The organism is Arthrobacter sp. NPDC093139 (assembly GCF_044754165.1).
In the GTDB taxonomy this organism is placed as follows: Bacteria; Actinomycetota; Actinomycetes; order Actinomycetales; family Micrococcaceae; genus Arthrobacter.
The window spans coordinates 1-174,220 of the sequence record NZ_JBIVOO010000010.1 but is presented as its reverse complement, the minus strand read 5'-3'; the positions used below and the strand labels follow the sequence as shown (position 1 = coordinate 174,220).

Here is a 174,220-nt window from a genome sequence, read left to right as displayed (position 1 = left end):
GCACCGGACTGTGTCGTGGACACGGCAGGCGCAGAGATGTTCGAAGTCATCTTTCTCCTAATTTATTGATTACTTGACAGTTACGAAGGAAGTTTCTGGGCCCGCTGGCAATCGCTGCAGATCCCCTGGTACATGACGTCCGCGATCTGGATGGTCATGGGACGGGAGTCCTCGTTCCAGTGCGGGGTCAGGCAGGGCGCATGGCCGACGGCGCAATCGACGTCCTCCACCCTGCCGCAGCTGACGCAGACCGCGTGGTGGTGGTTGTCGCCGACGCGGGTCTCGTACAGTGCGGGCGAGTGCGGAGGCTCAAAGCGGCGCAGCATATGCAGGTCGGTCAGGTCACCGAGCACAACGTAGACGGACTGCGCCGTCAGCTCCGGCAATTCCTCGCGGGCAGCCGCCAGGATGCTCTCAGCCGGGGAGTGCGGGTTGTGTTCGACGGCGGACAGCACGGCCAGCCGCTGTTTGGTCACCCGGCGGCCGTGGGCACGCAGGGCCGCGGCCCATGCTTCGTGGCTTTCCGGGTGCTCGGTCATGACTCCATTGAAACACTTATTTTGACAAGATCACAATAAGGCAAAGCTAACTTCCGTCCGCGGCTAGAGTTGCCGGGTGGGGAAAATACTGGCCGACATCACTCCGCTGCGCGAGAGCCCGGACTTTCGGCGGCTTTGGCTGGGCGGCGCCGTCTCCAACGTGGGATCCCAGCTGACCCTGGTGGCCGTCAGCCTGGAGGTGTACCGGCTGACCCAGGACAGCCTCTACGTTGGGCTGCTCAGCATTTTTGCCCTGGTGCCGCTGGTGCTCGGCGGCCTGCTGGGCGGTTCCATCGCCGATTCCCATGACCGCCGCACGGTGGCACTCCTCTCGTCCTCGGTGATGTGGGCGGCCGTGGCCGGTCTGGCACTCCAGGCGTGGCTCCAGGCGGGGAATGTCTGGCTCCTGTACGCACTCGTGGCCGTGCAAAGCGGAGCGCAGGCGATCAACCAGCCGGCCCGCAGCGCCATCCTTCCCGTGCTGGTGCGGAAGGAGCTTCTTCCGGCGGCCAACGCACTCAGCATGATCACCTTCGGCCTGGCCATGACGGCCGGACCCCTGCTGGCCGGGGTGCTCGTGGCCACGGTGGGATTCGGCTGGACCTACACGCTGGACCTGGTGAGCTTCGCCTTCGTGTTCTGGGCACTGCTGCGGCTGCCGTCAATGCCGCCTGGCAAAGAGGCGGGTAGGGCAGGCCTGCGCTCGGTGGTGGAAGGCTTCCGGTTCCTGGGCACGCGGCCCAACGTGCGCATGACCTTCATCATCGACCTCGTTGCCATGATCCTGGCGCAGCCACGGGCGCTGCTGCCCGCCGTCGGCGCCCTCATGATCGGCGGCGGCGAAACCACGGTTGGCATCCTGCTGGCATCCACTGCTGTCGGTGCATTCCTGGCCGGTCTCTTTTCAGGGCCGCTGGGCTCTGTGAGGATGCAGGGAACAGCGGTGGTCTGGTCTGTCATGGGGTGGGGTGCGTCGATTGCCGGATTCGGTCTGGTGGTGGTGCTGGCCGGCCGGGCCGGCTCCGGGGGAGTGACACTGTGGCTGCTGCCCGCCGCCCTGTGCTGCGCCCTGGCCGGAATCTCCGACTCTGTCAGTGCGGTCTTCCGCACCACCATCCTTCAGGCGGCAACGCCGGACCACCTGCGCGGCCGGCTGCAGGGGGTCTTCATTGTGGTGGTCGCGGGCGGGCCGAGGATCGGGGACATGCTGGCCGGTGCCGGCACTAAAATTCTTAGTGAAGGCTGGGTCCTGCTGCTTGGCGGCGTCCTGTGCATTGGAGTGGCCTGGACAGTCGCCAGGTGGCAGTCCGGCTTCCTGAAGTACGACGCGCGGAATCCTGTTCCTTAGCGGTGCTGCTGGAGTTCTGACGTGGAGTTAAGAGCTGTGGAGGGAAGAGTGCACAAACACTACAACGGCCTGAAGACCGCGGCGCTTTTCGGCGTGCTGTGGGCGGTGCTGCTGGGCCTGGGAGCACTGATTGCAGGCAACACCCGCAGTACGGCCCCGATCGTGATCATGGCGCTGATCGGGGTGGTCACCACCGCCTACGGGTACTGGAACAGCGACAAGATCGCGCTGCGCTCCATGCAGGCGTATCCGGTGTCCGAAGCGCAGGCTCCCCAGCTGTATCAGATGGTCAGGGAGCTGTCAGTGCGCGCCAACCAGCCAATGCCGCGGATTTTCGTCTCGCCCACCATGGCCCCGAACGCGTTCGCGACCGGCCGGAATCCGCAGAACGCTGCGGTCTGCTGCACCGAGGGGATCCTGCAGCTGCTGAGCCCCCGCGAGCTCCGCGGAGTCCTGGGCCATGAGCTCATGCACGTGTACAACCGCGACATCCTGACCTCGTCGGTGGCCGCGGCCGTGGCCGGCGTCATCACCTCGGTGGGGCAGATGCTGCTGATCTTCGGCGGCGGGGACCGGCGGAACTCGAATCCGCTCGCCCTCATCGCGATGGCCCTTCTGGCACCGTTCGCGGCGACCCTGATCCAGGTGGCCATTTCCCGAACCAGGGAGTACGACGCCGATGAGGACGGTTCACAGCTCACGGGAGACCCGCTGGCGCTCGCCTCGGCACTGCGCAAGATCCATCAGGGAGTGCAAGCTGCGCCGCTGCCGCAGGACCAGCGGCTCGTCAACGCCTCGCACCTGATGATCGCCAATCCCTTCCGGGGTGGGGCCATGACCAAGCTGTTCGCTACCCACCCGCCCATGCAGGACCGCATTGCCCGGCTGGAGCTGATGGCGCGCCGGCCGCTCGGCTGACGTCCCGCCGTCGTACTCCCGATCCACGCCGCGCACCGCACTCCACGCCGGAAAAGTTGTGCAGCGTCAGAGCGTCCGGGCGTAGCAGACGGACAGCGGCTCTCCGGCGTAGGGCCCGAAATTGTCGATGAGCATATAGCCCTCGCGCTCATAGAACCGGATGGCGTCCGGCTGGGCTGTCCCTGTCTCGAGTTTGAGTTCGTTCAGTCCACGACGGACGGCCTCGGCCTCGAGGCTGCGAAGCACGGCCGGGGCCACTCCCGTTCCCCGGTGGCTGGGCAGCACAAACATCCGTTTGATTTCCGCTGAGCCCACGTCCAGCTGCCGCAGCGCGCCACAAGCCACAGCCGTGCCCTGGGAGTCCCGGGCAACGACGAAGAAGGTGATGTCCTCGGCGCTGGGAGCTGTGCCGGGTTCGTGGTCGTCGGAGCCGTACCTCGCGTCCAGCTCGGCGCGCTGCATGCTCCGCAGCCGGGCGCCGTCCTCGGTATCCCACGGCTCAGGCGTCACAGAGAAATTCACGGGACTTCCTGTCTTTCAGGTCAGGACGCGCAAAAGACCTGGCGATACCCGATAACGGGTGTCGCCAGTCGATATGCCTGTCGCGGAACCACTCCCGGTCTAGCTGCGGAAGTTGACGAACTGGAGGTCGGCCTCGTCGAAGTCCTTCAGCAGGGCCATTGTGGCCTGGAGGTCGTCGCGGGACTTGGAGGTCACGCGGAGTTCATCGCCCTGGATCTGGGACTTGACGGACTTGGGGGCCTCGTCCCGGATCAGCTTGTTGATCTTCTTGGCGAGATCCTGCGCGATGCCTTCCTTGATGGAGCATTCCAGACGGAATTCCTTGCCGGACGGGTACGGTTCGCCCTGCTCAAGGGACTTAAGGGAGATCCCGCGCTTGATGAGCTTGGACTGGAAGACGTCCAGCACCGCCAGGACCCGGTCCTCGGAGTTGGCCTTCAGGAGGATCTTCTCCCCGCTGAAGTCGATCTCGGCGCCGACGCCCTTGAAGTCGTAGCGCTGGCCGATTTCCTTTTGGGACTGGTGCAGCGCGTTCGCCACTTCCTGCTTGTCTACTTTGCTTACGACGTCGAATGTGGACTCGCCGGCCATGACTCTCCTTTTGCTCGTGGTTGCTTCGCCCGGACGGGGCGTGGATATCTGCATTCCAGCGTAGTACGGATGGGCCCGTCGTGACGGTGAATCCGCTTTCACAGTTCTCTCATAGCTGAGGCACGGCGGGAACGGAGCCTGGCCGTGGACAGTTGTAGGAGTTGGAAGACCCCGGAAGGAACGCAATGACCCACCAGGCAGTCCGTCATGTCAGCCGATCCACAGCAGCCGCCGCAGGAGCGATCGCCACCGCCGCCACCTCGGTGACAGCCGCGGCCGTGGCCGCATCGATCATCCTGAGCCCGGCACCCGACGCGTCCTCGAGGCTGGACGGCGTCCATGCCGACCTCCAGCGTGCCGTGCAGCTGAACCAGATCACGGAGGAGCAGGCTCTCCGCTTCGAGGCAAAACTCGCGGGCCGCATCCTCGGGGAAGCCTGATTTTCCGCGGATTCTGAGCGGTGTTTCGCTCGATTCGATTCTTCGGCAGAAGTTCTGTAAAGTTGTCTTGCCCGCGGTTACTGGAAGCAATAACCCGGGTAACTTCTTTGAAGTTCGGCAGATTACCCGAGCGGCCAAAGGGGGCTGACTGTAAATCAGCTGGCAACGCCTACGGGGGTTCGAATCCCTCATCTGCCACCCGCGGGAAACCCCGTCTGACCAGTGCAAACCGGTCAGGCGGGGTTTTCTTTTCGCTCGCCGATCCGCCTGGGCTATTGCACACCAATCGCTGCTGACATCGGGATTGCACGGCGATACTCTGTAAGGGTAAATCCCGGCTGTGATTTAGGCCATGGCCGGTGGTTGCAGCCCCAGCGGGTACATCCAAGGCAGGGTTACCGAGGTGGACAGAACCAGAGGCAGCGCCAAGGTCAGCGTCCTTGCCGCAACTGGGCTCGTCGCAGCCCTTCTTGCAGGCTGCACAAACTCCGGACCGGTTTCCCCATCCAACGTGCCGGACAGTCATGACATAACTGTCTGGATCACGGACACCCTGCCGGACCGCGTCGCCAAAATGCAGGCAATCGCCGACCGCTTCACCGCCGCCACTGGCCTGAAAGCGGATCTCGTGAGCGTGCCTGAGCACGAGTTCAATCAGACGCTGACGTCTTCGGCGGCGGCCGGCAATCTGCCTGACGTCATTGGCGCGATTTCGCTGGGCAACGTGCGTACGCTTGCCGCCGGCAAGCACGTCCACACCGGAGCCAACGCCGCGGTTGTCAGGAACCTTGGGGAAGGGACGTGGTCCCGGCGCGCGCTGGAGCTTACCCGCGACGGCGGCAGCCAGCTGGCCGTGCCTGTCGCCTCCTGGCAGCAGGTCCTGTATTACCGCAAGGACCTTTTCGCGAAGGCGGGCCTGGCGGCTCCCAACACCTATGCCGACATCAAGGCGGCCGCCGAAAAGCTGCACACCCCGGAGGTGGCGGGGTTCGTCGCGGCCAACAAGGCAGGGGAGCCCTTCACCCAGCAGTCCTTCGAGCACATCGCGCAGGGCAACGGCTGTGAACTCGTCAGCGCCCAGGGTGCCATCACCTTTGACAGCCCGCAGTGCGTAGGCGCCCTCAGCTTCTACAGGGACATGCTGAAGAACTACTCTGTCCCCGGGATCCAGGACATCGGCACTGTCCGGGCCGCGTACTTCGCGGGCAAGGCCGCGATGGCTGTCTGGCCAACGTTCATGCTGGACGAATTGGCGGGACTTCGCAACGACACCAGGCCCGGCTGCCCCGAATGCAAGCTGGATCCTGGATTCCTGGTCAGGAACACCGGTGTGGTGGCGGGCATCCTGGGAAGCGGCGGAACGCGGCCGGCGCACTTTGGGGAGATCACCTCGTGGACGGTTACGGACGACTCTGACACCGAGCATGCCCGGAAGTTCGTGGAGTATCTAGTGAGCGACGGCTACGCCGACTGGCTGTCAGTAGCCCCCGATGAGCGTATTCCGGTGCGTGTCGGCAGTACGGGCAATCCCACGGAGTATGCGGATGGCTGGAGGGCCATGCCTGTAGGCATGAGCGAGAAGGAACCGCTGGGCAAGTTCTACTCGAGCGATGTTCTCTCCGTCCTGATGCACGGTGTCCAGGACCTCAATCACTGGGGCATCCTCCAGGGCCGTGGAGACCTTGCCGGGGCTGCGATGGCTGAACTGCCGATCGCCGAGGCCGTCGGTCAGGTCACTTCCGGAGCAGCGGATCCGCGGACAGCGGCAGCCAAGGCAGCGGCCACGCTCCGTTCCATCCTGCGCACGCTGGGGTGACCGGAGGAATCCCGCTTCACGCCGGCCGGGATGGGACCGAAGTGAGATGCGGACCCCTGTTCACAAAAACGTCTGAGGAAACGTGCTAAACGGCGGAAATGCGGTTTTATCCTGTTTTTCTTCATGATTGAACGTTGCATCACGCTGCTTTAGAGCCTGCATTCTTTCTGGAAATTGACGGAAACCGTTGAGTTCGGTGAACCCGTCTTTGCCCCGATTAAACGCTGCATTCATTGCTCTTTCCAAACAGGCGAAATAGGGTCATGATTTTTGCTAAGCCTGTTCGGAACAACAAGGTCTCAGGGTGAGGAGGCTGCACCCACGCTTCTGGTCGTATCCTCGGTGAGTGTTCCGAGAGACTCTGCTTTGCGCCTTGATTGGGCATCTTCATAGTGTCCACCAGGCGCGGTTCCAGCAGCGCTGCCAATACCGGTGAGCTGTAATGACAGCGGACCGGCGGCAGACGCTGAACGCAGTTAATTCCAACCGCGAAAGGCAACAGGATGTGTCAGTCACATAGACGACTATCAGCTTTGGGCTCTGTTTTTACGCTACTTGTGGCGGTCTCCACCGTGGCGTCATGCGCGGCGCCAAATGCCGGCCAAACTCCGGCTACAACTACGGTAGCGGCATCGCCGTCAACGTCGACGGCAACGCCAACCGGCACCAGCACGACGTCGGAGTCCCCGTCAGAGGCGGCTGACCCCTCGGAGCTGTGCGGTCCCGGGTCTGCCATCAACTTCGACAATGGTGCTTTTCCGGAGGCTCCGGTCATCGACAACAAGTGGTTCTCCCTGACGCCGGGCACGCAGTACACGACGACCGGGAAGGTGGTCAGTGCTGAGGGCACCACCGAGCGGACGGTGACGCACACCGTCACGGGCCTGACCAAGGTCATAGACGGGGTGAAGACACAGGTCCTGTGGGACCGCGACTACGCGGACGGCTCGCTGGTCGAATCCGAACTGGCTTTCTTTGCCCAGGACAACGAAGGAACGGTCTGGCTCTTCGGGGAGTATCCGGAAGAGTTCGAAAACGACAAATTCATTGGCGCCCCCAATACCTTCATCCACGGGATCGACGAGAGCCAGGCAGGCATAGCCATGCAGGCTGACCCGAAGGTTGGTACGCCTGAATATGTCCAGGCGCACGCGCCTTCCGTGGACTTTTTGGACTGCGGCGACGTGTTCCAGGTGAACGAGCGCGTCTGCGTGCCCACGGGTTGCTACGACGACGTGCTGGTGATCGACGAGCACAATCCGCTGGAACCCGCTGTAGGCCACCAGCGCAAGTTCTATTCGGCAGGGACCGGACTTGTGAAAGTGACTGCCGTGGGCGGTGCGGACCAGGAAACCCTGGACCTGTCCAAGGTCGAAAAGCTCACTGACGCAAAACTCGTGGAGGTCAACAAGGAAGCGCTCAAGCTCGACCAACGTGGCTATGAAGTCAGCAAAGAGGTCTATGCGAAGACAGCCCGTGCCGAGGTAGCCACGGAAACCTCAGGCGGTAAATGAGCCGACCGCACACAAAGACCGTGCATCACAGAAAAAGCGCCCCCTCCGCTGACTGAGCCAGCGTATGCGTTAGGACGCCCGTTCGCTCCTGAGCTGCGCAATTTCACGGCGGAGGGCGGCCACCTCTGCAGTAAGGTCATTCACTTCTGCAAGGACAGGCTGTTCTGCTGTTTCGACGGCGGTCTCGGCGGTTTCGCTGACCCGCTGGACCAGCCAGGAAGCTATGGAGGCCGTCACCACGCCCAGCACGGCAATTCCGCTCATCATAAGGGCTGCGGCTACCGCCCGGCCCAGGCCGGTGACGGGATACAGGTCTCCATAGCCAACCGTGGTGATAGTGGTGACCGCCCACCACACTGCGTCGCCGAAGGTCAGGATCTTCGCATCGGGAGCCGACTGCTCGGCGTCGAGCACCGCCAACGCGCCGACGAAGACCAGAAGGGCGGCGGAGCCTGCCACATAGGTCGCAACCCGTCCCCGCAACGAATCGCCGACTGTCCGGTGGAGCACCGACAGCAGGGTCACCAGCCGCAGTAGCCGCAGCGGCCGGAATACCGGCAGGGCAACGATCAGCAACTCATGAAGGTTCAGGAGGAACCAGCGGCGGCGGTTGTCCGCAAGCCACAGGTTCACCGCATAATCCAGAGCGAAGATGCCCCACGTGATCCACAGAGTAGCCTCGAGCCACTCGTTGCCCCGGCCCTCAACTTTGCCTACGACCTGCCAGGCGTAGGCCGCCAGGAAGACGACAGCCGTCCCCATCAGCGGCCACTCGGCAAGGTCCCGGTAGCGTTGCTGCGTCATGCGCAAAATCATACGGGCACGGGCAGGCCCTGCTGCCTGCTCAGTTCAGCGCTATGACCAGCATTTGGGTGGTCCCGGGGATGCAGGTCTGCAGGACCGCCCGCGGGAACCCGCCGAACACGGCCGCAACATCGTTCGTTGTGCCGCCGTTGGGTACCTGGCTGCGTGCCGCCACGGTATAGGATCCGTATCCCGCGAGATCGACGCGCTCGCCGACCTGGATGCCGGAGAAGCGGGCCCAGCCGCCGCAGAAGTCGTGCTCCGTGATGAAGAGCGAGTAACCGTCGGTCGGTGTGAAATGGATAGGCCCAATGCACCGGTCCACCATGTCCTGCCCTCCTGCACCCGCCACATAGATGGTCCGGACCAGCGGTGCCGGAGCAGGGGCGGGAGCAGGTGCAGGGGCGGGAGCCTGGGCGGGTGCCGGAGCAGGTGCGGGCGCGGCCGGCGCTGGCTTGGCTGGAGCGGGTGCCGGGGCGGGTGCCGCAGCCTTCACTGCCGGGACGGGCCCTGCAGGCTTCACGGCCGGAGCCGGGGCCGCGGCCTTCACTGCAGGGGCGGGTGCCTTCGCCGCCGGAGCCACTGCCGGACCCGCAGCGGACGCGGCCGGGGCAGCAGAGGCGGCTGGCGCTTCTGTAGCAGGCGCCTTGGCAGCGGGTGCTGACGCGGCCATGTCCGTCACGGTGCCTGGCAGGCCGGCCCACGGAATGGCATCGTCCCTGGCCGGGGCCGATATCACCTGGCCTGCCGCGGGGGAGTCGTGGGCCGGGGCCGCAGACCAAATGGGGGTCGCGGCACTGAGCAGCAGTACTCCTGCGAGCACGAGCGCCCTGACGTCGAATCCCGTTGTCAGCGTTCCGGGCTGCGGCCCAAAAAGATAGACCGCCCCGCGGTGCCGGCTGGTTTTTTCCTGCTGATCCATGGCTGACCCTGAACCGTCGTGCGGCTGCAGAATCTGCGGCCGCTAGCTGGGCGGTCAAGCGCAGACAAGGTACGGCGCCCGCGCGAAAATGGCGGGACCGCTTGACGTTACGCCTGACCATTAAATTGAGAGAGGGACGCGCTCACTAACGCGTCTGCCCAGCAGTGTTGAGTGTAGGAGGGGTGTTTCCGCCGGCGCACGGGTAGGCAATACCTGTCTTTGCACGCAGCCCCTACTTGAATCCCGCAGGCTGCGCCGGCGAGAGAAGTCACGGGTGGCATGTTTGTTACCCGCGGGTAACATATAGATCATGCACCTGCTTCTGCGCACACTCCTGCTGCTGGTTACTTCCTCGAGGCGCCCGCCGCTCAGCGTATGGGAGGCGTCCTCGCTCCCCCTCCGCGTGCTTCCGACTGATATAGACATCGCCATGCATGTGAACAACGGGATGTACTTCTCGCTGATGGACCTCGGGCGTTTCGATCTGATGGTCCGCAGCGGCACCTGGGCGAGGATGCGGCGGCGGGGCTGGAGTCCGGTGGCTGCGGGGGAGACCATCACCTTCCGCCGCTCGCTGCAGCTGTGGCAGCGGTACACGATCGAGTCCAGGATCATCGGACTGGATGCCAAGGCCATCTACTTTGAGCAGCGGATGGTGGTGGACGGTGAAATCTATGCCCGGGCCTACATCGCCACCCGGCTGGTGAGCAGGGGAAGGCCAGTCAGCCAGGAGGAGATCATTGCAGAGTTTGGTGCGCCCCCAGAAGAACTGGAGCTTCCGGACTGGATCCACGACTGGCGGGAAAACAACGCGCTGCCCGGCTCACGCAGGCCGGCGCCGCACGCCTGGGCCTGATGTATTCCCGGTGACGCGTGTAGCGAACAAGGTCCGCCTCGAAGGGACATCCGGAGCTGGCTCGCGTACCGTGGACACATGGCAACCGTAGACATTACAGGTGAACAGTTCGCATCAACCGTTGAGAACAACGATATTGTCCTCGTTGACTTCTGGGCCGAATGGTGTGGTCCCTGCAAGCAGTTTGGGCCCACATATTCCGCAGTCTCCGAAAAGCACAGCGACGTCGTCTTCGCCAAGGTGGATACTGAGGCTGAGCAGCAGTTGGCCGCGGAAGCCGGCATTACATCGATCCCCACCCTGATGGCCTTCCGCGAAAAAGTGCTGGTCTTCTCCCAGCCCGGTGCGCTGAATGCCCCCCAGCTCGAACAGGTCATCGACGCCGTCAAGGCGCTCGACATGGCCGAAGTCCACGCCCACGTGGCGCGCTCGCAGGCCGAGGCCGAGGCCGCCGCGGCCGCAGGCACCAGCACAGGCACCAGCACCGGTAACGGCACGGGCAAGAACACGGGCACTCAGGACGGATCGCAGATCCCGGACTTCTAAGGTCCACTGAAGCCCTCTAAGCTCCATCGAGCGCAAAGGCGGGGTCACTCCGCGCCCGGAATTTCGGTTCCGGACGCGGAGTGACCCCGCCTTTTGTGCTTCCTCTGACTACAGGCGTTCGATTCTGACCGGCTCGGCGAGCAGCGCGCTGAGGGATTCATTCATGTCCTGCACGGCGGTGCCCTTGGAGTGCTTTTCCAGATCCTCCTCGGAAGCCCACCGTTCGGTCAGGACCAGCTTCTCTTCCGTGGCTTCGGTGAGCTCGTAACGGATGCAGCCGGGCTCGTTGACCACTTCGTCGATCGCGATTTCGAGGGCGAGCTTCACGCGGAAGAATTCGCCGTCGTTGGGGATGAACGTTGCCTGCAGGTCGATGGGTGCACTCATGGCTTTCACAATACCGGTCACCGCCGGCGCTCCCGGACCTGTTTACGCCGGACACCGGACTGTTGCGCTTCTTTTGCCCGGGAGCAGTTGGTAGCGTGCCACCATGCGCGCTTACACAGCCGGGGACACTGACGTTCCGCTGCTTGATGAAACCATCGGCGAGAATTTCGAGCGGACCGCGGCCCGGTTTCCTTTCCACGACGCTCTGATCGAGGCGGCCGCAGTGCCCGGCGCGGACGCCCGGCGCTGGAGCTACACCAAACTGAACGACGACGTCGACCGCCTCGCCCGGGGGCTCCTCGCCCTGGGCGTCGCGAAGGGGGAGCGGATCGGAATCTGGAGCCCCAACTGTGCTGAGTGGACCATCCTGCAGTACGCGACCGCCAAAATCGGCGCGATCCTCGTCAATGTGAACCCCGCCTACCGCAGCCATGAGCTGGCATTCGTGGTCAAACAGGGCGGCATGCGCATGCTGGTCACAGCGCCGACGGACCGGAACAGCGACTACGTGGGCATGGCACGGCAGGCGCTTGGCGAATGTCCGGAGCTGCGCGAGCTGGTGTTCCTGCCGGACTTCGAATCGGAGGGGCTCGACGCCGGCGTCCCCCAAAATGAGCAGGAGCTGACGTACGCGGAGTTGCTCAAGCGGGCGGACGACGTCGGGCATTCCAGCCTGAAGGCGCGCATGTCCGAACTGGACCCGCACGACGCCGTCAACCTGCAGTACACGTCGGGGACCACCGGTTTCCCGAAGGGTGCCACTCTGACGCACCACAACATCCTCAACAACGGCTACTCGATCGGGGAGCTGCTGCGTTACACCGAACACGACCGGGTGGTCATTCCCGTGCCGTTCTACCACTGCTTCGGCATGGTGATCGGGAATATCAATGCACTCAGCCACGGGGCCGCCACCATCATTCCCGGACGCAGCTTCACGCCGGCGGCGGCCCTGGAGGCGGTGCAGGATTTCGGCGGGACGTCGCTTTACGGCGTACCCACCATGTTCATCGCCGAACTGGCGCTGCCGGACTTCGCCTCCTACGACCTGTCAACCTTGCGCACGGGTGTCATGGCCGGTTCACTGTGCCCCATCAAGGTGATGAAGCGGGTTATCTCGGAGATGAACATGCGGGATGTGGCCATCTGCTATGGCATGACCGAGACCTCTCCGGTATCCACCATGACGCGCAGCGGCGACACCCTGGAGCACCGCACGCGGACCGTGGGGCGCACCATGCCGCGGCTGGAGAGCAAGATCGTGGACCCGGCCACCGGGGACGTCCTGGAGCGCGGGGAGATCGGTGAACTGTGCACGCGCGGCTACGCCGTCATGCAGGGTTACTGGAACCAGCCGGACAAGACGGCCGAGGCCATCGACGCCGAAGGCTGGATGCACACCGGGGACCTGGCCCGGATGGACGAAGACGGGTACGTGGTGATCGAGGGCCGGATGAAGGACATGGTGATCCGCGGCGGCGAGAACATCTATCCGCGCGAAATCGAAGAGTACCTTTACACGCATCCTGCCATCCAGGATGTTCAGGTGATCGGCGTGCCTGACACCAAGTACGGCGAGGAGCTGATGGCCTGCATCATCCTCAAACCAGGGGCGGAGCCGCTGGACGCGACCGCCGTGGCCGAGTTCTGCCGTGGCAAGCTGGCGCACTACAAGATCCCGAGGTACGTCGAGGTCCGTGAGAGCTTCCCGATGACGGTTTCGGGCAAGGTCCGCAAGGTTGAGATGCGTGAGGAAGCGGTGGCCCGGCTGGGTCTCTGATGGGCCCTGCTGGGCTACCTCGTGTTCCGGCTGATCGCCCGGATGCCCACCAAGAGTCCGACGGCGGCTGTTGCCACGGCGGCGAGCAGGCCGTACAGCGTGTCAACGCCGACGGCGCCGGCGAAGAGTTCGCGCTCGGCGTTGACCAGGTAGGTGAGCGGGTTGAAGAGGCTGGCTGCCTTCATCCACTCCGGTCCCGCTTCGATGGGCAGCATGATGCCGGACAGGATCATCAGCGGGAACAGCAGGGTCTGCTGCACACCCCAGAAAATCCACTCCTTGTTCTGCGAGACCAGCGCGAGCGAGTACGACAGTGCGCCGAGCCCGATGCCGAAGATCCCCAGGATGATGAGCCCGAGAAGGACGTGCAGAGGATGGAGGACGAAGCCGAACGGAATGCACACCACTGAAATCAGCAGCCCCTGCACCACGAGCGGTGCCCACTCCTTCAGGGCCCGCCCGATCATCAGCGACGAGCGGGAGAGGGGAGTGGCCAGGATCCGCTCGTAGGAACCCGTCATCAGCTCGTACTGCAGGTTGGACCCGGTCATGGACGTGCCGAACAGGGCGACCATGACGACGACGCCGGGAAGGAACCACTGCAGCGTGGACTGGCCGCCGAATACCGGTGCTCCCACGGCCGAACCGAGCAGGGGCCCGAAAAGACCCAGGAACACCAGGGGCTGGAGCAGCGAGAACACGAGCGAGAACGGATCCCGCAGCGGCAGCAGCATTTCCCGCCAGAACACGTACCAGGTGTCCCGCAGGACGCGGTCCAGTCCCGGTTTCTCGGACGGCTCCACGCGTGTGGCAGGTCCAGCCATCACACCTCTGCCCCTTCCCGCAGGCTCCGTCCGGTCAGTTCAAGAAACACGTCATCGAGCGTCGGCGGTTTCAGCTCCACGGACTGCGCGGGAGCGCCGGCGTCGTGCATTTTCCTCAGCAGCTCCGGCGCCAGCCGGGCGCCGTCGGTGAGGCGCAGCCGGAAGCGGACGACGCCGTCGTGGGCGTATTCGTCCATCTCTCCTTGGGCGGCGGCCCGCCCCAGCAGCCCGCGCACTTCAGCGGCAGCACCCGCCGCCACCTCAACGGCCAGCAGGTCCCCGGCGAGGTCGGCCTTGAGCCGGGCGGCGGTGTTGTCCGCGATGATGCGTCCGTGATCAATGACGATGACGCGTTCCGACATGGAATCCGCCTCGTCCATGTAGTGGGTCGTCAGGACGATCGTGGTCCCGTGCTCGGCCCGCATGCGCATGATGTGCTCCCAGAGGTTCGCGCGGTTCTGCGGATCCATGCCGGTGGATGGTTCGTCAAGGAACAGCAGCCGGGGCGAATGCATCAGCCCCAGCGCAACGTCCATCCGCCGCCGCTGGCCGCCGGAGAGCTTGATGACCGTGCGCTTGGCGAGGTCCGCCAGGTCCAGCGATTTCAGCAGTTCCTCGGCGCGCGCCCTGGCGTCTGTGGTGTTCATCCCGTAGAAACGGCCCTGCATCATCATCTCGTCGATCACGCGGTAGCTGTGTCCGCCGCCGTTGCCCTGGCCGATGTAGCCAATCCTGGCCCGCACCCCTGCCGGGTACGCCGCGACGTCCAGCCCCGCCACCGTGGCTGAACCGGAGGTCGGCCTGAGCAGGGTGGTCAGCATGCGCAGGGTGGTGGACTTGCCGGCTCCGTTCGGGCCGAGGAAGGCCACGAGTTCGCCGGGGGCCACGTCAATGTCGACACCCTTGACCGCCTCCACCGTGTCCTTCTTGACCGTGAAGTTCTTGGTGAGTTTCCGGGTGTGAATCACTGGACGCTCCAAGGTTCCGGGCTCCATCCTCCGCCCACGGTATACCTGTGACGTTTCCGGCGTCCACGGTCCGCCGGGCGGGACCGACCCGAACGGACAGTTGCGGCCGGGTGAGGGACGGGCTCAGTGGCGCCGGTGGTCCTGGATGGTCATCCGCGGCCCGAACGTGGGCTTCCGGAAGCCGCTGAGTCCGATCATCCGGACCACCCGCTGTCGGTGGCCACGCCATGGCTCCAGCAGGGCCAGCATTCCGGCGTCGTCGGTCCTCCTGCCGGTCAGCGCAGCGCCCACGTCGGCCGCAAGATGGTAATCGCCGACGGCAATCGAGTCGGGGCAGCCGTGCGTCCGCTGCACCACCTCGGCGGTGGTCCACACCCCTATGCCCGGGATGGTTTGCATCTTGGCGGCAGCCTCCGCCGCCGGCAGCGCCGCCAGCCGTTCAAGCGCGACGGCGGAACGCAGCGCCCGCATGACGGTGGCCGACCGCTGCGGTCCCACGCCGGCCTTGTGCCACTCCCAGGACGGGATGCGGAGCCACTGTTCCGGGGTGGGCCGTACCAGCAGCCCGGCCGGCGCCACAGTCAAGGCTCCGGGGGCGGGAGTGCCGTGGCGGTACATGAGGTAGCGGAATCCCCGCCGGGCCTCGATCACGGTGACCTTCTGCTCCAAAATGGTGGGCACGAGGGAGTCCACCATCCGCCCCGTGGACGGGAGACGGATCGCGAGGTTCCGGCGTCGTGCTTCCCGGACCAGCCGCGGGAGCGTCGCGTGGAAGCCGGGCTCGTCAAAAGCGGACCAGTCGTCGCCGGCCCCCAGCAGGCGCGGCAAGGTGGCTATTGCCGCCGCCGAGCCGGGACCCCAAGCCTGTGCATCGACATAAGGGTCCGGGCCCTGCTCGGCGCTGGTGAGGCGGAGCGTGACAGGGCCGTCCGGCGTCGTGAACGCCATCCACAGGCCGTCCGGGCAGGCGGCAAAAGAGGGATCGCCGTTGCCGCGCATGAGCGTGCCCAGGGTCTGGCGCAGGCTGTAGGGGCCGCCGGCATGCCATCGCACTGCGGCGTCCGCGGCAGCGGCTACGCTGGCGGGGACGTCCGTGATGGTCATGGAATCATCGTCCCACGGACGGCTGACATACGGACTGGTGACAGTCGGACCGCTGACATCCGGGACAGCCGGGCGGCATTGCGCAGCAGGCCTTATCGCCCGCAGCGGGGAGGACTACAATCCCAGGTGTGCGCGGGGCGTCCGCGCCGCTCAGCCAAACCCCAGGAGGGCACCATGGCAGGCATTGTGCATTTCGAAATCCCCGCCGACGATCAGGGCAGGGCCACGGACTTCTACCGGGAGGCATTCCAGTGGACCATCAACGCCATGCCGGAGATGGACTACAACGTGGTGATCACCACGCCCAGCGACGAGCAAACCGGGATGCCGAAAAGCCCCGGGGCCATTAACGGCGGCCTGTTCGCCCGCGAAGGTGAGCTGAAGACCCCAATCATCACCGTCGATGTGGAGAGCATCGACGAGACGCTGGCGCAGGTGGAGAAGCTTGGCGGCTCCGTGGTCAAGCCGAAGGACGCCATCCCGGGGATGGGCTTCTACGCCTACTTCAAGGACACCGAGGGAAACGTTCTGGGCCTGTGGGAGAACCTCCCCGCCGGGGGCGCAGAGGGAGCGGGAGGCTAAGGAGCCAACGTCGTCCTGAACCTCCGGGCGGCCGCTGCCGCCCGGAACGCCTGTCTGCGGGCAAGACGGTAAGTTGGTACCCATGAAGTACGCCCAGTCCGTTCTGGACCTTATCGGCAATACCCCGCTGATCAAGCTCAACCACGTCACCGACGGCATCAAAGCCACCGTCCTCGTGAAGCTGGAATACGTGAACCCCGGCGGATCCATCAAGGACCGCATCGCGGCCAGGATGATCGAGGAAGCGGAGCGGGACGGCAAGCTCAAACCCGGCGGCACCATCATCGAGCCGACCTCCGGCAACACCGGCGTCGGCCTGGCACTTGTGGCCCAGCAAAAGGGCTACAAGTGCATTTTCGTGGTCCCGGACAAGGTGGGGGAGGACAAACGCGCCGTGCTTCAGGCCTACGGCGCGGAAGTAGTGGTGACTCCCTCCGCCGTCGCCCCGGACAGCCCGCAAAGCTATTACAGCGTCTCGGACCGCCTCGTCACCGAGATTCCCGGTGCCTATAAACCGGACCAGTTCTCCAACCCCGCCGCGCCCCGCAGCCACTATGAAACCACCGGACCGGAGATCTGGCGTGACACCGACGGCAAGGTCACGCACTGCGTCATCGGTGCTGGCACCGGCGGCACCATCACCGGCACCGGCCGGTTCCTCAAGGAGGTCTCGGCGGACCGGCCGGAGTCCGACGGCGGCCGGGTCAGGATCATCGGGGCGGATCCCGCCGGCTCTGTGTACTCGGGCGGCACCGGCCGGCCGTACTTCGTCGAAGGCGTGGGCGAGGACATGTGGCCCGCCAACTACGACAAAGCCGTTCCTGACCAGGTCATCGCGGTCAGCGACGCCGACTCGTTCGCCATGACCCGGCGGCTGGCGCGCGAGGAGGGCCTCCTGGTGGGTGGCTCCTCCGGCATGGCCGTCGTCGCCGGGCTCCAGACTGCCAAGGACCTGCCCGAGGACGCCGTGGTGGTGGTGATCCTGCCGGACTCCGGCCGCGGCTACCTCGCGAAGATCTTCAACGACCAGTGGATGCGCTCCTACGGCTTCCTCTCCGGGGGCGAGGAAGCCTCCGTGGGCGAGGTCATCAAGTCCAAGACCGGTGAACTGCCGGACCTGGTCCACATCCACCCCAACGAGACCGTCCGCGACGTCATCAACATCATGAACGAGTTCGGCGTCAGCCACATCCCGGTGCTGTCCCAGGAGCCGCCGGTGGTGATGGGCGAGGTTCTCGGCGCTGTGGACGAACGCTCCCTGACCGCCAAGCTGTTCCGCGGCGAAGCCAATCTGACGGACAAGATCTCCGAGCACATGGGAAAGCCGCTACCGGTCATAGGCTCGCTGGAGACCATCTCCGCGGCCCGTGAACTGCTTTCCGACGTCGACACCGTGATGGTGACGTTCGTCGGCGCCCCTGTGGGCATCCTCACCCGCCACGACCTCCTCGCGTACCTCAGCCACTAGCCCAAGGAGCTCCATGTCTGTCTCAGAAAACCAAGGATTCAACACCCGGGCCGTGCACGCCGGCCAGGCCTTCGAGCCCCGCACCGGTGCCGTCATACCGCCCCTCCACTTCAGCTCCACCTATGCCCAGAACGGCATTGGCGGCCTCCGTGACGGCTACGAGTACGGCCGTGGCGGCAACCCCACCCGCGATGCCCTGCAGGACCAGCTCGCGGCGCTCGAGGGCGGCACGCACGCCTACTCCTTCAGCTCGGGGCTCGCCGCCGAGGATTCGCTCATCCGGGCCCTGATGCGGCCGGGCGACCACATCGTGCTCGGCAACGACGCCTACGGCGGCACCTACCGTCTGATCAGCCGGGTACTCGGTGACTGGGGGATCGGCAACACCCCCGTGGACATGTCGGACCTGGACGCCGTGGCGGCTGCCGTGGCCGCCCACAAGACGCGCTTCGTGTGGGTGGAAACCCCCTCCAACCCGCTCATGAAGATCACTGACATCCAGGCGCTCGCCACAGTGGCGCACGACGCCGGGGCCCTCCTGATCGTTGACAACACCTTCGCGTCCCCCTACCTGCAGACCCCGCTCGCCCTGGGTGCCGACGTCGTGGTCCACTCCACCACCAAGTACATAGGCGGACACTCCGATGTGGTGGGCGGTGCACTGGTGGTCAAGGACGCCGGCCTGGCAGAGAAGATCGGCTTTGTGCAGTTTGCCGTCGGGGCGGTCTCCGGGCCGATGGACGCCTTCCTCACCACGCGCGGGCTGAAGACGCTGGGGATCCGCATGGACCGGCACAGCGACAATGCCCAGGCCGTGGCGGAATGGCTGCTGGAACGTCCCGAGGTTGAGACGGTGCTGTATCCGGGGTTGCCCTCGCACCCGGGCCACGATCTGGCCAAGAAGCAGATGAAAAAGTTCGGCGGCATTGTCTCCGTCCAGTTCAAGGGCGGCGAGGCGGCGGCGCGCAAGGTGGCCGAATCCACGTCGGTCTTCACTCTGGCGGAGTCCCTGGGCGGCATCGAGTCACTGATGAACTACCCGTCCGAAATGACTCACGCCTCGGTGAAGGGCACCGAACTGGCGGTCCCCGTCGACCTCATCCGGCTGTCCTGCGGCATCGAGGACGTTGAGGATCTCATCGCGGACCTCGAGCAAGCCTTCGCGTTCATCCAGTGAAGGTGACCCCCGAGGCCCCCGACCAGACACTGGCAGCACCTTCCGAGGCGGTACATTCCACATCGGCAGTACCTAAGGCCGGCCGGACCATCATCGGTTGGCTGGCGACGGCGGCCGGCGCAATCGCAGTGGTCGCCGCCCTGGCGGTGCTCTACTCCCACTACGCCCCGGTGATGAACGACTTCGAGGTGTATTACTACGGCGGCACCAAAGTGCTGCAGTCCGGTGAGGGCGGAGTCAGTGAACTGTACGCGGCCCGTGACGGGCTGCCGTTTACGTACCCACCCTTTGCCGCGCTGCTTTTCGCCGGCCTCGCGACCCTGACGTTCGGGGAGAGCAGCGCGCTCTTCATCGGTGCCGCGCTCGGCGGAGCCGCCGTGGTATCCGCCTGGCTCAGCCGCCACTACTTCGGCCTGGGCCGCTGGCGCGAGGCAGCAGCTGACTGGCGCTTCCGGACCGTGGCGCTGGCCGGGACCGGGGCGATCCTGCTCATGGGGCCATGGCGCGACACGTTTGTTTTCGGACAGATCAACATCATCCTGATGGGTGTGATCCTGACCGATTTCGCCCTGCACGGGAAGTCACGGGCCGGCGAAATCCGGTGGCCGGCCGGTCTGCTGATCGGTGTTGCCGCCGGCATCAAGCTGACCCCCTTGGCGTTCGGCCTCTACTTCCTGGTCCGCCGCGACTTCAAGGCACTGGCCTGGATGGCCGCCGGGTTCTTCGGCTCCATCGCGCTCGCCTGGGCGGTGCTGCCGCATGCCTCGGCCGCCTTCTGGACCAGGATCCTGCCCGACACCGGCCGCATCGGCGGCCCCGGATACGTGGACAACCTGTCCGTCAAAGGCCTGCTGCTGCACTTCGGGATGCCGGACTCCGGAGTGACCAGCGTGGTGTGGCTCGTTCTCTCGCTGGCCCTCGTGGCCGTGGCCGCGCTTGTGATCAAGTGGGCACATGCGGTCGAGGAAAACTTCGTGGCAGTGTCCGCAACGGCGGTGCTGATGCTCCTGATCAGCCCGGTTTCCTGGTCCCATCACTGGGTGTGGATGGCCGTGGCGCTGCCTTCCATGGCCTTTGCGATGCACCGGGTCCCCACACGGAGCGGGAAGATGCAGCTGGCCGGCTGGATCATCGTGGCAGCGTCTGCCGTGGCGTTCTACCTCGCGCCCAAAGACCTGGCCATGATGGCCGGAGCCGAAGAGTGGGGCAAGGACCCTTCGACCCAATGGCCTTTGATGGCAGCCAGCCTGGGCGTGCTCTGCGGCATCGCCCTTCTGGTGTACTGGGCGGTGGCCTACCGGCCCTCCCGGACGCTTTTCTCCTCGCCGAGATGACATTTCGCGGCAGTGTTTCCGAGCAACACTGCCGCGAAGTACCTTCTCGATCCAGCAGCTAGCTTTCTTGAAGAAAGTCAGCGAGGGTCGCAGCATGCCCCTTCGTTCCGACTGGTCCCACCACACCTGCGCCATGGCCCGCGGCTTCGACATCCTTGGCGACCCGTGGGGCATGCTGGTCCTGCGTGAGGTGTTTTTCGGCAACGGGCGCTTCGACGCCATGCGGGAACGCCTCAGGGTGGCAGACTCCGTCCTCACCAGGCGGCTCACCACCCTGGTGGACGCCGGGCTGCTGACCAAAAAGCCGTACGACGACGGCGGCCGCACCCGCCAGGAGTACGTGCTCACCGCGAAGGGCGAGGATGCCCTGCCGGTGCTCAACGCCGTCGTGATCTGGGCGGAAAAGCATCTGCCTGCCCCGTCGGACCAGGCCCACATGTATGTCATTCATTCGACGTGCGGCCACCGGACCAGTTCGGCAGACACCTGCTTGGAGTGCGGCGAGCGGCTCACCGCGGAAAACACGAGCTGGCACAGCCTGGCCAGGACCGATGACCCGGTGCCTGTGGCGACCGCCCGAAGACACAGAGATGACGGGCAGGCCCAGAACAAGACAGACGCAACCGGAGACAAAGGAACAGCCGCATGAGCAGCCCTGAGGCTACCGCCGCCCGCAAGGAAGAAGATGCGCAGGCAGGGACGCCGCCAGGGACGCCGGGGCCCTCCCGGAAACCCCGCCTGCACCCGGCCTGGATTGTGGCCGCCGTGGCGTTCCTTGCCCTCGTCGGCGCGGCAGGTTTCCGGCCCGCGCCGGGTGTGCTCATGGTTCCGCTTCAGCAGGAGTTCGGCTGGTCCACCACCGTGCTGTCCGCGGCCGTCAGCATCAACCTGGTCCTGTTCGGCCTGACAGCCCCCTTCGCCGCCGCCCTCATGGAGCGGTTCGGCATCCGCGCCGTCACAGCCTTCGCACTCATGCTGATCGGCGCCGGCAGTGCCCTGACCGTGCTTGTCAACCAGTCCTGGCAAATCCTGCTGACGTGGGGCCTGTTGATTGGACTGGGCACGGGTTCCATGGCGCTGGTCTTTGCGGCCACCATCGCCAACACGTGGTTTTCCAGGAGCCGCGGGCTGGTCATCGGAATCCTGACAGCGGGCAGCGCCGCAGGTCAGCTGGTCTTCCTGCCCTTCATCGCCATGCTGGCGCAGGACCCCGGCTGGCGCCAGGCCTCGCTGCTGATCGCGGCCGGCGCCCTGGCCGTGGTCCCGCTGGTGCTGAGGTTCCTGAAGAACTCGCCGGCCGACGTCGGGGTATTGCCCTACGGCGCGGAGGCTGCGGCAGGTGACGCCGCACCGGAGGCCCGGTCAGGGGCAGCCGCTACTGCTGTGCCGCAGGCTGCCGCTGTGCCGCAGGCGCGCCCCGCAGGCAACGCCGCCGTCCGCGCCCTTCAGGTGCTCAAGAGGGCCAGCAAGGTGCGCACATTCTGGGCCCTCGCCGCCGGCTTTGCCATCTGCGGGGCCACCACCAACGGACTGATCGGCACCCACTTCATCCCCTCCGCCCATGACCACGGCATGCCGGAAACCACGGCGGCGGGCCTGCTGGCCGTCGTCGGGATTTTCGACATCCTTGGCACGATCGCCTCCGGCTGGCTGACCGACCGGTTCAACCCGAGGATCCTGCTCGCGGTGTATTACCAGTTCCGTGGAATCGGGCTGCTGGTGCTCCCGCTCCTGTTGAGCGCCACTGTCCAGCCCAGCATGATTGTGTTCGTCGTGATCTATGGGCTCGACTGGGTGGCCACCGTGCCGCCCACCGCCGCCATCTGCCGCCAGGTGTTCGGTGCCGACGGCAGTGTGGTGTTCGGCTGGGTGTTCGCCGCCCACCAGCTGGGCGCCGCCGCAGCCGCGCTGGCCGCGGGGGCCATCCGGGACGCCACGGGCCACTACACCTACGCCTGGCTCGGCGCGGCGGCGATGTGCACCATTGCCGCAGTCATCAGCGCCACAATCCGGAAGGACGCTTCGAAAGTGGGGGACACGGGGCGCCTGGTTTCGATCGAAGCCGCAGGCCGTTAGTACAATGAGCCCGGGCGCCGACCCGGGCACCTGACCCGGACCGGGCCCCGCGGCATTTGGCGGCATCACACAACGGGGGACACTAATGGCACTGCTCGACGCCCAAGCGGAGGACAGTCCGCGTTCCGGCGCCCCGCATACTGATGCCCCGCTCACCGTAGCCCCGCACGTTGACGCCCCGACCCGCGGAGGCCCGGCGGAAACTACCGGACCGGGCCGGCTGCGCGATCCCCGGTTGGCGGTGGCCGCCGCGGAATTCCTCACCGTGGCCGCCGTGGTGGCCGCCGCCGTCTTCATATCCGCACGGCTCGGCGTCTGGAGCGAGAAGGGCGGCCTGGACTTCAGCGTCTACTGGCATGGCGGCAAGGTGCTCCACGAGACGGGCCTGGGCCCGTCGGGGCTGTACCGCCTGACGCTGGAGTGGGCAGGCGGCCCGCAGCTTCCCTTCACCTACCCGCCGTTTGCTGCGCTGCTCTTCAGCCTGCTGGCGCAGCTGCCGCAGGCAGCCGCCCTGATGTTGTTCAACGCGGCCGGAGTGGCCGTGGCAGTGTGGGTTGCGGCGAGGGCTGTCCGCTACTGGAACGCCAAACCCGACTGGCGCAGCACCTTCGCCGCGGCCACGTGGCCCTCGCTGCGGAACCGGCTCGGGGCGGTGGTGCTGCTGCTGGCCGTCCTGAACCTCGGCCCCTGGCGGGAAACCCTGGCCTTCGGCCAGATCAACATCCTGCTCATGGGGATGATGGCGGCGGACCTGCTGGGCCGAAATGCCCGCTGGAGCCGGGGCCTGCCCGGGAGCGGCTTCCTAGTGGGTGTGGCGGCGGGCATCAAGCTGACGCCACTCGTGTTTGGCCTGTACTTCCTCATGCGCAAGGACTGGCGCGGACTCCTGAACATGGGCGCCGGCTTCGCTGCCACCGTGCTGCTCGGCTGGTTCCTCCGGCCCGCGGATTCCGTGCGGTTCTGGCTTGAGATCCTTCCCGACACCTCCCGGATCGGCGGGGCGGGGTATGTGGACAACCTTTCCATCAAGGGGGCACTGCTCCACTTCGGTGTCCCTGCCGCCGGGGTCACCGTCCCCTGGCTTGTCCTGAGCCTGCTCGTGGTGGCATTGGGCGCGGCGGTCATCAGGATCGCCAGCGAGCAGGGGGCCAGGGTGGTGGCTGTTTCGGCCACGGCCCTCACCATGCTGCTGATCAGCCCTGTGTCCTGGTCCCACCACTGGGTCTGGATGGCAGTGGTGCTGCCGGCATTTGCCTGGACCCTTCGCGAAACGCCCCGGCGGGATCATGTGACGCGGTGGCTCATGGGTGGCCTGCTGGGCGTCTCGACCGTCGTGTTCTTCTTTTCACCCAAGACCATCGGCACGGCACTGGGAGCAGAGAACCTCGACCTCCAAACGCCCGGGCTGTGGATCATGGCATCCAGCGCAGGCGTCTTCTGCGCGCTGGCGATCCTGGCCTGCTGGTTCGTGGTGCTGCGGCGGGGGAACCTTAAGGAGCTGCCGGCATGAGCCACAGCGTGGAGCACCAGGCTGCAGAGCACCAGCCTTCAGAGCACCTGCCTGCAGAACACCAGCGCAGGACAGCCCTCGTCACCGGCGTCGGCCGGCTGGCCGGGATCGGCGCCGGCATCGCCCGGCAGCTCGCCGCCGACGGCTGGGACCTGGTCCTGACCTACTGGCAGGACTATGACGCCAGGATGCCGTGGGGAATGCAGCCGGACGACGTCGAACGCCTCACCGCAGAGCTGGAGGCCATCGGCGCCAAGGTGGTGGCCCTGCCCGCGGACTTTCAGGATCCGCAGGCTGTGGACCGGCTGATGGCCGGCATCGCGGACCAGGCCGGCACGCTCCACGGCATGGTCCTGAGCCACGCGGAGTCGGTTGATTCGGGCGTCCTGGACACCTCGCTGGAAAGCTTCGACCGCCACTTCGCCGTGAACACCCGCGCCAGCTGGCAGCTGGTCGCTGCCTTTGCCCGGCAGGCAGGGCCCGACGGCGGCGCGATTGTTGCGCTGACCAGTGACCACACAGCGTTCAACCTTCCGTACGGCGCGTCCAAGGGTGCGCTGGACCGGATCGTCATAGCTGCCGCCCGGGAGCTAGGGCCGCTCGGCATCACCGCGAACGTGCTGAACCCCGGTCCGGTGGACACCGGCTGGATGAGCCCGGAAGTGCGTGAGGACGCCACCCGGCGCCAGCCCGGCGGGCGGCTGGGAACGCCGGCGGACGTTGCCGGTACGGTGGCGTTCCTGCTTTCCCCGGCGGGCCGCTGGGTCTCCGGCCAGCTGATCAAGGCGGACGGCGGCTTCTCCGCCTGACGTAGCGGGCCAGTGCCCCTCACTGGTTGGGCTTGCCGAAACCGGTTACCTGCAGCTCAACCAGAGGCCCTTGCCTACCGGAAGGCGGACAGCCCTGTGATGTGCTGTCCGAGGATCAGCGTATGCACCTCATCCGTGCCCTCGTAGGTGCGCACCGACTCCAGGTTCGCCGCGTGCCGCAGCGGAGAGTAGTCCAGCGTGATGCCGTTGCCGCCCAGGATGGTCCGGGCCTCACGGGCGACCTTGATGGCCTCGCGAACGTTGTTCAGCTTGGCCAGGGAAATCTGTTCCGGCTGCAGCCTGCCGGAGTCCTTGAGCCTGCCCAGCTGCAGGGCAAGCATGGTGCCCTTCTGGACCTCCAGCAGCATGTTCACCAGCTTTTCCTGGGTGAGCTGGTAGCCGGCCAGCGGTTTGCCGAACTGCTGCCGGTCCATCGCGTACTTCAGGGCGGCCTCGTAGGAGTCGCGGGCAGCGCCCATCGCGCCCCACGCGATGCCGTAGCGGGCCTCGTTGAGGCAGGAGAACGGTCCGCTGAGTCCGCGCGCACCCGGCAGCAGGGCCTCCGGTCCCAGCCGGACGCCGTCGAACGTGACGTCGCACTGGACCGAGGCGCGCATCGAGAGTTTCCGGTCGATCGGCGCGGCGGTGACCCCGTCGGTGCCGGACGGCACGAGGAAGCCGCGGACGCCGTCGTCCGTCCTGGCCCACACGACCATCACGTCGGCAATCGATGCGAGCCCGATCCAGCGTTTGGTGCCATCCAGGATCCAGCCGGCATCGTCGCCGGTGCCGTCCTGCCTGGCCACGGTGGTCATGGAGGACGGGTCCGACCCGGCGGAGGGCTCCGTCAGCGCGAAGCAGCCGATCAGCTCGCCGGCGGCCATGCGGGGAAGCCATTCCTGCTTCTGGTCCTCCGAGCCCCACTTATGGATGGCAGTCATGGCCAGCGAGCCCTGGACCGAGACGAACGTGCGGATCCCGGAATCGCCGGCCTCCAGCTCCATCGCGGCCAGCCCGTATTCCACCGCCGTGCGGCCGGGACAGCCATAGCCCTCCAGATGCATGCCCAGCACACCCAGCTCGCCCAGCTGCGCGGGCAGGTGCCCGGGGAAGATGCCGCGGTCGTACCAGTCGGCGATGTCCGGCCGGATCTGCTGGTCGGTGAAGTCACGGATCCGTTGCCGCAGTGCCAGTTCGTCCGGGGTCAGCAGCGAATCCAGGGCCAGGATGTCAGATGGGTCCGGAAGGCCGTACTCGGCCGATGCTGCCGCGGGATCAAGGGCGTCGTTGCTCATGCCAGCATCCTACGGCCCGCATCGGACCGCCTTATCCGTTGGGGCTGCCCTGGGGCCCGGCCGCAACGGGCTGCCTGCCCTGGAAATAGGCCCGCGTCGACGGCAGGAACCGGCACACCACGGCCAGGACCACGCCCAGGCCCAGCAGCACCACGCCGCTGACGAACGCGCCGCCAACCCCGAAGATCTCTGTGTCACCGTACGCCGGGTCCCACATCTGGACCGCCGACACAAAAAACGCGCCGGTCAGGGTGAGGGCGCCCAAGAGTGGCAGGATGCCGCGGAACCAGAGGTTCCTTGCCGAGTCGCGAAGAGTCCCGCGGAAGTACCAGGCGCACGCGAATCCGGTCAGGGCGTAATAAAACGCGATGAAGAGACTGATGGAGCTGATGGAGTCGGAGAGCAGATTCTCGCTCAGGAAACTCATCGCCACGTAGTACGCGATGGCCGCGGCGCCCATCACCTGCGTGGAGAACCCGGGTGTCTGGTTCCGGGCATGGACCTGGCCGAACTTCGGCGGCAACGCGCCGTGGACACCCATGGACAGGGTGCCGCGCGCCGTCGGAAGGATGGTGGTCTGCGTCGAGGAGAGCACAGACGCCAGCACGGCGACAACGATCAGCCAGCCCCAGGGGCCCAGCACCACGTCCTTCATGGCGAGGAACACATCGTTCTGGTTCTCACTGTTGCCGAGGCCGATGCCCTCGGACCCCACCGTGGCATACATCATCACCAGCAGCGCCACGGACACGTAGATGGCCACCAGGACGAAGGCCGAGATCACGGCCCCCCGCCCTGGGGTGGTGGACGGATTCTCTGTCTCCTCGTTCACCGCAAGGCAGGTGTCCCACCCCCAGTAGATGAACAGGGCCAACAGGGCGCCATGGACCACCGCGCCCGGATCAGCAAATGCACCGACAGGATTGAACCACTCAAAATCGAAGGCCTGGCCCTCTGGGGCCCCGCCCGCGATCCTGACGACGATGGCTACCGCAAAGACGCCCAGGGAGATGTACTGGATGTATGTCAGCACGCGCTGGACATGCTCGCCGAGCCGGATCCCGCGGTAGTTGACCAAAGTCATGAAGGCGATGAACAGCACGCCCGTCGCGGTAACCAACACCGTGTTCTCCGCCAGGGAACCGTCTCCCACCAGCAGCCACAGATACTGTCCGGCCACCTGGGCAAGGTTGGCCAGGACGACGATGCCGGCCAGCGCCACGCCCCAACCGCCGAGCCAGCCGGCCCACGGGCCGAACGCGCGGCGTGCCCAGATGAACGTGGTGCCGCAGTCCGGCAGGGCGCTGTTGAGCTCCCGGAAGGCGTAGGCGATGAACAGCACTGGGATGAAGCCCAGGACCAGGATCAGTGGCGTGTAGTTGCCGTTCACGGCCACGATCAGGCCCAGGGTCGCAGCCAGCGAATAGACGGGCGCGGTGGAGGCCAGGCCCAGCATGACGGAGTCGCCCAGGTCAAGGATCCCGGCGTGCAGTCCTTTGGCGGGGACGGCGCTGCCTGGCTGCTTCCCGGCGCCCCCGCCCGCCGTCGTGGTTCCGATGCTCATACTGCGATACCTGCCTTGTTGGAATGGGCCTGGGCCGAAAGGGGCGCCGGTGCGTCGATGGTGTTCGGCACGAACCGGCAGAAGTAGTCGGTGATGGGGCCGTCGGATTCGCGGATGCCGCAGCCGACGGACTCGCCGTCAACCACCCAAAGGCCAAGGACGGGATGGTTGCCGTCGAAGTCGGGGAGCGGGTGGAACTGCTGGTAGCACCAGCCCTCGCGGCCGTACCCGCCGGGCTGCTCGAGACTGAGGCCTTCGGCGTGGATCTTGATGTTGTCGCCCTCGCGTCCGTGCAGCGGCTTCGCCGCCCATTCCTTCAGGGGCCCTGGCTCGTCCAGGTAGGCCGGCAGCAGGTTCGGATGGCCCGGGTACAAATGCCAGAGCGCGGCCAGCAGCGCTTTGTTGGACAGCAGCATTTTCCAGGCTGGCTCCAGCCAGCGCGGATTGTGGGCACGCTGCAGGAGGCGGTGGCCGAACGGCTCCTTCAGCATCAGCTCCCACGGGTAGAGCTTGAAGATGGTGCTGATCATGAAATTGTCCAGGTCCACGAAGCGGTTCAGATTGGGGTCCCAGCCGATGTCCGACATGTTGATGCCGATGGTGGTCCACCCTGCCTGGCCGGCCACGTCCCGCATGTAGGCAGCGGTCATCCAGTCCTCGCCGGATTCCTCGGCCTCCGAGTGGGCGACGTGGAGCGTGCTCATGCCCGTGCGGTACTGGAGCTTCTTCCACTGCCGGATGAGGGCCTCGTGGATGCCGTTCCATTGGTCCTTGTCCGGGAAGACGTCCTGCAGCCAGAACCACTGGGCCACGGCGGCCTCGATCAGCCCGGTGGGTGTGTCCGCGTTGTACTCCAGCATCTTGGCGGCGCCGCCCTGGCCGTCATAGATGAAGTCGAAGCGGCCGTAGATGTCCATGTCTCCGGCCTGCAGCGACTCGGCCGCCAGCTCCAGGCCCTGCTGGCCGATGCCAATGGGTCCCATGGCGCCGGTGGCCAGGAACTTCGCGGCCTCCAGGCACATCGCGTGCATCTCCTCGGCCGTGACCTCGAGCGCTTCCACCTCGTCCATGGTGAACTCGTAGTACGCGGACTCGTTCCAGTACTCGATCTTTCTGCCGTCGGGCATGGTGGTGGTCGAGAAAACCAGGCCCTGCTCTTCGATTTTCTGCTTCCAGTCGGGCCGGGGCGCAGCGGTCAGTCTCTTCACCCCTAGCCCCCTGTGCTTCCGCCCTTGGAGCTGCTGCCGAAGCCGCCCCTGCTGACCGTGCCGCCCTTGGTGCTGTATCCCGTGGATGCCTTGGCGCCCTGCGGAACAGTCCTGGTGAAGTTCGGATAGGCGTTCCGGCTCTGGCCCACGCCCGGAACGCTGGCGCCGCGGGCATAGAAGTACCAGGCGTAGAGGGCGCCGCCGCGCCCTGCAGTGCTGGTGCACTGGGTGTCTTCGACGCGTTCGCCGGTTTCCTCGTTGAAGCACACCTGTGCGTAGTCGGGCTCCTGTTCGTTGCTGGCCACGATCGCCGTGATCGTGCCTGCCAGCAACGCGGTCACGCCCAGGCCCACCACTACGGTGCGGCGCTGCGAGCGCTTCTTCCTCGCCGCCGCCGAGCTCAGTTCGCGCTCGCGTTCCCGGGCGAAGGGGTCAACGACGGGGGTGGGCTGACCGGGCTGGTCTTTTCCCGCTCCGTCTTTCCCTGCTTCTGTGTTTAGCAGCTCGGGGTTCAGCAGTTCGGGGCGGAGCTCCGGCTTGGGCACCTGCCAGGGCGGCGGCTTGGGTCCGCCGGGTCCAGACGCGTCCCCGCCTGCACCGTCGTCGCGGTCTTTGGACTGGTCTTTCTCCGGGTCCATGGTTCCCCCTGCTGGTCCATGCCGATCTGTTCCTGGCCGATCTGTTCTTGGCTGATGTGTTCCCGGCCGGCGGGCTTCGCCGTTGGCGCTGCCGTCCTTGGCTGGCCGAAACCGCACGCAAATCCTGCAGCCAGCCTAGTGTCTGCACCGCCACGCCGCGAACAAAAAATGCGGTGACAACCCACCAGGATTCAGCCGGACGATCCGGTGGCCCCGAGAACCTAGACTGTTGCCATGGACACAGCCACTCTGCTCGCCGTCTGCCGGGTACACCAGCTCCTGCCTGATGAAGGGAGCGTGGGCGTCACCGCAATCGACAAGCGCCCCGTCGACGGGCCGGTGAAGGTGCACAAACTCGGCCTGCGCGGTGATGTCCAGGCCAGCCGGATCCACCACGGCGGGGAGGACCAGGCCCTGTACGCCTATTCCCAGGCCGATACCGACTACTGGATCGGCGAGCTGGAACGTGAACTGCCCCCGGGCATTTTCGGGGAGAACCTGAGGGTTTCCGGCATCGAGGCCACCGGTGCCGTCATCGGCGAGCGCTGGAAGATCGGGCTGGACGTGGAAGTCGAAGTCACCTCGCCGCGCGTGCCCTGCGCTGCGTTCCAGCGGCGCATGGGGGAGAGCCAGTGGGTCAAGCGCTTCACCGAGGCAGGCCGAGTTGGCACCTACCTCCGCGTGATCCGCACCGGATCCATCCAGGCCGGCGACCACATCCACCGGCTGTTCGTGCCGCGACATGGTGTGACCATCGGACGCTGGTTCAGCCAACCCGACGTTGAAGCCATGGAGGCGCTCCGGGACGCCGAGGCGGACGGCGAGGTCAGGCTCCAGCCTGAGTACCACGACGAGTTCGAGAAGCTGCTCCGCCGCGTCGGCAGCTGACTTTCCCCCGGTCGCCTCAAGGGCGGAAATGCGGGCTGGCCGCTGGGGGTGTGGCCAAGGTCACCGGTGCTGCAGGGGCCTCGGTTTATCGATGGGCGGAACTATGCCCTACACTTGAAATATCCCCCACTCCGGAAATCCCTTATTCCTGCCCAATTTTTGAGGCAGGACTGGCAAGTGTTGGAGTCCGCAACTGTGATGCGGGCATTTTCATAGGGAGAGCCGGCTAAAGAAAACGCTGTACAGACTGCTGGGATAGCAGCCAAGAGATGCAGCGGGAAGTCCTGCCACGGGATTGCGAAAGCGCCGGACTTCTACGTGACCGGCCGGTCAATGTATGCCCGGCAACCACGGCACATGTACTGCGGCTCCGCTCACCTCGGGTTGTGCCGCCTGGCCCCCTATGGATGAGGAAACTTCCCTATGCCCGAAAATCACAACGACGCCATCGACACCGAGAACACGGTAAACACCGAGACCGCAGCACCTGAAGCTGCCCCCGTCGAGACCGAAGAAGAAGGCGTGAAGTTCGCCGATCTCGGCATCGACGGCCGCGTCCTCGCCGCCCTGCAGGACGTCGGCTACGAAAAGCCTTCCCCCATCCAGGCAGCAACCATCCCGCTGCTGCTTGAAGGCCGCGACGTCGTGGGCCTCGCCCAGACCGGCACCGGTAAGACTGCAGCATTCGCAGTACCGGCACTGTCCCGCCTTGCCGAGCTCCACGACCTCAACGGCCCGTCGCGCAAGACGCAGGCCCTGGTTCTCGCCCCGACCCGTGAGCTGGCGCTCCAGGTTGCCGAGGCTTTCACCTCCTACGCCAAGCACATCGATGACTTCACTGTCCTCCCCGTCTACGGCGGCTCCGCCTACGGCCCCCAGCTCGCAGGCCTGCGCCGAGGTGCCCAGGTTGTTGTTGGTACCCCTGGCCGCGTGATCGACCACATCTCCAAGGGGTCCCTGGACCTGTCGGAGCTTCAGTACCTCGTGCTGGATGAGGCCGACGAAATGCTGCGCATGGGCTTTGCCGAAGACGTGGAGCAGATCTTCCAGCAGACCCCCTCGGACCGCCAGGTTGCGCTGTTCTCGGCCACCATGCCGAGCCAGATCCGCCGGATGTCCAAGCAGTACCTGAACAACCCGGCCGAGATCTCGGTCAAGTCCAAGACCACCACCGGCGCCAACACCAAGCAGCGCTACCTGCAGGTCATGGGCCCGCACAAGCTCGACGCGCTGACCCGCATCCTCGAAGTTGAAGAGTTCGACGGCGTCATCGCGTTCGTGCGCACCAAGATGGCCACCGAGGACCTCGCCGACAAGCTGAAGTCCCGCGGTTTCCAGGCTGCCGCCATCAACGGCGACATCCCGCAGCAGCAGCGCGAACGCACTGTTGACGCGCTGAAGGAAGGCCGCATCGACATCCTGGTTGCCACCGACGTCGCTGCCCGTGGTCTTGACGTGGAACGCATCAGCCACGTGATCAACTACGACATCCCGCATGACACCGAGTCCTACGTGCACCGCATCGGCCGCACCGGCCGTGCAGGCCGTTCCGGCGACGCCATCCTTTTCATGACGCCGCGGGAGAAGTACCTGCTGCGCTCCATCGAAAAGGCCACCCGCCAGCCGGTCGAGCAGATGCACCTGCCCACCGCTGAGACCGTGAACACGCTGCGTCTGGGCAAGTTTGCCGAGCGCATCACCGAGACGCTGGAATCCGAGGATGTTTCGGCGTTCCGCGACCTCATCGCCTCCTACGAGGAAGAGCACAACGTTCCCGCCGCGGAGATCGCTGCAGCACTGGCTGTCATGGCTCAGGGGGGACAGCCGCTCCTGGTCAAGGAACTGCCTGCTGCTCCCGAGTTCCAGAAACGTGAGCGCTCCAAGGACGGCTTCGGCTCGCGTGGCCCGACCCGCGCGCTGACCGAGGGCAACGCCACCTACCGGATCGCCGTCGGACGCCGCCAGCGCGTCATGCCGGGCTCCATCGTGGGCGCCATTGCCAACGAGGGTGGCATCTCTTCGGCCCAGATCGGCGGCATTGACATCCGCTCGGACCACTCCCTGGTGGAGCTCCCGGCGGACCTGAGCCCCGAGCAGTTGCGCGCCCTGTCCCGCACCCGCATCGGTGGTGAGCTGATCCACCTCGAGCTGGACAACGGCCGCAAGCCGTCCGGTGACCGCGGTGGCTACCAGGGCGGCCGCGGCGACCGTGGCGGCAACTTCAAGGGCAACGGCGGCTTCAAGAAGGAATTCCGCAAGAACGACGGCGAGCGCTCCTCGGCGGACCGCGGCGGCCGCTCGTACAGCGAGCGTTCCGAGCGCAGCTTCGGCGCTGACAGCGGTGCAAGCCGTGGCCAGGCCAGCGATTCCCGCTTCGGCGGCCATGGCGACGGCGCACGCAAGCCCCGCCACGGCAGCGAAGGCGGACACCGCGACTTCAACCGCAAGGGCAAATGGTAATCGCAGCCAAATGGTAAGCACCGCCAGGTGACCGCGGGCCCGGGGGAGTAGTTTCCCGGCGGTGGTTTCCGGCTACACTCAGGGACCGGCTTTCGAGCCGGTCCCTGAGTGCTTTAACGGACGCGCACCGCGCGAAACGCCCAGCCCCGGGAAGGGCTCAAACGGGCGTTTTGAAGGCCACAAAAACCGTTCGTGCGCAACTGTTTCGGTAGTGCCGGAGCCGTCCTTCCGCCGATTTGTTGAGGATGAAATCTTCCGGTAGAGTATTTACTCGTTGCCCCCCTAGCTCAGTGGTAGAGCGCGTTCTTGGTAAGAACGAGGTCACCGGATCGATTCCGGTGGGGGGCTCTGAATGAGGGCCTGTGTCAGGGCGGTCTTGACCGGCTTGACACAGGTTTTTCTCATTCGTGGCGGTGTAGCTCAGTTGGTTAGAGCGCACGACTCATAATCGTGAGGTCGGGAGATCGAGCCTCCCCACCGCTACAGACTAAGACCCCCGGAATCCGCAAGATTCCGGGGGTCTTTCTGTTTCAGGCACCAACCCCTTCTCCGCCTGCCTGCCCGTGCTGATCCAGACGCCGTTCTTCTTAGCACTTTTCACGCTGCCACGGCTGCCCCGTTTAGCGCCAGCAAAAGGTGCTGCTCTACATCCTCCCGGTCGCGTTCGGTGTAGGCGGTGTTCTCTTTCCCGTCGGCGTCCTGATCTACTGGACGGTCAGCAACCTGTGGACCATGGTGCAGCACTGGTTTGTCACCGATCCGTTCAAAGACGGGCAGGGATGACAGAGTATTCCATGTAACCAATCCGGCAATGGGAGGAGAACGGGCAGTGACGTCGGGTGAGGGGAACCGGCCAGCTCCGGCCGAACCGGACCATTCCCGGCCGGAGAGCCGGACTGAACGCAGGCAGAGCCGCTGGGCCACGGTACTGGCGGTGCTTCAGCGACTGCTGTACGGGGCCATTACGGTGGCAGTGGGCTGGGCGGTCTACTACTTCCTGCTGGCACGCCTGGCGCGGGGGCCCGAACAGGTGTGGGTGTTCCTGCCAGTGTGGCTGATCCTGGCCTACGCGCTGCTGCCACGCATCCACAAGATCCTCAGCAGCCTGTACATTCCGGACTACTTCATCGGCCGAACGCGCACCGGTGACGGGGTGCTTGGTGATCCGGTCAATCTGGCGGTCATCGGTCCGGCTGCGGAACTGCGGCACGCCATGATCACGGCGGGATGGGTTGAGGCTGACCCCGTTACGCCCCGCACCGCCTGGCGAACCCTTGAATCGACCGTGCTCGGCCGCAGCTATCCGGCCGCGCCGGTGAGTTCGCTCTACGTCTTCGGGAACCGGCAGGACATGGCGTTCCAGCGTGAGATCGAGGGAAACCCCCGCAAACGGCACCATGTCCGGTTCTGGAAATGTCCGGATGGCTGGATGCTGCCCGGAGGACTCGCCGTGGACTGGGTGGGTGCCGGCACGTATGACAGAAGCGTGGGCCTGTCCCTCTTCACCTTCCAAATCACGCACAAGATCGCGGACCGGACCGACGAAGAGCGCGATTTCATCATCGAAACCCTTCGGGCTGCCAACGCGGTGGAATCAGTGCACGTAATCCGGAACTTCTCCTCTGGCTACCACCACCGCAACGGCGGCGGTGACGCCATCCGCACGGACGGCCACCTTCCGATCATCGACCTGAACCCGCCGGCGCCTGGAACCAGCGCAGACGCCTGGCGCAAAACGCCAGGCGCCCCGGCATGAAGCAGCCCTACACCCTCGTGACGCTGACGCGCACATTCGGGCAGGAGTCCGCATAGCGGATCAGCGCGGCCTTCTCCACGCTGTCCACCCGCAGGCCCCACCGGATCTTTACCGCAATCCACTGGCCGATGTAGGCGCAGCGGTTTGCGGGGGGCATCCACGACTCCGGCCCCCTGGCCTGCTTGGCAGAGTTCAGCGCCGCTGTCAGTGCGTTCAGAGAGCGGGAGTCGCCGAGGTCGTTGTAGAACGCCACGCGCCGCGCCTGCGACCAGTAGCGCGCCCCCGAGCCCCACGCCTCGTGGACAGGCACGGTGTGGTCGATCTCCACGGCCGACGCCGAAGTATGGGTCCGGTTGTCCCAAGGGGATACCCAGCGGCCCGTTCGCAGGGTGCACCGCCGCGCCGTCGTGTAGGTCACGGCCGACTTTGTCTCCTGGAGGAGGACTTCGGCCCTGGTGTTCTGGCAGTCGCGGTTGGCGTCATTCCAGTAGCCGAAGTAGCGGTTCCTGTCGTACCCGGCGTTGTTCTCTGCCCCAACGGCAAGGGACCGGGCCGCAGTTCGCAGCGGCGCCGAGTAGTAGGACGCGGCCTCCGCGGGGACAGCCACGCCGGCGAGCAGCAGGCCGCCCGCCACAGCGGACGCGGCAAGGGACCTGCACCAGGCCGCGGGGCTGATGAGTGCGGCCAGTGCTGCCGCCCGTTTTCGGACATGTCTGAACCGGTATGCCGGCATGATTCCCCCATTAGAGGTTCGTGAAAAGTGGCGCAAAAGTTGGCGCGGAATCCAGCATTACAGCCGCGCCTGCCCCGGACCGGATTCTTGATGAGGTCCTGACGGAATCCTGTGCCATTGCTGCGGCTGGCCGCCGGAAGCCCTGGAACGTTGTCATCCTGGGCCGGGCAATCTAGGGTCGGGAGCCTAGGCTCGCACCGCATCAGGCACACCACGGGAGGCCCGGTATGGCCAAACTGATCTACTCGTTCATCATGTCCCTCGACGGCTACGTGGCGGACCGCGACGGCCGCTTCGACTGGGGGGAGCCGGACGAGGAAGTGCACACCTTCGTCAACGGGCTCCAGCGCGAAATCGGCACATATCTGTTTGGGCGGCGCCTCTATGAGGTGATGGTGGCGTGGGAAGACCCCTCCGCCTTCGCCCAGGAACCTGCCTACATCCAGGACTTCGCTGAGCTCTGGAAGGCGGCTGACAAGGTGGTGTTCTCCCGGACACTGGACAGGCCGTCCAGCGAACGGACCCGCATCGAGCGGGAGTTCGACGCCGGCGCCGTCAGGCAGCTCAAGGCGGACGCCGGGCACGACCTTGCCGTGGGCGGTCCGGAGCTCGCCGCCGCCGCCATCCGGGCAGGCCTGGTGGACGAATTCCAGATGTTCATCTCGCCCGTGGCGGTGGGAGGCGGCAAAAAGTACCTCCCCGAGGACGTCCGCCTGCGCCTTGAGCTGCTGGAAGAACGGCGCTTCCGCAACGGCGTCGTGTTCCTTCGCTACGCCAACCGCACCTGACGCCCCGCTGGGCGCCCGGCTGGGACGCAGCCGCACGCTGGGACAGAATGGGTGCATGACCCGCATCGCGATTATCGGCGGCCACGGCAAAGTGGCCCTCCAGCTGTCCGCCCTGCTCACGGACGAGGGGCACAGCGTCACGTCCTTCATCCGCAACCCCGACCACACCGCCGACGTCGCGGCCACCGGCGCGTTACCGTCGGTCCTTGACGTGGAAAATTCGACGACGGCGGAAATCGCCGCCGCGCTCCGGAACCACGACGCCGTGGTCTGGTCAGCCGGCGCCGGGGGAGGGAACCCGCAGCGCACCTACGCGGTGGACCGCGACGCCGCCATCCGCTCCATGGACGCCGCCGTGGAAGCAGGCGTGAACCGGTATGTCATGGTCTCCTACTTCGGCGCCGGCCCGGACCATGGTGTGCCCGCGGACCACAGCTTCCACGCCTACGCCGAGGCCAAGGCCGCGGCAGACGAATACCTCCGCGGCTCCGGGCTTTCCTGGACCATCCTGGGACCGGGTTCACTGACGGACGGACCCGGCAACGGGCTGATCGACGTCAACCCGTCCGACACGTCGTCCGGCACCGCGACGTCCCGGGCCAACGTGGCCATCGTCGCCGCCGCGGTGCTGGACCTGCCCGGCTGCGTCGGCAGGACCATCGAATTCCGGGACGGCACCCTGCCCGTTTCGGCTGCGCTGGAACCCGTCAAGTAAGGGGCAAATGGACCAGCTCGCACTTATCATCGGACTCCTGCTCGCCACCGTGGTGGCCGTGGGGCTGGGGGACCGGCTGCGCCTGCCGTACCCGGTGCTGATGCTCCTTCTGGCCGTGGCCCTGACGTTCATTCCGGGATTCCCGGACTTGGAGATCCCGCCGGAGCTGATCCTGCCCCTCTTCCTGCCGCCGCTGCTGTTCGCCACGGCCCAGCGCAGCTCCTGGGCCGTCTTCCGGGTCCGGTGGCGCACACTCATCCTGCTGGCTGTGGCCCTCGTGGTGATCTCCACGGCGGCAGTGGCCGGCGCTGCGTGGCTCATGATCCCGGGGATCGGGATCCCCGCCGCCATCGCCCTGGGCGCGATGGTGGCCCCGCCGGATCCGGTGGCCGTGGAATCTGTTGCCGGCCGCGTCCACATGCCTCGGCGCCTGATCACGGTGCTGCAGAGCGAAGGCCTGTTCAACGACGCCGCCGCCATCGTCATCTTCCAGGCCGCCGTGGCGGCCGCGGTCTCCGGCACCAAATTGGGGCCCGACGTCGTCCTCAAGTTCCTCGTGGGAGCGGCACTTGCCGTCGTGGTGGGCATCGCCATGGGCTGGCTGACGTCGCTGATCACCCGGCTGGTCGCCTCCATGGTCGCGCGCAGCGCGGTCACCCTGGTGGTGCCGTTTGCCGCCTACATCCTCGCGGAAGAATTCCACGCATCCGGTGTGATCGCCGTCGTGGTCACGGCGCTGGAAATGCAGCGGCACGCCCGCCCGCAGGACGCCGCCGAGCGGGTCACGCGCACGGCGTTCTGGGACGTGGTGGAGCTCCTTGTCACCGGGCTGGCCTTTGGCCTCGTGGGGCTCGAAATCCAGGATGTGATCCGCACGGAGGGCTCGGCAGTCTTCGGCATGGTGGGAACGGCCGTGGTGGTCTGCATCCTGGTCTTCGCGGTGCGGTTCGGCTGGCTGGGGCTGCTGGCGCTGTCCGCCCGCAAGCGGAAGAACGTGCTGCAGCCGACGTCGGCAAAAGAGGTCCTGATCCTGACCTGGTGCGGCATGCGCGGCCTCGCCACGCTGGCTCTTGCGCTGGCGCTTCCGCTCACCCTCGCGGACGGCACACCCTTCCCGGCCCGCGACCAGCTGCTCGTCATCGCGTGTGCGGTGCTGCTGGCCACGCTGGTGCTGCCCGGGCTGACGCTGCCGTGGCTGATGAACGTCCTGAAGGCCACCCAGGACGGGACCGAGGAGCGGGATGCGGCGCGGCTGCTGGCCCGCCGCGCGCAGGCGGCGGCCGTGGCGGCCCTGAAGGACAACGAGCTCGTGAAGGAGCTGCCGCCCGAGAAGGTGGCCCTGGTGAAGGAGAAGATGACCAGGCTCCATGCCGAGCTGCTGGACGGCAGCCTCCGCAATGAGAGCCTGGCCGAGAAGCGCGAGCGGGGGAGGGAACTGGCCATCACGGTCCAGACCATCGCCCTGGACGCGGCGCGCCAGGAAGTCGTGGCGGCCCGCAATGAGCCGGACATGGATCCCGAGGTGGCCGACAGGGTGCTCCGGCAGCTCGACCTGCGCACCATGATCATGCCGGAGTAGAACGCCGGTTGTGGCGCTGCCGGCGGGCGCTGTGCCGTTTAGGCGGGCAGGGACAGCTCCAGGTCCAGGCTGTTTTTCTCCACGTAATCCAGGGCGCACCTGACGGCGCCCACGGTCACGATCGAGTCCCCGAGCGGGGAAACGGCAACCCGCGGCGGGGTGACCGTAAACTCCTTCAGCCGCTCCGCGATCGAGTCGAGCAGCACGCCTGCGGAGTTTGCCACGGCGCCGCCGATGACCACCAGCTCGGGGTTGATGATGGTGGCCACGGCGCCGATGACGCGGGCCATCCTGTCGGCCAGCCGGTCCAGGATCTTCAAGGCGACCGCATCGCCGGCAGCGGCGGCAGCAAAGACATGTTCTGCTTCCGCGCCCTCGGCCGCATGCTCCCGGAGTGAGGTCTTGGCCTTCCCCGCAAGGGCTTCCGCCGCCCAGATGCGCGCCAGGGTGGCGATGCCGAAGGTGTCGCCCACGCCCTCCACCATGTCCAGGAACGCCAGTTCGCCGGCGCCGCCGCCGGTGCCGTGCAGCAGCCGTCCGCCGTCGATCACTCCGGAACCAAAGCGTTCACTGGCCAGGATGACGACGACGTCGTCCACGCCGGCGGCCGCGCCGCGCCAGCGGTCTCCCAAGGCGGCCAGGTTGGCGTCGTTTTCGAGGAGTACCGTCCATCCGCGCAGGTCCCGGAGCGCGGCCTTCAGCCCGACGTCGAACAGCCCCCAGAAGTGCTGGGTGACGAGAACGTCCCCGTTGCGGTCCACCGGCGCGGCGATGCCGGCGCAGACCGCGAGCACCGAGTCGGGCGAGGCACCCACGCTGCGCAGGGCCATCATTGCCGTGCGGTCAATGACGGCGATGCGTTCCTCGGCAGGGATTTCCGCTCCGGCAAAGGGCTGGCTGGACCGCCCCAGGGCTTTTCCGCGGAGATCGGACACCACCACGGTGGCCTTGGAGATGCCTACGTCCATGCCCAGGACATAGCCCGCGCGCTCGTTGAGCTCGAACCGCCGCGCCGGCCGGCCCTTCTGGTAGCCGCCGAAGGCCCGCTGGTTTTCCAGCTCCCTGATCCAGCCGCGCTCCATGAGGTCTTCGCACACCGAGATGGCGGTGGCCCGCGTGAGACCCGTCGCCTGCATGACTTCGGTGACGGTCACAGCCTGGGATGCGCGCATGAAGTCCAGGACAGCCCCGGCGCTGACCCGTCGCAACAGCTGGGGCGTTGCCGCCGTCATCTCAGACATGATGTTGACCTCCTTGTGCTTTTCACCACATAATACTTGAGGAACTAAATTTAGATTCCATATAAACTTGCCAAGTGGGCCGGACGGCCGCCGACCACTGGCTTTTCCTCCAGTCCTTCACCCAGCCTTTTGCAAAGGAGCAACCGTGAACAGCATCCTGAAGCACTGCCCGCCCGGACCCCAGACCCGCTGGCCCCACCCCGCCCGCACGTCGGTTTCCGCCCTGTGAAGGCCGCCCCGCGCAGCACCGCACTTGGCAGCACTGAACTGCGCAGCACTGCTGCACCCCTGGGCAGGCGCGCACTGCTGAAGGCCGCCGGGCTTGCCGGCGCCGCCGCCATGTTTCCCCTTGCCGGCTGTGGCGCGACGCCCAGCACGCAGAACGGGATCACCACGCTGCGGTTCATGCAGAACAAGCCCGAGGTCGTGGCCTACTTCAACCAGGTCATCAAGGATTTCGAAGCGCTGAACCCGGATATCCGCGTGATCCAGGACTTCAACGAGGGCAACTTCGTCCCCGGACTCGTGCGCAACGACCCGCCGGACGTCGTGACCCGCGGCTTCGCGCAGGCAACCGCCGACTTCGTCCGCAAGGGCGTCTTTGCCGACCTGTCCGACATGCCTGTCGCAGCCACCATTGATCCGAAGATCCAGGAGTTGGTCAGCTCCTGGGGTCAGTACAAGGGCAACGAAACCAGCGCCCTTCCGTTCTCGCTGGCCGCGGCCGGCGTCATCTACAACCGGGACATCTTCGAGTCCAAGGGCGTGCAGGTTCCGACCACCTGGGACGGGTTCGTGGCCGCGTGCGAAACGTTCAAGGCAGCCGGCATCACCCCCATCTACGGAACGTTCAAGGACAACTGGACCCTGGGGCAGGGTATGTTCGACTACGTTGCCGGCGGCACCCTCGACGTGGCGGACTTCTTCTCCAAGCTCACCTCACGGGGCGCCGCCATAACCCAGGACGCTCCGGAGTCCTTCACCAGCAACTTCGCTCCGGCACTGCCCAAAATGCTGCAACTGGCAGCCTTCTCACAAAACGGCGCAGCCAGCAAGAACTACGCGGACGGCAATGCTGCGTTCGCCAAGGGTCAGGCGGCCATGTACCTGCAGGGCCCGTGGGCGCTGTCACAGCTGGTGGCAGCCAACAAGAACGTCAGGCTCGGGTCCTTCCCCCTGCCTGTCACCAATGACCCCGCGGACACCAAAGCCCGCGTGAACGTGGACATGGCGCTGTCCATCACCCGCAACACGCCCAACATGGCCGCCGCCCAGCGGTTCGTCAATTACCTCCTGGAACCGTCCGTGGTGAATACCTACAACGAGAAGAACGCCGCATTCTCGCCCCTCAAGGACGCACCCGCCGTCGAGAACCCGCAGATCACTGGCCTGAGCGCTTCTGTCAGCGAGGGGCGCTATTACCAGGGAGCCACCACCTACTTCCCGCCGTCGGTGCCGCTGTACAACTACGTCCAGTCCTTTGTGTACGGCAAGAACGGCAAGCAGTTCCTCGCCGCCCTCGACGACGAATGGCGCCGCGTCGCCGAGCGCACCGCGGTCTGACCCCACCCCGACTTCAGGAGCCCCAATGACTATCACTTCCCGGGTGGCCCAGACAGCCCGTCCCGCAGGACAGAAGACCCCGACCCCGTCCTCTGCCAAGACCTATCCCGCCAAAACCGGGGCGTTCCGGTCCAGGAACGGCATCGATCCCACGTACTACTGGATGGTGGTGCCTGTCCTGGCACTGTTCGCCTTCTTCATCACCCTGCCGGCGCTCGTCGGCGTCTTCTTCAGCCTCACGAACTATGCCGGTTACGGCGACTGGAAGTTCATCGGACTGTCCAACTACGTCAACATCTTCAAGGATCCGGCAGTACTGCAGTCCTACATTTTCACGTTCGTTTTCGCCCTGACCACCACGGTGGTGGTGAACGTGGTGGCACTCGCCATTGCCCTGGGCCTGAATGCCAAGATCAAGTGGCGGACCGGCATTCGCACCATGTTCTTCATCCCCATGGTGCTGTCCGCGCTGATCGTGTCCTTCGTCTTCAACTACCTTTTCTCCAACACCCTGCCGGTGCTGATGGAACGGCTTGGTTACACACCCCTGGCCACGAGCATCCTGGCCAACGAGAACCTCGCCTGGATCGCCATTGTGCTGGTCACCGTGTGGCAGGCCGCCCCCGGCGCCACCATCATTTACCTGGCCGGTCTGCAGAGCGTCCCCTCCGAGGTGTATGAGGCGGCGGACCTGGACGGTGCCGGCAGCTTCCGGCAGTTCCTGAGCCTCACACTTCCGCTGATCATGGGGTACCTGGTGATTAACGTGATCCTCGGGTTCAAGGGCTTCCTGGGCACCTACGAGATCATCGTTGGCCTCACAGGAGGCGGTCCTGGCATGGCGACGCAGTCCGTGGCCATGCGCATCTTCTCCGGCTTCACGGGCGGGGACTACTCCTACCAGATGGCCAATGCCGTCATTTACTTCCTGATCACCTTGCTGATCTCCGTCATCCAGCTGCGCCTCATCCAGCGCCGGGGGGTTTCTCTCTAATGACTGCATCCACACTTTCCAACCCCGTGCCCGCGGCACCGCCGACCGGCAGGACCCGCAAGTCCAGCCGCGAAGGCTACAAGGTCAACTGGTGGCTCACCGCCCTGATGCTGGTGGCCTCCCTGACCGTCCTGCTGCCGCTCTACTTCACCGTTGCCATGGCGCTCAAGTCCCCGGACCAGATCGGCGGAACGGGCCTGGCCTGGCCGAACCCGATGAACTGGGAGAACTTCGCCGCCGCGTACGTGGCCACCAACTTCCCGCGGGCCTTCATGTCCACAGCTTTCGTCACGGTCTTCAGCGTCCTGGGATCCCTGGTCTGCAGCTCGCTCGTGGCCTACGCCATCGCCCGGAATTGGAACCGGAAGTTCTTCCGGGGCTCGTTCGTGTACCTGCTGTCGGCCATGTTCATTCCGTTCCCGGTGATCATCCTGCCGCTGATCAAGCAGACGGCGCTCCTTGGCCTGGACAATCCCGCAGGCGTCGTGTTCCTGCATGTGCTGGGCGGCATCTCCTTCAACACACTGCTTTACATCGCCTTTGTCCGCTCCATCCCGGTGGAACTGGAGGAATCGGCCCGCATGGACGGTGCCACCACGTGGCAGGTGTTCCGAAAGATCATCTTCCCTCTGCTGGCCCCCATGAATGCGACGGTGGGCATCTTCGCCTTCCTCGGCTCGTGGAACGACTTCCTGCTGCCGCAGATGATGATCGCCGACCCGGCCCTGCAGACGCTGCCCGTCGTGCAAATGCTTTTCCAGGGCGAATTCAACACCAACTACAGCCTCGCATTCGCGTCGTACCTCATGGCCATGGCACCCACCCTGGTGGTTTACATCCTGGCCCAGCGGTGGGTACTGTCCGGAGTGATGCGTGGTGCAGTCAAGTAGACCCAACATTCCATCCAGCAACGAAACAAACCACAAGTAAAGGAAGCATCCCTTGTCCACCACCGCCACACTGGCAACCTTGTCCGATGACCACCGGCTCGCTGATCCGAACTGGTGGCGCCAGGCGTCTGTGTACCAGATCTACCCGCGCAGTTTCTCCGATTCCAATGGGGACGGACTGGGTGACATCAAGGGCATCACCGCCAAGGTCCCGTACCTGAAGTCGCTGGGAATCGACGCCGTCTGGCTGAGCCCGTTCTACCCCTCGGCGCTCGCCGACGGCGGCTACGACGTGGACGACTACCGCGACGTGGACCCGAAGCTCGGAACGCTGGAGGACTTCGACGAGATGGCAGCGGCACTTCACGCCGCCGGGATCAAGCTGATCGCCGACATCGTCCCGAACCACTCCTCGGACCGTCACCAATGGTTCCGGGAGGCCCTCGCCTCCCCGAAGGGATCACCTGCCCGCGACCGGTACATCTTCCGCGACGGCAAGGGCCCGAACGGTGAGTTCCCGCCGTCGGACTGGGACTCCGTATTCGGCGGTCCCGCCTGGGAACGCATCACTGAACCGGACGGCACCCCGGGGCAGTGGTACATGCACATCTTCGCCAAGGAACAGCCGGACCTGAACTGGGCCAACCGCGAGATCCGCGACGACTTCCTCAAGACCCTGCGCTTCTGGTCCGACCGCGGCGTGGATGGCTTCCGGGTGGATGTCGCGCACGCCCTGACGAAGGATCTCACTGAGCCGCTGCTGTCGAAGCTGGAACTGAGCGCCGCCAACACCGGCACGGACGGCTTCGCCGACGGCTCCCACCCGTTCTGGGACCGCGACGAAGTCCACGAGGTCTACGCCGAGTGGCGCGAGGTCTTCAACGAGTACAACCCGCCCCGCACCGCCGTCGCCGAAGCCTGGGTGCACGCCACGCGCCGTCCCCGTTACGCCAGCCCCGAGGGACTGGGCCAGGCGTTCAACTTCGACCTGCTGCAGGCCGACTTCGACGCCGAGGAATTCAAGGAAATCATCACCCGCAACCTGGCAGAGGCCGCCGCCACCGGAGCGTCCTCCACCTGGGTCTTCTCCAACCACGACGTCGTCCGGCACGCCACCCGCTATGGCCTGCCCAAGGGATCCAAAGGCAAGCACGCCAAGGGCCAGGACGGCAAGGACTGGCTGCTGGCCGGCGGTCCCAAGGAGGACCTGGACGTTGAGCTCGGCGAGCGCCGTGCCCGTGCGGCCACCCTGCTGATGCTGGCGGTGCCCGGCTCGGCCTACCTGTACCAGGGTGAGGAACTGGGCCTGCAGGAAGTCGCAGACATCCCGGAATCCGAGCGCCAGGACCCCTCGTTCTTCCGAAACAAGGGCGTGGAAGTGGGCCGGGACGGCTGCCGCGTGCCCCTGCCCTGGTCGGTCGAGGGCCCGTCCTTCGGGTTCGGCGACGGCGGGGCGCACCTGCCGCAGCCAGACTGGTTCAGCAAGTACGCCGTCGAGGCGCAGGACGGTACGGAAGGCTCCACCCTTGAGCTGTACCGCACGGCGCTCAAGCTGCGCCGCGAACTGCAGGCCGCGGAAGAGCTGGAATGGATCGAAACCGGCAACCCGGAGGTCCTGCACTTCAGCCGCCCCGGCGGCTGGCACTCCGTGACCAACTTCGGCGACACCGCCGTCGAACTTCCCGCCGGAACCGTGCTGGTCAGCAGCGCCCCGCTGGAGGACGGCAAGCTGCCGGCTAACGCCACGGCCTGGCTGCGCTAACCGCAGCAGCAGCGAGACGCGCAGCGAACCGCAGCAGTAGCGAGACGCGCAGCAGCGGACAGCAGTGAAATCGCGCCGGTGGCGGTGCCCTGGTCCAGGGTGCTGCCACCGGCGCATTTAAACGCTGGGCCTTCTCCGGCGGAAGTGAAAGAGTGATGCAATGACTGAAGAAACTGCAACGGCGTCCGACCGGGGGACCGCCGGCCGGCTGATCTATGGGTGCATGGGCCTGGGCGGGAGCTGGTCGGAGGCCCCGTACACCGTCACCGACGTCGAAACCGCGGCTGCGGCGGTAGAGGCCGCGATGGACATCGGGGTCACGCTGTTCGATCATGCCGACATCTACCGGAATGGAAAATCCGAGGCAGTCTTCGGCGAAGTCCTTGCCGCCTCTCCCGGGCTGCGGGACCGCATCCAGCTGCAGACCAAGTGCGGCATCCGGCTCAATGAGCGGGGCCTGGAGACCCACTATGACCTCAGCCGTGACGCCATCATCGAACGGGTGAACGGCAGCCTCGAACGGCTGCGCACCGACCACGTCGACGTCCTCCTGCTGCACCGCCCCGATCCCCTGATGGACCCGGCAGAGGTGAGCGCCGCCGTCGGGAAGCTGATGGCCGACGGCAAGGTGCGCGCGCTGGGCGTGTCCAACATGTCCGCGGCCCAGATCGAGTTCCTGCAGGACAGCCTCGAGACGCCCGTGATCGCCAACCAGCTCGAGCTGAGCCTGCTCAAGCGCGACTGGCTGGAGAGCACTGTGCTGGTCAACCACCCGGGCGCCGCGGACTACAGCTTCCCGCACGGGACCCTGGAATACTGTGCCCGGCGGGGCATCACCCTGCAGGCCTACGGAGCTTTGGCGCGGGGCCACTACACCGGCAATCCGCCCGAACGGCCCACGCTTGCCGAAGGGGCCACCGCCCAGCTGCTCTCCGACATGGCACGGGACAGGGACACCACCAGGGAAGCCGTGCTGCTGGGGTGGCTGATGAGGCACCCGGCGGGGATCGCTCCGGTGATCGGCACGGCGAACGCGGACCGGATCCGGGCCTGCGCCGGAGCGTCCAGGGTGGCGGAGACCATGACCCGCGAGGAATGGTACCGGCTGTGGGTCACAGCCCGGGGGAGCACCATCCCTTAACCGCGTAAACCCAACTGGCCCGCAGTTGCGGTCGTTCTGAACGTTCAAAACGACACCTGCTGCGAGCCAGTTGGGTGGGTGCGTCCCCGGAAGGGCCGACGGCGGTGCGTCAGCTCAGCGGGGCAACCTCCGAATACGTGGACGAGTCGCCCTTCAGCGCCTGGCTCGGGGTGCCGTCCACGCTCACCGGAATCTCCCCGGCGATGGTGACGCGGTTGAGCTTGCGCTGCTGGCCGTCGTAGTTGTCCGGAGCGTAGTGCTGGGTGATCCTGTTGTCGAAGAGCACCACCTGGTTGGGCTCCCAGTCCACGCGCACCACGTTCTCGGGCCGCGTGACATAGGCCTGGAGCAGCCGGATGATGTCCCTGGATTCCGTGTTGGACAGGCCAACAATCCGCAGACGCTGCGCGAAGCCCCCAATGAACAATCCGCGCTCGCCGGTCAGCGGATGGACGCGCACCACGGGGTGCGCGGTCTCGAACTTGAGCCGGGTGAACTCCTTGCGGCGCTCCTCGGCGTTGGCGTGCTCCAGGTTCTTGGGCACGGAGTAGTCGTAGTCGTTGGTGTGGATGGCCCACAGGGTGTCGGCGAAGTTCCGCAGCTCATCCGGCAGGTCCCGGTAAGCGGCGGCGGCGGACGCGATCAGTGTCTCGCCGCCGTACGCCGGCAGGTCGATGCTGCGCAGCGTCGACGCCTGCGGCGGGTTCACCACGAACGTGACGTCCGTGTGCCAGTTGTTGGCGGCGCCGTTCTCGCTGTCCACGGGCAGGACGTTTTCCTCGCCCTCCACGGACGCCACGGTCGGGTGGGCCTTGGTCAGCGGCCCGAAGTGGCTGGCGAACTTCACCTGGGCCTCGTCGGAGAGGATGTTTGCCTCCCGGAAGACGAGCGCCTTGTGCTCGTTCAGGGCGGCGCGGATCTGCGCCACGGTTTCGGCACTGAGGTCCCCGCTGAGGTCAAGGCCGCGGATTTCGGCGCCGATGCGGGATCCCAGCTTGGCGAATTCGAGTTTTGTTTCGGTGATGGCGGTCATGGTTCTTCCCTTCCTGTTGTGTTCCTTGCGGTGGTGGAGCGGCGGTTTACTTGGAGATGAGGCCGTTGAATTCGTTGGTGTAGAGCTTCTTGGGGTCGAAGCCGTCCTTGATGATGCCGGCGGACTTCAGGTATTCGTTCCAGCGGGTGAAGTCCTCATCCTTGATCTCGCCCTTGGCGGGAACGCCCACGCTCTTCCAGTACTGCAGGGCGGCCGGGTTCTCATTGCGGCCCCGCTCGTTCAGGATTTTGGTAAAGCGGGCGATCACTTCCTTGCGGGGAGTGGTGCGTTCCCACTCGATTGCCTTCGCCACGGCGGTGGTGAACGTCCGGGTGGTGTTGGGGTTCTGGGCGATGAAATCTTCCCGCAAGACATACGGCCCTCCGGCGAAGCTGCCGAACAGGTCGAAGTCGCTGAAGACGGAGCGCAGTCCGCCGTTGGCGATTGCCCTGTCCTGGAGGACGCTGCCCAGGGAGCCGGCGTCCACCTGCCCGCGGCGGATGGCTTCCTCGGTGTCGTTGGGCGGGACCACGACGAGCTGGACCTGCTTGATCTCCTCTGCGCTGAGCCCGTTCTTGCGGAGGTAGGTGTTGATGACGGCCTCCGAATGGGCGCCCAGGGTGTTCACTGCGATCTTCTTGCCGATGAAGTCCCTGGCCGTCTTGATGGGGCTGTCCTCCTTGACGTAGAAGCCGTTGAAGGTCTTGCTGTCCTCGCCGTAGTAATTGATCACGGCTTTGACCGGTGCCCCGGCCTCGACGAGCTTCACCACGGCCCCGGCGAACGCTCCGCCGAAGTCCGTCTGGCCGGTCGCCGCCGACTGGATGTCCTGCGGGCCGCTGATGGTGTTGCCCACCCAGTTCAGCTTCACGTCGCCCAGGTAGCCCAGGTCTTCGGCCAGTTCTGGGAGTGTCACGGTGTTGGCCCAGCCCTGGTAGCGGAGTTCCTTGACCTCGTTGGCACCGGGTGCGCCTGTGCCGGCCACCGAGGGACCGCCGCAGCCGGACACTGTCAGGGCGATGACGACGGCGGCCGCAGCACTCAGGATGGTCAGGTGTCGTTTCATGGAGGTTCCTTCGGTTGCATTGCAGGCGTTCAGGTGTAACAGGCGCTTCTAGGTGCCGGTGGTTCGGTGCGGGCGGCCTGGGGCCGTTCCTGCCGGCCCCCGCGGCGGCCGATGGATCGATGTAAGCGCACTTCAGGTGCCGGGAAAAGCGCACGGTTCATGGCGGGACACCCTTGGAAATCCGCGGAAACAGGGCGCAACGGAGGGTCATGAGACATCCGGTTGCGGCAGATTATGCCCTGTGACGGGAGGCTGGCGGAGCGTCCCCGCGGAAGCCTAGGATTGGGCTTTTGGTCGTATTGATCTCCGCGGAAGGCCGGTCATCTTCGCCTTAGCAGGTGCAGGCCCGATACGGTATATGTATGACGTCTACTTCCACCGCCGAGATCACCCGGCACGAACGCAACATCCCTGCCGAAATCGCCCGTTCGTGGCTGCTGGTCAATGCAATGAAAACCGAGCTTTTCGACCAGTCGGCGGTGTCCCGGGCCGACTCCATCATCCTGGACATCGAAGACGCGGTGGACCCCTCACAGAAGAACACGGCCCGCGACAACGTGGTGAACTGGCTGACAGCCGGCGGGCAGGCCTGGGTCCGGATCAACGACGCCCTCAGCCCCTTCTGGGCCGATGACCTTGCGGGCCTCCGCGGCACGCCCGGCCTGCTGGGCGTCATGCTGGCCAAGACAGAATCCGCCGACCAGGTCACGGAGAGCTTCCACCGCATGGACGGCAAGACGCCCGTCATCCCCCTCGTGGAGAGCGCCGTCGGCATCGAGGAAGCCAACAACATCGCCAGGGCCCAGGGCGCGTTCCGCCTCGCCTTCGGATCCGGCGACTTCCGCCGCGACACCGGGATGGCCAACACCCAGGAAGCGATGGCATACCCGCGCGCCAAGCTCGTGGTAGCCAGCCGCGTCGGCAACCTGCCCGGACCCATCGACGGCCCCACCGTCGGCACCAACCACCCGATCCTGCGCGAGCAGACCGGCGTCACGGTGATGATGGGCATGACCGGCAAGCTATGCCTGGCCATTGACCAGACAAGCGTCATCAACGAGGTCATCAGCCCCACGCCGTCCGACGTCGCCTGGGCCACCGACTTCATGGCCGACTTCGAGGCCAACGGCCGCGTTATCCGCGACGGTTCCGACCTGCCGCGCCTGGGCCGTGCCGAGAAGATCATGAAGCTCGCGGTAGCCTTTGGGGTGCAGCCGGCGCTGTAGCCGGCCCCAGTACTGCCAGGAGACCCCGTGACCGATACCCGTTATCTGGTGCACGGGGTCTTTTTGGGATGGCCCGCCCGGGACTCCAGTCGTGTACTCCATGATCCGGGCGGCTTGTAGACTGTCATGGTGCTGAACGAATTCTGGGCCACGGCCCCCGCATCCTACAAAGTCCTGGTATTCATCGCCATGGGCCTGATCGCTGCGGGCATCATCCTCAACCTCGCCGGAAACGGCACGCACAACCAGGGGCTGATGATCGCCTCGCTGCCCGTGATCGGCCTGGGCCTGGTCCTGCACGTCGTCGCCCTCGTGGTCCGCGGCCAGCAGATCCGCAAGTCCTACAAAAGGTAGCGGCAGCCGGCCCGGCTGGGTGGTCCACGCCCACCCCCGATAGTGTTGAGGCCATGACTATCAATCCGGATCTGCAGGGGCGGAGCTACCCTGCCGCAGAGGTGTACGACGTCGGCCGCGAGAAAATCCGCGAGTTCGCCCGGGCCGTCAAAGCCACCCACCCCGCCCATTTCGACGTCGACGCCGCACAGGGCCTGGGGCACCGCGATCTCGTGGCCCCGCCGACGTTCGCCATCATCATTGCGCAGCGGGCCGACGCCCAGCTGATCGAGGATCCGGAAGCCGGCATCGACTTCTCACGCGTGGTCCACGCCGACCAGCGATTCACCCACCACCGCCCCATCTTCGCCGGCGACCGCCTGGTGGCGGAGCTGCATGTGGACGGCGTCCGCGCCATGGGCGGCGGCGCCATGATCACCACCCGGGCAGAAATTTTCGCCCTCACCGACGGCGACGGCCGGGAGCCCGTTTCCACCACCAAGTCGTCCATTCTGGTCCGCGGAGAGGGACAGTAACCATGAATGCCGTTTTCGAAGAACTGACCGTCGGCCAGGACATCGGCAGCCGGAGCATCGGCGTCACCCGCCAGGACCTGGTCAAGTACGCCGGCGCGTCCGGCGACTTCAACCCCATCCACTGGAACGAGGCGTTCGCCACCGGTGTGGAACTCCCCGGCGTCATAGCCCACGGCATGTTCACCATGGGTGCCGCCGTGCAGCTGGTGACCGATTGGGCAGGCGACCCGGCCGCCGTCGTCGATTACCAGACCCGCTTCACGAAGCCGGTGCTGGTCACTGACACCACCGGATCCTCCGATCCCGGGGCGGTGTTCGACGTCAGCGGCACCATCGGTGCGCTCGACGCCGATGCGCGCACCGCGCGGGTGGACCTCGCCGTCGTCTTCGACGGACAGAAAGTCCTCATGAAGGCCCAGGCGCTCGTCAAGCTGCCTTGAGTTCCACCGCCGTCCAGGCACCTGAGGTCACCCACTGGCGCAACGCCGTGGTGGTGGCCTATGCAGCGAGCGGACTCGCATTCGCCTCATGGGTCGCACGGCTGCCCGCCATCCGCGACGGACTGGACCTTACACCGGCGACCATCGGGCTGCTGTTGCTGTGCATGTCGGCCGGGTCGTTCCTGTCCGTCTCCGCGTCGGGGCTGATCGTGCTGCGGCTGGGTTCCAAGCGCACCATCCGCACCGGCAGCATCATGGTGGGCGCCGGGCTGGTTCTGGCCGGATTCGGCACATCAGTGTTGGCCAGCCCGCCGGCAGTGGCTGCCGGGCTGGTCGTGATCGGCCTCGGGACCGCGAGCTGGAACACTGCGTCCAACGTTGAGGGCGCCGCCGTGGAGCGTGCCGTCGGACGCCACATCATGCCGCGGCTGCACGGCGCCTTCAGCCTGGGAACCGTGGCCGGTGCCGGGCTGGGGGCCTGGGCGGCGGGCGCGGGCATGCCCGTGTTCTGGCACCTCGCGGCGGCGGGCCTGGTGGTGGCGGGTTCGGTGACGACGGCGGCCCGCTGGTTCCGTGCGGACATCACGCCTGTTGAACACGTGGCCCCCTACCGTCCGGACACCTTCGAGGACCCGTCCACCGGACCGATCCCCATCATCCGCGCGGGAACCGAAGGCGCGGACGCCCCGCTGGACAACAAGCGCAAGATCGCCCAGGCCTGGCGCGACAAACGGACGCTGCTGCTGGGCGTCATGGTGCTCGGCCTGGCACTGGCCGAAGGCGCGGCGGGGGACTGGGTGGCGCTGGCGCTAGCCGACGGCCACCGCCAGTCGGACGCCGCCGGAGCAGCAGGCTACGGAATCTTCGTTACTTTCATGACCATCGGACGATTCGCCGGAACACTCGTGCTCGACCGGTTTGGCAGGGTGCCCGTGATGCGCTGGTGCTCCGCGCTCGCCGTCGCGGGACTGGCCCTGTTCGTGTTCGCACCGGTGCCGTGGCTCGCATTCGCGGCCCTGGCCGTCTGGGGCCTGGGTGCCTCGCTGGGATTCCCGGTGGGCATGTCCGCCGCCGCCGATGATCCCGCCAAAGCGGCTGCCCGGGTGTCGGTGGTGTCGACTATTGGCTACGGTGCCTTCCTGTGCGGGCCGCCGCTGCTGGGCCTCCTGGCCGAGCACGTCGGAATCCTGCACTCCCTGATCGCCGTCATGGCCGTCCTCGTGGTGAGCTTCCTGCTCTCTCCGGTGGCACGGAAACTGCCGTAGCGTCACTCGCGGAGGGCCCGATAACAGGCACACCGGCAATCCAAGTTAAGCTGGACAGGTGACTCCCACCATGCTTTACGATCTGACCACCGCTGCCGTCGGCGGCCCGGCCGGCAACTACATCGAGGCCCGCACGGAAGCGGAAATCATCGAGGCGGTGCGTGCGGCGGACGCCGCGGGGGAGCGGGTGCTGATCATCGGCGGCGGCTCCAACCTGCTGATTTCCGACGACGGGTTCCCCGGGACCGTCGTGAAGATCGCCTCGGAGGGGTTCACCGTCAGCGCGGAGGACTCCTGCGGCGGCGTGTCCGTGGTGGTCCAGGCCGGCCACAACTGGGATGCCCTCGTGGAGCACGCGGTGCTGCACGCCTGGTCCGGGATCGAGGCGCTCGCCGGCATCCCCGGTGCCACGGGCGCCACTCCGGTGCAGAACGTGGGCGCCTACGGGTCCGAGGTTTCCCAGACCATCGCCGCGGTCCGCACGTGGGACAGGGAACGCAACGCCGTGAAGACCTTCACCAACTCCGAACTGAAGTTCGGCTACCGGGATTCGATCCTCAAACAGACCACGGTCAACGGGTCCCCGCGATACATTGTCCTCACAGTCGAGTTCCAGCTTCCGCTGGGCAGGATGAGCGCCCCCGTCCGCTACGCCGAGCTGGCCAGGGTCCTCGGTGTTGACCAGGGGCAGCGGGCCTACTCCAACGATGTCCGCCGGGAAGTGCTCCGGCTGCGTGCGTCCAAGGGCATGGTCCTAAACGCCGCCGACCGCGACACCTACTCCACGGGATCGTTCTTCACCAACCCGATGGTGCCCGAGGACGTCGCGGCCGCCCTGCCGGAGAATGCGCCGCGGTACCCGGGCGGTTCGGACGGCCTCGTCAAGCTTTCTGCCGCGTGGCTGATCGACCAGTCCGGGTTCGGAAAGGGCTTCGGGCTGGACGCCGGCAGCGTTTCCGGCGGCCGGGCTTCGCTGTCCACCAAGCACACCCTCGCCATCACGAACCGCGGCTCCGCCAGCGCCGCCGATATGGTGGCAATCGCGCGCGAGGTGCGGGACGGCGTCGTCGGACGTTTCGGCATTGAGCTGCACCCGGAACCCCTGCTCATCGGCGTCGAGCTCTAGGCACTGCTTCTTCACTAAGCACTGCTTCTTCACCAAGCACTGTTCCTGCGCCCGACACTCTTCGTGCGCCAGCCGGTGCGGCCCGGCCCGCCGGCGGTTCTGCGGTCTTAGGATGGGGTCATGGCATCGCCGGCGCGGACACGGGTCACTCCCAGGATCATCGGGCGGCTGCGGCTGGCGTCGCAAGGGCTGCTTGGGAAGGGTTTCGCGGGCGTGCCCGAGGCCGTCCGCGGCATGACGGCCCTGCAGGCGCAGGATCTGCAGGCGGCGCTGTGGGCGGTTGGCCTGCGCGTTCCCGGGGCCGGACTCAGCGAGGTGCGGGCCGCCCTGAATGTGGGAACAGTGGTGCGGTCCTGGCCTATGCGGGGCACCCTCCATTTGCTCGCCCCGGAGGATCTGCGGTGGATCCTCAACATCACCACACCGCGGCTGGTCCAGGGCATGGCGAGCCGTCACCGCCAGCTGGAGATCGCCGCCGGGGACGTCGAAGTCTGCCGGAAGATCGCCCTGGACCTGGTTTCCGGTGCCGGCAGTGAATCCGGCATGCCGGTCGGGGCCACCCGTGGCGAGCTGTTCGCAGCCTTCGAAGCAGGCGGCCAACCGCCCACGGGGCAGCGCGGCGTCCACCTGCTGGGGCTGCTGTGTCAAAGCGCGTCGCTGGTGCCGGGGCCGCTGGAGGGCAACCAACAGAAATTCGTGGCATTCGACGACTGGATCGCCACCTCCCGGGACCTCGGACGCGAGGAGGGCCTCGCCGAACTGCTGCTGCGGTACCTGGGAAGCCACGGACCGGCAACGGTGCGGGACTTCGCCTGGTGGTCCAACACCTCCCTGACGGAGGCGCGGGCAGCCCTGGCCGCGGTGCGCGGGGAACTCGTGGAGCTGGAGTTTGACGGAACGGGCTACTGGCTCTCACCCGCGACAGCCGCGCTGCTGGATGACGGTGTGCCCGGGCAGCGCACGGTTCTGGCGCTGCCCGGCTTCGACGAGTTCGTGCTCGGATACACGGACCGCAGCCTGGTGCTGCCGCCGGAGCACGCCCAGAAGATCGTCCCGGGCGGCAACGGGGTGTTCAAGAAGGCGATCGTCGCGGGCGGCGAAGTGGTTGGGACATGGGCGCGGCAGGGGACAGGGCGATCTGCCAAGTTCGTTCCCGAGCCCTTCGACGACACCGGGCCCCTCGGCCCCTCGGCCCTGGCAGCGTTCATCAGGGCTGTTGAGCGGTACGAAAGGTTCCTCGCGTCTTGACCGGCCTGTCCTGATTGACCGGCCCTGTCCCGATTGACCGGCCCGCCGTTTGACCGGCCCTGCCCCGCATGAACGGCTGAACCGCGGGCCGGCGTGGCGGTGGCCGTCATGGACGTAGGCTGCCGCACCGGTCAGCGTCTCCATCCGAACGTCATGGCTATCTTGACTCAGTCTTGAGTGAAACCGGGGGATTTTCTTGATTCTCAAGCCGGAGAGTATGAGGACAGAAAAGATCAGGCTTGCCATTGCAAAATTCGGAGCTGTCTCTGCTAATCAGGCCGGGACTTTCCAAGTTTTACCCAAGCCCTGTTTCCAGGGTCACGGCGCAGCGGAACATTTCTGTTGCGTTCAGTGCAGGGGGCAGGTCTTGGTTGGTTTGTGCTGATCGCGGTCTATTCGGTCTTACCAAAAAGGGGTCTCGTCATGCTTGCAGATGCTAGCGCCATAGAAGTGTCAAAATCCGCTGGGCGGCGCGGGAAAATCCGTGCACTCCTGGCCTCCGGGCTGGTCCTGGGTGTGGGGGCCGCCTTCACGCTCGCGGCATGGACGGACGACGAATGGGTGTTCGGCGGGGCCGGTCCCGGCACCGACACACCGGGGACCAAGATCTACGCCATGCAGCAGAACACGCTGGCGCCGTTCGCTGAGGCGTCCTGGGTTGACCGGCCGACGCCGAATGGCGGCCGCCTCGATTTCACCGTCAACGCCACTGACCTGTTGCCGGGAGACACCGTGTACGCACCCTTCCAGCTCCGTGCAGTGGCAGGCTCGGAAGCCCTGACGGTTTCGCTCGCCGAGGCCCGGCAGGCCACCAATCCCGCCGCCGGACCCACCAACAGCACCGCGCTGTACAACGCCCTGCGCTATCAGGCCTGGATTGGCCTGGACGCCGCGGACTGCAGCGCTGCCGGTGATAAGAGCGGCGGGACCGCCCTCGTCGCCGCGAATTCCCGGCTGGATACCCTGGGTTCGGTTTCCTTCCCGCTGGCCGCGGGCGCGTCCGGCGCAGCCGGGGAACCGGAGAACCTCTGCTTCGCCATGACCCTGCCCGCCGGAACAACCGACACCTCGCTCCAGGGCAAGAACGTGGTGCCGCTGTGGCGCTTCACCAGTGTGACCGGGCAATAGTCCGTCCGTCGCAAACCCCCATGCCAACCCCTCCCCAGCCCAGCCAGCGGTTCGCCGGCTCGCCCCTGAAGCGCGCCGTCGGACGGGCCGGTTCGTGGGGCCTGACGCTGCTGTCCGTGCTGGGTGCCGGCTGCGTTGCCAGCGTCATTGCCTCGGCCCTGTTCAGCGTCAGCTTCGTCGTTTTCCGCACCGGCTCCATGGAACCCGCCTATCCGGTTGGTGCGCTGGCAGCAGTCAGGGACGTCCCGGCGTCGTCCTTAAGGCCGGGGGACGTCGCGACAGTACAGCGGACCGCCGCTTCCGTCCCGGTCACGCACCGCGTGGTCTCCGTGACCCCCGATGCCGCGTCGGCGGGCGGCGCCGTCCTGATCCTGAAGGGCGATGCGAACAAGTCCGAAGATCCGGTTGAATACCGGGTCCAGTCAGCGCGGAAGATGCTCGTCGCCGTCCCCGGCGCCGGGTCGGTGGTCATGGGGCTGCGCTCACCCACAGTGCTGGGCGCCAGCACCCTACTGTTGGCAGGACTGGTGGGCTGGGTCTTTTGGCCCCGCCGGCCGCAGGTAGCGCCCGACGCCGCCCGGCCGGCCGAGGATCAAGCGGCGCGGGCAGGGGAGGCGCCCTGTGGGACGAGTACACTTCCGTAGCCCCGCGCTCGCGGCCGCTGTTCTGCTCCTGCTCTTGTCAGGCGCCGGCACCGCCGCAGCAGCTGATCCGGTGCTGCCCGTGCCCGAAACCGGAGGGGAGGCCATGCTGCGGCTGACGTCTTCGGTCTATCCGCTGGACATACCGCACCTCACCGCCGGGCAGTCCTTCAGCTGGCAGGTCGGCGTGGTCCTGGACGGCCCGGAAGACGCTTCGGCAACCGTCGAGGTCCAAGCGACGGGCTCCCTAGCTGCCGGGCCGGATGCCTACCGGATAACCGCCCGCTCCTGCCCCGTTCAATGGCAGGGCACAAGCGGCAAGGATGCCGCCATGAGCTGTCCGGCCGAAGAACGCCGGATCCTCGCCGCCGAAAGCTTCTCTGCCGCCGGCACCCTCAGCTATCCCCTCGGCAGTTTCACCGCCGCGGACGAACCCTGGGTCTTGTTCACTCTGGAAGGCCCGCGTTCCGCCGGCCTCTCGGCCGGGACCCTGAAGTTCGGCATCGGTGTTGTGGCCGGTGGCGACGAGTCGTCCCGTCATCCTCTTGCCCGGACCGGAGCCGAGGTCCTCGGCTACATGGGGGCAGGCATTGCACTCGTTGCCGCGGGCGCAGGTCTACTGCTGGCTCGCCGTCGGAGGTTGTCATGAGAACCCCCGCGGAAAGGTTCCGCACGCTGGTGCCGCTGGCGGCGCTTACTGTCGCGTCCATGGCGCTGCTGACCGCGACCTCAGGGACCCTTGCCGCCTGGACTGATGACGAGTACGTCAGTACAGGAGCCGGCGTCATGGTGGCAGGCGACTGCACGACGACCACGCTTTTCCAGACAGAATCAGCAGGGCGTCAGCTGTCCGGATCCCTGGGCGGAGCGGACTTGGACACTTTGGCAGCCGTCCAGGGTGTCAAGGTAGGAAACGACAACGGCACCGTGACCGTGACGCCGGCAACAGCCACCCAGGTGGACCCCGTGACGTACACGTCGGCCCTGGAGGCCGGTGCCCTCGGTACGCCGTTGCTCTCGGCGGCGGTGGGACTGAACCAATCAGCCGGAAACGCCGGCGCCTACACCCAATGGGCGCAGGCAAAGGCAAGCGGGCAGGCCGCCGGAGCCGCAGGCCTCGTCAGCGACCAGTCGGGCGCCATTGACGGGACCGGAAGCGCCGCCGGCTCCACTACCGCCCCCACCGTGGCCAGCGTCAACCTGGCATCATTCGTCCCGTCGTCAGCGGCGGCCATGACTTTGGACGTGGGCGCTGTTGCCAGCTCAGCCGCCGTGGATGCATGCACCCTGACCAACGGCTGGCCCACGCTTGATCCCAGCCCGACGGTGGACCGCAGCTACGGCATCGCCGGGCTGCGACTGAACCTGTCCGCGGGATCGATCCAAACCATGACGGCCAGCGTCGCCGAGACGGTGGATGGCCTCGGACAGGAGCTTGCTGCTGCTGCCGCCCCGACCCGTTCGCTCACCGCAGCGGTGAAGGCCGGCGTGACAGGACTGGTCCTGCCGGACAGCGGCCTAACCGTCGGGTCTGCCACCACCGAGATCACCTTCGGCGCTCCTGACTTGACCGTGGCCCGCCAACTTCTCGCCACGCCGCTGACAGACGGTGTGGTGACCATCGACCTGGTCAATGCCCGGATCTACTTCGACCTTGCCAAACTTGCCCATGGACCGGCGGGACTGAACGGGCTGGATCCCAACACCCCGGTGGCCTTTGATGCAACCAACGCGCAGATCCTGACGCAGCGGACTTCCGCCCTGCTGGAGGCCTGGGATGAGGCCGTAACGGCCGAGGTGGAGAAGGCGCTCGCGGCTACTGCGTTCACGATGGAAACCACCCTGCTGCTGCGGGCTAAGAACGGCTTGCTCGGAACAATTGACGTCGCTGAGGTAACGCTGCGCTATGACACCACCGTGGGAGCCTTTCTGCCCCGGACGCCGCCGGTACCCCTGCCCGCGCCGGCGGTGTCCACAACCATCCTGGGCCTCGGGCTCCCGGGGCTGGAGCTTCTCGGCTCTGTGACCGCGGCTTTGGCCTCAGGAACGGGGGCTGTGGTGGCCGGCGCCCTCGAGGATGCGCTGTTTGGTTCGGGGGCATTGGTTCCTGCGGCTGCCGGCGCAATCCAGTCCGCCGCTCTGCCGGTCACAGCGGCCGCTGAGTCGGCATTGACGCCGCTGGCAGACACACTGTCCCTGACCGTTAATGTTCAGCCGGACCAGCCGGGGGCGCCCGTCGGCGCTGGCGCTGCCGGCAGTGCGGCTGACGGGCAATACAAGGTTTCTGCGCTACGGATCGCTGCCGTGGGCAGCACCGCCGAAATCTACCTCGCTACCGCTGCCGCCGGGCCGATAGTCTTCAGGCCCGGCGTCGGCTGACCAGAAACGGAAGCGTGGGGCCAGTCAATCTTCGGCGTGCTGGAGGAACTCCTCCAATGCCAGTTGCAGCGTCACGCTGTCCCTGACGATCTCATCGGCGGACCGCGCCAGGGCGGCGGTGTCGCTGCAGGCCACGCTCGCCCGGTCGGAGATGCAAAAGCGGCCCTGCCCCGCATAACCGGCCTTGGGCAAGGCCGGTTATGCGGGGCAGGGCCGCTCGTACGGGGATGCGGTCAGGCTAAAGCGTTCCGGTCGCGATGTTCAGCATGCGGCGTAGCGGTTCGGCTGCTCCCCACAGGAGCTGGTCGCCCACCGTGAAGGCGCTGATGTACTCCGGGCCCATTTCCAGCTTGCGGATGCGTCCCACCGGGATGTCCAGGGTGCCTGAGGCTGCAACCGGGGTGAGGTCGGCCATTGAGGCTTCCTTGGTGTTGGGCACCACCTTGACCCACTCGTTGTCCTTGGCCAGGATGTCTTCGATTTCGGTGACGGACAGGTCCTCGCGCAGCTTGAGGGTGAGCGCCTGGGAGTGGGAGCGCATGGCACCGATCCGGACGCACAGGCCGTCCACGACAACCCGGTTGTCGGCGGAGTTGCCGAGGATCTTGTTGGTCTCCACCCCTGCCTTCCACTCTTCCTTGGACTGGCCGTTGCCGAGGTCCGCGTCGATCCAGGGGATCAGGGAACCGGCGAGCGGCACGCCGAACTGGGTGGCGTCGATGTCGGTGCGCTGGTGGGCCAGGACCTTGCGGTCGATGTCCAAAATGGCCGACGCCGGGTCGTCCAGTTCGGTGCTGACCTCGGCGTTGAGCGTGCCGAACTGGCTGAGGAGCTCACGCATGTGCCGTGCACCGCCGCCGGAGGCGGCCTGGTAGGTCATGGACGTGCCCCACTCGACGAGGCGGTTCTTGAAGAGCCCGCCGAGGCCCATCAGCATGCAGGAGACGGTGCAGTTGCCTCCGATGAAGTCCTTGGTGCCGTTGGCCAGGCCCTTGTCGATGACGTCGCGGTTGATCGGGTCCAGCACGATGATGGAGTCATCGTTCATCCGCAGCGTGGACGCGGCGTCGATCCAGAGGCCGTCCCAGCCGCGGCTGCGCAGCTCGCCGTGGACCTGCTTGGTGTAGTCGCCGCCCTGGGCAGTGACGATAATCGGCAGCTTCGCCAGCGTGTCGACGTCGAACGCGTCCTCGAGCTTGCCGGCCGCACCGGCGGCCGCACCAGCAAGAGTCGGGGCGGCGCCGCCTGCGTTTGAGGTGGAGAAAAATACCGGGTTGATGTTGGCGAAGTCGCCCTCATCCTGCATGCGCTGCATCAGGACAGAGCCGACCATGCCACGCCAACCGACCAGTCCAACGGACGGAGTAGCTGCTGTAGTCATTTTGCCAGTTTAGACTTTGCAGCGCCGGGGCGCAGTCGGTTACGTCACTCGATGGGCCGCGAAAGATTCCGGGCTTTGCGCAGCCGCTCGGCCCGACGCTCCTTGAGATAGCTCATCCACGCGAAAGTGAAGGGATAGATGCATGCGGGAAAGACCCACCACACTTCGCCAAGCATGTGCCACGCACCCTGGATCGCGACCTGGACCACGAAGTAGACCAGGACGCCCATGCCTACGGTTAGGAGGAGTGCGAGAAAAAGGATACCGCCGGAACTGTTGACGGGCTTGATCAGGCCGCCGCCATCGTCCTTGCGCACACCGTATTCGGCAGGAGTGTAGCCCACCATCTCGTCGTTCTCCGCCCTGCGATAGATCAGCTGGTCGTCTGAACGGTCGGACGGCACGTAGCTGGGATCCTGCGGGACGCCCTGGCTACGCCGCGCCACGGGCATCCTCGATCGCAGCCAACAGCGCGGCATCGTCCAGGCCTGCCGTTTCAGCGACGTCGTCCGTATCGAAGTCCGGGACGCCGGTGATCCAGGTTCCGTCTTCACGCCGAACCAGAAGGTGCCGCTCGGAGTCCAATGTCTTGAAGACGAAGTACGCAGAGCCTGCGGGATTCTCGGCAACATGCTGCTGAACGATGCGCAGGGTGGCCTCTGCCGAAGACAGGGAGGGGTCCTTCGCGAACACAAACCAGGTTCCCAGCAGCCGGGGCTGCAGCATGATGGCTACGTCGGGCGCTTCAACAAAGGCGACATTATCCATGGTTTCGGCGGTCAGGAGGGAAATCTCAGTCCAGCGGGTGGCCTGCCCCAGCGCCGTGGCCACGGCAGCGGCCACACCCCTAACCCCGAGATTGCCGTCGTGGTCAACGGTGGCCAGCTCCCGCGCCAGGAGCGACGACGCGCCGGCTGTGGACAGGCTGACGTCATCCACCATTTCCTCGGCACGGAAGACAGCGACGGATCGGTCCCGCGCGGGACCTTCGAAGACGTTCAGAAGATACGCAAACTCGCCTACACCGAAGCCGATGACGTCGATGCCGAGGCGCGGCTCCTGCTGCGTCTGGTCCTGAACAATCATTCTTCTCTCCTAATCGCCGAACCCGAGGAACTTGCCCACGGACTTGCCCGCATCCACCAGCGTATCTTTCGTATCGCTGACGAACTTACCGGGGTCCTTCACCGCGTTAACGATCCCGTCGCCGACGTTCTTGCCTACGCTGCTGATGGTGTCCCAGTTCTCGTAAATAGCAATACCGACGCTGGCGACCTGGCAGACGGTCCCGGCCGGAGGCGGCAGGAAGCAGCCGACGCCCAGCATTGTCTTTCCCAGGTTGACGGCGCCGCCCGTCAGATCCCCCTTGGAGAAGCTTTGGTAGGTGTCGTAGGCGCTGAAGCCGACGCCGGCCCAGCCGAGCGTCCGGCCGAGGCCCGACTTGCCTAGCCACTCAAGCTTGCTTCCCGCACCAATCCACGGCTTTTCTTCCAGCAACGGGGCGAGCCTGGCGAGTCCTGGGTAATTATGCAGGTTCTTCAGCGAGGCAATGTCCGACGCCTTGTCAATGATGCCGAGACCGCGGCTTGCCTTCGAAGAGTTACTCAGAAGGCCTTCGAGGGCGGCGGTCCCTTTGGTGGTCTGCAGCAGATGGCGGCTGTCAAAAACGGGCCCGCCAAGCCGGTGCCGGCCCTTGGTCAGCAACGCCTGGGCCAACTCCGCCCGATGGTTCTTCAGCACCCAGCCGTACTGCCCGACGTGCTTGGCCAGTGTGAGCGGAGCTTTGATGTACTTCTGGAACGTCAGGAAGGACCTGAGTCCGCCGAGCCCGCCGAGCAGGACGCCGCCAACCACACCTGGCAGCGTCCCGCCCGGATCGCTGAGAGTGCCCGGTCCGCCGCCGGAGCCGGGGGCCGCATCGCTGGCCTTCTCCTGCTCATTGGCGTTGTCCAGCAGCCTTCTTGACTCGTTCTTGAGGGCGCGTGCAGTCTGCTGGATGAGTGCCCTGTGGTCGGCATTCCAGGCCGAGCGGAACTGGCTGGCGTCGTTGCCCTTCCACGACGGGGTGCTGTTGATCTGGTTGGTCAGATGGGATGACGTTTGCAGCAGGTTCTCGGACACCTTTCCGAACTGCTGTGCGAGTGTGCGGAGCTGAGCCACATCCGCGCCCCACAAATTGCCTGCCACTGTGGCATCATCCCCCGAAGTTTTGAACGTTCTGTGTCTGAACGGCTGCTGAGTCCTGCAACACTGTAGTGTCAGCGCTGCGCCGCCGCGATGGGCAGTCCTCCCCATCGCGTGGTCCCTACTGCCGGTCGGTCTCTTCCAGCACGGCGTTCTTGCGGGCGCGCAGGGCGAAGAAGGCCCCGAAGGCGAACGCCTGGGTGACCACGACCAGCACGATGATGCCCGCGATCTTGTTTCCGCCGAGGATCATGGTCAGGCCGACGATGGCTGACAACAGGGCCAGCAGCGGCAGCAGCATATAGCCGAGCACGAAGAGTGTTTCGGGTTTCTTAAGCATTTGGTGTCTAACCTTCTCTGCGGTTCCATTTGGTGAACCGGTAACGGGTGCCGTTGGCTGCCGTCAGCCAGCCTTCACGGGGTACTGAATCCTCGGCCTCCCAGGCTGTGCCCAGCTGTGGCGCGTGCGTGTCGCCGTCGGCGTCGATGTCGATCGTGGTGACCACGGCGATGTTGGCGAGGTCCACGGACTGCCTGAAAATTTCGCCGCCGCCCAGGATCCAGATCGCCTCACAGCCGGGCGCGAACTGCGACTCCAGGAGCGCGTCGTCAAGGGATTTGACGACGACGGCGCCCTCCGCCTCGGGCGTCCCGCCCCAGTTTTCCTGCCGGGTGATGACAATGTTGGTCCGGTTGGGCAGCGGGCGGTATTGGTCCGGGAAGGACAGCCACGTCTTGCGGCCCATGATGACCGGATGGCCGCTCGTGACCCTGTTGAAGTGCTTCAGGTCTTCCGGAAGATGCCAGGGCATGTCGCCGTCCCTGCCGATGACGCCTGACGTGGTTTGCGCCCAGACCAGCCCAATCCCGGTCATGTTCGCAGCGATCCCGTCGCTGAAGGCCTGCGGATCCACGGTCTCCTCGGTGCTCATACGGCGATCGGTGCCTTAATCGTGGGGTGGTGCCGGTAGCCGACCACTTCGAAGTCATCCAGGGTGTAGTCGAAAATGGAGGCCGGCTTGCGGGTGATCTTCAGCTGCGGATACTCATACGGCTCACGGTCCAGCTGCTTCAGGACCTGGTCCATGTGATTGTCGTAAATGTGGACATCGCCGCCGGTCCAGACGAACTCACCCGGTTCCAGCCCGGTTTGCTGGGCAAGCATGCACGTCAACAGTGCGTAGGAGGCGATGTTGAACGGCACCCCCAGGAACATGTCCGCAGAACGCTGGTACAGCTGGCATGACAGCTTGCCGTCGGCCACGTAGAACTGGAAGAACGCGTGACACGGCGGGAGCGCCATGTCCTTGAGTTCGGCCACGTTCCAGGCTGACACGATGTGGCGTCGGGAGTCGGGGTTGTCCTTCAGGTTCGCGACCAGCTCGGCGATCTGGTCGATGTGACCGCCATCGGGTGTGGGCCAGCTGCGCCACTGAACGCCGTAGACCGGGCCGAGCTCGCCGTCGGCGTCTGCCCACTCATTCCAGATGGTGACACCCTGGTCCTGCATCCACTTGACGTTGGTTTCGCCGCGCAGAAACCACAGCAGCTCGACGGCCACCGACTTGAAATGCACACGCTTGGTGGTGATGAGCGGGAAACTCTTGCCGAGGTCAAAGCGCATCTGGCGCCCGAACACGCTGCTGGTGCCAGTTCCGGTGCGGTCGGATTTGTGCGTGCCATGGGCCATGACATCGCGCAGGAGGTCTTCATAGGGCGTTGGGATGCTCACGCGTCCAGTCTAGTGGAGTGCAGCCCGCCACCCGGGAGGGCTGGCGGCTCAGTCGTCGAAGGGCTTGAACTGTTCCACTGCGACGATCCTGCTCTTGCTGCCGTGGGCAACGTGGCAGATGATCATCTCTCCGGGTGCCAGATAGGGGTCCGCCACGGGAAGCACGCCCTGGAGCCTGGGGCTCATGGAGTTACTGAGCTGCTTCAGGACGGTGGGCAGTGCCGGGCGATGCGTGCACAGCACCACGGCCCGCTGCTTGTCGAACAGCGCGTCAACAGCAGCCGCCGTCTTCTTCGGGTTCCGCGCGTGCCGGTGCTCCGTCAGGGCGTCCACGAGCTTCACCTTGGCGTCCGAGGCCTTGGCATAAGGCGCGATGGTGGAGACACACCGCCGCCACGGACTGGTGACCACGCGCATCGGCTTCCACACCCGGAGAAGCCTGCTGACGGCCTGGGCCTGCCGGACACCCGTGGCCGCGAGGGGACGTTCGCCTTCGGCTTTTGTCCAGGAGGACCGCGGCTTGGCCTTTGCATGGCGCACGATGACCAGCGGCCAGGTGTGAAGCTCTCCCCGGGCGTGCGCCTCCGCCAGGAACTCAAGCGGCGCAATGTCCGATGGATTGGACAGCATGGTGGCCGCCCTCTCGGGAGTGCACCACATGACGCTGTCCACTTCCTTGCCGTCAGGGCGCAGCTGAGCTCCGTTGACGACTTCCACCGCCCAGTAATGGACCACCTTCAGTCCCGCAGGGACGTGGTAGTGGATCGGCGGGAGCGGGATGCCCAGGGGAGCCTGCAGCCCGATCTCTTCCATCACTTCCCGGACGGCGCACTCAGGCACTGTCTCGCCGGCGTCGAGCTTGCCTTTCGGCCACGACCAGTCGTCATACCTGGGCCGGTGGATCAGCAGGACTTCCAGCTGATCGTTCTTGACGCGCCAAGGTATGGCGCCGGCCGCGGTAACGGCAACGGGCTCGCCGGGGTGGTCGGTCTGGTCTGCTACCGGTGAATCGCTCTTCAAACTCTGGTCCTACCGCCGGGCTGTTGCGCGCTGGCGGGAACGGGAGGCCAGGAGCCAGGACTGGACGTCGTCGAGTTCCCTGCCGTCCTCGTCAAGGTGGTGCCGGGTCCAGTCCCCATTGCTGTCCAGGTGCCAGCTTGCGGTTTCGGGGTCCATGTAGCGGCGCAGCATGTCCAGGACATACGTGGTGTCCTCGCCGCCGGAGAGCTGTACCAGCGCCTCAACCCGGCGGTCCAGGTTGCGGTGCATCATGTCGGCGGAGCCGATGTAGACCACGGGATTGCCCGCATTTGCGAAGGCAAAGACGCGGGAATGCTCGAGGAAACGGCCAAGGACGGAGCGCACCGTGATGTTCTCGCTCAGCCCGGGGATGCCCGGCCGGAGCGAGCAGATTCCGCGCACAATGACGTCCACCTTCACGCCGGCCTGCGATGCCCTGTAAAGGGAGTCGATGATGGCCTCGTCCACCATGGAGTTGACCTTGATCTGCACGCGGGCCGCAATTCCGGCGCGGGCGTTGCGGATCTCGGTCTCGATCCTGTCGATCAGTCCGGAGCGCACCGAGCGCGGTGCCACCAAGAGCCGCTTGAAGGTGGACTTCGGGGCGTAGCCGGAGAGCTGGTTGAAGAGCTTGGACAGGTCTTCGCCCACCTGCTCGTTGGCGGTCAGGAGGCCAAGGTCCTCGTAGTAGCGCGCCGTGCGGGGGTGGTAGTTGCCCGTTCCGATGTGGCAGTAGCGGCGCAGCCCGTCAACCTCCTGGCGCACTACCAGCGACAGCTTGCAGTGCGTCTTCAGGCCCACGATGCCGTACACAACATGCACGCCGGCCTGTTCAAGCTTGCGCGCCCAGGAGATGTTGGCCTGTTCATCAAAACGGGCCTTGATCTCCACCAGGGCCAGGACCTGCTTGCCCGCCTCCGCCGCGTCGATCAGGGCATCCACAATCGGCGAGTCGCCGGACGTGCGGTACAGGGTCTGCTTGATGGCCTGGACCTTGGGGTCGGCGGCCGCCTGCTCCAGGAACGCCTGCACAGAGGTGGAGAAGGAGTCATAGGGGTGATGCAGCAGGATGTCGCGACGGCGCATGGCGGCGAAGACGTTCGCCGCCTTGGACGTTTCGGATTCGTTCAGGTACCGGGAGGTGTGCGGCACGTGCTTCGGGTAGTGCAGGTCTGCCCGGTCAATCCCCGCAATGACGGACAGTCCGCGGAGGTCCAGCGGCGCAGGTACCGAGTAGACCTCGGATTCCTCCACTCCCAGTTCCCGGATCAGCAGGGCCCGGATGTTGGGGTTGATGTCGTGGGTGACTTCGAGGCGGACGGGAGGGCCGAACCGGCGGCGCAGGAGTTCCTTCTCCAGGGCCTGCAGGAGGTTCTCGGCGTCATCTTCCTCCACCTCCACGTCCTCGTTGCGTGTGACGCGGAACGTGTGGTGCTCGAGGACCTCCATGCCGGCGAAGAGTTGGTCCAAGTGGACGGCAATGACTTCCTCAAGGGCGATGAACCGGGCAACGCGCCCTGGCACGGAGCCCGCGCGCGGACCGTCGATGGAGATCAGGCGCGGCAGTTGGTCCGGCACCTTGACACGTGCGAACAGCTCCTTGTCGCTCACAGGGTTCCGGACCACCACAGCCAGATTCAGGGACAGCCCCGAAATGTAGGGGAAGGGGTGTGCAGGGTCCACCGCGAGCGGGGTAAGGATGGGGAAGACCTTTTCCGCGAACATGACGCTGAGGCGGTGCTTGGCATCCTCGTCGAGCTCGTCCCAGTGCATGAGGTGGATGTGCTCGTACGCGAGGGCGGGCCGGATCTGCTCGGCGTAGACCTTGGCGTGGCGTTCCTGCAGCTTGTGCGCCGCCTCGCCGATCTGCTCGAGGACCTGGACGGGGCTGAGGCCGGCGGGGGAGGGCACCGCGAGTCCGGTGGCGATCCGCCGCTTCAGGCCGGCTACCCGGACCATGAAGAACTCGTCGAGGTTGGAGGCGAAGATCGACAGGAAGCTGACCCGCTCGAGCAGGTAGAGGTTGGGGTCTTCGGCCAGTTCAAGGACCCGGGCGTTGAAGGCAAGCCAGCTCAGTTCCCGGTCCAGGAACCGGTCACGGCTGATTTCGCCCTCCGGCTCAAGGATGGCGGCGAATTCAGGGATGTCGATCCGGTCCTGCGTGGCACGGGACGCGGGCACCTCGGAGGAGCCGAAACGGGCACGCACGGGGGCCGCCTTGATTTCGGTCGTTGCTGATCCGGCGGATTCCGGTTGCATGCTCTCTCCTTGATGCTGGGGGATTTAGCTTCAACCTTACAATCATCCGCCCCGGCGGGACCCGCAGATTTAGCGGGGACCGCGCTCAGCGTCGAATGACTGGGCTATCGCCCGTCCAGCGGCCCATACATGACATCGACGTCCCACCGGGTGAAGCCCAACCGGCGGTACAGCGACACGGCCGGAGTGTTGTCCGCATCCGTGTAGAGCATGACGGCGTGAAGGCCCTGCTGCTGCAGGTACCGGATGCCGGCGACCGTCAGTGCTTTGCCCAGGCCCATGCCCTGAGCTGCGGGCGTGACCCCGACGACGTAAACCTCGCCGATCGCGGGATGGGCGCCGTGCTGCGGGTGGACCTTGGTCCAGTGGAAGCCGAGCAGCCGGCCGTCCCTGTCCTCGGCGAGGAGGAAGCCTGCGGGATCGAACCACGGCTCCGCCATCCGCGCCTCAAGGTCTGCCCTGGTCATGGACCCCTGTTCCGGGTGGTGGGCGAACGCCTCGCGGTTGGCCGCCAGCCAGGCGTCCTCGTCCTTGCCCGGCTGAAAGGCGCGCAGCACCACGCCGTCCGGAAGCGCGACGTCGGGCAGTTCAGCCGCCGCTGTGGCCAGCCGCATCTTCCACAGTTCCCGGACGGGGCCGTATCCGTAGCGGGCGGCCAGTTCCGCGGCGGCCTCGTGGTTGCCGTGGGACCAGGCCTTGAGCCCGTCGAATCCCCGGACGGACTTCAGGGAGCCCACGAGCCTGTCCGCCACACCCTGGTTTCGGTAGCTCGGGTGCACGGCGATCTCAAGGACGCCCGTGGCGTCCTCCTCCTCAACGACGACGGCGAAGCCTGCCAGATCCTGGGCTGTGGCGGGATCGGAATCCTCGTCCGGCGCGTAGAGGGCCAGGGTCAGCAGGGAGTGGGGGCCGGCGTCCGCGGCGCGCAGCGTCACCAAGGTCTGTTCCGAGATGGAAGGGTTGCCGTCCGACTCCTCGGCCGCTTCCAGCAGGGTCCTGATGTCCCGCAGCAGCTGTTCGTCAACACCGCCCTTGACGACGGTGACTGGCCAATTCTCCGGGTGCGCAGGGCTCATGGTCTCAAGGCTATACGCAGTGACCGCAGAGATGCCCGATTTGGAGCCGCCGGGAGATGCCGCTATAGTCGATATCTCGTTCGGCTTCTGAAGCTGAATGTGAGGGGGATCCACCAGTGGGGTGGCCTCGATACGTTCGACCCGTATGTCCTCCACTCAAGAACCGCAAAAGGCCCGGACTCAAAAGAGCCCGGGCCTTTTGCGTTGCTTAGAGATTGCCTTGGTTGAGGCTAGCGGCGGGACCGGTCAGGCCTCGGCAAGTTCCTCGTCCTCCTGCTGGCGCACCAGCGTGAGCCGGTACCCGACGTTGCGGACAGTGCTGATCAGGTTCTCGTGGTCCGCGCCCAGCTTGGCACGCAGTCGACGCACGTGCACATCGACGGTGCGCGTGCCCCCGTAGTAGTCATAGCCCCACACCTCGGTCAGCAGCTGCTGGCGCGTGAATACGCGGCCGGGGTGCTGCGCGAGGTACTTGAGGAGCTCGAATTCCTTGAACGTCAGGTTGAGCGCCGCGCCGTTGACCCGCGCCGTGTAGCTCGCCTCGTCGATGACGACGCCGGCAGCCCGGATCTCGGACGGGGTGTCCTCCTCTTCGGGGACGGCCCGTGCCACGGAGAGTCGGATCCTGGCTTCCACCTCGGCGGGGCCGGCGGAATCCAGGACGATGTCATCGACCGCCCAGGCGGAAGACACGGCGGCCATGCCGCCTTCGGTGAGGATCAGCACCAGCGGGGCGCTGAGGCCTGTTGCTTTCAGGAGCTGGGTGAGGGACCGGGCCCCCACGAGGTCTTTGCGCGCGTCCAGGAGGACGATGTCGCAGGGGTCCGTTTCCAGCAGGGCGGTGGGCTCGGCCGGGAGGATGTGAACCCGGTGGTTCAGGAGCTCCAAGGCAGGCAGGATGTCCACCGAGGATCCGGTGCTGTTGGTCAGTAACAGGATGTGCGACATTGTTCCTCCAAGGGGCCGTCCGCGCATCATTGGGCGACTGAACCGGGCTTTCACCGGCCGGTACTGTGCTGGCCGCAGGAGGCGCGGACACGCTGGCGGGCCAGTGTCTCCATTTTCCCTGCGGGAAGCGTAGCTGAGCTTTGAGTATACCCAACGGCTCTCTGGCCGACACTGATTCACGCCTGCAACGCGCCTCATTTGCGACATATGGCAGTCACATAGGGCAGGATTGAACCGTCAGGGCTCCAGCCCAGCCCGTCAACGGCCCAACCCGCCGACGGCACCGCCCGCCCGACGGCCAGCCCGTCAAGGCACAGGCAGATGAGGACGCAGCGAAGTTGAGTGCAGAGTCAAGAGGAGGACGCGATGGCCGCGCCTGAGATGAGCGCTGCCGCGCCTTCCGGGGCCGCCGTGGGGTCCTGGAGCATCGGGGTCATCGGCCTCGCCGGACTGGCCGTCATCATCGCCAGCATTTACCGGACGCCGGATGTCCTGCTTGCTGTGGCCGTGGTGGTTGCCCTGGCCGTTGGCCTGGGCTGGCCGCATTACCTCGGCATCCCGGCCAAGAAGACACTCGCGGCGGTGATCGGGCTCTCGGGCGCCGGTTCGGCCGTGGCGGCGGCCACCGTTCCCGCGCCCGGCTACCTTGACTGGACGCCCGGATTCATCGCCTTGGGGGTCATGTCCGTATTCCTCGTCCAAATCGTGCGCGGAACGGGCCAGGCGCAACGGCTGGAATCAACGCTGGGCTGCTGTGTGGGCGTTCTCCTGTCCTGCCTGGGTGCAGGGTGGATCGCCGGGGCCCGGTTCAACGGGGTCAAGGAAATGATGCTTGTGGCCGGTGTGAGCGCTGCGGTTGCCCTGCTGACGGGCCTGATCCGCTGGCCTGACAGCATCGTCGCTCCGCTGGGGATCATTCTGGCAGGACTTGCCGGGCCGCTGGCCGGGCTCGTTCTCTCCGACGTCGCCGTGCTGCCCGCCGCAGTTTTCGGTGTGGTGGTGGGGTCGGTGCTCGTCAGCTTCCGGCGGCTCGTGACGTTGCGGAGTGTCCCCCTGAACTTTCCGGCTGCCCTGGGGATGGGACTGGCGCCCGTTTCGGCAGTTGGATCACTTGCCTACTTCATAGACAAACTACTCATCTACTAACGCGTTAGGATGGCACCATGTCCGTACTTGCATATGAAATTTTCTTCCTTGTCCTGCTCGGCATCGCGAGCCTTGCCATGGCTTGGTTTGCCGGCTATGTGGTCTACCGCCTGTTCAAGGGACAGAAGTAGAACCACTTCCCTGTTAGCTGCTTCAAGAGGTAACAGCTGTGCCTATCGAGATACCCACAGACCTGACTCCCGAACTGGTCCCGTTGTCCTGGCTCATTGGTGAGTGGGAGGGCCTCGGACGGCTCGGATCAGGCGACGAAGGGTCTGAGCATTTTCTTCAGCACGTTTCGTTCACCCATAACGGGTTGCCGTACCTGCAGTACCGTGCAGAAAGCTGGCTGACCGACGAGGACGGCACCAAACTCCGGCCCCTCACGGTCGAGACCGGATTTTGGGCGCTTGAGCGCAAACAGCTGGATGCCGACGGCGGTCCCGGGCTTATTCCCGCGGATATCGTGCCGGCGTTGAAGAGCGCTGACGAGGTGGAGGCGCTGCGGAACAAGGACGGCGGATTCGACATCTCCGTGTCCATCTCCCATCCGGGCGGGATTTCGGAGCTGTACTACGGCCAGATCAAGGGGCCGCAGATCCAGCTGAGCACCGACATGGTGATGCGGGGGAGCCACTCGAAGGACTACAGCGCGGCCACCCGGATCTTCGGTTTGGTGGACGGGAACCTGCTGTGGCGGTGGGATGTTGCCACCGGCGGCGCCTCCTCGGCCACGTCGTCGGAGCCGGGCAACGGTCTGGAAGCACACGCCTCGGCGTTCCTGAAACGTGTCTCCTGATCCTCGAGCTGACGTCCCCTTAGAGCACTGACGTCCCGGCTCCGGCCGGTTGTCGGGGCCGATATTCGCTGCTGTTCGAAGCGCCTTCCGTCAGTTACGTTGGCCTGAGGTCTCTGACCCTCTGCCCGATGCAACCCAGGGAGCACGTCATGGATGAAGCCCAAGCCCCGGCGGACTACAGCGACCTCAAGGCGCTGTTCTTCAACGGCACCCTCAAACGCTCCCCGCTAAAGAGCAACACCGAAGGGCTGATCCGGCTCAGCCGCCGCATTATGGAAAAGCGGGGGGTGGCCACCCGCTTGATCCGGACCGTGGACCATGACATCGCCAGCGGCGTCTACCCCGACATGCGGGAGTACGGCTGGGAGACCGACGAATGGCCCGAGCTGTACCCGGCGGTGCAGGAGGCCGACATCGTGGTGGTCGCCGGGCCGATCTGGCTCGGTGACAACTCATCCCAGACCAAGAAGCTTATCGAGCGCCTCTACGCACACTCCGGGCAGCTCAATGAGAAGGGCCAGTGGGCGTTCTATCCGAAAGTGGGCGGCTGTCTGATCACCGGGAACGAGGACGGCATCAAGCACTGCTCGATGAATGTCCTCTACAGCCTGCAGCACATAGGGTTCACCATTCCGCCCCAGGCTGATGCCGGCTGGATCGGCCCGGTTGGTCCCGGGCCCAGCTACCTCGACGAGGGGTCCGGCGGGCCGGAGAGTGACTTTACCAACAGAAACACCACGTTCATGACGTGGAATCTCCTGCATCTGGCCCGGACTCTCAAGGACGCCGGCGGGATTCCCGCGTACGGCAACCTTCCGGAAGAATGGAAGGCCGGATCGAAGTTCGGTTTCGAAAACCCGGAATACCGCTGAGCGGGCCGGGACGCCGGACCCCACCGAGCCGGGGTGCACCGATTCGCTGCTCCGGAATACCCACCTAGCCAAGGACGTTCCCTTCATATGACTATCAAGAGCCCTCTGTTGTCGCGCCCTGGAGCCGTCGAAGCGGGCGGCGCCGATTCCGGCGTCGCATCCCACTATGGTGAGCCGCTGCGCGAACAGCGCGCCCTCGCTGCCGGGACCGCCGTCGTCGACCTTTCCCACCGCGGCGTGGTGACCGTCAGCGGACCCGACCGCCTGAGCTGGCTCAATACGCTCTCCTCCCAGCAGGTCACCAACCTGCAGCCCGGTGAGTCCAGCGAGCTGCTGCTGCTGAGTGTGCAGGGCCGCATCGAATTTGACGCCCGGGTAGTGGACGACGGCGGGACCACCTGGCTCATTGTGGAAGCCGCCGAGGCTGCCCCGCTCGCAGAGTGGCTGAACAAGATGAAGTTCATGCTGCGTGTGGAAATCGCGGACGTCTCGGATGACTGGGCCGTGCTGGGATCCACCCGGGCCGTGCCGGAATGGTCCGCCCTGAAGGTCTGGCAGGACCCCTGGCCGCACGTCGGCGCCGGTGGGTACGCCTATTCGGTAGTGGGCGAGGACACCCATCCCGGCGCAGAGCGTCCCTGGTTTGAATACCTGGTCCCTGCCGCGGAGCTGGAAGCAACGGTGGCCCACCGGCCGCTGGCCGGAGTCTCGGCATCCGAAGCCCTGCGCATCGCGGCCTGGCGGCCCCGGCTCGGGGCCGAAACGGACGACAAGACCATCCCGCACGAGCTGGACCTGCTCCGGACCGCCGTCCACCTGGCCAAAGGCTGCTACAAGGGCCAGGAGACCATTGCCCGTGTGCACAACCTGGGCCACCCGCCGCGCAGGCTCGTGTTCCTGCAGCTCGATGGCTCCCAGCACACCATTCCGGAGGCCGGGAGCCCCGTGTTCGTGGGCGAGCGCAAGGTGGGAACTGTCACGTCCGTGGCCCAGCACTACGAGATGGGTCCCATTGCACTGGCGGTCATAAAGCGTTCCGTCGGGCCGGATGAAATACTGACTGTCATGGACGGTGAAGAGCCGTACACAGCCGCGCAGGAAGTAATCGTGGCTCCCGACGCCGGGCAAGTGGTTGGCCGGCAGACCGGATTCCTGAGGGGGACCCACAAATGACAGACCAGACGGACCCGCACTCCCCGGGCGGCACCGCCGCCGGGATGGACGAGGAGACGCTCGAACTCGCGCACCGGCTCTTCGACGCCGCACGCAACGGCGAAACCGAGATGCTCCGCAGTTACCTCAACGCCGGTGCCCCCGCCACGCTCACCAACGCCGCCGGGGACTCGCTGCTCATGCTCGCGGCCTATCACGGGCATGCCGAGACTGTGCAGCTGATCCTGTACCACGGCGGGGACGCGAACCAGGCCAACGGGCGCGGACAGACGCCCCTGGCGGGCGCGGTCTTCAAGGGCTACACGGACGTGGCCCGGGTACTGCTCGACGCCGGCGCCAATCCCGACGCCGGAACCCCCTCGGCGCGCGCTGCGGCGGACATGTTCGCCCGCAAGGACATCCAGGACCTGCTGGCTTAGGCACTCACCGCCGGCCCAGCACCCAGCAGCCGCCTGCACCTAAAGGAATTCTTTTTGGAAAACGTCAGCAGGCCGTGGCCTGCCCTCTGGTCTCTGGTCATCGGATTCTTCATGATCCTGATCGACACCACCATCGTTTCCGTGGCCAATCCGCGGATCATGGAGGGACTGCGGACGGACATCACCGCCGTCATCTGGGTCACGAGCGCCTACCTGCTGGCGTATGCCGTGCCGCTGCTCATCACCGGGCGGCTGGGGGACCGCTTCGGGCCCAAGCGCCTTTACCTGTCCGGACTCGTCGTTTTCACCGTTGCCTCGCTGTGGTGCGGGTTGTCCGGCAGTGTCCAGATGCTGGTCGCTGCCCGTGTCCTTCAAGGTCTCGGTGCTGCACTCATGACGCCACAGACCATGGCCGTGATAACCCGGATCTTTCCGCCGGACCGGCGTGGAGCCGCCATGGGGCTGTGGGGTGCCACCGCAGGCATGGCCACGCTGGTGGGTCCGATCCTCGGAGGCGTGCTGGTGGACGGGCTGGGCTGGGAGTGGATCTTCTTCATCAATGTCCCGATCGGGATCGTGGGATTCATCCTCGCCTGGCGTTTCGTGCCGTCCCTGACGACCCATCCGCACAGGTTCGACGTTCCCGGCGTGGTGCTCAGCGCCGTCGGGCTTTTACTGCTGGTGTTTGGCCTCCAGGAGGGCGAGACCTACAGCTGGGGCACCATTGCCGGGCCCGTGACGGTCTGGGGGCTGATCATCAGCGGAATCGTGGTGCTGGCGCTTTTCGTCGGCTGGCAGGCCGTGAACAAAGGCGAACCGCTCTTGCCGCTGGGCCTCTTCAAGGACCGCAATTTCTCGCTCGCCAACATCGGGATCACCACGGTGGGGTTCACCGTTACGGCCTTCGGGCTGCCGCTGGTCTTCTACTACCAGATGGTGCGTGGCATGACGCCCACGCAGTCGGCGCTGATGATGGTGCCGATGGCGCTGATTTCCGGCGGCCTGGCCCCGGTGGTCGGCAGGATCATTGACCGGGTGAACCCGAAATACCTCACCTCCGCCGGGCTGCTGCTCATGGCAGTGGCGCTGTTCTGGAACTCTGCCCTCATGCACCCGGACACCCCCGTGTGGCTGTTCCTGCTGCCGAGTGCCCTGCTTGGTTTCGCGAATGCGGGCATCTGGGCTCCGCTGAGTTCCACGGCCACCCGCAACCTGCCGCCGCGGCAGGCCGGTGCCGGGGCCGGCGTGTACAACACCACCAGGCAGATCGGCGCCGTCCTCGGCAGTGCGGCCATTGCTGTCCTCATGCAGGCCCGGCTCGCGGCCGAGCTTCCGGCCGCCGGCGCGCCAGGGGAGGCCGGCGCGGGCGGGCCGGGCGGCGAGGCAATGAGCTTCGGCGGCCGGCTGCCCGAGGCGCTCCACGAGGGATTCTCGACAGCGATGGGCCAGTCGATCATGCTGCCTGCGGCCGTGATCGTGCTGGGCGCCGCGGTGGCCCTTTTCTTCGCCCGGCCGAATCCGGTCCACGGCTGGGGCGGGCAGCAGCCGGCGGCTGCGGAAACGGCAGCGGCCAAGTCGCCCTAGCCGCGTTGCCTCAGCCCAGCAGCACGCTGGTCTCGATGCCGCCCGTAGCGAAACCCAGGCTCCGCGCAATGGCCAGTGAGCCCTTGTTGCTGACGTCGGTGCGCCACTGCAGCGTCAGCCCCGATGCGAGCGCCTCGTGGGCTGCGATCGACGCTGCCAGCGACCCCACGCCGCGGCGGCGCCACCGCGGTGCCACGAGCACGCCCATGTGGGCCAGAATCCCTTCCCACTCCGAGTACGCGCCGCAGGCCACAGGCACGGTGCGGCCATCCTCACGGTGCAGGATCGTATAGCGGTTTTCGAGGTCTGAGAGCCCCACTTCGTTGACGTCGTCAGGCGGGCACAGCCCCTCCAGTTCGATGGCCTCCGGATTCCCGTGGGAGACGGTCAGTTCCCCCGAGAGCTCCAGCAGCGGCAGGTCGTCAGCGAAGAACAGCGCGGCAGAGCCCTGGCCGTGGCCGCCGTGCTGCCGTGTGATGGTCAGCAGCGTCACGTGCTGGGCCATTTCCTCATCGGCGATTCCGGCGGCGGCGTCCAGGGCCCACTGCGGCCCCACAAGCGCGGAACTGCCGAACAGGCGGACGAACTCCACGGAGCGGGCCGAATCGTCCGCCCGGGTGATACGCTCGCCGGTTTCCAGTGCGCTGGCGAAAGCGCCGTCGTCGAGCCCCAGCCGGCGTGCCCAGGCCAGCTGAATGATGGCGGCGGAGTGGGACTCAAGGCTCATGACTCCAGCCTACCGACACGCGCCGCCCACGAAGTGCGAATGGACACCTAAGCCCTTCCGGGGACGCGCGAACGGGCAGATAATGCCCTCAAAAGTCAGGGAAGAGGGCATTATCTGCCGGTTCGCGCCGCGGGAAGCGGCGGGCAGGAGCGGCGGGTTAGCCGAAGAGGACCGCGGCTTCGTCGTAACGGTGCTGCGGGACGGTCTTGAGCTTTCCGAGGGCCGCTTCGAAGCCGACGTGGTCGATGTCGGTGCCGTTCAGGGACACCATCGTGCCCCAGCGGCCTTCGACCACTGAGTCGATGGCGGCCATGCCAAGGCGGGTGGCCAACACCCGGTCGAAGGCGGACGGAACGCCGCCGCGCTGGATGTGGCCCAGGATGGTGGCGCGGGTTTCAATGCCGGTCCTGGCTTCGATTTCCGGGGCGAGCTGGTCGGCGATGCCGCCCAGCCGCGGCCGGCCAAACGTGTCCAGGCCGCGTTCGGAGTGCGGGGACTCCATGTGTTCCGGCACGAAGCCCTCGGCTACCACCACAAGCGGCGCACGGCCACGGTCATGGGCTTCGGTCACCCATTTGGTGATCTGCTCGATGCTGACCTTCTGCTCCGGAATCAAAATGGCGTGGGCGCCCGAGGCCATGCCGGCATGCAATGCGATCCATCCGACGTGGCGGCCCATGACCTCGGCGATCATGCAGCGGTGGTGTGATTCTCCGGTGGTGCGCAGACGGTCGATGGCTTCGGTGGCGATCTGGACGGCGGTGTCGAAACCGAACGTGTAGTCCGTGGCGTCGAGGTCGTTGTCCACGGTCTTGGGAACGCCCACGATTTTCAGGCCGGCGTCTGTGAGGCGCTTGGCGGCCGCGAGGGTGCCTTCGCCGCCGATGGCGATGATGGCGTCAATGCCGAGCCGGTCCATGTGGGCCTTGATGACTTCCGGTCCGCCGCCGTTCTCGAACGGGTTGGTGCGGGAGGTACCAAGGATGGTGCCGCCCTGCTTGGCAATGCCCCGGACGAGCGTGCGGGGGATCGGGATGATGTCCCCCTCGACCACGCCGCGCCATCCGTCGAGGAACCCCACGAATTCGTGGCCGTGGATGGCGATGCCCTTAAGGACCGCACCGCGGATCACGGCATTCAGTCCGGGGCAGTCGCCGCCGCTGGTGAGGATTCCAATTTTCATTATTTCGGCTCAAATCCTGGTTCGAAGGTATACGGGCAGAGCGCCACGCTGAGCTCACCTAGATTCTAGTGGGCAGTGTGGTCGAGGACACAAACGATGACATGCAGTGCCCGCCGGGGGCGTTCGGCTTAAGCAGAGGTGCCCCTGCTCCGTGGAGCAGGGGCACTGAACCGGTCGGCCGCCGTCGTCCGTCAGGAGCGCTTGCCGCGCTTCTCGAGGAAGGATTCGAGGGCGATGACGTTGCTCTGGTTCGGCAGGACCAGCCATGCCGCCAGATAGAACACCACAGCCGGACCGGGCAGGAGGCAAAAGATGAGGAAACCGATCCGGACGTAGGCGACGTCCACATTGAACTTGTCGGCGATCCCGCCGCAGACTCCGCCGAGCCAACGCTGCGGACCGCGTTTCAGGCCGAGGCCCCTGACGATGCTGTAGAACTTTTCCATGCCTCAAGCCTTCCCGGTTGTGGGGCCATTGTCACGTCGGCGGGCTGAAAGCAGCCCGCCGATGACCAGGGCGGCGCCGGCGCCGATCATGAGCCCGATCAGGACGTACGTTCCGTTCAGGACCACGATCCCCAGCTGGGAGACGATGATCAGGACGGCCAGCGCGAGAACCACGAGCCCCCAGACGATGGTCCCGACGCGTGCCGAATCGGGGGCTGGCTCACCCTGCTCGGCCGTCAGCGGATCCGGGGCCTTGGAGGTGCCGGGCGTGGAGGAGGGGTCCGGTTTGGGGTCGAAGCTGCTCATGTCAGTTTCCTTCCTGGATGGTGATGGTGCTGACCGTGCCGTCGATCTGCAGGATCAGCCGGGCGCCGGGCCTGTCCGTGTTGTAGCTGCTCTGCCTGGAGGTGATGCCGCCGCGGTGGTTCGTGCCTTCATGCAGGTTCCCGAGCGTCATGTCGGCCCGGACGTCCACCGGCACTGTCCTCGGCAGGATGACCGTGACGTTGCTGGCGGTCACGTCCATGGGGACGACGACGTCGGCGGGCAGCGGCGCGGCCGGGTTCAGTCCGGTGAGGTCAACGGTTCCCCGTCCTCCGGTGATCTGGAACCCGTCGCGGGCCTGCTCGATGCTCGCGGGGTTCCAGTCTGCGTTCTGGAAGCGGAAGCGGTCACCGTTCGCAACCGAGTTGAAGATGCCGCCGACGACCAGGGCGACCACGGCCAAGAAGCCGAGGATCCCGGAGGTCCTGCCTCGGAGGCCGGCCAGCAGGATTCCGAGGCCGAGGACGGCAGCGCCGCTGGCCCAAACTACAGCGTTCGCGGAATCGCCCAGATCAATCACGTTTCCGGCGTCGAGCGCTTTGAGCGAGCCGCCGACCAGCAACGCGAGGCCTGCGGTGATGGCGACGGCGGGGGCGCCAGGGCCTGCCGGCTTTGACTTCGGTGCGGGAACGGGTGTCGGCACCGGTGCCGGTCCGCGCGGCGGTACGCTGCCGAAGCCGCCGCCGTACGGCGGGACATGCCCCTGGCCGGCGCCGCCGTACGGTGTTTGGGTGCCGTACGGGGTGTTGGGGGCGTACGGGCTGTTGGGCGCGTACGGCGGGTGGGGTTCCGACGCCGGCCCCGCACCGTACGTCGTCGACGCGGCTGGCGTCCCCGCAGCGAACGCGGCTGCAGAGCCGTCGGCGGGGGAGCCGCCGGTGGCTGTGTATCCATATGCGGAGCTGCTGTCCGCCGGTGTGTGGTTCATGGCTGCTCCAGTGCGCTTTCTGTTGCGCTGGGTGAGGAAGTAGATGAGGTAAACGAGGCCGCCGATCCAGAACAGCGCCCAGAAGAAGCCGAAGCCATCGCGGCCCCAGCCCCAGTAACCGCCGCCCATGCCCGTGAAGCCGATAACCGTGGTGACCAGGGCGCCCGTCATGCCGCTGGTCCAGCGGCCGGCCCCTGCTTCCTGCGTGTGGATCCGGCCGTCCGGCTCCGGGAGGAGCGCCCAGCCGATGCCGTAAAGCACGACACCGATGCCGGCAAACAGGGTCAGCACGATGAAGATGCCCCGCACGATCAGTGGATCGATGCCCATCCGCTCGGCGATGCCGCTCGAGACGCCGCCGATCCAGCGGTCAGGTCCGCGGTATACGCCGTGGCTGCGGATCCAGTCGAAGAAGTCCAGTTGCCGGGGCGCCTGGCCATAGCCCGTGCCGAAGGCAGGACCGCCGGCGGCAGGACCACCGGATCCGCCGCGGCCGCCGGGAAGGCCGTGGGTGTCGTGCGGAGGGAGCAGGGGCTCTGTCTGCGGGCCGGTCGTGGCCTCGTGCCGGGGTTCGGCGGGACCGTCGGCAGGACTGTCAGCGGACGGCTCCGGCGGGGATGGCTTGGATGCCTCAAGGGGACGAGTCTGGTCGTCCGACATGTCAGAGGGCTGTTGCCCATCAGAGGGATTTGGGTTTTGCGAGTTCATACTTCGATACTGCCGTTCCAGGGTCTCCGCCTCTATTGGGGAGTACCCTGAGCCGCCCCTGACTGGCCCCTGGTCCGGGCCGGAATGCGGTCCCCGAAACCCTGATCCGTGTTTGGATTGATGCATGACCACCGTTCCCGTCCGCCCGCCGCTCGTCCGCAGCAGCGACCGCGTGATCGCCGGAGTCTGCTCCGGCCTGTCAGCGCACCTCGGCTGGCCGGTCCGGATGGTGCGCCTCGGGATGGCCGTGGCCGCGCTCGCCGGCGGCGCGGGGCTCGTTTTCTATGCGTGGCTCTGGATCATGGTTCCTACCGCAGACGAAGCCGCCCGGCGGAACGCAAAGCGCCCGGCGTCGCCCATTGCACCGGCAGTGAGCGGCCCCGCAGTGAGCGGGCCCGCGGTGACCAGCCCCATGGCGGGCGATCCCGCAGTCCAGTCCGCCGTCGTCCCCCAACCTTCCGCGGCCGCCTTCCCGTCCGCAGCGTACGACGCCGGAACCTCCTTCCAGCCGACGCCGGCCGGCCCGGGGCCCGGGGCCACCGGCCCGGCTGTCGAGGGCATCGCCGCCGGAGGCACGGGGGCCTGGTTCCGGGTGCGCAGCATGCGCTATGGCAAGGAAATACTGCTTGGTTCGGGCCTGCTGCTGGTGGCAGGGATCCTGATTGCCAGGCTGCTCGGTGCGGACGTCCCGCTGGGGACGCTCATCCCCGCCGCGGCCATCCTCGGCGGTGCCGCCATCGCCTGGATGCAGCTCGACGAGACACGCCGCGCCGGTCTGGTGGACAAGACCAAGGCGGACCAGGCGGGCGGCTGGGCGCGGCTGGCCGCCGGGCTGGCGCTCGTAGTGGCAGGCGTGCTCGTGATGGTGTCCGGCTCCGGCTCCTGGGAACAGACCTGGCTGGCGCTGCTGGCGTCCGTGGCGGTGCTCGGCGGTGTGGCGCTGGTGCTGCTGCCGTGGGGCCTGAAGTTCTGGCGCGACCTCGAGACCGAACGCGCCGGCAGGGTGCGCGAGAGCGAGCGCGCGGAAATCGCCGCCCACCTGCACGACTCCGTGCTGCAGACCCTCGCCCTGATCCAGCGCCGCGCCGGCAACGAGCACGACGTCGTGCGGCTGGCCCGGGCACAGGAGCGGGAACTCCGCGGCTGGCTCTTCAAGGACCCGGCCAAGGAGCCCGGCCAGCTCTCTGACCGGATTAAGGCTGCCGCTGCCGAGGTCGAGGACGGCCTCGGCAACGCGGTGGACGTGGTGAGCGTGGGCGACACGGCGATGACCGACCGGCACGAGGCCCTGGTCCAGGCCAGCCGCGAGGCCATGCTCAACGCCTCCCGCCACGGTGGCGGTCCCGTCTCCGTGTACCTTGAGGTGTCCGACGGCGGCGTTGAAGTCTTCGTGAAGGACCGCGGCGCAGGATTCGAACTGCAGGCCGTCCCGGAAGACAGGCTGGGCGTCCGCGAATCAATCATTGGCCGGATGAAACGGCACGGCGGCACCGCCGACATCAACAGCAGCCCGGACGGCACGGAGGTTCGCCTGAAGCTTCCTTCCGCCGTGGCTGGAGACGGGGAAGGAAAGCCATGAGCACGCCGGCAGCGAACGGGCCACAGGCAGGAGGCCACGACGGAACCGTGAGGGTGGTGATCGTGGACGACCACGCAATCTTCCGCTCTGGCCTGAAGGCCGACCTCGATTCGCGGGTGATCGTCGTGGGGGAGGCGGGAACCGTGGAGCAGGCCATCGAGGTCATCGCCCGCACCCGGCCCGAGGTGGTGCTGCTCGACGTGCACCTCCCCGGCGGCCTGGGCGGGGGCGGACGGGAGGTCATCGCCGGCTCAGCTGCGCTGCTGGGCACCACGAAGTTCCTGGCGCTCAGCGTGTCGGACGCCGCCGAGGACGTGGTCGCCGTGATTCGTGCCGGAGCCCGCGGCTATGTGACCAAGACGATTTCCGGGGCGGAGATCACAGACGCCGTCTTCCGGGTGGCCGGCGGCGACGCCGTGTTTTCGCCACGGCTCGCCGGCTTCGTCCTGGATGCGTTCGGTACTGCCCCCGCCGACATTGCCGACGACGAACTGGACAAGCTCTCAGCCCGGGAACTCGAGGTCATGAGGCTCATCGCGCGCGGCTACAGCTACAAGGAGGTGGCGAAGGAGCTGTTCATCTCCATCAAGACCGTGGAAACGCACGTATCGGCGGTGCTGCGGAAGCTGCAGCTCTCCAGCCGGCACGAACTGACAAAGTGGGCCGCGGAGCGCCGGCTGCTCTAACCAACCCCGACGCTCCCGCACTTCCTGCCGGTTAACCACAGACGCTCTCTCACCGGGGGTGAGAGAGCGTCTGTGTAATTCTTGCGGAAAGTGCGGGAGCGTCTGCTACTGAGCCTTGCCCAGGAAGTCCTGCAGACGGGCAACACCGGTGGCAAGGTCGTCGTCGCCGAGGGCGTAGGACAGGCGAAGGTAGCCGGAGGGGCCGAAGGCCTCGCCGGGAACCACGGCCACCTCAACCTCGTCCAGGATCAGTGCCGCGAGTTCGGCCGACGCTGCAGGGCGGACGGGACCATTCGCCGTCGGGAACTCCTTGCCGAGCAGGGCGCGAACGTCCGCGTAGACATAGAAGGCGCCCTTCGGCGTCGGGCATTCGATGCCCTCAATGGCGTTGAGGCCGGCCACGATAGCCTTGCGGCGGCGGTCGAAGGCCACCTTCATCTCATCGACGGCGGTCAGCGGACCCGACACGGCGGCGAGGGCAGCGATCTGCGGGATGTTGGACACGTTGGACGTGGCATGGGACTGGAGGTTGGTGGCTGCCTTGATGACGTCGGCCGGGCCGATCATCCAGCCCACGCGCCAGCCGGTCATGGCGTAGGTCTTGGCCACACCGTTGAGGATGACGACCTTGTCGCCGAGTTCGGGGGCCGCGGTCGCGATCGAGGTGAACGGGACGCCGTCGTAGGTAAGGTGCTCGTAGATCTCGTCGGTGACCACCCAGAGGCCCTTGGCAGCAGCCCACTTGCCGATTTCGGCGACCTGTTCGGGGGAGTAAACGGAACCGGTGGGGTTGGAAGGGGAGACGAAGAGCAGGATCTTGGTGCGGTCCGTCACGGCCGCCTCCAGCTGCTCCACGGTGACGAGGTAGTCCTGCTCGGGTCCGGCGAAGACCTCCACGGGCACACCGCCGGCCAGCCGGATGGCTTCCGGGTAGGTGGTCCAAAAAGGTGTGGGGACAATCACTTCGTCGCCCGGGTCAACCAGTGTGGCGAAGGTGTTGTAGACGGCCTGCTTGCCGCCGTTGGTGACCAGCACCTGGGATGGATCGGCCTTGTAGCCGGAGTCCCGGAAGGTCTTCTCCGCAATGGCTTTCTTCAGCTCCGGCAGGCCGGCGGCAGGAGAGTAACGGTGGTACTTCGGCTGGCCTGCGGCTTCGATGGCAGCCTTGACGATGTAGTCCGGGGTGGGGAAGTCGGGCTCGCCTGCGCCGAAGCCAATCACGGGCCGGCCGGCCGCCTTTAGCGCCTTGGCCTTGGCATCGACAGCCAAGGTGGCGGATTCGGCAATGGCGGAAATGCGCTGGGAAACGCGGGCGGCAGACATGGCGGGTCCGTTCTTCGATTGCAGCTCGATAGCTGAATGGTGGAATTCGACGGAATCTACTCTATGCTGTTCACCGGATCGTTCGAGGTGGGGCACGGGTTTGTGACTGCTTGGCAGTGGGATGCCGCCGCCGAAGAACGGACCGAAACGAGGCTGGTTCGACGTGAGCGAAGTTGTTGCGTAGACTAGTTCTCCGGTGTTGAAAACACGATGATGACGTGCGCCTCAGGAGAGTTCTGGGATCGAGTGCGGCCTGAATCAGTTTTCGACCCACAGGGATCAGTGTTGGTCCATAGGGTAGTGGCGCAATTGGTAGCGCAGCGGTCTCCAAAACCGCAGGTTGCAGGTTCGAGTCCTGTCTGCCCTGCGCAAGCTGTTCCGGCGGAAGCCGGAGCAAGCGCAGCAACCATGGTTCAGTTCAGAGCCGGGTAATCCGACATTGCGAGGATGAGTGAGGACCAGGTGACCGAAACAGCTGCAAGCAGCTCCAAGGGCCGCCCCGCAAAGAACGCCGCCAAGGGCGGCTTCTTCGCTCGAATCGCACTCTTCGTCCGCCAGGTCATCGGCGAATTGAAGAAGGTCGTTGCACCGACCCGCAAGGAACTGATCAACTACACACTCGTGGTGCTGGTATTCGTGGTCATCATGATGGTCATCGTCACCTTGCTGGACCTGGGCTTCGGCACCGCGGTGAGCTGGGTCTTCGGCGGTACGGCCCCCTCGGACCGCTAAGGGCGATCGGTCCGCAGACTGCGTGGACTCTTCCGAATTTTCGGAGGAGCTGCGGAGTGTGCGGAATTGAGCCATTTAAATAGGCAAGTTAGGCAATGAGGAAGCAGGAGACCAAGTGTCTGAGCACAAGCTCGAGGTAACTGAGACTGAGCTGGATGAAACCCAGAATCCGGCGGCGGAGTCCGCCGAAGGGTCTGAGGTTGAGTCTGCTGCACCCGATTTCGACGGCGCTGCTGACGCCGACTCCGCCTCAGAGGCTGAGGACGGCGCTGCTGACGCCGCCGATGAAGCTGACGAAACTGACTCCGACGACGCCGCCGAAGGCGACGAGGAGCCGGCCGCCGAGTCGGACGCCCTGGCAGCGGCCGCCGCCAAGGCCACGGATCCCGCCGAAGAGTTCAAGGCGAAACTGCGCCGCCAGGAGGGTGACTGGTACGTCATCCACTCGTACGCCGGCTATGAGAACCGCGTCAAGGCCAACCTTGAGACCCGCATCCAGACCCTGGACATGGAAGATTACATCTTCGAAATCCAGGTGCCGATGGAAGAAGTCGTTGAGATCAAGAATGCCCAGCGCAAGGTCATCAACCGCGTCCGCATCCCCGGCTACGTCCTGGTCCGCATGGACCTGACCGACGCCTCCTGGGGCGCCGTCCGCCACACGCCCGGTGTCACCGGCTTCGTGGGCAACGCCCACAACCCCGTGCCGCTGCGCCTGGACGAGGTCTTCTCCATGCTCGCCCCGGTCTTCGAAGAAGAGCAGGCCGAGAAGGGCAAGCCGGTTAAGCACGCTGCTGCCCCGGTCGACGTCGACTTCGAAGTCGGCGAATCGGTCATCGTCAAGGAAGGTCCGTTCGAGACTCTGCCTGCCACGATCTCCGAGATCAAGGTGGAGTCCCAGACCCTGGTGGTGCTGGTTTCCATCTTCGAACGCGAAACCCCGGTTACCCTGGCGTTCAACCAGGTCTCCAAGATCTAGCAACACCCGTAGATTTCGTCCCGGAACTGCCCGCTTTATCAGTTCCGGGACGGCAGGCCGCCTCGCCATGGCGGTCAACCACCTGAGGCACGCTCCTGTGTCCCAGGACGTATTTGAGAGAAGGACCCTACATTGGCTCCCAAGAAGAAGGTCACCGGCCTCATCAAGCTGCAGATCCAGGCAGGTGCCGCCAACCCGGCCCCGCCGATCGGTCCTGCGCTTGGCCAGCACGGTGTCAACATCATGGAATTCTGCAAGGCGTACAACGCTGCAACGGAAGCCCAGCGCGGAAACGTTATTCCCGTTGAAATCACGGTCTACGAGGACCGTTCTTTCACATTCATCACCAAGACCCCGCCGGCTGCAGAGCTCATCAAGAAGGCCGCAGGCGTCGCCAAGGGTTCGGCTACCCCGCACACCGTCAAGGTTGCCAAGCTGACCCAGGCCCAGGTCAATGAGATCGCCTCCACCAAGATGGAAGACCTCAACGCCACGAGCCTTGAAGGCGCAGCGAAGATCATCGCCGGCACCGCCCGCTCCATGGGCATCACCGTCGAGGGTTAATTCCCCCGCTGCCTGATGTTGCGTTCGGTAAACCGACGACGACGGGCAGCACCGCCGGGAAACCGGCACCAATGCCGGACAACCGGCACAAACCGTAATGTCGGAAATCCGCTCCGGATAAAACCAGCCGGACTTCCGACTGTGGCAGGGCCCAGCGCGGTCCGCAGACCACAACTGCACAAGGAGAAATAAGCAGCATGGCAAAGCGCAGCAAAGCATATGAGGCAGCCGTAGCCAAGATCGAGGCAGACAAGGTTTACGCCCCGTTCGAGGCCATCAGCCTGGCGAAGGAAATCAACCCTTCGAAGTTCGACGCGACCGTTGAGGTCGCTTTCCGCCTGGGCGTTGACCCGCGTAAGGCTGACCAGATGGTCCGTGGCACCGTCAACCTGCCGCACGGCACCGGTAAGACCGCCCGCGTTCTCGTTTTCGCAACCGGCGACAAGGCTGAAGCAGCAATCGCTGCCGGCGCCGACTTCGTTGGTTCCGACGACCTGATCGAAAAGATCTCCGGCGGCTGGACCGACTTCGACGCAGCCGTTGCCACCCCTGACCTCATGGGCAAGGTTGGCCGCCTCGGTAAGGTCCTCGGCCCGCGTAACCTGATGCCGAACCCGAAGACCGGCACCGTGACCGCTGACGTCGCCAAGGCCGTCAACGACATCAAGGGTGGAAAGATCGACTTCCGTGTCGACAAGCACTCCAACCTGCACTTCATCATCGGCAAGGTTTCGTTCGACGCCGTCAAGCTGGCTGAGAACTACGCAGCCGCTCTCGAAGAGGTGCTTCGCCTGAAGCCGTCCGCTTCCAAGGGCCGCTACATCCAGAAGGCAACGGTTGCCACCACGTTCGGTCCAGGCATCACTGTTGACCCCAACGTCACCAAGGTGCTGATCGAGGCCTAACCCTCGCGAACGCCCGCCGGTTTTCCGGCAGACACGAAAAGAACCGCCCGGCACTGTGCCGGGCGGTTCTTTCGTTGCCGCTGCAGCCATAGCGGTCCTCTGGAGGAGGCAGGGCCGCGAAGCTAGGCTGAACCGGTGACGACAATGTCTTACCGCATAGAACCTCTGGTACTTCCCGCCTCCCTTAAAGCGCCGGATGCTGCTGAGTTCCTGGAGTACAGCGAGCTCAGCGATGCCCTGGTGCTGGAAACGTGGGGGAACCTTGACCGCGCCATGCCCGGTGAAGCCCGCCTGGAGGCCTGGCGGGACGACGATTACCAGCAGATGCGACTGTTCTTCGTGCGCATTGACGGGCGCATGGCCGCCAGAGCGTGGATCAGACTGCCGCTGGAAGAGAACCTGCAGGACGCCATGGTCCGGGTTGACGTGCTGAACGAGTTCACCGGCAGGGGCATCGGGCGGGCGCTGCTGAAGCACGCCGAGGATATTGCCGCGAACAGCGGCCGGACCACCCTGCAGAGCTTCACCGAGCACCCTCCCGGCTTCGACCCGGACGGATCCGGCATCCTGAAGCCGGGAACAGGCACCGGCGGAGTTCCCGCGGAGTCCCGCGCGGTCAGGTTCGCCCTGGCAGCCGGGTACACACTGGAGCAGGTGACGCGGTTCAGTGCCTTGGACATGCCGCCGTCGGGCGGGATCCTGGACGCGCTGGAACGCGAGGCGTCCGCCGTCGCCGGCGACCGCTATGAACTCCTCAGCTGGACGGACCGCTGCCCGGACGAATATGTGGACCAGATGGCCGTGCTCATGTCGCGGATGAGCATCGACAGCCCGGCCGGGGCGCTCCACTACGATCCGGAAACGTGGGATGCCAAACGGGTCCGGCACGTCGAGGATGAGTGGAAGGCAACCGGACAGGAGTCCCTCGTTGCCGTGGCACGGCACACCGCAAGCGGTGAGCTTGCTGCCTATTCGGTCCTGCAGTACTCCGCCTCGAAACCCTGGATCGCCGAGCAGGAGGACACCCTCGTGGCCGGGAAGCACCGGGGCAACCGACTGGGTATGCTGGTCAAGATCCTCAACCTGCGGCGCATGGCAGCGGAACATCCATCGGTGAAGCGGGTCCTCACGTTCAACGCCGCCGAGAACGACCATATGCTCGCAATTAATGTGGCGCTCGGCTTTCGCCCCGCCGGGTACGACGGTGAGTGGCAGCGCCGCCGCTAACCGGCATATGCTGGCGATGGATACTCCGCGTGGACTTAAACCCGTCCCTGGGACGGCAAGAGGCAGAAACGGCTGGGAAGATGCCCCATGGCAAGTGAAGTGCGGATAGAGCAGTTGTTCATCCCAAATTCCATCGATGCGCCCGACGCTGCGGACTTTTTGGCCGCAGTGGAAGTGGGCCGCAAGGTCAGGATGCAGACGTGGGGGAGCGACGACCTCGCGTACGCCCCACTGGAGAAGCTCCTGGAACTGGACGATCCCTACGAGCGGCAGGTCATCCTCGTTGCCAAGATTGACGGCGAGATCGTGGGCACCGTGGATATCGCCCTTCCCCTGACAGACAACCTTGACCTGGCCGAGTTCACGCTGGACATCCTGCCCGAATACCAAGGCCAAGGGGTGGGCCGGCAGCTGCTTGAGGCCGCGGAAGGATTTGCCCGCGATGAGGGCAGGTCCATGATCCTGATCGACACGAACCACCCCGGGGCGTCGCTGCATGAATTTGCAGAGGAGCAGCTGGTGCCGGGCTCCGGGCAGGGCTTCGTGCCGCTCGGGAGCAGGGAGGTCGATTTCGCCCGACGTACCGGCTACACCCTCCAGCACATCGAGCAGTTCAGTTCCTGCGCCCTGCCGCTCGACACCAAGCTCGTGGCGGAACTCGAGGCTGAGGCGCAGGAAACCAACAACGGCCGGTACCGCCTGCACCATTGGACCGACCGGTGCCCGGAACGCTGGCTGGAAGCCGTCGCGGTCCTGGAGAACCAGGCCGGCGGGGATGCTTTGCCTGCCCCGGATGCCGAGGGCGACGGGATGGTGTTCGATGCCCGCATCCTGCGGGAAGCGGAGGACGTGACCATCGCCCAGGGACGGCGCACGGTGGTGACCGCCGTCGAGCATATTGCCTCGGGAACGCTCGTGGGGCTGACTACCATCAGCGTCCTGGCGCAGCGGCAGGACGTTGTCTTCCAGGATGACACCGTGGTGCTGCAGGAACACCGCGGGAACAAGCTGGGCCTGCTGATCAAGGTGGCCAACATGGAGCGGCTCACGGAGCAGTTTCCCGATGCGCGCGTAATCTACACCTGGAATGCCCCCGAGAACCGGTATCTCCTGACTGTTAACCGTCAGCTGGGGTTCACGACGGCGGGTGTCACCGGGATCTGGCAGAAGGAACTTCCGGACACGGGGCCCAGTAGCAGCTAGGCCAACGATTTGGCGGTCCGGCGCCGTGTCCCGTAAGCTTGAACTACCAAAGACCGTCGGTTGTTGGAAATCCACTCTTTCGAGCTCAGCTCAACTCTGCAGTTGCGCGCGGAAGAACCAGTGGGTTTCCGGACGAAGGACCCTGACATAGGGCGGCCAACGCAGGTGAACGAAGCAAAGCTCCGCGGTTCTGAACCGCGTTGAGCCCAGCCCCGTGCATCTGCGCGGGGCGTTTTTAGTTTTAGCTCACCTGAGCGGGGACCCGGAATACCGGCACTATCCCCGGAAGGAGGGTTATGGCAACGCCTACCAAGGTTTCAGCAGTAGCTGAGATCACTAACGATTTCAAGGAATCGAACGCCGCTGTCCTGACCGAATACCGTGGGCTCACCGTTGCACAGCTCAAGCAGCTGCGTGTTTCTCTCGGCCAGGACACCAAGTTCGCGGTCGTCAAGAACACCCTGACCGCCATTGCAGCCAAGGAAGCCGGTGTCGAAGCATTCGACGGCCAGCTCGCCGGCCCCACTGCAATCGCGTTCATCAAGGGTGACGCAGTTGCAGCTGCCAAGAGCCTGACGGATTTTGCCAAGACCAACAAGCAGCTGGTCATCAAGACCGGTTACTTCGAGGGCAAGGCACTGAACGCCAGCGAAGTTGCTGCCCTGGCAGCACTCGAGTCCCGCGAGCTGCAGCTCGCCAAGGTTGCAGGCGTCCTCAAGGCCCCTGCCGCCGCTGCTGCACGCATCATCGACGCCCTGCGCCTCAAGCTTGAAGAAGAGAACGGTGCTCCGGCTGAAGCCGCTGCTCCCGCCGCTGAAGAAGCACCCGCCGCAGAAGCAGCAGAGGCCGAAGCTCCGGCTGAAGCCGCCGCAGAAGAGAAGTAATTTCTCTTTTCAAACCAGACTCCGGTGAAAAGGCACGGCATGCCGCCGCCGATCACCACTATAGGAAGGACGCCAACCATGGCGAAGCTCACCAACGAAGAGCTCATTGAAGCTTTCAAGGAACTGACCATCATCGAGCTCTCCGAGTTCGTCAAGCTCTTCGAAGAGACCTTCGAAGTTACCGCTGCTGCTGTTGCTGTTGCCGGCCCCGCTGCCGGTGGCGCTGCAGAAGAGGTTGAAGAGAAGACCGACTTCGACGTCGTTCTCGAAGCTGCTGGCGACAAGAAGATCGCAGTGATCAAGGAAGTTCGCGCCATCACTTCCCTGGGCCTCAAGGAAGCCAAGGACCTGGTTGACAGCGCTCCCAAGGCTGTTCTCGAAGGCGCCACCAAGGAAGCTGCCGAGAAGGCAAAGGAGCAGCTCGAGGCTGCCGGTGCCACCGTTACCCTCAAGTAACGACTGCTTTGCAGGAATCCCCGTCCACTCCGGTGGGCGGGGATTCCTGCATTTAAGCGGATTCCTGCGTTTAACCGGTCTGGTTGGGGTCGCTGATGTCCGCCAGCACGGCGCCGAGCGCGGCCACCAGGGCATCGGCTTCGACGAAGGCGCTGTAGCCGTGCTGGCCGGCGCCCATCGAGATGCGGCGGCCCGCAATGGTCTCGTCTGCATACACGGGCCAAGCCCTCGTGCTGCCCAGCGGGGTGATGGTTCCGCGCTCGTAGCCCGTGGCTTCCAGGGCAACGTCCGCCGTGGGCATGGACAATTTATTGACGCCCACGAGATTCCTGAGCTTGGGCCAGGAAATCTGGCGGTCCCCGGGGATGAGGGCGAACAGGAAGCTGCCGTCCTTGTGTTTCACCACGAGGGACTTCACGATGTCGGCAGGCGTGATCCCGAGGATCTGTGCGGCCTCCTCGAGGCTGTGGGCGGCAAGCCGCTCCACGATTTCGACGTCGAGGCCGCGGGCGGCGGCGTCGGCGAGGAAGCGCTCCTTTCCGGCGCCGGTCGCACCGGAGCCGTCAGCCCCGGCCGCCGACAAGGCCTCCATCAGTCGCGGTACAGCAGCAGGGCTTCGCCCTGGCCGCCTCCGCCGCACAGGGAAACCGCCGCCTTGCCCTGGCCGCGCCGTTTCAGCTCGTGCGCCGCATGGAGGGCAATCCGGGCACCGGAGGCGCCTATGGGGTGGCCCAGGGCGATGGCCCCGCCGTGGATGTTGCACTGTTCCAGCGGGTAGTCGAGGTCCTTGAGGGACTGCACGGCGACCGAACCGAACGCCTCATTGATCTCAATGAAGTCCAGGTCGGTCAAAGTCCAGCCGGCGCGGTCCAGTGCATTACGGATCGCGTTGGAGGGCTGCGAGTGCAGGGAGTTGTCGGGGCCGGCCACCTGGCCCGGCTTGCCCACCACGGCGAGGTATTCCAGGCCGTTCTCGTCCGCAAACCTGCGGGACGTCAGGACCAGTGCGGAGGCGCCGTCGGACAGGGGAGAGGAGTTCCCTGCCGTGATGGTGCCGTCCGTGACAAACGCGGCGCGGAGTCCTGCCAGGGATTCCACCGACGTATTGGGGCGGACGCCTTCGTCGGCGGTGACAACCAGCGGATCACCCTTGCGCTGCTTGACGCTGACGGGCACGATTTCGTCGTCGAAGACCCCGTTTTTCGCGGCGAGGGCCGCCCGCTGGTGCGATTGGGCGGCGACGTTGTCCTGTGAGGCACGGTCGATGCCGAGCACGAGGTTCTTGCTTTCGGTGGAGAGGCCCATCGACTGCCCGTCAAATGCGTCAGTCAGGCCGTCGTGCGCGGCAACGTCCAGTGCCTGGACGGCGCCATAATTCCAGCCCTGCCGCGAACCGGGAAGGACGTGCGGCGCCCGGGTCATGGACTCCTGGCCTCCTGCAACGACGACGGCGGCATCGCCACTGCGGATCATCCTCGCCGCGTCGATCACGGCGGTCAGCCCGGAGAGGCATACCTTGTTGATGGTCACCGTGGGCACGTTCCAGCCGATTCCGGCACCGATCGCGCTCTGCCGGGCCGGGTTCTGCCCGGCGCCCGCCTGCAGCACCTGCCCCATGATGACCGCGTCCACCTGGTCGGCGCGGACACCGCTGGCTGCGACGGCCGCCTTGATGGCGTGCGTCCCGAGTTCGACGGCGGTGAAGCTCGCCAGTTGGCCGTTGAGACGGCCCTGCGGTGTCCGTGCGCCGGACAGGACGACAACGTCGTTGTTGTCTGCGGAGTTGCTCATGGTAGTCTCTCCTGATTTGTGGCGATATAGGCCTAGGTTAGCGTGAACATGGTCACCTATCCATTTAAACGTTGTACGGCCAGCGGAATTCCGGGGCGCCGGGCCGGCGGGCAGATCGGGCTCGACAAATGGGTGTCTCCGGTTGGCAAATAGGTGCCTCCGGCAACAGTGCTTGCAATACCAACCGAAGTGGGGTAGACACGCGTAGGGTTTTGCCGTATCGTAGATATTTGCGTCTTCCCTGTTTACCTTCAGCCTTCATATAGCGGTGGGCTTCTCCTGGCAGCTGCTCCATCAATGTGCCGTGTACAACGTCACCAGCATGGGCAGACCAGGTCCGGGTCATATAGCGGAACCGGTTGGTAGCACTGCGGAGTCACTTTCGCAGGGTACATAGCGGGGGAGATCTGAAAACGCCTGAAGGTCTGTGGAAGGATCCCTCTTGGTCGCCTCGAGCACCTCTAATAACGAAACCGCTAACACGGCAAGCACCGATGGTGCAACTCGCCGGCTCTCATTCGCAAAGATTCACGAACCTCTTGACGTTCCGAATCTGCTTGCCCTCCAGACAGACAGCTTCGACTGGCTGGTTGGAAACGAACGCTGGCAGGCACGCGTAGCGAAGGCCGTCGAAGAAGGCGACCTCAGCGTCGCCACCACCTCCGGTCTTTCCGACATCTTCGAAGAGATCTCCCCGATTGAGGACTTCCAGGGCACCATGTCCCTGAGCTTCTCCGATCCGGAGTTCGCTGACCCGAAGTACACCATGGCCGAATGCAAGGACCGGGACGCAACGTACTCGGCACCGCTGTACGTCAAGGCCGAATTCATGAACAACAACACGGGCGAAATCAAGCAGCAGACCGTGTTCATGGGTGACTTCCCGCTGATGACCGAGAAGGGCACCTTCGTCGTCAACGGCACCGAGCGTGTCGTCGTTTCCCAGCTGGTCCGTTCGCCGGGCGCCTACTTCGAGCGCACCGCCGACAAGACCAGCGACAAGGACATCTTCACCGCAAAGATCATCCCGTCCCGCGGTGCATGGTTTGAGCTTGAGATCGACAAGCGCGACCAGGTCGGCGTGCGCCTCGACCGCAAGCGCAAGCAGTCCGTCACCGTGCTGCTGAAGGCCCTCGGCTGGACCGAAGGCCAGATCCTCGAAGAGTTCGGCCAGTACGACTCCATGCGCGCCACGCTGGAGAAGGACGCCACCGAAACCCGCGAAGACGCCCTGCTGGACATCTACCGCAAGCTGCGTCCGGGCGAGCCGCCCACCGTCGAGGCTGCCCAGTCCCTGCTGGACAACCTGTACTTCAACTCCAAGCGCTACGATCTGGCCAAGGTCGGCCGTTACAAGATCAACCGCAAGCTTGGCATCGACCGCTCCCTTGGCGACAAGGAAGCCTCGGTTCTGCACGTTGAAGACATCGTCGCCATGATCAAGTTCCTGGTTGCGCTGCACGCCGGTGAGAAGACCCTCATGGGCAAGCGCGACGGCGAAGACCACGAGCTGCGCGTCGAAATCGATGACATCGACCACTTCGGCAACCGCCGCATCCGCGCCGTCGGCGAGCTCATCGAGAACCAGGTCCGCACCGGCCTGTCCCGTATGGAGCGCGTTGTCCGCGAGCGTATGACCACCCAGGACGTCGAGGCGATCACGCCGCAGACCCTGATCAACATCCGCCCGGTGGTGGCAGCCATCAAGGAGTTCTTCGGAACGTCCCAGCTGTCCCAGTTCATGGACCAGAACAACCCGCTGTCGGGTCTGACCCACAAGCGCCGCCTGTCCGCACTTGGCCCGGGCGGTCTGTCCCGTGACCGTGCAGGCATGGAAGTCCGAGACGTTCACCCGTCCCACTACGGACGTATGTGCCCCATCGAAACGCCTGAAGGCCCGAACATTGGTCTGATCGGTTCGCTGGCATCCTACGGCCGCATCAACCCCTTCGGCTTCATCGAAACCCCGTACCGCCTTGTGAAGGACGGCGTGGTTTCCGACGAGGTCCAGTACCTCACGGCCGATGACGAAGCCGAGGTCCTGATCGCACAGGCCAACGCTCCGCTGGACGCCAACAAGAAGTTTGCTGAAGAGACCGTCCTGGTCCGTGCCCGCGGTGGTGGAGGCGAGCCCGTTCTCGTTCCCGCAGCCGATGTGCAGTTCATGGACGTTTCCCCGCGCCAGATGGTGTCCGTGGCAACCGCCCTGATCCCGTTCCTCGAGCACGACGACGCCAACCGCGCACTCATGGGTGCCAACATGCAGCGCCAGGCTGTGCCGCTGGTCCGTTCCGAAGCCCCGTTCGTGGGTACCGGCATGGAACGCGCAGCAGCCGTTGACGCCGGTGACGTTGTCATCGCGAAGAAGGCCGGTGTGGTCACCGAGGTTTCCGCTGAGCTCGTCATCATGCTCAACGACGACGGTACGGAGACCAACTACCGCATCAACAAGTTCGCCCGCTCCAACCAGGGCAACTGCTACAACCACCGCGTTCTGGTGAGCGAAGGCCAGCGTCTGGAGGTCGGCGGCATCATCGCTGACGGCCCGGCAACGGACCAGGGTGAACTCGCCCTGGGTAAGAACCTCCTCGTGGCATTCATGTCCTGGGAAGGCCACAACTTCGAGGATGCCATCATCCTGTCCCAGCGCATCGTGGCTGAGGACGTTCTTTCCTCCATCCACATCGAGGAGCACGAGATCGATGCCCGCGACACCAAGCTTGGTGCCGAGGAGATCACCCGTGACATCCCCAACGTGTCCGAGGAAGTCCTCGCAGGTTTGGACGAGCGCGGCATCATCCACATCGGTGCCGAGGTTGAAGCAGGAGACATCCTGGTCGGAAAGGTCACCCCGAAGGGCGAAACCGAACTGACCCCGGAAGAGCGCCTGCTGCGCGCCATCTTCGGTGAGAAGTCCCGCGAAGTGCGCGACACCTCCCTGAAGGTGCCCCACGGCGAGTCGGGCACCGTCATCGGCGTCCGCGTCTTCGACCGCGACAACGACGACGAGCTGCCCCCGGGCGTGAACCAGCTGGTCCGCGTCTACGTGGCTGCCAAGCGCAAGATCACCGACGGCGACAAGCTCGCAGGCCGCCACGGCAACAAGGGTGTTATCTCCAAGATCCTTCCGGTCGAGGACATGCCCTTCCTTGCCGACGGTACCCCCGTCGATATCGTCCTGAACCCGCTGGGTGTCCCGGGCCGTATGAACGTCGGCCAGGTGCTGGAAACGCACTTGGGCTGGGTTGCCAAGACCGGCTGGAAGATCGAAGGCGAGCCCGAGTGGGCCAAGCAGCTGCCGAACCTGCCGCGCGAGAGTGGCCAGACCACTGTTGCAACGCCGGTCTTCGACGGTGCCCGCGAAGAGGAAATCACGGGCCTGCTGGACTCCACCAACCTGACCCGCGACGGTGAGCGCCTGATCAACTCCTCGGGCAAGACCCGCCTGTTCGACGGCCGCTCCGGCGAGCCGTTCCCGGATCCGATCTCGGTCGGCTACATGTACATCCTGAAGCTCCACCACCTGGTGGACGACAAGATCCACGCGCGTTCCACGGGCCCGTACTCCATGATCACGCAGCAGCCGCTGGGTGGTAAGGCACAGTTCGGTGGCCAGCGCTTCGGTGAAATGGAAGTGTGGGCGCTCGAAGCTTACGGCGCCGCCTACACGCTCCAGGAGCTCCTGACGATCAAGTCGGATGACATCCACGGTCGTGTGAAGGTCTACGAAGCCATCGTCAAGGGGGAGAACATCCCCGAGCCGGGCGTTCCTGAGTCCTTCAAGGTCTTGATCAAGGAAATGCAGTCGCTGTGCCTGAACGTGGAAGTCCTTTCCACGGACGGAACCACAATTGAAATGCGTGACTCTGATGACGCAGTCTTCACGGCTGCGGAAGAACTGGGCATCGATCTGTCTCGTGCAGAGCCCAGTTCCGTAGAAGAGGTTTAAGGAGTACGACCTGGGAAAAGCACGCGGGTCCGCCCGCGCTGTCTTTTCCCAGGCGTCACCTTCCTCATCCCGCAACCAAGACTTCAGAATTTAGAGAACAAGAGAGAACAGGGACCATATGTCCAGCGAATCCTCCTTCGGCCTCATGCAGATCGGCCTCGCCACCGCGGAAGACATCCGCGGCTGGTCGTACGGCGAGGTTAAGAAGCCGGAAACCATCAACTACCGCACGCTCAAGCCCGAGAAGGACGGCCTCTTCTGCGAGAAGATCTTTGGCCCGTCCCGTGACTGGGAATGCTACTGCGGCAAGTACAAGCGCGTGCGCTTCAAGGGCATCATCTGTGAGCGGTGTGGCGTTGAAGTCACCCGTGCCAAGGTGCGCCGTGAGCGCATGGGCCACATCGAGCTGGCTGCGCCTGTAACCCACATCTGGTACTTCAAGGGTGTTCCCTCCCGTCTGGGCTACCTCCTTGACCTGGCACCGAAGGACCTCGAAAAGGTCATCTACTTCGCTGCCTACATGATCACCAGCGTCGATGAGGAAAGCCGCCACGCGGAGCTGCCCAACCTGCAGGTTGAGCACGACATCGAGAAGAAGCAGCTGATCGACAACCGCGACTCCGACATCGCGACGATCGCCCGTGACCTTGAGAACGAGCTTGCCCGTCTCGAGGGTGAAGGCGCCAAGGCTGCCGACAAGAAGAAGGCCCGCGATTCGGCTGACCGCCAGATGGCGAATGTCCGTAAGCGTGCCGACGCCGAGATCGAGCGCCTCGAGCAGGTCTGGGACCGGTTCAAGAACCTGAAGGTCGCCGACCTCGAAGGTGACGAAGGTCTGTACCGCGAGCTGCGCGACCGCTACGGCATCTACTTCGAAGGCTCCATGGGTGCCGAAGCCATCAAGAAGCGTCTTGAGAGCTTCGACATGCAGGCCGAGTCGGACGCACTGCGCGACGTCATCGCCAACGGCAAGGGCCAGCGCAAGACCCGTGCGCTGAAGCGTCTGAAGGTTGTCAACGCGTTCCTGACCACCAACAACAGCCCGCTCGGCATGGTGCTGGACGCTGTCCCGGTGATCCCGCCGGAACTGCGCCCGATGGTCCAGCTGGACGGTGGCCGCTTCGCGACCTCCGACCTCAACGACCTGTACCGCCGTGTGATCAACCGCAACAACCGCCTCAAGCGTCTGCTTGATCTGGGTGCTCCGGAGATCATCGTCAACAACGAGAAGCGCATGCTTCAGGAAGCTGTTGACAGCCTCTTCGACAACGGCCGCCGCGGCCGTCCGGTCACCGGACCGGGTAACCGTCCGCTGAAGTCCCTGAGCGACATGCTCAAGGGCAAGCAGGGCCGTTTCCGCCAGAACCTCCTCGGCAAGCGCGTTGATTACTCCGGCCGTTCGGTCATCGTCGTCGGCCCGCAGCTGAAGCTGCACCAGTGTGGTCTGCCCAAGCAGATGGCCCTGGAGCTGTTCAAACCGTTCGTGATGAAGCGCCTGGTTGACCTCAACCACGCCCAGAACATCAAGTCGGCCAAGCGCATGGTTGAGCGTTACCGTCCGCAGGTCTGGGACGTCCTCGAAGAGATCATCACCGAGCACCCCGTGCTGCTGAACCGTGCACCTACCCTGCACCGCCTCGGCATCCAGGCGTTCGAGCCCCAGCTTGTTGAAGGCAAGGCCATCCAGCTTCACCCGCTGGTCTGTGGCGCCTTCAACGCTGACTTCGACGGCGACCAGATGGCAGTGCACCTGCCGCTGAGCCCCGAAGCCCAGGCTGAGGCACGCATCCTGATGCTCTCCTCGAACAACATCCTGAAGCCGTCCGACGGCCGTCCGGTAACCCTGCCTTCGCAGGATATGATCATCGGCCTGTACCACCTGACCACCAAGCGTGTCGGTTCGGCGGGCGAAGGGCGGATCTTCGGTTCGGTTTCCGAAGCGATCATGGCGTTCGATGCCCACGAGCTGCACCTGAACTCCCAGGTCAAGATCCGGCTCGAGGGCTTCGTCCCCTACGCCGGCTGGGAAGCACCCGAAGGCTGGGAGCCGGGTCAGCCCGCACTGGTTGAAACCTCACTGGGCCAGGTCCTCTTCAACGAGACCCTGCCCGAGGACTACCCGTGGGTTGAGGCTGTTGCTGACAAGGGCGAACTGTCCCGCATCGTCAACGACCTCGCCGAGCGCTACCCGAAGGTTGTTACCGCGGCAACGCTGGACAACCTGAAGGATGCCGGTTTCTACTGGGCCACCCGCTCGGGCGTCACCGTCGCCATCTCCGACATTGAGGTCCCGGCCTCCAAGCCGGCACTTCTGGCCGGCTACGAGGAGCGCGCTGCGAAGATTCAGGGCCAGTACGACAAGGGCCTGATCGACGACGACGAGCGCCGCCAGGAACTGATCGAGATCTGGAACAAGGCGACCAACGAGATTGCCCAGGCAATGCGTGACAGCCTGTCACCGATGAACACCATCAACCGCATGGTGTCCTCGGGTGCACGTGGTAACTGGATGCAGGTCCGTCAGATCGCGGGTATCCGTGGCCTGGTGGCCAACCCGAAGGGTGAAATCATCCCGCGTCCGATTAAGTCGTCCTACCGTGAGGGCCTGTCGGTGCTGGAATACTTCATCGCCACGCACGGCGCCCGTAAGGGTCTGGCTGACACCGCGCTGCGTACCGCGAACTCGGGTTACCTGACCCGTCGTCTGGTGGACGTATCGCAGGACGTCATCGTCCGCGAAGAGGACTGCGGCACCGAGCGCGGCCTGGTGACTCCGATCGCCGTCGCCGACGCCAACGGTGAACTGGTGCTGGACGAGAACGTCGAGAACAGCGCCTACGCCCGTACGCTCGCCGTCGACGTCACCGATGCCAAGGGCAATGTCCTGGCTGCTGCCGGCACCGACTGCGGCGACGTCGTCATTGCCGAACTGTTCGCAGCCGGTATCACCGAGGTCAAGGTCCGCTCCGTACTCACCTGTGAGTCCAGCGTCGGCACCTGCGCCCTCTGCTACGGCCGCTCGCTGGCCACTGGCAAGACCGTGGACATCGGTGAGGCTGTCGGCATCATCGCCGCGCAGTCCATCGGTGAGCCGGGCACCCAGCTGACCATGCGTACGTTCCACACCGGTGGTGCTGTTTCCGCCGGCGGCGGCGACGACATCACCCAGGGTCTGCCCCGTATCCAGGAGCTCTTCGAAGCCCGTACTCCGAAGGGTGTCGCGCCGATTGCTGAAGCAGCCGGCCGCATCACCATCGAAGAGTCCGAGCGCCAGATGCGTCTGGTCATCACGCCCGATGACGGTTCCGAAGAGATCGCGTACCCGGTCCTGCGCCGTTCGCGCCTCCTGATCGAGGACGGCCAGCACGTCACGGTGGGCCAGAAGCTCATCAACGGCCCGGTCGACCCGAAGCAGGTCCTGCGCATCATGGGCCCGCGTGCCGCACAGAAGTTCCTTGTGGACGAAGTGCAGGGCGTGTACCGCAGCCAGGGTATTGGCATCCACGACAAGCACGTGGAAGTCATCGTCCGCCAGATGCTGCGCCGCGTCACGGTCATCGAATCCGGCGAATCCGACCTGCTCCCGGGTGAGCTGGCCGAGCGCAGCCGTTTCGAGGATGCCAACCGCCGCGTTGTGTCCGAGGGCAAGACTCCGGCTTCCGGGCGTCCTGAGCTCATGGGCATCACCAAGGCCTCCCTGGCCACCGAGTCCTGGCTGTCCGCAGCTTCCTTCCAGGAGACCACCCGCGTCCTGACGCAGGCTGCCATGGAAGGCAAGAGCGATCCGCTGCTCGGCCTCAAGGAGAACGTCATCATCGGTAAGCTGATCCCGGCCGGCACGGGTCTCCCGCGCTACACCGAGGTCACGGTGGAACCGACTGAAGAAGCAAAGGCCAACCTGTTCACCGGCCCGAGCGCTTTCAGCGACTTCTCCTACGATTCCCTGGGCGGCGACGGAGCTCCTGAGTTCCACGCCATCCCGCTGGATGACTACGACCTGGGCAACGACTTCCGGTAACGGAACGCCTGGCGAAAGGCCTCGTTCACGCTCTGCTTTCATCAGCGGAGCGGGGGCGGGGCCTTTCCCGTTCGGGCCCGATTAAGGTCTGGGATCCGTCCATGTTAGACTGAGTACCAATTGTTATTGTGGCAGTGGATGAGTGCGCCCGGTTTAGCTAGAAGGCTGTATCAGCCTAAAGGCAGAACCAGAGCGACGTTTCCGGTTTGCAGGGTTCTTGTGCAACGTATGCCACATTTTTGCATGCCTAGGGACCTTTGAGGACGAAAGTCTGGTCATTCCCCATGTGTGCGATCCGACTATTAAGGCTTCGCCTCAGCTGCTCTGGAGACTTCTTCAAAGCTCGGGCGGCGAGGCAAAGCAAAAAGAGAGCGGCTGTAAGAGGCTGTTCCGGATAAAACGGAGAACACGAAAGTGCCTACGATTAACCAGCTGGTCCGCAAGGGCCGCACGCCGAAGGTCTCCAAGACCAAGGCTCCCGCGCTTAAGGGCAGCCCGATGCGCCGCGGTGTTTGCACCCGCGTTTACACCACCACCCCGAAGAAGCCGAACTCGGCTCTGCGTAAGGTCGCACGTGTGCGCCTTAACGGTGGCATTGAAGTCACCGCCTACATCCCCGGTGTAGGCCACAACCTCCAGGAGCACTCCATTGTGCTCGTTCGTGGTGGTCGTGTGAAGGACCTCCCCGGTGTCCGCTACAAGATCGTCCGCGGCGCCCTCGATACCCAGGGTGTCAAGAACCGTAAGCAGGCCCGCAGCCGCTACGGCGCAAAGATGGAGAAGAAGTAATATGCCTCGCAAGGGTCCGGCCCCCAAGCGGCCGCTCGTACTAGATCCCGTTTACGGCTCCCCGCTGGTCACCCAGCTGATCAACAAGGTGCTCGTTGACGGCAAGAAGTCCACTGCAGAGCGCATCGTTTACGGTGCCCTCGAGGGTGCACGTGCCAAGTCCGGCGGCGACCCCGTTGCTGCCCTCAAGAAGGCCATGGAGAACGTCAAGCCTTCCCTCGAGGTCCGCTCCCGCCGTGTCGGTGGCGCCACCTACCAGGTTCCGGTTGAGGTCAAGCCCGGCCGTTCCACCGCCCTCGCGCTGCGCTGGCTGGTCGGCTACTCCAAGGCCCGCCGCGAAAAGACGATGACCGAGCGCCTCCAGAACGAAATCCTGGATGCCTCCAACGGTCTCGGTGCCGCTGTGAAGCGTCGCGAAGACACCCACAAGATGGCCGAGTCGAACAAGGCCTTCGCACACTACCGCTGGTAAAACTTCCCGGACGCCGCCGGCTCAGACGAGCCGGCGGCGAACGCGTAGTCCATCCGAAAGGGAGACACCGTGGCACAGGACGTGCTTACAGACCTTAGTAAGGTCCGCAACATCGGCATCATGGCCCACATTGATGCTGGCAAGACCACCACCACCGAGCGCATTCTGTTCTACACAGGTGTGAACCACAAGATCGGCGAAACGCACGACGGCGCGTCGACTACCGACTGGATGGAACAGGAGAAGGAACGCGGCATCACCATCACGTCTGCCGCCGTGACCTGCTTCTGGGAAAACAACCAGATCAACATCATTGACACCCCCGGCCACGTGGACTTCACCGTTGAGGTTGAGCGCTCCCTGCGCGTCCTCGACGGTGCCGTTGCCGTCTTTGATGGCAAGGAAGGCGTTGAGCCGCAGTCCGAGACCGTATGGCGTCAGGCTGACAAGTACAACGTTCCCCGTATCTGCTTCGTCAACAAGATGGACAAGCTCGGTGCTGACTTCTACTTCACCGTAGACACCATCATCAGCCGCCTCGGCGCCAAGCCGCTGGTCATGCAGCTGCCCATCGGTGCCGAGAACGACTTCATCGGCGTCGTGGACCTGCTCTACATGCGCGCCCTGGTGTGGCCCGGCGATGCCAAGGGTGACGTCACCATGGGTGCCAAGTACGAGATCCGCGAAATCCCGGCAGACCTCCAGGCCAAGGCCGAGGAATACCGCGCGAACCTCGTCGAGGCCGTTGCTGAGTCCTCCGAGGAACTCATGGAGAAGTACCTCGAGGGTGAAGAAATCAGCATCGACGAGCTCAAGGCCGGCATCCGCAAGATGACGATCAACTCTGAGATCTACCCGGTCTTCTGTGGTTCCGCGTTCAAGAACCGTGGTGTTCAGCCGATGCTCGACGCCGTGGTGGACTACCTGCCGAACCCGCTCGACGTCCCGCCGATGATCGGTCACGATCCCCGCGACGAAGAGAAGGAACTGACGCGCAAGCCTTCTTCGGAAGAGCCCTTCTCGGCTCTTGCCTTCAAGATTGCCGCGCACCCGTTCTTCGGTCAGCTGACCTTCATCCGCGTGTACTCCGGTCACGTGGAAGCAGGCGCGCAGGTGGTCAACTCCACCAAGGGCAAGAAGGAGCGCATCGGCAAGCTGTTCCAGATGCACGCCAATAAGGAAATGCCTGTTGAGGGCGCTACCGCCGGCCACATCTACGCAGCCATCGGTCTGAAGGACACCACCACGGGCGACACCCTGTGCGATGCCAGCAACCAGATCGTCCTCGAGTCCATGAGCTTCCCGGAGCCCGTGATCTCGGTTGCCATCGAGCCCAACACCAAGGGTGACCAGGAGAAGCTCTCCACGGCCATCCAGAAGCTCTCCGCTGAGGACCCGACCTTCCAGGTCTCCCTCAACGAAGACACCGGCCAGACCATCATCGCCGGCATGGGCGAGCTCCACCTGGACATCCTGGTGGACCGCATGCGCCGCGAGTTCAAGGTCGAAGCCAATGTTGGCAAGCCGCAGGTCGCTTACCGCGAGACCATCAAGCGCGCTGTAGAGCGTCACGACTACACGCACAAGAAGCAGACCGGTGGTTCCGGCCAGTTCGCAAAGATCCAGATTGCGATCGAGCCGCTGGACACCGCTGAGGGCGAGCTGTACGAGTTCGAGAACAAGGTCACCGGTGGCCGCGTTCCGCGCGAGTACATCCCGTCTGTCGATGCCGGTATCCAGGATGCGCTGAACGACGGCGTCCTGGCCGGATACCCGGTTGTCGGCATCAAGGCCACTCTGATTGACGGCGCCTACCACGATGTTGACTCCTCGGAAATGGCGTTCAAGATCGCCGGCCGTATGGCTTTCAAGGAAGCCGCACGCAAAGCGAACCCTGTTCTGCTCGAACCGCTGATGGATGTTGAGGTCCGCACCCCTGAGGAATACATGGGTGAAGTTATCGGTGACCTCAACTCCCGCCGTGGCCAGATGCAGTCCATGGAGGATGCCCAGGGCGTCAAGGTTGTCCGTGCGCACGTCCCGCTGTCCGGCATGTTCGGCTACATCGGTGACCTGCGTTCGAAGACCCAGGGCCGCGCTGTGTACTCCATGACGTTCAACAGTTACGCCGAGGTCCCGAAGGCAGTTGCCGACGAGATCATCCAGAAGACCCGCGGCGAATAGTCTTCGGACTGTTCACGCGAAAAACTCGGGTGAGTTTTCCGGCAACGGGAACCCGCCTGGCGCAGGCGGCCGGCCTCCGGTCCAGACCGGATCCGGCCGCCTGAGCCGAACAGGCTCTAGGGGCTAGTATTAGTTCCTGAATCTGCAATTTCACCAATCCAAAGCCCCCAAGTAGACTTACTGGAGTTTCTGCCGCGACAAGCGCGGTCGAAGGGTAAGTCATTTGAAAAACGTTCTAGGAGGAACCTGTGGCAAAGGCAAAGTTCGAGCGGACTAAGCCGCACGTTAACATCGGTACCATTGGTCACGTTGACCACGGTAAGACGACGTTGACGGCCGCCATTTCCAAGGTGCTGTACGACAAGTACCCGACTCTCAACGAGAAGCGTGACTTCGCGTCGATCGACTCTGCTCCCGAAGAGCGTCAGCGCGGCATTACCATCAACATCTCCCACGTTGAGTACCAGACCGAGAAGCGCCACTACGCACACGTAGACGCTCCGGGTCACGCTGACTACATCAAGAACATGATCACCGGCGCTGCTCAGATGGACGGTGCAATCCTCGTGGTTGCCGCCACTGACGGTCCGATGGCCCAGACCCGCGAGCACGTTCTGCTCGCCCGCCAGGTTGGCGTTCCCTACCTGCTGGTCGCGCTGAACAAGGCAGACATGGTTGATGACGAGGAACTCCTCGACCTCGTCGAAATGGAAGTTCGTGAGCTCCTGAGCTCGCAGGGCTTCGACGGCGACGAAGCTCCGGTCGTCCGCGTTTCCGGCCTGAAGGCCCTGGAAGGCGACCCCGAGTGGGTCAAGTCCGTTGAGGACCTGATGGCTGCTGTCGACGAGTCCGTTCCGGACCCCGTACGTGACCGCGACAAGCCGTTCCTGATGCCGATTGAAGACGTCTTCACCATCACCGGCCGTGGCACCGTTGTTACGGGCCGCGCCGAGCGTGGAACCCTCGCCATCAACTCTGAGGTCGAGATCGTCGGTATCCGCCCGGTCCAGAAGACCACGGTCACCGGTATCGAGATGTTCCACAAGCAGCTCGACGAAGCATGGGCCGGCGAGAACTGTGGCCTCCTGCTCCGCGGTCTGAAGCGCGATGACGTCGAGCGTGGCCAGGTTGTCGTCAAGCCGGGTTCCATCACCCCGCACACCGACTTCGAGGCCAACGTCTACATCCTTTCCAAGGACGAAGGCGGACGTCACAACCCGTTCTACTCGAACTACCGCCCGCAGTTCTACTTCCGCACCACGGACGTCACCGGCGTTATCACCCTGCCGGAAGGCACGGAAATGGTTATGCCCGGCGATAACACTGAGATGACCGTTGCGCTCATCCAGCCGATCGCTATGGAAGAGGGCCTCGGCTTCGCTATCCGTGAAGGCGGCCGCACCGTTGGTTCGGGACGTGTCACCAAGATCATCAAGTAGTAACTTGCTGATCCTGGATCGGAAGGCCTAAGGGCCGGACAGATCTTCTAAACAGCCCCGCTGCTAGTGCAGCGGGGCTGTTTTTTGCTACTCTTAATCCATTCATTGGATTAATTGCTGCCGGTACCTTGTGTCGTCAGCAATAGTCGGAAGGCGGCGGCATGTGGACCTCAACGGATGAGGCGTACAACGCCGGCTACCGGGCCGGACACCTTCAGGGTTGGGTGGATGCGCTGGCCCAGTCGGGAGCTGCGGCTCAAGCCGCAGGCGCTGCGCCCCCGAGCCGCGAACCCGCGACAACTGTTACTCCAGAACAACCGGCGCCCCAACGCGGGGCAACCAGATTCCCCGTGCCCCCGGCGGGGGCACCTCAAGCCATGGCGCCCCAAGTCCAAGCACCCCAAGCCCGTGCACCCCAAGCCCGTGCACCCCAAGCCGGTGCACCCCAAGCCAGGGTGCCCAAGCCTGCGTGGCCCGAACCCCGGCGGCTGGCACCGCAGCCACGCCGGGTCCGTCAAGCAGCAGGACCGGCCGTCTCGGAACGTCCGCCGTCCGTTCCTGCCCTTACAGACGCTGAAGCGCGGGCCGAGCGCGAGCAGGCGCGGGCCAAGCGTGAACGGCAAAACATCAACGTCACGCTCTACGTTGCCAGCCTGCTCCTCGTCGCCGCCGGCTCGCTCTTTATCGGCACCGGACTCCCCGCACCGTTGCGGTTCGCGGGCGTCTGCACCATCACCGCGCTGTTCTATGTGGCGGGCCTGGTCCTGCACCGCCGCGCCCCGCGGCTGAAGCCGGCCGCCGTCGCCTTCTCCGGAACAGGGCTGGCCCTGATACCGGTGGCCGGCCTGGCCATGGACACCCTTGTCCTGGAGAATGCGGCGCTCTCCTGGCTGGTCACCTCAGCCGTAGGGACCGCGGCCTATGCGGTAGCGGCTGTTCGCTTGGAGAGCCGGGTCCTGGTCTATCTCTCGCTGTCATTCCTCGCAACCACCGCATGGTCGGGGGTCGCGGTCCTGGGCGGGGCGCTGATCTGGTATTTCACGGCACTTATTGGAGTGGCGGTGTTCTTCACGGTCCTTGCCATCCTGCAGCCCCGGTGGTTGCCGCCGCTGTATCTCCGGCCGCTAGCCCGGCTGCATCCCTTCATCGTTCCGGCGGTGGCGGTTGCCGCCACGACCGTTCCGCTGATGCTTGGGCTCGGGGATTATGCGCGCATTATGGCGATGTGCGGCGGCTACTTCCTGGTGACCTCCGTGTCACCAGGGACGCACTTCCGAACACTTCAGTTCCTGGCGGGCAGGGTCAGCCTGACGGTGGCGGCGTCCGTCGCGGTATGGGACCTGACAAATCGGGGGAGTGCCGCCCTCGCCGCGGCAGCCATGCTGCTGGCCGCCCAGGCACTGGCAACTGTCCTGTATACCGGCCGGCTGGGAAGGGGGCCGTTTCAGGACGCGGTCAGCGGCGTCATACGCCACCGCCGGTGGCAGGCGGACGTGCTCGCCACTTTTGGCGGTCAGCTGCTGGTGACCGTGGTCTTCTCGGCCGCCGAGCCGTTGGATCTGATGATGGGGCTGGCAGGCACCGCTGAAGGATGGATGCTGCCGGTGATGACCTGGATGGCGCTCCTGACAGGCATGATGCTTGCCGCGAAGCAACGCGGGGCTGCGGAGTGGGCCCCTGTTGGAGCGCTCGGCATGGCCATCCTCCTCGCGGGCCCGCTGGGTGCCTGGACGCTGGCTGGACTGCTCGTCGCCGGAGCGGTCTTTTGGATCCTGCGGTCCCTCCCGCCGGCTGCGGCGCTGCGTCTCCATTTCATTCTCGCTGCCCGCCTGGCCGTGAGCCTCGCGGCACCAGTTGTGACGGCGGCGGTCGTTGGTGACAGCGACGCACGGTTCCAGTACGCCGTCCTTGTGCTGGTCCTGGTCCTGGTACTTCAGCAGCTGGGCACGGCTGCCTTGCTCCGGCGCCGCATTCGAGCGTTGGCGCCGCAGGCCAGCCTGGCCCTGTTCACCGCCGCAGGCTTGGGAGCCATGACAGTGCTGGCACTCGTTGAGGAAGAGGCCTCGCTGTTTCCTGAGGCGGAGCAGGTCGGGGGCATAGCCCTCGGTGCCCAGCTTCTTGCTTCGCTGGTCGCGGGCGTGATGCTGTTTGCGCGGCAGGAAAACAAGGGTGGCTGGCGTCCATCCATCCCCGAGGCTGTTCCGCTGTTCGTTTCCGCTGCGGCCGTGCCCCTGGCCTTCGAAACCCTCACACTCCCGCTGGGCAATGCGGCGCTTTTGGCCACGACGGGCTACCTTGCGCTGACGGCCGCCCGGGCAGGGAGGGACGCCGCCCCCACGGCCAACAGGGGAGCGCCAGCCGGGCCGTCCGTCCGTGGAGGAAGCACACGCGGGCGATGCTACTGGTGGCTCGCCCGTGCTGCCGCAACGGCGCTGGTGCTGACCCTGTTCCACCAACTCGTCCGCGACGCCGGTCCCGTGCGGCTCGTCGGGGAGAACCTTGCGCCGGCCACTGTCCTCGCCGTCGCGCTGTTCCTTCAGCTCACTGTTCCGTTGCGGGCGGCATTTCCCGGGACGGCAAAAGGACGTGATGTGGCGGACGCCGCCGTCCTTCTCGTGCTGCAGGCAGCAGCTATCGTGTCCGTGGATGTCCCTGCGTCCGTCTTTGATCCGGAGACACTGTCGGCGCATGCCCTGTTCACCACGGTGCTCCTCGCCACCGGTGCCGCCGCTGCGGGCTATCTGCTCCGGCGTCAACCATGGTCGGCGGTGTTCGCTCCGGCCACGTTCGCCTTCCTGCTGCTCATACGCGGCGACAACCTTCCCGCCGTTGAGATTCTGCTGGCCGTCTTCGCGGTCTTCAGCGCAGCCATGGTGGTTGGCATGGAGAACCGTATGTGGAGAGGCGGGTACTTCGCGGCGGCCCGCGTTCTGGCTGCAGCGCTGGCGGTGGTGCTCAGCTATGACGTCTGGGCATCAGCCACGGTCGTCGCGGTGGCCTTCGCACTGGTGCTCGCGGCACAGCACGTCATCCGCTGGGTCATGCGCTACCGCCTGACGGACGTCCCGTTCCAGCAGGCAGCGGTCTGGATTACGCTGGCAGGCCAGGCGCTGCTTCCGCTCGTATATCTTGCCCAGCCGTTCCGTGGGGACCTTACCGCGGACGACGGCGGCCGTTGGGTCGTGCTGTTGTCCTTGCTTCTGGTGCTGCTCTCCGCCGTGGCGGCCGGCCGGTTCTTTGCCGCCCGCGGAGCTGTCTATCTCGCCGTCTACGCTGCGGCCTTCGCCGTGATCGCGCTGGGGCCGCTGCTGCCCTTCCCTCCGCTTTCCTCGGCTGCCGTGTTCCTCGCAGCCCCCGTGTTGACCCACGCAGGCGTCGCGTTGGGTTTGCTGGCGCTGTCCCTGGCCTCCACGGCAGGCGGAATTTTGTGGCGCCACAGCTTAGGCGAAGGGGTGGACCGCTGGCTGTGGCTGGCGGCAGCCCTCACGTTCGGCTCCGCGTCGGCCGCGCTGGCTCCGCCGTCCGCGGAGTGGATTTCCGGGCTGGCTGTGCTCGCGCTCTCGGCTGCGTGTTTCGCGGCTGCGCACCTCGACCCGCTCCCCGGTTTCTACCCGCCGGCAGTTCTGGCGGCGCTGGCTGGTGCGGTCATGGCGGCAGACGACGCCTTGGGAGACGTGCCGGGACCGTGGGGCTTTTACCTGCCGTGGCTGGGTGGCGGCGGCGCAGCGGCCGTGGCACTCTACGCGGCGGGCAGGCTCCGCAGACGGCGGTTCCCAGATGCGACGCGGCGGGCCGGTGGGGAGGTCGAGGCGGCCGGCCGGTACCGCGACATTCCCTACCTCTCCCTGGTGGGAGCAGCAGTCCTGGGATTTGCCGCCGCAGGTCTCACGGGATTGCTGTACAGCGCTACATCTTGGGCGGGGGCTGCGCTGGTAACCGTAACCGCCGCCGTCGTCTGGCTGGAGACGCCGGCCGCGGTGCGGAGGCCTGCCGCGGAGTTCGGTTCCCTGGCCGTGACTGCCGCGGTCCAGCGCGCGGCGCTCTTTGCCGAACCCGGGTGGCCTGGCGTGTTCCGGGATGATGCCTTTTCGCCCGACCCCTTCTGGACGCTCCAGTGGTACGTGGTGTGGGCCGCGGCGCTTGGCGTGCTGCGCTACCGGTCCCGCCACGCCGCTGGCGGAAAGCTGTACCTGGGCCTTGCCGCCGGACTGCTCTCGTTGTGCGGGGTCCTGGTGATCTTCGGCGGCGATGGCGCCCAGCAGCTTTGGGTGCTGGCATTCTTCTCCCTGCTGCTCGTGGCGGGGCTGGGCTACGGCGAACGGCTCTTTGTTGGATGGGGTGCGGTGGGCGTCGCACTGTGCATCATGTGGGCCATGCGCCAGTACACGTATGCGCTTCTTGCCCTGATCGCAGCCGGCCTCATCGCACTCGCCCTCTGGAAGCTCAGCCGCGGTAAGCCGGCCGGGACGGACTGAGCGCAATCTGTCCATATGGCTTGGCCGTGCCCTGATATCGTTGCCCCAAGAGAGAGGGGCGCATCATGGAATTTCTGATCTTCCTGATCGTGGTTGCAGCGGTTGTGGCGGGTGTCTTCTGGGCCAAGAAGTATTTCCGCAATGAGATTGACCGCGTCAAGCGCATCAACCGCGCCAACAAGAACAAATAGCGCCGGGTCTCTTAAGCGCGTGCCTTCCGGGCGCGGCTGAGGGCCTGCAGCCAGTAGAACGACGTTTTGGGCGTGCGCTTGAGCGTGTCAAAGTCCACATGGACCAGACCGAAGCGCTGTGAATACCCGGCTGCCCATTCGAAGTTATCCATCAGCGTCCAGACGTAGTACCCCAGCAGTTCCACGTCGTGCGCAATCCCGCCCGGTGCGGTGGACGCCATCGCATGATGGAGATGGTGGGCCAGATAGTCGATCCGGCGGGCGTCCTCGATGGGCCCGGTGACGTGCTCCGGCTCCGGGAAACTCGCGCCGCTCTCCGTGATGTACAGCGGAGGCAGGGCCGCCCCGTACCTGTCCTTGAGTTCGCGCAGCAGGATTCCCAGATGGTCGGGCGCCACCGGCCAGCCGAAGCCCGTGATGTCGTATTCCGGAAAGGGCGCCATATGGAACGGCATACGGGCCATGACCTCGGTCCTGCCCGCGGGACTCCTGGCAGGACCCCGTCCGGTGGCGACCTTCACCGGGTAGTAGTAGTTCACGCCGTAGAAATCCAGGGGCTGGCTGATGAGGCGGAGGTCGTCGTCGGAAGCCCTCGTAAGGTACCTGAACCAGGGGCGGGCAGCGGCGGGAGGCTTGGGATAGCGGCCCAAGAGAATGGGATCGGCGTAAATCCTGTTGAGGACCAGGTCAAACACCCTGGCCAGCAGGCGGTCGGTGAACCTCCCCGAGGCCGGACGCACGGGGGAATGAAGATTGGTCACGCCGATGCCGCCGGCGATGCCGGCAGCCCGCAGGGCCTGGACGGCAAGCCCGTGCGCCAGCAGCTGGTGATGCACCGAGGGCAGGGCCTTGAAGAGCAGGTCCCGGCCAGGCGCGTGGACGCCAAGCGCATAACCGTTGAGGGTCACGGAGACAGGCTCGTTGAGCGTGACCCACTGCGCAACGCGGTCGCCTAGCCGTTTTCCGGCGGCCGCGGCATACGCCGCGAAGTGCTCCGCCGTGGCGCGGTTCATCCAGCCGCCGCTGTGTTCGAGGGGGAGCGGTGTGTCCCAGTGGTAGAGGGTCACCATGGGGGAGATGCCCGCGCCGAGCAGCTGGTCGACGAGCCTGTCGTAAAAACCCAGGCCCTGGGAGTTGAAGGCACCGCGGCCGTCCGGCTGGATCCGAGGCCAAGAGAGCGAGAAACGGTAGGAATCGATGCCCAGTTCCCGGATCAGGGCGATGTCTTCGGGAACCCGGTTGTAATGGTCGCAGGCCACCGCGGGGGAGTGCCCGTTCAGTATCTTGCCGGGTTTGGCGGCGAACGCATCCCAGCCTGACGGGCCCCGGCCGTCGGCCGCCAGGGCGCCCTCGATCTGAAAGGCTGCGGCCGCCACTCCCAGGGTGAACCCGGGCCTGAGCCGCCCTGCGAGGTCACGCACGGAAGAGTTGTCTACGGCGTCAGCATTCTGCCCGGCCACTCATCTATCATCCATTCGAAATTTTCCGAAGGCAATGACCCCGCTTCAGGGGCTGGTGGGGCGGGCAACGTGCCGGCAAACCGGCCCCCGCCGGCTCCAACTGGGACCGTGCACGGCGCGCTGCGGGCTGATTGGCTTCCCCGGGCAAAATCCGGCATACTAGATGAGTTGTTCAAGCGCTTCTTCGCGTCCCGATCCGGATAATGCCGGGTGCCAGGGTCCAAGTCGAAGTCCAAACATAACCCACCCCCCAATGGAACTGCGGGCTCGCACGCTTCGAAGGTGCGACACGCCCGACCGCGGGGGTCGGTTACGCCGGCAGGTTGAGGAACCCGGATTCTTCCGGATTCAGCTTGTGCGGCGGGTGGTAGTCCTAACTTCAAATGCTTCGGCAGCCACACAACGAGTAAGTGAACAGGGCAGCCCCAACCAGGGGAAGCACAGACTGAAAGAGAGTCAGGCGACATGGCGGGACAAAAAATCCGCATCCGGCTGAAGTCATACGACCACGAGGTCATTGACGTTTCAGCACGGAAGATCGTTGAGACGGTCACGCGCGCAGGCGCAACGGTAGTCGGCCCCGTGCCGCTGCCTACGGAGAAGAACGTTTACTGCGTTATCCGCTCTCCCCACAAGTACAAGGACAGCCGCGAGCACTTCGAAATGCGCACGCACAAGCGTCTGATCGACATCATCGACCCCACGCCGAAGGCAGTTGACTCGCTTATGCGCCTCGACCTGCCGGCCGACGTGAACATCGAAATCAAGCTGTAGGGAGGTGCTGAGAGACTATGACCGCAACCCGTAACGTAAAGGGCCTGCTGGGCACGAAGCTCGGCATGACCCAGGTCTGGGACGAGAACAACAAGCTCATCCCCGTCACTGTTGTCCAGGCTGACTCGAACGTCATCACCCAGCTGCGCAACGCAGAGACTGATGGCTACGTCGCCGTTCAGATCGGCTACGGCCAGATCGATCCCCGCAAGGTCACCAAGCCGCTGGCTGGTCACTTTGAGAAGGCAGGCGTCACGCCTCGCCGCCACGTCGTCGAACTCCGTACCGCAGATGCTGCCGAGTACGAGCTGGGCCAGGAGCTCTCTGTAGAGGTCTTCGAAGCCGGCCAGAAGATCGACGTCATCGGCACCACCAAGGGTAAGGGCTTCGCCGGTGTTATGAAGCGTCACGGCTTCCACGGCGTTGGAGCTTCCCACGGTGCCCACAAGAACCACCGTAAGCCCGGTTCAATCGGTGGCGCATCCACCCCGAGCCGCGTCTTCAAGGGCATGAAAATGGCCGGCCGCATGGGCGCCGTTCGTCACACCACGCTGAACCTCACTGTTCACGCGGTTGACGTCGAGAAGTCGCTGCTCCTGATCAAGGGCGCCGTTCCCGGTGCCCGCGGCCAGGTCGTACTCGTACGCACCGCCGTGAAGGGAGCCTAGTTCAATGGCTAACACTGTCCAGGTTGACCTGCCTGCAGAGATCTTCGACGTTCAGACCAACGTGCCGCTGCTGCACCAGGTCGTCGTTGCACAGCTCGCTGCTGCTCGCCAGGGTACCCACAAGACCAAGACCCGCGCCGAAGTTTCCGGTGCAGGCCGCAAGCCGTTCAAGCAGAAGGGTACCGGCCGCGCCCGTCAGGGTTCGATCCGCGCTCCTCACATGACCGGTGGTGGCATTGTCCACGGTCCGACCCCTCGCGACTACAGCCAGCGCACCCCCAAGAAGATGATTGCTGCTGCACTCCGCGGCGCACTGTCTGACCGCGCCCGTAACGGACGCATCCACGTCGTTGCTGAACTGGTTGCCGGCTCCAAGCCGTCCTCCAAGGAAGCACTGGCAACGCTGCGCGGCGTCTCCGAGCGCAAGAACCTGCTCGTTGTCATTGAGCGCGCCAACGATGTTGCTGCACTGTCCGTGCGCAACCTCGAGGAAGTTCACGTTCTGTACGCAGACCAGCTGAACACCTACGACGTTCTCGTTTCTGACGACGTAGTCTTCACCAAGGCTGCCTACGAAGCATTCGTTGCTGACAAGGCTGCAAAGAACGAGGAGGATGCCAAGTGAGCGCAGCCACCATCAAAGACCCCCGCGACGTCGTGCTTGCACCCGTCGTGTCGGAAAAGAGCTACGGCCTGATCGACGAGGGCAAGTACACCTTCCTGGTGGACCCCCGCTCGAACAAGACCGAGATCAAGCTGGCCGTGGAGAAGATTTTCTCCGTCAAGGTCGAATCGATCAACACCATCAACCGTGCCGGTAAGCGCAAGCGCACCAAATTCGGATGGGGTACCCGCAAGAACACCAAGCGTGCGATTGTCACCCTCAAAGAAGGCACTATCGACATCTTCGGCGGTCCGCTCGCGTAGCGGAGACCACTTTAACGAGGAAATGAATTATGGGAATCCGTAAATACAAGCCGACTACCCCGGGCCGTCGCGGCTCGAGCGTAGCGGACTTCACCGAAATCACGCGGTCGACGCCGGAAAAGTCGTTGGTACGTCCGCTGCCCAAAAAGGGTGGCCGTAACAACACCGGTAAGATCACGACCCGTCACAAGGGTGGTGGACACAAGCGTCAGTACCGTCTGATCGACTTCCGCCGCCACGACAAGGACGGCGTCAACGCCCGCGTTGCCGAAATCGAGTACGATCCGAACCGCACGGCTCGCATCGCCCTCCTGCACTACGTTGATGGCACCAAGCGTTACATCATCGCCCCGAACAAGCTCTCCCAGGGCGACTTCGTGGAGGCCGGCGCCAACGCTGACATCAAGCCTGGCAACAACCTGCCCCTGCGCAACATCCCGGTCGGTACCGTTATCCACGCAGTTGAACTGCGTCCGGGTGGCGGCGCCAAGATGGCCCGTTCCGCTGGAGCTTCTGTTCAGCTCGTCGCCAAGGAAGGCCGTTTCGCCCAGCTGCGTCTGCCCTCCGGCGAAATCCGCAACGTTGATGTGCGCTGCCGCGCAACCATCGGCGAGGTCGGCAACGCCGAGCAGTCGAACATCAACTGGGGCAAGGCCGGCCGCATGCGGTGGAAGGGCGTTCGCCCGACCGTCCGTGGTGTCGCCATGAACCCGGTCGATCACCCGCATGGTGGTGGTGAAGGTAAGACCTCCGGTGGACGTCACCCGGTCAACCCGAATGGTAAGCCTGAAGGCCGTACCCGCCGTCCCAACAAAGAGAGCGACAAGCTTATTGTTCGTCGCCGTCGTACTGGCAAGAACAAGCGATAGGAGCCTGGACACATGCCACGCAGCCTGAAAAAAGGTCCTTTCGTTGACCAGCACCTCTTTGTGAAGGTAGCAAGGGAAAACGAAAAGGGCACCAAGAACGTCATCAAGACCTGGTCCCGCCGTTCGATGATCATCCCCGACATGCTGGGGCACACGATCGCCGTGCACGACGGACGCAAGCACATCCCGGTGTTTGTCACCGAGTCGATGGTCGGGCACAAGCTCGGCGAATTCGCTCCGACGCGGACATTCCGCGGCCATGTCAAGGACGACCGTAAGGGCAAGCGCCGCTAGGCGCCTGCACTTACGTCAAAGACGAGAGAAGGAAAGCAATGGAAGCCAAGGCAATTGCGCGTCACATCCGCGTAACGCCTATGAAGGCCCGGCGCGTCGTCAACCTTGTTCGTGGTAAGCAAGCGAACGAGGCTCTGGCAATTCTGAAGTTTGCCCCCCAGGCAGCTTCTGAGCCGGTATTCAAGGTAGTACAGTCGGCAATCTCCAACGCCCGGGTCCTCGCGGACCGCGACGGCGTTGCGTTTGACGAAGGTGACCTCATCATCAGCGAAGCGTTTGTTGATGAAGGCCCGACCATGAAGCGGTTCCAGCCGCGTGCTCAGGGTCGTGCATTTCAGATCAAGAAGCGCACCAGCCACATCACCGTGGTAGTCGCTACCCCGGAGAAAGAGGAGGCTCGCTAAGTGGGACAGAAAGTAAACCCGCACGGGTTCCGACTCGGCATCACCACCGATCACGTATCGCACTGGTTCGCTGACAGCACCAAGTCCGGTCAGCGGTACAAGGACTTCGTTCGCGAAGACATCCGTATCCGCCAGCTCATGTCCACGGGCATGGAGCGCGCCGGCATCGCCAAGGTTGAGATCGAGCGCACCCGCGACCGCGTCCGCGTGGACATCCACACGGCACGTCCGGGCATCGTCATCGGCCGCCGCGGCGCTGAAGCAGACCGCATCCGCGGCGAGCTCGAAAAGCTCACCGGCAAGCAGGTTCAGCTGAACATCCTCGAGGTCAAGAACCCCGAGATGGAAGCCCAGCTTGTTGCCCAGGGTGTTGCCGAGCAGCTGACTTCCCGCGTGGCGTTCCGCCGTGCGATGAAGAAGGCCATGCAGTCCGCGCAGCGTGCCGGTGCCAAGGGTATCCGTATCGCCTGCTCCGGCCGTCTGGGTGGCGCAGAAATGTCCCGCTCGGAGTTCTACCGCGAAGGCCGTGTGCCCCTGCACACCCTCCGCGCGAACATCGACTACGGCTTCTACGAAGCCAAGACCACCTTCGGCCGCATCGGCGTGAAGGTCTGGATCTACAAGGGTGACGTCACCTCCAAGGAACTGGCTCAGCAGGCAGCTGCTGCTCCGTCCCGCGGACGCTCCGGCGACCGTCCGGGCCGTCCCGGTGGCGCCGACCGTGGTGACCGCCGCCGTCGTACCGACCGTCCGGCAGCCGACGCAGCACCTGCTGCTGCAGCTCCGGCAGCCGAGGCTGCTTCTGCCGCTCCGGCACAGGCAGCAGAAGGAGGACAGGCTTAAATGCTTATCCCACGTCGAGTCAAGCACCGTAAGCAGCACCACCCGGGTCGTTCCGGCGCTGCCACGGGTGGCACCAAGGTCTCCTTCGGTGAGTACGGTATCCAGGCCCTGAGCCCGGCTTACGTCACGAACCGTCAGATCGAATCTGCCCGTATCGCGATGACCCGCCACATCAAGCGTGGCGGTAAGGTCTGGATCAACATCTACCCGGACCGTCCGCTGACGAAGAAGCCGGCCGAAACCCGCATGGGTTCCGGTAAGGGTTCTCCGGAATGGTGGGTCGCCAACGTCAAGCCGGGCCGGGTTCTCTTCGAACTCTCCGGTGTCAATGAAGAGGTAGCTCGCGAGGCCCTGCGCCTGGCAATCCACAAGCTGCCGTTGAAGGCACGCATTGTGCGTCGCGAAGGTGGTGAATAGAAATGGCAGTAGGGTCGAAGGATCTCGCACCCGCACAGCTGGACGGTTTCGACAACGAGCGTCTCGTTGAAGAACTCCGCAAGTCCAAGGAAGAGCTGTTCAACCTGCGTTTCCAGTCCGCCACCGGTCAGCTGGAGAACCACGGTCGTCTGCGCGCGGTAAAGAAGGACATCGCACGCATCTACACCGTTCTCCGTGAGCGCGAGCTGGGCATTCGTGCCGAGGTTGCCGCACCGGTTGCGGAAGCCAAGGAAGAAAAGAAGTCCAAGAAGTCCACAGCCAAGGCTGAGAAGGCTGAGAAGCCGGCCGAGGCTGAGACCGAGGAGGACGCCAAGTGAGTGAAAAGGACGAGAACGTGACGGAAACTGGTTCCGCAACGGCAGCTGCCGAGCGCGGTTACCGTAAGACGCGTCGCGGCTACGTGGTCTCGGACAAGATGGAAAAGACCATCGTTGTCCAGGTTGAGGACCGCGTGAAGCACGCCCTGTACGGCAAGGTCATCCGCCGCACGTCGAAGGTGAAGGCCCACGACGAAGAGAACACCGCCGGCATCGGCGACCTCGTCGTGATCGCCGAGACCCGCCCGCTGTCCGCCAGCAAGCGGTGGCGCCTGGTGGAGATCCTCGAGAAGGCCAAGTAACACCTGCAGCCCTACTGTTTCCAGTAGCTGCGCCGGCAACCCCCGTTCCCTTTGGGAGCGGGGGTTTTCCCGTTCTTATGGATGACAGGGGAAAGCCCGACGGCGGCCGCCCGGCTTAACACAGGGGCGGCTGCTGTGATATGGGGCTGGGCGGGAACTGTGCTAAGATTTTGAGTTTGTATGGCGCCTTTTGCGTGCCGTCAGCAAACCTCGTAAACAATCGTGCCACGGCATAGTGCCCCCTTGCGTTTGGACTCTGTCCAAACCCGCCTGGGAAGCAAATGTTTTTGGCACGGGCGTTTAGGCCTGGTCTGGCAAAATCCAGGCAGGTCAAGAGACACCCCGATCAACCGTTCCGCAAGGCTCATTCCGTAGGAAGATTTTCGGTCTGAGAACCCGCGCGACGCAAGGAGTAAATAGTGATTCAGCAGGAGTCGCGACTGAAGGTCGCCGACAACACGGGTGCTAAGGAAATCCTTACCATTCGCGTTCTCGGTGGATCTGGCCGTCGCTACGCAGGCATCGGCGACGTCATCGTCGCTACCGTCAAGGACGCAATCCCGGGCGGCAACGTAAAGAAGGGCGACGTCGTCAAGGCTGTCATCGTCCGTACCAAGAAGGAACGCCGCCGTGCGGATGGTTCCTACATCAAGTTTGACGAGAACGCAGCTGTGATCCTGAAGAACGACGGTGACCCCCGCGGTACCCGTATCTTCGGACCGGTTGGTCGTGAACTCCGTGACAAGAAGTTCATGAAGATCGTTTCTCTGGCTCCGGAGGTGCTCTAGTCCATGGCTAAGATCAAGAAGGGTGACCTGGTTCAGGTCACCACTGGCGCCAAGGCTGAGCGCGGCGGCGACCGTGGCAAGCAGGGCAAGGTTCTGCGCGTCTTCCCCGACACCAACCGCGTGCTGGTTGAAGGCATCAACCGCGTAACCAAGCACACCAAGGTCGGTCAGTCGCAGCGCGGCACCAAGACCGGTGGCATCGAGGTCGTCGAGGCACCGATCCACATCTCCAACGTGGCTCTCGTGGACCCGTCGACCAAGAAGCCGACCCGCGCCGGTTTCCGCCTCGACACCGTTGAGAAGGACGGCGTCAAGAAGACCGTCCGCATCCGCGTGGCCAAGAGCTCCGGGAAGGACATCTAATGACTGAGACTCTCGAGACTCCGGCAACGAAGATCGTTCCTCGTCTGAAGACCAAGTACGCCGAATCCATCAAGGCTGCGCTGCAGGATGAATTCAAGTACGAGAACGTCAACCAGGTTCCCCGTCTGGTCAAGGTTGTTGTGAACATGGGTGTTGGAGATGCCGCCAAGGACTCCAAGCTGATCGACGGCGCTGTCCGCGACCTCACCCTGATCACCGGCCAGAAGCCGCAGGTAACAAAGGCCCGCAAGTCGATCGCCCAGTTCAAGCTGCGCGAAGGCATGCCCATCGGTGCACACGCTACCCTGCGTGGCGACCGTATGTGGGAATTCGTGGACCGTCTGGTCACGCTGGCCCTGCCGCGTATCCGTGACTTCCGCGGCCTCAGCGGCAAGCAGTTCGATGGCAATGGCAACTACACCTTCGGTCTGACCGAGCAGGTTATGTTCCACGAGATCGACCAGGATTCCATCGACCGCGTTCGCGGTATGGACATCACGGTTGTGACCACCGCCAAGACCGACGACGAAGGCCGCGCGCTGCTCAAGGCGCTTGGTTTCCCGTTCAAGACCGAAGCTTAATTAGCTACGTAAAAGGTCCGGCCGTTTTGATCCCTCAGGGACAGCGCGGCGGAAACCGTTACGAGGAAGGGCAAGAGCCCAAATGACTATGACAGATCCTGTCGCAGACATGCTTACACGTCTGCGCAATGCAAACTCGGCATACCACGATTCCGTGTCTATGCCTTACAGCAAGCTCAAGGCACGCGTTGCCGACATCCTGAAGGCGGAAGGTTTCATCGCCGGCTGGAAAGAAGAAGACGCTGAGGTCGGCAAGAAGCTGACCCTCGAGCTGAAGTTCGGTCCGAACCGCGAGCGTTCGATCGCCGGTGTCCGCCGTATCTCCAAGCCGGGTCTCCGCGTTTACGCGAAGTCCACCAACCTGCCGCACGTGCTGGGTGGCCTGGGTATCGCAATCCTGTCCACCTCTTCCGGCCTCCTGACTGACAAGCAGGCCGGCAAGAAGGGCGTGGGCGGCGAAGTCCTCGCTTACGTCTGGTAACGGGAAAGGAAGAGAATAATGTCACGTATTGGACGTCTCCCCATCACCGTTCCTGCCGGCGTTGAGGTCAAGGTTGACGGCTCTGTCGTCAGCGTCAAGGGTTCCAAGGGCGAGCTGAGCCACACTGTGGCCAGCCCGATCGAGGTTGCTCTGGACGACAACACCCTGACCGTCACCCGCCCGAACGATGAGCGCGCCTCCCGTTCGCTCCACGGCCTGACCCGCACCCTGATCTCCAACATGATCCAGGGCGTCACCGCAGGCTACGAGAAGAAGCTTGAAATCGTCGGTACCGGTTACCGCGTTCAGGCCAAGGGATCTGACCTTGAGTTCGCTCTCGGCTACAGCCACCCGGTCAGCGTTTCGGCACCGGCCGGCATCACCTTTGCAGTAGAGGGGCCGACCAAGCTCTCTGTCTCAGGCATCAACAAGCAGCAGGTCGGCGAGGTTGCTGCCAACATTCGCAAGCTGCGTAAGCCGGACCCCTATAAGGGCAAGGGCATTCGCTACGCCGGCGAAGTCATCCGCCGCAAGGTCGGAAAGGCTGGTAAGTAACCATGGCCATCGCAATTAACAAGAAGCGTACGAACAAGAGCAAGTCTGCTTCGCGCAGCCGCCGCCAGCTTCGTATCCGCAAGCGCATCTCCGGAACGGCTGTACGTCCCCGCCTGGTCGTCAACCGTTCCGCACGCCACGTATTTGTCCAGGTTGTCGACGACACCATCGGCCAGACCGTAGCGAGCGCATCCACACTGGAAGCCGACCTTCGTGCATTCGACGGTGACAAGACCGCCAAGGCCAAGCGCGTTGGCGAGCTCGTAGCCGAGCGTGCCAAGGCTGCCGGAGTCGAAGCAGTTGTCTTCGACCGTGGTGGTAACAAGTACCACGGCCGGATCGCCGCCGTCGCTGACGGTGCACGTGAAGGTGGGCTGTCACTGTGACGGAAGCAAACAAGGAAAAGGACACTGTGTCTGCAGATCAGAAGGCGACTGAAGCCGTAGCTGCTGAGGCCACTGAGACCACTGCCCCCGCAGCTGCCGACGACCGCCGTGGTGGCGCCCGTCGCGGCGAGCGTGGCGACCGTGGCCAGGGCCGCGGCGACCGTGGTGGCCGTGGTGGCCGCGACGGCGGCCGTGAAGCCGAGAAGAGCCAGTTCGTAGAGCGCGTTGTTACCATCAACCGCGTTTCCAAGGTCGTCAAGGGTGGTCGTCGCTTCAGCTTCACCGCACTCGTCGTCGTTGGTGACGGTAACGGCATGGTCGGCGTCGGTTACGGCAAGGCCAAGGAAGTTCCCGCTGCAATCGCAAAGGGCGTTGAAGAGGCTAAGAAGTCCTTCTTCCGCGTTCCCCGCGTTGGCAACACCATCCCTCACCGCGTCCAGGGCGAAGCCGCCGCAGGCGTCGTAATGCTGCGTCCGGCTTCCGCCGGTACCGGTGTTATCGCCGGTGGCCCGGTCCGTGCAGTACTGGAGTGCGTGGGCATCCACGACATCCTCTCCAAGTCGCTCGGTTCCTCGAACGCCATCAACATCGTTCACGCGACTGTTGACGCCCTGAAGCGCCTCGAAGAGCCGGCAGCAGTGGCAGCACGCCGCGGCCTCCCGCTGGACGAGATCGCCCCGGCGGCGCTGGTGAAGGCTCTCCTGAACCAGAAGGCAGGTGTCTAAGCAATGGCAAAGAACCTGATTCCCTCCGACGCACAGTTGGAGATCACTCAGATCAAGTCCGCCATTGGCGGCAAGCAGAACCAGCGCGACACCCTGCGGTCCCTCGGCCTGAAGCGGATCGGACACACCGTTGTCCGCACCGCCGACGCCGTGACCGTTGGAATGCTCAACACGGTTCCGCACCTGGTAAAGGTAGAGGAGGCGAAGTAAATGGCAGAGAAGAACACTGCTGAGAAGGCACAGAGCGCCGCTGCTGAGAAGCAGAACGCACTGAAGGTTCACCACCTGCGTCCCGCCCCGGGTGCCAAGACCGCCAAGACCCGCGTTGGTCGTGGTGAAGGTTCCAAGGGTAAGACCGCCGGTCGCGGTACCAAGGGTACGAAGGCCCGCTACCAGGTCAAGGCTGGCTTTGCCGGCGGCCAGCTGCCGCTGCACATGCGCCTGCCGAAGCTGCGCGGCTTCAAGAACCCGTTCCGGGTCGAGTTCCAGGTTGTAAACCTGGACCGTCTCAACGAGCTCTTCCCGGAAGGTGGCACTGTCACCGTAGAGGATCTGGTTGCAAAGGGTGCCGTTCGCAAGAACCAGCCCGTGAAGGTGCTTGGCACCGGCGACATCACCGTCAAGGTTGACGTCACCGCCCACGCATTCTCGGCCAGCGCCACTGAAAAGATCGCTGCAGCAGGCGGAAGCACCACCGCTCTCTAGGAGACGCCTCCAGAGGACGGTGGGCTGATGCCCGTCGTTGAACTCCCGGTACGCGGGGCCGAAGCCCCCGTGCCGGGAGTTTTCCGTATCCCGACGTCTTTCGGATTGTTCGCATAGCGCAATCAACCGTTAGACTCGGTTGTTGGGTTTATTGTCCCGCATCACAAGACTTATTAATTTCTGAGGAGGACGCTTGCTTAGCGCATTCGGCCGGGCTTTTCGAACGCCTGATCTGCGACGCAAGTTGTTGTTCACGCTGGGAATCATCACAATCTTCCGCTTGGGAGCCTTCATCCCCTCGCCTGGTGTGAACTACCAGAATGTCCAGCAATGCTTGTCGACCGGGCAAACCCAGGGCGGGATCTACCAGCTCGTCAATCTTTTCAGCGGCGGTGCGTTGCTGCAGGTCTCCATCTTCGCTTTGGGAATCATGCCGTACATCACGGCAAGCATCATCGTGCAGCTGCTCCGGGTGGTCATTCCCCGGTTCCAGCAGCTGCATGAAGAAGGCGCCTCGGGGCAGTCGAAGCTGACGCAGTACACGCGTTACCTCACCATTGCCCTCGGCCTGCTGAACGCCACCACGCTGGTGTCCCTCGCGCGCTCCGGGCAGCTGCTGCCTGGCTGCAACCTGCCGATCATCCCGGACAACAGCGTCATCACCACGATCCTGATCATCATCACGCTGACGGCCGGCACAGGTCTCATCATGTGGATGGGCGAGCTGGTGACCGAAAAGGGTGTGGGCAACGGCATGTCGCTGCTCATCTTCACCGCCATCGCTGCAGGCTTCCCCACCTCCCTGGGCGCCATCTGGACCTCGCAGGGGCCGGGAACGTTCTTCCTCGTCCTCGCCATCGGCCTCCTGACGGTTGCCCTCGTGGTCTTCGTGGAGCAGTCGCAGCGCCGCATCCCCGTGCAGTATGCCAAGCGGATGATCGGACGCCGGACTGTGGGCGGCACCAGCACCTACATTCCCATCAAGGTGAACATGGCCGGTGTTATCCCGGTGATCTTCGCGTCCTCCATGCTCTACCTGCCGGCGTTGATCTCGCAGTTCAACCAGCCGCAGCAGGGGGAGCAGATCCAGCCGTGGGTTGAGTGGATCAACAACAACCTGACCCGCGGTGACCACCCCATCTACATGGCGCTTTACTTCGCCATGATTGTTTTCTTTACATACTTCTACGTCGCGATCACCTTCAATCCTGAAGAGGTCTCGGACAACATGAAGAAATACGGCGGCTTCATTCCGGGTATACGTGCCGGCAGGCCGACCGCGGATTACCTGCAGTACGTCCTGTCGCGGATCACGCTTCCCGGGGCCATTTACCTTGGCTTCGTGGCGCTGATCCCGCTGGTGGCGCTCGTGCTGATCAACGCGAACCAGAACTTCCCGTTCGGTGGCACCTCGATTCTGATCATGGTGGGCGTTGGCCTGGAAACCGTCAAGCAAATTGACGCGCAGCTACAGCAGCGTCACTACGAAGGGCTATTGCGATGACCAGAATGTTGATTATCGGACCACCGGGTTCGGGCAAGGGTACGCAGGCGGAACGCATCTCAGAACGCCTCGGCGTCGTTGCGATCTCCACCGGTGACATCTTCCGTGCGAACGTCAAGGGCGAGACCCCGCTGGGTGTCGAAGCCAAGAAGTACATGGACGCCGGGGACTTTGTGCCGGACAGCGTCACCAACAAGATGGTCCGCGACCGTCTCAGCGAAGGCGACGTCGAAGACGGCTTCCTGTTGGACGGCTACCCGCGCACCACAGCCCAGGTCGATTACCTGGACGAGATCCTGGCCAATGGTGACCAGAAGCTCGACGTGGTCCTGCAGCTGACGGCGGACGACGAGGAGCTCGTTGCACGCCTCCTGGGCCGTGCCAAGGAAACCGGGCGCAGCGACGACAACGAGGCCGTCATCCGCCACCGGCTGGACCTCTACCACGAGCAGACCGAAGCCGTTGTGGCCAAGTATGCCGAGCGCGGCATCCTGACCCAGGTGGACGGCATCGGCGCCATTGACGAAGTCACCGACCGCGTCATGCAGGCCATCAAAGAGGCTCAGGCAGCCTGATTCAGTAACCACGCTACGAGGCTCCTCCCGGTTCATTGGGAGGGGCCTCCGGCTTTTAGCCGCACAACGGCTAGCCCTGCTGGCAGATCGGCCGGCCGGGGGCACCACCGAGAGGAAACCGCAGATGGCATTCGGCCAGCCACGGATTGAATACAAGACCAATGCCCAGATGCGCACCATGCACGAGGCCGGGCTGGTCCTGAACCGCGCCCTGGACGCTGCTGTGGCCGCGGCCACGCCTGGGGTCACCACGAAGCAGCTTGACGAGGTGTTCGCCGGGGTGCTCCTGGAGGCCGGCGCAAAGTCCAACTTCCTGGGCTACCACGGCTTCCCCGCCACCATCTGCACGTCCGTGAACGAGGAAGTGGTCCACGGGATCCCGGGACCAAGGGTGCTGCGGGACGGTGACATCATCTCGATCGACGGCGGCGCGATCGTGGACGGCTGGCATTCGGATTCCGCCCGCACGGTCATCGTTGGTACCGCGGATCCGGAGGACCAGCGACTGTCGGACGTCACCCAGGCCGCCATGTGGCGGGGCATCGCCGCGCTGGCCACCGGCAAATTCGTGGGCGACATCGGCTGCGCCGTGGACGACTACGTCTCCTCCGTGCCGGGCAAACCCCTTGGCATCCTCGAGGATTATGTCGGCCACGGCATCGGCTCCGAGATGCACATGGCTCCTGACGTGCTGAACTACCGCTCAAGCCACCGGGGCCCGAAGATCCGCCCGGGCCTGTGCCTCGCCATCGAGCCGATGCTCGTGCGCGGCAGCATCGAAACCGCTGTCCTGGACGATGACTGGACGGTGGTGACCACGGACGGCAAGCGGTCCTGCCAGTGGGAGCACTCCGTCGCTGTCCATGAGAAGGGCATCTGGGTGTTGTCCGCGCCCGACGGCGGCGCTGCCCAGCTGGCACCGCTCGGCGTTGTCCCGGTCCCGATTCCCTGACGACGCTCCGTTTCCCGGGACGAGTTTGCGCATCGCAGCGAAGTCAGTAGACCACAATGGGAGCCATGGGAGCCATGGGAGCGACGGGGAAGATCACTGACGTGCCGGGCCTGCGGGTCGGTCACCGGCAGAAGTCCGACGGCGGCTGGCTGAGCGGTGTGACGGTGGTCCTGCCGCCACCGGGAACCGTGGGTTCGGTGGATGTCCGCGGGGGAGGCCCCGGCACCCACGAGACCGATGCGCTTGACCCGACCACCCTGGTCCCGACCGTGGACGCTGTGGTCCTCACGGGCGGGAGCGCCTACGGCCTCGTGACCGCGCATGGCGTCCAGCGCTGGTGCGAGGAGCAGGGACGCGGCTTCCCAGTCACCGGCGGGGTGGTTCCGATCGTCCCGGCGGCCGCTATTTACGATCTCGGCCGCGGCGGCGACTTCTCCGCCCGCCCCGACGCCGGGATGGGCTACGCGGCGGCCGCCGCCGCCGGCGCGCAAAAGGACGGGCACGACGTCGAACGCGGCAATGTGGGCGCCGGCACTGGGGCGGTCATGGGACGGGGCAAATACAAAGGGGGAGTAGGCACCGCCTCGGTTCCCCTGGAAAACGGCGTGGTTGTCGGAGCCCTGGCCGTGGTGAATGCGGTGGGCCTGCCGCTTGTTGAGCCGGGGGAAACGGAGGCTACCGATTTCGATGGGCTCACTCACCGGGAGGACCAGCCACTCAACACCACCCTCGTCGTCGTCGCCACCAACGCGGACCTTGACCCGGCCGAATGCAAGCGGACCGCGTCCGCGGCCCATGCCGGACTGGCCAGGGCGCTGAACCCGAGCCACACACTGGCAGACGGGGACACGGTGTTCTGCCTGGCGACCGGCAGTACCAGGCTGGATCGAAGCACGGAAACTGCCCGGCAGGGGAGCCTCATTGCCCTGCAGAGTGCGGCAGCCGACGTCGTGCGGTTGGCCATCCTGGACGGGATCCGCAGCGCGGAGGCTGTGACCACTGAGGCGGGCACCTTCGCTGCGTACAGATATTGATGCATACAGATTTGATGCGCCCCTGTTTTGATGCGGACGGCGGCATTGTGCGCTACCATGGCTGGATTTAACATTCCGGCCCGAATGCCGTAGTGTTGCATGTTGGTTGTCTGCCCTGCCACGCCCATTTGCGGCCGGCTGGCGACGATCAATCAATCAAAAAAACGTCCGCAGCCATGCCCGGTGCAATCCGGTGGGCTGAGGCAAACAACAGTTAGCGGAGGATATGGCCAAGAAGGACGGGGTCATAGAGATCGAGGGCGTTGTGACTGAGGCGCTGCCCAACGCGATGTTTCGCGTTGAGCTCACCAACAAGCACATCGTCCTGGCACACATCTCTGGGAAAATGCGTCAGCACTACATCAGGATTCTCCCTGAGGACCGCGTAGTGGTGGAGCTGAGCCCTTACGACCTCACACGTGGTCGTATCGTCTACCGCTACAAGTAAACGTTGGGCGGCCAGAGCAACTGCCGAAGGCCGGTCCATCGGACCAACTGCTATCACGCAAAGGAACGCCATGAAGGTCAAGCCGAGCGTCAAGCAGATCTGCGAAAAGTGCAAAGTGATCCGCCGTAATGGCCGGGTCATGGTGATCTGCGAGAACCCGCGCCACAAGCAGCGCCAGGGCTAATTCCCTTCCGGGAATCCCTGGGTTGCTAACCCACGCAAGTAAATAAAAGGCAGCACAAGCTGAACTGGAACATTGAGCTCTAAAGAGTCCGGACAGCTAACCCCCGGTCGGAGGCTGGGGCCGCACTGAAAGTGCGGGTGTACTGCCTACGACCTCCGGTTTATTCAAGGAGTACTGCCACTATGGCTCGTCTCGCTGGCGTAGACATTCCCCGCGAAAAGCGGCTGGAAATTGCGCTTACTTACATCTACGGCGTGGGCAAGACCCGTGCACACGAAACCCTGGCTGCCACCGGCATCAGCGCTGACGTCCGCGTAAAGGACCTCAGCGACGCCGAGCTGGTCCAGCTGCGTGACTACATTGAAGGCAACTACAAGGTTGAGGGTGACCTTCGCCGCGAAGTGGCCGCAGATATCCGCCGCAAGGTTGAAATCGGCAGCTACGAAGGCCTGCGTCACCGCAAGGGCCTGCCCGTACGCGGTCAGCGTACGAAGACCAACGCACGTACCCGCAAGGGCCCGAAGCGTACCGTCGCCGGCAAGAAGAAGGCCCGTTAATCCTCCCCACTTGCCCCCTAAAATCGCTGGCGCGATTTCAGGGAACCCTGCAAGTGTGGGCCCATTCAACGGCCTTCCCCCAATAACTTTCTGTAGGAGAAAAAATGCCCCCGAAGACTCGTGGCGCGGTTCGCAAGCCGCGTAAGAAGGACAAGAAGAATATCGCGCTTGGCCAGGCGCACATCAAGAGCACCTTTAACAACACCATCGTGTCCATCACGGACCCGACCGGTGCTGTCATCTCCTGGGCTTCCGCCGGTGAGGTTGGATTCAAGGGCTCGCGTAAGTCCACCCCGTTCGCTGCACAGATGGCTGCCGAAGCTGCTGCCAAGCGTGCACAGGAGCACGGCCTGAAGAAGGTTGACGTGTTCGTCAAGGGACCGGGATCCGGACGCGAGACCGCCATCCGTTCGCTGCAGGCCGCTGGCCTCGAGGTTGGCTCCATCCAGGACGTCACCCCCGCCGCGCACAACGGCTGCCGTCCCCCGAAGCGCCGCCGCGTCTAAGCTTTTCCGCTGCCCGGAGCTTGCCCGGACCCTTACCGGGTCCGGGCAAGCCCAGCGCGTTAAGTCTTCAGACCGATTTTCCACCACCTGTGTTGCGTCATATAGCGGATGCTCGCCGAAAGGAAACCTAAGTGCTCATTGCACAGCGCCCCACCCTCTCCGAAGAGGTCGTCTCCGATAACCGCTCCCGCTTCATCATTGAACCGCTGGAGCCGGGCTTCGGATACACCCTCGGAAACTCCCTCCGCCGTACCCTGCTCTCTTCTATCCCCGGTGCCGCTGTAACCAGCATCCGGATCGATGGCGTGCTGCACGAGTTCACGACGGTTCCGGGTGTTAAGGAAGATGTCACCGAGATCATCCTGAACATCAAGAACCTGTCCGTGTCCTCCGAGCACGACGAGCCGGTTGTTGCTTACCTGCGCAAGCAGGGACCCGGAGTCGTCACCGCCGCGGACATCGCTCCGCCGGCCGGCGTCGAATTCCACAACCCGGATCTGCACATTGCCACGCTGAACTCGAAGGGCAAGTTCGAACTGGAACTGACCATCGAGCGCGGCCGCGGCTACGTTTCGGCAGCTCAGAACAAGTCCGGCGACGCAGAGATCGGCCGTATCCCGGTCGACTCCATCTACTCGCCGGTGCTGAAGGTTACTTTCCGCGTGGAAGCCACCCGTGTTGAGCAGCGCACCGACTTCGACAAGCTCATTGTCGACGTCGAGACCAAGCAGGCCATCGCCCCCCGCGATGCGGTTGCTTCCGCAGGTACCACTCTGGTGGAACTCTTCGGTCTGGCCCGCGAGCTGAACACCGCAGCTGAAGGTATCGAGATCGGTCCGTCGCCGACGGATGCTGCCCTGGCAGCAGACATGGCTCTGCCGATCGAGGATCTGGACCTCACCGTCCGTTCCTACAACTGCCTCAAGCGTGAGGGCATCCACACTGTGGGTGAACTCGTTGCCCGCTCCGAGGCTGACCTGATGGACATCCGTAACTTCGGTGCCAAGTCCATCGATGAGGTCAAGGCAAAGCTGGTTGAACTGGGACTGTCCCTCAAGGACTCGCCTCCCGGCTTCGACCTCGCCGCCCGCGCCGCAGCCATCGAAGAGGACGACGCCGCGTTCAGCGACGACGAGCTCTAACAAGCAGATCTTGGCCGGCGGGCTGGATGCACCATGGTGTGCGCAGCCCCACCGGCTTCCATATGAGGAGAAACAACTATGCCTACCCCCACTAAGGGTCCGCGCCTCGGTGGCGGCCCGGCTCACGAGCGTCTCATGCTCGCGAACCTGGCTTCCGCACTGTTCGAGCACAAGCGGATCACCACCACGGTCACCAAGGCCAAGCGCCTGAAGCCGTACGCCGAGCGCCTGGTCACCTTCGCCAAGCGCGGCGACCTCGCATCCCGCCGCCGCGTTCTCGGCCTGATCAGCAACAAGGGCGTCGTCCACGAGCTGTTCACCGACATCGCGCAGGCAGTGGAGAACCGCGACGGCGGCTACACCCGCATCACCAAGATCGGCAACCGCAAGGGCGACAACGCTCCCATGGCTGTCATCGAGCTGGTTCTCGAGCCCGTTTCCGCCAAGCAGGCCGTAGTCGCCGAGGCTACTGCTGCTGCCAAGCGCGATGCTGCCAAGGCTGCCCCGGCTGCCGAGGAAGCCCCCGAGGCAGAGGCCGCTGAGACTGAAGCCGCTGAGGCTCCCGAGGCTGCCGAGACCGAAGAGGCTCCGGCTGCTGAGGAAGCTCCGGCTGAAGAAGCTGCTGCTGACGAGGCTGCTGCTGACGAGGCTGAAAAGGACGCGAAGTAATTCGCTGAATCCTTCGCATAGACTTAAGTCTATGAACGACCAAAAACCCGCGGCCCCCGTATTGGGGGGCGGCGGGTTTTTGCGTATCCGGCTTGATTTGGCATACGACGGCGGCCCGTTCAGCGGGTGGGCAGTGCAGCCGGGGCTGCGCACGGTCCAGGGAACCCTGGAGGCGGCGCTGGAGCTGCTGATCCGCCGGCCCGTCCGGGTCACCGTAGCGGGGCGGACAGACGCCGGTGTTCACGCCCGCGGCCAGGTGGTCCACCTTGACCTGACGGAAGCGGAGTGGCGGGGACTGAACCGCGGCGCCGAACTTGATCCCGCCGTCGCGCTTTTACGCAGGCTGCGGGGTGCGCTGAGCCGGGGGCTCGGGGACCTGACCGGCGCCATTGTGGTGCACCAGGTGTCCATTGCGCCGGAGGGTTTCGACGCGCGCTTTTCCGCGCTGTGGCGCCGCTACAGCTACCGCATCGCTGACGGGCCCGCGCTCTGGGACCCGCTGGGCCGGTATGACACTCTTTGGCACAAAGCGCCGCTTGATGTGGACCTCCTGAATGAGGGCGCGTCCAAGCTGCTGGGGCTGCAGAACTTCCTCTCCTACTGCAAGCCTCGCGAGGGCTCCACGACCATCCGCGAACTGCAGCGCTTCGAGTTCACCCGCGGCCCGGATGGCGTCATTGTGGCCACGGTCCAGGCCGACGCGTTCTGCCACAACATGGTCCGTGCGCTCGTGGGTTCGGCGCTGTATGTGGGGGAGGGGCTGGAGCCGCCGGGATGGCTGCACGAGCGGCTACTGGCCAGGAAACGTGACGCCCGCTCCGTGCTGGCGGCCCCGCATCCGTTGGTGCTGGAGGAAGTGGCCTACCCGTCGGACGACGAGCTGCTTGCACGCGCGGTGCTCACGCGTGCCCTGCGGGAGTAAGTCCCTACATTAACCGTCTTCTGAGGGCCCTGCCTCAGTTCCGGGCCTGCTGCCAGTAGGCTGGGAGGCAGTCTTTAGTCATGTGGTCCTTACAGGGGGTAAGGGATGAGTGATCGTCGCGTTGTTGTGGTTATCGAACAGGATCAGGACGTCTGCGCGCTGCTGTGCGCGACCCTTGGTGATGCCGGGTTCGAGGTGCATCGTTCGGTGAGCGGCGAGGCGGGGCTGGCGCTGGTCCGGGCCGCGCAGCCGGATACCGTCACGGTGAATGCGGCGCTGCCGGACATGGACGGCCTCGAGGTGGTGAGGCGCATCCGTGAGTTTAGCCACGCGTACCTGCTGATTGTCAGCGAAGCCAGTGATCTTGGGGCCACTGTACAGGCCTTCGACGCCGGGGCTGACGACTATTTGGTCACACCCCTCCGGCCCCGTGAACTACGGGTGCGTGTCGACGGTATGCTCCGGCGGCCCCGGGAACTGCGGGAGGGCCGGCGCGAAATTTCTGAAACGGTTGTGGAAGCAGTGACACGGTGCCTGGAGCACAAGGGTCTGGAGGTGGACACGGTAGCCCGCTGCGTGCGACTGGCAGGGCGGACGGTGGAACTTACCAGGACAGAGTTCGACCTGCTCCACCTTATTGTGGAGCAGGGGAAACGCGTGGTGACGAAGACCGAGCTGGCCCGCCACCTGCAGCTCGAGGACCTGGGCCCGGGACGCCCCCGGAAAGTGGATACGGACCGCGTCATCGAAGTCCACATCGGAAACCTGAGGCGAAAGCTTGGAGACGACGCACGGTCTCCGAAGTGGCTCAAGACAGTCCGTGGCCTGGGATACACGCTGACGTAGGCCGCGGTGGACCCTGCCCCTGCAAACGGGGGGTGGCGCGGAAAATCCTAAGAAAACGCCAAGGGTGCAGGAGCACCGTAGGAGCATGAAATCACTACGAAGCGACGAGGTTGTTGCAGTCCGTGGCGTTCTTACCGATACGCATCCGGTCGATTTCTATGCGCTTGGCGTCGCGGGGGCGATTGACCGTTTGACCCTTCCGCTGCGAGAGCGCGGGACCGTGATTCACCTGGAGGCTCCGCACCACGGGATGGAGGTGGACCGGAAGTGTGCCACCCTCCTCTACCGGGCCGCCCAGGAGCTCCTCAGCAACGTGTACAAATTCGCCCACGCCTCGGCCGTGACCATTCGGCTGGGCTGCCTCAGCCATCCGCCCCTCTGCCATGAGGTGCAGCTCAAAGTGACCGACGACGGCGCCGGTTTCGATGTCCAGGCAGCAACCCAGGGCCGGCATTCCGGGATGGGGCTGCGGCTCATGCGACTCGCCGTGGAAACTGCGGGCGGCCACATGGTGATCGACTCGTCCTCCGCGGGTACGTGCGTGAACATCACGCTCCCTCTGGACTGAGGAAGAAACTGCAGAGGTTAGGAAGGTTCCCGGGGCAGTGTCATGGTGAACGTAGTCCCGGCGCCTGGCTTGCTCTCGCACGTGATGGCGCCGCCGTGCCGTTCCACGATTGTCTTCGTAATGGAGAGGCCCAGGCCCACGCCGGGAATTTCCGCCTGCCGGGCAGCCTGGCTGCGGAAGAACCTGGTGAAGATCCGGGAGGTCTCGTCTTCACTGATGCCCATTCCGGTGTCCTGGACCTGTAGCTGCACCCAGTCATCAACCGTGCGGGCGCGGACCGTCACTGCACCGCCGTCTGGAGAGTATTTGATGGCATTGGACACCAGGTTGTCGAGTGCCTGCGAGATGCGGAGCGGATCGGCATGGGCCCAGAGGGGTGCCGGGGCGTCGACGCTGAGGGAGACGTGGGAGGCGTCGGCCTGTGTCTGGGCGGAACCCACGGTGGTGTCGATGAGGCTGGCCAGATCTGTCCTCCGGGCATGGACCGCCAGCACCGCGGAGGCCGAGACGAGCAGATCGGACACCAGCGAGAGGAGCCGTTCAGCATTACGCTGCACCACTTCCAGCCGCTGCACTGCCGCCGGTGAGAGGGCGTCAGCCTCATCCAGGACCAGGTCAACGTTCCCCAGCACGGACATCAGTGGGCTGCGAAATTCGTGGGAGACGTTGGAGATCAGTTCCTCCTTCGCGGAGAGCGCGTCCACCAGCCCGGTCACATCGCTGTAGACGATGACAGCGCCGCTGAACCCGCCGTCGTCGTTCCTCATGATCCGGGCCGCCGTGGAAACGGCACGCCGCGCGCTGCCCTCGCCGAGCCACACCAGATAGTTCGCAAACGTCTCGCCCGCAATCGCCCGGTGAATCGGTCGCTTGTCCTCCGGCAGCGGGGTGACCTTGTCCTGGCCGAACATGAGCTGCTTGGATTCCTCGATTTCCGTGGCTCCCCCCGCAGGAGATGCGGCATGCTGGAACATTCTTTGCTGGTCGTTGACGAGAACTTTATGCCCGTCGGCGTCTACCGCCACAATGCCGACGTCAACGGTGTCAAGGATGGTTTTGAAAAGCCTTTCACGGGCCCTGCTTTGTATGAGCAGTTCCCGGAGTTCGGCATCCTTTTTTTCGAGCCGTTGGCGCTGCAGACGGATATTGGCGCTGGCGAACCGGATTGCCAGCGAGACGGCCAGCATCATGAGGGGCAACAGGATGGCGGTGGCAATGTCCGAAGGTGAAATGTTGGGAGATTTTTGCAGCAGTGACGGCAGACCGATGAGTAGGGGCCCAAAAAAACTGAGCACAATGCTGGTCTTCACGAAGGAACCTGATGCGGATAACCAGATCACCGGGAATATTGCCAGCACGCCGAGGCCAGCCACAGAAGGAACGGCTCCGTTGCGTGCCAGGCCGATCACCAAAAGGTCAAGAATCGGAATAATGAGATACGAATTGGCCGGAAGCCGTTCCCACGGAACCACCAAGCACGCCAGGAACAAGATGCCCATCAGGGCCATGGCCGCAAGAAAGACGGGACTCTCGATGAGCCTAGGCCACACTGAAGGCGCGGCGATGGCCAAGGCGGCAAGAAGGAGCGTTACCGGGAGTTGGCAAAGCGCCACCTGGACTCTCGGCTTCAGCCTTCTGTAAAAGCGGTCAGTGTCCCGGACCAACACGTGTTCACCCAAGGGCGCAGCCCCCGCCCTTGGAGTCGAACATCAAAACGTGAGACCGTATTTTTTTGTCCCCACCCATGGGGCCATTATGCACACCATTTCCTCTGCATCGGCAGTCCCAATCGGCTCTTGCTTGTAGGTTGCAAAACATATGCACAATTTAGGGTGTCTGGTTGCCGAGTCCGTTGTAGCCTAGGTAATCAGGTAGTGCTTTCCGCATTGCGCTGGGCGGTGCGGTGGTTTTACCTGATATGGGGTAATCGTGGGCGAACTTGGCGTGGCCGTAGTGATTGAAGATGACGACGACGTCCGCAATCTGCTTGACGCGGTCCTTCAGCAGGCTGGCTTCGAGGTGCACTCTGCAGCCACGGGACGTGATGGTGTTGACGTTGCGCGTCAACATTCGGTGAATGTGATCACGCTTGACGTGGGACTACCGGACATCGACGGTTTTGAGGTCCTGCGCAGAATCCGGCAATTCAGTGACGCGTACGTCGTCATGCTCACCGGTAGAGACGAGGAACTGGACACGATCACGGCGCTTCAGGGCGGCGCGGACGACTACATCACCAAGCCGTTCCGGCCCCGTGAGTTGCGCGCCCGTATCTCCGCCATGATGCGCCGGCCCCGTCAGGGCGCGGCTGCTGAAGACGTCGATGCTCTAGCGCTGTCATCCGGCGTCGGTACCGGTGTCGGTCGCGCCGGCGGCGCTACAACCGTGCGCCGTGGCAAGGTGCTGCAGCATAACGGCCTGTCGCTCGATATGGAAACCCGGACTGTCGCCCTTCACGGGACGCCGCTGGGGCTGACCCGCAGCGAGTTCGACCTGTTACAGGAGCTTCTGAAGGCAAACGGGGCCGTGCGTACGCGGGCTGATCTGGTCCGGGTGGTCCGCGGGGAATACTACGGTGAGGACACATACATCAGCGAGGCCGACGAACGTGCCGTCGAGGTCCATATCGGAAACCTGCGCCGGAAACTCCGTGAGGACCCCCAAGAACCGCGCTGGCTCGTGACGGTACGCGGCGTGGGATACCGGTTGGCGCCGAAGCGGGCGGAGTAGCGCTGCCTTCCTTTGGGTGCGGCTGGGTCTCCAGCCGCCTGCCGCGGCGGCAGCCGGGCTAGCGTCCCCTGAGATAGGTTCGTTTCAGCGCGGTGATGGTCTGCGCGCCTGTTTGCGCCACTACCGGCAACAGCATCCTCAGCGCGGGAAGGTCACCGGCCCTGATGAGGCGCTCCGATTCCACGGCCAGGCTGGCGAGACGCGACCCGCCCACCATGAACGCGGAATTTTTCAGGCTCAGGACCGCATCCATGGCGAGTTCCGGATCATTGTCGGCGACCGAACGCTCCAGATATGCCAGCCGCTTCGTCCAGATGCCGATGTAGTCCTTGGCGAACGCGCGGGCCACGCCGCTGCCGCCCATGTCCTCTTCAAGCTCGCGAAGAACGGTGAGGTCCAGGATGGGGAGCCCCTCCGCCAGTTCCGGTTCGTCCTGCGCGGCAGTCCCGGGACCAGGCAGGCAGACGCCGTTGGCGCCGCCGTCGCTTGTGCCGGACCCTGAACTGGACATGTGTTAAGGCTACTTTCTGACCTTGGGAAAAACCTGATCCGACTTGGATCCTGTGGAAACCCTGCGCGTTCCTTGTGGTGCGTGGATTAGATGCGGCATTTCGGGCCCTACTGCCGGCTGAAAGTTTCGATGGTGTTGATGACGGCCGGTCCCAGGATGGCAATGAACAGGACCGGGAAAATGAAGAACAGCAACGGAAAGAGGATCATGACGGGCAGCTTCATGGCCTTCTCTTCGGCCCGCTGGCGCCGCTTCACGCGCATCACCTTGGCCTGTACCCGGAGGACACGGCTGATGGCGATGCCGTACATGTCAGCCTGGACCACCGCCTGGACGAAGCTCCGGAGCTCGGGGATGCTCGTGCGCTCGGCGAGGGCGAGATACGACTCGCGGCGGCTGCGGCCCACCTGCATGTCTTGCAGCGTCCGGACCAGTTCCTCTGCCAGCGGGCCTTTCCCGTTCTCGCCCGCCCTGGCCATGGCACCTTCGAAGCCAAGTCCCGCTTCCACGGAAATCAGCATCTGGTCCAGGGTGTTGGCAAGCTCCAGCTGCATCGCCTTTTGCCGCTCCTGACCTTTGCTGTAGAGCATCAGATCGGGAATGAAGTAGCCAAGGAACAGGACGAACAGCCCCACGAGCTTGATGATCGGCGTCGTTGCGATGGAAGCGATGTACAGCCCCAAAAGTCCGCCGAGCAGACCCAGCGCGGGTTTGGCGGCAAGCACCCGGCCCAACGGCAGGTTTGCCGGCCGGCCGGCGAGGGACAGCAGACGGTCGAGCTTCTGCACATAGCCGGAGGGAGTGAGTCTGCGGCCGATCTTCTCAAGAAGGCCGGTGCTGACCTTCTTCTCCACTTCGGCCGGCTCGGCAGCGCCCCTGGACAGGATTTCGCGGGCGACCGCCGGGCCTTTTTTGTCGGCGGAGAGCAGGGACCAGGCCAGGTAGCCGAGCGGCAAGCAGACCAAGAGGAGGGAAAGGAAAATCAAGGGATCCATGGCCGCCTCAGAACTTCAGGTCGATGATCTTGCGCATCCAGAGACCGCCGATCGTCATCAGGATGACCGAGGCAACGATCATGATCCAGCCCAGGACCGTGGAAACCATCTTGTCCATGTAACCCGGGCTGACCACCATGAGCATGGCCACGATTCCAATGGGAAGGGCCATGAGGATGTAGGCGGAGAATTTCCCTTCGGCGGCGAGGGACTTTATGTGGCCCTTAATCTCGTTGCGCTCGCGGATGGTTTCGTTGACCTGGTCCAGGACCTCCGCCAGGTTGCCGCCCACCTCACGGTTGATCTGGATTGCCTGGGAGATCCAGACGAAGTCCTCGTTCTGCATCCGTTCAGCAGTGTCGTTGAGCGAAGTCAGCAGGTCCCGGCCGAGGCTCGTCTCCGACACGACCCGGCGCATTTCCTCAGAAGTTGGCGCCTGCGATTCATTGGCAGCGGCGTCGATGGCTCGCAGGATACTGTGTCCGGCACGGAGGCTGCCCGAGAGCAGCTGCAGGGTATCGCCCAGCTGGTCACCAAACTTTGTTCGCCTTTTGCCTGTGAGGAAACCCAGCACAAGGTGGGCTACGAAGGGCGCCGCGACCACCAGGAGAATGGCCAGCAAGGGCCCGGCAACCACGAGGCCTATCAGGGCGCCCACAAAGGAGCCGATGAGCACCAGGAGCAGGAAATCTGCCTGGGTCAGGCGCAGGCCCGCGTTTTCGAGGGTTTCCCGGTTGAAGAAGCGGACGTTCCGCTTGGCAAGGAAGCGCTCGATTCCCTGGACTGCCGATCCGGCGAACCGGGTCAGCTGCGAGTCCGGCTCCGTGCGGAACGGCCGACGGCGGTCCAGCGGGACTGTGGGGGTGCGGGGGATCACCACTGCCACGCCTGCAAGGGCGATGGCGGCGATCACGAAGATGATTCCAAAGGTCAGGACCATTAGCCTCACTGCTTTCCGCTGGAGGTCACGGGGGCGCCAAAGACACCTGCCGAAACGTGGATGCCCATGTCTTCAAAGCGGTCGATGAACCGCGGCCGGATGCCGGTGGGGATGGGGGAACCGAGGAAGCGGCCGTGCTGGTCAACGCCTGCCGAATAGTCGAACACGAAGGCGTCCTGGAGTGTGACGATGTCGCCTTCCATACCCTGGACCTCGGTGACGTGCGTGATGCGGCGGGTGCCGTCACGGAGCCGGGAAATCTGAATGATCAGGTTGACGGCGGATGCGATCTGCTCACGGATGGCGCGCAGCGGCAGATCCATTCCGGCCATCAGGACAAGCGTTTCCAGGCGTGCGACGGCGTCGCGGGGCGAGTTGGAGTGGACGGTGGACAGTGAGCCGTCGTGGCCGGTGTTCATGGCCTGGAGCATGTCCAGGGATTCCCCGCCACGGACTTCGCCCACCACGATGCGGTCCGGGCGCATACGCAGCGAGTTCCGGAGCAGTTCGCGGATGGTCACCTCGCCCTTGCCCTCGGTGTTCGGCGGCCGGCTTTCCAGCCGGACGACATGCTCCTGCTGGATCTGGAGCTCCACGGCATCCTCGATGGTTACGATGCGCTCGTTGGCCGGAAGGAACGAGGACAGGACGTTCAGAAGCGTGGTCTTGCCCGTGCCCGTGCCGCCGGAGACGATGATGTTCAGCTTTGCCTTGACGCAGGCATTCAGCAACTCCGCCATTCCCGGCGTGAGCGTTCCGAAGTCGATGAGGTTCTGGACCGTGAGGGGCACCTTGCTGAACTTACGGATGGTCAGTGAAGAACCGCCCACGGCCAGCGGCGGAATCACGGCGTTCACACGGGAGCCGTCTTCCAGGCGTGCGTCAACGAGGGGAGAGGATTCGTCGATGCGGCGTCCCACCTTGGAGACGATGCGTTCGATGACCTTGCGCAGGTGCTCCTCCGAGCTGAACCTGGAATCGGTCAGCGTCAGCTGGCCTTTGCGCTCCACATAGATCTGGTCCATCCGGTTCACCATGATTTCGGTGACGGCGGGATCGTCCAGCAGCCGCTGCAGGGGACCGTAGCCGAGCACGTCATCGGCCACGTCGCGCACCAGCCGGGAGCGTTCGTCCGCGGTCAGCGGAACCTGTTCCGAGTCGATGATGCGAATGAGCTCCTCCCTGGCGGTGCTGCGCAGGTCGTTCTCCGTGATGGAGGAGTCGTTGAACCTGGCTCCCATCCGTTCGAAGAGGGCGGTTGCAGCACGCTGCTTGAGGGCAGCAAAGGCGTCCACCGGCTGCTGGGCCTTGGGCTTGAAGCCTTCCTGCTGTGCCCCATGAGGCTGAGGAGGCTTCGCACCTGGCTCCTGCTTGGTGGATTTTGGACGAGCGGGGTCACGGCGAACCGCCGGCGCAGCCGTCGAACGTTGGGCCTGCGTCGCTTCCGGTCCGCTCCGTGTGGGCGTCGGCTGGAGCGCCGCTGTGGCAGCGCCGGGGGCCGGGTCGGCAGGGGCGGCCGCAGTGGCAGTGGCCATTGCCTTGACGGGTGAGGCTGCTGCAGGCTGTGACTTTTGCTGAGCCCGCTGGATCCGTTCGGACAGCTTCATCTAGACCACGACCCGTCGGTGCGTTCGCCGCTGGCCCTTCGCTTGCCCGTTGGGGCTGAAGCGCTCCACAAGCTGATTGAGTCCTTTGACTGCGGGATCCCGTTTGGATTCCTGCAGTACCGGAATGCCTCGGTTGGTAGAGAATGCGACGGCGCGGGACCGGGGAATGCTGACATCCACGGGTGCGCCGATGGTGGATTCCACGTCCTGGACCGAGAGTCCGCATTTGGCGTCAGCCATGTTCAGGACCACGTGTCTTCCTTCGGGCAGAATGTCGAGCTGGCGGAGGACTTCCAGCCCGGAGCGGAGGCCGCGGACGCTGGGAATGTCCATGGCGCTGACCCAGACCACGTCGGTGCAGGCCTCCATGGCAGCCAGTCCTATCTCTGGCAAGCCGGGGGCAGTGTCTACAACGACATATTGGAATTCTTCCGCCAACTGTTCCAGCAAGCGGGTGACCTGTTCAGGCGCGATGTCGTCGGCGTCGACCGGGTTGTCAGGCGCGCACACGGCGTAGATGCTCGAGGGGTGAACCGTGAGGAACGCTTTGAGCACCAGGGTGTCCTCGCTGGCAGCGGGGGAGACGGCGTCCGTAACCGTATGCTCCGGGTTCAGGTAGAGGCCGGAAGCGATGTCGCCAAACTGTAGGTCAAGGTCAACCACCACGACGCTCATGGGCGCCACCTTGCCAAGGCCTACAGCGAGGTTGGTTGCGATGGTGGTCTTGCCCACTCCACCCTTGGGTGAGAAGACGCCGATCACTCTTCCCTTGCTTTCACCGTGCTTGGGCTGTTCCGGCCGGTGACGGGTGGCGAAGGACTGGCAGGCGCGCTCCAGCAGGACCCGCATGTGTGCCGGGTCGGCGGACGGGCTGAGGATATCCCGGATGCCGGCGCGCATGGCCTGCAGGAGCAGCTCCGGATCAGGTTCGCTGACCAGGAGAACTGTAAGATCCGGCACCTGGACGTCCAGCACGGTGGCCAGGCGCAGCGCATCGTCTACGGGCACTTCCGGGCCGAGGATGAGGACTTCTGGCCGCTCCTGGTTGAGCTGGGCGAACAGGTCGTAGGGGCCGGCCGGCAGGACATGGGTGAAGAACGTCTGCACGCCGCCCTGGAGCCCGCCCTCCACGGCCTGCCGCAGGCGGCTGTCGAAGTCAGCGTTCGGCGTGATCAGGACGAAGCGGCTCACTTGTAAACCTCGCTCCGCTGGATGATCCGGGGACCGCTGTCCTTGGCGTTCGCGGGCTCCTTGCTGAGCCAGATATCTGCGTACTCCGCGGCGAAAACGATCTTTGCAGCGTCGGCATCGCTGACTGCAACCGTGAGCATGAGTGAGCCCGTCGGGAGCATGGTGTCCTGCGGGTTGCCGGCGTTCGGATCGGCGCTCGCGGTAGGCGCCGGCGCGGCAGTCGACGCAGGCTCCGGGGCGCGCTGCACGGCTGTGACGAGAGCCTTGCGGACGGTAAGTTTGGTGGTTTCGACGTCGAGCTTGTCTTGAAGGGCGCCCTTATCAAGGTTGACGAAAACACCCACACGGTCGCCGGGAGCCAGTCTGCCGCCGACGACGCGGACCGGCTCGAGCTGGAAGGAGACTTCCTGCAGACCTGCGGGTACTTCTACCGATCCCTGGGTCTTAAGTTCTTCGGGCTCGACCAGGCGTTCGGTCACGAGCTGTTCGCCGGGAACAAGATCGACGGCGGCCACCTTGCCCTTGGATCCGTCGAGGGACTTGAGGGAGGAGCCGGTCACGGCCGCGGCAGGCAGCTGTTCGGTGGTCAATGAGGCAGTCATTGATTCCACAGGGGTGCCGGCGGGAATTGCAGTCTTCACGACCAGGACCGCGACGGGCTCGAGGTTCTGGACGGCCCGCTGGTCGGCGCCCTGGGCGTAGGAAATGACCAACATCGCGCCGACGATGGCGAGGACTACGGCTGCCGCTCCTGCCACTAACCTAGACTTCACGATCTGCTCCTGGGTGATCTTGTTTCACTGAACTGCATAGGTTTAGCTGGTGAGTTCGACGACCCTGGCGCCGTACGGGCTGACGGGTCCCAGCTTGTAGCCGTCAGCGAGGGAGACGTAGTTGACGAACTTTCCGATGATGCCGCGGCAATCGCCTTTGCACTGCAGGTCCTTATCGGCAGAAGACGCGTTGTTGTAGACCATCGGGAGCTTGTCAGCACCGCTGAAAGCCCAGCCCTGCACACTGAAAGAGGCGAAAGCCAGCAAGTCGTAAGAGGCTCCGGAACCGGTCCCGCTGACGTCCTCGTACACCGGCAGCAGGACGGTAACGGGTCTGCCGGCACCAAGTTCCGCGGCCCATTTGGTGAGGACCGCATCGCAGTTCGAGGGGCCGTCGTTGCCGGTGTCGCTGCCACTCTGGTTAATGGCCAGGTTTACAAGCCCCCCGCACTGGCCGGCGACCTGTACGATCCAGGCAAAGCCGCCGGGGACCGTCTTTCCCGCAGGCCCGAGACCGCAGTCCGCGTTGGCGTTGGAAGTGTGGTTCTGCAGCAGCTGGGTCGCGCCGTCCACCATGCCCGAAACCTGGCACACCGAAAACGCCAGCGGGAATGGAGTGGTGCCCTCGGAAGGACTTCCCCAGCGCACGCTAGAACTGGCTGATACCTCGGCGCTGGGGATTCTGAGGACTCGGGCGAAAAAGAGGGAGACACTGTTGGTGGTGCTGCCGGCTTCCTTTGCCCCTGCCGTCACCTGGACGGTGCGGTTGGGTTTATCGAGGGTGATGGACTTTACGTTGCTGAGGCCATCCACCGCATTCTTATTGGCGAGGTCAGCCGCCATTGGAGCCGTTGTGGAGCAGTTGGTATCCGCTTCGTTCTTGGCGCACGTGTGGGCCACCATCAGGGCGGCCGAATCTGAACCGTTCTGCAGCTGGGCGCGTTCGGAGTAGAGCTTCGCAACGTCAATGGAGATCGCTGCGAATCCGAGCATTACCACCATCGCGAGTGCGACAATAACGGCGATTCCGCCGCGCTCGTTCTCAGCAGATGCTGCTAGCCGCCGCACAGCATAGTTCCTTTTCCAGTCATGCCAAATGGACCGGCAATGCCGGTCATCGTGCTGAGTGAGTACGTGATGGTCACGGTCATCTGGGCTCCGACTGCGCAGTTAGCGGCGCTGAACGTGATGTTGCCGTCCGTCAAAGCCGGGCTTAGTTGCGTTGCGGCATTCTTAGCCGCCGTCCGAGCTGTGGCCTGGCTGTTGTTGATCGCCATACTGCGGACACCTTCGCGGGCGGCATTCGTCAGCGTGGTCTGAACGTTGTAGGCCCGGCCGAACTCCATGATTCCCAGCAGGATCATGATCAGGACGGGCCCAAGTAGTGCGAACTCAACTGCTACGGCGCCACGTTCTGATGTCGAAGACAAAGGATTCACCCGTCGCGGAATCTAAGACGGTGGTGGAAGCGGAACGCATCCACCACCGTCTTGTGATCCGCCGCTTCCTAGACGCACTTGCTAACGGCCGTAGCGGTTGCCGCGGTGTAGGTCTTGCCTTCGATCTGGCACTTCACGCTCTCGAACATCCCGTTCAAGGATCCGCCGAGCAGAGACACGGCAACGATGATGACGACGGCGATGAGGGCAACCATGATGCCGTATTCAACGGCGGTGGCGCCTTTCTCTTCGCGGCGGACGCGGGCTGCGGTGTTTGAGAAGAAGGTAAGCATTTTGAACTCCTGAGCGAGTGTTGGGAAGCTGGTCCGTCACCAGCTCTGTAAATAGAATGCGGCGCGATTTCCCCTAGGGGGAGGGATCTTGCACCATCCTGTGCCAAGCCTTCTCAAGCTGCGCATATCCTGCGTTTTTCCTGCGCTTACTCTGCTATTGGTCCTCTTCGTAATTGCCTCAGCACGCAAAAGGACCCCCTCGGTGCTGGGATCCGAGGGGGTCCGGTCTTTGCAGCGCCTTATGGCGCTGGGTTGTGCTTTTGGGCTAGGGAATTGCGACGCCTAGGAGAATACGGCCATGATTTTGAGTACGGCCGGTCCCAGCAACACAATGAACAGCGTTGGCAGGATGAAGAAGATCAGCGGGAAGAGCATCTTGACGGGCATCTTCATTGCATGCTCTTCCGCTCGCTGGCGCCGTTTGATCCGCATATCCTTGGCTTGCATCTTGAGTACGCTCACGATGGCAATGCCATACGTGTCCGCTTGGATTACGGCTCGAATGAAGCTGCGTACGTCAGGAACGTCGACCCTGTCGGACAGCGACAGGTAGGCTTCTTTGCGCGACCGGCCCACCTGGATGTCCTGCAAAGTCCTGATCAGCTCATCCGCTAGGGGTCCGCGGCCGTTTTCGCCAGCACGGCCCATGGCGGTCTCGAAGCCGAGGCCGGCCTGAACTGATATCAACATTTGGTCAATTGCAGTGGGAAGCTCCAGCCGGATTGCCTCTCGGCGCTTCTGCGCCTTGGTGCGAAGGAGGATGTCCGGGACGAAGTAGCACAATGCCACTATTCCTACGCCGAGTACGAGCCTTCCGGTGGAAGGCGCACCCAGGAAAACGAGAAGCCCACCGATTGCACCGCCGAAGGCGAGCAGGGGTTTCACCATAATGATCCTGGCGAGCGGCCACTCCTTGGGTCGCCCAACTCCCGCCAGCTGCTTGTCCAGCCAAGCTTCGTAGCTGTGAGGGGTTAATCGACGGGACAGTTTTGCGATCTGCTCATTGACGTTCAGTGATTGGGCGGCCTGGCTTGGCCGCCCGCCCAAATTCGCTTGAATGTTGCGGAGTCCAGCCCGGTCTGCCGTGAACGTCAGCCAGATCATTCCGGAAATTGGAAGGACAATAGCCAAGATGGCTGCGAGTGCGATGGGTTGCATTTCTTCTGCCCCCTAGTATTTCGGCTTGATGATTCGGCTGAGCCAAAACCCGCCGATGGAGAGCATGACAATGGCTGCACCCACCATGACGAATCCGATGACGGTGGTGGTGAAAACCAGGATGTACGTTGGATTCATGAGCCCCAGAGCGAGAAACATCAGGATCGGCAGTGCCATCAGGACGATGGCCGAAACCCGGCCTTCCGCACTCAAAGCCCTTACCTGGCCTTTGACCTGATTCCGGTCCCGGATTGTTTCACCCACGTGATCCAGGACTTCAGCAAGATCACCACCCACCTCGCGGTGGATCTCTATGGCCTGGGCGATCCCATGGAAGTCCTCGCTGGCAGTCCTGTTAGCCACGTCCTCCAAAGACTCACCAAGGTCGCGGCCGATTCTTGTTTCATTGACAACACGGCTCAACTCCTCAGCCATAGGTGCTTCGTTCTCTTGCGCCGCAGCATCGATGGCCCTGAGGAGGCTGTGGCCTGCCCGGAGTCCGCCGGAAAACATTTGGAGAGTGTCGGGCACCTGGCTGTCGAACTTCCGGCGGCGCCGAGCGACAAGTAAGTTCAAGAGAACGTAGAGCAGGAACGGAGCCAGCAGTAATGAGAGGATGCCGATCCCCAGGCCGCCGAGGAAGTATCCCAGTACTGCAGCCATCAGCGTCACCGCTCCGACCATCAGCAGGTAGTCGCCCGGCTCCTTGTTGAGCCCTGCCTGTTCCAGCTTTTCGCGGCTCAGGATTCCGGCAGGCCTCTTCTTGAGGCCCCGATTGAGTGCTCCGACCGCCTGGTTGGTAAGGCGCGTCAGACTGGAGGAAGAGGAAGAAACGACGTCAGGGCGTCGCCGCGAGAGCGGAACCCCCGCCCGGCCCTTCAGAACTATTCCGAACACCAGTCCGAGCGAGAGGTAGACCAGGAACAGCCCGCCCACGAAGAGACTGACCGGCACGTCGGCAGCCATGATTACCGACCCCTGGCTGGCTGGGCGCCGAAGACGTGGGGCGAGATGTGGATGCCGAGTTCCGCGAACCTGTCAGTAAACCGCGGCCTCACGCCCGTCGGGACCGGTTTGCCCAGGAAGCGCCCGTTGGCATCTACGCCGGCGGAATAGTCGAAGACAAACGCATCCTGAAGAGTGACGATGTCGCCTTCCATTCCCTGAACTTCCGTAACGTGCGTGACCCGGCGGCTTCCGTCCCGGAGCCTCGAAATCTGAACGATGAGGTTCACCGCCGCCGCCACCTGTTCCCGCACAGCCCGGAGCGGGAGATCCATCCCGGCCATCAGCACCAGAGTCTCCAGACGGGCGATGGCGTCCCTGGGGGAGTTGGCGTGGACGGTTGAGAGTGATCCGTCGTGACCCGTGTTCATGGCCTGCAACATGTCCAGACATTCCCCTCCGCGAACTTCTCCCACGACGATGCGGTCAGGACGCATTCGAAGGGAGTTCCTGACGAGGTCGCGGATTGCAACTTCGCCTTTGCCTTCAATATTGGGGGGCCTGCTCTCCAGCCTGACCACATGGTCCTGCTGTAGTTGAAGTTCGACGGCATCTTCAATCGTCACAATTCGGTCTGCAACCGGAATGAAGGAAGAGAGCACGTTGAGGAGTGTGGTCTTGCCCGTTCCGGTACCTCCCGAGACGATGATGTTCATGCGGGCCTGGACACATGCCTGGAGCAGTTCAGCCATTTCCGGGGACAGACTGCCATAGGCGATGAGTTTTTGGACCGTCAGCGCTTCCCGCCCGAACTTACGAATGGTAAGTGCCGGTCCATTGACCGCAAGTGGGGGGATGATGGCGTTGACGCGGGAACCGTCTGCAAGGCGGGCGTCTACAAGGGGTGATGATTCATCAATCCGCCGGCCAACCTTCGACACAATCCGTTCGATGACCCGCCGGAGGGCGTCATCGGATGCGAACTTGGTGTCCGTAATAGTGAGTTTGCCCTCGCGTTCCACGTACACCTGGTCATAGCGGTTGACCATAACCTCGGTTATTGACGGGTCATCGAGGAACCGCTGGATGGGTCCATGACCCAACACGTCGTCAATAATTTCGCGAATCAGCCTCTGACGCTCGGTCGTGGTCAGCGGAACCTGTTCCTCATCGACGACGATCTTGAGTTCGTCCTTGACGTATTGATGGAGTTCGGCTTCCTCAAGTGAGGAATCCGTGATGCGCGAACCAAGGCGTTCGTAGAGTGCCTGGCTGGCGCGTTCCTTGAGGGCGCCAAGCGCACCACTGGCAACTGCCCCCGTCTGTGTCAGTTCCACCACGTCCAAGGCGCTGGCGGTCTCGGCTGACTTGGCTTCGTGTATGCGGCCAAGGGTCACTGGCTCATTTGATTCGTTCGACGCAGTGAACGGGTTTGGGGATACTTCCTCAATGATCGTTGAGGGCGACCCGTTGCCGCGCACTTTCTCGAGCCTGCGTGTGAGGTTCACTGGACTACCGCCCTTCGATGCAATTTCTTATGAGGTCTGGCTTCCCAATTGGGTTTGAAACGGTCTACAAGCTGCTGCAGGCCCTTTGCTGCGGGCTCGCGGCCGCCTTCCTGAAGAACCGGCACACCCTTGTTGGTGGAAAACGGAAGGGTGCGTGACCGTGGCAGCACTACGTCAACCGGTGCTCCGATAGTGGCTTCGACGTCGTGCAAGGTCAGGCCAGTTTTGCGGTCGGCCATATTGAGCACCACGTGCCGGCGTTCTGGCAAGAGATTCAGTTCAGCCAGGATCTGGCTTCCAGTGCGCAGGCCCCGGATGCTCGGAACATCCATGCCGCAGATCCATACCGCATCTGAGGCCAGATCCAACGTTGCCAGAACGTGTTCGCCCAGTCCCGGCGCCGTGTCAATCACCACGTATTGAAATTCCTGCCGCAATTGATTGAGGAGCTGAGTGACATGCTCGCCAGTGATGCGATCCATCTCCACTGGATTCTTTGGCGCACACAGTGCGTAGAGTCCCGCCGAATGCACACTGAGGTAAGTCTTGAGCACCATCGAATCCTGGCTCGCGGCGCCCACCACAGCATCAGTGATGGTATGCGCGGGCTCCAGCATGAGGCCGCTGGCCACATCGCCAAACTGGAGGTCAAGGTCCACGATCACCACACCCATGGGAGCAATTTGGGCGAGGCCAACGGCGAGGTTGGTCGCTACAGTCGTCTTGCCCACACCTCCTTTGGGGGAGAGGACGGCAATGATGCGTCCGCCTTCAGCGTGTTCGCGGTGTTCGGAGCTGCTGGGTGCAAGACCCCGACGTCGGCCAGCCGCTGCAAGGCTGGCCCGCTCCACGATGATGCGGATGTGATCCGCTTCGGCTGAAGGGTCAAGAAGGTCACGGACACCCGCCCGCATTGCCTGGATGGCGATGTCGGAGGACTCCCCGGCGACCAGGATCATGCTGATCTCGGGGTACTGCAGATCCATGACCGACGCAAACTTCAGTGAGTCATCCTCCGGCAATCCGGGACCGAGGATAAAAACTTCAGGAGGCTCGCCGAGGAGCTGCTTTAGCACTTCCTCGGGGCCCTGGGGAAGGTAGTCGGCCGCGAAGTACTGCAGGGAGCCTGTCATGCCGGCAGTAGCCATCCGGACGCGGCGTTCGAAATCGGGGTTCGGGGTGATGAGAACAAAGCGGCTCATTGGAATACCCTCGACTTGTCCACTACAGCGGTGTTTCCCTCGGTTGCTTCAGCCGGTTCCTTGGACAGGTAGATTTTGCCGAATTCGACGGCGTATACCAGCCGTGTGGCGTCTACTGAGTTCCGCGCCACTGTGATGAGGTAGGTGCCATCGCTTTGGTTGCTGTTGGTGGAACCCATCGCGCCCTCTGATTTGTCCCCCTGGGCAGTGTCCGGCTGGGCGGCGCTGCCGTTGCTGAACTGGGCCGCCGTGACCAGGACTTTGTGGAAGGTGAGTTGGGTGCCTGCCGACTGGGTTGTGCTGGAACCCTCCGGGAGTGAAATGAAGATGCCCACTGTGTCGCCGGCGGTGATCTTTCCGCCAACCACCCGGTCTATGGGGAGTTTGATCGAGATCTCCTGCATCCCGGCCGGCACCGCGACCCTTGAAGGACCGAGGAACGCATCGGCGTCCACCATGCGGCTGGACAGGAGCTGTTCGCCCGGTACAAGTGAAACGGCAGTTACTTTGGTGCCTAGGGCGGCCAGGTCGGTGACGGTCCCCTCGGTCAGGGTGGACTTCGGCAGCGGCTTCATGGCGACGGAGCCGCCGAGTTCGCTGGCGGGTGTCCCTGCGGGAATGGCCTTCTGAACTACGAGGACCTCCGAGGTCTCCGTACCTGCCATTGCCCGTTGATCTGCGCTTTGAACGTATGTGATGAGAAGGACCGTGCCGATGATTGCAACGACTAGCGCGGCGATGCCTCCCAGTAGGCGTGTTTTCAATTTCTCCCCTTAGATAAATTGCTTACTTGATCAGCCCGATGACAATGACATTGCCGTTGGGTGTAATTGAGCCTCCGCTGAAGTGGTTCGGATCTGCGGAATACCCCACAAAGGTTCCGTAAATTCCCGTCTCACTCTTGGTGAAGACATTGGTAGGGTCATGCTTGGCCTGACCTGTGAAGTTCCATGCCTGGATCTTGAAGCCAGCCCACTTCTCGATGTAGTACTGGACCGTGCTGCCCTTGCACTGTCCGAACTGCGCAGCGGACATTCCGTCGCAGGTGTATTTATAAACGGGCAGGGCAACGGTGGAGTTGGCCAAGCTGGGGTTTTTGGAGGGATCGAGAAGGTCCTGGCACCCGTTGGGCACTCCCACACCACCGTCTGTGAGACTCCACTTGTCTACCTCGGCCGTAACCTCGCACCCGCCCGTTACATCGGGTTTCAGCCAAGCGAATCCGCCAGGGATGATCTGGTTCGATGGATTGAGTCCGTTGCAGTCCTGGGCACCACCGTGGGTGAGGATCTTGTGGGGCATTCCGTCGTCCTCGAATTCGCAGGTGGCCAATGCCAGGGGGAGGACGGCGACACCCTTGGTGGGGTAGAACCATTTGGCTGTTGCGGTGGCACCTACAGTTGCGGCCGGAGCGTTCAGGACACTCGCGAACATCTTGCTCAGGAATCCGGCGTTTGTGGTGCCGTCCTTGGTGGACGTCGTGACGGTAACCTCGCCCTGTACAGAGAGGTTTACGGATTGCACCGCCGATTGCGTGTCCTTGGCGTTGCTGTTGGCCAGGGCAGCCGCCAAGGCATCTGCGTTAGCCTGCGTACAGCCCGACTCGGCGCAAAGATCAACCGCTGCCAGGGCGCCGGCGTCAGCCCCGTTCTGGAGTTCAGCACGCTCTGCGTAGATCTGGCCGGTATCCACCGCCAGGGCACCTGCGCCGATCATGGCGAGCATCATGATCGCCACCAGGACGCCGGAAGCACCACGTTCCCGCGATTCATGGTGAGCAGCTAACCGTTGCATTGCATTGCTCCTACTCCGGTAAGGGTTAGCGAACTGCCGAACAGCCCGGTCAATGTTGCCGAGTTGTAGGAGACAGTCACTTTCATGGTGGTGTCCGGGGCGCAGGTGGCAGGCGCGAACGTGTACCCGAACGAACCAGATGCCAGTCCCGGCGCTCCAGCCGCTGCCGCAGCTACTGCGTCTGGCTGGCTATTCTTGACGGCCATCGTCCTGGCTGCTTCGCGGGCCGCCTGCGTCACAGAGATCTGGGCGTTGTAGGCGTGTGCAAACTCGACGATTCCAGTGACGAGTGCCAGCAGCAGAGGCGCAACCAAGGCGAACTCGACGGCCACGGCGCCACGGCTCTTGCTGTCCGTGTTTTCCTTGCAGGTCTTCTTCAACGGATCCCCCGAGGATGGTTGGAAGTTTCGAAGTGTGCCTACGCTCACGCACGGCACACTCGCGGAAGGCTCGGCTACCAGCTACCCACCGTGGTGCCAAGGGAGGAGAACCAGGTGTTGAGCGCGTTACCGAAGGCGGTCACGCCAACGATGATGAGGAAGGCGATGAATGCGACGAGGAGTGAATACTCCGTCGCGGTTGCGCCCTTTTCAGCTGCGAGACGGTCCTTGATGCCGGCAATGAAGGCAAGAACGGAGATCATTCGTGAAGTCATTTTGAGATTCCTTTTCGGTGAGAACGGTTCCGGCGTGTAGTGCCGGCCAATCGACTGAGTCGAGGTGTGCCGCGCCGGTTCGTGACAGGGCGCGGCACACCCGATGCGAGTTGGGCTTACCACTTACCCACTGTGACGCCGAGGGAGGAGAACCAGTCGTTGAGCGCCTTACCGAAGGCAGTCACGCCAACGATGATGAGGAAGGCGATGAACGCGACGAGGAGTGAGTATTCCGTCGCAGTTGCGCCCTTTTCCGAAGACAGCCGGTCCTTAACTCCAGCAACGAAAGCAAGAACGGAGACCATGAGATTAGTCATTGTTTTTTCCTTTTAATTCGATGGAATATTTTCTTCGAATTCCGGGGCCCCCAATCCGAAAGGTCCGGTGCTTCGATAGCAAAAGAATTGCATCGAGAAGGAAAAGCAACAATGCGTAGCCATACCCGACTTTTGCGGGGGAATCACAAGTAAGCCCCCCAAGACAGTACTCAGTCGGAAAATCCCAAGGTGAGAAACTACTTGGTTTGATAAGGCTGGCTGGCGTTTACTTCCTAAGAAGCTGGCAGCAGGAACGCGTGCACCTCATCAGGGCGTGATGAGAACCATCCCAAGTGTTGCCGCTAGCATGGCGGGGCCGTAGGCCACTTCGGCCGGTTTTTTCGCGCGCTTAAAGGAAATCAAAACGACGGAGAAAATGCCGCCCAAGATAAAGGCCAGGGCGCCGCCGTAGAACAGTTGGCCCCAGCCTAGGTAGCCCAGGTACAGGCCCACCGGGGCTGCGAGCTTGACGTCTCCCATGCCAATGCCGCGGGGCGAAATAACGGCCAAAATCAGGTAAACGACGAACAGTATGACCGCGCTGGCGGCTGCGCGGAGCAGGTGGGGCCAGCCTGCGGAGGCCGAGCTGCCGGCTGCGAATAAGGCCAGGCCCCCAATCAATAGGGCAAGCACGAGGGGATTGGGCAGCAAGTGGTGGGCGAGGTCTATCCGCGCCAGTTGGACACCAAGGACGGCAAGAACGAGGAAAGCCGGCAGTGACCCGTCCATGCCCAACCGCAACGCCAAGGCGGCGCTTAGGACCCCGGTGAGGGCCGCCGTCGTTATTCTTGACCTGACGGAAGGGGCGCTGCCAAGGCGGGGGAGCGCGCGGGCGATGAGCCGTTCAGCAAGTACACCAAGGGCCGTGCCTAACAGGCCGATGGCCACGACGAATGCGAGTCCGCTGCCTGCGGCCATACCTACGATGGACACGAAGACTCCCTGGCTGGATCGGCCCGGCGCCGGCGTGGGCATCCCAGCCCCCGCCACCGGATACCCCATTTTGACCCTGACGCCCCGTTCACGCTATTCTTGGTAGTCGTTGTGCGTGTCCTTTCTCGATAACGCGTGCCCTTGGGGATCCAGTTGCAGGATCGCTACTCAACGGGCATGTACGGGACTACTGGTTACATAGAGCCCTCACCTCTGTTCCGGTCGCGCATAGATAGTAGGTGCACCCTGCGTGACGCCTAAAACAAGAACGCCAGAACAAGAACGAGGCAAACACCGTGCGTACGTACACCCCGAAGCCCGGCGATATCAACCGCCAGTGGCACGTCATTGACGCCACCGACGTTGTCCTGGGTCGTCTTGCCAGCCAGACCGCAACACTGCTGCGCGGAAAGCACAAGCCGACCTTTGCTCCCCACATGGACATGGGCGACTTCGTCATCATCATCAACGCTGAAAAGGTTGCCCTCACCGGCGCCAAGCTGGAGCAGAAGCGCGCATACCGCCACTCCGGCTACCCGGGCGGCCTGACCTCCGTCAACTACGCAGAACTCCTGGAATCCAACCCGGTCCGCGCCGTTGAGAAGGCCATCAAGGGCATGCTCCCCAAGAACTCCCTCGCTGCACAGCAGCTGGGCAAGCTGAAGGTCTACCGCGGTGCTGAGCACCCGCATGCCGCCCAGCAGCCCAAGACTTTCGAAATTACCCAGGTCGCCCAGTAGTCCTGGCCACCAACACTTTTATCTACAAGGAGAACCGTGGCTCAGAACGATGAACTGACCACCGAAGCCGTTGAGGCTGAGGAAAACCTGACCAGCTACACCTCGGAAAGCAGCGCTGCTGAAGCCGCCGCTCCGAAGAAGGAGCGTCCGGCACTGACTGTTGCCGGCGCAGCTGTTGGCCGCCGCAAGGAAGCCGTTGCACGCGTTCGCGTTGTGCCGGGTACCGGCAAGTGGACCATCAACGGCCGCGAGCTGGCGAACTACTTCCCGAACAAGCTGCACCAGCAGGACGTCAACGAGCCCTTCAAGATCCTCGATCTTGACGGCGCCTACGACGTCATTGCCCGCATCCACGGCGGTGGCCCCTCCGGCCAGGCCGGTGCACTGCGCCTCGGCATCGCCCGTTCGCTGAACGAGATCGACGTCGAGAACAACCGCGCCACCCTGAAGAAGGCCGGCTACCTCACCCGTGACGCCCGCGTCATCGAGCGTAAGAAGGCCGGTCTCAAGAAGGCCCGTAAGGCTCAGCAGTACTCCAAGCGCTAATCCCGCTTCAGAACTGCTGCCGCTTCACAGAAGCCCGTCCCGCCGTTGGTGGGGCGGGCTTCTGCCGTTGAGTTCGGATGAGGATCCCCCGCTACGGAAGCAGTATCGGATTTTCTAATTAGGCACATGCCGATGAAATTCCATTAGCCAATATCTTTCCAAGGCAAAAGCCTCCTATTGCATCACGAATTTGTCCCGTCCCGAATTAGCCCGCTGCCTTTTCTGCAGCTTATTGGTGAGGTACGAATGCCTCACGAAGGCCAGTGGCGTCCTGGCCTGGGATTCGTCGATTTATGGGTTAGCGGTGAGGTTGTAGATGGTTACTCCATCTTTTTCCTCCGCTCTAAAGGTTTGGGTAACCCATTCGTGAATTTGATGTAACTCTGTGCTGTTGCCTGGAACTTTGAGTTGTTCGGGTTGCACCACCAGGTGGCAGATTCGTCCCGCCTGCACCCATTCCTTGAACTGGGTCAGGGTTGGGCTTGGATCGGTGGCCGCGAACCCTCCAAGGGGCATCACGGGCCTGCCGATCTCCAGTTGGAAGCGGGCCGCAGTCTGCCCAGGATAGGTCGCGGCGGCCCACGTGCACTGCGGGGAACCGTCTCTCAAATACTCGGAGAGGACCGGACTAGGCGTCACGCCGACGGCCAATCCCGAAGCCCATGCCGGATCGCCCTCCTTGATTCCGGCCAAGAAACCGCTGAGCGTGTTGGGGTTTCGGGAGAGACCGCCCGACAATGGATTCGAGCCTTCTTGAGGGGTGACCAAGGCTATGGTTGAGCAAAAGGCAGGTCCGACGAGCAGGCTGCCGATTGCCAGCCAAGCAGCTGTTCGATGCACCCATTTGACCGGCGCCGGCACCGAAAGCAACGCGCCGGCAATCAAACCCAGAAGGAGCAAGCCTGTGCCCAGCACCTGCGGGTAAGCAGCGCTCAGTTGCCACATTGCGTGCGAAAAAATGCAGCTCGACACCACGGCCGGGGCGATGCCGATCCGCCTGAGACGCGACTGCCGCGGGGCTGTCAGCAGTTCGGCACCCAAGCCAAGACAGAGCGCCAGGGGCGCCGCGAGAGATGCTGTGTAATAGGAATGGAAGTTGTTTCCCATGAAACTCAGCGTGAGATAGGTGGTGATCATCCAGACCACTGCACAGACCGCAAGAATGGACTTGCTCCGGCTGTACCGGCCTCTCACAACGGTTATTACTATGGCAATGCATGCCAGTAAAGCTGGAAGTAAGAGCCAGCCGATCTCCTGGCCGTAGTTCGAATTGAACAGGCGGAATAGCCCGGCGTCCGTCTCGACGCGGCGCAGTTCTTGAGGAATGAGTGAGACTAAGGGATCATCCTCGTGCTGCAGCACGCGATCAATTCCGTTATAGGCAACAGTTAGCTCGAGCATGCTGTTAGATGCTGAACCGCCCACATAGGGGCGGGAGTCGGGTGGAGTGAGGTCGACAGCCAGAGGCCACGCCAAGGATCCGACAGCCAAAACCAGACCGGCCAGAACTAGTGAGACGACCCTTGCCCGCCATGCCTTCTGCGCGTAAACGCAGAACACCAGAGCTATGGCTGGCAGTACGAGGAATGCTTGAAGCTGTTTTGTAAGAAACCCCAAGGCGAGAAGGAAGGCTGCCAGATACAGAAACCTTGTCCGGCCTGACTCCGTTGCTCGAATACCCGCATAGAGGGCCGAAACCATCAGCAGCACCATCAGGGGATCTGGATTGTTGTAGCGAGCCAGCAGTACGGTGACGGGAGTGCTGGCGAAGACAGCGGCGGAAAGCAGAGCCGGAGATGCGGGCAGATGCCTTCGTGCCAAACGATAGATCAACAGGGTGCTCGCTATTGTCATCACGGCTTGGGGAAGCAACAGAGCCCAGGCGTTCATTCCAAAGAGCCGCACGGACAAGCCCATGACCCACAAGCTTAAAGGTGGCTTGTCCACGGTGATGGAGTTGCCCCAATCTGAGGATCCAAAGAAAAACGCACCGATATCATGCCGGCCTGCTTGGACTGCGGCCGAATAGTAGGCGTTGGCCCAGCCATTGCCAGCCACTCCCCAGACGTACAAGACGGCCGCCGCAACCAAGATGCCGGCAAGGGCCCATGGCTCCCATACTGGCTTGCGGTCTGGAGGGGAACCATCACCGCTCGGTCGGGTGGTGCCGTCAGCGCCTAAGATCGTAGATTCTGATACCGTCAACGTTCTCCCCCTCGAAATTGGACTGAACCCAGTCCGTGATGGCCGCAGCATCCTTGCCCAGAGGAACCTCGTCTACTATCGGCTGCTGCCAAATGAAGTATGCGATCCTGCCGTCGGTCACGAGTGCCTGGAACCGATTGAGTGTCGGCGCCGGGTCGTTTCCCAGCCACCCGCCAAGGGCGATCACCGGACGCTGAGCTGCGAGCTGATACTGGGCTGCATTTTGGGCGGTGTACGTGGCCGCCGCCCAATCGGCCTCGGAGTCCCTTAGCAGGGCTGTAACGTCTGCGGACGGCTCGACGCCGAAGCCAAGGTGGCGGTCCAGCGGTGGGTCCCCGCGTCCGGCAGCGTCAAGGCGGGCGGACAGCGCCTGAGGGTTGTTGGAAACCGGGCCGGAGAGTGGATTTGTACCCGTATGGGTTCGGTTCAGGGTGATCACGTCTGTGGCTACGGGTCCCAGTACAAGCGACACGGTGACGAGGGTGAGGGCCGCAGGCCGCTGGGTGGGACTCTTGGCCCACAACCACGCTGCCGTCGCAAGGATTGTCGCGCAGGCCAGGGCGAGCGGCCAGAGCCCCCAGCCATCGCTGTACTGGAAAATCCGGAAACCAACATAGCCGGTCCCCAGCAGCAGGACAGCACCAATCAATCGGGAAACCGCCCGCTGCCTCTGGTTCCAGAGCAGGTAGAGCCCCAGGGGAACCACGATTGCCATCGGCGCGGCCATGGAGAAGACATAGTAGGTGTGGGTCATGGTGCCGAGGAAGCTCAACACCATGTAGGCAGTCACGAGCCAGGCGACGCCAGCGGTAAAGAGGCCCGATGCGGCCCTACTCGGGACCGACTGCCGCCACAGCAAGACCAGCGCGAGGGCACAGGCCAAGGCGGTGAAGAGCAGCCAGCCGCCTTCTGGTGCAAAGTTTGCGTTGAACAGCCGGGCTAAGCCGCCGTCGTAGTCCACGTCTGATGGTGCGGGCGATCTTGGGTTCCCGGACTGGGCGTGAGTGCTAAAGCGGAGGAACCGTGCGAGTCCGTTGTAGTCCAGTGTCAGTTCCAAGACACTGTTCAATGCGGATCCGCCGACGTAGGGCCTGTTTGCCGGTGGTGTCAGATCCACTATCGCCAGCCACCAGCCACCGCTGACGATGAGCGCGGCGAGGGCGCCCAGGAGCTTCACGAGGCGTGAGGCCAGGGTGCCGGCGCCGAACAGGAGCACCGCCAACACCAGGGCCGGGATGGGGAGGAAAGCCTGGATCTGTTTTGCCATGAAGGCCAGGCCGAGGGCCGTCCCGGCCAGCAGGTACCAGGACCAGCGGGTGTCTTCCAGCGCCCGGATAACGAAGTACGCGGCGGTGACGGTGAGGAGTCCCATGAGCGGCTCGGGGTTGTTGAACCGCGACATGAGGACCACTACGGGCATGGTTGCGTAGATCAGGCCACCCAGCAATGCCGGGGCTGCCGGGTGGCTGCGGCGGATGATCTTGTAGATGAGCCAGGTGGTCGCTATACCCATGAGTGCCTGGGGCACCAGAATCGCCCATGAATTCAGCCCGAAGAGCCGGACGGAAAGTGACATGATCCAGACGCTCAGCGGAGGTTTGTCGATGGTGATCAGGTTGCCGGCGTCGAGGGAACCGAAAAAGAACGCCTTCCAGTCCTGGGATCCGGCCTGGACCGCTGCGGAGTAGTAGGGATTCGCCCACCCATTGCGGTCCAGGCCCCAGAGGAACGACGCGGCAGTCAGAAGGAGGAGGGCAGCCAGCCCGATCCTCTCCCACGGCAGTGGCCTGGGGGCGGTGCTGCCGGCTCGGTGAGCCGCAGTCCGCCTTGCCTCTGCGACGCTCAACGGACCGACTGTCCTGCAGGCTGCAGCGCGAGAACCACGGTTTGTTCATCCCGCTGGCGGACCCGGAAGACCCAGATCCGGAGCAGCACGAACCGCATCAAGGTCGCGACGACGTTGGCCGCCGTCAGCGTGAGCAGTTCCATGCTCGCCGTCGCATCAAGGTTGACGGCGTGAAGCATCCAAAGCGACGACGACGTGATGCACCAGGCCAGCAGGAAGACGATCAGACCTTGGACTTGCTGGGTAAACAGTTTTTCCGGCCCCCTAATGCCAAAGGTGAACCTGCGGTTGGCGGCCGTGTTGCCGACAGCCGTCAGGAGCAGGGCCAGGAAATTAGCCTGCTGTGCCCCGAAGGGACCCTGGAGAACCATATAAAGCAGTGCAAATGCCAGCGTTGAAACAGCGCCCACCAGTCCAAACCGAACCACCTGGCCAAAAAAGCTGGGCCGTCCCGGCGGTACGATCGGGCCCCGGCCCAACTCCGCGTATATGGCCTGGACCGGGATCGACCCCTTGACCAGGGAACCGGCCACACGGACCATTCCCCGGATATCGTCGAGGGCGGTCTGCTTGATGTCCACGCGGCTGTCCGGGTCATCCACCCAGTCAACGGGTATTTCGTGGATCCGCAGGCCGGAACGTTCGGCAATGATCAGCAGTTCGGTGTCAAAGAACCAGCCATTGTCCTCGACGTGCGGAAGCAAACGCCGGGCAACGTCAGCGCGAATTGCCTTGAATCCGCATTGCGCGTCGGAAAAGCCCACCTGCATTGTTCGGCGAAGCAGAAAATTGTAGGACCTGGAAATGAATTCGCGCTTCGGTCCGCGGCTCACCCGTGAACTTTGTCCGAGCCTCGTTCCGATGGAAATGTCCGAGTGCCCGGAAAGGAGCGGTGCCACCAGTGGCGGCAGCGCCGCGAGGTCGGTGGAAAGATCGACGTCGAGGTACGCCAGGACCTTTGCCTCTGACGCACCCCATGCATCGCGGAGAGCGTATCCCCGTCCCTTGGCTTCGAGGCGGCGATAGTCCACATGAGGCAATTGCTCGCTGAGACGAGCCGCAATCACCGGAGTCCGGTCAGTGCTTGCATTGTCGGCAATGGTTATTTTCCACGTCGAAGGCATTTCATTCGTCAAATATTCGGCGAGCCTTTTGATGCTGTTCTCGAGCGCCGCTTCTTCATTGAAAACCGGAACTACGATTTCGAGCGCCAAGCCCCCAGTGCTAGGTGTCATGCATGGAATAGTAGGGTCGCGTCAAAACCGATAGCGAGGCTTTTACCCAAAGAGGGGTACCCCTAGGGGAAAGAGGGGTACTGCCACGAAAAAGAGACGTATTGTCCAAAAAAATACACGTAGTCCACGGCCCTGGGGCAGGTACTCGGGCAGGTAGCCGGGCTGCAAGGAACAGGTACGGAGGTCACGACGTAGGCCACTTCGGCAGCCCCTGACCCCATCCTCTACACTTGACCCGATGTCTACATTATTTGGAACAGACGGTGTCCGGGGCCTGGCGAACGGCCTGCTGACCGCCGAGCTCGCAATGCAGCTGGCCCAGGCCGCCGCCGTCGTGCTTGGCCATGAACGCACCACTGAAGGTGCGCGGCCGCGCGCGGTGGTGGCGAGGGATCCCCGCGCCAGCGGCGAGTTCATCGCCGCCGCGGTGGAGGCCGGCCTGTCCAGCTCCGGTATCGACGTCTACGACGCCGGTGTCCTCCCCACGCCTGCGGCTGCCTACCTCGTGGCCGACCTAAAGGCGGACTTTGGTGTGATGATCTCCGCCTCCCACAACCCCGCTCCCGACAACGGCATCAAGTTCTTCGCCCGCGGCGGCCAGAAACTCCCCGACGAGGTGGAGGACGCCATCGAGGAGCAGATGGGCAAGGAGCCGTTCCGGCCGGTCGGCGGCGAAGTGGGGCGCATCCAGCGCTTCTCTGACGCCGAGGACCGCTACATCGTCCACCTCCTGGGAACCCTGCCGCACAACCTGCACGGCCTGAAGGTGGTCCTGGACTGTGCCCACGGTGCCGCCAGCGGCTGTTCCCCGCAGGTCTTCAAGGACGCCGGCGCCGACGTCGTGGTCATCGGCGCCGAGCCGGACGGACTGAACATCAACGACGGCGTTGGTTCCACCCACCTGGGTCCGCTCAAGGCTGCTGTGGTGGCGCACGGCGCCGATCTCGGCATCGCCCATGACGGCGACGCCGACCGCTGCCTCGCTGTTGACCATGAAGGCAACGAAGTGGATGGCGACCAGATCATGGCCATCCTCGCCATTGCCCTTAAGAACGCCGGCAAGCTCAGAGACAACGTTCTGGTTGCCACCGTGATGAGCAACCTCGGACTGAAGATCGCGCTCCGGAACGCGGGCATTGAGATCCGCGAGACGGGCGTGGGGGACCGGTACGTCCTCGAAGAAATGCGCGACGGCGGGTTCAACCTCGGCGGCGAACAGTCCGGCCACGTGATCCTCGCCGACTACGCCACCACCGGAGACGGGGTCCTGACGGGCCTGCAGCTGGCAGCTCAGGTGGCGCTCACCGGCCAACCGCTCAAGGAGCTGGCCACGGTGATGACCAAGCTTCCCCAGGTCCTCATCAACGTGAAGGACGTGGACCGCTCCCGGGTCAAGGGCGACCAGGTCCTCGCCGCAGCCGTACGGGTTGCCGAGGCGGAACTCGGTGAGACCGGCCGAGTGCTCCTCCGCCCGTCCGGTACGGAGCCTGTTGTGCGCGTCATGGTGGAGGCCGGGAGCCAGGAGACCGCGCAGGTCATCGCCGAGCGCCTGGCGCAGGTGGTCAAAACAGAGCTCGCGCTGGGTGACGTCCCGAGCGAACTCGTCCCGTAGCGAGGATTCGCCGGACGTAACAAACAAGGCCCAAAGGGACGGGTTCCGCGGGTTCTCGACGGCTACGGGGGGAATCCTGCTAATCGCGTCTTGCGATTATTGCCGGGGCAATGGCCCGGGAAAGTCCTCGCCTTTCTGCCGCCCACGCACAACGTCGGGGGATCGAGGGTCCCCACTTGCTCACAAGTGGCAGGGCGTATACTCGCCCTATTCATCGGGTGGGGGCGGGGATATATGGATGTAAGGCCGGGCGGCCCGACTCATTTGCGGAGCCTTACGGGGCTGCGTTTTTTCGCTGCAATGTGCGTTGTGCTTTATCACCTATCACTCTATTTCACGCCACTCGATCATGCCCTTGATGCCTTCGGCTATGGCTTCACGGGCGTCAGTTTTTTCTTCGTACTTTCAGGGTTTGTTCTGACGTGGTCGCACCGAGAGGGTGACAGCACGAGGAAGTTTTACCGGAATCGGTTCGCGAGGGTCTGGCCTCTCCACGCGGTGACAACGTTTCTGTCAACGATTGTCCCGTCGATGGTCGCCAGCGCGACGATCTGGCCCGCCCTGCCGTTCGTCCTGACGCTCACGCAAGCGTGGGTCCCGGCCAGCGGCTATGTGGTTGCCTTCAACGGTGTTTCTTGGTCATTGTCCTGCGAGGCATTTTTCTATCTTTCGTTTCCGTTCCTGATCCGCATGGTCGGCAAGGAGCAGAAAACCGGTCTATTTGCAGGATTTGTCTACGGCATCATCGTGGCACTGGGCATCTACATTTCCGCGAGCTTTTCTGGACCTGCTGTAAATTACCTATTGGGTACGATGCCCCTGTATCGCCTTGGGGAGTTCGTGTTGGGCATGAGTCTCGCACTGATGATGAGGCGTGGATGGCGCCCCCGGCTCAGGCTCGGCCACGCTGTCGCTATTACACTAGGACTTTACGTCTCCTTGATGGTGGCCTCCGCTGTCGCCTCGGGCGGGGCCATTCCGGTGCCCGCAACCTACGCCAACCTCGTGATGCTTCCTGGGTTTATCGCGGTCATTGCGGCAGCAGCCACGAATGATCTCCGGCGTTCAGGTAAGGGCCCGGCTTCCAACGCCATGGTCAGACTGGGACGGTGGTCGTTTGCGCTGTATCTGGTTCACGAGCTTGCAATCCGGCTGGCGAAGCCACTCGTTGATGGACTCGACGCTTTGGGTGCCTTGGCGGTTTCGGCCTTGGTGGTGGTTGCTTCAGTGGGCATATCCGGGCTGCTCCACGAATTTGTCGAGTCCCCAGCTGAGAGGTGGCTTCGGTCAGCCGGAAAACAAAAACCGCGACCATCTGAGGAGCAGACTGCACCACAGGGAGTCCCATCTTCGCCCTGACCCACGGTTATCATGAGGGGGTCGTCGAACGGATGGTACTTACTTAACGGACCCGCTCCGGAGCGCATCCCGGATTTCGGTGAGCAGCGCAATCTGCGGGTCTTCGGCGGCTTCCTCCTTGACGTCCTGGTTGATGCCGAGCTTGCGGTTGCGGCGTTCGATCATGTGGTTCATGGGCACGACGATGACGAAGTAGATGGCGGCGGCCACCAGCAGGAAGTTGACCACCGCGGTCAGGAGCACGCCGAACCGTACATCCCCGAAGGCGAGGAAGTTATCGAAGTTGGGCTCTCCCACCAGCAGGGAAATGAGGGGCATCATGACGCTCTTAACCAATGCGTCCACGACTGAACTGAAGGCGGCGCCAATGATGACGGCAACGGCAAGGTCAATGACGTTGCCCTTGAGAATGAATTTCTTGAATCCGGTAAGCATGGAAACCAAACTATCGCACGGGCCGGGGCGGGCGTTTCGCTGTTAGGGGTACCCCGGCGCCGCTCCGAGCCCGAAGTACTCCTCCAGTGTGGCGATCCCGCGGCTCCGCATGTCGACGGCTGCTTCCACGCCGATGTACCGCAGGTGCCAGGATTCGTAGTAATAGCCGGTGATGGGGTGCAGCATCCACGGGTACCGCACCACGAAGCCGAACCGGTGGGCGTTGGCCTTCGCCCACACTGCGGCAGGCTGCTCCGCAAAACACGGCTGGAAGCTGCAGGCCCCGCCGCCGTCGCCGAGGTCGAACGCCCAGCCGGTCTGGTGCTCGGAATATCCCGGCCGCGCTGAGGCGGTATCGGCGGCCGCCTGTCCGCGCGCACTGACATACCCGTTGTATGTCGCCGCCTGAGTCGTGTATGAACGGTAGCCGCTGGCCAGCGTCAGGGTCACGCCGTCCGCCGCCGCGGCGGCGAACATCCGTTCCGCGGCAGCCGCCGTCGTGCGGTTCAGGAGCGCCGCCTCGCCGGATACGGCGAGGGCGACGCGCGGCTGGACGAGGTCACGCGGGACATAGTTGGCGGGCTTCAGTGGGCGCCGCTTGTTGACCACAAGCCAGGGGCTGGCCGGGTCGGTCAGCGAATACTGCCTGGGCAGGCGGGCAGCAGCCGACGGCGGTACTGGCGCCGCCGTCGCGGTGGTGGAGGGCGACGGCGGTGCTGACGCGGAGCGTGTGGCGGGCGTCGGTGATGCAGCTGCGGTCGGAGCTATGGAGGAGGGCACGGTGGCGGAGCCAGACGGCGACCCGGACGGTGACACCGAGCCGGAAACGCCCGGCGAGCCTGACGCCGTCGGCAGTGCCGGCGTCGGGGCTGTTGTGGCAGGGGGAGCAGGCTGTGAACCTGCAGGTGTGCAGGCAGCCAGCGCGGACAGCCCCGCACCGGCGAACAGCAGCCGTGCGATGACGCGCCGGCTGGGCGCCGAAACCGGTTTATCTGCCGCGACGTCTGGTGTGGGGGAGCAGTCGTAGCACACGTGTGCTAGACCTTCCTGAGCAGCATGCGGCGGACGGAATGGTCCGCTTCCTTGGTCAGCACAAGCTGCGCCCGCCCCCGCGTGGGCAGCACGTTCTCCTCGAGATTCGGCTCGTTGATCCGCTTCCAGATGTCGCGGGCCGTAACTTCGGCCTCCTCGTCAGAGAGGGTGGCGTAGCGGTGGAAGTACGATTCCGGCTGCGCGAAGGCCGTGGAGCGGAGCTTGCGGAACCGGTCCACATACCACTCCTCGATGTAGGAGGTCTTGGCGTCCACGTAAATGGAGAAGTCGAAGAAATCGCTCAGTGCCAGCCCCTGGCGGCCATCATGCCGGGGCCTCGCGGGGGCCAGGACGTTCAGCCCTTCCACAATGAGGACATCCGGGCGGCGGACCACCACTTCCTTGCCGGGGACAATGTCATAGGTGACGTGGGAATACCAGGGTGCCCGGACTTCCTCTGCTCCGCTCTTGATCTCGCTCACGAACCGCAGCAGTGCCCGGCGGTCGTAGGACTCCGGGAAGCCCTTGCGTTCGAGCAGCTGCCGGCGCTTGAGCTCGGCGAGCGGGTACAGGAAACCGTCCGTGGTGATCAGTTCGACGTTGGGGGTCCCGGGCCACCGCCGCAGCATTTCCCGCAGCACGCGGGCGATGGTGGACTTGCCCACAGCCACGGATCCTGCGACGCCGATGACAAACGGCGTCCGCTGGGTCTGTTCGCCCAGGAACGTGGTGGTGGCGGCATGCAGCTGCCCGGCGGCTTCGACGTAAAGGTGCAGCAGGCGTGACAACGGCAGGTAAACCTCCCGGACCTCATTCATGTCCAGGGGGTCGCCGAGGCCACGGAGGCGCAGCACATCCTCTTCGTTAAGGGGCTGCTCCATCTGGGCTGCGAGCCGGGACCAGGTTTGCCGGTCCAGCTCCACGAACGGCGAGACACCTTCCCCGTTCGCTTCATTGCGTTGCGAAGTCACCCTAGAGATTCTGCCCCTCGCAACGCCGAGAGCGAAATGGGGCCCGCCGTGAAGCGCCTGATGACGGGCACTTTCCTGCCGCTGCGGCCATTCATCCAACCGCTTTGGAGGCCCTTGCCGCCCGCCGTGCCGCAGCTTGTCCGACGTCGGTTCGCCTCAAAGCCGGTTAGGCTTATACCCATGTGTGGAATCGTGGGTTATGTAGGGCGTACGTCTGGCCGGGCTGATGCCGGGCACGGTGCGCTGGATGTTGTTCTTGAAGGTCTGCGCCGTCTGGAGTACCGGGGGTATGACTCGGCGGGCGTGGCCGTGGTGGCTGACGGGGAGATCTCCTCGCGGAAAAAGTCCGGGAAGCTGAGCAACCTGCTCGCCGAGCTGGAGGCGCGTCCGTTGCCTGAGTCGCTGACCGGCATCGGTCACACGCGCTGGGCCACGCACGGCGGTCCGACGGACCAGAACGCGCACCCGCACCTGTCTGACGGCGGGAAGCTCGCGGTGATCCACAACGGCATCATCGAAAACTTTGCCGAGCTGAAGCAGGAACTGCTGTCCAAGGGCGTGGTCTTCGAATCGGAGACGGACACCGAGGTCGCGGCTGCCCTGCTGGGGGACATCTTCCGGAACAAGCTGGGCGGCGACGTCACCGACGGCGGTCTGACCACCGCCATGCAGCTCGCCTGCCAGCGCCTGGAGGGCGCGTTCACCCTGCTGGCTGTACACGCGGACCAGCCCGACGTCGTCGTGGCCGCGCGCCGGAACTCGCCGCTCGTGGTGGGTCTGGGCGAAGGGGAGAACTTCCTGGGCTCGGACGTCTCCGGATTCATCGACTACACCCGCCGTGCTGTGGAGCTCGGCCAGGACCAGATCGTGACGATCACCGCTGACACGGTGGACATCACGGACTTCTTCGGCGCTCCGGCCAAGGGCAAGGAATACCACGTTGACTGGGATCCGGCGTCCGCTGAAAAGGGCGGCTTCGCGTCCTTCATGGAGAAGGAAATCCATGACCAGCCTGATGCCGTGGCACAGACGCTGCTGGGACGGTCGGACCTGAACGGCAAGCTGACCCTGGACGAGCTGCGCATCGACCCGCAGCTGCTGAAGAAGGTCGACAAGATCATCGTGCTGGCCTGCGGTACGGCCGCCTACGCTGGCCTGGTTGCGAAGTACGCCATCGAGAACTGGTGCCGCATCCCCACCGAGGTGGAGCTCGCCCACGAGTTCCGCTACCGCGACCCCATCGTTGACGCCAACACTCTGGTGGTTTCCATCAGCCAGTCGGGCGAAACGATGGATACCCTCATGGCCGTGCGGTACGCCCGGGAACAGGGCGCCATCACGGTGTCCATCTGCAACACCAACGGGTCCACGATTCCGCGTGAATCCGACGCCGTGCTGTACACGCACGCCGGTCCGGAAATCGCGGTGGCGTCCACCAAGGCGTTCCTGGCCCAGATCACCGCCGCATACCTCCTGGGCCTGTACCTGGCACAGCTGCGCGGGAACATCTTCTCGGGCCAGATCAAGGACGTGCTCGCGGATCTGGGCAAGATCCCCGCCAAGATCCAGAAAATCCTGGACACCGCGGGGGAACTGCGCGAGCTCGCCCGCAGCATGAAGGACGAGAAGTCCGTGCTGTTCCTGGGCCGCCACGTTGGCTTCCCGGTGGCCCTCGAGGGTGCGCTGAAGCTGAAGGAAATCGCCTACATCCACGCCGAGGGCTTCGCCGCCGGTGAGCTCAAGCACGGCCCGATCGCGCTCATCGATGAGGGCCAGCCGGTCTTCGTCGTCGTGCCTTCGCCTCGGGGCCGGGACTCGCTGCACTCCAAGGTGGTCAGCAACATCCAGGAGATCCGCGCCCGCGGTGCCCGCACCCTGGTGATCGCCGAGGAAGGCGACCAGGCAGTCCGGGACTACGCCGAGCACGTTTTCTACGTGCCGGAAACGCCCACGCTGCTCATGCCGCTGCTGACCACGGTGCCGCTGCAGATCTTCGCCTGTGAACTTGCCGCCGCCAAGGGCTACGACGTGGACCAGCCGCGCAACCTGGCCAAGAGCGTCACCGTAGAGTAAGCCCATGATTATTGGCATCGGAGTTGACGTCGTGGACATTGAGCGCTTCGGCCGCCAGCTGGAGCGCACCCCCGGGCTGCGCGACAGGCTGTTCGTACCGGCCGAGCGTGAGCTGAACACCCGCTCCCTGGCAGCGCGCTTTGCCGCCAAGGAAGCGGTGGCCAAGGTCCTGGGCGCGCCCGCCGGCATGAACTGGCAGCACTGCTGGATCGGACTCGACGAGAACGGCCCCACCATCCAGGTCAAGGGGACGGTGCTGGCCGTGGCGGACGCCAAGGGCGTCAAACGCTGGCATCTGTCCATGAGCCACGATGGCGGCATCGCCACCGCGACCGTCCTGGCCGAGGGCTGACCCCCTCCGGACTCACCCATGATCAGCGCCTATACCGGAACCCAGATCAGGGAGGCTGAAAAGCCCCTTGTGGACTCCGGTATGGGCGCTGTTCTCATGCAGCGGGCAGCCTACGGCCTTGCCAACGCGGTGGTTTCGGAACTGCGCGCCCGTGGCCGACGGCTCTACGGCGCCGGCGTTGTGGTGCTCACCGGCAAGGGCAACAACGGCGGCGACGGCCTCTTCGCGGCCGCGCACCTCGCCGGACGGGGAATGCGGACGACGGCGGTCCTCGCCGCGGACAGCGCCCACGCCGAAGCGCTGGCCGCCTTTGAGCGGGCCGGCGGCCGCGTCATCCACCTGACCGAAGCCAACGCAGGTGACCTGGCAGGGCAGGCCGGCCGGGCCGACGTCGTCATTGACGCCCTGCTGGGCACCGGCGCCCAAGGCGGACTCCGCGGCAGCGCCGGCGCGCTGGTGTCCCTGCTTGCTGCGCAGCCGCCCCGCCTGGCCGTCGCTTGCGATGTTCCCAGCGGACTGAACTCCGACACCGGAGAAACAGCGGGCCCGGTGCTGCGTGCCGATCTCACCGTCACCTTCGGAGCCGCCAAGGCCGGGCTGCTGGCCGACCCCGGAGCAGACTTCGCCGGCGCGGTCCGGGTGGTCCCGATCGGAATCGAGGACAGGCTGCCCTGGCCGGCGCTGCGGCGGCTTGAGGCCCCTGACCTCGCCACGCTGCTCCCGAACCCCGAACGGCGCTCGCACAAGTACTCCCGGGGGGTCCTCGGTGTGGTGGCGGGGTCCAGCGCGTACCCGGGGGCTGCGGTGCTCGCCTGCCGCGGGGCCCTCGCCGCCGGCGTGGGCATGGTGCGCTACCTCGGCCCGCCGGACGTCGCCGACCTCATCAGGCAAAGCTGCCCGGAAGTGGTGTGCAGCACCGGAACCGTCGCCGACACGCACGTCCAGGCATGGCTCGTGGGATCCGGGATGGACGGTTCCGACGACGAGCAGATGCAGCACGTCCGCGACGCCGCCGACTCCGGTCTGCCCACCGTCGCTGACGCCGGCGCCATCCCGGCGCTGCCGGATGTCCTGGCACCGCAGGTGGTCCTGACCCCGCACGCGGGCGAGCTCGCCACCCTGCTCCAGCGCCTCGGCGCCGGTCTGGACCGTGGGGCCGTGGAAGCCGCGACCCTCTCGGCGGCCCGCCAGGCCGCGGGCCTGACGGAGGCCACGGTCCTGCTCAAGGGCGCCACCACCCTGGTGGCCTCGCCCTATCAGGACTTCTACAGCCAGTCCGACGGCACACCCTGGCTGGCCACCGCCGGCAGCGGTGACGTACTGGCCGGCGTCATCGGTGCGCTGCTCGCCCAGGTGGGGCCCGACGTCGGCCGCTTCCGGGCCGTGGGCATCGATCCGGACGAGCGTTGGGCGGCCATTGCCGCCATGGCGGCAAGCCTTCACGCGCGTGCCGGGGCGGCCGCCGCGGACGGCGCGCCGCTGACCGCGGGCCGGATTGCGGACGCGTTGCCCCGAATATGGGGTAAAGTCAGCACGCTTAGTAATCAGCGGACCGGCCACCGTAATAGTCACCGCCAGCCGCTACGGTAAGACCGAGCCCAAACCGCGGGTGATGCACGACACATCCGCCGGAGGCAATGTTGGACAACGTAATAGGAGCACGAATGGAAATCTGGCCCGGATCGGCGTATCCCCTTGGCGCCACCTTCAACGGAACCGGAACCAACTTCGCATTGTTCAGCGAAAGGGCAGACAAGGTTGAACTGTGCCTCTTCGACGACGACGGCACCGAGACCCGGGTGGACGTCGCCGAAGTGGACGGGTATGTGTGGCACTGTTACCTGCCGCACGTGCAGCCCGGCCAGAAGTACGGCTACCGCGTCCACGGGCCCTACGACCCCTCCTCCGGAAACCGCTTCAACCCGAACAAGCTCCTCCTGGACCCGTACGCCAAGGCAGTGCACGGCCAGATCGACTGGGATCCCGCCCTCTTCTCCTACAACATGGGCGACCCCACGTCCCGCAATGACCAGGACTCCGCACCGCACATGATGATGGGCGTGGTCATCAACCCGTTCTTCGACTGGGACGGCGACCACCTCCCGCGCATCCCGTACCACCAGTCCGTCATCTACGAAGCCCACGTCAAGGGCCTCACGCAGCTCCACCCCGAGATCCCGGAGGAGCAGCGCGGCACCTACGCAGGCGTGGCACACCCCTCCGTCATCTCGCACCTGCAGAAGCTGGGCGTTACGGCGATCGAGCTCATGCCGGTGCACCAGTTCGTGAACGACGGCATCCTGCAGGACAAGGGGCTCAGCAACTATTGGGGCTACAACACCATCGGGTTCTTCGCCCCGCACAACAGCTACAGCTCCACCGGGGACACCGGACAGCAGGTCCAGGACTTCAAGGCCATGGTCCGCACACTGCACCGCGCAGGCATCGAAGTCATCCTTGACGTGGTGTACAACCACACTGCAGAGGGCAACCACCTCGGGCCCACCCTGTCCTTCAAGGGAATCGACAACCAGGCCTACTACCGGCTAATGGAGGGGGACCTCCAGCACTACATGGACTACACCGGCACCGGCAACTCGCTGAACGTCCGCCATCCGCACTCCCTGCAGCTGCTCATGGACTCCCTGCGCTACTGGGTGACCGAAATGCACGTGGACGGCTTCCGCTTCGACCTCGCCTCCACACTGGCCCGCGAGTTCTACGACGTCGACAAGCTCTCCACCTTCTTCGAACTCATCCAGCAGGACCCGGTAGTCTCGCAGGTCAAACTGATCGCAGAGCCGTGGGACGTTGGACCCGGTGGCTACCAGGTGGGCAATTTCCCGCCGCAGTGGACGGAGTGGAACGGAAAGTACCGGGACACCGTCCGTGACTTCTGGCGCGGCGAGCCGGCAACGCTTGGCGAGTTCGCCTCGCGCATCACGGGCTCCGCCGACCTCTACGAGCACTCGGGCCGCCGGCCCGTGGCCTCCATCAACTTCGTCACGGCCCACGACGGCTTCACGCTGGCAGATCTTGTGTCCTACAACGAGAAGCACAACGAGGCCAACGGCGAAGGCAACAACGACGGCGAATCTCACAACCGTTCCTGGAACTGCGGGGCGGAAGGCCCCACAGACGACGCCAAGGTCCTCGCCCTTCGTGCCCGGCAGCAGCGGAACTTCATCGGCTCCCTTCTGCTCTCCCAGGGCGTGCCCATGCTGCTCCACGGCGACGAACTGGGCCGGACGCAGCAGGGCAACAACAACGGCTACTGCCAGGACTCGGAACTGACCTGGATCAACTGGGACAACGTTGACCAGCCTCTGATCGAGTTCACGGCCGCCGTTAACTCACTGCGGGCCAAGCATCCCACGTTCCGGCGCAGCCGCTTCTTCGACGGCAGGCCGGTCCGCCGGGGCGAAGGCGAGCGGCTGCCGGACATCGTCTGGCTGGACCCCGACGGCTCGGTCATGCAGCCGGAGGACTGGGACAGCGGCTTCGGCCGTTCCGTCGGTGTCTTCCTCAACGGTGACGGCATCCAGGGCAAGGACAGCCGCGGGCGGCGCATTCAGGACGTCAACTTTGTGCTGTACTTCAATGCGCACGACGGCGACGTCGAGTTCAAGCTGCCGCCGGACGAGTACGCTCCAGCCTGGGACATCATCATCGACACCGCCGGCGAAGGCGCGGACTCCGAGCCGGTGGCCGCCGGCAACGGGCTGACCGTGGCGGCCAAGTCACTCGTGGTGCTGCGCGCCCACAGCGCCCCGGAAGAGGAGCCCGACCACTCCGTGGCGGCCTCGCTGGCAGCCCTGACGCAGACGGCAACCGCAGAGACGGCGGCGCTCACAGCCCCCGCTGTACCGGAGCCGAGCAAAACGAAGAAGGCGGCGCCGAAGATCGACGCGGAGCCCGAACCGCAACCGGCGGAGGAGCCGGCGGAAAAGCCAGCCGAACAGCCGGCTGAGAAGCCAGCGGAGAGACTGGCGGAGAAGCCGCTGGAAAAACGCACCGGACATCATTCCGGAAAGCACTCAGGGAATAGTGCCGGGAAGCGCACTGGGAAACCGAAGGCAGGCAGGCAGGCAGGGGAGGACGCATGAGGACGCCCGTCTCCACTTACCGCCTCCAGATCAGACAGGGCTTCACTCTTTTTGACGCCGCTGAAACCGTGCCGTACCTGCACTCACTGGGCGTCGACTGGATCTACCTTTCGCCGGTGCTCAAAGCCGAGAGCGGTTCAGACCACGGCTACGACGTCACGGATCCCTCCGTGGTTGACCCGGAGCGCGGCGGCCCCGAGGGCCTGGCGGCCGTGTCCCGGGCGGCCCGTGCTGCCGGCATGGGCGTCCTGATCGACATCGTGCCCAACCACGTGGGCGTGGCCACGCCGGCCCAGAATCCGTGGTGGTGGTCGCTGCTCAAGGAGGGCCGCGGTTCCCCCTACGCGGAGGCGTTCGACGTCGACTGGGACCTTGCCGGTGGCCGCATCCGGATTCCGGTGCTGGGCAGCGACGACGACCTCGACCAGCTCGAGGTCAAAGACGGTGAACTGCGGTACTACGACCACCGCTTTCCGCTGGCCGACGGCAGCTACACCGAGGGTGATTCCCCCCGGGATGTGCACGCCCGGCAGCATTATGAACTCATGGGCTGGCGGCGTGCGGACAACGAGCTGAACTACCGCCGCTTCTTCGCGGTGAACTCGCTGGCCGGTGTCCGCGTCGAGCTGCCGTCGGTCTTCGATATGGCCCATGGGGAAGTCGTGCGCTGGTTCCGCGAAGGACTTGCGGACGGACTGCGGATCGACCACCCGGACGGCCTCGCAGACCCGGAGGGTTACCTGAAGCGGCTCCGGGAGGCAACCGGCGGCGCCTACCTGCTGGTCGAAAAGATCCTCGAACCGGGGGAGCAGCTGCCCGCCAGCTTCGAATGCGAAGGGACCACAGGCTACGACGCCCTGGCCGACGTCGACCGCCTGTTTGTCGATCCGCAGGGTCGCGACGTGCTGGACCGGATCGATGCCCGGCTGCGCGGCGGCGAACCTGCCGACTACCAGGAGATGATCCGCGGAACCAAGCGCCGGATCACGGACGGCATCCTTCACTCCGAGATCCTGCGGCTCGCGCGGCTGGTCCCGGACGGTTCAGGCGTTTCCCCGGAGGCGGCAGCCGATGCGATCGCTGAAATCATCGCGACGTTCCCCGTCTACCGCACCTACCTGCCCACAGGCGCGGAAGTCCTGAAGGAAGCCTGCGAGCTCGCTGCCCGGTGGCGTCCTGAGCTGGACCAGGTCATCCGAATTCTGCACCCGCTGCTGCAGGACACGGACCTTGAGCTCTCCCGCAGGTTCCAGCAGACCTCGGGCATGGTCATGGCCAAAGGCGTGGAGGACACCGCGTTCTTCCGCTACAACAGGCTCGGCACGCTCACGGAAGTCGGCGCGGACCCCACGGAGTTCTCGCTCGACGCCGAGGAATTCCATCGCCGGATGTCCCGCCGCCAGGCGGAGCTGCCGCTCTCCATGACCACGCTCAGCACCCACGACACGAAGCGGAGCGAGGATACCCGGGCACGGATTTCGGTCATCTCGGAGGTGGCCGCCGACTGGGAGAAGGCCCTTGACAGGCTCAACGCCCTGGCGCCGCTGCCTGACGGGCCGCTGTCCGTCCTCCTGTGGCAGGCCATTGCCGGCGCATGGCCCGCAGACAGGGAGCGGCTCCAGTCCTACGCGCTCAAGGCGGCCCGCGAGGCCAGCAGCTCCACCACCTGGACGGATCCCGACCGCGCGTTCGAAGAGAAGCTCACGGCCGCCGTCGACTCCGCGTTCGACAATCCGGAGGTCCGTGCCGAACTGGAGGCCCTCGTGGAGCTCCTGGCACCCTACGGCGCCTCGAACTCGCTCTCGGCCAAGCTGGTGCAGCTGACCATGCCCGGTGTGCCCGACGTGTATCAGGGCACCGAGTTCTGGGACCGCTCGCTGACCGACCCGGACAACCGCCGCCCGTTCAGCTTCCCGGACCGGATCCGCGCCCTCGAACAGCTGGACGCCGGCGAACGGCCGGAGTCCTTCACCGACGAGAAGGCCAAGCTGCTGGTGACCTCCCGGGCCCTGCGGCTGCGCCGGGACCGGCCGGAGCTGTTCGCCGGGTACCGCCCGGTGCAGGCGAGCGGCCCCGCGGCCGCGCACCTGCTGGGCTTCGACCGCGGAGCCGGGGGAGCTCCGGGCGCGGTGACCCTGGCGACCCGGCTGCCCCGCGGACTGGAACAGTCGGGCGGCTGGCGGGACACCGCCGTCGAGCTTGAGACCGCCATGAAGGATGAACTGACCGGTACGGGCTTCGGGCCCGGGCCAGCGTCGCTATCGGAGATTTTCCGGGCCTACCCGGTGGCGCTGCTGGTTCCTGAGACAGGAGAAAAGTCATGACGCAGCAGAAATACGCGGCCAAACCCGTCCAGGGGCCGCAGCGGTTCGACATCTGGGCACCCAAGGCAGGCTCCGTGACGCTGTTGGCCGGCGGGGAGCGCTACCCGATGACCCGCCGGACCGGCACCGGGCCGGAGGATGACGGCTGGTGGACGGCCGCGGAGGCACCCGCCGCCGGCGAGGTCGACTACGGATACCTGCTGGACGGCGACGAAACGCCGCTGCCGGATCCCCGGACCCGCCGCCAGCCCGACGGCGTCCACGCCCTGTCCCGCACCTTCGATCCCGGAACCTACCAGTGGCAGGATTCGGGGTGGCAGGGCAGGGCGCTCCAGGGGGCGGTGATCTACGAACTCCACCTCGGAACCTTCACGCCGGAGGGGACACTCGACGCCGCAGCCTCAAAGCTGGACTATCTGGCCGGGCTGGGAATCGACTACGTGGAACTGCTGCCCGTCAACGCCTTCAACGGCACGCACAATTGGGGCTACGACGGAGTGCAGTGGTTCGCCGTCCACGAGGGCTACGGCGGACCGGCCGCGTACCAGCGGTTCGTGGACGCCGCCCACGCCGCCGGCATCGGCGTCATCCAGGACGTGGTCTACAACCACCTCGGGCCCAGCGGAAATTACCTCCCCAGGTTCGGGCCGTACCTCAAGCACGGCGAGGGCAACACCTGGGGCGACTCCGTCAACCTCGACGGACCGGGCTCGGACCACGTGCGCCGGTACATCCTCGACAACATGGCGATGTGGCTGCGCGACTACCGGGTGGACGGCCTCCGCCTGGACGCCGTGCACGCGCTGAAGGACGAGCGCGCCGTCCACATCCTGGAGGACTTCGGCGCGCTGGCTGACCAGATCTCGGCCGAGGTCGGCCGTCCGCTGACCCTGATCGCAGAGTCCGACCTCAACAACCCGCGCCTGCTGTACCCCCGGGATGTCAACGGCTACGGCCTGGCCGGGCAGTGGAGCGACGACTTCCACCATGCCGTCCACGTCAACGTCAGCGGGGAAACCACGGGCTACTACGGCGACTTCGATTCGCTGGGCGCCCTCGCCAAGGTGCTGCGGGACGGGTTCTTCCACGACGGCAGCTACTCCAGCTTCCGCGAACGCCGCCACGGCCGACCGATCAACTTCAGCGCCGTCCATCCGGCTGCACTGGTGGTCTGCTCGCAGAACCATGACCAGATCGGCAACAGGGCCACCGGAGACCGGCTCTCCCAGTCGTTGCCGTACGGCAGCCTGGCCCTCGCGGCCGTGCTGACCCTGACCGGCCCGTTCACGCCCATGCTGTTCATGGGAGAGGAATACGGTGCCACAACGCCCTGGCAATTCTTCACATCCCATCCCGAGCCCGAGCTTGGCAAAGCCACCGCGGAAGGCAGGATCAAGGAGTTCGAACGCATGGGGTGGGATCCCGCCGTCGTGCCCGATCCGCAGGACCCGGAAACGTTCACGCGCTCCAAACTGGACTGGGCGGAAGCCTCCACGGGCGACCACGCCCGGCTGCTGGAGCTGTACCGGGCGCTCATCCGGCTGCGGCGTTCCACGCCGGACCTCACCGCTCTGGGCTTCGAGGACACCGATGCGGAGTTCGACGACGACGCCCGGTGGCTACGCTTCCGCCGGGGCGGCGTGCAGGTGCTGCTGAACTTCGCCGAGCAGTCCGTCACCCTCGACAGGGCGGGCACCGAGCTGCTCCTTGCCACCGATGATGCCGTCCGCATTGAGGGGGGCAAGGTGGAACTTCCGGGGCTGAGCGCGGCGGTCCTCGGAGACTGACCCTCTGTCCTCCCGGATGCTGCGTGGGCCGGTGCCCGTCACCCTGACCGGATGATGGACACCGGCCCCGGCGCGTCTGTCTGGCTGGCAGGATGGTACGTATGACTTATCTGGCTGCAGAGCACCGCTACGAAACCATGCCATACCGCCGTGTCGGACGCAGCGGCCTTAAACTTCCGGCCATCTCCCTCGGCCTCTGGCACAACTTCGGCGACGACAAGCGCTTCGACGAACAGCGCGCCATCCTGCGACGTGCCTTCGACCTGGGCGTAACCCACTTCGACCTCGCCAACAACTACGGCCCTCCGGCCGGATCGGCAGAAACCAACTTCGGCCGGCACCTGCGCGAGGATTTCAAGCCGTACCGCGATGAGCTGGTCATTGCCACCAAGGCCGGCTACCACATGTGGCCCGGCCCGTACGGGGAGTGGGGCTCCCGCAAGTACCTGCTGTCCAGCCTGGACCAGTCCCTGGAGCGCATGGGACTGGACTACGTGGACATCTTCTACAGCCACCGCCCCGACCCCGAGACGCCCCTTGAGGAAACCATGGGAGCGCTGGACCACGCGGTGCGCTCCGGCAAGGCACTCTATGCCGGCATCTCCTCCTACACACCCGAGCAGACGCTGGAGGCGGCCCGGATCCTCAAGGAACTCGGCACACCTTTGCTCATCCACCAGCCCAGCTACTCCATGCTGAACCGCTGGACCGAGGACGGCAGCCCCAACCTGTACGAGGCACTTGACCAGGTCGGTGCCGGGTCCATTGCCTTCTCGCCGCTGGCCCAGGGCATGCTGACAGACCGCTACCTCCACGGCATCCCTGCCGATTCCCGTGCGGCCAAGGACCGGTTCCTCTCCGAATCGACCATCACCCACGACAAGCTGGAGCGCATCCGCGGACTGAACGGCATCGCCGCCGGCCGCGGCCAGTCCCTCGCGCAGATGGCCATTGCCTGGATCCTCCGGGACCAGCCCAAGGGATCCCCGGTGACCTCAGCCCTGATCGGCGCGTCCAGCGTGGCCCAGCTCGAGAACACCCTCGGAGCCATCAACAAGCTGGGGTTTGATGCAGAGGAGCTGGCCGCCATCGACGAATTCGCCGTCGAATCGGACATCAACCTCTGGGCACAGAGGGTCTGAGGAACGGCGCTCGGTAATGAAGTAGCCGGAGCGGCCGGGAATAACAGCGGCTCCGGCGCTGTTTAGTTACACTGATAAGCGCGCCGCGTGGCGCCGTGTCCGTCAGACGCCGTCGTACAACCAGGTACAGATGCGCAGGGCACGTGAAGTTTTGTTCTCAAAGGAGTTCCGTGTCTTCAAATCCCATTCGTGTTGCAATCGTCGGGGTGGGTAACTGCGCCGCTTCGCTGGTCCAGGGTGTCCACTATTACCGGGATGCGGACCCGCAGGCCACGATCCCGGGTCTGATGCACGTGGAGTTCGGCAAGTACCACGTCAACGATGTCCAGTTCGTGGCCGCGTTCGACGTGGACGGGAAGAAGGTCGGGGTGGACCTGGCCGATGCCATCCTGGCCAGCGAAAACAACACCATCAAGATCGCCGACGTGGCGCCGACCGGTGTGACCGTGCA

Annotated in this window: 173 protein-coding genes, 4 tRNA genes and 2 pseudogenes; 114 read left to right on the top strand and 65 right to left on the bottom strand. The window is 64.6% G+C overall.

Features of this window, described 5'->3' with window-relative positions; genetic code table 11:
- Nucleotides 1–80: 80 nt before the first annotated feature.
- On the bottom strand, nucleotides 81–539 hold the full coding sequence (locus ACIP90_RS15855) for a Fur family transcriptional regulator (RefSeq protein ID WP_400580454.1): 459 nt from the start codon (nucleotides 537–539) through the stop codon (nucleotides 81–83).
- Nucleotides 540–615: 76 nt separating this feature from the next.
- Here ACIP90_RS15855 and ACIP90_RS15850 point away from each other — a divergent pair, with 76 nt between their 5' ends.
- Both ACIP90_RS15850 and htpX read left to right on the top strand, forming a co-directional pair.
- Nucleotides 616–1,887 (top strand): MFS transporter, encoded by a 1,272-nt coding sequence (locus ACIP90_RS15850; RefSeq protein WP_400580453.1) that lies wholly within the window; start codon nucleotides 616–618, stop codon nucleotides 1,885–1,887.
- Between the two features lie 48 nt (nucleotides 1,888–1,935).
- Nucleotides 1,936–2,805 (top strand): zinc metalloprotease HtpX, encoded by an 870-nt coding sequence (gene htpX, locus ACIP90_RS15845; protein WP_400580451.1) that lies wholly within the window; start codon nucleotides 1,936–1,938, stop codon nucleotides 2,803–2,805.
- Between the two features lie 66 nt (nucleotides 2,806–2,871).
- On the opposite strand, the gene ACIP90_RS15840 is transcribed toward htpX, so the two are convergent.
- Together ACIP90_RS15840 and ACIP90_RS15835 are read right to left on the bottom strand one after the other, a co-directional pair.
- Entirely contained in the window at nucleotides 2,872–3,327 is a 456-nt protein-coding gene (locus ACIP90_RS15840) for a GNAT family N-acetyltransferase (RefSeq protein ID WP_400580449.1), read from the bottom strand.
- Nucleotides 3,328–3,426: 99 nt separating this feature from the next.
- Nucleotides 3,427–3,918, bottom strand: coding sequence for a YajQ family cyclic di-GMP-binding protein (locus ACIP90_RS15835; protein WP_400580448.1), 492 nt, complete (start codon nucleotides 3,916–3,918; stop codon nucleotides 3,427–3,429).
- Nucleotides 3,919–4,103: 185 nt separating this feature from the next.
- Here ACIP90_RS15835 and ACIP90_RS15830 point away from each other — a divergent pair, with 185 nt between their 5' ends.
- From ACIP90_RS15830 to ACIP90_RS15820, 3 genes are all read left to right on the top strand, one after another.
- Complete coding sequence (locus ACIP90_RS15830; RefSeq protein ID WP_400580446.1) at nucleotides 4,104–4,358, top strand: hypothetical protein; 255 nt, start codon at nucleotides 4,104–4,106, stop codon at nucleotides 4,356–4,358.
- Between the two features lie 116 nt (nucleotides 4,359–4,474).
- A tRNA-Tyr gene (locus ACIP90_RS15825) sits at nucleotides 4,475–4,556 on the top strand.
- A 205-nt stretch (nucleotides 4,557–4,761) separates the two neighbouring features.
- The gene (locus ACIP90_RS15820; RefSeq protein ID WP_400580445.1) at nucleotides 4,762–6,174 is read left to right on the top strand and encodes an ABC transporter substrate-binding protein; all 1,413 of its coding nucleotides are present in this window, start codon (nucleotides 4,762–4,764) and stop codon (nucleotides 6,172–6,174) included.
- Between the two features lie 60 nt (nucleotides 6,175–6,234).
- Here ACIP90_RS15820 and ACIP90_RS15815 read toward each other — a convergent pair whose 3' ends face one another.
- Nucleotides 6,235–6,408: a hypothetical protein gene (locus tag ACIP90_RS15815; RefSeq protein ID WP_400580444.1), complete on the bottom strand. Its 174-nt coding sequence runs from the start codon at nucleotides 6,406–6,408 to the stop codon at nucleotides 6,235–6,237.
- 323 nt (nucleotides 6,409–6,731) lie between these two features.
- Here ACIP90_RS15815 and ACIP90_RS15810 point away from each other — a divergent pair, with 323 nt between their 5' ends.
- Nucleotides 6,732–7,688: a hypothetical protein gene (locus ACIP90_RS15810; RefSeq protein ID WP_400580442.1), complete on the top strand. Its 957-nt coding sequence runs from the start codon at nucleotides 6,732–6,734 to the stop codon at nucleotides 7,686–7,688.
- A gap of 69 nt (nucleotides 7,689–7,757) precedes the next feature.
- On the opposite strand, the gene ACIP90_RS15805 is transcribed toward ACIP90_RS15810, so the two are convergent.
- Together ACIP90_RS15805 and ACIP90_RS15800 are read right to left on the bottom strand one after the other, a co-directional pair.
- Nucleotides 7,758–8,492 carry a potassium channel family protein gene (locus ACIP90_RS15805; protein WP_400580440.1) on the bottom strand — a complete coding sequence of 245 codons (735 nt, stop codon included), beginning with the start codon at nucleotides 8,490–8,492 and terminating at the stop codon, nucleotides 7,758–7,760.
- Between the two features lie 40 nt (nucleotides 8,493–8,532).
- Nucleotides 8,533–9,414: a peptidoglycan-binding protein gene (locus ACIP90_RS15800; RefSeq protein ID WP_400580438.1), complete on the bottom strand. Its 882-nt coding sequence runs from the start codon at nucleotides 9,412–9,414 to the stop codon at nucleotides 8,533–8,535.
- Nucleotides 9,415–9,724: 310 nt separating this feature from the next.
- Here ACIP90_RS15800 and ACIP90_RS15795 point away from each other — a divergent pair, with 310 nt between their 5' ends.
- Complete coding sequence (locus ACIP90_RS15795; protein WP_400580436.1) at nucleotides 9,725–10,270, top strand: acyl-CoA thioesterase; 546 nt, start codon at nucleotides 9,725–9,727, stop codon at nucleotides 10,268–10,270.
- 78 nt (nucleotides 10,271–10,348) lie between these two features.
- Nucleotides 10,349–10,816 (top strand): thioredoxin, encoded by a 468-nt coding sequence (gene trxA, locus ACIP90_RS15790; protein ID WP_400580434.1) that lies wholly within the window; start codon nucleotides 10,349–10,351, stop codon nucleotides 10,814–10,816.
- 108 nt (nucleotides 10,817–10,924) lie between these two features.
- Here trxA and ACIP90_RS15785 read toward each other — a convergent pair whose 3' ends face one another.
- A complete protein-coding gene (locus ACIP90_RS15785) occupies nucleotides 10,925–11,203 on the bottom strand; it encodes a putative quinol monooxygenase (RefSeq protein ID WP_400580432.1) in 279 nt (92 codons plus the stop codon).
- 103 nt (nucleotides 11,204–11,306) lie between these two features.
- Between ACIP90_RS15785 and ACIP90_RS15780 the strand changes: the two genes are divergently transcribed.
- Nucleotides 11,307–12,983 carry an AMP-binding protein gene (locus ACIP90_RS15780; RefSeq protein WP_400580430.1) on the top strand — a complete coding sequence of 559 codons (1,677 nt, stop codon included), beginning with the start codon at nucleotides 11,307–11,309 and terminating at the stop codon, nucleotides 12,981–12,983.
- Nucleotides 12,984–12,997: 14 nt separating this feature from the next.
- Here the strand turns inward: ACIP90_RS15780 and ACIP90_RS15775 are convergent, their stop codons facing one another.
- From ACIP90_RS15775 to ACIP90_RS15765, 3 genes are all read right to left on the bottom strand, one after another.
- Nucleotides 12,998–13,807, bottom strand: a complete 810-nt coding sequence (locus ACIP90_RS15775) for an ABC transporter permease (RefSeq protein ID WP_400580429.1) — start codon at nucleotides 13,805–13,807, stop codon at nucleotides 12,998–13,000.
- Nucleotides 13,807–14,775: an ATP-binding cassette domain-containing protein gene (locus tag ACIP90_RS15770; protein WP_400580427.1), complete on the bottom strand. Its 969-nt coding sequence runs from the start codon at nucleotides 14,773–14,775 to the stop codon at nucleotides 13,807–13,809. Before ACIP90_RS15770 ends, ACIP90_RS15775 begins: the two co-directional genes overlap by 1 nt.
- A gap of 123 nt (nucleotides 14,776–14,898) precedes the next feature.
- Nucleotides 14,899–15,879 carry a DNA-3-methyladenine glycosylase family protein gene (locus tag ACIP90_RS15765; protein WP_400580425.1) on the bottom strand — a complete coding sequence of 327 codons (981 nt, stop codon included), beginning with the start codon at nucleotides 15,877–15,879 and terminating at the stop codon, nucleotides 14,899–14,901.
- 174 nt (nucleotides 15,880–16,053) lie between these two features.
- Here ACIP90_RS15765 and ACIP90_RS15760 point away from each other — a divergent pair, with 174 nt between their 5' ends.
- The 8 genes from ACIP90_RS15760 to ACIP90_RS15725 all read left to right on the top strand — a co-directional run bounded on the left by ACIP90_RS15760 (nucleotide 16,054) and on the right by ACIP90_RS15725 (nucleotide 24,835).
- Nucleotides 16,054–16,461, top strand: coding sequence for a VOC family protein (locus ACIP90_RS15760; RefSeq protein ID WP_400580424.1), 408 nt, complete (start codon nucleotides 16,054–16,056; stop codon nucleotides 16,459–16,461).
- An 82-nt stretch (nucleotides 16,462–16,543) separates the two neighbouring features.
- Complete coding sequence (locus tag ACIP90_RS15755) at nucleotides 16,544–17,929, top strand: cystathionine beta-synthase (protein WP_400580422.1); 1,386 nt, start codon at nucleotides 16,544–16,546, stop codon at nucleotides 17,927–17,929.
- A 13-nt stretch (nucleotides 17,930–17,942) separates the two neighbouring features.
- A complete protein-coding gene (locus ACIP90_RS15750) occupies nucleotides 17,943–19,106 on the top strand; it encodes a cystathionine gamma-synthase (protein WP_400580420.1) in 1,164 nt (387 codons plus the stop codon).
- The gene (locus ACIP90_RS15745; protein WP_400580418.1) at nucleotides 19,103–20,440 is read left to right on the top strand and encodes a glycosyltransferase 87 family protein; all 1,338 of its coding nucleotides are present in this window, start codon (nucleotides 19,103–19,105) and stop codon (nucleotides 20,438–20,440) included. Before ACIP90_RS15750 ends, ACIP90_RS15745 begins: the two co-directional genes overlap by 4 nt.
- A gap of 94 nt (nucleotides 20,441–20,534) precedes the next feature.
- Nucleotides 20,535–21,089: a winged helix-turn-helix transcriptional regulator gene (locus tag ACIP90_RS15740; RefSeq protein ID WP_400580416.1), complete on the top strand. Its 555-nt coding sequence runs from the start codon at nucleotides 20,535–20,537 to the stop codon at nucleotides 21,087–21,089.
- The gene (locus ACIP90_RS15735) at nucleotides 21,086–22,516 is read left to right on the top strand and encodes an MFS transporter (RefSeq protein ID WP_400580414.1); all 1,431 of its coding nucleotides are present in this window, start codon (nucleotides 21,086–21,088) and stop codon (nucleotides 22,514–22,516) included. Before ACIP90_RS15740 ends, ACIP90_RS15735 begins: the two co-directional genes overlap by 4 nt.
- Before the next feature lie 85 nt (nucleotides 22,517–22,601).
- Nucleotides 22,602–24,026 carry a glycosyltransferase 87 family protein gene (locus ACIP90_RS15730; RefSeq protein WP_400580412.1) on the top strand — a complete coding sequence of 475 codons (1,425 nt, stop codon included), beginning with the start codon at nucleotides 22,602–22,604 and terminating at the stop codon, nucleotides 24,024–24,026.
- The gene (locus ACIP90_RS15725; protein WP_400580411.1) at nucleotides 24,023–24,835 is read left to right on the top strand and encodes an SDR family oxidoreductase; all 813 of its coding nucleotides are present in this window, start codon (nucleotides 24,023–24,025) and stop codon (nucleotides 24,833–24,835) included. The genes ACIP90_RS15730 and ACIP90_RS15725 overlap by 4 nt, the downstream gene beginning before the upstream one ends.
- Nucleotides 24,836–24,909: 74 nt before the next feature.
- Here ACIP90_RS15725 and ACIP90_RS15720 read toward each other — a convergent pair whose 3' ends face one another.
- From ACIP90_RS15720 to ACIP90_RS15705, 4 genes are read right to left on the bottom strand one after another with little or no spacing between them, the layout of a single operon-like run.
- On the bottom strand, nucleotides 24,910–26,130 hold the full coding sequence (locus ACIP90_RS15720) for an acyl-CoA dehydrogenase family protein (protein ID WP_400580409.1): 1,221 nt from the start codon (nucleotides 26,128–26,130) through the stop codon (nucleotides 24,910–24,912).
- Nucleotides 26,131–26,161: 31 nt separating this feature from the next.
- Nucleotides 26,162–27,694 carry an APC family permease gene (locus ACIP90_RS15715; RefSeq protein ID WP_400580407.1) on the bottom strand — a complete coding sequence of 511 codons (1,533 nt, stop codon included), beginning with the start codon at nucleotides 27,692–27,694 and terminating at the stop codon, nucleotides 26,162–26,164.
- Nucleotides 27,691–28,902, bottom strand: a complete 1,212-nt coding sequence (locus ACIP90_RS15710) for a glutathionylspermidine synthase family protein (RefSeq protein WP_400580405.1) — start codon at nucleotides 28,900–28,902, stop codon at nucleotides 27,691–27,693. The genes ACIP90_RS15715 and ACIP90_RS15710 overlap by 4 nt, the downstream gene beginning before the upstream one ends.
- Before the next feature lie 2 nt (nucleotides 28,903–28,904).
- Complete coding sequence (locus tag ACIP90_RS15705) at nucleotides 28,905–29,540, bottom strand: Tat pathway signal protein (RefSeq protein WP_400580403.1); 636 nt, start codon at nucleotides 29,538–29,540, stop codon at nucleotides 28,905–28,907.
- Between the two features lie 234 nt (nucleotides 29,541–29,774).
- Here ACIP90_RS15705 and ACIP90_RS15700 point away from each other — a divergent pair, with 234 nt between their 5' ends.
- From ACIP90_RS15700 to ACIP90_RS15675, 6 genes and pseudogenes are all read left to right on the top strand, one after another.
- A complete protein-coding gene (locus tag ACIP90_RS15700) occupies nucleotides 29,775–30,428 on the top strand; it encodes an MOSC domain-containing protein (RefSeq protein ID WP_400580401.1) in 654 nt (217 codons plus the stop codon).
- Between the two features lie 423 nt (nucleotides 30,429–30,851).
- Entirely contained in the window at nucleotides 30,852–32,888 is a 2,037-nt protein-coding gene (locus ACIP90_RS15695; RefSeq protein ID WP_400580399.1) for a DEAD/DEAH box helicase, read from the top strand.
- 276 nt (nucleotides 32,889–33,164) lie between these two features.
- Nucleotides 33,165–33,236: transfer RNA gene (locus ACIP90_RS15690), tRNA-Thr, on the top strand.
- 61 nt (nucleotides 33,237–33,297) lie between these two features.
- Nucleotides 33,298–33,371 (top strand) — tRNA-Met (locus ACIP90_RS15685).
- A gap of 141 nt (nucleotides 33,372–33,512) precedes the next feature.
- Nucleotides 33,513–33,671, top strand: a pseudogene (locus ACIP90_RS15680) (YidC/Oxa1 family membrane protein insertase); the annotation flags it as partial.
- A gap of 46 nt (nucleotides 33,672–33,717) precedes the next feature.
- The gene (locus ACIP90_RS15675) at nucleotides 33,718–34,644 is read left to right on the top strand and encodes an LssY C-terminal domain-containing protein (RefSeq protein WP_400580397.1); all 927 of its coding nucleotides are present in this window, start codon (nucleotides 33,718–33,720) and stop codon (nucleotides 34,642–34,644) included.
- Between the two features lie 7 nt (nucleotides 34,645–34,651).
- Here the strand turns inward: ACIP90_RS15675 and ACIP90_RS15670 are convergent, their stop codons facing one another.
- Entirely contained in the window at nucleotides 34,652–35,377 is a 726-nt protein-coding gene (locus ACIP90_RS15670) for an HNH endonuclease family protein (protein ID WP_400580396.1), read from the bottom strand.
- 227 nt (nucleotides 35,378–35,604) lie between these two features.
- Here ACIP90_RS15670 and ACIP90_RS15665 point away from each other — a divergent pair, with 227 nt between their 5' ends.
- The 3 genes from ACIP90_RS15665 to ACIP90_RS15655 are packed head-to-tail and all read left to right on the top strand — an operon-like array spanning nucleotide 35,605 to nucleotide 38,459.
- Nucleotides 35,605–36,165 carry a dihydrofolate reductase family protein gene (locus ACIP90_RS15665; protein WP_400580395.1) on the top strand — a complete coding sequence of 187 codons (561 nt, stop codon included), beginning with the start codon at nucleotides 35,605–35,607 and terminating at the stop codon, nucleotides 36,163–36,165.
- 55 nt (nucleotides 36,166–36,220) lie between these two features.
- Nucleotides 36,221–36,880, top strand: a complete 660-nt coding sequence (locus ACIP90_RS15660; protein WP_400580393.1) for an NAD(P)H-binding protein — start codon at nucleotides 36,221–36,223, stop codon at nucleotides 36,878–36,880.
- Nucleotides 36,881–36,887: 7 nt separating this feature from the next.
- Nucleotides 36,888–38,459 carry a Na+/H+ antiporter gene (locus ACIP90_RS15655; protein WP_400580392.1) on the top strand — a complete coding sequence of 524 codons (1,572 nt, stop codon included), beginning with the start codon at nucleotides 36,888–36,890 and terminating at the stop codon, nucleotides 38,457–38,459.
- Nucleotides 38,460–38,497: 38 nt separating this feature from the next.
- Here ACIP90_RS15655 and ACIP90_RS15650 read toward each other — a convergent pair whose 3' ends face one another.
- The gene (locus ACIP90_RS15650) at nucleotides 38,498–39,700 is read right to left on the bottom strand and encodes an ROK family protein (RefSeq protein WP_400580390.1); all 1,203 of its coding nucleotides are present in this window, start codon (nucleotides 39,698–39,700) and stop codon (nucleotides 38,498–38,500) included.
- Between the two features lie 225 nt (nucleotides 39,701–39,925).
- Between ACIP90_RS15650 and ACIP90_RS15645 the strand changes: the two genes are divergently transcribed.
- The 5 genes from ACIP90_RS15645 (at nucleotide 39,926) to ACIP90_RS15625 (ending at nucleotide 46,050) form a co-directional block, all read left to right on the top strand.
- Nucleotides 39,926–41,263, top strand: coding sequence for an ABC transporter substrate-binding protein (locus ACIP90_RS15645; RefSeq protein WP_400580388.1), 1,338 nt, complete (start codon nucleotides 39,926–39,928; stop codon nucleotides 41,261–41,263).
- 25 nt (nucleotides 41,264–41,288) lie between these two features.
- Nucleotides 41,289–42,257, top strand: coding sequence for a carbohydrate ABC transporter permease (locus ACIP90_RS15640; RefSeq protein ID WP_400580386.1), 969 nt, complete (start codon nucleotides 41,289–41,291; stop codon nucleotides 42,255–42,257).
- On the top strand, nucleotides 42,257–43,147 hold the full coding sequence (locus tag ACIP90_RS15635; protein WP_400580384.1) for a carbohydrate ABC transporter permease: 891 nt from the start codon (nucleotides 42,257–42,259) through the stop codon (nucleotides 43,145–43,147). The genes ACIP90_RS15640 and ACIP90_RS15635 overlap by 1 nt, the downstream gene beginning before the upstream one ends.
- A 52-nt stretch (nucleotides 43,148–43,199) precedes the next feature.
- Complete coding sequence (locus ACIP90_RS15630) at nucleotides 43,200–44,909, top strand: glycoside hydrolase family 13 protein (RefSeq protein ID WP_400580382.1); 1,710 nt, start codon at nucleotides 43,200–43,202, stop codon at nucleotides 44,907–44,909.
- Between the two features lie 160 nt (nucleotides 44,910–45,069).
- Nucleotides 45,070–46,050 carry an aldo/keto reductase family oxidoreductase gene (locus tag ACIP90_RS15625; RefSeq protein ID WP_400580381.1) on the top strand — a complete coding sequence of 327 codons (981 nt, stop codon included), beginning with the start codon at nucleotides 45,070–45,072 and terminating at the stop codon, nucleotides 46,048–46,050.
- 109 nt (nucleotides 46,051–46,159) lie between these two features.
- On the opposite strand, the gene ACIP90_RS15620 is transcribed toward ACIP90_RS15625, so the two are convergent.
- On the bottom strand, nucleotides 46,160–47,083 hold the full coding sequence (locus ACIP90_RS15620; RefSeq protein WP_400580379.1) for a TauD/TfdA dioxygenase family protein: 924 nt from the start codon (nucleotides 47,081–47,083) through the stop codon (nucleotides 46,160–46,162).
- A 46-nt stretch (nucleotides 47,084–47,129) separates the two neighbouring features.
- A complete protein-coding gene (locus tag ACIP90_RS15615) occupies nucleotides 47,130–48,149 on the bottom strand; it encodes an ABC transporter substrate-binding protein (RefSeq protein ID WP_400580378.1) in 1,020 nt (339 codons plus the stop codon).
- A 362-nt stretch (nucleotides 48,150–48,511) separates the two neighbouring features.
- Between ACIP90_RS15615 and ACIP90_RS15610 the strand changes: the two genes are divergently transcribed.
- From ACIP90_RS15610 to ACIP90_RS15560, 11 genes are all read left to right on the top strand, one after another.
- A complete protein-coding gene (locus ACIP90_RS15610; protein ID WP_400580377.1) occupies nucleotides 48,512–49,375 on the top strand; it encodes an HpcH/HpaI aldolase/citrate lyase family protein in 864 nt (287 codons plus the stop codon).
- A gap of 129 nt (nucleotides 49,376–49,504) precedes the next feature.
- Entirely contained in the window at nucleotides 49,505–49,729 is a 225-nt protein-coding gene (locus tag ACIP90_RS15605; protein ID WP_400580375.1) for a DUF3188 domain-containing protein, read from the top strand.
- A gap of 53 nt (nucleotides 49,730–49,782) precedes the next feature.
- Nucleotides 49,783–50,244, top strand: a complete 462-nt coding sequence (locus tag ACIP90_RS15600) for a MaoC family dehydratase N-terminal domain-containing protein (RefSeq protein WP_400580374.1) — start codon at nucleotides 49,783–49,785, stop codon at nucleotides 50,242–50,244.
- 2 nt (nucleotides 50,245–50,246) lie between these two features.
- On the top strand, nucleotides 50,247–50,684 hold the full coding sequence (locus ACIP90_RS15595; RefSeq protein WP_400580372.1) for a MaoC family dehydratase: 438 nt from the start codon (nucleotides 50,247–50,249) through the stop codon (nucleotides 50,682–50,684).
- Nucleotides 50,681–51,949 carry an MFS transporter gene (locus ACIP90_RS15590; RefSeq protein ID WP_400580370.1) on the top strand — a complete coding sequence of 423 codons (1,269 nt, stop codon included), beginning with the start codon at nucleotides 50,681–50,683 and terminating at the stop codon, nucleotides 51,947–51,949. Before ACIP90_RS15595 ends, ACIP90_RS15590 begins: the two co-directional genes overlap by 4 nt.
- A gap of 58 nt (nucleotides 51,950–52,007) precedes the next feature.
- Complete coding sequence (locus ACIP90_RS15585; RefSeq protein ID WP_400580368.1) at nucleotides 52,008–53,075, top strand: UDP-N-acetylmuramate dehydrogenase; 1,068 nt, start codon at nucleotides 52,008–52,010, stop codon at nucleotides 53,073–53,075.
- Between the two features lie 120 nt (nucleotides 53,076–53,195).
- Complete coding sequence (locus ACIP90_RS15580; RefSeq protein WP_400580366.1) at nucleotides 53,196–54,323, top strand: winged helix DNA-binding domain-containing protein; 1,128 nt, start codon at nucleotides 53,196–53,198, stop codon at nucleotides 54,321–54,323.
- Between the two features lie 423 nt (nucleotides 54,324–54,746).
- Nucleotides 54,747–55,451, top strand: a complete 705-nt coding sequence (locus ACIP90_RS15575; protein WP_400580364.1) for a hypothetical protein — start codon at nucleotides 54,747–54,749, stop codon at nucleotides 55,449–55,451.
- 20 nt (nucleotides 55,452–55,471) lie between these two features.
- A complete protein-coding gene (locus ACIP90_RS15570) occupies nucleotides 55,472–56,095 on the top strand; it encodes a signal peptidase I (protein ID WP_400580362.1) in 624 nt (207 codons plus the stop codon).
- Complete coding sequence (locus tag ACIP90_RS15565) at nucleotides 56,073–56,741, top strand: LPXTG cell wall anchor domain-containing protein (protein WP_400580360.1); 669 nt, start codon at nucleotides 56,073–56,075, stop codon at nucleotides 56,739–56,741. The genes ACIP90_RS15570 and ACIP90_RS15565 overlap by 23 nt, the downstream gene beginning before the upstream one ends.
- Nucleotides 56,738–58,471 (top strand): choice-of-anchor G family protein, encoded by a 1,734-nt coding sequence (locus ACIP90_RS15560; protein ID WP_400580359.1) that lies wholly within the window; start codon nucleotides 56,738–56,740, stop codon nucleotides 58,469–58,471. Before ACIP90_RS15565 ends, ACIP90_RS15560 begins: the two co-directional genes overlap by 4 nt.
- 238 nt (nucleotides 58,472–58,709) lie before the next feature.
- Here the strand turns inward: ACIP90_RS15560 and asd are convergent, their stop codons facing one another.
- The 11 genes from asd to ACIP90_RS15505 form a co-directional block, all read right to left on the bottom strand.
- Nucleotides 58,710–59,852 (bottom strand): aspartate-semialdehyde dehydrogenase, encoded by a 1,143-nt coding sequence (asd, locus tag ACIP90_RS15555; protein WP_400580357.1) that lies wholly within the window; start codon nucleotides 59,850–59,852, stop codon nucleotides 58,710–58,712.
- Nucleotides 59,853–59,896: 44 nt separating this feature from the next.
- Complete coding sequence (locus ACIP90_RS15550) at nucleotides 59,897–60,298, bottom strand: hypothetical protein (protein WP_400580355.1); 402 nt, start codon at nucleotides 60,296–60,298, stop codon at nucleotides 59,897–59,899.
- Nucleotides 60,285–60,938, bottom strand: a complete 654-nt coding sequence (locus ACIP90_RS15545; RefSeq protein ID WP_400580353.1) for a hypothetical protein — start codon at nucleotides 60,936–60,938, stop codon at nucleotides 60,285–60,287. Before ACIP90_RS15545 ends, ACIP90_RS15550 begins: the two co-directional genes overlap by 14 nt.
- A 9-nt stretch (nucleotides 60,939–60,947) precedes the next feature.
- Entirely contained in the window at nucleotides 60,948–62,039 is a 1,092-nt protein-coding gene (locus tag ACIP90_RS15540; protein WP_400580351.1) for a WXG100 family type VII secretion target, read from the bottom strand.
- Nucleotides 62,040–62,157: 118 nt separating this feature from the next.
- Nucleotides 62,158–62,376: an NF038396 family protein gene (locus ACIP90_RS15535; RefSeq protein ID WP_205652827.1), complete on the bottom strand. Its 219-nt coding sequence runs from the start codon at nucleotides 62,374–62,376 to the stop codon at nucleotides 62,158–62,160.
- 7 nt (nucleotides 62,377–62,383) lie between these two features.
- Nucleotides 62,384–62,968: a dihydrofolate reductase gene (locus tag ACIP90_RS15530; RefSeq protein WP_400580349.1), complete on the bottom strand. Its 585-nt coding sequence runs from the start codon at nucleotides 62,966–62,968 to the stop codon at nucleotides 62,384–62,386.
- On the bottom strand, nucleotides 62,965–63,768 hold the full coding sequence (locus tag ACIP90_RS15525) for a thymidylate synthase (RefSeq protein WP_400580347.1): 804 nt from the start codon (nucleotides 63,766–63,768) through the stop codon (nucleotides 62,965–62,967). The genes ACIP90_RS15530 and ACIP90_RS15525 overlap by 4 nt, the downstream gene beginning before the upstream one ends.
- Before the next feature lie 48 nt (nucleotides 63,769–63,816).
- On the bottom strand, nucleotides 63,817–64,788 hold the full coding sequence (locus tag ACIP90_RS15520) for an NUDIX domain-containing protein (protein WP_400580346.1): 972 nt from the start codon (nucleotides 64,786–64,788) through the stop codon (nucleotides 63,817–63,819).
- A 9-nt stretch (nucleotides 64,789–64,797) separates the two neighbouring features.
- Complete coding sequence (locus tag ACIP90_RS15515) at nucleotides 64,798–67,047, bottom strand: RNA degradosome polyphosphate kinase (protein ID WP_400580345.1); 2,250 nt, start codon at nucleotides 67,045–67,047, stop codon at nucleotides 64,798–64,800.
- 104 nt (nucleotides 67,048–67,151) lie between these two features.
- Nucleotides 67,152–68,123: a mycothiol synthase gene (gene mshD, locus ACIP90_RS15510; RefSeq protein WP_400580343.1), complete on the bottom strand. Its 972-nt coding sequence runs from the start codon at nucleotides 68,121–68,123 to the stop codon at nucleotides 67,152–67,154.
- 246 nt (nucleotides 68,124–68,369) lie between these two features.
- Entirely contained in the window at nucleotides 68,370–69,071 is a 702-nt protein-coding gene (locus ACIP90_RS15505; protein ID WP_400580342.1) for a winged-helix domain-containing protein, read from the bottom strand.
- 366 nt (nucleotides 69,072–69,437) lie between these two features.
- On the opposite strand from ACIP90_RS15505, the gene ACIP90_RS15500 reads away from it, so the two are divergent.
- From ACIP90_RS15500 to ACIP90_RS15475, 6 genes are all read left to right on the top strand, one after another.
- A complete protein-coding gene (locus ACIP90_RS15500) occupies nucleotides 69,438–70,217 on the top strand; it encodes a permease (protein ID WP_400580340.1) in 780 nt (259 codons plus the stop codon).
- Between the two features lie 169 nt (nucleotides 70,218–70,386).
- Nucleotides 70,387–71,016, top strand: coding sequence for an FABP family protein (locus ACIP90_RS15495; RefSeq protein WP_400580338.1), 630 nt, complete (start codon nucleotides 70,387–70,389; stop codon nucleotides 71,014–71,016).
- Nucleotides 71,017–71,165: 149 nt separating this feature from the next.
- Nucleotides 71,166–71,888, top strand: a complete 723-nt coding sequence (locus ACIP90_RS15490) for a flavodoxin family protein (protein ID WP_400580337.1) — start codon at nucleotides 71,166–71,168, stop codon at nucleotides 71,886–71,888.
- An 87-nt stretch (nucleotides 71,889–71,975) separates the two neighbouring features.
- Complete coding sequence (locus ACIP90_RS15485) at nucleotides 71,976–73,061, top strand: YgfZ/GcvT domain-containing protein (RefSeq protein ID WP_400580335.1); 1,086 nt, start codon at nucleotides 71,976–71,978, stop codon at nucleotides 73,059–73,061.
- Nucleotides 73,058–73,480, top strand: coding sequence for an ankyrin repeat domain-containing protein (locus ACIP90_RS15480; protein ID WP_400580333.1), 423 nt, complete (start codon nucleotides 73,058–73,060; stop codon nucleotides 73,478–73,480). Before ACIP90_RS15485 ends, ACIP90_RS15480 begins: the two co-directional genes overlap by 4 nt.
- Nucleotides 73,481–73,534: 54 nt before the next feature.
- Nucleotides 73,535–75,064, top strand: a complete 1,530-nt coding sequence (locus tag ACIP90_RS15475; protein ID WP_400580331.1) for an MFS transporter — start codon at nucleotides 73,535–73,537, stop codon at nucleotides 75,062–75,064.
- A gap of 10 nt (nucleotides 75,065–75,074) precedes the next feature.
- On the opposite strand, the gene ACIP90_RS15470 is transcribed toward ACIP90_RS15475, so the two are convergent.
- The 5 genes from ACIP90_RS15470 to ACIP90_RS15450 all read right to left on the bottom strand — a co-directional run bounded on the left by ACIP90_RS15470 (nucleotide 75,075) and on the right by ACIP90_RS15450 (nucleotide 79,380).
- A complete protein-coding gene (locus ACIP90_RS15470; protein ID WP_400580330.1) occupies nucleotides 75,075–75,791 on the bottom strand; it encodes a GNAT family N-acetyltransferase in 717 nt (238 codons plus the stop codon).
- Nucleotides 75,792–75,948: 157 nt separating this feature from the next.
- Nucleotides 75,949–76,974 carry a 6-phosphofructokinase gene (locus ACIP90_RS15465; RefSeq protein ID WP_400580328.1) on the bottom strand — a complete coding sequence of 342 codons (1,026 nt, stop codon included), beginning with the start codon at nucleotides 76,972–76,974 and terminating at the stop codon, nucleotides 75,949–75,951.
- Nucleotides 76,975–77,165: 191 nt separating this feature from the next.
- Complete coding sequence (locus tag ACIP90_RS15460) at nucleotides 77,166–77,420, bottom strand: PspC domain-containing protein (protein WP_400580326.1); 255 nt, start codon at nucleotides 77,418–77,420, stop codon at nucleotides 77,166–77,168.
- Nucleotides 77,421–77,423: 3 nt separating this feature from the next.
- Nucleotides 77,424–77,726 (bottom strand): hypothetical protein, encoded by a 303-nt coding sequence (locus tag ACIP90_RS15455; RefSeq protein WP_400580325.1) that lies wholly within the window; start codon nucleotides 77,724–77,726, stop codon nucleotides 77,424–77,426.
- 1 nt (nucleotide 77,727) lies between these two features.
- A complete protein-coding gene (locus tag ACIP90_RS15450; protein ID WP_400580323.1) occupies nucleotides 77,728–79,380 on the bottom strand; it encodes a PspC domain-containing protein in 1,653 nt (550 codons plus the stop codon).
- A gap of 124 nt (nucleotides 79,381–79,504) precedes the next feature.
- Here ACIP90_RS15450 and ACIP90_RS15445 point away from each other — a divergent pair, with 124 nt between their 5' ends.
- On the top strand, nucleotides 79,505–80,959 hold the full coding sequence (locus ACIP90_RS15445; protein ID WP_400580321.1) for a PspC domain-containing protein: 1,455 nt from the start codon (nucleotides 79,505–79,507) through the stop codon (nucleotides 80,957–80,959).
- The gene (locus ACIP90_RS15440) at nucleotides 80,956–81,645 is read left to right on the top strand and encodes a LuxR C-terminal-related transcriptional regulator (protein ID WP_400580319.1); all 690 of its coding nucleotides are present in this window, start codon (nucleotides 80,956–80,958) and stop codon (nucleotides 81,643–81,645) included. Before ACIP90_RS15445 ends, ACIP90_RS15440 begins: the two co-directional genes overlap by 4 nt.
- 105 nt (nucleotides 81,646–81,750) lie before the next feature.
- On the opposite strand, the gene ACIP90_RS15435 is transcribed toward ACIP90_RS15440, so the two are convergent.
- Nucleotides 81,751–82,968: a pyridoxal phosphate-dependent aminotransferase gene (locus ACIP90_RS15435; protein ID WP_400580318.1), complete on the bottom strand. Its 1,218-nt coding sequence runs from the start codon at nucleotides 82,966–82,968 to the stop codon at nucleotides 81,751–81,753.
- A gap of 294 nt (nucleotides 82,969–83,262) precedes the next feature.
- Between ACIP90_RS15435 and ACIP90_RS15430 the strand changes: the two genes are divergently transcribed.
- From ACIP90_RS15430 to rplL, 9 genes are all read left to right on the top strand, one after another.
- A tRNA-Trp gene (locus ACIP90_RS15430) sits at nucleotides 83,263–83,335 on the top strand.
- Between the two features lie 80 nt (nucleotides 83,336–83,415).
- Nucleotides 83,416–83,700 carry a preprotein translocase subunit SecE gene (secE, locus tag ACIP90_RS15425; RefSeq protein ID WP_400580316.1) on the top strand — a complete coding sequence of 95 codons (285 nt, stop codon included), beginning with the start codon at nucleotides 83,416–83,418 and terminating at the stop codon, nucleotides 83,698–83,700.
- 115 nt (nucleotides 83,701–83,815) lie between these two features.
- The gene (gene nusG, locus ACIP90_RS15420) at nucleotides 83,816–84,679 is read left to right on the top strand and encodes a transcription termination/antitermination protein NusG (RefSeq protein WP_400580314.1); all 864 of its coding nucleotides are present in this window, start codon (nucleotides 83,816–83,818) and stop codon (nucleotides 84,677–84,679) included.
- 132 nt (nucleotides 84,680–84,811) lie between these two features.
- The gene (gene rplK, locus ACIP90_RS15415) at nucleotides 84,812–85,243 is read left to right on the top strand and encodes a 50S ribosomal protein L11 (protein ID WP_003803853.1); all 432 of its coding nucleotides are present in this window, start codon (nucleotides 84,812–84,814) and stop codon (nucleotides 85,241–85,243) included.
- Nucleotides 85,244–85,440: 197 nt separating this feature from the next.
- A complete protein-coding gene (rplA, locus tag ACIP90_RS15410) occupies nucleotides 85,441–86,148 on the top strand; it encodes a 50S ribosomal protein L1 (RefSeq protein ID WP_400580313.1) in 708 nt (235 codons plus the stop codon).
- Between the two features lie 144 nt (nucleotides 86,149–86,292).
- Complete coding sequence (locus ACIP90_RS15405; protein WP_400580463.1) at nucleotides 86,293–87,375, top strand: GNAT family N-acetyltransferase; 1,083 nt, start codon at nucleotides 86,293–86,295, stop codon at nucleotides 87,373–87,375.
- An 87-nt stretch (nucleotides 87,376–87,462) separates the two neighbouring features.
- A complete protein-coding gene (locus ACIP90_RS15400) occupies nucleotides 87,463–88,578 on the top strand; it encodes a GNAT family N-acetyltransferase (RefSeq protein WP_400580311.1) in 1,116 nt (371 codons plus the stop codon).
- Nucleotides 88,579–88,874: 296 nt separating this feature from the next.
- A complete protein-coding gene (rplJ, locus tag ACIP90_RS15395) occupies nucleotides 88,875–89,462 on the top strand; it encodes a 50S ribosomal protein L10 (RefSeq protein ID WP_400580309.1) in 588 nt (195 codons plus the stop codon).
- 78 nt (nucleotides 89,463–89,540) lie between these two features.
- On the top strand, nucleotides 89,541–89,918 hold the full coding sequence (gene rplL / locus ACIP90_RS15390; RefSeq protein ID WP_400580307.1) for a 50S ribosomal protein L7/L12: 378 nt from the start codon (nucleotides 89,541–89,543) through the stop codon (nucleotides 89,916–89,918).
- Nucleotides 89,919–89,988: 70 nt separating this feature from the next.
- Here the strand turns inward: rplL and ACIP90_RS15385 are convergent, their stop codons facing one another.
- Nucleotides 89,989–90,510 (bottom strand): aminoacyl-tRNA deacylase, encoded by a 522-nt coding sequence (locus ACIP90_RS15385; protein ID WP_400580305.1) that lies wholly within the window; start codon nucleotides 90,508–90,510, stop codon nucleotides 89,989–89,991.
- A complete protein-coding gene (locus ACIP90_RS15380; RefSeq protein WP_400580304.1) occupies nucleotides 90,510–91,709 on the bottom strand; it encodes an acetyl-CoA C-acetyltransferase in 1,200 nt (399 codons plus the stop codon). Before ACIP90_RS15380 ends, ACIP90_RS15385 begins: the two co-directional genes overlap by 1 nt.
- A gap of 442 nt (nucleotides 91,710–92,151) precedes the next feature.
- On the opposite strand from ACIP90_RS15380, the gene rpoB reads away from it, so the two are divergent.
- From rpoB to ACIP90_RS15340, 8 genes are all read left to right on the top strand, one after another.
- Complete coding sequence (gene rpoB / locus ACIP90_RS15375; protein ID WP_400580302.1) at nucleotides 92,152–95,658, top strand: DNA-directed RNA polymerase subunit beta; 3,507 nt, start codon at nucleotides 92,152–92,154, stop codon at nucleotides 95,656–95,658.
- 118 nt (nucleotides 95,659–95,776) lie between these two features.
- Nucleotides 95,777–99,676, top strand: a complete 3,900-nt coding sequence (locus ACIP90_RS15370) for a DNA-directed RNA polymerase subunit beta' (protein WP_400580301.1) — start codon at nucleotides 95,777–95,779, stop codon at nucleotides 99,674–99,676.
- A gap of 414 nt (nucleotides 99,677–100,090) precedes the next feature.
- Complete coding sequence (gene rpsL / locus ACIP90_RS15365; protein ID WP_003803830.1) at nucleotides 100,091–100,465, top strand: 30S ribosomal protein S12; 375 nt, start codon at nucleotides 100,091–100,093, stop codon at nucleotides 100,463–100,465.
- Between the two features lies 1 nt (nucleotide 100,466).
- A complete protein-coding gene (rpsG, locus tag ACIP90_RS15360; protein WP_011692813.1) occupies nucleotides 100,467–100,937 on the top strand; it encodes a 30S ribosomal protein S7 in 471 nt (156 codons plus the stop codon).
- Nucleotides 100,938–101,006: 69 nt separating this feature from the next.
- On the top strand, nucleotides 101,007–103,121 hold the full coding sequence (fusA, locus tag ACIP90_RS15355) for an elongation factor G (protein ID WP_400580298.1): 2,115 nt from the start codon (nucleotides 101,007–101,009) through the stop codon (nucleotides 103,119–103,121).
- Between the two features lie 248 nt (nucleotides 103,122–103,369).
- The gene (gene tuf / locus ACIP90_RS15350) at nucleotides 103,370–104,560 is read left to right on the top strand and encodes an elongation factor Tu (protein ID WP_003803827.1); all 1,191 of its coding nucleotides are present in this window, start codon (nucleotides 103,370–103,372) and stop codon (nucleotides 104,558–104,560) included.
- A 377-nt stretch (nucleotides 104,561–104,937) separates the two neighbouring features.
- Entirely contained in the window at nucleotides 104,938–109,035 is a 4,098-nt protein-coding gene (locus ACIP90_RS15345; RefSeq protein ID WP_400580296.1) for a hypothetical protein, read from the top strand.
- Nucleotides 109,036–109,100: 65 nt separating this feature from the next.
- Nucleotides 109,101–109,226 (top strand): hypothetical protein, encoded by a 126-nt coding sequence (locus ACIP90_RS15340; RefSeq protein ID WP_400580294.1) that lies wholly within the window; start codon nucleotides 109,101–109,103, stop codon nucleotides 109,224–109,226.
- An 11-nt stretch (nucleotides 109,227–109,237) separates the two neighbouring features.
- On the opposite strand, the gene ACIP90_RS15335 is transcribed toward ACIP90_RS15340, so the two are convergent.
- Nucleotides 109,238–110,686, bottom strand: coding sequence for a GH1 family beta-glucosidase (locus tag ACIP90_RS15335; RefSeq protein WP_400580293.1), 1,449 nt, complete (start codon nucleotides 110,684–110,686; stop codon nucleotides 109,238–109,240).
- A gap of 465 nt (nucleotides 110,687–111,151) precedes the next feature.
- On the opposite strand from ACIP90_RS15335, the gene rpsJ reads away from it, so the two are divergent.
- The 33 genes from rpsJ to ACIP90_RS15170 all read left to right on the top strand — a co-directional run bounded on the left by rpsJ (nucleotide 111,152) and on the right by ACIP90_RS15170 (nucleotide 131,013).
- Nucleotides 111,152–111,460: a 30S ribosomal protein S10 gene (gene rpsJ / locus ACIP90_RS15330; RefSeq protein ID WP_003803825.1), complete on the top strand. Its 309-nt coding sequence runs from the start codon at nucleotides 111,152–111,154 to the stop codon at nucleotides 111,458–111,460.
- A gap of 17 nt (nucleotides 111,461–111,477) precedes the next feature.
- Nucleotides 111,478–112,128 carry a 50S ribosomal protein L3 gene (gene rplC, locus ACIP90_RS15325; RefSeq protein ID WP_018769133.1) on the top strand — a complete coding sequence of 217 codons (651 nt, stop codon included), beginning with the start codon at nucleotides 111,478–111,480 and terminating at the stop codon, nucleotides 112,126–112,128.
- Nucleotides 112,129–112,132: 4 nt separating this feature from the next.
- Nucleotides 112,133–112,753 (top strand): 50S ribosomal protein L4, encoded by a 621-nt coding sequence (gene rplD, locus ACIP90_RS15320; RefSeq protein WP_400580291.1) that lies wholly within the window; start codon nucleotides 112,133–112,135, stop codon nucleotides 112,751–112,753.
- Entirely contained in the window at nucleotides 112,750–113,055 is a 306-nt protein-coding gene (rplW, locus tag ACIP90_RS15315) for a 50S ribosomal protein L23 (protein ID WP_011692807.1), read from the top strand. Before rplD ends, rplW begins: the two co-directional genes overlap by 4 nt.
- A gap of 29 nt (nucleotides 113,056–113,084) precedes the next feature.
- The gene (gene rplB / locus ACIP90_RS15310; protein ID WP_003803804.1) at nucleotides 113,085–113,924 is read left to right on the top strand and encodes a 50S ribosomal protein L2; all 840 of its coding nucleotides are present in this window, start codon (nucleotides 113,085–113,087) and stop codon (nucleotides 113,922–113,924) included.
- Between the two features lie 12 nt (nucleotides 113,925–113,936).
- Nucleotides 113,937–114,218, top strand: a complete 282-nt coding sequence (rpsS, locus tag ACIP90_RS15305) for a 30S ribosomal protein S19 (protein WP_003803803.1) — start codon at nucleotides 113,937–113,939, stop codon at nucleotides 114,216–114,218.
- A gap of 38 nt (nucleotides 114,219–114,256) precedes the next feature.
- Nucleotides 114,257–114,622, top strand: a complete 366-nt coding sequence (rplV, locus tag ACIP90_RS15300; RefSeq protein WP_003803798.1) for a 50S ribosomal protein L22 — start codon at nucleotides 114,257–114,259, stop codon at nucleotides 114,620–114,622.
- Nucleotides 114,623–115,465 carry a 30S ribosomal protein S3 gene (gene rpsC, locus ACIP90_RS15295; protein ID WP_400479013.1) on the top strand — a complete coding sequence of 281 codons (843 nt, stop codon included), beginning with the start codon at nucleotides 114,623–114,625 and terminating at the stop codon, nucleotides 115,463–115,465.
- The gene (rplP, locus tag ACIP90_RS15290; RefSeq protein ID WP_003803795.1) at nucleotides 115,466–115,882 is read left to right on the top strand and encodes a 50S ribosomal protein L16; all 417 of its coding nucleotides are present in this window, start codon (nucleotides 115,466–115,468) and stop codon (nucleotides 115,880–115,882) included.
- 2 nt (nucleotides 115,883–115,884) lie between these two features.
- Complete coding sequence (gene rpmC / locus ACIP90_RS15285) at nucleotides 115,885–116,220, top strand: 50S ribosomal protein L29 (protein ID WP_400580289.1); 336 nt, start codon at nucleotides 115,885–115,887, stop codon at nucleotides 116,218–116,220.
- Nucleotides 116,217–116,522, top strand: a complete 306-nt coding sequence (gene rpsQ / locus ACIP90_RS15280; protein WP_400580287.1) for a 30S ribosomal protein S17 — start codon at nucleotides 116,217–116,219, stop codon at nucleotides 116,520–116,522. The genes rpmC and rpsQ overlap by 4 nt, the downstream gene beginning before the upstream one ends.
- Nucleotides 116,523–116,941: 419 nt before the next feature.
- Nucleotides 116,942–117,310 carry a 50S ribosomal protein L14 gene (gene rplN / locus ACIP90_RS15275; protein WP_003803789.1) on the top strand — a complete coding sequence of 123 codons (369 nt, stop codon included), beginning with the start codon at nucleotides 116,942–116,944 and terminating at the stop codon, nucleotides 117,308–117,310.
- A gap of 3 nt (nucleotides 117,311–117,313) precedes the next feature.
- Nucleotides 117,314–117,673: a 50S ribosomal protein L24 gene (gene rplX / locus ACIP90_RS15270; protein ID WP_400580285.1), complete on the top strand. Its 360-nt coding sequence runs from the start codon at nucleotides 117,314–117,316 to the stop codon at nucleotides 117,671–117,673.
- Nucleotides 117,673–118,254, top strand: a complete 582-nt coding sequence (rplE, locus tag ACIP90_RS15265; protein WP_400580283.1) for a 50S ribosomal protein L5 — start codon at nucleotides 117,673–117,675, stop codon at nucleotides 118,252–118,254. The genes rplX and rplE overlap by 1 nt, the downstream gene beginning before the upstream one ends.
- Before the next feature lie 82 nt (nucleotides 118,255–118,336).
- Complete coding sequence (rpsH, locus tag ACIP90_RS15260; protein ID WP_018769139.1) at nucleotides 118,337–118,735, top strand: 30S ribosomal protein S8; 399 nt, start codon at nucleotides 118,337–118,339, stop codon at nucleotides 118,733–118,735.
- An 18-nt stretch (nucleotides 118,736–118,753) separates the two neighbouring features.
- On the top strand, nucleotides 118,754–119,290 hold the full coding sequence (rplF, locus tag ACIP90_RS15255) for a 50S ribosomal protein L6 (RefSeq protein ID WP_400580281.1): 537 nt from the start codon (nucleotides 118,754–118,756) through the stop codon (nucleotides 119,288–119,290).
- Nucleotides 119,291–119,292: 2 nt separating this feature from the next.
- A complete protein-coding gene (rplR, locus tag ACIP90_RS15250; protein ID WP_003803763.1) occupies nucleotides 119,293–119,676 on the top strand; it encodes a 50S ribosomal protein L18 in 384 nt (127 codons plus the stop codon).
- Nucleotides 119,673–120,401: a 30S ribosomal protein S5 gene (rpsE, locus tag ACIP90_RS15245; RefSeq protein WP_400580279.1), complete on the top strand. Its 729-nt coding sequence runs from the start codon at nucleotides 119,673–119,675 to the stop codon at nucleotides 120,399–120,401. Before rplR ends, rpsE begins: the two co-directional genes overlap by 4 nt.
- Nucleotides 120,402–120,404: 3 nt before the next feature.
- Nucleotides 120,405–120,611: a 50S ribosomal protein L30 gene (gene rpmD / locus ACIP90_RS15240; RefSeq protein ID WP_056626615.1), complete on the top strand. Its 207-nt coding sequence runs from the start codon at nucleotides 120,405–120,407 to the stop codon at nucleotides 120,609–120,611.
- Complete coding sequence (rplO, locus tag ACIP90_RS15235) at nucleotides 120,612–121,106, top strand: 50S ribosomal protein L15 (protein WP_400580277.1); 495 nt, start codon at nucleotides 120,612–120,614, stop codon at nucleotides 121,104–121,106.
- Nucleotides 121,107–121,299: 193 nt separating this feature from the next.
- A complete protein-coding gene (gene secY, locus ACIP90_RS15230; RefSeq protein WP_400580276.1) occupies nucleotides 121,300–122,610 on the top strand; it encodes a preprotein translocase subunit SecY in 1,311 nt (436 codons plus the stop codon).
- A 5-nt stretch (nucleotides 122,611–122,615) separates the two neighbouring features.
- Complete coding sequence (locus tag ACIP90_RS15225; RefSeq protein WP_400580461.1) at nucleotides 122,616–123,185, top strand: adenylate kinase; 570 nt, start codon at nucleotides 122,616–122,618, stop codon at nucleotides 123,183–123,185.
- Nucleotides 123,186–123,309: 124 nt separating this feature from the next.
- Nucleotides 123,310–124,137: a type I methionyl aminopeptidase gene (gene map, locus ACIP90_RS15220; RefSeq protein ID WP_400580274.1), complete on the top strand. Its 828-nt coding sequence runs from the start codon at nucleotides 123,310–123,312 to the stop codon at nucleotides 124,135–124,137.
- A gap of 74 nt (nucleotides 124,138–124,211) precedes the next feature.
- Nucleotides 124,212–125,171: a P1 family peptidase gene (locus ACIP90_RS15215; protein ID WP_400580459.1), complete on the top strand. Its 960-nt coding sequence runs from the start codon at nucleotides 124,212–124,214 to the stop codon at nucleotides 125,169–125,171.
- A 226-nt stretch (nucleotides 125,172–125,397) separates the two neighbouring features.
- The gene (gene infA, locus ACIP90_RS15210; RefSeq protein WP_009358723.1) at nucleotides 125,398–125,619 is read left to right on the top strand and encodes a translation initiation factor IF-1; all 222 of its coding nucleotides are present in this window, start codon (nucleotides 125,398–125,400) and stop codon (nucleotides 125,617–125,619) included.
- A gap of 70 nt (nucleotides 125,620–125,689) precedes the next feature.
- Nucleotides 125,690–125,803 carry a 50S ribosomal protein L36 gene (gene rpmJ, locus ACIP90_RS15205; protein WP_009358722.1) on the top strand — a complete coding sequence of 38 codons (114 nt, stop codon included), beginning with the start codon at nucleotides 125,690–125,692 and terminating at the stop codon, nucleotides 125,801–125,803.
- 182 nt (nucleotides 125,804–125,985) lie between these two features.
- The gene (gene rpsM / locus ACIP90_RS15200; protein WP_090950898.1) at nucleotides 125,986–126,360 is read left to right on the top strand and encodes a 30S ribosomal protein S13; all 375 of its coding nucleotides are present in this window, start codon (nucleotides 125,986–125,988) and stop codon (nucleotides 126,358–126,360) included.
- A 104-nt stretch (nucleotides 126,361–126,464) separates the two neighbouring features.
- Nucleotides 126,465–126,866, top strand: coding sequence for a 30S ribosomal protein S11 (rpsK, locus tag ACIP90_RS15195; protein WP_003803734.1), 402 nt, complete (start codon nucleotides 126,465–126,467; stop codon nucleotides 126,864–126,866).
- Between the two features lie 131 nt (nucleotides 126,867–126,997).
- Nucleotides 126,998–128,008, top strand: coding sequence for a DNA-directed RNA polymerase subunit alpha (locus ACIP90_RS15190; protein WP_056626606.1), 1,011 nt, complete (start codon nucleotides 126,998–127,000; stop codon nucleotides 128,006–128,008).
- Between the two features lie 78 nt (nucleotides 128,009–128,086).
- Nucleotides 128,087–128,677, top strand: a complete 591-nt coding sequence (rplQ, locus tag ACIP90_RS15185) for a 50S ribosomal protein L17 (RefSeq protein WP_400580272.1) — start codon at nucleotides 128,087–128,089, stop codon at nucleotides 128,675–128,677.
- A 31-nt stretch (nucleotides 128,678–128,708) separates the two neighbouring features.
- Nucleotides 128,709–129,599, top strand: coding sequence for a tRNA pseudouridine(38-40) synthase TruA (gene truA / locus ACIP90_RS15180; protein ID WP_400580270.1), 891 nt, complete (start codon nucleotides 128,709–128,711; stop codon nucleotides 129,597–129,599).
- A 105-nt stretch (nucleotides 129,600–129,704) separates the two neighbouring features.
- A complete protein-coding gene (locus ACIP90_RS15175; RefSeq protein WP_400580269.1) occupies nucleotides 129,705–130,445 on the top strand; it encodes a response regulator transcription factor in 741 nt (246 codons plus the stop codon).
- A gap of 85 nt (nucleotides 130,446–130,530) precedes the next feature.
- Nucleotides 130,531–131,013, top strand: coding sequence for a sensor histidine kinase (locus ACIP90_RS15170; protein WP_400580267.1), 483 nt, complete (start codon nucleotides 130,531–130,533; stop codon nucleotides 131,011–131,013).
- A gap of 17 nt (nucleotides 131,014–131,030) precedes the next feature.
- Here the strand turns inward: ACIP90_RS15170 and ACIP90_RS15165 are convergent, their stop codons facing one another.
- A complete protein-coding gene (locus ACIP90_RS15165) occupies nucleotides 131,031–132,323 on the bottom strand; it encodes a sensor histidine kinase (protein ID WP_400580265.1) in 1,293 nt (430 codons plus the stop codon).
- A gap of 121 nt (nucleotides 132,324–132,444) precedes the next feature.
- Between ACIP90_RS15165 and ACIP90_RS15160 the strand changes: the two genes are divergently transcribed.
- On the top strand, nucleotides 132,445–132,654 hold the full coding sequence (locus ACIP90_RS15160) for a hypothetical protein (protein ID WP_400580264.1): 210 nt from the start codon (nucleotides 132,445–132,447) through the stop codon (nucleotides 132,652–132,654).
- A gap of 186 nt (nucleotides 132,655–132,840) precedes the next feature.
- On the opposite strand, the gene ACIP90_RS15155 is transcribed toward ACIP90_RS15160, so the two are convergent.
- Nucleotides 132,841–133,083 carry a hypothetical protein gene (locus ACIP90_RS15155; protein WP_400580465.1) on the bottom strand — a complete coding sequence of 81 codons (243 nt, stop codon included), beginning with the start codon at nucleotides 133,081–133,083 and terminating at the stop codon, nucleotides 132,841–132,843.
- On the opposite strand from ACIP90_RS15155, the gene ACIP90_RS15150 reads away from it, so the two are divergent.
- A complete protein-coding gene (locus ACIP90_RS15150; protein WP_400580458.1) occupies nucleotides 132,967–133,743 on the top strand; it encodes a response regulator transcription factor in 777 nt (258 codons plus the stop codon). The two genes, ACIP90_RS15155 and ACIP90_RS15150, sit on opposite strands and share 117 nt — an antisense overlap.
- Nucleotides 133,744–133,801: 58 nt before the next feature.
- Here the strand turns inward: ACIP90_RS15150 and ACIP90_RS15145 are convergent, their stop codons facing one another.
- The 19 genes from ACIP90_RS15145 to ACIP90_RS15055 all read right to left on the bottom strand — a co-directional run bounded on the left by ACIP90_RS15145 (nucleotide 133,802) and on the right by ACIP90_RS15055 (nucleotide 150,004).
- Nucleotides 133,802–134,254, bottom strand: coding sequence for an Hpt domain-containing protein (locus ACIP90_RS15145; protein ID WP_400580262.1), 453 nt, complete (start codon nucleotides 134,252–134,254; stop codon nucleotides 133,802–133,804).
- Nucleotides 134,255–134,361: 107 nt separating this feature from the next.
- Nucleotides 134,362–135,249 carry a type II secretion system F family protein gene (locus ACIP90_RS15140; RefSeq protein WP_400580260.1) on the bottom strand — a complete coding sequence of 296 codons (888 nt, stop codon included), beginning with the start codon at nucleotides 135,247–135,249 and terminating at the stop codon, nucleotides 134,362–134,364.
- Nucleotides 135,250–135,256: 7 nt separating this feature from the next.
- On the bottom strand, nucleotides 135,257–136,189 hold the full coding sequence (locus tag ACIP90_RS15135; RefSeq protein ID WP_400580259.1) for a type II secretion system F family protein: 933 nt from the start codon (nucleotides 136,187–136,189) through the stop codon (nucleotides 135,257–135,259).
- Nucleotides 136,190–136,194: 5 nt separating this feature from the next.
- Nucleotides 136,195–137,796, bottom strand: a complete 1,602-nt coding sequence (locus ACIP90_RS15130; protein ID WP_400580257.1) for a CpaF family protein — start codon at nucleotides 137,794–137,796, stop codon at nucleotides 136,195–136,197.
- A complete protein-coding gene (locus ACIP90_RS15125; protein ID WP_400580255.1) occupies nucleotides 137,797–138,987 on the bottom strand; it encodes a CpaE family protein in 1,191 nt (396 codons plus the stop codon).
- Nucleotides 138,984–139,760 carry a Flp pilus assembly protein CpaB gene (locus tag ACIP90_RS15120; RefSeq protein ID WP_400580254.1) on the bottom strand — a complete coding sequence of 259 codons (777 nt, stop codon included), beginning with the start codon at nucleotides 139,758–139,760 and terminating at the stop codon, nucleotides 138,984–138,986. Before ACIP90_RS15120 ends, ACIP90_RS15125 begins: the two co-directional genes overlap by 4 nt.
- Nucleotides 139,761–139,802: 42 nt before the next feature.
- Nucleotides 139,803–140,828 (bottom strand): pilus assembly protein TadG-related protein, encoded by a 1,026-nt coding sequence (locus ACIP90_RS15115; protein WP_400580252.1) that lies wholly within the window; start codon nucleotides 140,826–140,828, stop codon nucleotides 139,803–139,805.
- Nucleotides 140,816–141,190, bottom strand: a complete 375-nt coding sequence (locus tag ACIP90_RS15110) for a TadE/TadG family type IV pilus assembly protein (protein WP_400580250.1) — start codon at nucleotides 141,188–141,190, stop codon at nucleotides 140,816–140,818. The genes ACIP90_RS15115 and ACIP90_RS15110 overlap by 13 nt, the downstream gene beginning before the upstream one ends.
- Nucleotides 141,191–141,267: 77 nt before the next feature.
- On the bottom strand, nucleotides 141,268–141,492 hold the full coding sequence (locus ACIP90_RS15105; RefSeq protein ID WP_400580249.1) for a Flp family type IVb pilin: 225 nt from the start codon (nucleotides 141,490–141,492) through the stop codon (nucleotides 141,268–141,270).
- Nucleotides 141,493–141,774: 282 nt separating this feature from the next.
- Entirely contained in the window at nucleotides 141,775–142,650 is an 876-nt protein-coding gene (locus ACIP90_RS15100; RefSeq protein ID WP_400580247.1) for a type II secretion system F family protein, read from the bottom strand.
- A gap of 12 nt (nucleotides 142,651–142,662) precedes the next feature.
- On the bottom strand, nucleotides 142,663–143,616 hold the full coding sequence (locus ACIP90_RS15095; RefSeq protein ID WP_400580245.1) for a type II secretion system F family protein: 954 nt from the start codon (nucleotides 143,614–143,616) through the stop codon (nucleotides 142,663–142,665).
- A gap of 2 nt (nucleotides 143,617–143,618) precedes the next feature.
- Entirely contained in the window at nucleotides 143,619–144,941 is a 1,323-nt protein-coding gene (locus tag ACIP90_RS15090) for a CpaF family protein (RefSeq protein ID WP_400580456.1), read from the bottom strand.
- A 158-nt stretch (nucleotides 144,942–145,099) separates the two neighbouring features.
- Nucleotides 145,100–146,305, bottom strand: a complete 1,206-nt coding sequence (locus ACIP90_RS15085) for an AAA family ATPase (RefSeq protein ID WP_400580243.1) — start codon at nucleotides 146,303–146,305, stop codon at nucleotides 145,100–145,102.
- Nucleotides 146,302–146,970 carry a Flp pilus assembly protein CpaB gene (locus ACIP90_RS15080; protein WP_400580242.1) on the bottom strand — a complete coding sequence of 223 codons (669 nt, stop codon included), beginning with the start codon at nucleotides 146,968–146,970 and terminating at the stop codon, nucleotides 146,302–146,304. Before ACIP90_RS15080 ends, ACIP90_RS15085 begins: the two co-directional genes overlap by 4 nt.
- A 121-nt stretch (nucleotides 146,971–147,091) precedes the next feature.
- Nucleotides 147,092–148,099, bottom strand: coding sequence for a TadE/TadG family type IV pilus assembly protein (locus ACIP90_RS15075; RefSeq protein ID WP_400580241.1), 1,008 nt, complete (start codon nucleotides 148,097–148,099; stop codon nucleotides 147,092–147,094).
- Entirely contained in the window at nucleotides 148,087–148,527 is a 441-nt protein-coding gene (locus ACIP90_RS15070) for a TadE family protein (protein WP_400580240.1), read from the bottom strand. The genes ACIP90_RS15075 and ACIP90_RS15070 overlap by 13 nt, the downstream gene beginning before the upstream one ends.
- Before the next feature lie 26 nt (nucleotides 148,528–148,553).
- On the bottom strand, nucleotides 148,554–148,754 hold the full coding sequence (locus ACIP90_RS15065; RefSeq protein ID WP_400580238.1) for a Flp family type IVb pilin: 201 nt from the start codon (nucleotides 148,752–148,754) through the stop codon (nucleotides 148,554–148,556).
- 116 nt (nucleotides 148,755–148,870) lie between these two features.
- A complete protein-coding gene (locus tag ACIP90_RS15060; RefSeq protein ID WP_400580237.1) occupies nucleotides 148,871–149,071 on the bottom strand; it encodes a Flp family type IVb pilin in 201 nt (66 codons plus the stop codon).
- Nucleotides 149,072–149,338: 267 nt separating this feature from the next.
- Nucleotides 149,339–150,004, bottom strand: coding sequence for a prepilin peptidase (locus ACIP90_RS15055; protein ID WP_400580235.1), 666 nt, complete (start codon nucleotides 150,002–150,004; stop codon nucleotides 149,339–149,341).
- Between the two features lie 296 nt (nucleotides 150,005–150,300).
- Between ACIP90_RS15055 and rplM the strand changes: the two genes are divergently transcribed.
- Nucleotides 150,301–150,744, top strand: coding sequence for a 50S ribosomal protein L13 (gene rplM, locus ACIP90_RS15050; protein ID WP_400478972.1), 444 nt, complete (start codon nucleotides 150,301–150,303; stop codon nucleotides 150,742–150,744).
- A 36-nt stretch (nucleotides 150,745–150,780) separates the two neighbouring features.
- Nucleotides 150,781–151,290, top strand: a complete 510-nt coding sequence (rpsI, locus tag ACIP90_RS15045; RefSeq protein ID WP_400580233.1) for a 30S ribosomal protein S9 — start codon at nucleotides 150,781–150,783, stop codon at nucleotides 151,288–151,290.
- A 291-nt stretch (nucleotides 151,291–151,581) separates the two neighbouring features.
- Here rpsI and ACIP90_RS15040 read toward each other — a convergent pair whose 3' ends face one another.
- The 3 genes from ACIP90_RS15040 to ACIP90_RS15030 form a co-directional block, all read right to left on the bottom strand.
- Complete coding sequence (locus tag ACIP90_RS15040) at nucleotides 151,582–153,348, bottom strand: ArnT family glycosyltransferase (protein ID WP_400580232.1); 1,767 nt, start codon at nucleotides 153,346–153,348, stop codon at nucleotides 151,582–151,584.
- A 112-nt stretch (nucleotides 153,349–153,460) separates the two neighbouring features.
- Nucleotides 153,461–155,341 carry a glycosyltransferase family 39 protein gene (locus ACIP90_RS15035; protein WP_400580230.1) on the bottom strand — a complete coding sequence of 627 codons (1,881 nt, stop codon included), beginning with the start codon at nucleotides 155,339–155,341 and terminating at the stop codon, nucleotides 153,461–153,463.
- Nucleotides 155,338–156,576: a glycosyltransferase gene (locus ACIP90_RS15030; RefSeq protein ID WP_400580229.1), complete on the bottom strand. Its 1,239-nt coding sequence runs from the start codon at nucleotides 156,574–156,576 to the stop codon at nucleotides 155,338–155,340. Before ACIP90_RS15030 ends, ACIP90_RS15035 begins: the two co-directional genes overlap by 4 nt.
- Before the next feature lie 238 nt (nucleotides 156,577–156,814).
- Between ACIP90_RS15030 and glmM the strand changes: the two genes are divergently transcribed.
- On the top strand, nucleotides 156,815–158,188 hold the full coding sequence (glmM, locus tag ACIP90_RS15025) for a phosphoglucosamine mutase (RefSeq protein ID WP_400580227.1): 1,374 nt from the start codon (nucleotides 156,815–156,817) through the stop codon (nucleotides 158,186–158,188).
- A gap of 234 nt (nucleotides 158,189–158,422) precedes the next feature.
- Nucleotides 158,423–159,547, top strand: a complete 1,125-nt coding sequence (locus tag ACIP90_RS15020) for an acyltransferase family protein (RefSeq protein ID WP_400580226.1) — start codon at nucleotides 158,423–158,425, stop codon at nucleotides 159,545–159,547.
- Nucleotides 159,548–159,586: 39 nt separating this feature from the next.
- Here ACIP90_RS15020 and mscL read toward each other — a convergent pair whose 3' ends face one another.
- From mscL to coaA, 3 genes are read right to left on the bottom strand one after another with little or no spacing between them, the layout of a single operon-like run.
- Nucleotides 159,587–159,982, bottom strand: a complete 396-nt coding sequence (gene mscL / locus ACIP90_RS15015; protein WP_400580224.1) for a large conductance mechanosensitive channel protein MscL — start codon at nucleotides 159,980–159,982, stop codon at nucleotides 159,587–159,589.
- A 42-nt stretch (nucleotides 159,983–160,024) separates the two neighbouring features.
- Nucleotides 160,025–161,014, bottom strand: a complete 990-nt coding sequence (locus tag ACIP90_RS15010) for a D-alanyl-D-alanine carboxypeptidase family protein (RefSeq protein ID WP_400580223.1) — start codon at nucleotides 161,012–161,014, stop codon at nucleotides 160,025–160,027.
- 5 nt (nucleotides 161,015–161,019) lie between these two features.
- Complete coding sequence (coaA, locus tag ACIP90_RS15005; protein ID WP_400580221.1) at nucleotides 161,020–161,985, bottom strand: type I pantothenate kinase; 966 nt, start codon at nucleotides 161,983–161,985, stop codon at nucleotides 161,020–161,022.
- Between the two features lie 180 nt (nucleotides 161,986–162,165).
- Between coaA and glmS the strand changes: the two genes are divergently transcribed.
- The 8 genes and pseudogenes from glmS to ACIP90_RS14965 all read left to right on the top strand — a co-directional run.
- The gene (gene glmS, locus ACIP90_RS15000) at nucleotides 162,166–164,058 is read left to right on the top strand and encodes a glutamine--fructose-6-phosphate transaminase (isomerizing) (protein WP_400580219.1); all 1,893 of its coding nucleotides are present in this window, start codon (nucleotides 162,166–162,168) and stop codon (nucleotides 164,056–164,058) included.
- A gap of 4 nt (nucleotides 164,059–164,062) precedes the next feature.
- Nucleotides 164,063–164,410, top strand: a complete 348-nt coding sequence (locus tag ACIP90_RS14995) for a holo-ACP synthase (RefSeq protein WP_400580217.1) — start codon at nucleotides 164,063–164,065, stop codon at nucleotides 164,408–164,410.
- An 18-nt stretch (nucleotides 164,411–164,428) separates the two neighbouring features.
- Nucleotides 164,429–166,000 (top strand): NAD(P)H-hydrate epimerase, encoded by a 1,572-nt coding sequence (locus ACIP90_RS14990; protein WP_400580215.1) that lies wholly within the window; start codon nucleotides 164,429–164,431, stop codon nucleotides 165,998–166,000.
- A 74-nt stretch (nucleotides 166,001–166,074) separates the two neighbouring features.
- The gene (gene glgX / locus ACIP90_RS14985; protein ID WP_400580213.1) at nucleotides 166,075–168,516 is read left to right on the top strand and encodes a glycogen debranching protein GlgX; all 2,442 of its coding nucleotides are present in this window, start codon (nucleotides 166,075–166,077) and stop codon (nucleotides 168,514–168,516) included.
- The gene (treY, locus tag ACIP90_RS14980) at nucleotides 168,513–170,840 is read left to right on the top strand and encodes a malto-oligosyltrehalose synthase (protein ID WP_400580211.1); all 2,328 of its coding nucleotides are present in this window, start codon (nucleotides 168,513–168,515) and stop codon (nucleotides 170,838–170,840) included. The genes glgX and treY overlap by 4 nt, the downstream gene beginning before the upstream one ends.
- On the top strand, nucleotides 170,837–172,627 hold the full coding sequence (treZ, locus tag ACIP90_RS14975; protein ID WP_400580209.1) for a malto-oligosyltrehalose trehalohydrolase: 1,791 nt from the start codon (nucleotides 170,837–170,839) through the stop codon (nucleotides 172,625–172,627). Before treY ends, treZ begins: the two co-directional genes overlap by 4 nt.
- A gap of 101 nt (nucleotides 172,628–172,728) precedes the next feature.
- Entirely contained in the window at nucleotides 172,729–173,769 is a 1,041-nt protein-coding gene (mgrA, locus tag ACIP90_RS14970) for an L-glyceraldehyde 3-phosphate reductase (protein ID WP_400580207.1), read from the top strand.
- Nucleotides 173,770–173,939: 170 nt separating this feature from the next.
- Nucleotides 173,940–174,220, top strand: a pseudogene (locus ACIP90_RS14965) (inositol-3-phosphate synthase); the annotation flags it as partial.

What these genes read in the sequence shown, in the direction of transcription:
- ACIP90_RS15855 (WP_400580454.1), bottom strand. Translation starts at nt 539, where the DNA reads ATGACCGAGCACCCGGAAAGCCACGAAGCATGGGCCGCGGCCCTGCGT.
- ACIP90_RS15835 (WP_400580448.1), bottom strand. Translation starts at nt 3,918, where the DNA reads ATGGCCGGCGAGTCCACATTCGACGTCGTAAGCAAAGTAGACAAGCAG.
- ACIP90_RS15830 (WP_400580446.1), top strand. Translation starts at nt 4,104, where the DNA reads ATGACCCACCAGGCAGTCCGTCATGTCAGCCGATCCACAGCAGCCGCC.
- ACIP90_RS15815 (WP_400580444.1), bottom strand. Translation starts at nt 6,408, where the DNA reads ATGAATGCAGCGTTTAATCGGGGCAAAGACGGGTTCACCGAACTCAAC.
- ACIP90_RS15805 (WP_400580440.1), bottom strand. Translation starts at nt 8,492, where the DNA reads ATGACGCAGCAACGCTACCGGGACCTTGCCGAGTGGCCGCTGATGGGG.
- ACIP90_RS15800 (WP_400580438.1), bottom strand. Translation starts at nt 9,414, where the DNA reads ATGGATCAGCAGGAAAAAACCAGCCGGCACCGCGGGGCGGTCTATCTT.
- ACIP90_RS15795 (WP_400580436.1), top strand. Translation starts at nt 9,725, where the DNA reads ATGCACCTGCTTCTGCGCACACTCCTGCTGCTGGTTACTTCCTCGAGG.
- trxA (WP_400580434.1), top strand. Translation starts at nt 10,349, where the DNA reads ATGGCAACCGTAGACATTACAGGTGAACAGTTCGCATCAACCGTTGAG.
- ACIP90_RS15785 (WP_400580432.1), bottom strand. Translation starts at nt 11,203, where the DNA reads ATGAGTGCACCCATCGACCTGCAGGCAACGTTCATCCCCAACGACGGC.
- ACIP90_RS15780 (WP_400580430.1), top strand. Translation starts at nt 11,307, where the DNA reads ATGCGCGCTTACACAGCCGGGGACACTGACGTTCCGCTGCTTGATGAA.
- ACIP90_RS15775 (WP_400580429.1), bottom strand. Translation starts at nt 13,807, where the DNA reads ATGGCTGGACCTGCCACACGCGTGGAGCCGTCCGAGAAACCGGGACTG.
- ACIP90_RS15765 (WP_400580425.1), bottom strand. Translation starts at nt 15,879, where the DNA reads ATGACCATCACGGACGTCCCCGCCAGCGTAGCCGCTGCCGCGGACGCC.
- ACIP90_RS15760 (WP_400580424.1), top strand. Translation starts at nt 16,054, where the DNA reads ATGGCAGGCATTGTGCATTTCGAAATCCCCGCCGACGATCAGGGCAGG.
- ACIP90_RS15755 (WP_400580422.1), top strand. Translation starts at nt 16,544, where the DNA reads ATGAAGTACGCCCAGTCCGTTCTGGACCTTATCGGCAATACCCCGCTG.
- ACIP90_RS15750 (WP_400580420.1), top strand. Translation starts at nt 17,943, where the DNA reads ATGTCTGTCTCAGAAAACCAAGGATTCAACACCCGGGCCGTGCACGCC.
- ACIP90_RS15740 (WP_400580416.1), top strand. Translation starts at nt 20,535, where the DNA reads ATGCCCCTTCGTTCCGACTGGTCCCACCACACCTGCGCCATGGCCCGC.
- ACIP90_RS15735 (WP_400580414.1), top strand. Translation starts at nt 21,086, where the DNA reads ATGAGCAGCCCTGAGGCTACCGCCGCCCGCAAGGAAGAAGATGCGCAG.
- ACIP90_RS15730 (WP_400580412.1), top strand. Translation starts at nt 22,602, where the DNA reads ATGGCACTGCTCGACGCCCAAGCGGAGGACAGTCCGCGTTCCGGCGCC.
- ACIP90_RS15725 (WP_400580411.1), top strand. Translation starts at nt 24,023, where the DNA reads ATGAGCCACAGCGTGGAGCACCAGGCTGCAGAGCACCAGCCTTCAGAG.
- ACIP90_RS15720 (WP_400580409.1), bottom strand. Translation starts at nt 26,130, where the DNA reads ATGAGCAACGACGCCCTTGATCCCGCGGCAGCATCGGCCGAGTACGGC.
- ACIP90_RS15715 (WP_400580407.1), bottom strand. Translation starts at nt 27,694, where the DNA reads ATGAGCATCGGAACCACGACGGCGGGCGGGGGCGCCGGGAAGCAGCCA.
- ACIP90_RS15705 (WP_400580403.1), bottom strand. Translation starts at nt 29,540, where the DNA reads ATGGACCCGGAGAAAGACCAGTCCAAAGACCGCGACGACGGTGCAGGC.
- ACIP90_RS15700 (WP_400580401.1), top strand. Translation starts at nt 29,775, where the DNA reads ATGGACACAGCCACTCTGCTCGCCGTCTGCCGGGTACACCAGCTCCTG.
- ACIP90_RS15695 (WP_400580399.1), top strand. Translation starts at nt 30,852, where the DNA reads ATGCCCGAAAATCACAACGACGCCATCGACACCGAGAACACGGTAAAC.
- ACIP90_RS15670 (WP_400580396.1), bottom strand. Translation starts at nt 35,377, where the DNA reads ATGCCGGCATACCGGTTCAGACATGTCCGAAAACGGGCGGCAGCACTG.
- ACIP90_RS15665 (WP_400580395.1), top strand. Translation starts at nt 35,605, where the DNA reads ATGGCCAAACTGATCTACTCGTTCATCATGTCCCTCGACGGCTACGTG.
- ACIP90_RS15660 (WP_400580393.1), top strand. Translation starts at nt 36,221, where the DNA reads ATGACCCGCATCGCGATTATCGGCGGCCACGGCAAAGTGGCCCTCCAG.
- ACIP90_RS15655 (WP_400580392.1), top strand. Translation starts at nt 36,888, where the DNA reads ATGGACCAGCTCGCACTTATCATCGGACTCCTGCTCGCCACCGTGGTG.
- ACIP90_RS15650 (WP_400580390.1), bottom strand. Translation starts at nt 39,700, where the DNA reads ATGTCTGAGATGACGGCGGCAACGCCCCAGCTGTTGCGACGGGTCAGC.
- ACIP90_RS15640 (WP_400580386.1), top strand. Translation starts at nt 41,289, where the DNA reads ATGACTATCACTTCCCGGGTGGCCCAGACAGCCCGTCCCGCAGGACAG.
- ACIP90_RS15635 (WP_400580384.1), top strand. Translation starts at nt 42,257, where the DNA reads ATGACTGCATCCACACTTTCCAACCCCGTGCCCGCGGCACCGCCGACC.
- ACIP90_RS15625 (WP_400580381.1), top strand. Translation starts at nt 45,070, where the DNA reads ATGACTGAAGAAACTGCAACGGCGTCCGACCGGGGGACCGCCGGCCGG.
- ACIP90_RS15620 (WP_400580379.1), bottom strand. Translation starts at nt 47,083, where the DNA reads ATGACCGCCATCACCGAAACAAAACTCGAATTCGCCAAGCTGGGATCC.
- ACIP90_RS15615 (WP_400580378.1), bottom strand. Translation starts at nt 48,149, where the DNA reads ATGAAACGACACCTGACCATCCTGAGTGCTGCGGCCGCCGTCGTCATC.
- ACIP90_RS15610 (WP_400580377.1), top strand. Translation starts at nt 48,512, where the DNA reads ATGACGTCTACTTCCACCGCCGAGATCACCCGGCACGAACGCAACATC.
- ACIP90_RS15600 (WP_400580374.1), top strand. Translation starts at nt 49,783, where the DNA reads ATGACTATCAATCCGGATCTGCAGGGGCGGAGCTACCCTGCCGCAGAG.
- ACIP90_RS15595 (WP_400580372.1), top strand. Translation starts at nt 50,247, where the DNA reads ATGAATGCCGTTTTCGAAGAACTGACCGTCGGCCAGGACATCGGCAGC.
- ACIP90_RS15580 (WP_400580366.1), top strand. Translation starts at nt 53,196, where the DNA reads ATGGCATCGCCGGCGCGGACACGGGTCACTCCCAGGATCATCGGGCGG.
- ACIP90_RS15575 (WP_400580364.1), top strand. Translation starts at nt 54,747, where the DNA reads ATGCTTGCAGATGCTAGCGCCATAGAAGTGTCAAAATCCGCTGGGCGG.
- ACIP90_RS15570 (WP_400580362.1), top strand. Translation starts at nt 55,472, where the DNA reads ATGCCAACCCCTCCCCAGCCCAGCCAGCGGTTCGCCGGCTCGCCCCTG.
- ACIP90_RS15560 (WP_400580359.1), top strand. Translation starts at nt 56,738, where the DNA reads ATGAGAACCCCCGCGGAAAGGTTCCGCACGCTGGTGCCGCTGGCGGCG.
- asd (WP_400580357.1), bottom strand. Translation starts at nt 59,852, where the DNA reads ATGACTACAGCAGCTACTCCGTCCGTTGGACTGGTCGGTTGGCGTGGC.
- ACIP90_RS15545 (WP_400580353.1), bottom strand. Translation starts at nt 60,938, where the DNA reads ATGATTGTTCAGGACCAGACGCAGCAGGAGCCGCGCCTCGGCATCGAC.
- ACIP90_RS15535 (WP_205652827.1), bottom strand. Translation starts at nt 62,376, where the DNA reads ATGCTTAAGAAACCCGAAACACTCTTCGTGCTCGGCTATATGCTGCTG.
- ACIP90_RS15530 (WP_400580349.1), bottom strand. Translation starts at nt 62,968, where the DNA reads ATGAGCACCGAGGAGACCGTGGATCCGCAGGCCTTCAGCGACGGGATC.
- ACIP90_RS15515 (WP_400580345.1), bottom strand. Translation starts at nt 67,047, where the DNA reads ATGCAACCGGAATCCGCCGGATCAGCAACGACCGAAATCAAGGCGGCC.
- mshD (WP_400580343.1), bottom strand. Translation starts at nt 68,123, where the DNA reads ATGAGCCCTGCGCACCCGGAGAATTGGCCAGTCACCGTCGTCAAGGGC.
- ACIP90_RS15505 (WP_400580342.1), bottom strand. Translation starts at nt 69,071, where the DNA reads ATGTCGCACATCCTGTTACTGACCAACAGCACCGGATCCTCGGTGGAC.
- ACIP90_RS15500 (WP_400580340.1), top strand. Translation starts at nt 69,438, where the DNA reads ATGGCCGCGCCTGAGATGAGCGCTGCCGCGCCTTCCGGGGCCGCCGTG.
- ACIP90_RS15490 (WP_400580337.1), top strand. Translation starts at nt 71,166, where the DNA reads ATGGATGAAGCCCAAGCCCCGGCGGACTACAGCGACCTCAAGGCGCTG.
- ACIP90_RS15485 (WP_400580335.1), top strand. Translation starts at nt 71,976, where the DNA reads ATGACTATCAAGAGCCCTCTGTTGTCGCGCCCTGGAGCCGTCGAAGCG.
- ACIP90_RS15480 (WP_400580333.1), top strand. Translation starts at nt 73,058, where the DNA reads ATGACAGACCAGACGGACCCGCACTCCCCGGGCGGCACCGCCGCCGGG.
- ACIP90_RS15470 (WP_400580330.1), bottom strand. Translation starts at nt 75,791, where the DNA reads ATGAGCCTTGAGTCCCACTCCGCCGCCATCATTCAGCTGGCCTGGGCA.
- ACIP90_RS15465 (WP_400580328.1), bottom strand. Translation starts at nt 76,974, where the DNA reads ATGAAAATTGGAATCCTCACCAGCGGCGGCGACTGCCCCGGACTGAAT.
- ACIP90_RS15460 (WP_400580326.1), bottom strand. Translation starts at nt 77,420, where the DNA reads ATGGAAAAGTTCTACAGCATCGTCAGGGGCCTCGGCCTGAAACGCGGT.
- ACIP90_RS15455 (WP_400580325.1), bottom strand. Translation starts at nt 77,726, where the DNA reads ATGAGCAGCTTCGACCCCAAACCGGACCCCTCCTCCACGCCCGGCACC.
- ACIP90_RS15450 (WP_400580323.1), bottom strand. Translation starts at nt 79,380, where the DNA reads ATGAACTCGCAAAACCCAAATCCCTCTGATGGGCAACAGCCCTCTGAC.
- ACIP90_RS15445 (WP_400580321.1), top strand. Translation starts at nt 79,505, where the DNA reads ATGACCACCGTTCCCGTCCGCCCGCCGCTCGTCCGCAGCAGCGACCGC.
- ACIP90_RS15440 (WP_400580319.1), top strand. Translation starts at nt 80,956, where the DNA reads ATGAGCACGCCGGCAGCGAACGGGCCACAGGCAGGAGGCCACGACGGA.
- ACIP90_RS15435 (WP_400580318.1), bottom strand. Translation starts at nt 82,968, where the DNA reads ATGTCTGCCGCCCGCGTTTCCCAGCGCATTTCCGCCATTGCCGAATCC.
- secE (WP_400580316.1), top strand. Translation starts at nt 83,416, where the DNA reads ATGAGTGAGGACCAGGTGACCGAAACAGCTGCAAGCAGCTCCAAGGGC.
- rplA (WP_400580313.1), top strand. Translation starts at nt 85,441, where the DNA reads ATGGCAAAGCGCAGCAAAGCATATGAGGCAGCCGTAGCCAAGATCGAG.
- ACIP90_RS15405 (WP_400580463.1), top strand. Translation starts at nt 86,293, where the DNA reads ATGTCTTACCGCATAGAACCTCTGGTACTTCCCGCCTCCCTTAAAGCG.
- ACIP90_RS15400 (WP_400580311.1), top strand. Translation starts at nt 87,463, where the DNA reads ATGGCAAGTGAAGTGCGGATAGAGCAGTTGTTCATCCCAAATTCCATC.
- rplJ (WP_400580309.1), top strand. Translation starts at nt 88,875, where the DNA reads ATGGCAACGCCTACCAAGGTTTCAGCAGTAGCTGAGATCACTAACGAT.
- rplL (WP_400580307.1), top strand. Translation starts at nt 89,541, where the DNA reads ATGGCGAAGCTCACCAACGAAGAGCTCATTGAAGCTTTCAAGGAACTG.
- ACIP90_RS15385 (WP_400580305.1), bottom strand. Translation starts at nt 90,510, where the DNA reads ATGGAGGCCTTGTCGGCGGCCGGGGCTGACGGCTCCGGTGCGACCGGC.
- ACIP90_RS15380 (WP_400580304.1), bottom strand. Translation starts at nt 91,709, where the DNA reads ATGAGCAACTCCGCAGACAACAACGACGTTGTCGTCCTGTCCGGCGCA.
- ACIP90_RS15370 (WP_400580301.1), top strand. Translation starts at nt 95,777, where the DNA reads ATGTCCAGCGAATCCTCCTTCGGCCTCATGCAGATCGGCCTCGCCACC.
- rpsG (WP_011692813.1), top strand. Translation starts at nt 100,467, where the DNA reads ATGCCTCGCAAGGGTCCGGCCCCCAAGCGGCCGCTCGTACTAGATCCC.
- ACIP90_RS15345 (WP_400580296.1), top strand. Translation starts at nt 104,938, where the DNA reads ATGGCGCCCCAAGTCCAAGCACCCCAAGCCCGTGCACCCCAAGCCCGT.
- ACIP90_RS15340 (WP_400580294.1), top strand. Translation starts at nt 109,101, where the DNA reads ATGGAATTTCTGATCTTCCTGATCGTGGTTGCAGCGGTTGTGGCGGGT.
- rpsJ (WP_003803825.1), top strand. Translation starts at nt 111,152, where the DNA reads ATGGCGGGACAAAAAATCCGCATCCGGCTGAAGTCATACGACCACGAG.
- rplC (WP_018769133.1), top strand. Translation starts at nt 111,478, where the DNA reads ATGACCGCAACCCGTAACGTAAAGGGCCTGCTGGGCACGAAGCTCGGC.
- rplD (WP_400580291.1), top strand. Translation starts at nt 112,133, where the DNA reads ATGGCTAACACTGTCCAGGTTGACCTGCCTGCAGAGATCTTCGACGTT.
- rplB (WP_003803804.1), top strand. Translation starts at nt 113,085, where the DNA reads ATGGGAATCCGTAAATACAAGCCGACTACCCCGGGCCGTCGCGGCTCG.
- rpsS (WP_003803803.1), top strand. Translation starts at nt 113,937, where the DNA reads ATGCCACGCAGCCTGAAAAAAGGTCCTTTCGTTGACCAGCACCTCTTT.
- rplV (WP_003803798.1), top strand. Translation starts at nt 114,257, where the DNA reads ATGGAAGCCAAGGCAATTGCGCGTCACATCCGCGTAACGCCTATGAAG.
- rplP (WP_003803795.1), top strand. Translation starts at nt 115,466, where the DNA reads ATGCTTATCCCACGTCGAGTCAAGCACCGTAAGCAGCACCACCCGGGT.
- rpmC (WP_400580289.1), top strand. Translation starts at nt 115,885, where the DNA reads ATGGCAGTAGGGTCGAAGGATCTCGCACCCGCACAGCTGGACGGTTTC.
- rplX (WP_400580285.1), top strand. Translation starts at nt 117,314, where the DNA reads ATGGCTAAGATCAAGAAGGGTGACCTGGTTCAGGTCACCACTGGCGCC.
- rplE (WP_400580283.1), top strand. Translation starts at nt 117,673, where the DNA reads ATGACTGAGACTCTCGAGACTCCGGCAACGAAGATCGTTCCTCGTCTG.
- rpsH (WP_018769139.1), top strand. Translation starts at nt 118,337, where the DNA reads ATGACTATGACAGATCCTGTCGCAGACATGCTTACACGTCTGCGCAAT.
- rplF (WP_400580281.1), top strand. Translation starts at nt 118,754, where the DNA reads ATGTCACGTATTGGACGTCTCCCCATCACCGTTCCTGCCGGCGTTGAG.
- rplR (WP_003803763.1), top strand. Translation starts at nt 119,293, where the DNA reads ATGGCCATCGCAATTAACAAGAAGCGTACGAACAAGAGCAAGTCTGCT.
- rpmD (WP_056626615.1), top strand. Translation starts at nt 120,405, where the DNA reads ATGGCAAAGAACCTGATTCCCTCCGACGCACAGTTGGAGATCACTCAG.
- rplO (WP_400580277.1), top strand. Translation starts at nt 120,612, where the DNA reads ATGGCAGAGAAGAACACTGCTGAGAAGGCACAGAGCGCCGCTGCTGAG.
- ACIP90_RS15225 (WP_400580461.1), top strand. Translation starts at nt 122,616, where the DNA reads ATGTTGATTATCGGACCACCGGGTTCGGGCAAGGGTACGCAGGCGGAA.
- map (WP_400580274.1), top strand. Translation starts at nt 123,310, where the DNA reads ATGGCATTCGGCCAGCCACGGATTGAATACAAGACCAATGCCCAGATG.
- ACIP90_RS15215 (WP_400580459.1), top strand. Translation starts at nt 124,212, where the DNA reads ATGGGAGCGACGGGGAAGATCACTGACGTGCCGGGCCTGCGGGTCGGT.
- infA (WP_009358723.1), top strand. Translation starts at nt 125,398, where the DNA reads ATGGCCAAGAAGGACGGGGTCATAGAGATCGAGGGCGTTGTGACTGAG.
- rpmJ (WP_009358722.1), top strand. Translation starts at nt 125,690, where the DNA reads ATGAAGGTCAAGCCGAGCGTCAAGCAGATCTGCGAAAAGTGCAAAGTG.
- rpsM (WP_090950898.1), top strand. Translation starts at nt 125,986, where the DNA reads ATGGCTCGTCTCGCTGGCGTAGACATTCCCCGCGAAAAGCGGCTGGAA.
- rpsK (WP_003803734.1), top strand. Translation starts at nt 126,465, where the DNA reads ATGCCCCCGAAGACTCGTGGCGCGGTTCGCAAGCCGCGTAAGAAGGAC.
- rplQ (WP_400580272.1), top strand. Translation starts at nt 128,087, where the DNA reads ATGCCTACCCCCACTAAGGGTCCGCGCCTCGGTGGCGGCCCGGCTCAC.
- truA (WP_400580270.1), top strand. Translation starts at nt 128,709, where the DNA reads ATGAACGACCAAAAACCCGCGGCCCCCGTATTGGGGGGCGGCGGGTTT.
- ACIP90_RS15175 (WP_400580269.1), top strand. Translation starts at nt 129,705, where the DNA reads ATGAGTGATCGTCGCGTTGTTGTGGTTATCGAACAGGATCAGGACGTC.
- ACIP90_RS15170 (WP_400580267.1), top strand. Translation starts at nt 130,531, where the DNA reads ATGAAATCACTACGAAGCGACGAGGTTGTTGCAGTCCGTGGCGTTCTT.
- ACIP90_RS15160 (WP_400580264.1), top strand. Translation starts at nt 132,445, where the DNA reads ATGAGATACGAATTGGCCGGAAGCCGTTCCCACGGAACCACCAAGCAC.
- ACIP90_RS15155 (WP_400580465.1), bottom strand. Translation starts at nt 133,083, where the DNA reads ATGTTGACGCGCAACGTCAACACCATCACGTCCCGTGGCTGCAGAGTG.
- ACIP90_RS15145 (WP_400580262.1), bottom strand. Translation starts at nt 134,254, where the DNA reads ATGTCCAGTTCAGGGTCCGGCACAAGCGACGGCGGCGCCAACGGCGTC.
- ACIP90_RS15140 (WP_400580260.1), bottom strand. Translation starts at nt 135,249, where the DNA reads ATGGATCCCTTGATTTTCCTTTCCCTCCTCTTGGTCTGCTTGCCGCTC.
- ACIP90_RS15135 (WP_400580259.1), bottom strand. Translation starts at nt 136,189, where the DNA reads ATGGTCCTGACCTTTGGAATCATCTTCGTGATCGCCGCCATCGCCCTT.
- ACIP90_RS15130 (WP_400580257.1), bottom strand. Translation starts at nt 137,796, where the DNA reads ATGAAGCTGTCCGAACGGATCCAGCGGGCTCAGCAAAAGTCACAGCCT.
- ACIP90_RS15105 (WP_400580249.1), bottom strand. Translation starts at nt 141,492, where the DNA reads ATGCTTACCTTCTTCTCAAACACCGCAGCCCGCGTCCGCCGCGAAGAG.
- ACIP90_RS15100 (WP_400580247.1), bottom strand. Translation starts at nt 142,650, where the DNA reads ATGCAACCCATCGCACTCGCAGCCATCTTGGCTATTGTCCTTCCAATT.
- ACIP90_RS15095 (WP_400580245.1), bottom strand. Translation starts at nt 143,616, where the DNA reads ATGGCTGCCGACGTGCCGGTCAGTCTCTTCGTGGGCGGGCTGTTCCTG.
- ACIP90_RS15085 (WP_400580243.1), bottom strand. Translation starts at nt 146,305, where the DNA reads ATGAGCCGCTTTGTTCTCATCACCCCGAACCCCGATTTCGAACGCCGC.
- ACIP90_RS15080 (WP_400580242.1), bottom strand. Translation starts at nt 146,970, where the DNA reads ATGGCAGGTACGGAGACCTCGGAGGTCCTCGTAGTTCAGAAGGCCATT.
- ACIP90_RS15075 (WP_400580241.1), bottom strand. Translation starts at nt 148,099, where the DNA reads ATGCAACGGTTAGCTGCTCACCATGAATCGCGGGAACGTGGTGCTTCC.
- ACIP90_RS15065 (WP_400580238.1), bottom strand. Translation starts at nt 148,754, where the DNA reads ATGACTTCACGAATGATCTCCGTTCTTGCCTTCATTGCCGGCATCAAG.
- ACIP90_RS15060 (WP_400580237.1), bottom strand. Translation starts at nt 149,071, where the DNA reads ATGACTAATCTCATGGTCTCCGTTCTTGCTTTCGTTGCTGGAGTTAAG.
- ACIP90_RS15030 (WP_400580229.1), bottom strand. Translation starts at nt 156,576, where the DNA reads ATGACACCTAGCACTGGGGGCTTGGCGCTCGAAATCGTAGTTCCGGTT.
- glmM (WP_400580227.1), top strand. Translation starts at nt 156,815, where the DNA reads ATGTCTACATTATTTGGAACAGACGGTGTCCGGGGCCTGGCGAACGGC.
- ACIP90_RS15020 (WP_400580226.1), top strand. Translation starts at nt 158,423, where the DNA reads ATGGATGTAAGGCCGGGCGGCCCGACTCATTTGCGGAGCCTTACGGGG.
- mscL (WP_400580224.1), bottom strand. Translation starts at nt 159,982, where the DNA reads ATGCTTACCGGATTCAAGAAATTCATTCTCAAGGGCAACGTCATTGAC.
- glmS (WP_400580219.1), top strand. Translation starts at nt 162,166, where the DNA reads ATGTGTGGAATCGTGGGTTATGTAGGGCGTACGTCTGGCCGGGCTGAT.
- ACIP90_RS14995 (WP_400580217.1), top strand. Translation starts at nt 164,063, where the DNA reads ATGATTATTGGCATCGGAGTTGACGTCGTGGACATTGAGCGCTTCGGC.
- ACIP90_RS14990 (WP_400580215.1), top strand. Translation starts at nt 164,429, where the DNA reads ATGATCAGCGCCTATACCGGAACCCAGATCAGGGAGGCTGAAAAGCCC.
- glgX (WP_400580213.1), top strand. Translation starts at nt 166,075, where the DNA reads ATGGAAATCTGGCCCGGATCGGCGTATCCCCTTGGCGCCACCTTCAAC.
- treY (WP_400580211.1), top strand. Translation starts at nt 168,513, where the DNA reads ATGAGGACGCCCGTCTCCACTTACCGCCTCCAGATCAGACAGGGCTTC.
- treZ (WP_400580209.1), top strand. Translation starts at nt 170,837, where the DNA reads ATGACGCAGCAGAAATACGCGGCCAAACCCGTCCAGGGGCCGCAGCGG.
- mgrA (WP_400580207.1), top strand. Translation starts at nt 172,729, where the DNA reads ATGACTTATCTGGCTGCAGAGCACCGCTACGAAACCATGCCATACCGC.